General features: G+C 62.2%; 200 protein-coding genes and 23 pseudogenes (2 of these 223 cut by a window edge). 109 read left to right on the top strand and 114 right to left on the bottom strand.

Annotation, left to right across the window (positions count from 1 at the left end):
• Window positions 1-266: the 5' portion of a flavin-containing monooxygenase gene (locus AB3L03_RS30275; protein WP_368507597.1), read on the bottom strand. 1,201 nt of this gene lie to the left of the window's left edge; the window shows 266 of its 1,467 coding nt (coding positions 1-266); the start codon lies at window positions 264-266; its stop codon lies off the left edge, out of view.
• Window positions 250-689 (bottom strand): annotated as a pseudogene (locus AB3L03_RS30270) (carbamoyltransferase C-terminal domain-containing protein). The gene AB3L03_RS30275 and the pseudogene AB3L03_RS30270 overlap by 17 nt, the downstream one beginning before the upstream one ends.
• Before the next feature lie 104 nt (window positions 690-793).
• On the opposite strand from AB3L03_RS30270, the gene AB3L03_RS30265 reads away from it, so the two are divergent.
• A complete protein-coding gene (locus AB3L03_RS30265) occupies window positions 794-1,177 on the top strand; it encodes an acyltransferase family protein (RefSeq protein WP_368507596.1) in 384 nt (127 codons plus the stop codon).
• A 958-nt stretch (window positions 1,178-2,135) separates the two neighbouring features.
• Here the strand turns inward: AB3L03_RS30265 and ahcY are convergent.
• The 3 genes and pseudogenes from ahcY to AB3L03_RS30250 form a co-directional block, all read right to left on the bottom strand.
• The gene (ahcY, locus tag AB3L03_RS30260; protein ID WP_007601979.1) at window positions 2,136-3,557 is read right to left on the bottom strand and encodes an adenosylhomocysteinase; all 1,422 of its coding nucleotides are present in this window, start codon (window positions 3,555-3,557) and stop codon (window positions 2,136-2,138) included.
• Window positions 3,558-3,679: 122 nt separating this feature from the next.
• Window positions 3,680-4,876 carry a methionine adenosyltransferase gene (gene metK, locus AB3L03_RS30255; RefSeq protein ID WP_204511798.1) on the bottom strand — a complete coding sequence of 399 codons (1,197 nt, stop codon included), beginning with the start codon at window positions 4,874-4,876 and terminating at the stop codon, window positions 3,680-3,682.
• 60 nt (window positions 4,877-4,936) lie between these two features.
• A pseudogene (locus AB3L03_RS30250) lies at window positions 4,937-6,293 on the bottom strand (hypothetical protein).
• A gap of 172 nt (window positions 6,294-6,465) precedes the next feature.
• Here AB3L03_RS30250 and AB3L03_RS30245 point away from each other — a divergent pair.
• Together AB3L03_RS30245 and AB3L03_RS30240 are read left to right on the top strand one after the other, a co-directional pair.
• A pseudogene (locus AB3L03_RS30245) lies at window positions 6,466-8,180 on the top strand (caspase family protein).
• A 541-nt stretch (window positions 8,181-8,721) separates the two neighbouring features.
• Window positions 8,722-9,807, top strand: a complete 1,086-nt coding sequence (locus AB3L03_RS30240) for an acyltransferase (protein ID WP_085348718.1) — start codon at window positions 8,722-8,724, stop codon at window positions 9,805-9,807.
• 94 nt (window positions 9,808-9,901) lie between these two features.
• Here the strand turns inward: AB3L03_RS30240 and AB3L03_RS30235 are convergent, their stop codons facing one another.
• From AB3L03_RS30235 to AB3L03_RS30210, 6 genes and pseudogenes are all read right to left on the bottom strand, one after another.
• A complete protein-coding gene (locus AB3L03_RS30235) occupies window positions 9,902-11,020 on the bottom strand; it encodes a cobalamin-independent methionine synthase II family protein (RefSeq protein ID WP_085348719.1) in 1,119 nt (372 codons plus the stop codon).
• A gap of 19 nt (window positions 11,021-11,039) precedes the next feature.
• A pseudogene (locus AB3L03_RS30230) lies at window positions 11,040-11,757 on the bottom strand (ABC transporter ATP-binding protein).
• Window positions 11,750-12,505 (bottom strand): ABC transporter ATP-binding protein, encoded by a 756-nt coding sequence (locus AB3L03_RS30225; RefSeq protein WP_085394522.1) that lies wholly within the window; start codon window positions 12,503-12,505, stop codon window positions 11,750-11,752. Before AB3L03_RS30225 ends, AB3L03_RS30230 begins: the two are co-directional and overlap by 8 nt.
• Window positions 12,502-13,530 carry a branched-chain amino acid ABC transporter permease gene (locus AB3L03_RS30220; RefSeq protein ID WP_085348722.1) on the bottom strand — a complete coding sequence of 343 codons (1,029 nt, stop codon included), beginning with the start codon at window positions 13,528-13,530 and terminating at the stop codon, window positions 12,502-12,504. Before AB3L03_RS30220 ends, AB3L03_RS30225 begins: the two co-directional genes overlap by 4 nt.
• A gap of 8 nt (window positions 13,531-13,538) precedes the next feature.
• Complete coding sequence (locus tag AB3L03_RS30215) at window positions 13,539-14,408, bottom strand: branched-chain amino acid ABC transporter permease (RefSeq protein ID WP_007601971.1); 870 nt, start codon at window positions 14,406-14,408, stop codon at window positions 13,539-13,541.
• A 165-nt stretch (window positions 14,409-14,573) separates the two neighbouring features.
• Window positions 14,574-15,764, bottom strand: coding sequence for an ABC transporter substrate-binding protein (locus AB3L03_RS30210; protein ID WP_368507595.1), 1,191 nt, complete (start codon window positions 15,762-15,764; stop codon window positions 14,574-14,576).
• 530 nt (window positions 15,765-16,294) lie between these two features.
• Between AB3L03_RS30210 and AB3L03_RS30205 the strand changes: the two genes are divergently transcribed.
• Window positions 16,295-16,579, top strand: coding sequence for a hypothetical protein (locus AB3L03_RS30205; protein ID WP_018457287.1), 285 nt, complete (start codon window positions 16,295-16,297; stop codon window positions 16,577-16,579).
• Window positions 16,580-16,616: 37 nt separating this feature from the next.
• Here the strand turns inward: AB3L03_RS30205 and purU are convergent.
• Window positions 16,617-17,481: pseudogene (gene purU / locus AB3L03_RS30200) on the bottom strand (formyltetrahydrofolate deformylase).
• 141 nt (window positions 17,482-17,622) lie between these two features.
• On the opposite strand from purU, the gene AB3L03_RS30195 reads away from it, so the two are divergent.
• Window positions 17,623-18,462 (top strand): uroporphyrinogen-III synthase, encoded by an 840-nt coding sequence (locus AB3L03_RS30195; RefSeq protein ID WP_368507594.1) that lies wholly within the window; start codon window positions 17,623-17,625, stop codon window positions 18,460-18,462.
• 16 nt (window positions 18,463-18,478) lie between these two features.
• Here the strand turns inward: AB3L03_RS30195 and AB3L03_RS30190 are convergent, their stop codons facing one another.
• The 3 genes and pseudogenes from AB3L03_RS30190 to AB3L03_RS30180 all read right to left on the bottom strand — a co-directional run bounded on the left by AB3L03_RS30190 (window position 18,479) and on the right by AB3L03_RS30180 (window position 23,326).
• Window positions 18,479-19,159, bottom strand: coding sequence for a redoxin domain-containing protein (locus AB3L03_RS30190; protein ID WP_368507593.1), 681 nt, complete (start codon window positions 19,157-19,159; stop codon window positions 18,479-18,481).
• A 21-nt stretch (window positions 19,160-19,180) separates the two neighbouring features.
• Window positions 19,181-22,506, bottom strand: a pseudogene (locus tag AB3L03_RS30185) (adenylate/guanylate cyclase domain-containing protein).
• Between the two features lie 142 nt (window positions 22,507-22,648).
• Entirely contained in the window at window positions 22,649-23,326 is a 678-nt protein-coding gene (locus tag AB3L03_RS30180) for a Crp/Fnr family transcriptional regulator (protein WP_026233339.1), read from the bottom strand.
• Window positions 23,327-23,658: 332 nt separating this feature from the next.
• Here AB3L03_RS30180 and AB3L03_RS30175 point away from each other — a divergent pair, with 332 nt between their 5' ends.
• The 6 genes from AB3L03_RS30175 to AB3L03_RS30150 all read left to right on the top strand — a co-directional run bounded on the left by AB3L03_RS30175 (window position 23,659) and on the right by AB3L03_RS30150 (window position 30,932).
• A complete protein-coding gene (locus AB3L03_RS30175; RefSeq protein ID WP_007601963.1) occupies window positions 23,659-24,480 on the top strand; it encodes an ABC transporter ATP-binding protein in 822 nt (273 codons plus the stop codon).
• On the top strand, window positions 24,477-26,408 hold the full coding sequence (locus tag AB3L03_RS30170) for a long-chain fatty acid--CoA ligase (RefSeq protein ID WP_204511806.1): 1,932 nt from the start codon (window positions 24,477-24,479) through the stop codon (window positions 26,406-26,408). The genes AB3L03_RS30175 and AB3L03_RS30170 overlap by 4 nt, the downstream gene beginning before the upstream one ends.
• Window positions 26,409-26,628: 220 nt before the next feature.
• A complete protein-coding gene (locus tag AB3L03_RS30165; protein ID WP_368507592.1) occupies window positions 26,629-27,522 on the top strand; it encodes a branched-chain amino acid ABC transporter permease in 894 nt (297 codons plus the stop codon).
• A 3-nt stretch (window positions 27,523-27,525) separates the two neighbouring features.
• Window positions 27,526-28,599 carry a branched-chain amino acid ABC transporter permease gene (locus AB3L03_RS30160; protein ID WP_368507591.1) on the top strand — a complete coding sequence of 358 codons (1,074 nt, stop codon included), beginning with the start codon at window positions 27,526-27,528 and terminating at the stop codon, window positions 28,597-28,599.
• A 46-nt stretch (window positions 28,600-28,645) separates the two neighbouring features.
• Entirely contained in the window at window positions 28,646-29,929 is a 1,284-nt protein-coding gene (locus AB3L03_RS30155; protein WP_026233336.1) for an ABC transporter substrate-binding protein, read from the top strand.
• A 160-nt stretch (window positions 29,930-30,089) separates the two neighbouring features.
• A complete protein-coding gene (locus tag AB3L03_RS30150) occupies window positions 30,090-30,932 on the top strand; it encodes an ABC transporter ATP-binding protein (RefSeq protein WP_085360006.1) in 843 nt (280 codons plus the stop codon).
• Here AB3L03_RS30150 and AB3L03_RS30145 read toward each other — a convergent pair.
• Complete coding sequence (locus AB3L03_RS30145; RefSeq protein WP_368507590.1) at window positions 30,929-32,083, bottom strand: AGE family epimerase/isomerase; 1,155 nt, start codon at window positions 32,081-32,083, stop codon at window positions 30,929-30,931. The two genes, AB3L03_RS30150 and AB3L03_RS30145, sit on opposite strands and share 4 nt — an antisense overlap.
• 86 nt (window positions 32,084-32,169) lie before the next feature.
• On the opposite strand from AB3L03_RS30145, the gene AB3L03_RS30140 reads away from it, so the two are divergent.
• The 4 genes from AB3L03_RS30140 to AB3L03_RS30125 all read left to right on the top strand — a co-directional run bounded on the left by AB3L03_RS30140 (window position 32,170) and on the right by AB3L03_RS30125 (window position 36,066).
• Window positions 32,170-33,393, top strand: a complete 1,224-nt coding sequence (locus AB3L03_RS30140; protein WP_368507589.1) for a phenylacetate--CoA ligase family protein — start codon at window positions 32,170-32,172, stop codon at window positions 33,391-33,393.
• A gap of 324 nt (window positions 33,394-33,717) precedes the next feature.
• Window positions 33,718-34,212, top strand: a complete 495-nt coding sequence (locus AB3L03_RS30135) for a hypothetical protein (RefSeq protein WP_368507588.1) — start codon at window positions 33,718-33,720, stop codon at window positions 34,210-34,212.
• A gap of 223 nt (window positions 34,213-34,435) precedes the next feature.
• Window positions 34,436-35,644 carry a DNA modification methylase gene (locus AB3L03_RS30130; RefSeq protein WP_368507587.1) on the top strand — a complete coding sequence of 403 codons (1,209 nt, stop codon included), beginning with the start codon at window positions 34,436-34,438 and terminating at the stop codon, window positions 35,642-35,644.
• Window positions 35,641-36,066 carry a DUF5681 domain-containing protein gene (locus tag AB3L03_RS30125; RefSeq protein WP_368507586.1) on the top strand — a complete coding sequence of 142 codons (426 nt, stop codon included), beginning with the start codon at window positions 35,641-35,643 and terminating at the stop codon, window positions 36,064-36,066. Before AB3L03_RS30130 ends, AB3L03_RS30125 begins: the two co-directional genes overlap by 4 nt.
• Before the next feature lie 141 nt (window positions 36,067-36,207).
• Here the strand turns inward: AB3L03_RS30125 and AB3L03_RS30120 are convergent, their stop codons facing one another.
• Window positions 36,208-36,798, bottom strand: coding sequence for a hypothetical protein (locus AB3L03_RS30120; RefSeq protein ID WP_368507585.1), 591 nt, complete (start codon window positions 36,796-36,798; stop codon window positions 36,208-36,210).
• Window positions 36,799-37,043: 245 nt separating this feature from the next.
• Between AB3L03_RS30120 and AB3L03_RS30115 the strand changes: the two are divergent.
• The 3 genes and pseudogenes from AB3L03_RS30115 (at window position 37,044) to AB3L03_RS30105 (ending at window position 39,601) form a co-directional block, all read left to right on the top strand.
• Window positions 37,044-37,900 (top strand): annotated as a pseudogene (locus AB3L03_RS30115) (YqaJ viral recombinase family protein).
• Window positions 37,884-39,026, top strand: coding sequence for an ERF family protein (locus AB3L03_RS30110; protein ID WP_368507584.1), 1,143 nt, complete (start codon window positions 37,884-37,886; stop codon window positions 39,024-39,026). The pseudogene AB3L03_RS30115 and the gene AB3L03_RS30110 overlap by 17 nt, the downstream one beginning before the upstream one ends.
• Window positions 39,023-39,601 carry a hypothetical protein gene (locus AB3L03_RS30105; RefSeq protein WP_368507583.1) on the top strand — a complete coding sequence of 193 codons (579 nt, stop codon included), beginning with the start codon at window positions 39,023-39,025 and terminating at the stop codon, window positions 39,599-39,601. Before AB3L03_RS30110 ends, AB3L03_RS30105 begins: the two co-directional genes overlap by 4 nt.
• 103 nt (window positions 39,602-39,704) lie before the next feature.
• On the opposite strand, the gene AB3L03_RS30100 is transcribed toward AB3L03_RS30105, so the two are convergent.
• Together AB3L03_RS30100 and AB3L03_RS30095 are read right to left on the bottom strand one after the other, a co-directional pair.
• Window positions 39,705-39,941 carry a hypothetical protein gene (locus AB3L03_RS30100; RefSeq protein ID WP_368507582.1) on the bottom strand — a complete coding sequence of 79 codons (237 nt, stop codon included), beginning with the start codon at window positions 39,939-39,941 and terminating at the stop codon, window positions 39,705-39,707.
• A gap of 124 nt (window positions 39,942-40,065) precedes the next feature.
• Window positions 40,066-40,398: a hypothetical protein gene (locus AB3L03_RS30095; protein WP_368507581.1), complete on the bottom strand. Its 333-nt coding sequence runs from the start codon at window positions 40,396-40,398 to the stop codon at window positions 40,066-40,068.
• 501 nt (window positions 40,399-40,899) lie between these two features.
• Between AB3L03_RS30095 and AB3L03_RS30090 the strand changes: the two genes are divergently transcribed.
• From AB3L03_RS30090 to AB3L03_RS30070, 5 genes and pseudogenes are all read left to right on the top strand, one after another.
• The gene (locus tag AB3L03_RS30090; RefSeq protein ID WP_368507580.1) at window positions 40,900-41,121 is read left to right on the top strand and encodes a hypothetical protein; all 222 of its coding nucleotides are present in this window, start codon (window positions 40,900-40,902) and stop codon (window positions 41,119-41,121) included.
• 38 nt (window positions 41,122-41,159) lie between these two features.
• Window positions 41,160-41,360, top strand: a pseudogene (locus AB3L03_RS30085) (recombinase family protein); the annotation flags it as partial.
• A gap of 2,082 nt (window positions 41,361-43,442) precedes the next feature.
• Window positions 43,443-44,852, top strand: a complete 1,410-nt coding sequence (locus tag AB3L03_RS30080; RefSeq protein ID WP_247819952.1) for an MBOAT family protein — start codon at window positions 43,443-43,445, stop codon at window positions 44,850-44,852.
• 7 nt (window positions 44,853-44,859) lie between these two features.
• Entirely contained in the window at window positions 44,860-45,834 is a 975-nt protein-coding gene (locus tag AB3L03_RS30075; RefSeq protein WP_368507579.1) for a hypothetical protein, read from the top strand.
• Window positions 45,835-46,024: 190 nt separating this feature from the next.
• The gene (locus tag AB3L03_RS30070; protein ID WP_368507578.1) at window positions 46,025-46,231 is read left to right on the top strand and encodes a hypothetical protein; all 207 of its coding nucleotides are present in this window, start codon (window positions 46,025-46,027) and stop codon (window positions 46,229-46,231) included.
• 403 nt (window positions 46,232-46,634) lie between these two features.
• Here AB3L03_RS30070 and AB3L03_RS30065 read toward each other — a convergent pair whose 3' ends face one another.
• Together AB3L03_RS30065 and AB3L03_RS30060 are read right to left on the bottom strand one after the other, a co-directional pair.
• Entirely contained in the window at window positions 46,635-47,063 is a 429-nt protein-coding gene (locus AB3L03_RS30065) for a carbamoyltransferase C-terminal domain-containing protein (protein WP_368507577.1), read from the bottom strand.
• Between the two features lie 81 nt (window positions 47,064-47,144).
• On the bottom strand, window positions 47,145-47,414 hold the full coding sequence (locus AB3L03_RS30060) for a hypothetical protein (RefSeq protein ID WP_368507576.1): 270 nt from the start codon (window positions 47,412-47,414) through the stop codon (window positions 47,145-47,147).
• Window positions 47,415-47,607: 193 nt separating this feature from the next.
• On the opposite strand from AB3L03_RS30060, the gene AB3L03_RS30055 reads away from it, so the two are divergent.
• The 9 genes from AB3L03_RS30055 to AB3L03_RS30015 all read left to right on the top strand — a co-directional run bounded on the left by AB3L03_RS30055 (window position 47,608) and on the right by AB3L03_RS30015 (window position 57,995).
• On the top strand, window positions 47,608-48,984 hold the full coding sequence (locus AB3L03_RS30055; RefSeq protein ID WP_247819956.1) for a CBS domain-containing protein: 1,377 nt from the start codon (window positions 47,608-47,610) through the stop codon (window positions 48,982-48,984).
• Window positions 48,985-48,999: 15 nt separating this feature from the next.
• Window positions 49,000-50,925 (top strand): N-acetylneuraminate synthase family protein, encoded by a 1,926-nt coding sequence (locus tag AB3L03_RS30050; protein ID WP_368507575.1) that lies wholly within the window; start codon window positions 49,000-49,002, stop codon window positions 50,923-50,925.
• Window positions 50,925-51,614, top strand: coding sequence for an acylneuraminate cytidylyltransferase family protein (locus tag AB3L03_RS30045; protein ID WP_368507574.1), 690 nt, complete (start codon window positions 50,925-50,927; stop codon window positions 51,612-51,614). Before AB3L03_RS30050 ends, AB3L03_RS30045 begins: the two co-directional genes overlap by 1 nt.
• Entirely contained in the window at window positions 51,607-52,371 is a 765-nt protein-coding gene (locus tag AB3L03_RS30040) for an SDR family oxidoreductase (RefSeq protein WP_368507573.1), read from the top strand. The genes AB3L03_RS30045 and AB3L03_RS30040 overlap by 8 nt, the downstream gene beginning before the upstream one ends.
• Complete coding sequence (locus AB3L03_RS30035) at window positions 52,368-53,216, top strand: sugar phosphate isomerase/epimerase family protein (RefSeq protein WP_368507572.1); 849 nt, start codon at window positions 52,368-52,370, stop codon at window positions 53,214-53,216. Before AB3L03_RS30040 ends, AB3L03_RS30035 begins: the two co-directional genes overlap by 4 nt.
• A complete protein-coding gene (locus tag AB3L03_RS30030; protein ID WP_368507571.1) occupies window positions 53,213-53,974 on the top strand; it encodes an SDR family NAD(P)-dependent oxidoreductase in 762 nt (253 codons plus the stop codon). Before AB3L03_RS30035 ends, AB3L03_RS30030 begins: the two co-directional genes overlap by 4 nt.
• A gap of 13 nt (window positions 53,975-53,987) precedes the next feature.
• Window positions 53,988-54,827, top strand: a complete 840-nt coding sequence (locus tag AB3L03_RS30025) for an SDR family oxidoreductase (RefSeq protein WP_368507570.1) — start codon at window positions 53,988-53,990, stop codon at window positions 54,825-54,827.
• A 43-nt stretch (window positions 54,828-54,870) separates the two neighbouring features.
• A complete protein-coding gene (locus AB3L03_RS30020; RefSeq protein ID WP_368507569.1) occupies window positions 54,871-56,439 on the top strand; it encodes a hypothetical protein in 1,569 nt (522 codons plus the stop codon).
• A 203-nt stretch (window positions 56,440-56,642) separates the two neighbouring features.
• Entirely contained in the window at window positions 56,643-57,995 is a 1,353-nt protein-coding gene (locus AB3L03_RS30015; RefSeq protein WP_368507568.1) for a hypothetical protein, read from the top strand.
• Here the strand turns inward: AB3L03_RS30015 and AB3L03_RS30010 are convergent.
• The 4 genes from AB3L03_RS30010 to rfbF are packed head-to-tail and all read right to left on the bottom strand — an operon-like array spanning window position 57,992 to window position 62,032.
• Window positions 57,992-58,924 (bottom strand): hypothetical protein, encoded by a 933-nt coding sequence (locus AB3L03_RS30010; protein ID WP_368507567.1) that lies wholly within the window; start codon window positions 58,922-58,924, stop codon window positions 57,992-57,994. The two genes, AB3L03_RS30015 and AB3L03_RS30010, sit on opposite strands and share 4 nt — an antisense overlap.
• Window positions 58,917-60,158, bottom strand: coding sequence for a class I SAM-dependent methyltransferase (locus AB3L03_RS30005; RefSeq protein ID WP_368507566.1), 1,242 nt, complete (start codon window positions 60,156-60,158; stop codon window positions 58,917-58,919). The genes AB3L03_RS30010 and AB3L03_RS30005 overlap by 8 nt, the downstream gene beginning before the upstream one ends.
• 45 nt (window positions 60,159-60,203) lie before the next feature.
• Window positions 60,204-61,265, bottom strand: coding sequence for a CDP-glucose 4,6-dehydratase (gene rfbG / locus AB3L03_RS30000; protein WP_368507565.1), 1,062 nt, complete (start codon window positions 61,263-61,265; stop codon window positions 60,204-60,206).
• Entirely contained in the window at window positions 61,262-62,032 is a 771-nt protein-coding gene (gene rfbF / locus AB3L03_RS29995) for a glucose-1-phosphate cytidylyltransferase (protein WP_368507564.1), read from the bottom strand. The genes rfbG and rfbF overlap by 4 nt, the downstream gene beginning before the upstream one ends.
• A 238-nt stretch (window positions 62,033-62,270) precedes the next feature.
• Here rfbF and AB3L03_RS29990 point away from each other — a divergent pair, with 238 nt between their 5' ends.
• The 10 genes from AB3L03_RS29990 to neuB all read left to right on the top strand — a co-directional run bounded on the left by AB3L03_RS29990 (window position 62,271) and on the right by neuB (window position 74,829).
• The gene (locus AB3L03_RS29990) at window positions 62,271-63,209 is read left to right on the top strand and encodes a glycosyltransferase family 2 protein (protein ID WP_247819969.1); all 939 of its coding nucleotides are present in this window, start codon (window positions 62,271-62,273) and stop codon (window positions 63,207-63,209) included.
• Between the two features lie 39 nt (window positions 63,210-63,248).
• Complete coding sequence (locus tag AB3L03_RS29985) at window positions 63,249-65,015, top strand: hypothetical protein (RefSeq protein WP_368507563.1); 1,767 nt, start codon at window positions 63,249-63,251, stop codon at window positions 65,013-65,015.
• Window positions 65,008-66,435, top strand: coding sequence for a hypothetical protein (locus AB3L03_RS29980; protein WP_368507562.1), 1,428 nt, complete (start codon window positions 65,008-65,010; stop codon window positions 66,433-66,435). Before AB3L03_RS29985 ends, AB3L03_RS29980 begins: the two co-directional genes overlap by 8 nt.
• Window positions 66,436-66,720: 285 nt before the next feature.
• Window positions 66,721-67,509, top strand: coding sequence for a hypothetical protein (locus AB3L03_RS29975; protein WP_368507561.1), 789 nt, complete (start codon window positions 66,721-66,723; stop codon window positions 67,507-67,509).
• Window positions 67,496-68,956, top strand: a complete 1,461-nt coding sequence (locus AB3L03_RS29970) for a DUF6418 domain-containing protein (RefSeq protein WP_368507560.1) — start codon at window positions 67,496-67,498, stop codon at window positions 68,954-68,956. The genes AB3L03_RS29975 and AB3L03_RS29970 overlap by 14 nt, the downstream gene beginning before the upstream one ends.
• Before the next feature lie 76 nt (window positions 68,957-69,032).
• A complete protein-coding gene (locus AB3L03_RS29965; protein WP_368507559.1) occupies window positions 69,033-70,235 on the top strand; it encodes an HAD-IIIA family hydrolase in 1,203 nt (400 codons plus the stop codon).
• Between the two features lie 132 nt (window positions 70,236-70,367).
• The gene (locus AB3L03_RS29960) at window positions 70,368-71,387 is read left to right on the top strand and encodes an NAD-dependent 4,6-dehydratase LegB (protein WP_368507558.1); all 1,020 of its coding nucleotides are present in this window, start codon (window positions 70,368-70,370) and stop codon (window positions 71,385-71,387) included.
• Between the two features lie 19 nt (window positions 71,388-71,406).
• Complete coding sequence (locus tag AB3L03_RS29955; protein ID WP_368507557.1) at window positions 71,407-72,591, top strand: LegC family aminotransferase; 1,185 nt, start codon at window positions 71,407-71,409, stop codon at window positions 72,589-72,591.
• Window positions 72,584-73,762, top strand: a complete 1,179-nt coding sequence (gene neuC, locus AB3L03_RS29950; RefSeq protein ID WP_368507556.1) for a UDP-N-acetylglucosamine 2-epimerase — start codon at window positions 72,584-72,586, stop codon at window positions 73,760-73,762. The genes AB3L03_RS29955 and neuC overlap by 8 nt, the downstream gene beginning before the upstream one ends.
• On the top strand, window positions 73,759-74,829 hold the full coding sequence (gene neuB, locus AB3L03_RS29945; RefSeq protein WP_368507555.1) for an N-acetylneuraminate synthase: 1,071 nt from the start codon (window positions 73,759-73,761) through the stop codon (window positions 74,827-74,829). Before neuC ends, neuB begins: the two co-directional genes overlap by 4 nt.
• Here the strand turns inward: neuB and AB3L03_RS29940 are convergent.
• Window positions 74,826-75,437 carry an acetyltransferase gene (locus AB3L03_RS29940; protein ID WP_368507554.1) on the bottom strand — a complete coding sequence of 204 codons (612 nt, stop codon included), beginning with the start codon at window positions 75,435-75,437 and terminating at the stop codon, window positions 74,826-74,828. The two genes, neuB and AB3L03_RS29940, sit on opposite strands and share 4 nt — an antisense overlap.
• Before the next feature lie 197 nt (window positions 75,438-75,634).
• Between AB3L03_RS29940 and AB3L03_RS29935 the strand changes: the two genes are divergently transcribed.
• From AB3L03_RS29935 to AB3L03_RS29880, 12 genes are all read left to right on the top strand, one after another.
• On the top strand, window positions 75,635-76,684 hold the full coding sequence (locus AB3L03_RS29935) for a nucleotidyltransferase family protein (protein ID WP_368507553.1): 1,050 nt from the start codon (window positions 75,635-75,637) through the stop codon (window positions 76,682-76,684).
• Window positions 76,681-77,589, top strand: a complete 909-nt coding sequence (locus AB3L03_RS29930) for a Gfo/Idh/MocA family oxidoreductase (RefSeq protein ID WP_368507552.1) — start codon at window positions 76,681-76,683, stop codon at window positions 77,587-77,589. The genes AB3L03_RS29935 and AB3L03_RS29930 overlap by 4 nt, the downstream gene beginning before the upstream one ends.
• Window positions 77,586-78,287 carry an acylneuraminate cytidylyltransferase family protein gene (locus AB3L03_RS29925; RefSeq protein WP_247819982.1) on the top strand — a complete coding sequence of 234 codons (702 nt, stop codon included), beginning with the start codon at window positions 77,586-77,588 and terminating at the stop codon, window positions 78,285-78,287. Before AB3L03_RS29930 ends, AB3L03_RS29925 begins: the two co-directional genes overlap by 4 nt.
• A 13-nt stretch (window positions 78,288-78,300) precedes the next feature.
• The gene (locus AB3L03_RS29920; protein WP_247819983.1) at window positions 78,301-79,122 is read left to right on the top strand and encodes an SDR family oxidoreductase; all 822 of its coding nucleotides are present in this window, start codon (window positions 78,301-78,303) and stop codon (window positions 79,120-79,122) included.
• 13 nt (window positions 79,123-79,135) lie between these two features.
• The gene (locus tag AB3L03_RS29915; RefSeq protein ID WP_368507551.1) at window positions 79,136-79,513 is read left to right on the top strand and encodes a hypothetical protein; all 378 of its coding nucleotides are present in this window, start codon (window positions 79,136-79,138) and stop codon (window positions 79,511-79,513) included.
• Window positions 79,514-79,544: 31 nt separating this feature from the next.
• Window positions 79,545-80,672 (top strand): lipopolysaccharide biosynthesis protein, encoded by a 1,128-nt coding sequence (locus tag AB3L03_RS29910; RefSeq protein WP_368507550.1) that lies wholly within the window; start codon window positions 79,545-79,547, stop codon window positions 80,670-80,672.
• A 62-nt stretch (window positions 80,673-80,734) separates the two neighbouring features.
• Complete coding sequence (locus AB3L03_RS29905; RefSeq protein ID WP_247819985.1) at window positions 80,735-81,661, top strand: hypothetical protein; 927 nt, start codon at window positions 80,735-80,737, stop codon at window positions 81,659-81,661.
• A 25-nt stretch (window positions 81,662-81,686) separates the two neighbouring features.
• Entirely contained in the window at window positions 81,687-83,081 is a 1,395-nt protein-coding gene (locus AB3L03_RS29900; RefSeq protein ID WP_368507549.1) for a surface carbohydrate biosynthesis protein, read from the top strand.
• Window positions 83,078-84,475 (top strand): capsule biosynthesis protein, encoded by a 1,398-nt coding sequence (locus AB3L03_RS29895; RefSeq protein WP_368507548.1) that lies wholly within the window; start codon window positions 83,078-83,080, stop codon window positions 84,473-84,475. Before AB3L03_RS29900 ends, AB3L03_RS29895 begins: the two co-directional genes overlap by 4 nt.
• A gap of 16 nt (window positions 84,476-84,491) precedes the next feature.
• Window positions 84,492-85,241 carry a glycosyltransferase family 2 protein gene (locus AB3L03_RS29890; RefSeq protein ID WP_368507547.1) on the top strand — a complete coding sequence of 250 codons (750 nt, stop codon included), beginning with the start codon at window positions 84,492-84,494 and terminating at the stop codon, window positions 85,239-85,241.
• Window positions 85,242-85,394: 153 nt separating this feature from the next.
• Window positions 85,395-86,357 carry a UDP-glucuronic acid decarboxylase family protein gene (locus tag AB3L03_RS29885; RefSeq protein ID WP_368507546.1) on the top strand — a complete coding sequence of 321 codons (963 nt, stop codon included), beginning with the start codon at window positions 85,395-85,397 and terminating at the stop codon, window positions 86,355-86,357.
• Window positions 86,358-86,399: 42 nt separating this feature from the next.
• Window positions 86,400-87,728 (top strand): hypothetical protein, encoded by a 1,329-nt coding sequence (locus AB3L03_RS29880; protein WP_368507545.1) that lies wholly within the window; start codon window positions 86,400-86,402, stop codon window positions 87,726-87,728.
• 20 nt (window positions 87,729-87,748) lie between these two features.
• On the opposite strand, the gene AB3L03_RS29875 is transcribed toward AB3L03_RS29880, so the two are convergent.
• From AB3L03_RS29875 to AB3L03_RS29830, 10 genes are all read right to left on the bottom strand, one after another.
• Window positions 87,749-88,852 (bottom strand): DegT/DnrJ/EryC1/StrS family aminotransferase, encoded by a 1,104-nt coding sequence (locus AB3L03_RS29875; RefSeq protein ID WP_368507544.1) that lies wholly within the window; start codon window positions 88,850-88,852, stop codon window positions 87,749-87,751.
• Between the two features lie 8 nt (window positions 88,853-88,860).
• Window positions 88,861-89,322, bottom strand: a complete 462-nt coding sequence (locus AB3L03_RS29870; protein WP_027566756.1) for an acyltransferase — start codon at window positions 89,320-89,322, stop codon at window positions 88,861-88,863.
• Complete coding sequence (locus AB3L03_RS29865; protein WP_247819991.1) at window positions 89,319-90,380, bottom strand: Gfo/Idh/MocA family protein; 1,062 nt, start codon at window positions 90,378-90,380, stop codon at window positions 89,319-89,321. Before AB3L03_RS29865 ends, AB3L03_RS29870 begins: the two co-directional genes overlap by 4 nt.
• A 144-nt stretch (window positions 90,381-90,524) precedes the next feature.
• Window positions 90,525-91,721, bottom strand: a complete 1,197-nt coding sequence (locus AB3L03_RS29860) for a glycosyltransferase family 4 protein (protein ID WP_368507543.1) — start codon at window positions 91,719-91,721, stop codon at window positions 90,525-90,527.
• The gene (locus AB3L03_RS29855) at window positions 91,714-92,589 is read right to left on the bottom strand and encodes an NAD-dependent epimerase/dehydratase family protein (protein ID WP_368507542.1); all 876 of its coding nucleotides are present in this window, start codon (window positions 92,587-92,589) and stop codon (window positions 91,714-91,716) included. The genes AB3L03_RS29860 and AB3L03_RS29855 overlap by 8 nt, the downstream gene beginning before the upstream one ends.
• A 134-nt stretch (window positions 92,590-92,723) precedes the next feature.
• Window positions 92,724-93,344: a DapH/DapD/GlmU-related protein gene (locus tag AB3L03_RS29850; RefSeq protein ID WP_368507541.1), complete on the bottom strand. Its 621-nt coding sequence runs from the start codon at window positions 93,342-93,344 to the stop codon at window positions 92,724-92,726.
• A gap of 111 nt (window positions 93,345-93,455) precedes the next feature.
• The gene (locus AB3L03_RS29845) at window positions 93,456-94,544 is read right to left on the bottom strand and encodes a glycosyltransferase (protein ID WP_368507540.1); all 1,089 of its coding nucleotides are present in this window, start codon (window positions 94,542-94,544) and stop codon (window positions 93,456-93,458) included.
• A gap of 3 nt (window positions 94,545-94,547) precedes the next feature.
• Window positions 94,548-96,386 carry an asparagine synthase (glutamine-hydrolyzing) gene (gene asnB / locus AB3L03_RS29840; RefSeq protein WP_368507539.1) on the bottom strand — a complete coding sequence of 613 codons (1,839 nt, stop codon included), beginning with the start codon at window positions 96,384-96,386 and terminating at the stop codon, window positions 94,548-94,550.
• 3 nt (window positions 96,387-96,389) lie between these two features.
• A complete protein-coding gene (locus AB3L03_RS29835; RefSeq protein ID WP_368507538.1) occupies window positions 96,390-97,943 on the bottom strand; it encodes a lipopolysaccharide biosynthesis protein in 1,554 nt (517 codons plus the stop codon).
• A 1,322-nt stretch (window positions 97,944-99,265) separates the two neighbouring features.
• Window positions 99,266-102,016, bottom strand: coding sequence for a M10 family metallopeptidase C-terminal domain-containing protein (locus AB3L03_RS29830; protein WP_368507537.1), 2,751 nt, complete (start codon window positions 102,014-102,016; stop codon window positions 99,266-99,268).
• A 201-nt stretch (window positions 102,017-102,217) separates the two neighbouring features.
• Between AB3L03_RS29830 and AB3L03_RS29825 the strand changes: the two genes are divergently transcribed.
• Entirely contained in the window at window positions 102,218-102,544 is a 327-nt protein-coding gene (locus AB3L03_RS29825; RefSeq protein ID WP_368507536.1) for a hypothetical protein, read from the top strand.
• Between the two features lie 134 nt (window positions 102,545-102,678).
• Window positions 102,679-103,872 (top strand): CaiB/BaiF CoA transferase family protein, encoded by a 1,194-nt coding sequence (locus AB3L03_RS29820; RefSeq protein WP_368507535.1) that lies wholly within the window; start codon window positions 102,679-102,681, stop codon window positions 103,870-103,872.
• 130 nt (window positions 103,873-104,002) lie between these two features.
• Here the strand turns inward: AB3L03_RS29820 and AB3L03_RS29815 are convergent, their stop codons facing one another.
• The 6 genes from AB3L03_RS29815 to AB3L03_RS29790 form a co-directional block, all read right to left on the bottom strand.
• Window positions 104,003-104,872, bottom strand: a complete 870-nt coding sequence (locus AB3L03_RS29815) for an outer membrane protein (protein WP_368507534.1) — start codon at window positions 104,870-104,872, stop codon at window positions 104,003-104,005.
• Window positions 104,873-105,029: 157 nt separating this feature from the next.
• Window positions 105,030-106,547: a tripartite tricarboxylate transporter permease gene (locus tag AB3L03_RS29810; RefSeq protein WP_368507533.1), complete on the bottom strand. Its 1,518-nt coding sequence runs from the start codon at window positions 106,545-106,547 to the stop codon at window positions 105,030-105,032.
• A gap of 12 nt (window positions 106,548-106,559) precedes the next feature.
• Complete coding sequence (locus tag AB3L03_RS29805) at window positions 106,560-107,102, bottom strand: tripartite tricarboxylate transporter TctB family protein (RefSeq protein WP_368507532.1); 543 nt, start codon at window positions 107,100-107,102, stop codon at window positions 106,560-106,562.
• Window positions 107,103-107,288: 186 nt separating this feature from the next.
• A complete protein-coding gene (locus AB3L03_RS29800; protein WP_368507531.1) occupies window positions 107,289-108,275 on the bottom strand; it encodes a Bug family tripartite tricarboxylate transporter substrate binding protein in 987 nt (328 codons plus the stop codon).
• Window positions 108,276-108,402: 127 nt separating this feature from the next.
• A complete protein-coding gene (locus AB3L03_RS29795; protein WP_018454748.1) occupies window positions 108,403-109,200 on the bottom strand; it encodes an enoyl-CoA hydratase/isomerase family protein in 798 nt (265 codons plus the stop codon).
• 61 nt (window positions 109,201-109,261) lie between these two features.
• Window positions 109,262-110,461: an alanine--glyoxylate aminotransferase family protein gene (locus tag AB3L03_RS29790; protein ID WP_368507530.1), complete on the bottom strand. Its 1,200-nt coding sequence runs from the start codon at window positions 110,459-110,461 to the stop codon at window positions 109,262-109,264.
• A gap of 244 nt (window positions 110,462-110,705) precedes the next feature.
• Between AB3L03_RS29790 and AB3L03_RS29785 the strand changes: the two are divergent.
• The 5 genes and pseudogenes from AB3L03_RS29785 to AB3L03_RS29765 all read left to right on the top strand — a co-directional run bounded on the left by AB3L03_RS29785 (window position 110,706) and on the right by AB3L03_RS29765 (window position 117,576).
• Window positions 110,706-113,716 (top strand): annotated as a pseudogene (locus tag AB3L03_RS29785) (FAD-binding and (Fe-S)-binding domain-containing protein).
• Window positions 113,709-114,137, top strand: coding sequence for a heme-binding protein (locus AB3L03_RS29780; RefSeq protein WP_247411856.1), 429 nt, complete (start codon window positions 113,709-113,711; stop codon window positions 114,135-114,137). Before AB3L03_RS29785 ends, AB3L03_RS29780 begins: the two are co-directional and overlap by 8 nt.
• A 467-nt stretch (window positions 114,138-114,604) precedes the next feature.
• Entirely contained in the window at window positions 114,605-114,778 is a 174-nt protein-coding gene (locus AB3L03_RS29775) for a hypothetical protein (protein ID WP_247411853.1), read from the top strand.
• A 112-nt stretch (window positions 114,779-114,890) separates the two neighbouring features.
• Entirely contained in the window at window positions 114,891-115,853 is a 963-nt protein-coding gene (locus AB3L03_RS29770; RefSeq protein WP_247411850.1) for a hypothetical protein, read from the top strand.
• Between the two features lie 166 nt (window positions 115,854-116,019).
• Window positions 116,020-117,576, top strand: a complete 1,557-nt coding sequence (locus AB3L03_RS29765; protein WP_368507529.1) for an AAA family ATPase — start codon at window positions 116,020-116,022, stop codon at window positions 117,574-117,576.
• A gap of 129 nt (window positions 117,577-117,705) precedes the next feature.
• On the opposite strand, the gene AB3L03_RS29760 is transcribed toward AB3L03_RS29765, so the two are convergent.
• The 9 genes from AB3L03_RS29760 to AB3L03_RS29720 all read right to left on the bottom strand — a co-directional run bounded on the left by AB3L03_RS29760 (window position 117,706) and on the right by AB3L03_RS29720 (window position 126,502).
• Window positions 117,706-118,992 (bottom strand): hypothetical protein, encoded by a 1,287-nt coding sequence (locus tag AB3L03_RS29760; protein ID WP_368507528.1) that lies wholly within the window; start codon window positions 118,990-118,992, stop codon window positions 117,706-117,708.
• On the bottom strand, window positions 118,992-119,366 hold the full coding sequence (locus tag AB3L03_RS29755; protein ID WP_247411832.1) for a hypothetical protein: 375 nt from the start codon (window positions 119,364-119,366) through the stop codon (window positions 118,992-118,994). The genes AB3L03_RS29760 and AB3L03_RS29755 overlap by 1 nt, the downstream gene beginning before the upstream one ends.
• Window positions 119,367-119,660: 294 nt before the next feature.
• Window positions 119,661-120,197 (bottom strand): hypothetical protein, encoded by a 537-nt coding sequence (locus tag AB3L03_RS29750; protein ID WP_368507527.1) that lies wholly within the window; start codon window positions 120,195-120,197, stop codon window positions 119,661-119,663.
• Window positions 120,198-120,214: 17 nt separating this feature from the next.
• A complete protein-coding gene (locus tag AB3L03_RS29745; RefSeq protein ID WP_368507526.1) occupies window positions 120,215-120,571 on the bottom strand; it encodes a hypothetical protein in 357 nt (118 codons plus the stop codon).
• A gap of 44 nt (window positions 120,572-120,615) precedes the next feature.
• Complete coding sequence (locus AB3L03_RS29740; RefSeq protein WP_247411815.1) at window positions 120,616-121,545, bottom strand: hypothetical protein; 930 nt, start codon at window positions 121,543-121,545, stop codon at window positions 120,616-120,618.
• Window positions 121,546-121,844: 299 nt separating this feature from the next.
• Entirely contained in the window at window positions 121,845-122,273 is a 429-nt protein-coding gene (locus AB3L03_RS29735; RefSeq protein WP_247411813.1) for a hypothetical protein, read from the bottom strand.
• Window positions 122,274-122,359: 86 nt separating this feature from the next.
• Entirely contained in the window at window positions 122,360-122,995 is a 636-nt protein-coding gene (locus AB3L03_RS29730; RefSeq protein WP_368507525.1) for a hypothetical protein, read from the bottom strand.
• Window positions 122,996-123,495: 500 nt separating this feature from the next.
• On the bottom strand, window positions 123,496-124,278 hold the full coding sequence (locus AB3L03_RS29725; protein ID WP_368507524.1) for an enoyl-CoA hydratase/isomerase family protein: 783 nt from the start codon (window positions 124,276-124,278) through the stop codon (window positions 123,496-123,498).
• A 133-nt stretch (window positions 124,279-124,411) separates the two neighbouring features.
• A complete protein-coding gene (locus AB3L03_RS29720; protein WP_368507523.1) occupies window positions 124,412-126,502 on the bottom strand; it encodes a molybdopterin-dependent oxidoreductase in 2,091 nt (696 codons plus the stop codon).
• Between the two features lie 251 nt (window positions 126,503-126,753).
• Here AB3L03_RS29720 and AB3L03_RS29715 point away from each other — a divergent pair, with 251 nt between their 5' ends.
• The 4 genes from AB3L03_RS29715 to AB3L03_RS29700 are packed head-to-tail and all read left to right on the top strand — an operon-like array spanning window position 126,754 to window position 131,023.
• Complete coding sequence (locus tag AB3L03_RS29715; RefSeq protein WP_247412210.1) at window positions 126,754-127,710, top strand: tripartite tricarboxylate transporter substrate binding protein; 957 nt, start codon at window positions 126,754-126,756, stop codon at window positions 127,708-127,710.
• 15 nt (window positions 127,711-127,725) lie between these two features.
• Window positions 127,726-128,196, top strand: a complete 471-nt coding sequence (locus tag AB3L03_RS29710; protein ID WP_368507522.1) for a (2Fe-2S)-binding protein — start codon at window positions 127,726-127,728, stop codon at window positions 128,194-128,196.
• The gene (locus AB3L03_RS29705) at window positions 128,193-130,328 is read left to right on the top strand and encodes a molybdopterin cofactor-binding domain-containing protein (RefSeq protein ID WP_368507521.1); all 2,136 of its coding nucleotides are present in this window, start codon (window positions 128,193-128,195) and stop codon (window positions 130,326-130,328) included. The genes AB3L03_RS29710 and AB3L03_RS29705 overlap by 4 nt, the downstream gene beginning before the upstream one ends.
• The gene (locus AB3L03_RS29700; RefSeq protein ID WP_368507520.1) at window positions 130,325-131,023 is read left to right on the top strand and encodes a molybdate ABC transporter substrate-binding protein; all 699 of its coding nucleotides are present in this window, start codon (window positions 130,325-130,327) and stop codon (window positions 131,021-131,023) included. The genes AB3L03_RS29705 and AB3L03_RS29700 overlap by 4 nt, the downstream gene beginning before the upstream one ends.
• 9 nt (window positions 131,024-131,032) lie before the next feature.
• Here the strand turns inward: AB3L03_RS29700 and AB3L03_RS29695 are convergent, their stop codons facing one another.
• The 4 genes from AB3L03_RS29695 to AB3L03_RS29680 form a co-directional block, all read right to left on the bottom strand.
• Window positions 131,033-131,839 (bottom strand): SDR family NAD(P)-dependent oxidoreductase, encoded by an 807-nt coding sequence (locus tag AB3L03_RS29695; protein WP_368507519.1) that lies wholly within the window; start codon window positions 131,837-131,839, stop codon window positions 131,033-131,035.
• 23 nt (window positions 131,840-131,862) lie between these two features.
• The gene (locus AB3L03_RS29690) at window positions 131,863-133,155 is read right to left on the bottom strand and encodes a TRAP transporter large permease (protein WP_018454806.1); all 1,293 of its coding nucleotides are present in this window, start codon (window positions 133,153-133,155) and stop codon (window positions 131,863-131,865) included.
• On the bottom strand, window positions 133,146-133,694 hold the full coding sequence (locus AB3L03_RS29685; RefSeq protein ID WP_026232817.1) for a TRAP transporter small permease: 549 nt from the start codon (window positions 133,692-133,694) through the stop codon (window positions 133,146-133,148). The genes AB3L03_RS29690 and AB3L03_RS29685 overlap by 10 nt, the downstream gene beginning before the upstream one ends.
• 86 nt (window positions 133,695-133,780) lie before the next feature.
• Window positions 133,781-134,752, bottom strand: coding sequence for a TRAP transporter substrate-binding protein (locus tag AB3L03_RS29680; RefSeq protein ID WP_085349491.1), 972 nt, complete (start codon window positions 134,750-134,752; stop codon window positions 133,781-133,783).
• A 322-nt stretch (window positions 134,753-135,074) separates the two neighbouring features.
• On the opposite strand from AB3L03_RS29680, the gene AB3L03_RS29675 reads away from it, so the two are divergent.
• Window positions 135,075-135,851 carry a cyclase family protein gene (locus AB3L03_RS29675; RefSeq protein WP_368507518.1) on the top strand — a complete coding sequence of 259 codons (777 nt, stop codon included), beginning with the start codon at window positions 135,075-135,077 and terminating at the stop codon, window positions 135,849-135,851.
• On the opposite strand, the pseudogene AB3L03_RS29670 reads toward AB3L03_RS29675, so the two are convergent.
• The 3 genes and pseudogenes from AB3L03_RS29670 to AB3L03_RS29660 form a co-directional block, all read right to left on the bottom strand.
• A pseudogene (locus AB3L03_RS29670) lies at window positions 135,848-136,577 on the bottom strand (Crp/Fnr family transcriptional regulator). The gene AB3L03_RS29675 and the pseudogene AB3L03_RS29670 overlap by 4 nt on opposite strands.
• 273 nt (window positions 136,578-136,850) lie before the next feature.
• The gene (locus AB3L03_RS29665) at window positions 136,851-136,985 is read right to left on the bottom strand and encodes a hypothetical protein (RefSeq protein ID WP_368507517.1); all 135 of its coding nucleotides are present in this window, start codon (window positions 136,983-136,985) and stop codon (window positions 136,851-136,853) included.
• Window positions 136,986-137,074: 89 nt separating this feature from the next.
• Entirely contained in the window at window positions 137,075-137,785 is a 711-nt protein-coding gene (locus AB3L03_RS29660; RefSeq protein ID WP_368507516.1) for a helix-turn-helix domain-containing protein, read from the bottom strand.
• Window positions 137,786-137,933: 148 nt separating this feature from the next.
• Between AB3L03_RS29660 and AB3L03_RS29655 the strand changes: the two genes are divergently transcribed.
• Entirely contained in the window at window positions 137,934-138,251 is a 318-nt protein-coding gene (locus AB3L03_RS29655) for a cytochrome c (RefSeq protein WP_247454416.1), read from the top strand.
• Window positions 138,252-138,257: 6 nt separating this feature from the next.
• On the opposite strand, the pseudogene AB3L03_RS29650 reads toward AB3L03_RS29655, so the two are convergent.
• The 5 genes and pseudogenes from AB3L03_RS29650 to AB3L03_RS29630 form a co-directional block, all read right to left on the bottom strand.
• Window positions 138,258-139,361 (bottom strand): annotated as a pseudogene (locus AB3L03_RS29650) (MlaD family protein).
• A 3-nt stretch (window positions 139,362-139,364) separates the two neighbouring features.
• Window positions 139,365-140,132 carry an ABC transporter ATP-binding protein gene (locus tag AB3L03_RS29645; RefSeq protein WP_368507515.1) on the bottom strand — a complete coding sequence of 256 codons (768 nt, stop codon included), beginning with the start codon at window positions 140,130-140,132 and terminating at the stop codon, window positions 139,365-139,367.
• A gap of 2 nt (window positions 140,133-140,134) precedes the next feature.
• Window positions 140,135-141,271 carry an ABC transporter permease gene (locus AB3L03_RS29640; RefSeq protein WP_368507514.1) on the bottom strand — a complete coding sequence of 379 codons (1,137 nt, stop codon included), beginning with the start codon at window positions 141,269-141,271 and terminating at the stop codon, window positions 140,135-140,137.
• Window positions 141,272-141,374: 103 nt separating this feature from the next.
• Window positions 141,375-144,068 carry a GNAT family N-acetyltransferase gene (locus tag AB3L03_RS29635; protein ID WP_368507513.1) on the bottom strand — a complete coding sequence of 898 codons (2,694 nt, stop codon included), beginning with the start codon at window positions 144,066-144,068 and terminating at the stop codon, window positions 141,375-141,377.
• Window positions 144,069-144,137: 69 nt separating this feature from the next.
• The gene (locus tag AB3L03_RS29630) at window positions 144,138-144,968 is read right to left on the bottom strand and encodes a universal stress protein (RefSeq protein ID WP_354264151.1); all 831 of its coding nucleotides are present in this window, start codon (window positions 144,966-144,968) and stop codon (window positions 144,138-144,140) included.
• Window positions 144,969-145,160: 192 nt separating this feature from the next.
• Here AB3L03_RS29630 and AB3L03_RS29625 point away from each other — a divergent pair.
• Both AB3L03_RS29625 and AB3L03_RS29620 read left to right on the top strand, forming a co-directional pair.
• Window positions 145,161-146,692 (top strand): annotated as a pseudogene (locus AB3L03_RS29625) (AAA family ATPase).
• A 12-nt stretch (window positions 146,693-146,704) separates the two neighbouring features.
• Window positions 146,705-147,676 carry a CHAD domain-containing protein gene (locus AB3L03_RS29620; protein ID WP_018454819.1) on the top strand — a complete coding sequence of 324 codons (972 nt, stop codon included), beginning with the start codon at window positions 146,705-146,707 and terminating at the stop codon, window positions 147,674-147,676.
• A gap of 51 nt (window positions 147,677-147,727) precedes the next feature.
• Here the strand turns inward: AB3L03_RS29620 and AB3L03_RS29615 are convergent, their stop codons facing one another.
• The 3 genes from AB3L03_RS29615 to AB3L03_RS29605 form a co-directional block, all read right to left on the bottom strand.
• A complete protein-coding gene (locus AB3L03_RS29615) occupies window positions 147,728-148,192 on the bottom strand; it encodes a RidA family protein (RefSeq protein WP_247454403.1) in 465 nt (154 codons plus the stop codon).
• 13 nt (window positions 148,193-148,205) lie between these two features.
• Entirely contained in the window at window positions 148,206-149,897 is a 1,692-nt protein-coding gene (locus AB3L03_RS29610) for a benzoate-CoA ligase family protein (protein ID WP_247454401.1), read from the bottom strand.
• Window positions 149,898-150,042: 145 nt separating this feature from the next.
• Window positions 150,043-150,561 carry a MarR family winged helix-turn-helix transcriptional regulator gene (locus tag AB3L03_RS29605; RefSeq protein WP_085384657.1) on the bottom strand — a complete coding sequence of 173 codons (519 nt, stop codon included), beginning with the start codon at window positions 150,559-150,561 and terminating at the stop codon, window positions 150,043-150,045.
• 250 nt (window positions 150,562-150,811) lie between these two features.
• Between AB3L03_RS29605 and AB3L03_RS29600 the strand changes: the two genes are divergently transcribed.
• Both AB3L03_RS29600 and AB3L03_RS29595 read left to right on the top strand, forming a co-directional pair.
• On the top strand, window positions 150,812-151,987 hold the full coding sequence (locus tag AB3L03_RS29600; RefSeq protein ID WP_368507512.1) for an ABC transporter substrate-binding protein: 1,176 nt from the start codon (window positions 150,812-150,814) through the stop codon (window positions 151,985-151,987).
• Window positions 151,988-152,016: 29 nt separating this feature from the next.
• Complete coding sequence (locus AB3L03_RS29595; RefSeq protein WP_007601580.1) at window positions 152,017-152,472, top strand: cupin domain-containing protein; 456 nt, start codon at window positions 152,017-152,019, stop codon at window positions 152,470-152,472.
• Between the two features lie 2 nt (window positions 152,473-152,474).
• Here the strand turns inward: AB3L03_RS29595 and AB3L03_RS29590 are convergent, their stop codons facing one another.
• The 4 genes from AB3L03_RS29590 to AB3L03_RS29575 form a co-directional block, all read right to left on the bottom strand.
• A complete protein-coding gene (locus AB3L03_RS29590; protein WP_085349502.1) occupies window positions 152,475-153,725 on the bottom strand; it encodes a flavin-dependent oxidoreductase in 1,251 nt (416 codons plus the stop codon).
• A 55-nt stretch (window positions 153,726-153,780) separates the two neighbouring features.
• Window positions 153,781-156,132, bottom strand: coding sequence for a bifunctional salicylyl-CoA 5-hydroxylase/oxidoreductase (locus AB3L03_RS29585; RefSeq protein ID WP_354264146.1), 2,352 nt, complete (start codon window positions 156,130-156,132; stop codon window positions 153,781-153,783).
• A 94-nt stretch (window positions 156,133-156,226) separates the two neighbouring features.
• On the bottom strand, window positions 156,227-157,063 hold the full coding sequence (locus AB3L03_RS29580) for an enoyl-CoA hydratase family protein (protein ID WP_368507511.1): 837 nt from the start codon (window positions 157,061-157,063) through the stop codon (window positions 156,227-156,229).
• A 43-nt stretch (window positions 157,064-157,106) separates the two neighbouring features.
• Window positions 157,107-157,868, bottom strand: a complete 762-nt coding sequence (locus AB3L03_RS29575) for an SDR family NAD(P)-dependent oxidoreductase (protein ID WP_368507510.1) — start codon at window positions 157,866-157,868, stop codon at window positions 157,107-157,109.
• A gap of 194 nt (window positions 157,869-158,062) precedes the next feature.
• On the opposite strand from AB3L03_RS29575, the pseudogene AB3L03_RS29570 reads away from it, so the two are divergent.
• The 5 genes and pseudogenes from AB3L03_RS29570 to AB3L03_RS29550 all read left to right on the top strand — a co-directional run bounded on the left by AB3L03_RS29570 (window position 158,063) and on the right by AB3L03_RS29550 (window position 163,785).
• Window positions 158,063-158,877 (top strand): annotated as a pseudogene (locus tag AB3L03_RS29570) (alpha/beta fold hydrolase).
• A 12-nt stretch (window positions 158,878-158,889) separates the two neighbouring features.
• Window positions 158,890-160,179: an acyl-CoA dehydrogenase family protein gene (locus AB3L03_RS29565; protein WP_368507509.1), complete on the top strand. Its 1,290-nt coding sequence runs from the start codon at window positions 158,890-158,892 to the stop codon at window positions 160,177-160,179.
• Window positions 160,180-160,181: 2 nt separating this feature from the next.
• Window positions 160,182-161,705, top strand: a complete 1,524-nt coding sequence (locus tag AB3L03_RS29560; RefSeq protein ID WP_368507508.1) for a class I adenylate-forming enzyme family protein — start codon at window positions 160,182-160,184, stop codon at window positions 161,703-161,705.
• A complete protein-coding gene (locus AB3L03_RS29555) occupies window positions 161,702-162,790 on the top strand; it encodes an NAD/NADP octopine/nopaline dehydrogenase family protein (protein WP_368507507.1) in 1,089 nt (362 codons plus the stop codon). Before AB3L03_RS29560 ends, AB3L03_RS29555 begins: the two co-directional genes overlap by 4 nt.
• 3 nt (window positions 162,791-162,793) lie before the next feature.
• A pseudogene (locus AB3L03_RS29550) lies at window positions 162,794-163,785 on the top strand (3-hydroxybutyryl-CoA dehydrogenase).
• On the opposite strand, the gene AB3L03_RS29545 reads toward AB3L03_RS29550, so the two are convergent.
• From AB3L03_RS29545 to AB3L03_RS29520, 6 genes are all read right to left on the bottom strand, one after another.
• On the bottom strand, window positions 163,782-164,828 hold the full coding sequence (locus tag AB3L03_RS29545) for a peptidase M29 (protein WP_247485365.1): 1,047 nt from the start codon (window positions 164,826-164,828) through the stop codon (window positions 163,782-163,784). The pseudogene AB3L03_RS29550 and the gene AB3L03_RS29545 overlap by 4 nt on opposite strands.
• A 36-nt stretch (window positions 164,829-164,864) precedes the next feature.
• Entirely contained in the window at window positions 164,865-165,632 is a 768-nt protein-coding gene (locus AB3L03_RS29540) for an ABC transporter permease (protein WP_085360111.1), read from the bottom strand.
• A complete protein-coding gene (locus AB3L03_RS29535; protein WP_368507506.1) occupies window positions 165,629-166,414 on the bottom strand; it encodes an ABC transporter permease in 786 nt (261 codons plus the stop codon). The genes AB3L03_RS29540 and AB3L03_RS29535 overlap by 4 nt, the downstream gene beginning before the upstream one ends.
• Complete coding sequence (locus AB3L03_RS29530; protein WP_368507505.1) at window positions 166,411-167,223, bottom strand: ABC transporter ATP-binding protein; 813 nt, start codon at window positions 167,221-167,223, stop codon at window positions 166,411-166,413. The genes AB3L03_RS29535 and AB3L03_RS29530 overlap by 4 nt, the downstream gene beginning before the upstream one ends.
• 154 nt (window positions 167,224-167,377) lie before the next feature.
• Complete coding sequence (gene ilvD / locus AB3L03_RS29525; RefSeq protein ID WP_368507504.1) at window positions 167,378-169,072, bottom strand: dihydroxy-acid dehydratase; 1,695 nt, start codon at window positions 169,070-169,072, stop codon at window positions 167,378-167,380.
• Between the two features lie 78 nt (window positions 169,073-169,150).
• Window positions 169,151-170,134, bottom strand: coding sequence for an ABC transporter substrate-binding protein (locus tag AB3L03_RS29520; protein ID WP_368507503.1), 984 nt, complete (start codon window positions 170,132-170,134; stop codon window positions 169,151-169,153).
• 166 nt (window positions 170,135-170,300) lie between these two features.
• Here AB3L03_RS29520 and AB3L03_RS29515 point away from each other — a divergent pair, with 166 nt between their 5' ends.
• The gene (locus AB3L03_RS29515; RefSeq protein ID WP_204511891.1) at window positions 170,301-171,227 is read left to right on the top strand and encodes an NAD(P)-dependent oxidoreductase; all 927 of its coding nucleotides are present in this window, start codon (window positions 170,301-170,303) and stop codon (window positions 171,225-171,227) included.
• Between the two features lie 15 nt (window positions 171,228-171,242).
• On the opposite strand, the gene AB3L03_RS29510 is transcribed toward AB3L03_RS29515, so the two are convergent.
• The 6 genes from AB3L03_RS29510 to AB3L03_RS29485 all read right to left on the bottom strand — a co-directional run bounded on the left by AB3L03_RS29510 (window position 171,243) and on the right by AB3L03_RS29485 (window position 175,660).
• On the bottom strand, window positions 171,243-171,794 hold the full coding sequence (locus AB3L03_RS29510) for a flavin reductase family protein (RefSeq protein WP_085360120.1): 552 nt from the start codon (window positions 171,792-171,794) through the stop codon (window positions 171,243-171,245).
• Between the two features lie 9 nt (window positions 171,795-171,803).
• Window positions 171,804-173,033, bottom strand: a complete 1,230-nt coding sequence (locus AB3L03_RS29505; protein WP_204511892.1) for an acyl-CoA dehydrogenase family protein — start codon at window positions 173,031-173,033, stop codon at window positions 171,804-171,806.
• A gap of 106 nt (window positions 173,034-173,139) precedes the next feature.
• Window positions 173,140-174,408 carry a CaiB/BaiF CoA transferase family protein gene (locus tag AB3L03_RS29500; protein WP_368507502.1) on the bottom strand — a complete coding sequence of 423 codons (1,269 nt, stop codon included), beginning with the start codon at window positions 174,406-174,408 and terminating at the stop codon, window positions 173,140-173,142.
• 234 nt (window positions 174,409-174,642) lie between these two features.
• Window positions 174,643-175,071: a GNAT family N-acetyltransferase gene (locus AB3L03_RS29495; protein ID WP_085349520.1), complete on the bottom strand. Its 429-nt coding sequence runs from the start codon at window positions 175,069-175,071 to the stop codon at window positions 174,643-174,645.
• A gap of 62 nt (window positions 175,072-175,133) precedes the next feature.
• Complete coding sequence (locus AB3L03_RS29490) at window positions 175,134-175,433, bottom strand: hypothetical protein (protein WP_085349521.1); 300 nt, start codon at window positions 175,431-175,433, stop codon at window positions 175,134-175,136.
• Complete coding sequence (locus AB3L03_RS29485; protein ID WP_368507501.1) at window positions 175,430-175,660, bottom strand: hypothetical protein; 231 nt, start codon at window positions 175,658-175,660, stop codon at window positions 175,430-175,432. Before AB3L03_RS29485 ends, AB3L03_RS29490 begins: the two co-directional genes overlap by 4 nt.
• A 351-nt stretch (window positions 175,661-176,011) precedes the next feature.
• Here AB3L03_RS29485 and AB3L03_RS29480 point away from each other — a divergent pair, with 351 nt between their 5' ends.
• The 3 genes from AB3L03_RS29480 (at window position 176,012) to AB3L03_RS29470 (ending at window position 178,455) form a co-directional block, all read left to right on the top strand.
• Window positions 176,012-176,209, top strand: coding sequence for a hypothetical protein (locus AB3L03_RS29480; RefSeq protein WP_085349522.1), 198 nt, complete (start codon window positions 176,012-176,014; stop codon window positions 176,207-176,209).
• Between the two features lie 108 nt (window positions 176,210-176,317).
• Complete coding sequence (locus tag AB3L03_RS29475; protein ID WP_085349523.1) at window positions 176,318-176,662, top strand: response regulator; 345 nt, start codon at window positions 176,318-176,320, stop codon at window positions 176,660-176,662.
• 269 nt (window positions 176,663-176,931) lie between these two features.
• Window positions 176,932-178,455, top strand: coding sequence for an FAD-dependent monooxygenase (locus tag AB3L03_RS29470; protein ID WP_368507500.1), 1,524 nt, complete (start codon window positions 176,932-176,934; stop codon window positions 178,453-178,455).
• Between the two features lie 264 nt (window positions 178,456-178,719).
• Here the strand turns inward: AB3L03_RS29470 and AB3L03_RS29465 are convergent, their stop codons facing one another.
• From AB3L03_RS29465 to AB3L03_RS29450, 4 genes are all read right to left on the bottom strand, one after another.
• Window positions 178,720-179,163 (bottom strand): hypothetical protein, encoded by a 444-nt coding sequence (locus AB3L03_RS29465; protein WP_338014084.1) that lies wholly within the window; start codon window positions 179,161-179,163, stop codon window positions 178,720-178,722.
• A 378-nt stretch (window positions 179,164-179,541) separates the two neighbouring features.
• On the bottom strand, window positions 179,542-180,015 hold the full coding sequence (locus tag AB3L03_RS29460; RefSeq protein ID WP_368507499.1) for a hypothetical protein: 474 nt from the start codon (window positions 180,013-180,015) through the stop codon (window positions 179,542-179,544).
• A 312-nt stretch (window positions 180,016-180,327) separates the two neighbouring features.
• On the bottom strand, window positions 180,328-180,540 hold the full coding sequence (locus AB3L03_RS29455; RefSeq protein ID WP_368507498.1) for a hypothetical protein: 213 nt from the start codon (window positions 180,538-180,540) through the stop codon (window positions 180,328-180,330).
• Window positions 180,541-180,756: 216 nt separating this feature from the next.
• On the bottom strand, window positions 180,757-181,089 hold the full coding sequence (locus tag AB3L03_RS29450) for a hypothetical protein (protein WP_368507497.1): 333 nt from the start codon (window positions 181,087-181,089) through the stop codon (window positions 180,757-180,759).
• A gap of 302 nt (window positions 181,090-181,391) precedes the next feature.
• Between AB3L03_RS29450 and AB3L03_RS29445 the strand changes: the two genes are divergently transcribed.
• Entirely contained in the window at window positions 181,392-181,970 is a 579-nt protein-coding gene (locus AB3L03_RS29445; RefSeq protein WP_368507496.1) for a tetratricopeptide repeat protein, read from the top strand.
• Window positions 181,971-182,066: 96 nt separating this feature from the next.
• On the top strand, window positions 182,067-182,285 hold the full coding sequence (locus tag AB3L03_RS29440) for a hypothetical protein (protein WP_368507495.1): 219 nt from the start codon (window positions 182,067-182,069) through the stop codon (window positions 182,283-182,285).
• Window positions 182,286-182,601: 316 nt separating this feature from the next.
• On the opposite strand, the gene AB3L03_RS29435 is transcribed toward AB3L03_RS29440, so the two are convergent.
• Both AB3L03_RS29435 and AB3L03_RS29430 read right to left on the bottom strand, forming a co-directional pair.
• Entirely contained in the window at window positions 182,602-182,730 is a 129-nt protein-coding gene (locus tag AB3L03_RS29435) for a hypothetical protein (protein WP_274535503.1), read from the bottom strand.
• Window positions 182,731-182,811: 81 nt separating this feature from the next.
• Window positions 182,812-183,111 carry a hypothetical protein gene (locus tag AB3L03_RS29430; protein ID WP_368507494.1) on the bottom strand — a complete coding sequence of 100 codons (300 nt, stop codon included), beginning with the start codon at window positions 183,109-183,111 and terminating at the stop codon, window positions 182,812-182,814.
• A gap of 623 nt (window positions 183,112-183,734) precedes the next feature.
• Between AB3L03_RS29430 and AB3L03_RS29425 the strand changes: the two genes are divergently transcribed.
• The 3 genes and pseudogenes from AB3L03_RS29425 (at window position 183,735) to AB3L03_RS29415 (ending at window position 186,360) form a co-directional block, all read left to right on the top strand.
• Window positions 183,735-185,090, top strand: coding sequence for a hypothetical protein (locus AB3L03_RS29425; protein WP_368507493.1), 1,356 nt, complete (start codon window positions 183,735-183,737; stop codon window positions 185,088-185,090).
• Window positions 185,091-185,141: 51 nt separating this feature from the next.
• Window positions 185,142-185,234, top strand: a pseudogene (locus AB3L03_RS29420) (amino acid ABC transporter ATP-binding protein); the annotation flags it as partial.
• Between the two features lie 97 nt (window positions 185,235-185,331).
• Entirely contained in the window at window positions 185,332-186,360 is a 1,029-nt protein-coding gene (locus AB3L03_RS29415) for a hypothetical protein (RefSeq protein ID WP_368507492.1), read from the top strand.
• Between the two features lie 901 nt (window positions 186,361-187,261).
• On the opposite strand, the gene AB3L03_RS29410 is transcribed toward AB3L03_RS29415, so the two are convergent.
• From AB3L03_RS29410 to AB3L03_RS29400, 3 genes are all read right to left on the bottom strand, one after another.
• A complete protein-coding gene (locus AB3L03_RS29410) occupies window positions 187,262-187,669 on the bottom strand; it encodes a hypothetical protein (RefSeq protein ID WP_368507491.1) in 408 nt (135 codons plus the stop codon).
• A 183-nt stretch (window positions 187,670-187,852) separates the two neighbouring features.
• On the bottom strand, window positions 187,853-188,002 hold the full coding sequence (locus tag AB3L03_RS29405) for a hypothetical protein (RefSeq protein WP_247395406.1): 150 nt from the start codon (window positions 188,000-188,002) through the stop codon (window positions 187,853-187,855).
• A 207-nt stretch (window positions 188,003-188,209) separates the two neighbouring features.
• Window positions 188,210-188,395, bottom strand: a complete 186-nt coding sequence (locus AB3L03_RS29400) for a DUF3606 domain-containing protein (protein WP_368507490.1) — start codon at window positions 188,393-188,395, stop codon at window positions 188,210-188,212.
• 170 nt (window positions 188,396-188,565) lie between these two features.
• Between AB3L03_RS29400 and ligD the strand changes: the two are divergent.
• The 3 genes and pseudogenes from ligD (at window position 188,566) to AB3L03_RS29385 (ending at window position 190,483) form a co-directional block, all read left to right on the top strand.
• Window positions 188,566-189,451: pseudogene (ligD, locus tag AB3L03_RS29395) on the top strand (non-homologous end-joining DNA ligase).
• 183 nt (window positions 189,452-189,634) lie between these two features.
• On the top strand, window positions 189,635-189,961 hold the full coding sequence (locus AB3L03_RS29390; RefSeq protein ID WP_368507489.1) for a hypothetical protein: 327 nt from the start codon (window positions 189,635-189,637) through the stop codon (window positions 189,959-189,961).
• Between the two features lie 108 nt (window positions 189,962-190,069).
• Window positions 190,070-190,483 carry a hypothetical protein gene (locus AB3L03_RS29385; RefSeq protein WP_368507488.1) on the top strand — a complete coding sequence of 138 codons (414 nt, stop codon included), beginning with the start codon at window positions 190,070-190,072 and terminating at the stop codon, window positions 190,481-190,483.
• Here AB3L03_RS29385 and AB3L03_RS29380 read toward each other — a convergent pair.
• Genes AB3L03_RS29380 through AB3L03_RS29370 form a run of 3 tightly spaced genes read right to left on the bottom strand, consistent with a single transcriptional unit; the run spans window position 190,480 to window position 193,723 of the window.
• Window positions 190,480-191,583: a tyrosine-type recombinase/integrase gene (locus tag AB3L03_RS29380; protein ID WP_368507487.1), complete on the bottom strand. Its 1,104-nt coding sequence runs from the start codon at window positions 191,581-191,583 to the stop codon at window positions 190,480-190,482. The two genes, AB3L03_RS29385 and AB3L03_RS29380, sit on opposite strands and share 4 nt — an antisense overlap.
• Window positions 191,580-192,503, bottom strand: coding sequence for a tyrosine-type recombinase/integrase (locus AB3L03_RS29375; protein ID WP_368507394.1), 924 nt, complete (start codon window positions 192,501-192,503; stop codon window positions 191,580-191,582). Before AB3L03_RS29375 ends, AB3L03_RS29380 begins: the two co-directional genes overlap by 4 nt.
• Window positions 192,500-193,723: a site-specific integrase gene (locus tag AB3L03_RS29370; protein WP_368507393.1), complete on the bottom strand. Its 1,224-nt coding sequence runs from the start codon at window positions 193,721-193,723 to the stop codon at window positions 192,500-192,502. The genes AB3L03_RS29375 and AB3L03_RS29370 overlap by 4 nt, the downstream gene beginning before the upstream one ends.
• A gap of 194 nt (window positions 193,724-193,917) precedes the next feature.
• Between AB3L03_RS29370 and AB3L03_RS29365 the strand changes: the two are divergent.
• A pseudogene (locus AB3L03_RS29365) lies at window positions 193,918-194,600 on the top strand (SOS response-associated peptidase family protein).
• A gap of 127 nt (window positions 194,601-194,727) precedes the next feature.
• Window positions 194,728-194,994: a hypothetical protein gene (locus tag AB3L03_RS29360; protein ID WP_368507486.1), complete on the top strand. Its 267-nt coding sequence runs from the start codon at window positions 194,728-194,730 to the stop codon at window positions 194,992-194,994.
• 114 nt (window positions 194,995-195,108) lie between these two features.
• Here the strand turns inward: AB3L03_RS29360 and AB3L03_RS29355 are convergent, their stop codons facing one another.
• Genes AB3L03_RS29355 through madL form a run of 4 tightly spaced genes read right to left on the bottom strand, consistent with a single transcriptional unit; the run spans window position 195,109 to window position 197,631 of the window.
• The gene (locus AB3L03_RS29355; RefSeq protein WP_368507485.1) at window positions 195,109-195,705 is read right to left on the bottom strand and encodes a cation transporter; all 597 of its coding nucleotides are present in this window, start codon (window positions 195,703-195,705) and stop codon (window positions 195,109-195,111) included.
• Window positions 195,702-196,433, bottom strand: a complete 732-nt coding sequence (locus AB3L03_RS29350) for a GntR family transcriptional regulator (protein WP_368507484.1) — start codon at window positions 196,431-196,433, stop codon at window positions 195,702-195,704. The genes AB3L03_RS29355 and AB3L03_RS29350 overlap by 4 nt, the downstream gene beginning before the upstream one ends.
• A gap of 2 nt (window positions 196,434-196,435) precedes the next feature.
• Window positions 196,436-197,200, bottom strand: a complete 765-nt coding sequence (gene madM, locus AB3L03_RS29345) for a malonate transporter subunit MadM (RefSeq protein WP_368507483.1) — start codon at window positions 197,198-197,200, stop codon at window positions 196,436-196,438.
• On the bottom strand, window positions 197,197-197,631 hold the full coding sequence (gene madL / locus AB3L03_RS29340; RefSeq protein ID WP_368507482.1) for a malonate transporter subunit MadL: 435 nt from the start codon (window positions 197,629-197,631) through the stop codon (window positions 197,197-197,199). Before madL ends, madM begins: the two co-directional genes overlap by 4 nt.
• A gap of 190 nt (window positions 197,632-197,821) precedes the next feature.
• Between madL and mdcA the strand changes: the two genes are divergently transcribed.
• From mdcA to AB3L03_RS29305, 7 genes are read left to right on the top strand one after another with little or no spacing between them, the layout of a single operon-like run.
• Window positions 197,822-199,468 (top strand): malonate decarboxylase subunit alpha, encoded by a 1,647-nt coding sequence (mdcA, locus tag AB3L03_RS29335; protein WP_368507481.1) that lies wholly within the window; start codon window positions 197,822-197,824, stop codon window positions 199,466-199,468.
• Window positions 199,469-199,477: 9 nt separating this feature from the next.
• Window positions 199,478-199,795 (top strand): malonate decarboxylase acyl carrier protein, encoded by a 318-nt coding sequence (gene mdcC, locus AB3L03_RS29330; protein ID WP_368507480.1) that lies wholly within the window; start codon window positions 199,478-199,480, stop codon window positions 199,793-199,795.
• Complete coding sequence (locus AB3L03_RS29325) at window positions 199,792-200,706, top strand: biotin-independent malonate decarboxylase subunit beta (RefSeq protein WP_368507479.1); 915 nt, start codon at window positions 199,792-199,794, stop codon at window positions 200,704-200,706. The genes mdcC and AB3L03_RS29325 overlap by 4 nt, the downstream gene beginning before the upstream one ends.
• Before the next feature lie 51 nt (window positions 200,707-200,757).
• Window positions 200,758-201,432 (top strand): biotin-independent malonate decarboxylase subunit gamma, encoded by a 675-nt coding sequence (locus tag AB3L03_RS29320; protein WP_368509091.1) that lies wholly within the window; start codon window positions 200,758-200,760, stop codon window positions 201,430-201,432.
• Window positions 201,425-202,072: a malonate decarboxylase holo-[acyl-carrier-protein] synthase gene (gene mdcG, locus AB3L03_RS29315; protein WP_368507478.1), complete on the top strand. Its 648-nt coding sequence runs from the start codon at window positions 201,425-201,427 to the stop codon at window positions 202,070-202,072. The genes AB3L03_RS29320 and mdcG overlap by 8 nt, the downstream gene beginning before the upstream one ends.
• The gene (gene mdcB / locus AB3L03_RS29310; RefSeq protein ID WP_368507477.1) at window positions 202,069-202,917 is read left to right on the top strand and encodes a triphosphoribosyl-dephospho-CoA synthase MdcB; all 849 of its coding nucleotides are present in this window, start codon (window positions 202,069-202,071) and stop codon (window positions 202,915-202,917) included. The genes mdcG and mdcB overlap by 4 nt, the downstream gene beginning before the upstream one ends.
• Complete coding sequence (locus AB3L03_RS29305; protein ID WP_368507476.1) at window positions 202,917-203,858, top strand: acyltransferase domain-containing protein; 942 nt, start codon at window positions 202,917-202,919, stop codon at window positions 203,856-203,858. Before mdcB ends, AB3L03_RS29305 begins: the two co-directional genes overlap by 1 nt.
• Before the next feature lie 563 nt (window positions 203,859-204,421).
• Here the strand turns inward: AB3L03_RS29305 and AB3L03_RS29300 are convergent.
• The 3 genes and pseudogenes from AB3L03_RS29300 to AB3L03_RS29290 all read right to left on the bottom strand — a co-directional run bounded on the left by AB3L03_RS29300 (window position 204,422) and on the right by AB3L03_RS29290 (window position 210,153).
• Window positions 204,422-204,781 (bottom strand): hypothetical protein, encoded by a 360-nt coding sequence (locus AB3L03_RS29300; RefSeq protein WP_368507475.1) that lies wholly within the window; start codon window positions 204,779-204,781, stop codon window positions 204,422-204,424.
• A 63-nt stretch (window positions 204,782-204,844) separates the two neighbouring features.
• A pseudogene (locus tag AB3L03_RS29295) lies at window positions 204,845-206,948 on the bottom strand (methyl-accepting chemotaxis protein).
• Window positions 206,949-207,342: 394 nt separating this feature from the next.
• Complete coding sequence (locus tag AB3L03_RS29290; RefSeq protein ID WP_368507474.1) at window positions 207,343-210,153, bottom strand: EAL domain-containing protein; 2,811 nt, start codon at window positions 210,151-210,153, stop codon at window positions 207,343-207,345.
• Window positions 210,154-210,498: 345 nt separating this feature from the next.
• On the opposite strand from AB3L03_RS29290, the gene AB3L03_RS29285 reads away from it, so the two are divergent.
• Window positions 210,499-210,858 (top strand): methylamine utilization protein, encoded by a 360-nt coding sequence (locus AB3L03_RS29285; RefSeq protein WP_368507473.1) that lies wholly within the window; start codon window positions 210,499-210,501, stop codon window positions 210,856-210,858.
• Between the two features lie 4 nt (window positions 210,859-210,862).
• Here the strand turns inward: AB3L03_RS29285 and AB3L03_RS29280 are convergent, their stop codons facing one another.
• The 3 genes from AB3L03_RS29280 to AB3L03_RS29270 all read right to left on the bottom strand — a co-directional run bounded on the left by AB3L03_RS29280 (window position 210,863) and on the right by AB3L03_RS29270 (window position 213,888).
• A complete protein-coding gene (locus AB3L03_RS29280; RefSeq protein WP_368507472.1) occupies window positions 210,863-211,924 on the bottom strand; it encodes a hypothetical protein in 1,062 nt (353 codons plus the stop codon).
• Between the two features lie 422 nt (window positions 211,925-212,346).
• Entirely contained in the window at window positions 212,347-213,372 is a 1,026-nt protein-coding gene (locus AB3L03_RS29275; protein ID WP_368507471.1) for a cytochrome-c peroxidase, read from the bottom strand.
• 255 nt (window positions 213,373-213,627) lie between these two features.
• Window positions 213,628-213,888 (bottom strand): hypothetical protein, encoded by a 261-nt coding sequence (locus tag AB3L03_RS29270; RefSeq protein ID WP_085351508.1) that lies wholly within the window; start codon window positions 213,886-213,888, stop codon window positions 213,628-213,630.
• A 292-nt stretch (window positions 213,889-214,180) separates the two neighbouring features.
• On the opposite strand from AB3L03_RS29270, the gene AB3L03_RS29265 reads away from it, so the two are divergent.
• The 3 genes from AB3L03_RS29265 to AB3L03_RS29255 are packed head-to-tail and all read left to right on the top strand — an operon-like array spanning window position 214,181 to window position 214,793.
• Complete coding sequence (locus tag AB3L03_RS29265; RefSeq protein ID WP_317245668.1) at window positions 214,181-214,315, top strand: hypothetical protein; 135 nt, start codon at window positions 214,181-214,183, stop codon at window positions 214,313-214,315.
• A gap of 26 nt (window positions 214,316-214,341) precedes the next feature.
• Window positions 214,342-214,542 (top strand): hypothetical protein, encoded by a 201-nt coding sequence (locus AB3L03_RS29260; protein WP_368507470.1) that lies wholly within the window; start codon window positions 214,342-214,344, stop codon window positions 214,540-214,542.
• A 38-nt stretch (window positions 214,543-214,580) separates the two neighbouring features.
• The gene (locus tag AB3L03_RS29255; RefSeq protein ID WP_368507469.1) at window positions 214,581-214,793 is read left to right on the top strand and encodes a hypothetical protein; all 213 of its coding nucleotides are present in this window, start codon (window positions 214,581-214,583) and stop codon (window positions 214,791-214,793) included.
• A gap of 547 nt (window positions 214,794-215,340) precedes the next feature.
• On the opposite strand, the pseudogene AB3L03_RS29250 reads toward AB3L03_RS29255, so the two are convergent.
• Both AB3L03_RS29250 and AB3L03_RS29245 read right to left on the bottom strand, forming a co-directional pair.
• Window positions 215,341-215,442 (bottom strand): annotated as a pseudogene (locus AB3L03_RS29250) (SOS response-associated peptidase); the annotation flags it as partial.
• Between the two features lie 21 nt (window positions 215,443-215,463).
• Complete coding sequence (locus AB3L03_RS29245) at window positions 215,464-215,673, bottom strand: hypothetical protein (RefSeq protein WP_368509090.1); 210 nt, start codon at window positions 215,671-215,673, stop codon at window positions 215,464-215,466.
• A 380-nt stretch (window positions 215,674-216,053) separates the two neighbouring features.
• Between AB3L03_RS29245 and AB3L03_RS29240 the strand changes: the two are divergent.
• Window positions 216,054-216,353: pseudogene (locus AB3L03_RS29240) on the top strand (SOS response-associated peptidase); the annotation flags it as partial.
• A 125-nt stretch (window positions 216,354-216,478) separates the two neighbouring features.
• Complete coding sequence (locus tag AB3L03_RS29235; protein WP_368507468.1) at window positions 216,479-216,799, top strand: ABC transporter substrate binding protein; 321 nt, start codon at window positions 216,479-216,481, stop codon at window positions 216,797-216,799.
• A gap of 247 nt (window positions 216,800-217,046) precedes the next feature.
• Here the strand turns inward: AB3L03_RS29235 and AB3L03_RS29230 are convergent, their stop codons facing one another.
• The 3 genes from AB3L03_RS29230 to AB3L03_RS29220 form a co-directional block, all read right to left on the bottom strand.
• Window positions 217,047-217,256 carry a hypothetical protein gene (locus tag AB3L03_RS29230; RefSeq protein ID WP_368507467.1) on the bottom strand — a complete coding sequence of 70 codons (210 nt, stop codon included), beginning with the start codon at window positions 217,254-217,256 and terminating at the stop codon, window positions 217,047-217,049.
• A 307-nt stretch (window positions 217,257-217,563) separates the two neighbouring features.
• Window positions 217,564-217,905, bottom strand: a complete 342-nt coding sequence (locus tag AB3L03_RS29225) for a hypothetical protein (protein ID WP_368507466.1) — start codon at window positions 217,903-217,905, stop codon at window positions 217,564-217,566.
• Between the two features lie 500 nt (window positions 217,906-218,405).
• Window positions 218,406-218,990 carry a TetR/AcrR family transcriptional regulator gene (locus tag AB3L03_RS29220; RefSeq protein WP_368507465.1) on the bottom strand — a complete coding sequence of 195 codons (585 nt, stop codon included), beginning with the start codon at window positions 218,988-218,990 and terminating at the stop codon, window positions 218,406-218,408.
• A 632-nt stretch (window positions 218,991-219,622) separates the two neighbouring features.
• Between AB3L03_RS29220 and AB3L03_RS29215 the strand changes: the two are divergent.
• A pseudogene (locus tag AB3L03_RS29215) lies at window positions 219,623-220,247 on the top strand (NYN domain-containing protein).
• A 2,425-nt stretch (window positions 220,248-222,672) separates the two neighbouring features.
• On the opposite strand, the gene AB3L03_RS29210 reads toward AB3L03_RS29215, so the two are convergent.
• Together AB3L03_RS29210 and AB3L03_RS29205 are read right to left on the bottom strand one after the other, a co-directional pair.
• Complete coding sequence (locus AB3L03_RS29210; RefSeq protein WP_368507464.1) at window positions 222,673-223,284, bottom strand: DUF930 domain-containing protein; 612 nt, start codon at window positions 223,282-223,284, stop codon at window positions 222,673-222,675.
• A 477-nt stretch (window positions 223,285-223,761) separates the two neighbouring features.
• The gene (locus AB3L03_RS29205; RefSeq protein WP_368507463.1) at window positions 223,762-224,001 is read right to left on the bottom strand and encodes a hypothetical protein; all 240 of its coding nucleotides are present in this window, start codon (window positions 223,999-224,001) and stop codon (window positions 223,762-223,764) included.
• A 543-nt stretch (window positions 224,002-224,544) separates the two neighbouring features.
• On the opposite strand from AB3L03_RS29205, the gene AB3L03_RS29200 reads away from it, so the two are divergent.
• From AB3L03_RS29200 to AB3L03_RS29180, 5 genes are all read left to right on the top strand, one after another.
• Window positions 224,545-224,904, top strand: a complete 360-nt coding sequence (locus AB3L03_RS29200) for a hypothetical protein (protein WP_368507462.1) — start codon at window positions 224,545-224,547, stop codon at window positions 224,902-224,904.
• Window positions 224,905-225,177: 273 nt separating this feature from the next.
• Window positions 225,178-225,495 carry an NAD(P)-binding domain-containing protein gene (locus AB3L03_RS29195; RefSeq protein ID WP_368507461.1) on the top strand — a complete coding sequence of 106 codons (318 nt, stop codon included), beginning with the start codon at window positions 225,178-225,180 and terminating at the stop codon, window positions 225,493-225,495.
• Window positions 225,414-226,205: an NAD(P)-dependent oxidoreductase gene (locus AB3L03_RS29190; protein WP_368507460.1), complete on the top strand. Its 792-nt coding sequence runs from the start codon at window positions 225,414-225,416 to the stop codon at window positions 226,203-226,205. Before AB3L03_RS29195 ends, AB3L03_RS29190 begins: the two co-directional genes overlap by 82 nt.
• Window positions 226,186-226,530 carry an aldo/keto reductase gene (locus AB3L03_RS29185; RefSeq protein WP_368507459.1) on the top strand — a complete coding sequence of 115 codons (345 nt, stop codon included), beginning with the start codon at window positions 226,186-226,188 and terminating at the stop codon, window positions 226,528-226,530. The genes AB3L03_RS29190 and AB3L03_RS29185 overlap by 20 nt, the downstream gene beginning before the upstream one ends.
• 17 nt (window positions 226,531-226,547) lie before the next feature.
• Window positions 226,548-227,213, top strand: a complete 666-nt coding sequence (locus AB3L03_RS29180) for an aldo/keto reductase (protein ID WP_368507458.1) — start codon at window positions 226,548-226,550, stop codon at window positions 227,211-227,213.
• A gap of 142 nt (window positions 227,214-227,355) precedes the next feature.
• On the opposite strand, the gene citG is transcribed toward AB3L03_RS29180, so the two are convergent.
• From citG to citF, 3 genes and pseudogenes are all read right to left on the bottom strand, one after another.
• The gene (gene citG, locus AB3L03_RS29175; RefSeq protein ID WP_368507457.1) at window positions 227,356-228,261 is read right to left on the bottom strand and encodes a triphosphoribosyl-dephospho-CoA synthase CitG; all 906 of its coding nucleotides are present in this window, start codon (window positions 228,259-228,261) and stop codon (window positions 227,356-227,358) included.
• Window positions 228,233-228,732: pseudogene (gene citX, locus AB3L03_RS29170) on the bottom strand (citrate lyase holo-[acyl-carrier protein] synthase). Before citX ends, citG begins: the two are co-directional and overlap by 29 nt.
• A gap of 53 nt (window positions 228,733-228,785) precedes the next feature.
• Window positions 228,786-229,130: pseudogene (citF, locus tag AB3L03_RS29165) on the bottom strand (citrate lyase subunit alpha) (it continues 1,175 nt past the right edge of the window).

Below are 229,130 nucleotides of genomic sequence, written 5' to 3'. Positions count from 1 at the left end.
CGAACGTAGTTGAGGATTTGCGCACCGTCGGCGATCGCCTTCGGATCGGTCCACGGCTTGAAGGAATAGCCGAGCGTGAACATGTCGCTGTCGGAGCGGACGCCAGGATAGCGAAACAGGTCCCAGGTGCCGCCGATGCAGTCGCGGCCTTCGAGAATGACGTAGCTCTTGCCCGGGCATTTGGTCTGAAGATGGTAGCCCGCGCCGACGCCGGACAGGCCGGCACCGACGATCAGCACGTCGAAATGTTCAGACAGGCTGGTCATCATTCCCCTTCACGCCGGGCCGAACTGAACCCAACTGCAAATCGGTGGCTATCCGGCTCATTTCGAGCAAACTGTAGGCGCCAGTCGAAATATACCATGGCTTAGCGGGCGGGAATAAGCGTATCTCCGCTCGAGCAGTGGACGGCAATGGCGGCAGTTGATCTTCCTTGAGCAGAACGATGTTACCGATCACGAGGACATCCATCTCGCAGTTCATGAAGCAGCGATACGCGTCCTCGGGATTGCACACGATGGGCTCGTCACGGACGTTGACGCTGGTGTTGACAAGAACGCTGCTGCCGGTACGAGCCTCAAATTCGCGCAATAGACGGAGAAGCGCGGGTTGGTTTCGGCATGCACCGTCTGCACGCGAGCGGAACAGTCGATATGTGTGACCGCCGGAATATCGCTTCGCGGGCGCATTCAGCTTCTCGATCCCCTGCAAGGCATTTGCTAGTCACCCACGGAATGGGTCTTTTCGGACCTGCACGATTTGGAGCATGTAGGGACTTATGCTAGTCGGAGGCATGGGACAAGGCAATCCGAGGCTCCCGGGGCTTCAGGCGGCTCGCGCACTCGCGGCGCTGAGCGTAGCTTATTTTCATTCGTATATTGCCCTTCGTGCCTTCCCCGAATCGGCACAAATACCGATAGGTCCGCTCAAAGATTGGGGCTATCTGGGCGTCAATTTCTTTTTTGCTATCAGCGGCTTTGTGATCTGTCTGGTTGCATCAAAGCCGACGTTTTCTCCGATTTCGTTTGCCATCAAGCGCGTGTTTCGGCTGTACCCGAAGTATTGGGTCGCAATGGCTGCGGTCGCGTTCTTGATAGCCATCGGCAAGTATCGCCCCGAGCCAATCGGGCATTTTCTCTATTCAATGACGTCCGCAAAATGGGGCGCCGGCCTATGATGTAAGTTGGACGCTGGAACGCGAGTTAGTATTTTACGCGCTTGCCACTTTCATCGTGCCTCTGGCCGGCCTCCGGGGGCTTGGCGATTGCGTTGGCGTCCCTTGGCGTCGCGGGCTGGTATTTCGGGAATCCGTGGAGCTGGCACCTCGTATCGACCACGCAAATAGACTTTCTCTGCGGTGTCCTTGTTTTCCTTGCTCATGATTGGTTGCAGCGCTTGGGTGCAATCGCCCCGATTGTCTTTGGATCGGCGCTACTCGCGTACACGCGGTCTCATGACTTCCCCTTTTCCGTATCCCTTTGCATGGGCATTATCCTGCAAGGCATAATTAGCTTGCGCCTTCCTTGGGACCGCCGTCCATTTCGTTGGATCATACAAGCCGGCGACGCTTCCTATTCAATCTATCTGCTGCACTATGTGACATTCGTTACGATGGTCTATGCCGCTGCCTGGATCGGCCTACCCGATTGGATGTGCGAGCCATGGCGATACATCACGCTGATCGTATGTTGCTTAGTGTCCTATGCGACGTGGAAAATCATTGAAGCGCCCTCCAACAGATTTGCGGCGAATATAACACGACAAGCGAAACGTCCCTTGGTTGAGAGTAGTGCAGCCGCCCGTTAGAAACGCCGATCTTGGTCAGGGCTGTCGCAATGTGCCTATCAGCAGGGGCTACGCGTCTGCGGTCAATGTCCGGCGGGGCGAGGCTGACTTTAGATGCTGGCGACTTTTCGATGATGGTTCTCTCCCTATCTCTGCTAAAAAGATCGCAGCTATATTGGGTGCGCCGACTGCCGCCATGCCCACCGTCAAACCGCGACGCGGATAAAATGAACCAGACCGCTATCAAGATGGTGTGGTGCACGAGATAGAGGGAGAAGGAGTAGTCGGCCGAACGGCGACAAAAAAAGCCCCGGATCGCTCCGGGGCCTTTATGTCGCAAGAGTGTGCGCTCAGTACCGGTAATGGTCCGACTTGTACGGACCTTCCTGCTTGACGCCGATGTAGTCGGCCTGGTCCTTGCGCAGCTCGGTGAGCTTGACGCCGATCTTGGCGAGGTGCAGGCGCGCGACCTTTTCGTCGAGCGATTTCGGCAGCACGTAGACTTCCTTCTTGTACTTGCCGTCCTTGTTGTTGGCGAAAAGCTCGATCTGCGCCAGCGTCTGGTTGGTGAAGGAGGCCGACATCACGAAGGACGGATGGCCCATCGCGTTGCCGAGGTTCACGAGGCGACCTTCCGACAGCATGATGATGCGATGCTTGTCGGGGAACTCGATCTCGTCGACCTGCGGCTTGATGTTGGTCCACTTCAGGTTACGCAGACCTGCGATCTGGATCTCGTTGTCGAAGTGACCGATGTTGCAGACGATGGCGCGATCCTTCATCGCGCGCATGTGCTCGATCGTGATGATGTCCTTGTTGCCGGTCGCGGTGACGAAGATGTCGGCGCGGGGCGCGGCGTCTTCCATGGTCACGACTTCATAGCCTTCCATCGCCGCCTGCAGCGCGCAGATCGGATCGACTTCGGAGACCATGACGCGGCAGCCGGCCTGGCGCAGCGAGGCGGCCGAACCCTTGCCGACGTCGCCGAAGCCCGCGACCATCGCGACCTTGCCGGACATCATCACGTCGGTGCCGCGGCGGATGCCGTCGACCAGCGATTCACGGCAGCCGTAGAGATTGTCGAACTTCGACTTGGTGACGCTGTCGTTGACGTTGATGGCTGGCCATAGCAGCGTGCCGGCCTTTTGCATGTCATAGAGACGATGCACGCCCGTGGTGGTCTCTTCGGAAACGCCCTTGATGCTCTTGGCGATCTCGGCGAAGTAGCCCTTCGGCTTCTCCTTGAGCTGCTTCTTCAGCAGCGCGAAGAAGACTTCCTCTTCTTCCGAACCCGGCTTGTCCAGGAACTTGGTGTCGCCGTTCTCGGCGCGCAGGCCGAGATGGACGTACATGGTGGCGTCGCCGCCGTCGTCGAGGATCATGTTCGGGTGACCGCCGCCGTGCCAGTCGAACAGCTTGGCGGTGTAGTCCCAGTACTCGGTAAGGCTCTCACCCTTGACGGCGAATACCGGAATGCCGGCGGCTGCGATCGCCGCCGCGGCGTGGTCCTGCGTCGAATAGATGTTGCAGGAGACCCAGCGGATGTCGGCGCCGAGCGCGGCCAGCGTCTCGATCAGCACGCCGGTCTGGATCGTCATGTGCAGCGAGCCGGCGATACGCGCGCCCTTCAGCGGCTGCTTCGGGCCGTACTCCTCGCGGGTGGCCATCAGGCCGGGCATCTCGGTCTCGGCGAGCGAGAGCTCCTTGCGGCCGAAATCGGCGAGCGAAATGTCCTTGACGATGTAATCGGTGAAGCCGGGCTTCGCGTTCATTGCGGGCGTCCTGTTGTTGAATTGGTCATCCCGGGTCACCCTGGAGGGGCGAGCCCGGAATCTCGAGGCGATGGAAGTACCGGGTTCGCCGCTGTCGCGGCGCCCCGAAATGTCGTCGGTGATCAGACCGCGCGCTTGAGCGCTTCGACGAGATCGGTCTTCTCCCAGGAGAAGCCGCCCTCGTTGTCGGGAGTACGGCCGAAATGGCCATAGGCGGAGGTGCGCGCGTAGATCGGGCGGTTGAGATCGAGATGGCTGCGGATGCCACGCGGGGTGAGATCCATCGCCTTGGCCGCGGCCTTCTCGAGCTGATCCTCCGACACCTTACCGGTGCCGTGGGTGTCGATGTAGATCGACAGCGGACGCGCCACGCCGATGGCGTAGGCGAGCTGCAGCGTGCAGCGGTCGGCAAGACCGGCCGCGACGATGTTCTTGGCGACATAGCGGGCAGCGTAAGCCGCGGAGCGGTCGACCTTGGTCGGATCCTTGCCGGAGAACGCGCCGCCACCATGCGGAGCCGCGCCACCATAGGTGTCGACGATGATCTTGCGGCCGGTCAGGCCGGAATCGCCGTCGGGACCGCCGATGTAGAACTTGCCGGTCGGGTTGATGTGCCAGATGGTCTTCGCCGTGATCCAATCCTTCGGCAGCGCCTCACGCACATAGGGCTCGACGATGTCGCGAATCTGCTTGGACGAGATGTCCTCGACCAGATGCTGGTGCGACACCACGATCTCGCGCACGCCGACCGGCTTGCCGTTCTCGTACTGCACGGTGACCTGGCTCTTCGAGTCCGGGCCCAACACCTTCTCGCGGCCGGAGTGCCGCGCTTCCGAGATGAGGCGCAGGATCTTATGGGCGTAGAAGATCGGCGCCGGCATCAGATCGGGCGTCTCGTTGGTGGCGTAGCCGAACATGATGCCCTGGTCGCCAGCGCCCTCTTCCTTGACTTCGCCCGGCTGCAGCGCATCGACGCCCTGCGCGATGTCGGCCGACTGCGGATGCAGCAGGATCTCGATGTCCGCCTTCTCCCAGTGGAAACCTTCCTGCTCGTAGCCGATGTCCTTAATCGCAGCGCGAACGACGCCTTCGATCTGCTCGTTGGTGACGGATGCCGGACCGCGGGTCTCGCCGGCGATCACGACCTTGTTGGTGGTCGCGAGCGTTTCGCAGGCGGCACGAATTTGCCAGGGATCGATGCCGGCTTTCGGTCCTTCGCGGTAGAACAGATCGACGATCTCGTCGGAGATCCGGTCGCACACCTTGTCCGGATGGCCTTCGGACACGGACTCGCTGGTGAAGAGATAGGACGCGCGCATCAGTAACCCCTTGTTCCGCCGCTAGCTGGCGGGCGTTGCGATATTTAGCTTTGAATGATGTCAATCACGCCGGCGCGAGATGACGTAGGATCTCGTCGAGAAACCAGAGCCCATTGTACTTTCGCAGCACGTCCCTGGCGGCGTCCAGAGTGCGGCCGTTTTGAGTCATTTCCGTCAACCGGTCGTCCTCAATCTGAGCCACATACACCGCCGCATTCCAGGCTGCAAAGGCCGTCGAGGTTCCGATGGTGCCCGTCACCTCGTTGGGCAGCGCTTCCATATCATACCTGAAGATCGAGCGGTTATCTGCGTAAGCATTAAAATTTAAGTCGCGGCCCACCGAGCCGAGCTCGTACTTCACCGCGCGCAATAGCTCATGACGGCTCACCGAGAAAGGATTTTCTCCGGGCCAGATTGCCTGGATCATCTCCATGCCCGGATCCTGGCCATGGGAGTGAATACCGATCAGGCGGCCGCCTGCCCGCAAGGCCCGCGCCAGGGGCGCTATGATGCGTTTTGCCCTGAAATTGACCGAGGACAGCGCCCGGTATGGCTGGGATGCGATAACGAGGTCGAAATTGGCCTCGGCCTGGCCCGGCCGTGGAATGGTCGAATCGAGCAGAAAACGCTGATCTTCACGGTAGAGCACCAGCACGACAGGCCGCTCATAGAGCGGCATCCCCGTGCGCGGGCTGACCGCTGCGCGCCAGTTCTGCTCCAAAAACGGCTTCAACTCCGCGATTTGGGTCTCGAACTCACCGGAGGAAGCACCCCGCAGGGGAACCTCGTGCCAGACGGTGGCGGCGGCGGCCGCGGGCGATGCCGGCGCGAGCCACGGCGCCTCCGCGTAGAGCATGTTGGTAAAAACGAACACCGAGGCCGGGTGCTCGAAAATGCGATCCGGCACCTTGTCCAGCGTCAGGCGGAGGTCCTCGAGACTGAGCTCCTTGCCGGCGACATAGAACGGCATGTGCGGAAAGCGCTGGTGCATCGAGCGCAGCACGCGCGCCAGTACCGTGCCGTCGCCAACGCCGGCATCGAACACGCGCAGCGCCGGGGGCCGGGGATGGATGCTGGCAAGCTCCAGCGCCACGCGCTCGGCGACCACCCGCTTCTCACTGCAAGTGTGGACGAACAGCAGGTATTTCTGCCGGTTCTCGAAAAAGCGGAAATTGCCGCGCGGATCGCGCTTTTCCGGGGGCACCTGAAGCCCCCGCGGCGTCGGCACGCCGCCGGCCATCGATGCAGCCATGTAGGCCTGGATCCGGTCCAGGGTATCGATCGTGATACGTTTGCCCTCGCGCAAGCGGTGCACGAGCTTCCCATCGTTCACCGCGCGCCGGCCGAACGTCGACTCCGCCATGTCCGCCTTACGGCAGAACTCGGTGATTTGGCTAAGGATTTCGTCATTCTTCATGGAGTGGGACGCAGTGGGCAGAGGGATTGGGTACTGCCTCCTAGCAAAATCTGCCCACCGAGGGAATAGCGATAGAGCCACCCCTGTTTGCCGTTTGTACAACAGGGAGCCGTGAACCACCTTCCCCTGCCGGGTAACCAACAGACGCCTCTCCTCTACGGGACCACCGCCAATGCGTCGCCTGCTCGTCGCGCTCTGCCTGCTCGCTGCAACCCTGTGGTCGGCGCCAGCTTTTGCGCAGGCGCGCAACCAGCTTGGGCCGCTCTGCACCACCGACACCATGCCGGCAGACCAGATGATCGACGCCTGCAGCAAGATCATTTCGCTGAACGTTTTTAAAGGCGAGCAGCTCGCGACGGTCTACTTCTGGCGCGCGGTGGGCTGGAATAAGAAGGGCGATTACGCCAAGGTCATCACTGACGCCACGGAAGCGATCCGGCTCCAGCCGAGCCAGGCAGTCTACAATCTACGCGGCTCGGCGTATTACGACAGAGGCGAGTACGAGATCGCGGTCGCTGATTTCGACGATGCGCTGAAGCTCGGCCCGCCTGACGGAACCATCTTCCACAATCGCGGTAATGCCTGGCGCGGCAAAGGCGATTACGCCAAGGCGATCGCCGACTACGACATGTCGATCAAGGCCAATCCAAAATCGGCGTTCTCGTACCAGAACCGCGGCATCTCCAAGGAGGCGCTCGGCGATCTCGACGGCGCGCTGACCGACATCAACCAGGCGATCCGGCTCGACCCGACGCTGCCGCAGCCGCTGATCAACCGGACCGCGATCTGGCGTGTCAGAGGCGATTACGATCGCGCGATTGTCGACGGGAGCGAAGCGCTTCGGCTCGCGAAAGAGAAGCCGCCCGTCAACATCATGACTCCGCCGAACAGCGTGCTGATCTCAGGCTACACCCATCGCGCGCTGGCCTATGAGGCGAAAGGGGATTACGCGCACGCGAGCGACGACTACAAGGCGACGCTGGCGATCGCGGCGTCCGATGCCGGCAGCAAGGCCAATCAAGCCACCGCAAAGGTGCGGCTGTCGCTGATCACCGACGCAAGCACACCGATCCCGCGCGATGCGCCGTCACCGACCGAGCCGGCAAAGGCACCGGCTCCCCAGCAGACCGGTGCCGCGCCGCCCCCTCGCCTGCTCCGGCCGCGCGCGGCACGCGCATGGCGCTGATCATCGGCAATGGCGCCTATTCGCATGTCAAGGCGCTCCCCAATCCGCCCAATGACGCGCGCGCCATTGCCAGGGCCTTGCGCGATATCGGCTTCACGGTATCAGAAGGCGTCGATCTCGACCGCGCGGCGATGCAGAAGATGACGCGTGACTTCTTGCGGGAAGCGGCGCGGGCGCAGGTCGTATTGGTCTACTATGCCGGCCACGGTGTGCAGGTCGACGGCCGCAACTATCTCATTCCTGTCGACGTCGAACTCAAGCCGGGCGCGAGGATGACGGACGCGATGATCGACATGGACACGATCATGGCCGGCCTCGACGACCAGGTCCGCACCAACATTTTGATCTTCGATGCCTGCCGCAATAATCCGATGGCACAGCAGGTCGCATCAGCCGGCACCAACCTCGCCATCGAAGCTGCCTCGGGCCTCGCAGCGCCACCGAGCCTGGGCGCCGGCGCGATGCTCGGCGCCGGCACGCTGATCGCTTTCGCCACAGCGCCGGGCCAGGTCGCTCTCGACGGCGAAGGCGCCAACTCGCCGTTTTCCGCTGCCCTCTCCCGCCACATCGGCACGCCCGGTCTCGAGGTGCAGCAGATGCTGACACGTGTGCGGGCGGAGGTGGTTTCGACCACGAAGAGCAAGCAGGTGCCGTGGTCGAACTCGTCGCTGCTGGGAGAGGTCTATCTGGCGGAGAAATGATGCGAATTGGCATCGTCCCGGCAAACTGCCTTTACCCTGGCGAGCGTAGCATCCGGGAACAAGCAGTCCCGCACATCGCGAGGCTCTTGCGGCCAAAGTTGCGGTTTTGATCCTGCTGACATCCCGCGCCGACGCGCCAAAATTACAACAGCGCGCGAGATAGTCGAACGCAACCTGCGGCTGCTCTTTCCCACAGCCTATCGTTGTCTTATAATGACTGCACCACCGACCAGGCGGTGGACTGGTTGCTGGGGAATTCTGTGAGAAAATTCGTTGCCGCCGCCGGCATCGTCCTGTTTGTCGTGTTCGGATTACAGCCGGTTTTCTCACAAGGCGCTCCGCCCCGCAGCTCCTCGGCGCGTGGCGATATGATCCGCATGCACCCGAGAACGTCGCCTATTACGGTGTCCCGCTCCAGACCAAGCTCGAATATGGCGGCGCCTATCTCGCGCTCGCAGCCTTGCTCGCGGTCATGACCTACGATGTCCACGAGATGCTGGGATCAATGATGCGGCAGAGGTAGCCGAAGGCCGTATTCATCATGCCGAAAACATTGCCACTGCCGGAGGCCCGGAAGCTCCTGGGATTGGAGGGCCTACGCTTCCTTGCGACCCTCGCCGTGCTGTTATGGCACTATCAGCACTTTGCCCTTGTCGCCGAGCCCGCCGTCAAGCTCACCAGAAGCGAGCTGCCGTTCTACCGCGTTCTGTTCCCTTTCTATGAGGCCGGCGAGTACGGCGTCTGGTTCTTCTGGTGCATCTCGGGCTTCATATTCTTCTGGAAGTATCGCACCATTATCGCCGATCGCACGGTCGACGGCCGAAGCTTCTTCGTGAACCGGCTGTCGCGCCTCTATCCGCTCCATATCGCAACGTTGCTGCTGGTCGCGGTGCTGCAACCGGTCTATTTCGCCCAGCATGGAGTCTACTTCGTCTATCCGAACAACGATCTCCCGCACTTCCTCGCACAGCTCTTCATGGCGAGCGACTGGCTGCCGCCGCGCAGCGAAAGCTTCAACGGGCCCATCTGGTCGGTCTCAGTCGAGATTATGGACTATGCGACCTTTTTCATGGCGTTGCGCTTTGTAACGGCATCGCCGCTGTTCAATTTGGTCGTGATCCTTGCCTCGATCACGATCGGAACGCAGGTCGGGACCAGCCTCGCCTTCTTCTATGCAGGCGGACTTGCCGCCATGGCCCGGCAGGCCGTCGTCGATTCCGGGCATCGGCGGACATTGGAAGCAACGGCCGCGTTCGCCGCCATCGCAGTCCCGGCGGCGATCTGGCTGGCGGGCATCGAGCTCGCCCCGGCCGCCGGACCGCTGCTGCTGATCTATACACCGATCCTGCTGTTCTGCTGTTCCGGCCAACTCACCTTGCCGCGGCGGGTCCAGGCACTACTCGAGATGGCCGGCAATATGACCTATTCCTGCTATCTTCTGCACTTCCCGATTCAGCTCGCCATCGCACTCGCCTGCGTGGCCATGCAGCGACCGATTCCCTACGGCGACCATCTGTTCTGGGTGGCCTTCGTGCTGCCGACACTCGTGGCCTCGCACCTTACCTATCGCTGGTTCGAGGCGCCGGCGCAGCGCCTGATCCGCAGTACCCTTCGACGCAAAAAATAAGCGGGGCGGACAAGTCCGGCCCCGCTCTGATGTCGCGGATCGAGCAGCTTTGACACAATGCGTCTCGCTTACGCAAAGACGCGGCTGCACCCGATCACTGCCCCCACACTTCCTTCGCAATCTCGACCGCGAGGCTGAGCTTGGCCCACTGCTCCTCCTCCGAGAGAATGTTGCCTTCCTCGGTTGAGGCAAAGCCGCATTGCGGGGAGAGCGCGAGCTGCTCCAGCGGGGCGAACTTGGCGGCTTCCTCGAGACGCCGCTTGATCGCGTCCTTGTTCTCGAGCTCACCGAACTTCGAGGTGATGACGCCGACCACGACGACCTTGTTGCCCTTGGGCAGGAAGCGCAGCGGCTCGAAACCACCGGCGCGGTCGCTGTCGTATTCGAGGAAATAGCCGTCGTAATTGGTGCCGGCGAGCATGGTCTCGGCAACCGGCTCGTAGCCACCTGAAGAAATCCAGGTCGAACGGAAATTTCCGCGGCAGACATGCGTCGTCACCACCATGTCGGCGGGCTTCTCGGCCAGCGCGTAGTTGATGACGCGCGCATAGATCTGCTGGAGACCCTCGGGATTGTCGCCCCGCTCGCGCGCCTTCTGCAATTCGTCCGGCGAGCAGAGATAGGCCCACACGGTGTCGTCGAACTGGAGATAGCGGCAGCCGGCGTCGTAGAACGCCTTCACGGCCTTGCGGTAGGTCTTGCCGAGGTCTTCGTAGAAGGCATCGAGATCGGGATAGACGTCCTTGGAGATCGCCTTGCGGCCGCCACGGAAGTGCAGCACCGCCGGCGACGGGATCGTCATCTTGGCGGTGACGTGAGCCTGGTCGGCAACCTTCTTCAGGAAGCGGAAGTGATCCAGCATCGGGTGGTTATCGGGGAAATCGAGCTTGCCGATCACGCGCACCGCGTCGTGCCGGGTCTCGACGCCCGCAAACTGGATGCCGGTGTCGGGGTGAAACATTTCACAGCCGGTGAGCTTGGCCAGGAAATCGAAATGCCACCAGGAGCGGCGGAATTCGCCGTCGGTTGCGAGCTTCAGGCCGAGCGAAGCCTGCTTATGCACGACCTTCTCGATCTCCAAATCCTCGATCTTGCGCAGATCGTCGGCCGAGATCTCGCCCTTCTCCAGCCTGGCGCGGGCTTCCTTGATCTTGGCGGGACGCAAGAGGCTGCCGACCTCGTCGGCGCGGAAGGGGGCTTTGGTTCGCTGCATTTCTTACTCCCAGTTATTTTTAGTGGGCCGCCGCCCCTGCAACGCCGAGGTGGCGCTCGAGGACCGACGGGTCGGCCTTCAGCGCGGCGCTCGGGGCGTCGTGGACGATCGTTCCGCGCTCCAATATCACAACACGGTCGGCCAGCCCCAGAATCTTTTGGGCATTTTGCTCGACGATAATCGAGCAGATGCCGCCCGCCCGCGTGATGGTCCCAATCGCTTTCAAGAGCTCCTCGACGATGATGGGGGCAAGGCCCTCGGTCGGCTCGTCCAGGAGAAGCACTTTCGGATTGAGGGTCAGCGCGCGGCCGATCGCCAGCATCTGCTGCTCACCGCCGGAGAGCTGGTTGCCAAAATTGCTCCGCCGCTCCTTCAGCCGGGGGGAACATCTCGTAGACCCTCTCGACGGTCCAGGGACCGGGCTGGGCCACTGCGGACATATTCTCCTCCACCGTGAGCGAGCGGAAGATGTTGCGCTCCTGCGGCACCCAGCCGATCCCGGAGCGCGCCCGTTGGTCGGGCCGCAAGGTCGTGACGTCGGTACCGGCGAGCCTGACAGTTCCGGAGAAGCGACGGGTGACGCCGACGATCGAGTTGATCAGCGTGGTCTTGCCGGTACCGTTGCGCCCCAACAGCGCCAGCACCTGGCCTTCGGCGAGATGCAGCGACATGTTCGGCAGCACCACGGCCTCGCCGTAGCCGGCGCGAAGCGAGTCGATCGCGAGCAGGTCAGACATTGACCGCCTCCTCGCCGAGATAGACCGCCTTGACCTGCGGGTCGCGCGCGACCTGCTCGGGCGGGCCTTCGGTGAGCAGCGCGCCGGAGACCAGGACAGAGATGCGGTCGGCGAAGGAGAACACGAGGTCCATGTCGTGCTCGATCAGTAGCACGGTAACGTCGCGCGGCAGGCTGCCGACGACGGCGAGAATGTCGTGGCGCTCGCTCTCGGGCACGCCGGCGGCGGGCTCGTCCAGCAGCAGCACGCGCGGCTTGGCGGCGATCGCGACCGCGATCTCGAGCAGGCGCTGCTTGCCGTAAGGCAGCGTCACCGTCTGTTCGTTCATGACGTCGAGCAGGTGGAAGCGCGTCAGGAGGTCGGCGATCTCGCCGTTGACGTCGCTGCGCGTGCCCATCCGCCGCCACCAGTCGCCGCCATGGCCGAGGCGCTCGGAGACAGCGAGACCGATGGTCTCGAGCGGAGTCAGGTCGGGATAGAGCTGGTTGATCTGGAAGGTGCGCGACAAGCCGCGCAACACGCGCTTGTGCACGGGCAGATCCGTGACGTCCTGGCCTTCGAGCAGGATGCGGCCCGAGTTCGGCTTGAGCACGCCGGTGAGCTGGTTGATCACCGTGGTCTTGCCGGCGCCGTTGGGGCCGATCAGCGCGTGGCGGGCGCCTTGTTCGATTTTTAGCGACAAGTCGCGGGTGACGCGCAGACCGCCGAACTGCTTTTCGAGATTCTGGGTTTCGAGCACGATGGTCATGCGTCGCTCTCCGGCACGGCGACGACGGCCTTGCGCCCCGCTATCTGCCTGATGACCAGATTGGGCACATACAGCATCCAGCGATGCAGGCGCTGGCGGCCGACCAGGACGATCACGACCAGCACGAGGCCGATCCAGAACTGCCAGTATTGCGGAGTGATGGTCGAGAACAATTCCTGCAGCATGCGAAACAGCACCGCGCCAATCAGCCCGCCGTAGAGATAGCCGGTGCCGCCGATCACGAGCACAAGCATCAGGTCCGCCGAGCGCTCGAAGGCGAACACATCGAGCGAGGCGATCGCGGTAGTCTGGGTGAACAGCGCGCCTGCGATGCCGGCATAGAACGCCGCGAGCGTGTAGATCGCAATCAAGCGGCGGTTGACGGGGATGCCGATCGCGGCCGCGCGCAGCGGATTGTTCTTGATCGCGCGCAATGACAGCCCGAACGGGGAATGCACGACCCGGCGGGCGAAAAGGAACAACAGGAACAGAACGGTGAGCGAATAGAAGAAGCCGGTCTTGCCGAACATGTCGAACGGAATCTCACCGAAGATCGGCTGCATCTCGATACCCTGCAGACCGTCGGTGCCGCCGGTGATGTTGGAGAAGCGTTCGGCCAATGCCTCAAGCAGCAAGGCGATGCCGAGCGTCACCATCAGTCGCGTCAGATCGACGCCGCGGATCACGAGGAAACTGGTAGCGAAGCCGAGCACCATCGCGACAACGCCGGCGACGACAAGCGCAAGCACGGGCTCGTTGATGATCCCGTGCAGCGCAAGAAGCCCCGCCGCGTACGCGCCGACGCCGAAGAAGGCGGCATGGCCGAGCGAGACGATGCCCGCGTAGCCGAGGATCAGATCGAGCGACATCGCAAACAGCGCGAGCCGCAGGATATCCGTCATGATCAAGTAGCGCGAGGGAAATACGAAGCCGCAGGCCAGCACGATCAGCCAGAAAGCGGCCTCGCCATAGTGCCAGCGTGCCTGGCGCTGGGCGTGATAGCCGACGTCGGAGGAGGCGCTCATCGGCGAACTCAACGCGCGGCCGTGCGGCCGAACAGACCGTTCGGGCGCCAGATCAGGATCACGATCATCATGGTGTAGATCACGAAAGGTCCCATCTTCGGCACGTAATATTTGCCGGCGACGTCGCCGATGCCGAGCAGCAGCGAGGCCAGAAACGGGCCGGTGATGGAGGATGAGCCGCCGACGGTGACCACGATCAGGAAGTAGATCATGAACTTCAGCGGAAAATACGGGTCGAGGCCGAGGATCTCGGCGCTCAGCGCGCCGCCGAGACCGGCCAGGCCGCAGCCAAAAGCAAACGTGAAGGCGAACACCTGCGGCACGTTGATGCCGAGGCCGCTCGCGGCGCGGGGATCGTCTACCGCGGCGCGCAGGCGGCTGCCGAACCGCGTCTTCGCCAGCACCATCTGGAGACCGATGGTGAGCAGCCCGCAGATCACGATGATCATCAGCCGGTAGCGGCCGATGCCAACGCCGAACAGGTCGAACTGACCCTGGAGCGCCGCCGGCAGGTTGATGAAGACCCGCGACGAGCCCTGGATGTAGTCGACGGCCGCGACCGACATGAACGTGAGGCCGATCGTGAACAGCACCTGGTCGAGATGGCTGCGCGCATAGAGGTGTCGGTACAACGTGCGCTCGAGCACGATGCCGATCGCAGCGGAGGAGACGAATGCAAGCGGCAATGCCGCGAAGAATGGCCAGCCCATCCGGTTGACCAGCACCATGCAGACATAGCCACCGGCCATGGCGAAGGCGCCATGGGCGAGGTTGACGAAGTTCATCAAGCCGAGCGTAACCGCGAGCCCGCAAGCCAGCACGAACAGCAGCATGCCGTAGGCGACGCCATCGAACAGGTTGGTGAGGATTGAGGTCATCGTCTCAGCTTGGCGTTATCGTCATGGCCGGGCTTGTCCCGGTCATCCCCGTTCTTGGTTCGGTTCTCGCGTGGATGCCGGGGTCAAGCTCGGGCATGACGAGAGTGGAGGGCGAGATCCCCGATGTGCGCTAATGCGCGCGCCGGGATGGCGCACTTTCGTGCGTCACTTCTTGGTCTTGCCGAGATCCTTGACGGCTTCGAAGGTCGCGAACTCGACGTTGTAGAGCTCGCCGTCGACCTTCTCGACCTTCCGGATGTAGATGTTCTGCACGATGTCGCGGGTCTCGGGGTCGATCGAGATCGGGCCGCGCGGGCTCTCCCACTTCTGGCCCTTCATCGCTTCGACCAGCTTGGTGCCGTCGGTGTCGCCATTGGTCTTCTTCAGCGCTTCGTAGATCAGGTGAATGCCGTCATAGCCACTCACCGCCATGAAGCCCGGCCGGTTTCCGTAGGCCTTCTTGTAGGCCGCGACGAAATCCTTGTTCATCTGCGAGGGATGCGCCGCGGAATAGAGGTGAGCGGTGACCGTGCCCAGCACGGCGTCGCCCATGTTGTTGAGGAGATCGTCGTCGGTCACGTCGCCCGGTCCGATCACCTTGATGTCGGCCTTGTCGAGCCCGCGTTCGGCATACTGCTTCATGAAGTTACCGCCCTGGCCGGCCGGCACGAACACGAAGATCGCGTCAGGCTTGGCATCCTTCATACGCTGGAGGAACGGTGCGAAATCAGGATTTGCAAGCGGCGTTTTGACCTCTTCGACCACTTCGCCGCCACCGGCGGTGAAGTTCTGCTTGAAGAAGTTGAGCGCGTCATTACCCGGCGCGTAGTCCGAGGTCAGCGTCGCCACCTTCTTGATGCCGTTTTTCACCGCCCAGTCGGCGATGATGGTGGAGGACTGCGCCAGCGTGAAGCTGGTGCGCACGATATAGGGCGAGCGCTCGGTGATGATGGAGGTGCCGGCTGCCATCACGACTTCCGGAATCTTGGCTTGCGTAGCCAGCGGCGCCGCCGCGAGCGCGGCCGGCGTCACGCCGAAGCCGGCGATGAAATGGACCTTGTCGTTGACGATCAGCTCCTGCGCGGCGGTCTTGGTCTTGTCGGGAATCGCAGCATCGTCCTTGAGGATGATCTCGATTTTCTTGCCGGCGACGGTGTCGCCCTTCTGCTGCATGTAGAGCTTGATCGCGTTCTCGATCTGCTTGCCGGTCGAGGCCTGGCCGCCGGTCATCGGCAGGATCAGGCCGATCTTGACGCTGTCCTCGGCCTTGGCCGGAGCGACGGCCACGAGGCCCGCGATGGCGGCAGCTGCTGCGGCCCAAGCGGCCTTATGAGACGGTTTTTTACGTTCGAACATCAGATGTCCCTCCCCTTCATTCCTGATCTCTTGTGCGCCGGACCGAGTGCCCGATCCTTGCCTTAAGTCTAGCTCACGCACGCGTGATGTCGCGCGCAACATGGCGTCTTTCGCGCCCTTATTGTCAATCGGACGTTTGGCGACCATTCGGCGCAAGCCGAGCGTTCCGATTGCCGACGGCAGAAGCGATAGCGGGTCACGTCCGGGTACCGCCGGCATCATGATTGCGCTCGCTTTCATTTGTACGATTGTACAAATGAACTGGACCTGTCAACGAAAAAGCCTCTTTGCTGATCAAGCCACTTTGTCGCGAACCCTTGCCGCAGTCTAGAAACGCTCCCAGCCGGGTGGATGGAGGATTTCGTCTTTTGTTTGCAGAATTTGAACATCGGCAAGGCTTGGGTCGGTACACTCCGGTATCCAATTACCTACCTCGAATAAGCCTATTTTACCTTGTTGAAGGCTACTCTCCCGGCGACAGCCTGACCTGGCGTCCAACACGGCTGACCTCGCCTCTGTACAATGGTGCAATGCCTAGATCCTTCGGTTCCCTCCTGATCCTCCTCGCGCTCTCCGCGGGCCTGTCCGGCTGCGGCACAGTCAACGAAAAGCTCTCCTCCGGCATGGGCGACTACGTCCCGCAATGGGCCGGCGGCTTGCCGGCGGACGCCCCGCCGCGGGCGGGCACGCCGCAATACGATGCCTACATGAAGGAGCGCGAGCGCAGGCGACTGATGCCGGCAGCGGATCGCGAAAAGGAAGAGCAGGCGCAGAAGGGCGCAACGGGCTCGGCGTCCGGCACCGCGGTGCGCTAGTCGCGCCCCTCGCCGCTTGCGGCGAGAGCGTAGCAAATCAATCCACGAACACCACGGTCTTGCGGCCATTGAGGATGACGCGGTCGTTGAGATGGTAGCGGATCGCGCGCGCCAGCACGCGGCGCTCGATGTCGCGGCCCTTTCGGACGAGATCCTCCAGGCGTGTCGCGATGGCTGATGCGCTCGACGTCCTGGTCGATGATCGGGCCCTCGTCGAGGTCGCGCGTGACGTAATGCGCGGTGGCGCCGATCAGCTTGACACCACGCTCATGGGCCTGGTGATAGGGTTTTGCGCCCTTGAAACCCGGCAGGAACGAGTGGTGGATGTTGATACAGCGTCCCGACAGATTTGCCGAGAGATCGTCGGACAATATCTGCATATAACGGGCGAGCACGACGAGATCCGTCCCGGTCTTGGCGACGAGATCGAGGATCTGCGCCTCCTGCTCGCGCTTGGTCTCTTTCGTAACAGGCAGATAGTGGAACGGAACCCCGCCGAAATCGAGCCCGTCATAGACCTCGCGCGGATGATTGGAGACGATTGCGGCCAACGTCATCGGCAGCTCGCCCGTGCGCCAGCGATAGAGGATGTCGACCAGGCAGTGATCGGACTTCGACACCAGCAGCATCACCTTGCGATGCGCAGCGCGATCGCGCATCTGCCATTCCATTCCGAAGCGCTCGGCGATCGCGGCAAAGCCGGTCTGGAGTGCCGACAGCTCCACGGCGAGATCGGCAGCGGTGAACACCACCCGCATGAAGAACTTGTTGGTCTCGGTGTCGTCGAATTGTTGGGCGTCGAGGATGTTCTGTCCGGAATTCGCCAGGAAGGTCGACACCGCCGAGACGATGCCGGGACGATCCGGACAGGACAGGGTCAGGACATATTGATGATCTGGCATGGGCCTTGATGAAGGTTTGGGCAGCGGCTGCGGAACGACCCGCGATTTGCGCCCTGCTCTATCACCGACCCTACCTTGCGCCAATCCCGACCGTGGAGTCAGGATGAACGCACGATTGCTTTGACTGACCGGAGTAGGCTCATGGCCCACCGCTTGAACGGCGCCCGCATCCTGATCCTGGAAACGCGCGAGGAGGCGCAGTTTTCGAAGCTGCTGGCCGAGCAAGGCGCCGAGGTCGTGCAATGCCCGATGTTCACCATCCAGGATGCATCGGACCCCGCCCCGGTCGAGGCCTGGATCCGCCGCGCCATCGACAAGCCCTTCGACGATCTCGTGCTGATGACCGGCGAAGGCCTGCGGCGGATCATGAAGCTCGCGCGAACCCGTGGTCTCGACCAGGCCTTGGTTGCTTCCCTCGCCCGATCGCGAAAATTCACCCGCGGCCCGAAGCCCGGCAAGGCGCTACGCGAGATCGGGCTCGAGCAGCAGCAGATGACGGAGAAGCCGACCACCGAGGGTGTGATCGAGATGCTGAGCAAGCTCGACCTGAACGGACGTCGCCTCGGCCTCCAGCTCTATCCCGACAAGGACCACAGCGCGCTGACCGGCGCGCTCGTCGCGCAAGGTGCCGAGGTCGATACCGTGTTGCCTTACGTCTACGATCCAAAGGCTGCGGACGCCAGCATCGTCAACGCAATCGACGACATGGCGGAAGGGCGGATCGACGCCATCGCACTGACCAATCTCGGCCAGGTCCGCCGTCTCCTCGAAGCTGCGAGGGCGCATGGCAGCGAGGCGCGCCTGCGCGCAGGATTCGAGCGGACGCTGATCGCGTCAGTGGGGCCGGCCGTCTCCGGCGAGCTCGTAGCGCACGGCTTGCGCACGGACATCTCGCCGGTGGAAGACCACTATTTCATGCGCCCGCTGATCTCGGCGATGGCGGCAGCATTGGTGGACAAGCGGCCGAAGGTGGCGGAATGATCGCCAGACGCGGTGCCTAGCTTGCCATCTGCGAGGCGGCCGACATCAGCTCCTGCGGGCTCGGCGCGGCAAACATGCGATGGCCGCCTTCGGGCACCTCGGTAAAGCTCCAGCGCACAACCCCCTCGCGGTCGAGCAGAAACTGCCCGAAGAGCTGGCCCTGGCCGGTTGCCGCCATGCGCTGATCGGCTTCCGTTATCTCATAGCCGTCCTTGTTATTGAGGTACTCCGCGGCCGCGGGCCGGTTCATCGGGGCGGGCAATTCGCCGGGCATGTCGACTTGCATGCTCATGACCACGTTCATGCCGACCTTGTGCGGCCACTCGGTCTCGTTCTCCGTGAACTCGAGATTGGGCAGGCCGAATGCGCGGTGCGAGAGCCGCTCGGGATCGGACGCAGCGAGCAGGTTGGGCAACGGATGGTAACGAAAATAGAGTCGCGCGCGCTCGATCGGCGTGTTGACCACCGTGAGACTTTCGACGCCTTGCTCGTGCAAGGCGGCATCAAGTTGCGCCTGTGCCGCGATATGGCGGCGGCAGAACGGGCAATGCAGCCCCCGATACAGGCCCACCAATATCGGGCTTTGTCCGCGAAAGTCTTCGAGCGCGATCTTTCCGTCGCGTGTGATCGCGTCCAGCACGACGTTCGGTGCACGATCGCCCGGTTGAAGTGGTCCCTCGACGTGACGTTCAGACATGATGGCACTCCTTCACATGATCTAGTCAAGAAACGGCAGTACGATCAGCCCTGCGGGATCAAGCCCGTGCCGCGTGCAGACGTCCTGTGCCAGCGCGAAATATCGCTCGGCCTCGGGCATGTCGCCTCGATCAAGGTTCAGCGTCGCAAGACCATCATAGCATGGAAACAGCTGCTGCGGCTCGCCGGTTTCGCTCGCCACCTCGATTGCCTCATTGTAGCAACGAGCAGCCAGATCGGGCCGGAAATGGCATTGATGGATTTGCCCGAGCACGATCAACGGCACGGAGAGATGCTCGCGCTGATCAAGCGCGCGGTCGATTTCGATCGCCTTTTCGGCGGCCGGCACCCCCTCCTCCAGTACATTTGTCCGTGAAGGTGCAACAGGCAACAGCAAAATTGGCAAGAAGGCGCGCCTGGAACCCGAGATCGCCGATCCGACACGCGACATCGAGTCCGCGCCGGCAAACCTCCACGGCTTTCGCCGGGTCGACAATCGTGTAGAGCACACCGAGATTGGTGTAGCCGCGGCAGGCCACGTTGAGGAGCCCGGCGGCCTCGGCTGCTGCGACACTTTGCTCCACCTCGCGCACCGCCTCCTGGTGTCGGCCAAGCCGCGCCAGTGCCACCCCCTTGGTGTTGAGCGACTCTGCTATGGCGCGCGCCGCCTCGAATCCGACTTGCCTGTCGGCGTCCGCCGGTACGCTTCGGGCGTAGCCAAGCGCCTCGTCCGCCCATCTCGCGGCGGCCACGTGATCGCCCGTGCGAAACGAAAGACGGCCGCGCTCTTGCAGGAGGTGCGCCCACTCGATGGGCGCGTCGGTCCCTCCCAGCCGTTCGGCCGCCTCGGCATAATGCGCCTCTGCCTTGATCCGCTTGCCGGCGTCCCACAACAATCGGCCAAGCTTGCGGAGAATTCGCGCTTCGCCGATGCGGTCCTCCGCATTGCGATGACCTTCCAGCGCACTCTGGTAGTGCTCCTCAGCCGTGATCCTCCGGCCGGCCGCGGCACACAGCTCCGCGATCCGCTCGCAGAGGATCAGGCGTTCGGGCTCCCATTCCCCGCCGGCCAACAACACGGCGAGAGCCTGTTGGTAGAAGCGGATGGCATCGTCATTGGCGTAGGTCGCGCGGGCGCGATCGCCGGCCGCGCGCAGATAGCGCGCACCTTTCGGCTTGCTCGCGCTCAGACTGAAATGATGTCCGAGCAGTATGAGGTCCTCGAGGCGCTCGGGCTCATTGCCATAGAGCCGCTCCAGCGCGGCACCAATCCGTCCATGGAGCTCGATCCGACGCTGCAAGAGCAGGTTTTGATAGATCACGTCCTGAAGCATGGTTTGCGTAAAGCGATAAGATCGCAGCGAGATCGAGTTCGCGCCCGCGACCTCCTCGACAATCTCGGCATCGCACAGAAGTTCGAGCCCCGCTTCCACCTTCGTCCGCTGCGATGCCATCGCACCGAGAAGAGCCGCATCGAAACGTGGGCCGATCACCGCGGCCTCCTGGGCCAAGCGGCGCACCTCATGCGGCAGCCGGTCCAGGCGCGCCAGTAACAGGGCCTGAATGCTTGCCGGTATGTCGGCGGCGGCTTCATCTGACTTGATCCGCCACTGTGAGCCGTCACGCTCCAAGGCGCCAGCTTCGATGAGACCGCGGATGATTTCCTCAAAGAAGAGTGGATTGCCGCCCGCGCGCTCCAGGATTCGACTGAACAGACTTCCCGGCGGTTCACTCCAACCGTGGCTGAAGTAGGCCGCGAGCAGCTTTTGTCCGTCTGCATCACCAAGCGGAAGCAATCGAAGGGTTGTATGGCTGATCCGCCCCGAGCCGAACTGATCCAGTTCCAGCATAGGCCGATGCGTAAACAACAGCATCAGCCGCGTACGCTCCAGCCGGTCCATCAGGAACCGCAGCGCTTCAAGCGATACGGCATCGGCCCAGTGCAGATCCTCGACAATGATCAGGAGCGGCGACAGGACCAGGCGCCGTTCGAACACGGTACGAGATCGCAAAGAATATCTGCCGCCGAAGCTGCTCGGGCTCGACGTGCTGCAGCGCGGCGTCCGGATCGCCGAGGCCGAGAACGTGGAAATAAAGGGGCATCAGGCGATCGGCCTCTTCGACCGCAAGGCCGAGCTCCGACAGTGCCGTCGCCAGCTTGGCCTGGGCCTCCGCCACGGTCGTCTTCTGCGCGATGCCGTAGGCGCTGCGCAGCACAGCGGCAAGGGTGCCATAGGACTGTTCGCCCAGCGGCGAGCAGACAGCGCGCCGGATCGCCACGCCGGCGAAACGGTCCTCATCGCGGGCGTGGGCAACGAATTCGTCCACCAGACGCGTTTTGCCGATGCCGGCTTCACCGACCAGCCGCACCAGCTGCGCCGCGCCGCCACACGCGAGATCAAGATTGTCGACTAGACGGGCGAGCTCGGCGTCGCGCCCAATCACCGGCGCACTCAGGCCCAGCGTATCGAGGCCGCGTGCCGCACGGGGCGTGTCGAGCGGTCCGTTCAAGCGATGGACCAGGACGCTGCCCATCTTGCCCTTCAGCGAGACCTCGCCAAGCGATTCATATGAGAATGCATGCCGCGTAAGACGGTAGGTCAGCGGCCCGACCAGCACCTCGCCCGTGGAAGCCATCGACTGCAATCGTTGAGCCGTATTCACCGTATCGCCCGTGACCGAGTAGGATTTGGCAACTCCAACACCCAGTCCGCCAGCAACCACGTGCCCGGTGTTGATGCCGACATGAAGCAGGAGCGGTGACCCGGCATACGCCTTTGCACGTTCGCTGAGTTGCGCCGTTCGGCCGATCATGTCGAGCGCGGCGCGGACGGCCCGCTCGGGGTCGTCTTCGTGCGCGGCCGGCGCTCCGAATAGCGCAAGCAGCGCGTCGCCGATGAATTTGTCCACGAAGCCGCCAAAGCTTTGCACCGCCGCCGTTAGCTCCTCGAACAATTCGTTCTGAAGCGCCTGCATGACTTCAGGATCGAGTCGCTCGCTCATCGTGGTGAAGCCGCTAAGGTCGGCAAACAGCACGGTAATGGTGCGGCGGTTGGCTTCGCTGTCGATCTTGTCCGGCTGCGATCGAAACCCGTATTGGGCTTCGGCCGTCGGCGCCAGCGGTGGCGAGGACGCACTGGTCGGGACTGTCACGCGGCTGGCCCGCATTGATGCCAGCCCGCCTGACTTGGAGGCTTCACTGACGAGGGCGCCGCATTTCGGGCAGTACGCGAAATCCGGTGCGCACGCATAGCCGCAGCCGGGGCAGGCGTTCGGCTGCTTCGTGCCGCATTTCGGGCAGAAGACAAAGCCGCTCTGAACCTCGGAACCGCAACAGGAGCAGTTCATGGTCGAGACCCCGCGGGCGCCGCGATGGCGCAGCCTGCTGGACCCGGTCAGATGGCCCAGGATCTCTGCAAGGATGGGCTCGTCGTGCCGGAAGAGCAAGCGGTGGGTTGCGGCGCTCGCAGTTGCGGCCGCGAACGCTGCTTCACTCCTCCCCGTACCCCCTTAGCCGTTCGATATCCAGAATAGTCACGCCACCATACTCCAACCGGAGCAAGCCCTCTTTCTCCAGCCGGTTCAGCGCGCGGTTGGCATTCTGGCGGGACATGCCGGAAAGCGCGCCGATCTCTTCCTGGGTGATCTCCAGATGCGCGGTGGATTCCGGATAGAGGATCGGATTGAACAGCGAAGCAATGCTGCGGGCAAGCCGCGCAGTGGCATCCAACGTGCGGTTGACCTCGAGCATGCCGATGAACTGGCCGAGCCGCTCGTTGAGCTGGCGTACCAGGAAGCGGTTGAAGCCGACGCTGTTCTCGAACAGCCACATGAAGGCGCTGCGTTCCATCAGCGCGACGCGGCTGTTGCGCAGCGCGACCACGTCATAGCGGCGCGGCTCGTTCTTGAGCACGCTGCCCTCGCCGAACCAGGCCCCTGCCGTCAGCCCGGCAAGACTCGTCTCCTTGCCGTCGCGCGAGACCCCACCCATCCGGGCAAGGCCGAAGACCATGCCGGCCCAATAGTCGAACGTATCGCCGCGCATGAAGACGGTCTCGCCAGTGCCGTAGGACCGCTCCGTGATCCCCGTACGAGCGACCTCGATCTCCGCTTGCGTGAGCTCGCGCGACCAGGCAGCGACGCGCTTCAGTTGATCCTCTGAAATCATGATCCCGAAGCCAGCCGCACCGTTCGTCACTCCTGTTCTGCTGCAACGCAGCATGACCGTTTCGAACACCATCCAACGAAAGATGGATGATCCCCCCATCCAAAAACTTTGTCGCAGAATTGTCAGGCGGGAGACATTTTAAAATAACGCTTTCCCCTATTGAGGACCACCTCGGGCGATGCGGCTTTTGATCCCAAACGGGAACGAGAGCGGCGCGGCTCCGGTCGAGACCATCTGCTGCATGGCCTCACCGGCACGGTCGTACTAGGATTGCCCGATAGAACGGACGAAGAGCGCCACTGAAAGCGCCATCACCGGGAGGGATCTGTTTGGTGGCTACCAGTCTTGAAGTGCGCGGCGTGTCCTTGCGATTCGGCGGCGTTCGTGCGCTGACCGATGTCGGCTTCGCCATCAGGGAAGGCGAGCTGTTCTCGATCATCGGCCCCAACGGCGCCGGCAAGACCTCGATCGTGAACTGTATTTCCGGCCGCTACAAGCCGACCGAAGGCCAGCTGTTCTACCAGGGCCGCGACATCACCGGCCTGACGCCCAACGCGCGCGCGTCGCTCGGCATCGGCCGCACCTTCCAGAACCTGGCGCTGTTCCACCACATGAGCGTGCTCGACAACATCATGGTCGGACGCCATCACCTCCTGAAGAACAATTTTCTCACGGGCTCGCTGTACTGGCTCACCGGCGCGCGCAAGGAAGAGCTCGAGCACCGCCGCAAGGTGGAAGAAATCATCGATTTCCTCGATCTCCAGTCGGTGCGAAAGGCGCCGGCCGGCACTCTCTCCTACGGCTTGCGCAAGCGCGTCGAGCTCGCCCGCGCCATGGCGCTGGAGCCGCGCCTCATTCTCCTCGACGAGCCGATGGCCGGCATGAACTTCGAGGAGAAGGAGGACATGGCCCGGTACATCGTCGATCTCAACGAGGAGTTCGGCATGACCGTGGTGATGATCGAGCACGACATGGGCGTGGTGATGGACATCTCCCACCGCGTCATGGTGCTGGATTTCGGCCGCAAGATCGCCGAGGGCGATCCGGCCGCCGTGCTCGCTGATCCCCACGTCAGGCGCGCCTATCTCGGCGAAGAGGATGAGGTGCTGGTCGATCCTGACGATGCGCCGCCGGCGCAGGAGAGCGCGGCATGATGGATTACGCAGGCCGCGTTGCGCAGGCCGACACCTATCCGAAGATGCTCCGGCTCAATGCGAAGGAGTACGGCAACGAAATTGCGCTGCGCGAGAAGGATCTTGGGCTATGGCGCCCGTTCACCTGGAACGACTACCAGACGCGGGTGCGCGACTTCGCGCTCGGCCTCGTCGAACTGGGCCTTGGACGCCAGGATGTCATCGGCATCATCGGCGACAACCGGCCGGACTGGGTCGCGGCGGAAATCGCCACTCATGCGGTTGGAGGCTTGAGCCTCGGGCTCTACCGCGACGTGCTCGACGAAGAAGCTTCGTATCTCCTCAATTATGGCGAGGCGCAGCTCGTTTTCGCCGAGGACGAGGAGCAGGTCGACAAGCTGCTCACCCTCGCCGACCGCGTCCCAAAGCTGAAGCACATCATCTATTCCGATCCGCGCGGCATGCGGAAATACGATGATCCGCGCTTGATGTCGGCGGAGACGTTTGCCGAACTCGGCCGGGCGCGGGCTACGCGCGAACCGGATCTTTACGATCGGCTGGTGGACGCGACCAAGGGCGAGGACGTCGCGATCCTCTGCACGACATCAGGTACCACGTCGCATCCAAAGCTCGCGATGCTCGCCGCCGGCCGCGTGCTCGGCCATTGCGCCACGTATCTCGCTTTCGACCCGAAAGGGCCGGACGACGAATACGTGTCGGTGCTGCCGCTGCCTTGGATCATGGAACAGGTCTATGTACTCGGCAAAGGCCTCTTGTGCCGGATGAAGATCAACTTCGTCGAAGAGCCCGAGACCATGATGAACGATCTGCGCGAGATCGCGCCGACGTTTATCCTGTTTGCACCGCGCGTTTGGGAATCGATCGCCGCCGATGTCCGCGCCAGGGTGATGGACGCAACCCCGTTCAAGCAGCGCCTGTTCGACATCGGCATGAAGAGCGGGCTTGCCGCGCTCGAACAGGGCGAGCGTTCCGGCTTTGCCGACGCGATCCTGTTCCGTGCATTGCGCGACCGCCTCGGCTTCACCCGCCTGCGTTCAGCCGCAACCGGCGGCGCGGCACTCGGGCCCGAGACTTTCAAGTTCTTCCAGGCCATGGGCGTGCCGCTGCGCACGCTCTATGGCCAGACCGAGCTGCTGGGGGCCTACACGCTGCATCCCGCGGGCAAGGTCGATCCCGACACGACGGGCGTGCCGATGGCCGACAGCGTCGAGATCCGCATCGACAATGCCGACGTCCACGGCGTCGGCGAGATCGTGGTGCGGCATCCCAACATGTTCCTCGGCTACTACAAGAACCCGGAGGCGAGCGTAGCCGACATCAAGGACGGCTGGATGCTGTCCGGTGACGCCGGCTATTTCAACGCGAACCGTCAGCTCGTGGTCATCGACCGCATCAAGGATCTCGCCGAGACCTCGCGCGGCGAGCGCTTCTCGCCGCAATTCATCGAGAACAAGCTGAAGTTCTCCCCCTATATCGCCGAAGCCGTGGTGCTGGGCTCGGGCCGCGACGCGCTCGCCGCAATGATCTGCATCCGCTACTCCATCATCTCGAAATGGGCGGAGAAGAACCGGCTCTCGTTTACGACCTACAGCGACCTGGCCTCGCGGCCCGAGGTTTATGCGCTACTCAAGAAGGAAGTCGAGACCGTCAACGCGACTCTGCCGCCGGCACAGCGCATCTCCCGTTTCCTGCTGCTCTACAAGGAGCTCGACGCCGACGACGGCGAACTCACCCGCACGCGGAAAGTGCGCCGCAGCGTCATCAACGAAAAGTACGAAGGCATCATCGACGCGATCTACCGCGGCCAGGCCGACATCCCCGTGGACACCGTGATCCGCTTCCAGGACGGCAGCACGCAGCGCGTACGTACAACGCTGAGGGTCGTGGACCTGGGCGGACCCGGGCACATGGCGGAGGCCGCGGAGTGAGCCTACTTCGAACCGAGAGCGCGATGCGGGTCGATGCGCCCTCTCCCGTTGCGGGAGAGGGCATCTCCGCCATTAGCCAAGACCCCAGTCGGGTGAGGGGTCCTCTCTCCCCGCCCTTACTGCTGAGACAACCCCTCACCCGTCTTCGCTTCGCCAAGCCACCCTCCCCCACAAGGGGAGAGGGGAAGAGCGCGCCGGATTTGTCAGCGAGCACCACTTCATGAACACCGCCTTCCTCATCCAGCTCCTGGTCAACGGCCTCGTGGTCGGCACGCTCTATGGCGTGGTCGCGATGTCCTTTGTGCTGATCTACAAGGCTAGCCAGGTCGTCAATTTCGCGCAGGGCGAGCTCTTGCTTGTCGGCGCCTGGGTGTGCTGGACCTTGCTCGCGAAATACCAGGTGCCGTTCTGGATCGGCATGCCGATGACGCTGGTGTTCATGTTCGTGTTCGGCATCGCGGTGCAGGTCCTGATCCTGCGACCGATGATCGGCGAACCCATCATCTCGGTCATCATGGTGACGATCGGCCTCTCCACCGTGCTGCAGGCGACGCTGAAATGGATATTCGGTGTCAATCCACAGCCGTTCCCGCGTGTGTTCGAGAGCCAGGCCGTCAGCCTGCTCGGGCTCCAGATCCAAACCGTCTATGTCATGAGCCTCGTCGTCTCGGTCGCGATGATGATCGGCATGGCCTGGTTCTTCCGCGCCTCGAAGTACGGACTTGCGATGCGCGCCACCGCGTTCAACCAGCAGGTGGCACAGTCGCTCGGCATCTCCGTGAAAAGCGTGTTCGCGATGGCGTGGGCGATCTCAGCGACGGTTTCCGCGGTCGCGGGCGTCGTTGTTGCCGTGGTGAACGGCGTCTCGTCCGGGTTGGCCGGCTACGGCATTAAGGTGTTTCCGGCGGCGATCCTCGGCGGACTCGATTCCGTCGGCGGCGCCGTGCTCGGCGGCATCATCATCGGCCTGCTCGAGAACATCGCGCAATATGTCGACAGCGAATACCTTCACTGGGGCAATCTCTACGAGATCGCGCCGTTCTACGTCCTCATCATCGTGCTGATGATCAAGCCCTACGGCCTGTTCGGCACCCACGACATCGAGCGGATCTGATCCATGGCCGGCCCTGTCCTCATCCCTGCTGGTGACTTCCGCACCTCCTATGCGGCCGACACCACGGTCTTTCCGACCACGACCAGCCGCAATTTTGCGATCGTCGGCGTGCTGCTGCTGTGCTTCGCGCCCCAGTTCTTCAGCGGTTACTGGCTCAGTATCCTGATCCAGATCGGCATCTTCTCGATCGCGGCGCTGGGGCTGAACATCCTGGTCGGCTTCACCGGCCAGATCTCGATCGGCCATGCCGCCTTCTTCCTGCTCGGCGCTTTCACCTCGGCCTACATCTCCAACAACACGCCGATCCCGGTCTTCTTCGCGATCCCGCTTGCCGGCATCATCACGGCGCTGATCGGGCTGATCTTCGGCATCCCGGCGGCGCGCCTGAAGGGGCTCTACCTAGTGATCGCGACACTGGCCGCGCAATACATCCTGCTCGACTTCTTCTCCCGCGCCGAGTGGTTCACCGGCGGCTCGGTGCCGGCGAGCGCAAGTCCGTTCTCGATCTTCGGATACACGCTGCGCGGCGATAGGCAGTATTTCTACGTTGTGCTGGCCTATGTGCTGGCGAGCTACATCCTCGTCACCAACCTGATGCGTACCCGCGATGGTCGTGCGCTGGTGGCAATCCGCGACCATTATCTCTCCGCAGAGATCATGGGCATCAATCTCACAAAGTATCGCACGCTGTCGTTCGGCCTTGCCGCGTTCTTCGCCGGCATCGCCGGCGCGCTCTATGCGCACTACCAGCTCGTGGTATCGCAAGAGGGTTTCGGCATCGAACGTTCGATCCTGTTCCTCGCCATGATCATCATCGGCGGCACCGGTTCGATCATGGGCACGCTGATGGGCACCGCGTTCGTGGTGCTGCTGCCCGAGACGATGGAGTTCCTCAGCGTCGCGCTGAAGGGCGGCGCGATCGACAAGGCGCTGTCGCTCAACAACAACATCACCTTCCTGCGCGAGATCGCAATCGGGGTGATCATCATCGCGTTCCTGATGTTCGAGCCCGACGGGCTCGCCCATCGCTGGCGACAGATCAAGGCGTACTGGAAACTCTACCCGTTCTCGCATTGAGCGCGGGCACTCGCTAACACAACAAATAAACAGGAGGAGGCAACCCATGAAGACAAAATCCCTTTTGAGCACCGCGTCGCTGGCGCTGGCGATCGCCGCATTCTCGGCAAGCGCGCAGGCGCAGATCGCGATCGGGCACCTCGCCGATTATTCCGGCGGCACCTCCGACGTCGGCACACCCTATGGCCAGGCCGTCGCCGACACCTTCGCCTGGGTCAACAAGAACGGCGGCGTCGGCGGCAAGCAGCTCAATGTCGACACCAACGATTACGGCTACCAGGTGCCGCGCGCGATCGCGCTCTACAAGAAGTGGTCGGCGCCCGACTCCAAGGTCGCGGCCATCATGGGCTGGGGCACGGCAGACACCGAGGCGCTGACCGGCTTCCTCGCCCAGGACAAGATCCCCGACATGTCCGGCTCATATGCCGCCGCGCTCACCGACCCCGAAGGTATCAGCGGCAAGGCCAAGCCCGCGCCGTACAACTTCTTCTACGGCCCGAGCTATTCGGACTCGCTCCGCGCCATGCTGATGTGGGCCGCCGAGGACTGGAAGGCCAAGGGCAAGTCCGGCAAGCCGAAATTCGTCCACATGGGCGCCAACCACCCCTATCCGAACGCACCGAAGGCCGCCGGCGAAGCCATGGCGCAGGAACTCGGTTTCGAGGTGCTACCGCCGCTGGTGTTCGCGCTCGCGCCGGGTGACTACAGCGCGCAGTGCCTGAGCCTGAAATCCTCGGGCGCCAACTACGCCTATCTCGGCAACACCGCCGCCTCCAACATCTCGGTGATGAAGGCCTGCAAGACCGCCGGAGTCGACATCCAGTTCATGGGCAATGTCTGGGGCATGGACGAGAACGCCGCCAAGACCGCCGGCGATGCCGCCGACGGCGTGATCTTTCCGCTGCGCACCGCTGTGAGCTGGGGCGGCGATGCGCCCGGCATGAAGACGGTCATGGAGATCTCGAAGATGTCCGACCCGACCGGCAAGGTCTATCGGCCCGTGCACTACATCGCGGCGGTGTGCTCGGCGCTCTACATGAAGGAGGCGATCGATTGGGCCGCCAAGAACGGCGGCGCCACCGGCGAGAACGTCGCCAAGGGCTTCTACCAGAAGAAGGACTGGGTGCCGGCCGGCATGGAAGGCGTCTGCAATCCCTCGACCTGGACCGACAAGGACCACCGCGGCACGCTGAAGGTCGACCTCTACCGCACCAAGATTGCGGGCGCGACCGACGGCGACCTCAACGACCTCATGGCCAAGGGCGCGATCAAACTCGAGAAGGTCAAGACGGTCGAGCTGCCGCGCAAGCCGGAATTGCTGGGCTGGTGAGCTTAGCGCTTACCTCACACACAAATGTCATCCCCCGCCTTGTGCGCAGCGCGCACTGGAGCGGGGGATCCAGTACGCCGCGGCCTCTCCGTAAGTGTCAGGCGTCTCTGGAATACAGGGTCGCCCGGTCAAGCCGGGCGACGACAGCGGAGTATGAGACATGACCGAAATTCATGAAGCAGCTGCTCGTCCCTCCCCAGGCGCTGTACCCGCGCCGCCTCTCCTCGCCGTGCGCAACATCGAGGTCGTCTATGACGATGTCATCCTGGTGCTGCGCGGTCTCAGCCTCGACGTGCCCAAGGGCGCGATCGTGGCGCTGCTCGGCGCCAACGGCGCCGGCAAGTCGACGACGCTGAAGGCGATCTCCGGGCTGCTCAAGACCGAGGACGGCGAAGTCACGCGTGGCGAGATCCTGTTCGAGGGCGAGCGCATCAACGGCATCGATCCCGATAAGATCGTTCGTCGCGGCATCTTCCAGGTGATGGAGGGCAGGCGCATCGTCGCCGACATGACCTCGCTGGAAAATCTCAAGCTCGGCGCCTTCACCCGCAGGGACCGCGAGGTTGGCGCCGATCTCGACATGGTCTTCAACTATTTCCCGCGCCTGAAGGAGCGCACCGGACTGGCTGGTTATCTTTCCGGCGGCGAGCAGCAGATGCTCGCGATCGGCCGCGCGCTGATGGCGCGCCCGAAGATGATCCTGATGGACGAACCGTCGATGGGTCTGTCGCCGCTGCTGGTGAAAGAGGTGTTCTCGATCATCCACAAGATCAATCGTGACCTCGGCGTCACCATTCTCCTGGTCGAGCAGAACGCCCGCGCTGCGCTGTCGGTGGCAAGCCACGGCTACATCATGGAGCAGGGCAAGGTCGTGCTCGACGGCACCGCGGACGAATTGCGCGACAACGAGGACGTCAAGGAATTCTATCTCGGCGGCGCTGGCGACCAGCGCAAGAGCTTCAAGAACCTCAAGAGCTTCAAGCGGCGCAAGCGCTGGCTCTAACCTTCCAATACCTGTTCCGCTTCCGTGACTGCGCAGAGAACATGATAGAACGACGACGCAGGAATGGTGTCGATCAGCGATTTGCCGTCGCGCTCGAACTGGTCATACCAGCCGCCCCGCACGGGATGGCTGAGATAATGGCGTTCGAGCCGCGCCAGCGCCATGCGCGCCTCCTCCGCCGCGCCCGCCTCGCCGGATTCAGCCTGCGCGATCCACGCCTTCGCAATCTCGGTCTGTGGCCACAGCCGGCGCGTAGTGCGGCGAATGTTGCCGGCGTCGTCACCCTCGTCGATCAGGCAGCCGGTGGCCTCGTCGCGATAGCGCAGCGCGGTTTCCAGCAGCTCGGCGCGCCGCTGTCCGGTCGGGCAGCCCGTGATGCGTTCGAAGCCCTTCAGCAACCAGACCCATTCCGCCTGGTGGCCGGGCTCGACGCTGACTGGCGCGATCTTCGACCAGTCCTCTTCGAAATATTCGCCGAGCGCGCGCGTCCGCTTGTCGTAGAGATTGGCGAGGAACAGCGCGAAGAACTCGCCGGCACGGTTCTGGAACGACAAATCGTGGGTCGCGTCGAAGCACGCGATCATCGCCTCGAACAGATGCATGTGCGGGTTCTGCCGGCGCGGCAGCGAGACCGGAAGGCCTTCGTGGACGCCGCCGTGCGGCGAGCGCAGATGGCCGTCGAGGAAGGCGAGCAGCGCGTCGACCTCGGCGCGAATTTGCGCGTCCTGGTCGAGCGCATAGACGGCCGCGAGCGCAAACAGGATGAAGGCGTGGTCGTAGGCGTCGCGCCGGCCGTCCAGCACCGCGCCCTCCGGCGTCAGCCGGTGCACGTAGCCGGGCCGGCCGTCGGGCGCCTTTGCTTTGGCGAGCAGATGCTCGAGCCCCTTCAGTGCGATGGCGCGCCCCTCAGGGTACCAGCCCATCTGCGCAGCCTTGGCGTAGCACCAGATCTGGCGGGCCTGCACGAACACCCGGCGCGGCGCGGCGCTGTCCGCCGTGCCGTCGCGGTGCAGCCGATCGATGAAACCACCCGCGCCATGGTCCCAGCCGACCGTCGACCACAGCGGCAGCGCCTCGTCGATCATGCGGCGCTTCAGGCGCGCAACGACGTCCGCCGCCTCGTCCGCCGCACTGATTCCCTCGTCCGCCATCGCGTCCTCTTCAAACCTCGCCCATGGCCGTCTGATACCCATGCCGGCGGCGGCGCGCAACGGATGCCAACCCGGAAAGATGAGCCATGACCGCCCATTACGACGCCCTCGAGACGCGCGAACAAGCCGCGCGCGAGGCCGATCTGTTCTCCCGCCTGCCAGGCGTGCTGCGCTCTGCGATGACCGCGCCCGCCTATGCCGATCGGTTGAAAGGCGTCGATCCGGCCGCCGTGACCTCCAGGGCGGCCCTGGCGGGCCTGCCGGTGCTGCGCAAGTCGGAACTACCGGCCCTGCACAAGGCCTCCACGCCTTTTGGAGGGTTCGTCGCGGCGGCGCCCGGCTCGTTCGCCCGCCTCTTCACCTCCCCCGGGCCGATTTTCGAGCCGGAGGGGCGGCAGGCTGACCCCTGGCGCGGCGCACGGGCGCTGTTCGCGGCCGGGTTCCGGCCCGATGACATCGTGCTCAACACCTTCAGCTACCATCTCACCCCCGGCGGCTTCATCTTCGATGCGTCGGCCCGCGCGCTCGGTTGCGCCGTGATCCCGGCTGGTCCAGGGAATACCGAGCAGCAATTCGAGCTGATCGAGGCCTACCGTCCCGTCGGCTACAGCGGCACGCCGGACTTCCTGAAGATCTTGCTTGATGCTGCCGCAAGCTCGGGCCGCGACGTCTCCTCGATCAAGCGCGCGCTGGTCTCGGGCGCAGCCTTCCCGCCCTCGCTCCAGGCCGAGATCAAGGCGCGCGGCATCGACGTCTACCAGGCCTTCGGCACCGCCGATCTCGGCATTATCGCCTTCGAGACCAGCGCGCGCGACGGTATGGTCGTGAACGAGGATCTCATCATGGAGATCGTCAAGCCCGGCACCGGCGATGCCGTGGCGCCCGGTGACGTCGGCGAGATCGTCGTGACCTCACTCGACCCGCACCATCCCTGGATCCGGCTCGCTCTCGGCGACCTCACCGCGGCACTGCCGGGGACCAGCCCCTGCGGGCGCACCAATATGCGCATCAAGGGCTGGATGGGCCGCGCCGACCAGACCACCAAGGTCAAGGGCATGTTCGTCCGCCCCGAGCAGGTCGCCGAGATCGGCAAGCGCCATTCCGCGCTCGGAAGATTACGCCTCGTCGTCACGCGCCAAGGCGAGGCCGATGCAATGACGCTGAAAGCGGAGACGGCGGCCGCGAACGATGCGTTGCGCGACGAGATTGCAGGCACCTTGCGCGCCGTGACGAAACTCGGAGGCGAGGTTGAACTGGTGAGGCCCGGCGCGCTGCCGAACGACGGCAAGGTGATCGCGGACGAGCGCTAAAGCATAAAGCCCCCAGACCCCAATTCCCTGCTAACAGGGAATTTTACAGGGATAGTCACCCGGCGCGGCGCAGCGATCGGCATGAAAATGCGAGAAGCGCCTTGAAATTCCTTGAGCATCTCAGCAACGAAGCGTCGAATTGAACAGGGAAATTCTGATGCGGGACAGGGAATGCGTGCGCGCTTAACAGTGAATCCCTCGTCAACCGTCCGCCGTAGACTTACGGGTCTTGAAGGTTAACGTTTGCGATCGCATTTTTCCGGAGGTTGCCGGCCTCCGGTGAGGAGTCCCGGTGCCAAGGCCCAATCAATTGAGGAGCAGTGGATGGGCATTTTCCGGTTGCGACTAGTTTCAATCGACGATCCGACCGAAGTGATCGTGCCTGCGACGGAATTGGACGACGACTATATCGCCGCGCTATCCCACCCATTTTTAAGATCTCATATTGTCATTCGTCAGGATGGCAAGATTGAAGCCAGGGTTGTCCATGGCGTCTACCGAGCCGAATTCGACCTCGGTCGCATGCTCCAAGCTCAACGCAAACGGGCGGCCCGCCCGCGTGTAAAGGTCGGCGATTATGCAGAGCCAATTCGACAGATCATAGAACGTCTGGTTTCCAAGCCGACGCTGCGTGGCCTCAACGCGAAGGCGATCTGGCCGCATTTCTTCTCGGAATTGCAGGATCTGGGCTGTGCCCCCTCAGAAGCGGCTGATGAATTGAGCGTTTCTTACGAGTTCGGCACTGGACGGCGAAAGATGACGTTCAGGACCTTCCGAAATGCGGTTGCCATGATACGGCGGGCACATCGGGCACGATAGCCCGGCTAGCGGGCAGCCGAACGGTACCAGCTGACTCCAGCGTCGACCCAGTCGAGCCGAGGAGTCTACCGTGACCGTATCATCGAAACACAACGAGGTCCTTACACACGTAGGACCGGTCGAGCGTCTCGCAATCAACGCAATTTCGCCGCCTTCGCGATCACTTCGCAAATACACCGATCGCCATAAGAGACAATATGCAAGGTGCATCGAGGCATTGGGCTTGATCACGCCCATTGTCGTCGATTCTTCCGGCGTCATCGTGGCCGGCCTGATCTGGTACCTTGGCGCGCTCCAGCTCGGGTTGCCTGAACTCCCCGTCATCCGGCTGACGCACCTCACCCCCGAAAAACTCGAACTCTACCGCATTGCTGAGCAGCGACTAAATGAGCTCGCCCCTTGGGACGACCGCGCCGTCGCGGAGACCTTCAGGGAGCTCTCCCAGCTCGACCTTGGGTTCAGTCTGGAAGTCACAGGCTTTTCCCAAGGAGAGATCGATTTTCGGATCGAGAACCTCGAATCTTTGCAGGTTGAGCCGTCGCCTGACCCCGCCGATATCGTTCCTGCGGTTCTTCCAACCAAGGTTTCGGCCGTTAACGACCTTTGGCAAGCAGGTCACCATCGGATCCTGCGCGGGAGCGCGCTGCAGGCTGATTCATTCTCCGCCCTAATGGCAGGCGAGCGGGCCCGGGCCGTGATCACGGATCCGCCGTTCAACGTTCCAATTCAAGGGCACGTCTCCGGCAAGGGACGCATTCGCCACCGCGAATTTGCGATGGCATCCGGCGAAATGTGCAGTGAGAAGTTCACCGGTTTCCTGAGCGGCTTTTTTCGTCGTGCGATAGAGCACCTTGCGCCGGGCGCCCTACTCTATCTGTTTATGGATTGGCGTCACTCCGCTGAGATTCTTGCCGCCGCTACGGAAATTGGACTCGAACTCAAGAACATATGCGCGTGGGTGAAATCGAACGCTGGTATGGGATCATTCTATCGCAGCCAGCACGAATTCGTCTTTGTCTTCAAGTACGGCAAAGCGTCCCATCGCAATAACGTAGAGTTGGGTCGACATGGTCGATTCAGAACCAACGTCTGGCAATATCCGGGGTGCAATAGCTTCGAGCGCAAAGGCGAAGAAGGCAACCTGCTTGCCTTGCATCCAACTGTAAAGCCGGTTCAGTTGCTTGCTGACGCAATTCTCGACTGCACTGAACGCAATGACATTGTTTTGGACAACTTCCTGGGCAGCGGTTCGACCTTGCTGGCGGCCGAACGGGTCGGCCGGCGCGCTTTTGCGACGGAGCTAGACCCGCTTTACGTCGACGTCGCGATCAGGCGCTGGCAGCGCCACACCGGCCAAAAGGCGGTTCACGTCAAAACCGGGCGCCTATTCGACGAAATGGCTGCAGATCCGAAGCGGGAGGGGGTGGAATGACCAAGCGCAAATCCGGAAACTATGAGGTTGGCTACGGAAAACCTCCGAGAGAGCGACGCTTCAAGCCCGGTCGGTCCGGCAATCCCCGCGGCAGGCCGAAAAAATGTCCGACTATGCTCGAGCTTTTTGCCCACGAGTTGAAGCGGACGCGAACCATTGTCGAAGACGGCCAACGGCTGCGCATCCAGACGGACAAGATACTGGTCAAGCGAATAGTCGATCTCGCTCTCAAGGCCAATGTGTGGGCCTTGAGGACGAGCATGGCAGTGATAGAGCAGGTTCGCGAAATCGAAGGTGCAAAACTCGAACGCGATTGTCACGCCATGACAACGGAGGAGCTAATCACGTATTACAATCGACTGCGGGAGATAAGGCCGGCAGACCACGCCCGCATCAAGAAGATCAAGGGTTCTTTTCCGTAACTTGGTCAAACTTCATGCCTGTCCAGCTTAGTTCCTGTGCAACAGCAAAAGGATCTCGGTCGTCCCAACAGGAACTAGTGCTGCCGGAGCTCACCCATACTGACCGAACGAGCCCGTACGGCCGGGATGAGGTCGAGCGACTTAGATGTCGACGGCAATTTCCATGCTCGTTCTGACAGCCACTCGCCAACCCATCAACGATGACGGATAGTCGCTCCGGACCGTGCATGTCGGCCCCATCGCTGCAAGGCACCCGCAATCACATGAACCGAACGGGGCCGCGCTGTCGAGGCGCTTTGGAGCGAAACTGCAGAACGAAGCCAAGTGACCGTGCATCAACCTCGCTCGAGACTTAGCAGTCGAAGCGCCCGCTTTTTGCTGCACCAAAGCGGCGCGCTCGTAGCGCTCAAGACCTTTAAGGTGTTTTAAGTCTACCGGAATTGGGCCGGTCAAAAGTGCGGCCAACGTGTCCTGCCGCAAGCTGCGGATGCGCAGCAGCGCGAGCTTGGAACGTGCGAGCCCCATCGCCGAAGCCGGTGTAACCTGATGCTCGAGTCCCAACGCAATCGCCGCTGCAAAGTTCTCGATCTCGGCAGGATCGCTGATAACGCTCCGCGCCAGCCCATGGCGCACCGCATTCTGGCTGGACCTTGCCTTTCCGGCCGTCGTGTTCGGGCCGGTGCTGCGCTTGGCGTTGGCGCGATTGGCTTCGATTTGTCGAATTGACGCCATCTGCGAGCTCCTTGTCCGAGGCTGGTTGCGGCACTCGGAAACCTCGCTCTAACATCTTGGTTCATCAAGATTATTCGGGCTAAAAAACAGCAAAATTGCTGCAGAAAGGACTGGCATTCCCGCGCCAAAGGATCGTTAATAATTGCAACCGGGCCTTCGCCGTTGGCCCCGGTCTCCTTCCTCGCCAGTGCGGGGCTTTTGGTGGTGCGGCGGCAAGCCGCGTTTGCCAAACCAAGGAGAGACCGGTGATCCCGATTGCAACCGATGGCGCCGAGACGCCACATCGCATCATCAAGTTCGACCCTATTGACCGGCGCGCCTTTGTCGGCGGCTCGGATGCCCGCATCATCATGGGCCATGATCAGGACGACCTCACGCGACTTTGGCGGGAAAAACGCGGCGAGATGGCCCCGCAAGATCTGTGGCAAAACCTGATCGTGCAGCTCGGCAGCGTGACCGAAGACCTCAACCGCAGCTGGTACCAGCGCGCGTCGGGCGTGACTATTACGGATATTCAGAAGCGGATTCGCCATCCGGTCCACAGCTGGATGGCCGCCACGCTCGATGGCATTGTCGCAGAAACCGGCGCGGTGTTCGAGGCCAAGTTCATGCTGCCCTGGGCCTTCACCGAGGAGGCGGCGGCCGACAAGCATATGGCGCAGCTGCAGCAAAACATGTGGGTGGTCGCCGCCCGTTCGGCGGTGCTGTCGATCATCACCGGCGGCGGCAAATGGGTCGAGCTCACGGTGCATGCCGACCCGCTCTACCAGCACCTGCTGCTCACGGCCGAAAAGAAGTTCTGGCGCTGCGTGCAGAGCGGCGAGCCGCCGGCCCTGTTCAACATCGAGCCGCCACGGCCGCGATTGGCCGCCGTCAAGGTCGTCGACATGACCGCCTCCAATCTATGGGCCGACTGCGCGGCGACCTATCTGCGCACCCGTGAGGCCCATGGCACGAATTGGCCAAGACCGAGCTGAAGAAGCTGCTACCCGAGGACGCCAAGGAGGCGTTCGGCCACGGTCTTCGTGCCAAGCGCTCCAAGGCCGGCGCGATCAGCTTTGATCCGGTTGAGATGGAGCGCGTCCATGCACCAGGCCAGTGAGCACATCGGGGCGATCGCGGCGGCGCTGGCCCGCGCCCAAGCCGAACTGACCAACCCGGAAAAGACCCTGACCGCGCAGATCCGCTCGCCGTTCCTGCGCGATGACGACCGCACCTTTCGTTATGCCTCGCTGGCGAGCGGCCTCGACATCGTGCGCAAGACCTTGAGCCAGCAGGAGATCGCCGCCATCCAGAGCACCCGGGTCGAGGCCAGCACCGGCCACATTCACCTCACCACCCTGCTCGCCCATTCCTCCGGCGAGTGGATCTCCTCGGAGTGGCCGGTCTGCGCCGCACGGGACATCGAGGCGCCGCACCGCATGGGCGCGGCGCTCACCTACGCCCGACGCTATGCCCTGTTCGCGCTGGTCGGGATTGCCGGCGAGGATGATCTTGACGCCCCGGATGCGGCCGCTGGTCCCCCCGCACCAGCTAACCTCAAAGCCTCGCCCGGCAAGGGCGCTCTCAACCGTGCCCCGGTGCTGCGGCCGGGCGAGTCCGCCGCACTCCGGGAGCAGCTATTGCGCCAGCTCGAAGCGCTGCCCGCCAGCACCGATCTGCTCAGCTGGGCCATGGCGAGCCTCCCGCTCAAGAACAGCCTGCAGGAGCCGGATGCCCGGGACGTCGAGGCAGCTTATCAGGCCAAGCTTGAGGACGCTGGCCGTGCTCAGGCCGAGCAGACGGCCGACCTGAATGGCACGCCAAGCCTGCCAGCAGCGCCTGCTGCTGACGCCGAGACCGCGCTGCAGCCAGCGCTACCCGAGGCCGGGCTCGCCCATCCCAAGGAGCCGTCCCGCAAACGCAGCAAGACGCACCTGTTGTTTGTTAGGGGGCAGCCCTGCCTGGTGTGCCGGCAAACCCCTTGCGATGCCCATCATCTGAAATTCGCTCAAGCTCGGGCGCTCGGCCGCAAGGTCAGCGATGAGTTCGCTGTCCCCCTGTGCCGCGCGCATCACCAGGAGCTGCATCAGCACGGCAATGAACGGGCGTGGTGGGCGAACCTGCAGATCGCGCCGCTGCCGGTGGCGCAGGAGTTGTGGGCGGCAAGCCCCGTCCACGATCCCGCCAACGTCGCCGTCGGCGCCGCGTCGCTTGCGGCAAACGTGGATTCGGAGGCCGCCGGATGAACGGTCTGTTCCAAACCGCGCGCGAGCTCACCGTCACGACGCTGCCGGTCGAGTTTGAGTCCTTGGCGCCCCCGCCACTGCTGCTGCCGGGCGAACAGCTCGAACACTACCAGGCGCTCCAGCAGGCGATCTTTGCCGACCTCGCGCCGCGGTCCGCCATCGAATGGCTGCTCGCCATTGACGTCGCCGAACTGTCCTGGGATATCCAGCGCTACCGCATGTTGCGGCATAAATTGCTCGAGACCTATCGCCAAAAGGCGGTTGAGGCGGCGCTGCGGCGCATCGACATGGTCGGAATCGATTCCGAGTTCGAAGCGGAGGCCGAGACCTACACCCGGCAGAACGCATTGAGCTGGCGACTTGATCCCGTCGCTGCCACCGAGATCGACGCGCGGCTTGCGACCTATGGCTTCGACCAACGCGCCATCACCACCGAAGTCTACGTGCAGGCCCGCGAGGTCCTGGTCTTGTTCGAGGGGCTGCTCAACGCAGCACAAACCAAGCGCATGCTGCTCCTTCGCGAGATCAGGAATCATCGTTTCCTCAGTGGACCGATGCGCCGACCGCGCGTCTGAGGAGACCGAGCTGACGTTGCGTAAACCTTGACTCGCCTTTGAGAGTAGGCAGCGCGACGTCCGCTTTGGCCCGGCAAGCTTCCGATCGCTCAACTCAGTTCAACTAGTCGCCGCGGGACCCGCGGTTGTCCTCGATGACAGCGGTCACGCCATCGATGAAAGCTTGACACTCCGCGTGGGTCTTGAACGTGCCTTTGTACCTCCCGAATAGGAAGACCGTCCGGCCCTGACCCTTTCCGGAAAAGTATTGGCCGACGTGTCCGCCGCCTTCGTCTCTGAGCTCAATGCTGCCAAGGCCTTGCACTAACTTGAGGTCTGTCTCGGGTAGCTTGATCCGCACATGTGTCTCCGCGATTCAGGCCGGCTCCGAAATCCTATCATGAACTGCGCGGACTCCACACTTAGCGCCAGGATGCCTGGTCGCCTCTTAGGAGGGCTCGCGGTCAACTCGCGGGTTTACCAGATCAGCGCTTCGCCGCGTTGCCGGCCAATTCCATCGCTAGATCCAGAGCTGCGACTCCAATCTGATCTGAAGACTGAGATTTGCAACGCCGGTCCATCCAAGCAACGATCGCGGAGAAATCGCCGCCACCGACAATTTCCCTCTCGGCACTCACGTTTAGACCGCTGACGAAGCCCACGACCCAGGATTCAAAGGCTGCCTTTACGACTAAGTTCTTCTTCCTATTCAGCCAGGCGGTACAAGATTGCGAGCCAGCGCCCACAATCGTTGATCCGGCGTTCAGGCAGGTTATCGGCAGAAGTAGCATCACGGCTATAGCGAGCACTCGTTTCATCTTTCTCTCGAATCGAACGACCACCTTGGGCAGGCAGTCTGACCGCTGCTTATTCAGCTTGGACGCTACCGGGCAAAGAAGCCGCTCAGCCCTTTAGAGGCAAGGATTTTATTTGCGGGCGATCCGCGCTGGCCAGGCGACCACCACCGGGATTAATCGGATGTGGCGGGCGTCGATTGCGAATCTCGCACCTGAAGACCAAGGGAATCCGGGAGCGGCGGAGCCGTTTGCTTGGGCGCTAGCCGGTAACCCGTGCAATTCGTCGGATTGAGGTCTTGGAGGCTAGCGCCGCGGCGATAAACCCAATCCTGGCAACACTTCTACGCGCCAGATCATGCTGACGGCTTCTACACCCACTGAGATGTTCATTTCCATAAGCGGAGTCCGGTTTGTGAGCTCTCGACTTGAGATAATTTCGATTTACCGAAATAATCACTTGCGCCGTCGGGCAAAACAGCTGCTTATAGAGCGCTGGTCCTACGAAATTGAAGGAGCAGCCGAATGGCGGAGGAAGGCCAAGCATCTAGCGAGCTGTCGAAGATCGCCCAGCTCAATGGCGACTTCAAACGGAATTACGGCGTTCTTCTCGGCGCATTTCTGTATCTGAGATCTATAAGCGCGGCACGGCAGCGATCCTGGCTTTGGGCCGGCTTGGCATCCGTCATCTGCTCGGTTGTGCTGAACTGGGTCGGCAAGCATCTCTCTTCCTGGTCTGGTTGGTGATACTATCGGCCCTCACGCAACCTGGCGGAGGCAGAAGCATGGCCAACGCACTGATCCTTCGGCGTCGGGCCGATGTTTTAGCGCCGACGAAAACCGGGCGCGCGGCCCAGTATGTGCGCATGTCAACGGACCATCAGCGATACTCGACCCAAAACCAGGCGGCTGCTATCGCCGTCTATGCCGCGCAGCACAGTCTGATCATCGTTCGCACCTACGCAGACAAGAGCAGGAGCGGCCTACCGGCCGCGCGGGCGACGAGGATGATCGGCGCCGCTACTATTCCAATGACGCACCGGCTCCCACAATGAGGACGGTGCGGGGGAAAACCACCAATGCTGCCAAGAAGAACAACGCAAGGGCAATTCCTGAGGCCAGCGAGAGGTGCCGCCAAGTTTGGAAGAGTTCGACGATTTGGTCTGTCATGGCCTCGGATGGGCTTTTGCGGTTTCGGCTGTTGCGATGTCTAGCCGAAAATACTGCTGGTGCTCACAGTCCTCCAAGATCACCGACTGTCGAGATCCTTTGTAAGCATCGTCATCGAAGAACACCGAATGTGTGAGGTGTGGCTTGTCGACCAACGGGCTTATCTCCCGTAAACAAACATAGTATCGGCCTGGCCCGTGGTCTGACTGTCGTGGCGCGGATATTTCAACCGGTTGCGCTAAATGTTGCTCCTTAACCGACTTGCCGACACCATTTTGGAGGGCCTCTTGGCGTGGCGGCTGAAATGGCTGAATAGCGGGGGGTGGCGCGGAGGCTTCTACCCAAATTGAAGAACAGCTTGACAAAAGCAAACAGAAAAGAGGCGTGTAACGCTTCACTTCACCAAACCAACTCTCTAGGAGTTTATCCCGACCCAACCTGTACAACGGCTGATCACGCTTTGAAATACCGAAAGTGCGCGAGGTGTCAGGCTTCATTCTGGTGCGATGGGTGCCAGTGATCGAGCATTCACTTGCCGAGCGCGGCCGTTCGTATGCTCTCTCAGATGGAATAAAGACAAAGAGCCGAATTGGGTAGGCGCGTCGGGGCAATATCAGAGGCTACGAAATTGAAGCTCGCCAATTCATACTCGCGGGGCCTCGCCGCTTCAATTCGTTACTATTAATGTGCGCTCCGGCGCCTGCACAACAATATGGCGCCGATGCTGGCAGACATTGAATACCGGCGGCGCAGGCGTTTTGGCTCTGGGCCATCCGTTCGCAGTGGGCAGGTATATCGACGTGCGGGCGGTGCGTCGGCGCTAAAGCGGCCCACAACGCGCCACCCGATCAACTCTTAGTGTGATCGCCCTGGGTTCGATGGCGCTACTGCCGAACAGTCTGTCTCACGCTGTTTTCCTGGCGGGCAATGGTTTCGTAGAACAGGAGCTTGGCCGCCGGTTTCACGCAGGCGGAGCTTCGATATCGGATACGTTATCGATGGAATGTTCCCGAAGCTGCCTGGAGGAATTCGGTTCTGATTACGCGGCTGAGGTACCCATTCTGAACGAGATCAGGACAGTGCTTCGATCACTGCCGCAGTCTGTATGGTGACCTTCAATGGCCGGCTACGGTTTCTCGGCACTAGCCGAAGCAGTCGGGTCGACTCTCCCAATCAGAAGAGCGGCGCATCTTATAAGCTCGCCGAAGTGGCGCAAATACACATTGCAGCGGGCTTTAGCGGATTCCTTTGCATTAAGCTCCGGTACCGTGATGACGGTTCATGTCGCATGAACCGATGTGGAGAAGCATGGTCGGTCCACCACTCTCCGCCACTAGGCCCGGTGCGACCCACCTCCCGATCCCCTATTCTTCGATGATCCTACCCAGGCTTATGGGTTCTCATCCGGGATTTCGCTTCAGGTGTTTGAGCCCTCGCCGTTGCCGCGAGAGGGCAGCCTTCTCATACCGTTCCAAGCTCGAGAAATATCCTATTTGCTTTCGTTCCGCGCCCTCAATCACCGCCAGATCACAACTAACCTAAGAGCCCGCACGCGATCCTGGCGACACCTAGCTCGAGGCAGATCTAGAAGCGCGACTTCCCAGTTCGTACCATTTTCTCGGGGGAAGGGCGAGTGATCCGACGGGTGGATGTTAACGAGGCAAGGGCCGCTGGCGGATCGATGAGAAAGGGCGGTCTCCGCATCGCGCAGACCGGCGCTCACGCGCACGCCCGTGCTGCGCAAATAGAACTGCCGCCCTGCAAAAGGCCTCGGTGCCCATTGGGGCCTTCCCGGCGACCGCGCGGCATCGTTCAGCGACCTCTCACCTCCCCGGCGTCGCTCAGTTGATCTTCCTTCGCGCGTCCCGTACTTTGCAGCGCGAAACGAGCGAAGGGCGATGCTGTTCAACTCAACGAAGTTTCTTTTTGTCTTCTTCCCAATCGTCTTCTTAGTCTTCTTCGTACTCGGGAGAATTGGACTGCGCACCATGGCGTCAACCTGGTTATTCACGGTCTCGCTCGTCTTTTATGGCTGGGACGATCCGAAATTCCTGATACCGCTAATCTCCGCCTCAATCGTCTTCAACTACCTGATGGGCCGCGCGATTTCTTCAACCCATAGCAAAGCGGTTCTGGGCGCCGGGATTGCCATCGATCTCGGCCTGCTGGCCTACTTCAAATACGCCAACTTCCTCGCCGAGAACCTCGCTTCCCTTGGCGCGCCTGCGCTGCATGTGGCGTTACCGATCGGCATCTCGTTCTTCACTTTCACGCAGATCGCGTTTCTCGTGGATTGCTATCGCGACGAGGCAAGCGAGTATAATCCTGTTCATTACGGATTGTTCGTATCGTATTTTCCCCATTTGATCGCCGGCCCGATCCTGCACCACAAAGAAATGATGCCTCAGTTTGCGCGGCCAGAAACCTACACGCTCAACACAGCCGCACTCGTGACCGGCCTCTGCTGGTTCGCGGCCGGGCTGTTCAAAAAGGTCGTTCTCGCCGACGGCATCGAGCCTTTCGCAAGCGCGGTCTTCGGCGCCGCCGATCACGGGCAGATCCCCGGCTTCGGCCTGGCGTGGCAGGCGGCGCTGGCCTACACGCTCCAGCTCTATTTCGACTTTTCGGGCTACTCCGACATGGCAATCGGACTCGCGCTGATGTTTGGGATTGTGTTCCCCGCCAATTTCAACAGTCCCTACAAAGCGACTTCGCTGATCGACTTCTGGCGCCGCTGGCACATGACCCTTTCGCGCTTCCTGCGCGACTACCTTTACATATCGTTGGGCGGCAATCGACACGGCCCGCTTCGACGCTATCTCAACCTGTTTGTCACAATGCTGCTCGGCGGCCTCTGGCACGGCGCCGCCTGGACCTTCGTCGTCTGGGGTACGCTGCACGGCCTCGGCCTGCTGTTCAACCACGCTTGGCGCTCGACGGGCTTGCGGGTTCCCGCACTCATCTCGTGGACGCTCGTGCTGATCTTCGTCATTTTCGCGTGGGTACCGTTCCGCGCCACGACCCTCGCTTCTGCAGCCGAACTCTGGACATCCATGCTAGGCTTCAACGGTGGCGGTACGGCAACCAGCATGCTCGGTTGGACTTGGATTGCTGCGCTTGCGGTGATCGCGCTTATGGCTCCCAACACCAGCGAAATCTTCACCCGAAGGGGAGATCTCGTTCCCGACATAGGAGAGATCTCGAGGCCGTCGCTCGGATGGGCTGCACTCGGCGGTGTCGCCTTCGGCGCGAGCCTGGCCGCCATTCTCGGCGGGCAGCCGACGGCATTTCTGTATTTCCGTTTCTGACGCCGTGATGCGCAATCTCGGTCTCATCATCGTCTTTGTCGTGGCGGCAGGCATGTCCACCGCGATTTTCCCGCTCGTCTACTGGCTGCCCAAGGCGCTGGCGTGCCGGACCAACGCCGACCCGACCGCCTTCCTCACTTATTGCAACAGCGACGATTACGGTGATTACGAACACGGCGCTTTCTACTGGAATCTCGAGCCGGAGGCGACGAAGGCCCTACGCTCGGCGCGCATCCTCTTTCTCGGCAATAGCCGCCTGCAATTCGGTTTCTCAACCGAGGCAACTCGGCACTATTTTCAAGAGAAGAATATGCCGTATTATCTCGCGGGTTTCACCTATTTCGAGAACATGGTGTTCATTGGGCGCTTGATTGATCAATACGATCTCAATCCCGACGTCATTGTCATCAATGCAGACGGCACTTTCTTCAGCGAGCAATTGCTGTCAACGCCTGCTGCCATGTTCATCGCGAAGCAAAACTCGCTCTACTGGAGAACGCTCTACGGTTACCTGCTCAAGGCCGCCTTCACGCGCATCGTAAGACCGATTTGCGAAACCTTTCCCTTCGCATGCAGTCAAAAGCTCCAGACCTTGTGGCGCCGGCGCGAGACCGGTGACTGGCTCTGGCAAGGCACCTTTGCCGAACTAAACAGGTCCATTCCAATCGATCCGGCAACCCGTCCGCCGACGCCCGATGAAGAGACAATGCGAGGGTTTGAAAAGGCCGCGGATAGCTTTCTGCGAACCCTTCGCATTCGCCGCCAATGCATCATCCTCACCGCCGTGCCTAACAGCGTGCTGACGGACGAACCGATTGCCGATCGCCTCGGAGAACGATTCCAACTCCCGGTGATCGTGCCTCATCTCGACGCTCTCGCAACGCTGGATGAAAGTCATTTGAATGCCGAGAGCGCGGAGCGCTGGTCAGAGGCCTTCCTACGCGCGGCGGCACCGATGCTCGATCGGTGCCTCCGAAAATGACTATCCCTGCCGGCGCAACCCGCCCGGCAGATTGGTCGACCGGCCACTGAAAACCTCTTTCGCTGCTTCACCGGGCGTCCGACAACTAGCAACGAGCTGGCCCCCGTTCTGAGCCCGGCTTTCTCAAATCTGCTTTGACAGCCGACACCTGCCGAGATACAGGCACGTCAAGCCTCAAGAAGGAATTGGTATGAAGCGCCTCGAGCGGCGCGTGCTCATGATGTTGGTGCAGCGTTTTGCCGAACAATCGAACGATCACGGCTACTCCCGTGATTACACGATCAGGGCGCCGTTACTTCAATTCGGACTTTTCGAAATATCTGGCGATACACTCCATGTTCACTATTACGTCTGCGCTAGAAAGATAGACGGCTTCCACTCGGGGAACACGATCTGATCGGAGATGCAAACAGCAGTTTGTGGCGCGCAATCGATTCCCGCCGATTCGGATGAAGGCTTTTTGCCTCCGAATGAAGGACACGGTACGTGTTGCTCATGACAAGATATGCAGCGGCAGAGCGCTCGAAGAGAGTGACCGTGGCGTACGGTACCGGCAGTCGCCGACAAATATTTTGCCTATGTGCGCGAACCAACAGGGAAACCGTAAGCCCCGAGGTGAAGAGAAGCACGCGGGTCACTCACCCACGGAAGCTCCGGATCGAAAAAAGATACGGCATTTACCTCGCGAGCAGTGAATGGCCGATTGAAACTGTGGTCAAGACCGGTCGCACCGGCCATCAAGGAAATTGTCAGAGACTATCGTGACAGCGAGGCCGGACGGCTGCCTGGGTCAACCCTTGTTAGCCGCCCGCTATGGTCAGCCGATAGTTGCCGAGATACAACACGTCCAGACCGTGCAGAAAATACGTATGAAGCGCCTCCAGGGGCGCATTCATGGTCGACTGCTCGTTAATGTTGAGGCTCGTGTTGATCAGGACGGGCAGCAACGTGGCTTCCGCGAACTCGCCGATTAATCGGTCGTAGAGAGGATTGCTGTCCGCATGGACGCTCTGGATTCGCGCGGTGTTGTCGACATGAACCACCGCAGGCATCGTGTCGGCGACATTCTGGTTGACCGGAAACGTCACTACCATGAAGGGCGCGTGGAAGGTGTTTTCAGAATATTCGGCCTGGCGCTCGCACAACACCGACGGGCAGAACGGGCGAAACTCCTCGCAGCGCGACACGGGATCGTCGAGCAACTCGAACCGCGCGCCGATCTTGTCCACCGTCTCGCGAATCGTGTCGCTGGAATATTTCGGGCCCCAATAAGGGTCGGTCAGCGGCGCGATGGCATGGCCTGCCTCGGCTCATTTCATCATCGCGGCGCCCAGCGCCACGCCCGCGTCGCGCGGCACCGCGGAACGTAGAGACGCCTCACGGACGGTTCGGCCGCGGTCTCCATGTTCATCTTGCAGTTCAGCCCCACGCCGCCGGCGATGCAGTCGTCGCCGCAGCCCGTCTTGGCGTCGCGGAGCGCTCCTTTCGACGGCTGCGATCAACTCGCCGTTGCGCAACAGCACCGCCGCGCCATCGTGGTGGCCGTGCTTGATCCCCGAACTGATTCCGATCACATGCATGTCGTGTAGCCCTTCCGCGAGCCTTCTACAGAAACCGCGGCCAATGTAAACCGGCAACGGCACGGCGGAGGCCTGGCGCAGCTATTTTGGGGCAATGCCTCGGGCCCTGGAACCTTGCATCGACCCTGTGGCTCCCGTATTACCAACCCTGCTTACGATATGGCCTGGAGTAGGCCCTTCCTGGACCCCAAACGTGCTCGAACGAACTCTCGTCACCATCGCCGAGACCGAGACCATTGAGGAAGCCTTCCGGCGCCTGAATGCGAACATGCTCGGTATCCTGTTTGCGCAGGACACAACCGGGCGAATCGTCGGCGCGGTGACCGACGGTGACATCCGCAGGCGCATGCTGACCGGCACCACGATTCAGCACCAGGTGGCAACGTGCATCAATCGCAACTTCGTCTGGGCGCGCAGCGGCGGGCCGCGCGAGCAAATCCTCAAGCTGCTCGACCAGCGGGTGCACGTGGTGCCGATCCTCGATGGCGAGGGACGGCTGGTCGACGTATTCAGCCGCGAGCTGTTCAACCTATCGGAAGAGAGCGAAGTGTTCGCGCGCGCGCGCTCGCCGGTGCGGATCAGCTTCTCCGGCGGCGGCACCGACCTGACGCATTATTTCGTGGCAAATGACGGCGGCGCTGTCATCAACGCCACGATCAAGATGTACGCTCACGCAACGCTGCGGCGACGGAGCGATCCCAGCATCAGGATCTATTCGCACGATTTCCGCTGTACGGTCGAGGTCGGCGATCTCGCAGAACTTGGCTCGGGCGGCGATCTCGCGCTCATCAAGTCGGTCGTGCGCCTGATCAAGCCGACTTACGGCTTCGAGCTCGAAGTGTCCGCCGATTTCCCGGTCGGCTCCGGACTCGGTGGCTCGGCAGTGGTCTCGTCCGCCATCATCGGCTGCTTCAACGAATTTCGCGGCGACCAATGGGACCGTCACGAGGTCGCCGAGATGGCGTTCCAGGCCGAGCGGCTGATGCTTAACATTCCCGGCGGCTGGCAAGATCAGTATGCCACCGTGTTCGGCGGCTTCAATCACATGGAGTTCTTCGCCGACCAGAACACTATCGTGCCGCTTCGTCTCGATCCCAACATCATCGCCGAGCTCGAGGAAAGCCTAGTACTCTGCTACACCGGCTCCGGCCGCGATTCCGGCGCCATCCACCGCGACCAGAAGGCCCAGCACGAGACCAACGACGCCGTCGCCGCGGCCGCCAAGCAGAAGGAAGTGACGCGCGACATCCGGCGGCATCTGCTGCGCGGCCAGTTGCTGGAATGCGGCCGGCTGATCGACGACGCCTGGCACGCCAAGCGGAAGCTTAGCTCGAAGATCTCATCGGACGCGATCGATGCGATCTACGATTTCGCCAAACAGCACGGCGCGGTCGGCGGCAAGCTACTGGGCGCCGGTGGCGGCGGTTACTTCATGTTCTTCGTGCGTCCGTTCGAGCGCTATCAGCTCATTGCCGCACTGGAACAGCAGGGGCACAGCTGTTCGCGCATCATGTTCGAAGAGAACGGGCTGCGGACGTGGAAGTCGCGCTTTCCCGCGCGATTCGCCTGACGATATGAGACGAGAATGTTGATGACATCGCCCAACCAGCCTGCCCCCGTCCGCATCGGCAACCGTCTTCTGGGCGATGGCGAACCCTGCTACGTCATCGCCGAGATCGGCAACAACCACAATGGCAACTTCGATCGCGCCATTGCGCTGGTCGATGCCGCGGTCGCGGCCGGTGCCGATTGCGCCAAATTCCAGATGCGCAAGCTCGACGAGGTCTATCGCGCTTCGAGCCTGTCCGGGAAGGACGACGACCTCGCCGTCGAATATACGCTCGATCTGCTGCGCCGCTTCGAGCTGCCGATCGCACAGCAGAGGAAGATCGCCGAGTACTGCGCAGCCAAGGGCATCCAGTATCTCTGCACGCCCTGGGATGCAAAGAGCGTCGCCGTGCTCGAAGAGTTCGGCGTGCAGGCCTACAAGGTCGCTTCCGCCGATCTCACCAATCTGCCGCTGCTGGCGTGCCTTGCCGGCACCGGCAAGACGTTGATCGTCTCGACCGGCATGAGCACGACGGACGAAATCAAGACCGCGGCGAAATTCCTCGACGACCGCGATGCGAGCTACGTGCTGCTGCACTGCCAGAGCACCTATCCGGCCGCGCTCCACAACATCCATCTGCGTTTCATGGAAACGCTGCGCGAGATCCATCCGCTCGTCGGCTATTCGGGCCATGAGCGCGGCGTCGCCGTTTCGACGGCCGCGGTGGCACTTGGCGCCGTCGTTATCGAACGCCACATCACGCTCGACCGCGGGATGGAAGGTCCGGACCACGCCGCGAGCCTGGAGCCGGAAGAATTCAAGACGCTGGTCTCGGGCATCCGCGAAGTGGAGGCGGCGCGCGGCGAGCAACTGGCAGAGCGCGCGCTGAGCCAGGGTGAGCTGATCAACCGTGAAAACCTTGCCAAGAGCCTGGTGGCCGCGCGCGACCTTCCGGCCGGCACCGTGATCTCCGACAGCGACATCGCCGTGAAGAGCCCGGGTCAAGGCCTGTCGCCGCTGAAGATGCCGGCCCTGCTCGGCCGCAAGCTGACGCGGACGATGGCGGCCGATGACTATTTCTTCCAGAGCGACCTCGACGAAGGCATCGCAAAAGCGCGGCGCTACCGCTTCGACCGGCCCTGGGGCGTGCCGGTGCGCTATCACGACACCGCGCGCTTCCTGGAGATCTGCGAGCCAGATATCATCGAGTTCCATCTCAGCTACAGCGACATGGAGCGCGACCCCGCGACGTATCTCTCCGGCACCTATGATCTCGGCTTCGTCGTGCATGCGCCGGAGCTGTTTGCCGGCTCCAAGCTGATGGACCTTGCAACCCCCGACGAGGCGCTGCGGCGATATTCGCTGGAGCAGACCCAGGCGGTGATCGACATCACCCGCGGCCTGAAGAAATTCTTTCCCAAGACGAAGCGCCCGCCCATCGTCGCCAACATCGGCGGCTTCACCATGGACGAGCCATTGCCGCCGGAGGAGAAGGCCGAGCGCTACCGCATCTTCGCCCAGAGCCTGAAGGAACTCGACATGGACGGCGTCGAGCTGACGCCGCAAACGATGGCGCCGTTCCCCTGGCATTTCGGCGGCCAGCGCCACCAGAACATCTTTATCTTCCCGGAGGAATCCGCCGCGTTTTGCGCCAAGCATGATCTGCGGATGTGCGTTGACATCTCACACACCAAGCTCGCCGCCAACCATTTCGGCTTCGACTTCGCACAAGGCTTGGCGGAGCTCGGGCCCCACACTGCGCATTTGCATTTCGGGGACGCCAAGGGACTCGACGGCGAAGGGCTCCAGGTCGGCGAAGGCGAGATCGATTTCGACGAAATCGGACGGGTGTTGCGCAAGCATGCGCCGACCGCGTCCTTCATTCCCGAAATCTGGCAGGGCCACAAGAATATGGGTGAAGGCTTCTGGATCGCGCTCGAGCGGCTCGAGGGGCATATCTGATGGCGCGCAAGACGCTGGCCGTGATCGCTGCGCGCGGCGGCTCGAAGGGCATTCCGCACAAGAACCTGCTCGATCTCTGCGGCAAGCCGTTGATCGCGTGGACGGTCGAGCAGGCACGCGCGGCGCGCGGCGTCGACGTCGTGGCAGTCTCTTCCGACAGCGACAATATCCTTGCCGCGGCCGAAGCTGCCGGCGCCGTCGGCGTGCGGCGCCCCGAAGACATCTCGGGTGACCTCGCCTCCTCCGAATCCGCCTGGCTGCACGCGCTCAACGCGACCGACGAGCGGATGGGGCGATTCGAGCGGATCGTCGCGCTCCAGGCGACGTCGCCGATCCGCGAGTCCAGCGACATCGAGAACGCGCTTGCGACCTTCGATCGCGACCATCTCGACAGCCTGCTCTCGGTCTGCGAGGTCGAGGATTATTTCAACTGGCGTATCGGCGCGAGCGGGCCGGAGCCGATCAACTACGACTATCACAATCGGCGCATGCGGCAGCAGATCGAGAAGCGCTACCTGGAGAACGGCTCGTTCTACGTCCTGATCCCATCACTCCTGCGCGAGCAGAACAATCGTCTCGGCGGCAAGATCGGTTTTCACGTGATGGATCGTCACAAGATGTTCCAGATCGATCGTCCCGAGGACGTCAAGCTTTGCGCCGCCATCATGCGTAGTTACGGATATGCCTGACCTCAGCGCCTTCTCTCTCGCCGGCAAGATCGCGGTCGTCACCGGCGCCTCCCGCGGTATTGGCGCTGCGATCGCGACCGGCCTGCAGGATGCGGGCGCTACGGTGTTCGGCCTCAGCCGTTCCGGGACCGCACCACGGGGCGTGAGCGCGGTTGCCTGCGATCTCTCTGATGACGAGGCCATCGAGAGCGCATTCCGCACCGTGGCCGCACAAGGCGGACGCATCGACGCGCTGGTCAACGCCGCCGGTATCAGCCTGCCGGCCCAAAGCGCCGGGAGCGAGCTCGCGCGCTTCCGTGCCACGGTCGCAACCGACCTCACCGGCGTCTACGCGACCATCCTTGCCGCCCATCCGCTTCTGAAGAACGCGGGCTCTGCTGCGATCATCAACGTCACCAGCATCAATTCGGTCCGCGGCTTTCCCGGAAATCCCGGCTACGTGGCGGCGAAGGCCGGTCTTGCCGGGCTGACGCGTGCGCTCGCCACCGACTATGCGCCCGACGGCATCCGCGTCAACGCGCTGGCGCCCGGCTATGTCGCGACCGAGATGACCGCGAAGAGTTTTGCCGATCCCGACATGCACGAGGCGAGGCGTCGCCACACGATGCTCGGCCGTTGGGGACAGCCCGCCGACATGGTGGGAGCCGCCGTCTTCCTGGCGTCGGAAGCCTCCGCCTATGTGACCGGACAGGAACTCTTCATCGACGGCGGTTGGACCACAAAGGGCCTCGCCATCAACTCGGACAAGCAACCGTGACCGCAACGCTCGAACGCATCGGCTTCATGCAAGGCAGGCTTTCGGGTCTCGTCGACGGCAAGATCCAGGCATTCCCCTGGGACGAGTGGCGCGAGGAATTCTCGCGTGCGAAGGCGCTCGGCCTGATGCGGATGGAATGGACCATCGATCAGGAACGGCTGCGCGAGAACCCGCTGACGACCGAGCCGGGCCAACAGGCCATTCTCGCGCTGTCACGCGAGCATGGGGTGCGAATTCCGAGCCTGACCGGCGACTGCTTCATGCAGGCGCCGTTCTGGAAGGTCGATGCCGTCGTGCGCGACGCGCTCGTCGCCGACCTCGATCTGCTGATCGCCTCCTGTAGCCGCATCGGCATCGAATTCATCGTGATCCCGCTGGTCGACAACGGCAAGATCGAGCGCGAGAGCGACAGCGATACGTTGAAGCGCGTGTTGCTCGCTCGCTCCGAGCAGCTTGCAAGACGGAACGTCAAGATCGTGTTCGAATCCGATCTGCCGCCGCGCGAGCTCGCCCGGTTCCTGGAGGCGTATCCAGCCGACGTCTTCGGCATCAACTACGACAGCGGCAACAGCGCCTCGCTCGGTTATGACAGCGACGAGGAGATCGGCGCCTACGCGCCGCGCATCCTCAATGTGCACGTGAAAGACCGCGTTCGCGGCGGCACGACCGTGCCGCTCGGCACCGGGAACGCGGACCTTGCCAAGACGATCCGGCTGATCGAGCGATCCGGCTATAAGGGCCAGTACATCCTGCAAACCGCGCGTGCCGCCGACGGCGACCACGCCGGCGCGCTGGCAAAGTACCGCGACATGACGGTTCGCTGGATCGAGAACGCGGCGCGATGAAGCTCGAGCTGGACGATCGCGTCGCTCTCGTCACCGGCGCCAGCCGCGGGATCGGGCTTGCAATCGCGACAACGCTCGCGGCAGAAGGCGCCAACGTCGCGCTTGCGGCGCGCGGCGCCGATGCGCTGAACGCCGCCCGCACGGACGTCGGCGGGCGCGGCTCGATTCACGTTGCTGACGTCACCGATCCCGCCGCCGCCGCCACCCTTGTTCAGGATGTCGAAAAGCAGTGGGGACGGCTCGACATCCTCGTTTGCAACGTCGGCAGCGGCGCTTCCGTGCCTCCGGGGAAGGAAACCGCGGCGGAGTGGTCGCGGGTGATGGACATCAATCTCTTCGCCGCCACCAACATGATCGAGGCGGCCCGGCCGCTAATGGCGCGTGGCAGCGGCGACCGCGCGATCGTCTGCATCTCCTCGATCGCAGGCATGGCCGCGCTCGGCGCGCCGGTCACCTACTATGCCGCCAAAGCGGCGCTGAATGCGACCGTGCGCGGTCTGGCGCGGCCGCTGGCGCTGGAAGGCATCCGCATCAATGCAGTCGCGCCCGGAAACATCTTGAGCCCGGACGGGACCTGGGCGCGCAAGATCGCCGAAAACAAGCAGGCGGTCGACGACATGCTCCAGCGCGAGGTGGCGCTAGGCCGGCTCGGCTCTCCCGGGGAGATCGCCGACGTCGTCGCCTTCCTTGCTTCGCCGCGTGGCGGCTTTATCACCGGCAGCGTGATCGTGGCCGACGGCGGCCAGCTCAGAAGCTGAACAGGAGCCTTCGATGGCAACCCCCTCCTCCCGCTACGACTTGACCGAACGGACCGCGCTCGTGACCGGCGCTGGCGGCCTGTTGGGCAAGCAGCATGTTGCGGCGCTCAGCGAAGCCGGCGCGCGCGTGGTCGTCACCGATGTTGGCTTGACGCAGGCCGAGGCCGCCGTCGCCGCGCTGAAGCAGAACGACGCTGCAGCCGATCTGATCGCGCTTGCGATCGACGTCACCTCGCTCGACTCGGTGCGTGCTGCCAACGAGCAGCTCGCAGGCCGCGGCATCACCATCGACATCCTCGTCAACAACGCCGCCATCGACCCGAAGGTGACATCGACTCCGGGTGTCATGCACTCCTCGCGCTTCGAGGCGTTCCCGGTGCCGCAATGGCAGACCGAGATCGCCGTCGGCCTGACCGGCGCGATGCTGTGCGCGCAGGTGTTCGGCGGCGACATGGCCAAACACGGGCGCGGCGTGATCCTCAACATCGCCTCCGATCTCGGCGTGATCGCGCCGGATCAGCGGCTCTATCGCCAGCCAGAAGTGACGCGCGAAGAAGAACAGCCGGTGAAACCCGTGACCTACTCGGTCATCAAGCACGGCTTGATCGGGCTGACGAAATATCTGGCGACCTACTGGGCCGATCACGGCGTGCGCGTCAACGCGATCTCGCCAGGCGGTGTTTTCAACAACCAGGACCCCGCCTTCGTCGATCGGCTGACCCGCCTGATCCCCATGGGGCGCATGGCCGAGGTCCACGAATACCGCTCCGCTGTGCAGTTCCTCTGCTCGGACGCATCGAGCTACATGACTGGTCAGAACTTGATCATGGATGGCGGCAGAAGCGTGTGGTGAGGTGTCGCTGTCCCCTCATTAGGCAATCCGTGCGATCAACTAGATGAACATCGGAACTCAAGGCGTGCGCGACTTCAAATACCAAGTGTTACTGGTCATGGCAGCAATTGCCGCCTGGGGACCAGTGATCGTGATCAATCAGGCACTTTGGGACGATTGGGTTCTCCTCTCCTACTCTGAAACTGGAGCGTTTTGGGAGTTTTTCAAGCAGATGGGACGGCGCGAGCAATACTTCTTGGCGGCTCCCTTTGCCGCGCTCGGCGAGCCGCGCGTTTGGACGACCGCGGCGCTGGTCTTATCCTGTTCGGTGCCGCCCATGGTCTACACCATCATCCGGCGAACTACGCAGTGGGCGGCAGCCGATGCGTTCTGGGCGGCACTCCTGACAGGACTGGTGCCGCTTAACCAGGCCCGTTTCATCCTGTCGACCATCCCTTACGCCTTCTCAAGCTTCTTTTTCTTGCTCGCGTTACTTCTCCTACAGCTGGATCTTAGTCGCTCCTTCGTTCTACGGCGCCTAGCGATCATCATCCTCCTGGTGATGGCGTTCTCGACCAATTCGTTCTTGGTACTGGCATGGGTCGCTCCGGCGATTGTCGCGCTGCACGGATGGCGGAGGAGCAGCGACAATCTTTTTCTTCAGAGACGTGCTAGCGCAACAGTGCGTGCTGTGATGGCGCGTAGCGAGTTGCTCCTGCTGCCCTTCATCTACTGGCCGGCAAAACAAATGTTTGAGCCGAGCTACGGGCTTTATGCGAACTACAACAAGTTCAGGATGAGCGTCCCGGCCGGTCTCAAGCAAGTTGTCCTCACGTTCATCGATCAGCTCCGGGATGCGGGTAAGCTCGTCCCAAACGAGGCCGACCTGCCGGACCTAATTATCGCCGCCGCGATCACGATCGCAATCTTTACCATTATGGCCAGGCTTCTTCGTCTGTCGCTGGCGTCCGCAGACGATCAGCCGGATAGCCAATCGCGACTTGCCGCAGCCCTGACACTGGGCGCCGCGGCAGCGCTCGGGGTGTGTGCCCTGTTTCCGTATGTGATGGTCGGTCAGCCACCGCGCTTCAGCGGGTTGTGGGAAACGCGCCACCAGACGACGTTAATGCTGACAAGCGGCTTCGCTATTGTCGCTCTGCTGCGCCTAATTGCCCCAGGCCGCTTCTTGTGGAGGGCCGCCAGCGTAATCGGCGCGGCGTTCCTGCTGCTCGACATGTCCTTCGCTCAGGGCCTCATCCGAGATGCGCGGGAGACCAGTGCACTACTCGAGGCCTTCAAGCAGCATCCCTCCGTAGCGGGAACAATGATGCTGGTCTTGGAGGACGATCGCGAATACCGCGCGCTTGGCCGATTTTTTCCTTTCTATGAATTGTCCTTTCTCGTGAACGGGGGGAAAAGCGGGCCCAACCTTGCAATCTCAGAATCGGGAGGTCCTCGATCCCGCGACCGACAACTTTGCTGCTTCCGTTGTTCCGGCCGTGGTCTCGGCGCTTACGAGTCTTTGCGAGAGCCACCGTTCCCAACCGCAATATGGTTTCGGAGGTTTCGTCGCAAACGGATCCATCGAGACGGTGAGGCTTCTGGCCAATCGCCGCCCCCCGACACTTTTTGAAGCCGTCCGACAGTCGTTTGGTTCTGCCGCAACACCAACTGATTCACTGATACGAATGGAAAAAAGCGCCTCGCTGCTGACAGGTGGCTGCTTCGGGCCCTGTTGCATCCCAGGCTAATTCGGAACACTCCGAGAACAGCAATCGACTCGGCCGAGAACCTTTACTAAAGATCCGGATTGCGTTCCTACGAAGGGTTGTGAGGATGACCGAGAAGGCCGTGGGTGGTAGAATTGATATGGTAAGGCCGCAGTTGCCTAGCTTCCCAGAGCAAATAAATCTTCGCTCGGTGCTGCTTGCCATCATGGCCGTCGGTACCATCGGACTCACCTGGCTGTTGCTCAATACCATGATGAAGCAGCCTTTCGAGCCCAACGATGACCTCATCTGGTTCACCAAGCTGAGGCATCAAAGCTTTTTAGAACTGCCTTTGTCGGCGGCGTGGATGCTATCAAGCCCATTCTACCGGCCAGTCGCCGAAATATTCCTAAAGAGCCTCTACGCAATTTTCGGCATGGAGCGCGCCGGCTATCGGGCCGTGCAATTCGGATGCTTTCTGCTTCTGATGTGGCTCGGCTATCTTAGCTTCCGAAAACTGCGCTTACCGTGGGAGGCTTCGCTGCTGCTGGTTAGCTTCAGCCTCGGCTCCCCTTTTCTTACGGGCTCCATCGTCTGGATTAGCGAGCTGCCTCACGTCATCGTAGTCATTAGTTTTGCCGCCAGCTTGACCGTGGTCCTGTCCGAGAGGTCACACAGCGTCAAGCTAACGCTTTGCGCAATGGCTTTTGCGGTGGCGTTGCTGTCGAAAGAGAATGGCCTGGCACTCGGAGCGTTCTATCTTTATTTTTTGCGAAGCTTGCCCATGCGCGCGACAGTGGTCTTTGGTGGTATTATAGCCGTTTATCTGCTGTTCCGCGCGCTGGTGCTGGGGCCGTCGATCGGAGCTGGCGGCGTCAACGAGTCGGTCGGCTACCTCTTCGATTACCTCTCGCAAGCAGAGAGGCAGGCGACGTTTCCGGGGAATGCCGTCTACAATCTCTACGTCTACAACGTGGCTGCGCAACTGGGGGCCTTGCTATTCCGTGCGACGCAGTGGGGCATAATCATTTCTCACGTGACTTATCACGCTCTTCTACATACGGCCTCAACCATCTTGATTGTCATTGGTCTAGTCGTCTGGAAGCGACAGCGAAATCTTCCAATTTGGCTAGTGGTAATCCTGATAATGATTCTGGGAGGCACCGTTTTTTCATATTCCTACGCGCGCGACCGCCATCTTGCGCTGCCAGCGTATGCTTACGGAACGCTGTTGGTCATTTGCGCTTGTGAGATTGGGCGCTCGACGCGATCGCGCCTGGCCGCAACCTCCATCATCTTCTCTCTCTGGTTGAGCTGGAGCTACGAGGCCTACCGGACACTAATCCTGATGCCTGGCTCTGCGCTGGAAGTGGTGGAAAAATCCTATGCTCCATATCCCGATGTGCAAAACCATCAGGTCGACGCCGATATTTGGGAGCTTGCTCGTCAAGATGCTTTGAAAATCCAGCAAGCCCGCTAACGGCGCTCCGATTTCTTCTCAACGCCCGCCCAGAGGCCGATGATTGCCTGCTGACGCTTTGCGTTGGGCATATCCGCCTCATCGAACGAGTGGCACAGCCGGCCGAGAACATCGACGCGCGGATCTCGACCATTCGAGATGCTTGGTCGGATTGATGAGAATGGATCCGACTGTTCTACAATACACTCGTCTTCTCGATCCCGCCGCCGGACGGTGATCGTGAACGAGGGTTCGCTGGCGCGCGTGTCAATTTTCAATCCGAAGGGACACAAAGCCTCTCCGCCAAAGGTTGCTTCCCACTCCGCTGTTTCCGCGTCTGAAGGCCCCCACGCCGCCGAGGTCAAGACGTCGCCGTAGCCAAGTTCGGCAAGCAACGCAATTAGGTGGATGCCGTAGAAGCGCAGCGCCCCGCCTCCACTAACATCGAAGCGCTTCCAGTTTTGCAGATTGGCGCGATAGTGATGCGCCAAAAAGCTCCAGTTCACTGAGACCCTTTCAGGTCTTTCTGCGAGCGCCGAACGCAGAAGCTTGGCCCAGGGTAGAAAGCGGAATGTATAGCCTACGCGGTAACGCTTGCCGAAGCGATCAAGAACCTCCAGGAGCTCGGCCGCCATTTGCGGTGAGGGCGCGACCGGCTTTTCCAGGATGAGGTCGCGGAGATTGGGCATGCGGGCAAGGCGCGGAATCCACGCGGCCTGATCGGCCGGGCGAAGCGCGACGACGGCTCCGTATGCTTGTTCCAGGGCCCCGTCCATGCTTTCGCACCAGATGATTTGCGGCATGTACTGGGACAGCTCGCTGCGTTCTGCGACGACCGTTCGATAACGCTCGGGCAGTGCCACTCTCATGCCGCACTCGATCAGCGCAGGCAGATATCCGTACATTCCGAAACCCGATCCGAGGATCGTGAAGACGGGTGCCTCAAGCATGGAAATCGTCGGCGCCGAGCACGTCAATCACCTGCCCCTTGTAGCCGTTGTCGGACAGATACTGGCGGATCTCTCGCGAGATGTGCCAGGCGAGATTGAGCAGCGGCTTGCCCTGGTCACCATGCGCGAACAATTCGTCGTCGGACACGATCGGAATGCGCGTGCCCGGCACATAATGCCCAATCTTGATCGAACCGGGTTTCTCGTGGACGGCGATGATCTCCTTTTCCGTCAAGCGGAGCAGCTTGACCAGGATGGCCGCGCGGCCCGGAAACGCCTTGGCTCTGATAGGGCCGTGCGTCGCGATGATCTTCCTCAACTCTTCGCCCTTGCGCGCCGTCCAGAGCTCGACGTCGCGCGCGAGCTTGCCGAACTCGGCCACGAAATTGTTCTCGCGCGCAATGACGTCGGCAGCCACGGCATCGCTATTTGCTGAGTGTCCGAGGATGACGCGGATGTTGCCGCCATAGCGCGCGGGAAACTCGACATCGACGATGTCGAGGCCGAGTGACTTCGCGATGAAGCTGAACGACTTGTACGAATAGGTGCGTGGGTGCTCATGATAGAAAGTGTCGAACTGATGCCGATCGAGCACCGCGCCGAGATAATGATTCTCGATCACGATCACCGTATTCGGGCCGAGCAGCGTCTTCAGCGCCGCGAGCACGCCGTTCAGATTTTCGATATGGGCGAACACGTTGGTGAACGTGATAATGTCGGGCGTGCCGACGCCGCGACGGATCTCGGCCGCGGTCTCCGCGCCGAGATAGTTCTGCACCACGAAATGGCCTTTCGCAGCGGCGTCCCGGGCAGCACCGGTCGGCTCGATGCCGGCCGTCTTCGCGCCGGCCTCGCGGAAGAAGTCGAGCAGGCTGCCGTCATTGCAGCCGATGTCGAGGACCGCCTTGCCCGTCAATGCCCCCATTCGCTCCGCGCAGGTCGCCACCAGGCTCTTCATCCCGGAGAGTACGTCGGCGGTGAAGCGCGAGCGATAGTGATAGTCTTTCGGGAACAAATCCTCTTTCGGGACCTGGAAGCGCTGGTGGCCGGTGGCGCAGATCGGACAGAAATCGATCAGAATCGGATATTCGCGGCACTGGCGCGGATCACCGACCGTCACCAGATCGTCGCACAGCGGGTGCAGGCCGAGGTCGAGCACCGGCACCAGCTTGTCGTTGCCGCAGACTTCGCAGCCTTTGATCTCGGTGAGCGGTCTCGTCGACGTGGTCGCCATGATATTGGATCCGGTTTGCGGCCCGCTCGGGCCGGAGAAATTCAGCTAGTCGCGTTGTGTGTTCATGAAAGCATCGATCTGGTCAACCATCACCGGCCTGACCGCTATGCCTTGCTCGAAAGCCTTGTACCATTCCACCACGGCGGAGGCGGCACGATCGAGGCCCCACCGCGGCGCCCAGCCGAGCAGGGCCCGCGCCTTGGAACTGTCGAGCGACAACAGCCGCGCCTCATGCGGATGCTGGCCCGGCTGCGGCATCTGCTGAGGCGGAACACCCCACAGCACGGCCAGGCGGTCGACCAGCCAGCGAACGGTGCGCACACTGTCGGCGTCGGGACCGAAATTCCATTCACTGGAGAAGGCGGCCGGGTCCCGCCACAGATGCTCGGCGAGCAAGAGATAGCCCGACAACGGCTCGAGCACGTGCTGCCACGGCCGTACCGCCTCGGGATTCCGGACCGGCACCGGCTGCTGGCTGCGAATCGCCGCAATTACGTCGGGGATGAGGCGGTCCTGAGCCCAGTCGCCGCCGCCGATGACGTTGCCAGCGCGGGCGCTAGCAAACCCGATCCGGCTTGGTCCACTGAAAAACGACGACCGGTAAGCCGCCGTAACCAGTTCCGCACAGGCCTTGCTGCTGGAGTAAGGATCCTTGCCGCCGAGCGGATCCGTTTCGCGGTAGCCCCAGACCCATTCCCTGTTGGCGTAGCATTTGTCGCTCGTGACGTTGACCAGCACGCGCACGCCGGAACTCCGCACCGCCTCGAACACATGCACGGTGCCCATCACGTTGGTCGCGTAAGTACCAACCGGGTCCTCATAGGACGCACGCACGATGGCCTGCGCCGCCATATGGAACACGATTTCGGGCTGGAACCGCTCGAACGCCGCCTTGACAGCAGCGGGATCGCGGATGTCGGCGAAAATCGACACGATGTCTTGCCTGGTATGCGCCAGTTCGTACAGATTGGGCGTCGTCGCCGGCGGCAGCGCAAGGCCTGCGACCTCGGCGCCGAGATGGCGCAGCCACGCGACCAGCCAGCCGCCCTTGAAGCCGGTATGGCCGGTGACGAGAACGCGCTTGCCTGTCCAGAAACCGGCGTTCATGGCCAACGCTTCCAGGGCGCCCGCCCGCTGTCCCAGAGTTGCTCCAGATGCAGCTTGTCCCGTAGCGTGTCCATCGCCTCCCAGAAACCGGCGTGGCGGTAGGCGGCAAGCTGGCCGTCTTGCGACAAGCGCTTGAGCGGCTCCTGCTCCCAGATCGTCGCATCGTCGCCGAGATAGTCGAAGATCGCCGGCCCCAGAACGAAGAAGCCGCCGTTGATCCAGCGGCCGTCCCCGCGCGGCTTTTCCTCGAAATGCTGAACGACGTCGTCGTCGATGTCGAGCGCACCGAATCGCGCCGGCGGCTGAATGGCGGTGACCGTCGCGTGACGCCCGTGGGCGCAATGGAACGCCCGGAGCGCGCCGATATCGACGTCCGCGAGGCCATCGCCATAGGTCATGCAGAAGGTCTCGTTGCCGACATAGTCCTTGATGCGCCTGAGCCGTCCGCCGGTCATGGTGTTGAGGCCGGTATCGACCAGCGTCACCTTCCAGTGCTCGGCGAACTTGTTGTGAACTTCCATCGAATTGTTGGCGAGGTCGAACGTCACATCGGCCATATGCAGGAAGTAGTTCGCAAAATACTCCTTGATGACGTACGATTTGTAGCCGCAGCAGATGATGAACTCGTCGATGCCGTGGGACGAGAAGATCTTCATGATGTGCCACAGGACCGGCTTGCCGCCGATCTCGATCATGGGTTTCGGCTTGACGTGGCTCTCTTCGGTGATGCGAGTGCCGAACCCGCCCGCCAAAATCACTGCCTTCATGCTCACACCCGTCCAGCAGGAAACGTCACATCAGAACGATTAGCCCAGTCTTGTCAACAGGATCAGGCATCTATGACCCCGCTTTAGCAGCGGTTGAAGTTGTCAGCCTACCTGCTAAAGAAACGCTTCAGAGATGGCAACCCCACCTTCGGGGCGCCAACCGCCTCGGGCGGCGGCCATCCGCCTGATTTAGACCCGCGGGTGACTGATCTCCCTCGATGGACGTCCTGGAGGATTGATGCCGAAGAAGATCAGCCTTGTGACCCCCTGCTACAACGAGGAGGCGGGGATCCGTGAGTGCTACGCGGCGGTCAAGGACATCTTCGATCGGGAACTGCCGGGCTATGAGCGCGAGCACATCTTCTGCGACAACGCCTCGTCCGACCGGACCGTGGAGATCCTGAAGGAGATCGCGGCCCAGGACCCCTCGGTCAAGGTCATCGTGAACTCCCGAAATTTCGGCGTGTTGAGGAACACCTACAACGGCGTGCTGGCCTCGACCGGCGACGCCACGGTGCTGTTCATGCCGGCCGATTTGCAGGACCCGCCGGCGCTGATCCCGACATTCGTCAAGCATTGGGAGCAAGGCTACGAGATCGTGTTCGGCATCCGCGCGCGGCGCGAGGAGCCGTTCCTGAGCCGCACGGCGCGACATCTCTACTACAAGATGATCAGCCGCATGTCCTATGTCGACTATCCGGCCGACGTCGGCGACTACCAGCTGGTTGACCGCAAGGTGCTCGACGCCATGAAGCAGTTCGAGGACGTACAGCCCTTCATGCGGATGATGCCTTTCGAATGCGGCTTCCGCTCGATCGGTGTGCCCTACACCTGGCTGGCTCGAAAGCACGGCATATCGCGCAACCGGCTGTCGAGCCTGATCGACCAAGGCCTACTCGGTGCCATCAGCTTCTCGACTGTACCGCTGCGCTCGGCGTTCTTCTTCGGGCTGATCATTGCGTCGCTGAGCTTCGCCTATGCGTTCGTCGTATTCCTGCTCAAGATCGCGGGCTTCGACATCGGCCCGCGCGGAATTCCCACGATCGTTATCGGCCTGTTCTTCTTCGGCGGCGTGCAACTCTTCTTCCTCGGCGTACTCGGTGAATACATCGTTGCGATCTTCAACCAGGTCCGGCGGCGACCCATCGTCGTCGAGCGCGAGCGGGTCAATTTTTGACAGACAGTCCATTCACATGTGCTCTTGGCGCGATCTCTGATGGACTTCGAATTGACACCGACCACATCCGCCCACGCCACCGCGCTTAATTGCACGGACGCACGTTCGGATCCGAGATATTCGCTCCTCTTGGTATGCTCTCTACTGATCGCGCACGCTCCCCTCGCGTTCAACAACGGTCTGTACGGCGACGATTGGCTGATTTTCAAGATCAAGCCTGACTATCAGACGATGATTTCGTTTCTGCTTCACGGGGCAGGCCATCCAATCACCTATCTTTACTGCGCTTTGGGCAACCTGAGCGGTAATCCAACGGCCTTTCTAAATGTGCTAGCGCTCGCAGGCATCGCGATCGGCGCATTGAATCTGCGTTCATTCCTCACACGATTGGGCATCCTGTCCGAATTCGAGACGTTGATCACCGTTTTCCTCGTCTGGAGCTATGCTGGCTTTCGCGACTGGGCAACCAAGATCACCGCACCTTACTTGTTTAGCTTCGCCCTGCTTTGTGTCGGACTTAATCTGTTTGCCATCGTCGCGACCTCGCCTCGCCCGCGCATTGGCTTGCGTATAGCAAGCTTGGCCGCAATCTTCTGCAGCTTCGCCATCAATTCGATGATCGTTGTCTTCTTGGTTGGCCTGCTGGTAAGTTTCTGCTTGCTTGCGCCGGCGGCCGTGGACGATCAGCCGCTTACTAGCCGCATGGCTCGTTTGGCGCTGAGGTTTGCGGACTATCTTGCACTACCCATCGTCTATTTGGTCTCGATCAATCATTTCTTTCCAAAAATCGGTCCTTACCGCGACTACTATCTCATCCGGTTTCCCGACTTCGGCAGCGCGCTGTCCCTGCTCCAGCAGTTCCTTCGCTGGAGTTCATACGAACCTGCGCTTGACGGACTGCACGTTGCGGTGCAATCGAACTGGCTAATTGGCTTGTCGCTCCTTGTCGGCCTCTCGATGGTGGCTATCCCGGCACTGCACGGGATCGCCGACGTGCCCCGGGATCAGAAAAAACTGCTCGATCTGGCATGGCCTGCAGTTGCAGGCGCCGCGTTATTTATCCTTTGCGCGCTGCCTTACATCAGCGTCGGCATTGCACCGACCGGGCATTTCTACGAATCCAGACATCTCCTTTTATTCGGCCTTCCTCTGGGGCTGGTCGTCATCTCCGCCCTTCGCCTCGTTCAGTCCGCATCCAACAGAATTGCAGGTTATCTATTCTGCTTAGGGGTGCTCTCGATCAACATTTGCTCGCTATGGAATAGCTATTTTTTCCAGCAAGCCCGCTGGATTCGGCAATCGGCGATGATCCAGCAGCTCGAGCGGGATTATCGCAATCCGCCTGCGGCGGTATTCAACTTGATTGACGGTTTTCTGGACTATCCGGGCCACACGTACTACGGGATCACGGAAATAACGGGAGGCCTGCATCTAGCTTGGGACAGTCGCCCCCTTTTCGGATTCACCGGTCGTAACGAGCGTGCGACCATTCTCCAGGAGATCGACGCCGCCATGCAAATGGACGGCGCCGCGTTTCGCAACATGGATCTGCGGGGCCCCCAGGCGACGATCCAGGTTCGTCCGCAGTTGCCGGTGCTCAACAACTTTGAATTGTCGCTCAGCTACTATCGGTGCCTCATCCATTTTTGCGATTGGCAAACGTTTGCTGACGGGGTCGCCAGCACGAATATCCTTGTCGGTCCAATCCCCAATCTCGTCCCGATCGAGCAGAAAGCGGCCCTTGAACTTACCGGTAAAGATCGCTTCAACCGAGACACAACACGGAACGTCCGTCGCAATGAATGAAAAAGCCAGCAAGCCGCTCACTGGTCTGATTCGGTTCGGATACGCCTTGCTGTGCTGCTTGCCATTATGGCTTCTGTTGCCATTTGCGTCAGCGGCGCTTTACAGCAGTCCATCGACTGACGATTTCTGCCTAGCTTCGCAAAACCTCGGTCAGGCAGCCGCGGCGGTCCACCAATACTACGTATCAGTCACGGGGCGACTGCCTGCCCTAATCATCATCACTCTACCCTCCCTGGTAGCGAGCGGCACCCACCTTGACCTCTTTGTTGTCTACCCCCTCTTCAACTTTTTGGCCTTTCTCTCATTCATCGCCAGCCTGATCGCGTCCGCAACATTGCTCCTTCGAACCAACAATTACTTGCTCAACGGATTGTTCGGGCTCCTTCTCGGCTCTGCGATTCTCAGCATCGTCCCGAATATCAGCGAATTCGTTTACTGGGTGACCGGCGAGGCGTGCTACCTGACCGCGGCGATCGGCGCATCGCTTTTTGTGACGTGGACAACCAACGTTTCACTAAACCGCGCTCGCATCAGCGCGATTTCATTCCTGTTGGCGGGTCTGCTCTGCGCCTTCACCGCGATGCTCAATGAATTCACCGGATTCATTCTGCTCGGCGCAGCCGTTCTGTCCCTTCTGTTCAGGCTGATGACGCTCGGGCGCGAGGCTCAGGTGGCCCGGCACCTCGTTTTCATCGGCATCATCCTTCTGAGCTACAGCGTCGTCTTGCTCTCCCCAAGCAACGTCATCCGCCTCGGCGCCTATGATCGCAGCGGCGACATCTCCGCATCGCTCGACAATGCGATGATCTATCTTGCGGACTATTGCTACACAATGGGCAGGTCCAGGGGCATCAGAATCCTTTGGGATCCTGGTTGCCTGCTTCGGCATCGCCACTGCGCGACGACTGGAACCGAAAATTGCCGGACAGAACATCCTATTTGCCGTGGGGCTGCTTTGCTTCGGCGCGCTTTGGGCCTTCGCGTCCTATTTCATCGGCGCATACTCAACCGGCGAGGTGCTCGCGCTGAGGGCACGAAACGAGGTGGTGGCCGTGGAGATCGTGCTGCTGTCGGCCTGCGGTGTCATTATCGTGCAGGCGATCCTCGGCTTCTTGCTTCACTTTCAAAGATTCCATTTGCCGCAAGCGGCCAGCCTGCTCGCCTTCGTGGCAGCGGCGTACGGTACATGGCATATCTTACCTATCAGGACCGCACCGACCTATGTGCAAGTCTTGGACGAGTGGCCGCAACTCGTTGTCTACTGGCGGGAAAGCCAAGCACGGAACGCGCTCCTTTCGGCGCCGGGCGACCGGGACGTTGTCGTTCCCCGCCGGACAGCGTCACCGCGCACATTGGCGGGGGACGAACTCAAGGAAACCGCAACGCAATTGCCGAACGACTGTATCGCGCGTTTCTATAACAAATCGACGGTTGTACTCGCCCATTAGACCAATTAGGCTCAACAGACTTCGACGTTGCTCATTCCTCCGGTTAATCCTGCTAGGCTAGGGCGAGGTTGTTGCTGTAGGCTTGCCACTTTGCAGGGCACCATTCTATGATCATTGGTGGTGCATGCTCGTGGGGAATTTTTGTGGACCGTCACTCTCTTGGCTCGGCGCCGGACTTAAGGGCAACCCTAAAGTTCAGCGCAGAGCACATCTGGAGATCAAAGTGGCTTGTTGCGGGCGCAACGATTGCCGCAGTCGTGCTGACGCTTGTGTTTTACCACCCCAAGCCGCCGGACGCGTGGATCGGCCAAACAACGATCACAATCGGCGAAGCGCCGCCAGTCAGCTTTATTGTGCAGTTGTCCGGCCCTGCTTTAGCGCCACTGGAACCGCCACGGGCTTTGGTCGCCCGAATCTCTGACCAGAGGTTCAAGGAGAGAGTAGCAGATCGGACTTCCTTCGATCCAGATACCGCTGCGTTTTCGAAGCAAATGCTCACTGCCAGCCTTCGGGGCGTCGCCTTGGACGGCGATCGGATGGTCCGCGTCGAGCTTTCGGCGGGCTCACCCGCCGACGTGCGAAGTGCGCTTAAAGCTGTGGCCGAGGAAACAAGCAGCATCCACGCAGCACTGCTTGACCGCAGTCTGGCGCCGCTGCGAGCCAGAATCGGCGACTCGAAGGCCCGTGTTGCGGCGATCGAGAAAGCTAACGACGATTTGAACGCGCGCATCTTAAACATGGATGCCGGTGGGAGCCCTCGTCCATCACCAACCATTTTGTCCCTCGCAGCGACTGCCGCTCTTCCCGCCTGGAACACGCTCAAAGATCGTATCCAGATCGACGAGAATCTGGCAGCTTCAAGCGAAGCTACCGTGGCTCAGCCCGCACTGGAGATTTCTCCTGTAGCTTCACGAGCACTCGGAACCCTGACCGCTTCGATCATCGCGGGACTAGTGATGCTTTTAGCAATATGCCTCCTCGCGGCGGCCATAGGTCCTTGGCCCCGATTGGCTGATCGTACAACAGAGATCGATGCTCGCCCTTGATCAAATCGCGGTTATTTTGCCGGCAAGCGCATTCTGGCTTTTTGTGCTGTACTTGGCCGCCTATCGGCCGGTGATTTTTCTCGGGTTCTTTTTCATTCTGTTCACAATGCTCTGGCGGACTGGGTCAACGGCCTTTATCGACCTTGCCGGACCTGTCTGGTCTTCACAGACCGTTCGCTATGTTGGCCCCGGCCTTGCCACTCCGTTGCACGTGCTGGCCTACTTCGTGACTCTCGCTCCGTTTGTTCTCGTACTGCAATCGAAAGCGGTCAAAGTGTGGGTGCACCAGTGTGATCGCCGGTGTGCGCCGGCCGAGGTTTTCACCATTGCCGACTTAACTTTCGCGTTGTCATCGCTGTTTCTAGCCTATCTGCTTGTGGACATGGCGCGCCGTGGCTCAATTCCGCTGTTCGTGCACACCGAACGGCATGAGTACACATCGAGCACGGCCGGGGAGGCTCACCGCTGGGTCGTCAGATACGGCAGCTTCCTCGCGTTCTGGTGGGGACTTATGGTCGCGTCAGGACGGTTACGAAACCGCAGCATCGACTTTCGCTACGTGGGTCTGCTCGCAACCTTGCTCGTTTACATGTTTCTCAGCGGTAATCGTTTTTCGGCGTTCTATAGTTTGCTGAGCTTCTTCCTGATTCCACTTTCAGCGGTCGCTGCGCAGGCTGAGATTCGGAAATCAGCGGTACCCTTTCATTGGATTGGACGCGAGTTCCGAGCACGCGATATTGCGATGATGGCAGCCAGCCTTGCGCTTGTGATTGCGCTGGCCGCGGCGGCGATCTTCAACAATCTGGTGTCGGTCCGCGGCTATCACGGCTCCGAAGTGATGTCTGAATTCTGGGAGCGCTCGTTGATCCAGCCCAGTGAAATGGGCTGGATTTCCTATGAGCGGATTTTCGTTCTCAATCAGTGGCAGCCCGACAAAGTTTACAATTTCCTTTTTGAACATCCGCTAGATCCTGGCAAGAACACCACTCCGCAGTACTTGATGCTCGAAACAATCGGCGAACCTCGAACGTCGGAACATATTTTGGCAGGTTTCCAATTTGCGGGCGGATTTCCGGAAATTTTCTTCGAGTTGTTTGGCCCGATCTATTCCTGGGCATTTCTTCTCGGGTGGGGCGCCATCGCTGCCTTGTTGACCGCACTGATCGTAAAAGGCACCCTCCAGGGGCGGTATGCGTCGGCGTTCATGGCTCTTTATGTGTTGTATGGATTCTTCGTGTCCTATATCGGCGGCATGTTGAATTTTGTCACGGTGGAGAGCTACTGGATCAAGATCGCGGCACTCGCGGTTAGCCTGATCTTGGAATCGCGCCTCGCGGCCGAGGGCCTATCCCTGCTGCCCTGGGCGGTCACAACGATCAATGGTCCTGCACTTACAAGAGCCGTGAGGTTCATTCGGCCGAGACAACAGTTGCGGGTGTCTAAGTAGTTTCGATGACCAGCTTAGTCCATGAAATTGACGGCCGGGCGGGAACCGCAATCCTCCATCATGAATGGTTTTCGCCATGCTGAGACAGGCCGTGATCCTCATCGGCGGCCTCGGCACGCGCCTCGGCGAGCGTACCAAGCTGACGCCGAAACCGATGCTCGAGATTGGCGGCCGTCCGTTTCTCGACATGTTGATCGGTGAACTCGCTCGCTACGACATTTTCGAGGAAATCTTGCTACTGGCCGGCCACAAGGCCGAAATCGTCGAGACACACTATGCCGGGGCGAGCCGTGGTCGCGCGCGCATCGTCGTATCGCGCGAGACCGAACCGCTCGGCACGGCCGGCGCGCTGGTGCACGCAAGCGGACATCTACAAGATCGCTTCCTGCTGCTCAACGGCGACTCGCTATTCGACTTCAACCTGCTCGATCTCGTCGCGCGCGCGCAACGTGGGCACGTTCACATGGCACTGCGCGACGGGGTCCTCGGGGATCGCTATGGGCGCGTCGTGCTCGACGGTGACGTGGTGCGTGACTTCATCGCTCCGGGTGCCGGCGCGACGGGGCCGGTCAATGCCGGGATCTACGTCGTGGACAAGTCCGTTCTCGCCGGCATCACGACGCTTCCTGCCTCGCTCGAGCAGGACGTGTTCCCCGGCCTTGTCAAGTCCGGCGCGCTGCGCGGCACGGCCTATCGCGGCTACTTCATCGACATCGGCATTCCCGATGATTTCGCCCGCGCCGATCGAGAATTAAGGGAGAAGCTGCGGCGGCCGGCCGTGTTCTTCGACCGGGACGGCGTGCTCAACCACGATTCAGGATACACTTTCGAGACGCACAAGCTCGAATGGATCGAAGGCGCACGCGAGGCCGTGAAGGCCGTCAACGACGCCGGCTACTTCGCCTTCGTCATCACCAACCAATCCGGCGTCGCACGCGGCTTCTACGAGGAGCATCACGTCGTCGCCCTGCACCGCTGGATGGCGGACCAGATGGCGATGGTCGGCGCCCACATCGACGCGTTCGAATATTGCCCCGATCACCCCGACGGCACCGTCGCGCATTATTGCCGCACGAGCGCCCGGCGCAAGCCGGCGCCCGGCATGATCCACGACCTCGCGCAGCGTTTCCCAATCGACATGACGCGCAGCATGGTGATCGGAGACAAGAACAGCGACATGGAGGCAGCGCAGGCCGCAGGCCTTGCGGGCCATCTGTTTTCCGGCGGGGATCTGGAAGCGTTCGTGAAGCAGCGCCTGGTATCTGCCGGAAACGCCTAGGGCGGCGCCCAAAAGCGCTGCGTCCCCGGGCATTTGGCGGATATCGAACGGTGCTCTGTTGCACGCGACGGCCAATGTGCTATAGCGCCATCTTGTTGCGAACACTGGCTTAATCGCCCTTTGGGGTCCGGCATGGCAGATCTGAGGGACGCCCGCGTCCTCGTTACCGGCAGCGACGGCTTTATCGGTTCGCATGTCGTCGAGGAGCTGGTGAAAGCCGGTGCCCGCGTCAAGGCGATCGTCTATTACAATTCCTTCAATTCCTGGGGCTGGCTCGACACGGTGCCGGCCGACATCATGACGTCGGTGGAGGTCGTGGCCGGCGACATCCGCGATCCCCACTTCATGATCGCGGCCGCGAACGGCTGCACCGACGTGCTGCATCTGGCGGCGTTGATCGCGATCCCGTTCTCTTACGTCGCGCCCGACTCCTATGTCGAAACCAACGTGCGCGGCACCGTGAACGTGCTCCAGGCCGCGCGCATGGCCGGCGTGCGCCGCTTCGTGCAGACTTCGACCAGCGAGGTCTACGGCACGGCGCAGACCGTTCCGATCAAAGAGAGCCATCCGCTGGTCGGACAGTCGCCCTACTCCGCCTCGAAGATCGCCTCCGACCAGATGGCGTTGTCGTTCCAGGCCTCGTTCGACATGCCCGTCGTGGTGATCCGGCCGTTCAACACCTTTGGACCGCGACAATCGGCGCGCGCGGTGATCCCGACGATCATCAGCCAGATTGCGACCGGCAAGCGGAGTATCCGCCTCGGTGCCGTCAGCCCGACGCGCGATTTCTCGTTCGTCACCGACACTGCGCGCGGCCTGATCGCGGGCCTTACGGCGCCTGCGGAACAAGTCGTCGGCCAGACCATCAATCTCGGCAGCGGTTTTGAGATCGCCGTTGGCGCGACCGCGCAGATGATCGCCGATGTCATGGGGACGACCATCGAAATCGAGACCGACGAGGCGCGCCTGCGTCCCGCCAACAGCGAGGTCGAACGGCTGTGGGCCGACAATTCCAAGGCACGCCAGCAACTTGGCTGGAGCCCTGAATTCGGCGGTGTCGACGGCATGCGCCGCGGGATGATCAAGACGGTCGACTGGTTCACCAATCCTGCAAACCTCAGCCGCTACAAGGCTGACGTCTACAACGTTTGAGGCGATGGTGGACAGTCCAGTGACCAGGTCAGACTTCGAACCCAAGACCATCGTCGATGCCGTACGGCGCGCTGTGGGAACACCCAACGGAATTCTCGGCCTGCACGAGCCGGTGTTCGCGGGAAACGAGATCGCCTATCTCGAAGAGTGCATCAAGAGCACCTTCGTCTCCTCCGTCGGGCCGTTCGTCGATCGGTTCGAACGCATGCTGGAGGAGGTCACCGGCGCCAAGCGCGCGGTGGCCGTCGTCAACGGCACTGCCGCGCTGCATGCCTGCTTCCGCCTCGCCGGCGTCGAGCCTGGCGACGAGGTCATTTCGCCAGCGCTAACTTTCATCGCGACGACCAATGCGATCGCCTATTGCGGCGCAACGCCGCATTTCGTCGACAGCTCGCTCGTCACGCTCGGCATGGATGCTCGCGCACTCGCCGCGCGGCTCGACGAGATCGCCGAGCGCACCGCCAAGGGGACGGTCAATCGCGAGACCGGGCGCCGCATCGCCGCGATCGCGCCGATGCACACGTTCGGGCATCCGGTCGAGCTCGACGAGATTGCCGCGACCGCCCGCGAGTGGGGCGTTGCGCTGGTGGAGGACGCCGCAGAATCGCTGGGCTCGACCTACAAGGGGCACGCAGTCGGATCGCAGACGCGGCTCGCGGCGCTGAGCTTCAACGGCAACAAGATCGTCACCACCGGCGGCGGCGGCGCTATCCTCACCAATGACGAGGAACTGGGGCGCCGCGCCAAGCATCTCACCACCACCGCGAAGCTGCCGCACAAATGGGCGTTCGTGCATGACGAGATCGGTTTCAATTACCGCCTGCCCAATTTGAACGCGGCGCTCGGCTGTGCGCAGCTCGAGCAGCTCGATGGTTTTTTGGCGAGCAAGCGCAAGCTTGCCTTGGCCTATGAACGCGCCTTCGCGGATATTCCCGGCGGCCGCTTCTCGCGCGAGCCAAAGGACACCACGAGCAATTACTGGCTGAACGCGATCCTGCTCGACGAGGCTCATGCGGAGCGGCGCGACGAGGTCCTCGCCGCGCTCAACGACGCCGGTTTTGGCGCGCGTCCTGCCTGGACATTGATGCACAAGCTGCCGATGTTCGCGCAGAACCCGCGCGGCGATCTCTCGGCCGCCGAGTCGATCGAACGCCGGTTGATCAACCTGCCGAGCAGCGCCAGCATTAGGGTCCGCGATGAATAGCGTCGCGCGAAAAATCTGCTTCGTTACCGGTAGCCGTGCTGATTTCGGGCTGCTGGTCTGGCCGATGCGCGCAATCCGCGAGACGCCCGGCTTGACGCTTCAGCTCGTCGCCACCGGCATGCACCTCGCGCCGGAGTTCGGCTATACCTTCAATGCTATCCGCGACGAGGGGTTCGAGGTCGACGAGCGTATCGAGACGCTGCTCAGCAGCGACACTGGGGCCGGCGTCGCGAAATCGGCCGGCCTCGGCGTCATCGGCTTTGCCGATGCCTTCACGCGGCTAGGACCGGATCTCGTGGTCGCCCTCGGCGACCGCTTCGAGATGTTCGCGGCCGCGCAGGCGGCGATGTTCATGCGGCTGCCGATGGCGCATTTGTTCGGCGGCGATGTCACTGAGGGCGCAGTGGACGAGTCCATCCGTCACGCCATCAGCAAGATGTCGCATCTGCATTTCACCAGCAACCCGGGCTCGACGCGGCGGCTGATACAGCTCGGCGAGCATCCATCGCGCATTCACACCATCGGCTCGGTTGGCATCGATGCCATCAAGCATCTCGCCCTGATGGACCGCGACGACATCGGCCGCGCGATCGGGATGCCGCTCGGTGCGCGCAACGCGCTCATCACGTTCCACCCCGTCACGGTCGAGACCGGGCGCTCGGTGGCCGAACTGGGCGAGCTGTTCGCGGCATTGTCGGCGCTCGATCCCGGCTTTCGTTTCGTGTTCACCCTCGCCAACGCCGATGCCGAGGGCCGCGCGTTGAACGCACGGATCGAAGCTTTTGCGGCGGGCCGGCCGAACACGATCGCGGTCGCCTCGCTCGGACAGCTCCGCTACCTCAGCCTGATGAGCCAGGTGGACCTGGTGATCGGCAATTCCTCGAGCGGCGTGCTCGAAGCGCCTTCCTTCGGCGTTCCCACGGTCGATATCGGCGATCGTCAGAAGGGACGTGAACGAGCGGCATCGGTATTTCACGCAGCGCCCAAGCGCGATTCGATAGAAGCCGCCATCTCGGCGGCTCTCCAGCGCGGCCGTCAAGCCACCGTCAACCCTTACGGGGACGGTGAATCCAGTCGCCGATTTGCCGACATCGTCGCCGGCATCCCCGATTTCAGGCAGCTTCTGGCGAAGGGCTTTTATGACCTTCCGGCAAGCGGAGCGCGGCCATGACGACGCACACACTGATCATCGCGGAAGCCGGCGTCAATCATGATGGCAGCCTGGAGAAAGCGCTGGCGCTGGTGGACGCGGCCGCCGACGCCGGCGCCGACATCGTCAAGTTCCAGACCTTCAATGCGAAGGCATTGGCGGGCGGTGCGGCGAAGAAGGCTGAGTATCAGCAGCGCACGACAAACGCGGCTGAGAGCCAGCTTGCCATGCTGGAACGGCTCGAACTGCCACAAGCCGCGCACCACACGCTGATCGCGCGCGCCAGGGAGCGCGGCATCGAGTTCCTGTCGACGCCTTTCGACGACGCCTCGCTCGCCTTTCTTGTGTCGCTGAAACTGCCGCGCATCAAGATCGGATCAGGCGATCTCACCAATGCGCCGCTGCTGCATGCGGCCGCGAAGGCTGGCGCGACGCTGATCCTGTCGACCGGCATGGCAACGCTCGGCGAGATCGAGGACGCGCTCGGCGTACTGGCTCATGGCTACGGCGAGCGCAACGATCCGCCCGGCATTGCCTCCTTCCGCGCGACGTGGCGCGATCCGGCGGCACGCACAGCGCTTGCGCGGCACGTCAGCCTGCTCCACTGCACGACCGAATATCCCTGCCCCATAGCGGATGTGAACCTTGCCGCAATGGCGACAATGCGCTCCGCGTTCCAGCTCCCGGTCGGATATTCCGATCACACCGATGGCTTCGAGGTTTCAGTGGCCGCGGTCGCGCTCGGCGCCACAACAATCGAAAAGCACCTGACGCTGGATCGTAACGCCACAGGCCCCGACCACGCGGCCTCGCTGGAGCCGGACGACTTCAAGCAAATGGTTGCGGCCATCCGCAACGTGGAGCGTGCGCTCGGCGACGGCGTGAAGGCTCCGAAAGAGTCCGAGATCAGGAACGTGCCGGTGGCGCGCAAGAGCATCGTGGCGGCGCGTGCGCTGAAGGCCGGCGAAACCATCGGCCCCGCCGATATCACGACCAAGCGGCCCGGTGCGGGCCGGCCGCCGATCGAGTACTGGTCGCTGATCGGGACGGCAGTGCCGCGCGCGCTCGATCCGGACGATCCGGTCTAGCCTTGCGGCTTTGCCGGAATGCCGCGAAGGACAGATCCTGGCGGGCATGGGGCCATGACCACCGATCCCATCGCAATCAGCGTGTCGTTGCCGATCGCGATGTGGTCCCTGATCCGGCTGCCGAGACCGACGAAGCAGTTCTCGCCGATCTCTGCGCCGCCGCCGACCACGGTTCCCGGTGAAAGATGCGTACAGTCGCCGATCCGTACGTCATGCTCGACGACGACAGCGGAATTGATGATGCAGTGATTGCCAATCCGGCTTCGTGCATTGACGATCGCGCCAGGCATGATGACAGTGCCTGCACCAATCCCGGCTGAGGGCGAGACGATCGCGCGCGGATGAATCACCGTCGCCCAGCGCTTGACCTGCATGCGGCCGATCATCTGCCGGCGTGCGGGTCCCGCCTGCATCGTTCCGATACCGATCACGAAGGCCGCGTCCGGATAGTTCGGCGCAGCATCGTCGGTTCCGAGATAGCTGACGTCGCCCAGTGTCGCGGGCTGGCGATCGAGGAACCCGACTACCTTGAATCGACCGGACAACAGCGCCGCCTCGTAGACCATAAAGGCGTGTTCGCCGCCGCCCACGATGATGAGATCGTCCATGCCGATTCCCCTGCGCTGCACAACCTTAGCGGCGGGACGGCGGGCCTACAAACCGTTGATTCGAACCACGAAAAGCTGAGGTTAACGGACCCCCCGAGGAAACGCGGTTGGGGTTGACGTCGCGTCTCGCAGCCGCGATATAGCAGACCTAAGCCGCGGGCGGCCCCGAAATCCGGCGTATACGAGGCAGAATTGCCATGAAATCCTGGCGTAAGGCCGTCGTTGGAACGCAGGCGACCGTGGGCGAGGCCATTGCCGCCATCGAGAGCGGAAGCATCCAGATTGCGCTCGTGCTCGACGACCAGAATCGCCTTCTGGGCGTGGTCACCGACGGTGACGTGAGGCGTGGCCTATTGCGCGGCATCCCTCTCGCCGGACTTGCGACCGACATCATGAGCCGTGCGCCAGTGTCGGCTCCTGCGGCGCTGCCGCGGGAGGACCGCCTGCAACTGATGCGGCAGAAATCGATCAAGCAGCTCCCGCTCGTCGACGAAGGCGGGCATCTGGTCTTGGTTGAGACCCTCGATGAATTGCTCGAACCGCGCCACTATCCCAATCCGGTGCTGATTATGGCGGGCGGCCTCGGCGAACGCCTGGGCGCGCTGACCCGCGAGGTGCCGAAGCCGATGCTCAACGTCGGCGGCCGGCCGCTGCTCGAGACGATCGTTCGCAACGTCGTGCAGCAGGGTTTTGGCAACATTTTCATCTCGGTCAACTACAAGGCCGAGACAATCAAAGATTACTTTGCCGACGGCACCGCCTTCGGCGCCAATATCCAGTACATACACGAAACGGAACGCCTGGGAACCGCAGGCGCGCTCGGACTCTTCCCGACGCCACCGGCTCTGCCGATGATCGTCACCAACGGCGATATTCTCACCACGATAGACTACCGGGCTCTTCTCGAGTTCCACCACGGAACGCCGGCGGAAGCGACGATGGCCGTCCGCGAGCACAAGGTGCACGTACCGTATGGCGTGGTTTCCACGTCGGAGGGCTTTCTCGATGCCATCCGCGAGAAGCCGACCGAGAGCTGGTTCGTCAGTGCTGGCATCTATGTGATCGGCAGCTCCGTCTTTCGCCATGTCGCACCGGGCGTCAGCGTCGATATGCCGACCGTGCTGGAGCGCGTGATCGCCGGCGAGGGACGCGTCGCGGTCTATCCGATCCGCGAATATTGGCTCGACATCGGTCGTCTGGAGGATTTCGAGCAGGCGCATGCGGAATTTCACGAGGTCTTCCCGTGACATCGACAACCGCCGTCGTGGTCGGCCTCGGCTCGATTGGCACAAGGCATGCGCGCGTCCTGCGAGAGATGGGGCTTCGTGTCGTGACTGTCAGCCGCCGCGAAGGCGGCGACTACGGGGCCATTGCGCAGGCCATCGCCGGCGCAAATCCCGACTATGCGGTGATCGCCACCGAGACTGCGCGCCATGCAGACGACCTGCAAGAGCTCGCGCAGGCCGGTTTCCATGGCAAAGTCCTTGTCGAAAAACCGTTATTCGCAGCGCCGGCGCCGCCGCCGAAATATCCGTTTTCCCATGTCAGCGTCGGGTACAATCTGCGCTTTCACCCCGTGATGACCGCGCTCGCCGAAAGCTTGCGCGGGCGCGAAGTCATCACGGTCGCCGCCTATGTCGGCCAGGACATCAGGGACTGGCGGCCCGGCCGCGATCATCGTGCGACCGCTTCCGCCACGGCTGAGGCCGGAGGCGGCGTGCTGCGGGATCTCAGCCACGAACTGGACTATCTCTTGTGGCTGTTCGGGCCGTGGCATCGCGTCGCGGCGCTCGGCGGCGCGTCCGGCGCGCGCGATATCGACGTTGACGACCACCTCGACCTGCTGCTCGATATGCAGCGGGCACCATCTGTCCACGTCCACATGGACTATCTCGACCGTCAGGGCGTTCGCCGCATTCGCGTCAATGTCGACGACGACACCATCGAGGCCGATCTCGTCGGCAGCCGACTTGTTGTCAATGGTAAGGGGACGGAGATACGCAGCGAGCGCGATCAAACCTATCGCGACATGCATGTCGCGGCGATGCATGGCGCGAGGCCCGCCTGCTCGCTGCCCGAGGCGCTCGGCGTCGTACATCTTATCGACGCCAGCGAGCGTGCTCTGCGCACCAAGTCCTGGATATCGCCATGACTCTGCTCTGCACGATCTGCGCGCGGGGTGGCTCGAAAGGAGTCGTCGGCAAGAATGCTCGCGAACTCGTGGGCAAGCCCGTGCTCGCGTGGAGCATCGAGCAGGCGCGCGAGACCGGCCTGTTCGACGCGATCGCCTTCAGCAGTGATTCTGAAGCTCTGCTCGAGGCCGCGCTGAAGGCAGGCGCCGACATCGCGGTGAAGCGTCCGGATGAGATGGCGACCGATACCGCGCCGAAGCTGCCGGCGATCCGCCATTGTCTCGAGCAGGCCATCGCACAAACGGGCAAGATGCCCGAGATTTTCGTCGATCTCGACGTCACCTCGCCGCTCAGGCTCGCCTCCGACATCGCCGGTGCGGTTGCACTGCTGCGCGAGAGCGACGCCCGCAATGTTATCACCGGCGCGCCTGCACGCCGCTCGCCCTATTTCAACCTGGTCGAGCAGCGCACCGATGGCAGCGTTGGCCTCTCCAAATCCGCCAATCCTCCAATCACGCGCCGGCAGGATGCGCCGCGCTGCTTCGACATGAACGCATCGATCTACGTTTGGCGCGTCGAGGCCTTCCTGGCGCAGCCCGCCGTCTTCTATCCGGACACACGCCTGTTCGAGATGCCGGAAGAGCGCTCGATCGACATCGATTCCGATCTCGACTTTGCGCTGGTGGACCTGTTGCTGCGCCAGCGACTGCCGGCCTGAGGGGGCTTAAGCGATGACCACGAGCTTCAAGGCTCTGTTCGATCTCACCGGCCGCACTGCCGTCGTCACCGGCGGCTGCGGCATCCTCGGCCGTCGCTTCGCCGAGGGCCTCGCCGAGTTCGGTGCCAATGTCGCGATTGTCGATCTCGACCAGGCCGCGACCGATGCGGCGGCAGCCGACGTCACGTCGCGCCACGCCGTCCGCACCAGGGGTTATGGCTGCGACATCACCCAGCCCGACGCCGTGCGCAACACGGCCGATGCGATCGAAGCCGACCTCGGACCGGTCTCTATCCTGCTCAACAATGCCGCGAGCAAGACCCGCGACGTCGACGCATTCTTCGCACCCGTCGAGAAGTTTTCGTTGGAGACCTGGCGTGAGATCATGGCGGTCAATCTCGACGGCATGTTCAACGTCGCCCAGGCCTTCGGCGGTCGAATGGCCGAACGCGGCTACGGGGCTATCGTGCAGACCGCCTCGATCTACGGTCTGATGGCGCCCGACCAGCGCATCTACGAAGGCTCCGAATATCTCGGTCGCGCCATCAATACGCCCGCGGTGTACACGGCGTCCAAGGCCGGCGTCATCGGACTGACCAAGCATCTGGCGACCTATTGGGCGGCGAAAGGCGTTCGCGTCAACACGCTCACCCCGGGCGGCGTGGAGAGCGGGCAAAACGAGACTTTCAAGGCACGCTACGGGGCCCGCATTCCGCTCGGCCGGATGGCCCGCGCGGACGAGATGGTGGGCGCAATGCTTTTCCTGGTGTCCGACGCGGCATCCTATGTCACCGGACAGAACATCGCCGTCGACGGCGGCCTGACCGCGTGGTGAGACGAGCTATGCGATGCTGAGGCGCCTCATCCAGAATACGCTCGTATCGGCGATCGTCTTCGGTCTTGTCGCAATCCTCGGCATTGTGGTCATCCCGATTATTATTCGCACCTGGGGCGTTGCAGAGTTCGGCCTGATCGTTCTCACCCGCCTTTTCTTGCCGTCTGGCCTGATTGGCGTCATCGATTTCGGTCTGCCAGAGGTAACGACGCAGGTCGTGGCACGCGCCAGGGAGCACCGGGACTGGCGTCTGGCCGGCAGCCAAATTCTTTTGTTAGCAGCGGTCTCCATTCTTCTCGCAATCGTCGTTAGCCTCGCGATGTGGTTGGCAGCCCCCCTGATCGTCGCCCAGTTCAAGGTCGAGGTCGGCCCACACCGCAAGTTTTACTAACATGTTGCTAGCGACGGCCGCGAGCAACATCTTGCTCTTTCCGGCCCTCGTCTGGGAAGGCATCGTCAAGGGCTTCGAACGTTACGGGTTGTTGCGACTTTGCGAATTTTTGACAACCTCGCTCTACGTAGGCGCTACCATTTACGCGGCGAAATCTGACCAACCCTACGAAGTGGTGACGTACTGTTTCCTTGGGAGTGCTCTGCTGCGCGCAGTGATCCTTCTCATCGCCGCGATCGCTGCTCTCGGACGCACGCGAATCAAGTTGTCACCGCCTGGAAGGGAAGCCAACCGGGAACTCATGACGCGTTGTATATTGGTAATGCAGGGTAAGTTGATCGGCGGAATCATAGCTCCGATCCAGCCATTCCTGATCGGTGTATATCTCGGGCCGCAGAGCGTTGGCATCTACGACACCTTGGTCAGAATACCGCGGCTGGCAAAAGTCGTCGCGAGTTTACTAATCTCGGCAATGCTGCCGGTCGTAAGCCGGCTCGATCAGCGTAACAACCACGGGCAGTTCAACAAATTTGGTGAAGCCGGAATCATGATGCTGCCCATCGTGACCGTGCCCCCCTTTGTCGCTGCGGCGGTGATATCGCCCGCCATCATGCAGCTGTGGATCGGACCACAGATCGTTCCTTACGCCTACTGGATGGGCATTATGTTCGTGGTCACGATGTCGTTCCAGTACATCATTTTCGGCAATACTCTGTTCATGACGCGGACCAAGGTTCAGCGTCAATTGAACATGTTGATGATGATTCATCTGGTGATTTGGGCGGTGGTAACACTCGCGACGGTCCATCTCCTCGCAGAGCGGGCGTTCATTCTCGGTCAGACCATTGGAACCGCTGCGATTGTGCCCTGGCAACTTATGATCTTTGTCAGAGAACTTGAGATAGATTCGAAGGCCTTCTGGCTGGCGATCGTCGCCCATTGGTCCATACTCATCGTCGGCGGACTTTCCCTCGCTGCCATCCTTTTGGTCGTGCCTAACCAAGACATGCTCACCCTCACAGGGCTTATGGTTGCATTTTGCGCTGCCACATGGGTTGCTCAGTATTTTATGGTCTTGAGTGCGAAGCAACGCGCGATGATTGGCGCACTGGGACGGAGCTATTTCAGTCGAAAGGGCACCTCCCCGGCGGCACTTTAGGGTAGCAAAAGCGGGGGTCCGAGGTTAAAGAGACCTGCTTTACTGGGATCGGACAACCTCATATGACGACCATCGATGCAGGTGTCAAAACACCGAAGAAGCCGAAGATCAGCCAATTTCGCCGCCTTCTTTGGCACGTTAATCGGACCGATCTTGGATGGGTGCTCAAAGCCGGTCTGACGAGTCTGCAACTGCCGGCACGAGCGAAGCGAATCGCCCTGCTCAAGCAGCTTCCGGTCAAGCCGGAATGGGCCGAAGCAAGCCGCAAGCTCAACGAAGACGGCTACGTCGACGTGTCCACAATCGTCGAATGCGGCCTGGCCGAGGCGGTCGCCGCCGTCGCCGACGCCAAAATGAGCCGGCTCAACGAACTCTCCGGCAAGCAGCAGCTTGGACACAAATCGTTCTGGGTTAGCCTCCTTGATGAGGATCTCGTCGACGGCGCGTTCGCGACCGACCATCCCTTTGTGCGCTATGCGCTACAACCCGCGGCGCTTCGCATCATCGGCGATTTCATGCACGATTTGCCGCAGCTCTCCGACGTGCTGCTGACCTTGTCGCAGCCGACACCAAGCAAGACCCTGAGCTATTCGCAGCTCTGGCACCTCGATCACGACGACAAGCGCGTCTGCAAGCTTTTCATCTATCTGACGGATGTCCGCGACACCGCCGACGGCCCGTTCACCTTCATTCCGGCAGGCCCCTCCAAACCGTTCCGCAACACGCTGAAGAGCCACATGACCGACCAACAGGTGTTCGCCAAGACCGGGCCTGATGCGGTGAAGGAGATGGTGGCGCCGCGCCTGTCGTCGTTCATCGTCAATACGGCCCGCTGCCTGCATATGGGCAGCCGGATTCAGTCCGATCGCAACCGCCTGCTGTATACCGCAACCTATATACAACAGCCGCGCATCTACCCCGAACCGGCTCCGCGCTTCCGGGCAGCCGGGCAGCTCACGGATATCGATCGCGCCGTGATGCGCCTCTGAATCGGGTCTGCCGGGAGCCACGATCTTGCGCATAGGCCTGGTGGTCGATCACCCCAAGCGTGACCTGCCGGGGGCAGTCATGCTCGGTTATCAACTCGCGCGGCGCGGCGCCTCCGTCGTGTTGGTGCCGATGTACGAGCAGGCGGTCGATGTGCCGCGGCTCGGGCTCGACGCCCTGGTCGTCAACTACGCGCGCCCGGCCACTCTCGACCTGATGCGCAGCTTTGCCAAAGCCGGCCTCGCGCTGTACGTGCTCGACACCGAAGGCGGCGTGCTCGCGGAAAAGGGCGGCAACTCGCCGCCCGCGATGGCCATGCACATCAAGGACAGTGGCTACGCCGACATCTTGGCGGGCTATTTCTTCTGGGGCAGCCGGCTGCGTGACGCGTTCCTCGCGGCCGGGACCATGCTGCCGGAGCAGCTTCACCTCACCGGCTGCCCGCGCTTCGATTTTGCAGCCTCACGCTGGCGTGCGCTGCTCGACGGTGAACCGCGCGGCTATCTGCTCGTCAACGCCAACTTCCCGCTGGTCAACTCGCGCTTCACCGGCAAGCCGGGTGGGGAGCGCGAGGCGATGGTGCGAGCCGGTTGGGACGGTGCCTATGTCGATCGCTTCATCGCGGATTTGAAACAGGTGTTCACGAACTATCTCGCCGAGATCGGGCGGCTCGCCGCAGCGCGGCCTGACCGCAAAATTCTGGTACGTCCGCATCCCTTCGAGAGCGAGGAGGTCTATCGCAACGCGCTCTCGCGCCATGCCACCGTCGTGATCGACGGCACCGGCAGCGTGCTAGACCGCATCCGCAACGCGGCCGCAATCATTCATCTCAACTGCGGGACGGCCGTCGAATCGGTATTGCTCGGAAAGCTGCCGCTTCAGCTCCAATATCTGAACACACCGACCACCGCGGGTCATGCCGGGCTGCCCGCGCGCGTGAGCCGGCAGGTGGCCTCCTTCGACGAGCTGCTTGGCGCGATCGACCACGTCGAGCGCGAAACCGGGACCTTCGATTTCGCCGGCGTCCACGCCGCCGACATCGAGCCTTTCTTCCATCTCAACGACGGACAGGCGGCCGATCGTGTCGCAGATGTCCTGATTGGCGCCCAAGGCTCGCGGAGACCTTACGTGTCTCTGCTTGCGACCGTGAAGGGCACGCGCGCCAGGCCGAGCCTCGGTCAGATTGTCAAGGGCGCCGCGAGCGCCGCGCTCGGCTCGGCCGTCACCGAGCGGCTGCGCAGCCGGTTCAATCCAGCCCGGCGCGACAAGCGGATCGAGCCCGTCTTCGTCAAAACGCTGCTTCAGCGGATCGCAACTCATGATCGCGCGAGCCCGTTGCAATTTAGAGCGCGACGCGCGCATTGTGTGACGACGGGTTTGCCGCTCGCGAGCGTTGCGATCGACCAGGTCTTAGAGCAATGACCACATCTGCAAAGACCGTACTCATCACCACGCTCGCCGAATACCAGACCAGGTTCTGGATTCCGGTCGCGCAGCGGTTGCGCGCGGCGGGCCATAATGTCGAATTGCTCGCCTTCGACGATCGCAGCGCGGAGATTTCGGCCGCTGCGGGCGTGCCGGTTACGAACATGTACCGCGAGGGCCTCAAGGCTGGCCCTGCACCCGACGACCGCACGGCGTTCGACGCGCGCGTCGCTGCCTACGGACTCGATGGGACCAATTTCCTGTTCAGCCATGAGCGCTTCACTTTCGGCATCCGTGACACGGCCGCGCTGCGCCGGCGATTCATGATCTATGCCAACGCCATGGAGGCGCTGCTCGACCGGCTGGAGGCGCAAGGCGCCCGCGCCGAGCTGGTGCAGGAGCTCGGCGGCTTTCTCTCCGTCATCGCGAGCTTCTACGCCGCGAGGCGCCGCAACATCCGCAACTGGTTCATCGAGCCGTCGTTCTTCCGTGGCCGCATGTACTTTACGCCCGACAGCCTCGCAGCGCCCGACGTGATGGCGACGCCGGCAGACACGGTGTCATCAGAGGTGCGCGCCTATCTGGACGACACGCTGACGCAGCGTGCCATCGTCATCCCCAAGAAGGACCAACACCATTATTCGGCGGCCTTCAAAAAGGTCGTAAATCCGCGCAATGCCCACCGTCTTGTCGAAAAACTCTGGGACCAGTTTGCGCTCGGCAAGCACCAGGAGTTCGGGCACAATCTGCGCCACGCGCGTGTTCATGCGGCAATGGCTCTCAATGCGACGCGGCTGCGCAAGCTCTATCGCCCGCTTCCTGACACGCCCTTCGTCTACTACCCTTTCCACGTTCCCGCCGACATGGCGCTGACGCTGCGCTCGCCGGATTATCTCGACCAGGTCGCCACCGTCGACTTCCTGCTGCGCACGATCCCGGATTTGCATGTGCTCGTGGTCAAGGAACATCCCGCCCAGATCGGCGCGATCGCAGCTTCGCGCCTGTTCGAGCTCGCGCGCCGGTTCGACAATTTCGTGCTGCTGCCGCCGCAGACCAACAATTACACCGTCCTCAATCGCGCCGACGCCGTCGTCTCCGTCAACAGCAAGTCGGGCGCCGAAGCACTGCTGCTCGGCAAGCCGGTCGTGGTGATGGGCGATGCGTTCTACCGCTCGTGCCCATTGGTGTATGAGGTCGACCGCCTGGCCGATGTGCCGGCACGGCTGCGCGAAGCGCTCTCCGCCGGGCCATTCGATCCGGCCAGGGGGCACCCTATTTCGAGTCTGCCTGGCGCCGGTCTTATCCGGGCGAGCTTTATATCGGCGATCCCAAGCTGCTCGACACGTTTGCGGCCTCCTTGCGTGCGGCAATCGCCGCGCCGGCCCGGGTGAACTGAACGGATCCGTGATGCCGCTCGTCTCGATCATAACACCCTCCTGGAACGTCGAAGGCCTGATCGAGGAAACCATCCGTTCCGTGCAGGACCAGACGTTCGCCGATTGGGAACTCTTGATCGCCGACGACTGCTCGACCGACAGGACGCCGGCAATCATCGCGGCGATCGGCGAGCGCGATCCCCGCGTCAAGCTGATCCGGCAGGCCCGAAATGGCGGCCCTGCGCTCGCCCGCCAAGCCTCGATTGACGCCGCGCAGGGCCGCTATCTCGCTTTCCTCGACAGCGACGATCTGTGGCTGCCGGGGAAGCTTGAGCGCCAGCTCGCCTTCGCCCGCGAGAAGCGGGCCGCCCTCAGCTACACCGCGTTCCGCCGCATCGACGAAAGCAACACGGTCACCGGCCGCCTGATCGAGGTGCCGGCCTCGCTCACCTATGACCAGCTCCTGAAGAACACCGCGATCGCGACGCTGACCGCGCTGGTCGACCGCGAGATCGCCGGTCCAATCGTGATGAAGAACGAGGGCTACGACGATTTCTGCTTGTGGCTCTCGATCCTGAAGCGCGGCCATACCGCCTACGGCCTCAACGAGGACCTTGCGCGCTACCGCGTCAGGGGCTCTTCGGTCTCCAGCCGCCCGGCGCGTTCCGCCAAATGGGTCTGGCAGATCTACCGCAATGTCGAACAGCTCTCCCTGATCAGATCGGCCTGGTGCTTCGCCCATTGGAGTGCGCGCGCCTGGCTGAAAAGACGGGAGTTCTAGCCAGTGCCCTGCCAAGCACCCCACAAAAATAGCGAAAACAACCCCGTGCACACTACCGGTATTTGAATACCTGAAACCAAGCCATTTGGCTATTGGCGAGTCTGACCGTTGCCGATACCACTCAGCGCGCTCCGCCGCGAACTGGAACCCACCATGCCGTTTGAAAGCTACAAGAACAGCCGAATCCTCGTCACCGGTGGCGCCGGCTTCATCGGATCCCACCTCTGCGAGCGGCTGCTCGATACAGGGGCCGAGGTGGTCTCCGTCGACAATTACTTCACCGGCAGCCGGCGCAACATCGCCCATCTGATCGCAAATCCCTTGTTCGAGGCGGTCCGGCACGACGTCACCTTTCCGCTCTACATCGAGGTCGACGCCATCTTCAACCTGGCCTGCCCGGCCTCGCCGATCCACTACCAGCGCGATCCCGTGCAGACCACCAAGACCTCGGTGCACGGCGCCATCAACATGCTTGGCCTCGCCAAGCGGCTCAAGGCGCGCATCTTCCAGGCCTCCACCAGCGAGGTCTATGGCGATCCGCTGATCCATCCCCAAACCGAGGACTATTGGGGCAACGTCAACCCGATCGGCATTCGCTCCTGCTACGACGAAGGCAAGCGCTGCGCCGAAACGCTGTTCTTCGACTATTGGCGTCAGCACAGCCTGCCGATCAAGGTCGCGCGCATCTTCAACACCTACGGCCCGCGCATGCAGCCCAATGACGGGCGCGTGGTGTCGTCCTTCATCGTCCAGGCCCTCAAGGGCGAGCCGATCACCGTGTTCGGCGACGGCGGGCAGACCCGCTCGTTCTGCTATGTCGACGATCTCGTCGAAGCCATCATGCGGCTGATGGCGACCGGCGAGGACATCACCGGGCCGATCAACATCGGCAACAATTCGGAGTTCACCATCCGCGAGCTCGCCGAGAAGGTGATCAAGCTCACCGGCTCGCGCTCGCAACTCATCTTCCAGCCGCTGCCCCAAGACGATCCGCGCCAGCGCCAGCCCGACCTCACCAAGGCAAAGGCGGCACTGGACTGGGAGCCGAAAGTCGCGCTCGAGGACGGGTTGAAGGAAACGATCGCCTATTTCAAGCGAGCGCTTGAAATTGCCTGATCCGGTTCCCAACTCCCCTCGCCCGCAGCGAGCCTGTTCATCATGAACGCATCGTCCGTCATCGGAGATCTGCGAGCCCGACTGGATTCGAAAACCGCGCTGGCGCTCCTGGTGCTGCTGCACAGCGCCGTCACCTGTCTGTCTCTGATCAAGGTCGCGGACCATCAATCCTATATCCACTTCAGCCCCGAGCGCATCTGGTTCGCTGTCCTCGTCGCGATATCTTTCTCCACCATCTCGCTGCTGTTCGTCTTCGCCCGCTTCAGTTTCGGCTATTTCGTAGGCTTCTATTTCTATGCGATGATCTTGGGGTTTCTGTGGATCGACGTGTTCTCGGAATACAACTACCCGCATCTGTTCGCAGGCGTCTCGGCGGCGCTATCGCTCGTACTCCTTCTGGTGCCCGTGCTGTTCGTGAGGGCGCCGTTCCAACCGCCCTTCGTCCTTTCGAAGCCCCATTTCGAGCACCTGCTCACGCTGATCATGGTGATCTCGGCCGGTACCATTGCCGTGGCCTCGGCGTATAATTTCCGACTCGTCTCGATCGAGCGCATCTACGACTACCGCAACCTGATCGAGTTCCCGGGAGCGGTGCGATATCTCATGGGCTGGATCTCCAGCACGTTGCTGCCGTTTGCCTTCGCCTGCTACTGGCTGCTTGGATATCGCTCGCGAGCGGCATTCGTTATTGTCCTGCTGCTGCTTTTCTATCCCGTCACCCTGACGAAATCGGCCTTTTTCACGCCGATCTGGCTCGCCACGCTGGCCGCAATTTCCAGCATCTGCAAAGCGAGAACATCCGCAATCCTTTCTCTTCTCATTCCAACGCTGGCGGGCGTCATCCTGATAATGATCAGCATCAGTTCCATCGGGCACACGGCCATTTATGCGATCATGGACGTCGCACGCATCCGGCTGTTCGATCTTGTCAACATCCGGATGATGGCGACGCCATCGAGCGCACTCGACATCTACAACCACTTCTTCGCGAGTCACCCCGCGACCTGGTTTTGCCAGATATCGGGGCTCAAGCCGTTGATGCATTGTCCTTACCAGGAACAGCTGGCGATCGTAATGGAGAAGGCCTACGGCTTCGGCAACCTGAATGCCTCGTTGTTTGCAACCGAAGGCGTCGCCTCCGTCGGCCTCTTATTTGCGCCGCTGACCGCCTTTGCGTCGGGCGTCGTGCTCGCGTTCGGCAATCGAACGTCCGCGGGGCTACCGTCCCGTTTCGTGCTGATCTCCGCCGGAGTGGTGCCTCATATTCTGCTCAACGTACCGCTCACGGTCGCCATGGTGACGCACGGCACCGCGCTCCTCTTCCTACTCTGGTATGTGACGCCCCGGAGCATTTTCGAAGAGAAGTCGTAGATTGCGCGTGGCCGAAACAGTCAGGTCGAGAACTCACGCACCGCACGCACCACCTCTTGCTGCTGCAAAGCGGTGATTTCGGCGAACATTGGTAACGACAGGATGCTCTGCTGGTCACCATAGGCATTCGGAAACTGCGCCGAACTGTGCTCCAAGCGTTGATAGGCTGGAAGCAGCGGCAGCGCCGTCGGGTAGTTGATCGCGGTCTGGATCCCCCTGAGGTTCAGATGCGCGGCAAGCTTGTCTCGTTTGGCATGCTTGATTGTATAGAGGTGGTAGACGTGGCTTCGCCCGGGCGCCAATTGAGGGACCTGCACACCCTCGATCTGGTTCAGGGCGGCATCATAGAACCTCGCGGCTTCCTGGCGCGCCCGCGTCCAGCCCGTCAGATGCCGCAGCTTGGCCGACAGGATCGCGGCTTGCATGCCATCCAGGCGGCTGTTGATACCCTCGATCTGGTGCTGGTGCTTCACGATTCCCCCGTGACGGGCTAGCATCGCGATATGCTCGGCGAAGGCCGCATCGCTGGTGACAACGGCCCCGGCATCGCCCATCGCACCGAGATTCTTGCCCGGGTAGAAGGAATAGGTCGCGGCGTCGCCAAACGTTCCGACCATCCGGCCCTTGTAATCCGCCAGATGCGCCTGCGCGCAATCCTCAATCACCCACAACCCATGCTTCTTCGCGATCGACATGATCGCGTCCATGTCCGCGGGCTGCCCGTAAAGGTGCACCGGAATGATGCCAACGGTGCGGGGGGTGATCGCTGCCTCGACTGCCGCGGGATCGATGGTGAAGGTCGACCCGTCGGTGTCGCAGAACTTCACGGCTGCGCCAGCATGCGTAATCATCGCGGAAGTCGAAATCCAGGAATGTGCCGTCGTGATCACCTCGTCACCCGGCTTCACTTTCAGCGCGCTCATCGCGAGATACAGCGCATCGGTTCCGTTGGCACATGAGACGCAATGCTCCACGGACGCAGCTTTGGCGAACTCCCGCTCGAACCTCTCGACGTAGGGGCCGCGGATGAACGCGTTGTCGCGAATCACAGCGGCGATCGCGGCATCGATTTCGCCTTTGATGTTCTGATACTGGAGCTGAAGATCAGCGAAGGGAACCGCCATGTGCGCCTCTACATCCGAAGCCGACGCGCGGGACTTCCGGCATACACGCCGGCAACAGTGATATCTTTGGTGACCACTGCACCTGCACCGATTACGACGTCGTCGACAATTTGCACCGGCATGATGGTCGCATTCGAGCCGATGGACACCCGATTGCCGATCCTGGTCTCACACCACAATTCCTTGCGGCCACGTGCCGGACCGCCGCTCGCAAACGTATCGTTGATGAACATCACTCCATGGCCGATGAAACAATCCTCACCGACCGTGACGAGCTCGCAGATGAAACTGTGCGATTGCACGCGCGTGCGAGCGCCGATAACGACTCCCTTTTGGATCTCATTGAACGGCCCGATGAAGCAGCCGTCGCCAATCGTGCAGCCATAGAGGTTGCAGGGCTCAACGACCTTCACGCCAGCGCCAAAGGCGACATCGCGGATTCCGACCTGACGCAGCTCCGGCCGGTTCACGAAGCGACGCCCAGCCGGCTACGTCGCGGCACGAAGTGGAGCGACACCTCCTGCCCGGTCTCGATCGATTCGTAGAGCGCCGAGATCAACTCCAGGCTCTTGCGACCCTGCAATCCGTCGACCAGCGCCGCACCGCGATCCGCAAGGCAATCGACGACATGCTGATAATAGGCCTGATGGCCGAAGCCGTACACGTTCGGCGGGTTGACCGAAAATTTCTCGATCACCTCCTTGTCCGACGGCAGCGCGTCGACGAAAAGCCAGTGCCGGATGTGGTTCATGGCGAAACCGCCGACCTCCACCGTCCCCTTCTCGCCCAGTATCGACAGCGAGCCTTCGAGATCGGCGGGACGCGTGGCCGTCGTCGCCTCGATGATACCCAGCGCACCGCTGCGAAACTTCAGCGTCGCCACTGCCGTGTCCTCAGTCTCGATCTTCACGAGCGCGGTAGTGCTACGCGCATGGACGCTGACGACGTCGCCGAAAAACCACTCCAGCATGTCGATGTGGTGACTGGCCTGGTTGGTGAGTACGCCGCCATCATAACCCCACGTACCGCGCCATGAGTCCTGATCGTAATAGCTCTGGTCGCGGCACCAACGCACGCGCACGGTGCCGAGGACGAGCTTGCCGAACCGGCCGGCATCGAGCGCCTCCCGCGCCTTCACGATCGGAACGTTGAAACGGTTCTGCTTGACGACGAAGAGTTTTACACCCGCCTCGTCGCAGGCGCGGATCATGTCGTCGGCGTCCTGGAGACGTAGCGCCATCGGCTTTTCGACCACGACATGCTTGCCGGCGCGCGCGCAGGCGATCGCATGCTGAGGATGCAGCCCGCTCGGAGTGAGCACCGCGACGGCGTCGATGTCGTCGCGCGACAGCAACTCGTCGATGTCGTCATGCGCGGCGACGGCGAATTTGCTCGCGATCGCATCGGCGCGTGCTCGATCGGAATCGCAGACGGCAACGAGCTTGGCCCCCACGATGTGGTTACCGCCCAACAAGTCGGAATGACGCTTGGCAATGCGCCCGCAGCCGAGCAGGCCGAATCTGATCATCAAGACTTCCCGCCGTCGTCAGAGCGAATGCTCTGGAGGGCTTGAAAGCCCCAAAATACGCATTTTCCGGTGAACCCGAACCTGTTTCTATCCGAACAACACGACAAATCAAGGCAGAAGAGGGGTCCTTTTGGCCGGCTGAGACTAGCTCGTTCCTGCGCCGCGGGCCACTTCGGTGGCGAGGTGGACGAAATCCGCGACGAACGCACGAACCCGATCATCGAGATCCGGCTGCAACTGCCGAACGACTGCGTCCGGCGCGCTCTCTGCGGCATCCCGGATGTGATCGGCCAGCGCCTGGACATCGTCAACGCCGAAATATCGCGCTTTACCACCGGTCTGCTCGCGATGAACATCGAGGCCAGACAGAAGCATCGGGACACCGAATGACTTTGCTTCTTCGACCGTCGTACTCCACCCTTCGCAGCGCGACGGATTGATGAGGGCCGTCGACGCGCGCAGGAGGGCGTAGACGTGATCCAGCGGGATCATTCCGAGATGCTTGAAGTTCGACTCAAGACCGCGCGACCTGACCTCACTCATGGTCCGCTCAAAAAGTCCGGATTCACGGAAGTCCTGCGTACTGCCGGATGCTGCGACGACGACGTCCAACCCGCGACGTTTCAGCAGATCAAGCGCATCGACCACGATCTGGTGATTTTTGTGCCGCCAGAACTGGTTTGGCAGATAGAAATACCGTGGTGGAAGACCATAATGCGCAATCACGTCGGACGGCTGCGTGGCGAGCAGACTGGCGGGCGGCGCGGTCGCAAACCGGACGACCGACACGCCGTTCGAATTGCCCGGATAGAACTTCTTGAGATCGCCGAGCGCCGTGGCGCTGCTCAACATGATGTGCCGGCCTGATGCGATCTGAACCCGAAAGCCGAGATCACGCCGCCAATATGCACTCCTGGAGAACAGATGCGGGAGCAGTCGATGCTGGAAATCCGGGAACCATGCGACCGCCGGAAATGGCAGGCGCCAGCCAAAGAAGCGCGCGGATTCGAACACCATATCGATCTTGCTGGCCGTGAACGCGGCCGCGGCAGGTGCGTCCAAACCAAAGACGATCGCGCGGGCAAGGTCCGTCGCGCGGGCAAGACCGGTTGCGGCGTGGTCGAACACCGGCGAGCGCACGACCTCAACGCCGGGAATGCCGGCCAGCACCGCGATCTCATCGGGATCGTCCGCCGTTCCAGCGAACAGCACCGGGACCACCGTCCCCGGAGAATGCCGGTTGAGCACCTCGAACAGGTTGCGTTGATAGTTGTAGCCGCCCGCCCATAGTCGACGTGGGATATTGGTGAAAGCAATCCGCAGCGGCGCGCGCTCAGGCACGAGCGTGGCTCCTGAACCATTCGACGTAGTCGGCCAGACCGCGCTCCAGCGGGATACGCCAATCGAAATTCATATCGAGCACGCGTCCATTGTCCGCCAGCAAGCTCGTCGGGTCCCCTGGCCGCCCGACTCCGGAAAAGCGCACGACCGTTTTGCTGTCCCAATGCCTGATCAGTTCCTCGGCAATATCGGCCACGCTCACGCCGCGCCCCGAACCGCCATTGATCACGCCAAAATCATCGCGCCACTCCCCCTCCGCGACGCGCGCCAGCAAGCGAACGACGTCGCGAACGTCGGTCCAATCCCTTATCTCGGTTCCCGTCCCTCCGAGATTCAGCGCTGCCACCTCGCTCCGCAGCCGAGAGCAGATATCCCAGAGCAGTTGCTTGCGAAGGTGGGGACCGTAGACAGAGAACAGTCGCACGACCATGCAGTGAATGCCGAAGCTCTGGACGTAACTTTGGCACAGCTGCTCCATGACCAGCTTGTGGTGTCCGTAGGGCGACATCGGCAGAAGCGCCGCGCTCTCGGGAATCGGACCGGTGTGATCGGCGCCGTAAACCGCAGCGCTCGACACCACGATCAGCCGGCTGCTGGGCGCAAAACTTCGAAGCCATTCGAGCAGCCGCGCCGTGCTCGTCACGGTCCGCGAAAAATCCTCGAACGGGCGCGCGATCGACAGCCCGACCGACGATCCGCCAGCCAGATGGAAGACTCGCGACGGCAGCCCGTGCAAGGTTGCGAGCGCGCTCAGATTGGCCGCGTCAACTTCGCCATTGATCCAGGTCTGCAAACCGAGGGTCTGTGCCTGGGCCGGATCGAGCGCACCGTGACCGACGCCATGGACCGCATGCCCGGCGCTCGCCAACTCGCGAACGAGATGACGTCCGATGAATCCGTTCGCACCGGTGACCCAGATGGACATCGAACTTTCTTATGCTCAACTAGCTGCATTCCGATCGCAAGCCGGATCGGTAGCGATCTGACGCCTCACTGATTGCCTCATCGCTCATCCGAAGACAACTCCCTGACGAGGGTTGCTGGATTTCCAGCAACAATCGCATAGGCCGGAACGTCCTTGGTGACGACCGCTCCCGCCGCTACGATGCCGCCCTCCCCAATCGTCACGCCGCGCATGACCATCGCGCCGGCGCCGATCCAAGCGTCATCACCTATTTTAATCGGACGGTCATCAAGAAATACCTTTCTGGGGTGGCCCGTCGAAAAAATCTGCCTAGCCTGCTCGTGCCGCTCGGCGGCTTTGATCGGATGCGACAGATTGTCGAATATATTCACGGCGTGCGAGATCAGGACCCGGTTGCCGATTTGGATTGACGCTCCCGACCAAATCCGCGTCCCTACGCCCACGTAACACCATTCTCCAATTGAAATCCGGCCGCCGTGACCGAGGACCATCAATTCACCCCTGATATGCGAATAGGGACCGATAACGATCTGATCGCTATCGCCAAGCGCGTTTCGGATCCTTGCGCAGTGAGCCAGAAAAGCACGCTCTTGCAGGCGGCAGGTGGCACGCCCGATGAGCCGCTGGGCGAGCAAATGGAGATTAATCCCGTCTATGAGTCTTGCGCCGTGGCGCGCAAGGCCGCCGAGGCTGGACATCAGCGTTTCCTCCTATACGGCGCCGACACGTGCGCGCGAAAGTGCACAGAATTGCCCCAAAAAATACGCTCGATCTCCAATGGACGACATTCGGCATGATGCGTCAAATGGCTAAAGACTCGCTACGATAGCTTGAAAGAGGCTCCACTGACGTGCCTTCGTATGAATCTCATCAACCCGAATTCGCCCGTTCATTGCTATTTGCCGCACAGCGCTCCAGTCAGAGATAGCTCGCTCGATCTGTTCAAGGCAACTTTTCTCATCTCGATAGGCCAGCATCGTATCTTCAGCGACCATTCCCTCGGGATAGTTGCCAGCGTCCGAAACCAGCAGCGCGCCACACCCCATGGCTTCGAAGCAACGCATGTTACCCCGATCCTGGCCTGCCATATCGATCGCGCCGTTGAGGACGATCTTGGATCGCCCGATCAACTCGTAGAGCTCTCTCCCAAAGACCGGCGGCTTGGCGATTGCCGCGACTATCCTCGGGCGCCGATATTTTTGGAGCGGCAGCAAGTAGCCGATCGAGCTCTCCGCGAGCCTAGTCAACCGCGACGAGTCGAGACAATAGACGATCTTTCGGCTTCCCGCGAGGGCAGCAACCTTTTCGAGCGTTCTTGCACGCGCCGAATGATGCCGCGAGTAGCCGCCAACAAACAGCACGTCGATGGGGCGCTCGTCCTGCACGTACTCGCTCATTACAGGATCAATCGCGGGAGAAAACCATTCCGCTCGGCACCCCTTTTCGCGCCAGGAATCCAGAATTGACGGGAAATTTCCGAGCACAGCTCCATAGGCAGTCAAGTCAGCGTTGCCCGACGGCGCCGCGCGCCAACATAGTGTCTTCCTCACACAGCCGGGCAGCCTGCGAACGAAGGAACTTGGAAAGGCGACTGGATCGAGGTTGTAAAGCACTTCGGTTCTGTGATGCTCGATCTGTGCGAGCAGAATGTCTTCCGGCGTAGCTCCCCAGCGGACGCCATGCTCGCGTGCCCAGCGGCCTTGCAGACGACCATCGTTGCCGCAGGTGAGGAACGCATTCGCATCGCCTGCGAGCACAGGTTGTAGAAGGTGAAGTGCGCCGAAACGATCATCCAGAAACGTGTTACGCCGTTCCTGAAAACTTAGGCCCTCCGGTGCAAGGCGATCCAGGCGCGCGAGGTAGGACGGAGTGAGACCGCAGTTCTGAAAAACCCGCATATTCTAGACGCACCCTGCCAGAGTCCACTTCATATTAAGATAGGGCCAGATCCGCCCGACCGACTCCCAATCCCAGGACTTCGACGCCGTCAAACGGCTGACCGCCGCGCGCAGACCCGCTTCATCCACCAGTTCCGCGAACGCCGGGACGTTCCTGTCCAGCAGGTCAGCCGTCCAGCCGGCCAGCGGCCCGTTCAACCATTCCGGCATTGGCGAATTGAAGCCGACCTTGCGGCGCGCGGTGCGAATGGACTCCGGCATCAAATTGGCCATCGCCCGCCGGGCAACAGCCTTGGTATAGCCGTCTGCCGACTTGCTGCTGTCGGGAAGCGCCATCGTATAAGTCACCAGCCGCCAATCCATGAAGGGCATGCGGACCTCGACGCCGTGCGCCATCGAAAGCCGGTCGAAGTTGCGCAGGATGGTGGGCAGCACCGTGCTGTGAAACATCCGATAGAGGCGCTTGTTCAAGCCACCCCATTCACGCGGCAGCACATCGTCCTCCGCTATCAGCGGGAGCGGGGCGGGAAGTTTGCGCAGGCCACCGCGCAGAAAATACACGCCCTTCCGCTTGAGGGCCAACGCACGCAGGACATCCACACAGCGCCGGGCCAGTTTCGAACGCGACGCGAGGTCCTCAGCCGCGTTCCGTATTCGGAATGCGCCCACTCGTCCTTCCTGCAAATAGGCGCCCATCAGTTCGTCGGCCCCGTGACCGTCGAGTGACACCGTCACGCTGTTTCGCGTCAACTGCCGATAGAGCAACCAAACGGCGCTGGGCAACGCGATGTAGACGTCGTCGAGATCGTCGAGAATCTGATCGATATCCGTCAGCGCATCGGTCTGTCCGATTTCAAGAAAAGTAGGCGCGACATTGGCCCAGGCGGCGGCCTCCTCGGCCATCGGCCTCTCGTCGTTCAAGGCGCCGGGGAACGTCGCAACAAAGGCGTGACGCCATGCCATGCTGTCGCGCGGCCCCATGCCTTCCTTCTCGTGCGCGGCCATGGCGCAAATCACGGCCGACGAATCGAAGCCACCCGACAGGCATGTTCCGATCGGGACATCGCTGCGCATGCGCAGGGCCACGGCATCCTGGAACAGTTCGCGAAACCGCGCGACACGCTCGGCTTCGGTGGCCGGCACGGGGGGTAGATGATCTACGGTCCGCCACCAACGCTTGACACTGACCTTGCCTTGGCGAAGCCACATGCAATGGCCGCCCTGCAGGCGGCGAACCTGGCGAAACAGGGTCCGCGCGCTTCCTTCGATCCCGAACGCATCGAGCAGCAGCCGGCGTGCAACCTCCATGTCAACGGAAGTATCGATCAGTCCGCTCCGCACCAGCGCCCGCTGCTCGGAGGCGAAGATGAATCGTTCCGGCGACGCGGCATAGAGCAGCGGCTTGATGCCGAAGCGGTCGCGCGCAAGGAAAAGCTCGCGAGTGCTGGTGTCGAAGATCGCCAAGGCCCACATGCCATTGAACCGCGGCAGCATGTCTTCCCGCCAGGCCTGCCAGGCGGCCAGGATCACTTCGGTATCGGATTGGCTGCGGAACACCGCGCCCTGCGCCTCGAGCTCGCGGCGAAGCTCGAGGAAGTTGTAGATCTCGCCGTTGAACACGATCACATGGCGGCCGTCCCCGGACAGCATCGGCTGATAGCCGCCCTCGCCGGGGTCGATGATCGCCAGGCGGCGGTGGCCGAATGCGAGGCTTCGGTCCGCGCTGAACCAGGTACCCTCGCCGAACGGACCGCGATGCGCGATCAGGCTGGTCAGCCGCGAGATGTCTGCCGGTTCGACCGCATTGCCACCCAGATTTACGATGCCTGCGATTCCGCACATGTCCTAGACAGCCTTGAGGGGCAAGAAGCGACCGACGATCGAACGAATATCCTGCCGGCAAGCCCTTCGATACGGACCCAATTGCGACGCCGCAACCGCGATTGCGAAAATGATCGCGGCCGTCACCGATGAAACAGCTCCCACCGACCACCAGGACGGCGCGGGTTGGAATGGCGCGCGGTCGAGACCATATCGCACCGCCAGCGCCGTCGCGATCCCGATGCCAAGCGGCATCAGCACGCAATGCACGATGCGCGACCACATGCCGGCGACGTCAAAACTACGGCGCACTAGGAAGACAATCGTCGCCATCTGCGCGACCATTCCGGCACACGCGCTCCAGCCTGCGGCCTGCCATCCGAAGCGAGGCAACGCGATGGCGCTGGTCACGAGTGTGACGACACCCGTGATCAAGGCGATGAGCGCGTTGGAGCGCGACTGCCCGTGCGCCAGCAAGTAAAAGCCGAACACGTTCGCGCTCGATCCGAGGATCCCGGCGATCGACAGGACGACGAGAACCTGTGCAGCCTCGCCCGCGACCCCGGCGCCGGTCCAAACATGCAGCAGCGGACCGGCCACCGGGATCAACCCGCCGAGCGCGCTTGCGGCGAGGACGTTGAGAATCCACGACGATCGGAACAGCAGATCGACTTTGCGGTCCTCGCTCTCCCCTTGCAGCGTGCTGAAGAAGGGAAACAGGATCTCGCCGACCTTCAGGATACCGATATAGGTCGCCTCCTGCAGGCGCTGCGCAACGCCGTAGAAGCCGACGAACTGCGGTAGCAGCAGCGCGCCAAGCAGATATCGATCGGCCTGCCCCGCAAGCAGCGCACCGCCCTGTGCGGCAACCTGCCATCCGCCCAACCGAACCAGCCTGCCGAGCGCCTCGCGATGCAATGCTGGAGGCGCCAGCCACTGACGCATTTGGCCGCGACACCAAGCCAGCGCCAGCAACAGGCCGATCGCCAACCCCAGCGCCTGGCAACCCAGGAATGTCGATGCGTAGGGCGCGGCGGGGATCAGGAGGAGCATCGAAAGAGTCGAGACCACGGTGCTGACGATGCCGATCGAGGCGATCCGGCGATAGTCTTGCCGCGCGGTGAACAACGAAATGAAGACGGCCGATAGACATTGGCATAACCAGCCGATACCGGCCAACACAAACGCCAGCGCGAGATCCTCGGCGGCCGGACCGGCCAGATGAAATCCGAGACGCGCGAGCGGAGCCCCGGCCACCAAAAGGAAAATGGCGATCGGCCCGCCCGCGCCGACCGCGAGCATGACCGCGGTCGCGAACAGGCGTCGCGCGTCGTCGCGGTCGGATGGCTCCAGTTGCTGTGCAAGCTCGCGCGACGTCGATAGTCCGAGCGCGTTGCTGAACACCAATGCTGGCGCAATGCATGCGGTGACAAGACCCGCGACACCGAATGCCGCGAGGCCGAGATGGGTGATTACGAAAGGCAGGACCGCCAGATTCAGCACCACGGCCACAAGGAAGGCTATCGCATTCCACGCCGAGTTCCCCAGCAAATCGGGCGGTTTTTGTCTCAACGCCATGCCAACCACCCGGCCTTCACCTCGAGCCTCCGCCACTCACCGATCAGGGTTCCTATAAGGATCGCGAATTCGGGCTAGCAGTCAGCACAACTAAAGTCGATAGCCGAAAGAGGCGGCAGCGGCCCCACTGCGCGGGGCCCTTTCGACCGCTCACGCAAGCCCAGCAGGCCTCCCGGGACCGATCAGGACGTATGCGGCTTGATCGCGGGAAGCGGTGCTCAGAGTTCGTCCGACTCGCCTTTCCTTGGCGATGTGCGAGCGCGAAAGGGGACGGACGACGATCCGCTCGTCGCCGGCATGGCGAGCTTGCCTCAACACTCGCAGAATCAGCCGCGATCCGGGCAGAGCGCGGGAGCGGCCGCTGCATCCGACCGCTGCAGCGCCAGCACCTGACTTCTGCTTGAGCGTCACCTCGAGCGGCTGCACCGAGGTCGGCGACCAGCCGCCGAGGGACTCGCCCTGTCGCAGCCGCACGCCCCTCTGTCGATACGGTTGAGGAAAATCGCGATAGCATCGCCCTGCCCGACCACCGCGGCGACCAGCAGTAGCGGCGGCGCCGCCTCGACCAGCTTGGGTGGCGGCGGAGCGATCTTTTTGACCGGGGATGCGGCGGAGGCGCGCGATGGCGGCCGGCGCATGGCCGAGAAGATCGAGCACTCCAGGGTCACGGTACGGAGCAACCGAGACTTCTTGCGCACGCCCTCCGGTTGCGATCGCTTGCTCTCTGCGCGCCGAATCCCATTCACGTCGTGTTCATCCTCTCGCTACCATTCTTACTCAGGTGGAGGTGTCCAATGATCGTTACTGTTCTCGCAGTTGGACTGATGGCAGGCCGCGCCATGCCGGCGGTCGATGTGCCTCCGTCCGTTCAGCAAGTTCAGTATGGTGTTCCGAGGCATCCCCCGCCGTGCGGGCGTGGCTGGGACGTGAGTGCGCGCGATGGCTGGTGCTATCCGAACGGCTACCTTCCGCCTCAAGAGCAGCAGGCGCTGCAGGGCTACTATCGCGGCGGTCGAGGCTATGGCGGGGGTCGATATCCTGTCCCATGCGGCGATGGCGGAGACGTCGATATCCGAGACGGACAATGCTATCCGACCGGAACGGTGCCGCGCCGATTCCAAGAGGGGCTGCAGTATCGTCGAGGCTATTAGGAGGGCTGAAGGCTATATTGCGGCGAGCGCCGAATGACGACGGTTAAAATCAGCGTGATCGCTCTCCGGATTGAAGCCGCATTCCTCTTCGGAAAAGAGCGACCTAGCAGCCCAGACAGCCAATGTGGATGCCGGTTGGGCGGAAGCGGGCTCAGCCCGTTCCCTGCGCCGTCAAACCAACAGGTAGCCCGTCACAGGATCGAGTGCGGTCGCGGACAGCGTTGGAGCGGCCGTAACAAAACCGATGTGGCCATCCCCGTTGAGGTCCTGATGGAAACTCGACTCCAGCGACTGCAGCGCCGAGCTGGCGCCCGAGACAATTCCGCCCGTGCCGTTGCCGACCACGTTGCCGCCATTGTCGGTGGTCCAGACCGTGTATTGGTCGCTGCTCAGCGAATGCAATGCAACCTCATAACCGCTACTGGTCTGTTCGGCGCCGATCACCCCCCAGCCCCCCAGCGACGCTGCTGAAAGCGGAGTGGCGCCGAACATCAATGTCGGCCCGGTGCCCCCTGCAACGGGATTGAGATGGAAATTGTCACCAACCTGCACCAGGCTCGTCGAACCAAGTGACTCGATCACGTGGCTCGGACTTCCGATCACTCCATCCCCGTTGAGGTCCTGGTGGAAACTCGGCTCCAGCGACTGCAGCGCCGAGCTGGCGCCCGAGACAATCCCGCCCGTGCCATTGCCGACCACGTTGCCGCCATTGTCGGTGGTCCAGACGGTGTACTGATCGCTGTTCAGCGAATGCAATGCAACCTCATAACCGCTACTGGTCTGCTCGGCGCCGATCACCCCCCAGCCTCCCAGCGACGCTGCTGAAAGCGGAGTGGCGCCAAACATCAATATCGGCCCGGTGCCCCCGGCAACGGGATTGAGATAAAAATTGTCACCCAGCAGCACCAGGCTTGTCGAACCAAGCGACTCGATTACCCGGCCCGGGCTTCCGATCACTCCATCCCCGTTGAGGTCCTGATGGAAACTCGACTCCAGCGACTGCAGCGCCGAGCTGGCGCCCGAGACAATTCCGCCCGTGCCGTTGCCGACCACGTTGCCGCCATTGTCGGTGGTCCAGACCGTGTATTGGTCGCCGCTTAGCGAATGCAATGCAACCTCATAACCGCTACTGGTCTGCTCGGCGCCGATCACCCCCCAGCCCCCCAGCGACGCTGCTGAAAGCGGAGTGGCGCCGAACATCAATGTCGGCCCGGTGCCCCCTGCAACGGGATTGAGATGGAAATTGTCACCAACCTGCACCAGGCTCGTCGAACCAAGTGACTCGATCACGTGGCTCGGACTTCCGATCACTCCATCCCCGTTGAGGTCCTGGTGGAAACTCGGCTCCAGCGACTGCAGCGCCGAGCTGGCGCCCGAGACAATCCCGCCCGTGCCATTGCCGACCACGTTGCCGCCATTGTCGGTGGTCCAGACGGTGTACTGATCGCTGTTCAGCGAATGCAATGCAACCTCATAACCGCTACTGGTCTGCTCGGCGCCGATCACCCCCCAGCCTCCCAGCGACGCTGCTGAAAGCGGAGTGGCGCCAAACATCAATATCGGCCCGGTGCCCCCGGCAACGGGATTGAGATGGAAATTGTCACCCAGCAGCACCAGGCTCGTGGAGCCAAGCGACTCGAGTACGAGCGGTGTCATAAAAGACGAACTTGCCGTCCTCCCATCGAGGAACTGCAAATACTCGACGCCTGTTATTGTATCAGTACCATCCGGCGAGCCCGAGCGCTGGTCGCTGACAGTGAAGGTTTGAGTGCCCGAATTGTACGAAATGGCGTAATTGGCCTGGTTCCCCGAATACACCGCCGTATCGGTGCCCGAGCCGCCGTTGATGGTGTCGTTACCGCCGCCGCCGGTGATCGTATCGTTGCCGCCGCCGCCGTTCAGCGTGTTGGCGATGGCATTGCCGATGATGGTGTCGTTGCCGGACCCTCCAGTGGCGTTGTCGATGTAGGACCGCGCGTCCCCGTTATAGAGATAAGCATTGTAGACGTTGCCCGACGCGTAATGGCCGTTTCCGAGATTGGCCAGTTGAACCGACGAGAACACGGACGACGCACCTGGATTGAGATTGATGCTCAGGTTCGTCGTGTAGTTCGACAGGTCGTAGGTATCGACGCCGCCACCATCCCAGATCGTCTCGTAGATGCGATTGGCCGAGCCACCGGCACCGCCATTGTCGGCCGGCTGGCCAACGCCGTTGATGAACTCCTGCCCGGTGGTCGGGCTCCATGTATAAACGGTGGTCCCGGCCTGAGTGGTGTAGTCCGCACCGTACATCGTCTGCAGCGCGAGGATATCGTTGGCCATATAGGTCTGCGGATATCCAAAGGCTTCATTGGTGTAGCCGCTCGTGGTCGAAGCGCCGACATAGCTGCGATAGCTCATGACGGTGTATTCGCTGTCGTCATGCGCGCTCGGCACCGCGACATTGGCGGGGCCGCCGGCTTCCTGACTGTGCTTCAGGCCAAAGGCGTGTCCGAGCTCGTGCAACGCAGTCGTAAAATAGTAATTGCCGAGCGCCGCCTGCGAATAGTTGTAGGCGGTTCCGAACCAGATATCGCCGCCGGGCGCGTAGTTGCCGGGGTAGTAGGCGTAGGATGTCGGATTGGCCGCTGGCGACTGCGCGACCATGATGTCGGCGCCGTTCGTCCCGGCATACTGGATGTTGGCGTTTGTGTAGCCGAGGATCAGTCCAATCGCGTAATTGATCGCCGCCTGCATTTGACTCGGCGCCGAGGCAAAACCCGACGTCGTCGGCTCACTGCTGCCGCCGCTGTAGGGACTAACGTAGTCGCTTGCAGCGTCCGGAAAGCTGTAGGTGATCGTGCCGGTCCATTTATAGCCTGACAGCAGGCCGTCGATCTCGGCGTTGTTGGTGGCACTGACGGTGACTGCGGTAGCCAAGGGGATCTCCGAAAGCGGCAAACCCCATTCGATTCGGGGCGCGGACAGGTGATTCTAGCTTGAGAGCTAAACGTTTGGTTTAATTTTGGCGAGCCGGTGCGGACTCCTTTCATAAGGCCGTGTTAGCCATGAAATCACGTAGTGATACGGTCCAGGACAAGGGCCCCGGTTCCGACCAGCTGCCGTGTTGCGAGTGAAATCATGAAACGACGTTCCCTTTCGGCCGGTCTGTTCGGCGCCCTGGTGGCGCTCGCCGGGCCGGGCCATCTGCCCCTCGGAGGACTGCCTGTCATGGTCGGCAAAGCCAATGCGGATGAGAGCAGCAAGGAAAGCGCCAGGCATGGCGGCACAGCGGGGCGCGCGCCCTCCGTTCCAATGGCCCGCGACCCCTCGGCTGCGGTCGCGGAGGAGTACGAATCCGCCCGTCGCAAGGGAACGCGGGAGGCGTTCGAGCTGTTCATTGCGCGCCACGGCGATGACCCGCTGGCCGAGCAGGCGCGCGCCGCGCTGAAACAGCTGGCGCGCTGATCCTGCGCGGGCGCCCCTCAGGCATTGCATTTCGAAAGGCGGCATCCGCGCGGCCCTGACCTGCCGCGTGATGTCTTGCCGCATGGTCTTTCGGCACTATGGTAGGCCCGCAATCTGCCCCGGAGCCCATCACGATGCCCTTTCCGCATGCCTCGGAAGCCCTGTCACGCTTCACCGTGCTCGATCTGACCCGCGTCCGGTCCGGGCCCACCTGCGTGCGGCAGCTCGCGGATTGGGGCGCGAACGTGATCAAGATCGACGCGCTCACCGAGGATGCCGGCGGCGAGCAGCCAGGCGGACCGCGGCGGGGCTCGGACTTCCAGAATTTGCACCGCAACAAGCGGGCGATGACCTTGAACCTGAAGGACGAGCGCGGGCTCGCCGTGTTCAAGCGCCTCGCCGCCAAGGCCGATGTCGTGGTGGAGAATTTCCGCCCCGACGTGAAGAAGAAGCTCGGCATCGATTATGAGGGCCTCGCCAAGATCAACCCGCGTATCGTCTACGGCAGCATCTCGGGCTTCGGCCAGGACGGGCCCTACCACAAGCGGCCGGGCTTCGATCAGATCGCGCAAGGCATGGGCGGGCTGATGTCAATCACGGGCGCGCCGGGCGAAGGCCCGATGCGGGTCGGCATTCCGGTCGCCGACCTCACCGCCGGTCTGTTCTGTGCCATGGGCATCCTCACCGCGCTGCTGGAGCGCGAGGTCTCGGGCAAGGGCCAGTGGGTGCAGACCTCGCTGCTGCAGGCCCAGATCTTCATGCTCGACTTCCAGGCCGCACGCTGGCTGATGGAGAAGGAAGTGGCCAAGCAGGCCGGCAACAACCACCCGACCAGCATTCCGACCGGCGTGTTCAAGACCTCGGACGGCTACATCAACATCGCCACCACGGGCGGCCGGATCTGGGAGCGCTGCGCGCAGGGGATCGGCGCGCCGGAACTCTACAGCCATCCCGACTATCTGACCGCGCCGGCCCGCTCCAAGAACCGCGACGCACTCAATGCTGAGATCGAGAAGCGTACCTTGACGAAGTCCACCGAGACCTGGGTCCGTGAACTCAACGAGGCCGGCGTGCCCTGCGGGCCGATCTACGCCATCGACCAGATGTTCGAAGACGAGCAGGTCAAGCATCTCGGCATCGCGCAGGAGGTGCCCAACGACGAGGGGCGCGAGATCCGCCTGGTCGGCCAGCCCATGACGCTGTCGCGCACGCCGAGCAGGATGGTGGCGCGGCCGCCGGAGTTCGGCGAGCAGACCAACGAAGTGCTGAAGGAGTTCGGCTTCGGCGCGGACGAGATCGCCAAGCTCAGGGACGCCAAAGTGGTGTGAGTGCCTCGTTAGAGGTTGGCCGGCGACTCGCGGAGCAATGAACAGGCAACGCGGGGTCGAATAACGAGGCCGGAAACGACAAAGCCCGGCGTGAGCCGGGCTTTACTTCTTGTTGACGCCTCTGTTTTTCTTAGTACCGGGCGACCACCGGGCCACCGAACTGGTAGTTGATGCCGGCGCGCAGGATGTGGTCGGTGAAGCGCGACGAAACGTTGGCACTGATCGTGGAGAGCGGCGCCAGCGTGAACGGACCAGAGCCGAAGCGTCCGAGGTCCATGTAGAGATATTCGAGCTTGGCGCTCCAGTTCTGGGTGATCTTGCCTTCGACGCCCACGCCAGCGGTCCAGCCGGCACGCGTCGTCGAGTTCGAGCCGATCGAGGCGACCGCCACACCCGCGGGCGTGAAGCCGGACATCGTGCCCGTGGTCTTGATCTCGCCAAAGGCCAGACCGCCAGTGCCGTAGAACAGCACCTTCGTCGTCGCGAGGATGCCGACGCGGCCGCGGACCGTACCGAACCACTGAAGATGTTGGTCGATCGTCAGCGAGGTGCCGGCAGCGGCGCCGGCGGGAAGGAAGGTAAGGCCCGGAAGACAGGTTCCTCCTGCAGGTCCGGTGGGAGCGCAATTGAAACCGGCGCGGCCCTTTTCATCCGACCATTGCAGGTCGCCCTCGATGCCGTAGACCCAGTTGGCGCTCTGCCAGTTGTAGCCAGCCTGGCCACCGGCGATGGCACCGTTCATGTCGAACGACGCATTGGTGATGGAGCCGGCGGGCGGCACGATCGCAGCACCGGTTGCCGAATTGAAGTAGGAGACGTCGGTGCGCGAGCGGCCCCAGCTGTAGCCGCCATTGGCGCCGACGTAGAATCCGGTCCAACTCCAGACCGGATCGACCATGACAGGAGCCTTGACATATGGCCTCGCGCCTAGGTCGGCAGCCAATGCGCCCGTCGCAAACAGCGACATCGCCGCCGCCATTCCAATCACAATCCGCTTCATGGCAATTCCTCCGCCCAATTTGATGATGAAAATATACGCGGAGGAGCGCCCAACGGCTGTGCCGCGCCAGCAACAACCGGAAACAATCGGGGCGTGCAACGCCCAAGCCTAGAGCGACATCACCCCTATGTATCTGAATCCAGGGGATATCTTCTACCTAGCTGGGCGCCTGCTTGGACTGATGCGTCAATCCGACACGGGTGAGCAAGCCGTCGATCACAGGCCAAAACAGCAGCACGATCGCCAAGGTTGTGATCGAGCCCACCAGGCCGTTCGACCAAAACACCTTGAGGTCGCCGCCCGCGCCGATCATCGACAGACGGAAGGCATCCTCGGCGCGGTTGCCGAGCACGAGCGCCAGCGTGAACGGTGCGAGCGGAATGCCGATCTTCTTGAAGACGTAGCCGACGACGCCGAAGCCGAGCATCAGCCAGATATCGAATATCGCGTTCTGGATTGCATAAGCGCCGATCGCGCAGGACACCACGATCATCGGCGCCACCGCGGCGAACGGCACGCGCAGGATCGAGGCGAAGATCGGCACCGTCGTCAGCACCAGCACGAGGCCGACGACGTTGCCGAGATACATCGAGGCGATCAGACCCCAGACGAAGTCCTTGTGCTCGACAAACAGCAGCGGTCCCGGATTGAGCCCCCACACCATCAACCCGCCGAGCAGGATCGCGGCGGTGCCCGAGCCGGGAATGCCGAGCGCCAGCATCGGCAGCAGCGCCGCGGTGCCGGAGGCATGCGCCGCCGTCTCCGGCGCGAACACCCCCTCGATGCGGCCCTTGCCGAAACTCTCGGGATCCTTGGAGAAACGCTTTGCCAGGTTGTAGCCCATGAAGGAGGCCGCGATCGCGCCGCCCGGGGTAATGCCGAGCCAGCAGCCGATGAAGGAGGAGCGCAGCAGCGTCACCCAGTATTTCGGCAGGTCCTTCCACACACTCAGCACGACGCGCAACGAAATGCTCGCCGCGTGTCCGCGCAGCGCCAGGCGCTCCTCCATCGTCAGCAGGATCTCGCTGATGCCGAACAGGCCGATGACGGCGACGAGGAAGTTGATGCCGCGGAGCAGCTCGGACGAGCCGAAGGTCATGCGCAGATTGCCGGACACCGTGTCCATGCCGATGCCGGCGAGCAACAGCCCCAGCGACATCGAGATGACCGTCTTGTGCTTGGCCTCGCGCCCCAGCCCGACGAAGGAGCAAAAGGTCAGCAGATACACCGCGAAGAACTCGGGCGGGCCGAACTTCAAGGCAAAGGACGAGATCATCGGGGCGAGGAAGGTGATCAGGAGCACAGCGACCAGCGAGCCGATGAAAGAGGACGTGAACGCCGCCGTCAGCGCCTCCGCCGCCCTGCCCTGCTGCGCCATCGGATAGCCGTCGAAAGTGGTCGCGACCGACCAGGCTTCGCCGGGGATGTTGAACAGGATCGAGGTGATCGCGCCGCCGAACAGCGCGCCCCAATAGATGCAGGACAGCATCACGATCGCCGAGGTCGGATCCATCGTGAAGGTGAGCGGCAACAGGATCGCGACGCCGTTGGGTCCGCCGAGTCCGGGCAAGACGCCGACGAAGATGCCGAGCACCAGCCCGACCATCATCAGCACGAGAGTCTTCCACGTCAGCAGGACGGCGAAGCCGTGAAGCAACAGGCCGAAAGCTTCCATCGCGGGCTCGCCTTAGTGGCCGAAGGCCGCTTCGAGCGGCCCTTTCGGCATGATGACGTCGAAGGCGACGTCGAAGGTAACGAACATGATCGCCGTGAATACGACAGCGGTGAGCAGCGACTTCCACAGCGCGATCTTGCCGACGAGACGCATGAAGCTGGCGATCAGGAGGAAGCTCGCGACATAGACGCCGAGAAACTGCGTCGCCAGGCAGAACAGCAGCGTCGGCACGAACACCGCCATGACGCGGCGGGCCTGCGCGCGCGTGACGAAGGTGTCGGGTGCCCCGCGGTGCGCGACCAGCGCCACGATCAGACCGTAGAGGCTGGCACCACCGAGAATGACGGAGAGGTAGAACGGGAAATAGCCGGGCTCCGGCCCGGTCAGATCCCAGGAGGCGCCGGTGCGCCAATTGTCGTAGCCGAGCGTGGCGGCCAGCGCGAGCAGCAGGAGACAGACGAATATCTGGATCGTGCCGGAGGAGACGACGGAAGGCGAGTCGTCTTCGGGCGCGGTCGGATCGTCGACGACGATTTCAAGATCGGTTTGGGGCATGAGCCGTTGGGGACGGAGTAAGTTCAATTCCTCCCTCTCCCCGCTTGCGGGGAGAGGTTGGGGTGAGCGGGAGTGTCCGCGATGACGGTGAGGATTGGACTCGCGGAGAGAGCCCTCACCCAACCCTCCCAGCGCGAGCGAAGCTCGTCGCGCCCCCGCAAGAACGGGGCGGGGGAGAAGAGGCGGCTACTTCGCGACGAATCCGGCTTCCGTCATCAGCGACTTGTTGACTGCATCGTCCTCCTCGAGGAATTGCACCATGTCCTTGCCGGTGAGGAAGATCGGCTTCAGCGCCTGCTTTTCCATGTAGTCCTTGTATTCCGCGGTCTGCGTCACCTTGTGGAACAGCTCGACATAGAACGCCTGCTGCTCAGCGGTGACCTTGCCGGGCAGGAACATCGCGCGCAGCATCAGATACTGCACATCGACGCCCTCCTCCTTGCAGGTCGGGATGTCGGCCCAGGATTGCGTCTCCGTCACCTTGCTGGTGTAGGAGATTCGCTCCTTGTCGAACACGCAGAGCGGACGCACCTGGCCCGCGCGCCAGACTTCGAGATTTTCGGATGGATTGTTGACGTTGGATTCGGTGTGGTTGCCGACGAGCTGGGTCGCGGCCTCGCCGCCGGACTTGTAGGGCAGATAGGAGAATTTCGCGCCGGTCTTCTGCTCGAGGAACACGGTCAGCACGTGATCCTCGCGCTTGGAGCCGGTGCCGCCCATCTTGAACGGCGCGGCTGCCGCCTTTGCGGCTGCGACGAACTCCTTCACCGTCTTGGGACCCGCGCTGTTGTCCCACAGCACGAACTGGTCGAGCGCGATCACCGAAACCGGGGTCAACTCACGCCAGTTGAACGGGATCTTCGCCGACAGCGGCAGCATGTAGATCAGCGAATAGGCGATCAGCACCTTGTTGGGGTCGCCCTCGCTGGACTTCATGTACATCAGTGCTTCCGCGCCGGAAGCCCCGCCCTTGAGCGAGACCACAATCGGCTGCTTCATCAAATTGTTCTTCTGGATGGCGGCCTGCATCATCCGCGCCATCTGGTCGGAGGCGCCACCCGCGCCCGCCGCGACCACGATCTCGACCGGCTTGGTCGGCTCCCAGCCGGCAAAGGCCGCCGTGCTCAACGATAGCGACGCTGCAACGCCGACAGCTTTCAGAAGAATTCGCACGAGTTTCGTCCCCTGGATTATTAGCTTTGCTTCTCGACGCATTGTGCGGACTAATGCGAGCGAGTTCAAGCACGCGGGTATCCCGCTGCCTATGACTTTCGGCTGACGAAGCCAAGCCGCAGATGCGCTACTTGCCCTTCCAGCTCGGTGTGCGCTTGTTGAGGAAGGCGTCCATTCCCTCGCGGAAATCTTCGCTCATATAGGCCTTGAGGATCAGATCCTCGCCCTCTTCGCGCGACAGCGTGCGGCGGATGCGGCGCACTGCCTCCTTGGTCGCTTCAAGCGTCAGCGGGGCATGGCTCGCCACGAGCCTGGCGGTCTCGTCGGCGCGGCGCTGCAGCGTCTCGACGTCGGGAACGATTTCGTTGAGGAGGCCGAGCGCCAGTGCTTCCGGCGCCTCGACGAGGCGCGCCTTGAAGATCAGATCCTTGGTGCGGGCGGGGCCGACCAGCGAGACGACGCGGCTGATGTTCGACATCGACAGGCAGTTGCCGAGCGTGCGCGCGATCGGAAACCCGATGCGCGTCGTTTCAGTCCCGATGCGGAGGTCGCAGCACGCCGCAATTCCCGCGCCGCCGCCAGTGCATGCCCCCGCGATCGCCGCAATCACGGGCACGCGGCACTGCTCGAGCGTGCCGAGCACGCGGTCGATGCGGGCCTCATAGTCGAGCGCATCCTGCGCGGTTTTGAACGCACGGAACTGAGAAATGTCGGTGCCGGAGGCAAACGCCTTGTCGCCGGTGCCGGTCAGGATCAGCGCCTTGATCGAGCGGTCGGCGTTGATCTCCTGGCAGATCTCCGCCATGCGCTCGTACATGGCGAACGTCAGTGCGTTGCGCGCCTGCGGGCGGTTGAAGGTAATCCGCGCGATGCCGTCCGTGACGGAGTAGAGCAGGTCTTCGTTGGCGGTCGTCGGTGCGTTCATCGCGCGCTCTCTTTTCTCTAAGTTGGCTCAGGCAAGCTGAGCCTTCAGGCCACCTGAGCCTCTAAGCCACCTGAGCCTTGGTCATCGGCACCACGTCGCGTCCCTTCAGGACGTCCATGGCCGCCAACACCCCGCCGCTCCGGTGCGGGATCTTTGCAAGATCGAGGCCCATCTCGACGCCCGCGAGCGTGCCCATCAGCATCAGATCGTTGAAATGGCCGATATGGCCGATGCGGAACACCTTGCCCTTGACCTTGTTCAGGCCGGTGCCGAGCGACATGTCGAAATTTTCCAGCACCACCTTGCGGAAGGCATCGGCGTCATGGCCATCAGGCACGCGCACGCCGGTCAGCGCCGGCGAATGCGCGGCAGGATCGGCGCACTGCGTCTCCAGGCCCCAGACCTTGATCGCGGCGCGCGTCGCCGCGCTGTGGCGCTTGTGGCGGGTCCAGACGTTCTCGAGCCCCTCCTCTTCCAGCATCTTGATCGCCTCGCGCAGGCCGTAGAGCAAATTGGTGGCGGGCGTATAGGGGAAGGTGCCGAGCTTGTTGAAGCCGATGACCTCCTGCCAGTCCCAATAGGAGCGCATGCCGGGGTTGGCCTTGGCCACCGCGAGCGCCTTCTCCGAGACGGCGTTGAAGCCGAGGCCCGGCGGCAGCATCAGGCCCTTCTGCGAGCCGGCGACCGAGACGTCGATGCCCCAGGCATCGTGCTCATACTCGATCGAGCCGAGGCCGGAGATGGTGTCGACCATCAGCAGCGCCGGATGCTTGACCCGGTCGAGCAGCTTGCGCACGTCGAGCGGCGGCGTCACGCAGCCGGTCGAGGTCTCGTTGTGGACGACGCAGACCGCCTTGATGGTGTGCTGCTTGTCGGCGGTAAGGCGCTTCTCGATCTCGGCGAGATCGGCACCATGGCGCCAATCGCTCGGGATGAAGTCGACGTCGAGCTTGAACTTGTCGGCGATGCCGCGCCACAGCACGGCGAACTGGCCGGTCTCGCACATCAGCACCTTGTCACCGGGCGCGAGCACGTTGACCATCGCGGCTTCCCAGGCACCGGTGCCGGACGAGGGGAAGATGATCACGGGCTGCTTGGTGCGGAACACCCGCTGCATGCCGGCGAGGACGGCGAAACCGAGTTCGGCGAACTCCGGACCGCGATGGTCCAGCGTCGGCATGTCCATCGCCCGCAGCACCCGGTCGGGCACGTTGGTCGGTCCTGGAATCTGGAGAAAATGCCTTCCAGTATGCACGGTCATCGGCGTCCTTCCCGGTCTTTGAGTCTGTCTTTTGCGTCTGTCTCTTGAGTCTGTCTTGGCTTCGAGCCCAGCTTGACTTGGAGCCATCTGGCCTCAAGGGGCTGCGCGAGCCGCTCGAATATCACTATTCGCCGGGCTTGTCCCTCGCCGGGCGGGGTCCGTCAATGCACAAGAAGCAGGGCTCGCCTTGCCAAGGGCCGTGACCGGAGGCAAGACGGGGGCGGCGAACAGGCAAGAGCGGACCATGGCGGCGGAAGTGCCCGGGAAATCACAGGAATCGGCCAAAAAGGACGGCCTCGCGGCACGCCTGGCCCGGGACGTGACCGGCGACGTCCTGTTCGACGCTTTCAGCCGCGGCCGCTACGCCACCGACGCTTCCTTCTACCAGATCATGCCCTACGGCGTGGTGGTGCCGCGCACCATGGACGAGGCCTTGCGGGCGCTGGCGATCGCGCGCGACGAGGGACTGAAGGTGACCCGCGCGGCGGCGGAACCTCGCAATGCGGCCAGACCGTCAATGACGGCCTCGTGGTCGATCTCTCCAAGCACCTGAACCGGATCCTGTCGCTCGACGTCGAAGGACGCACCTGCGTGGTCGAGCCGGGCATCGTGCTCGACCACCTCAACCGCCAGCTGAAGAAACACGGCCTCTGGTTTCCGGTCGATGTCTCCACGGCCTCGCGCGCCACCATCGGCGGCATGGCCGGCAACAATTCCTGCGGCGGCCGCAGCCTGCGCTACGGCACCATGCGCGACAACACGCTGTCGATGGAGGCCGCGCTTGCCGACGGCACGCTGAGCCATTACGGCGAGGTGTCGCGCGATCTTTCCGATCTCGATGCGAACGACAGCGCGCGTGCCCTGGTCCGCGACATGCTCGATCTCGGCGCCCGCGAGGCCGGGGAGATCGCCGCGCGCTTTCCAAAAGTGCAGCGCCGTGTCGGCGGCTACAATCTCGATGCGCTGGTGCCGCGCAATGCCCGCAACAACATGGCGCACCTTCTCGTCGGCTCCGAGGGCACTCTCGCTTTCACCACCAAGGTCGAGCTGAAGCTGTGGCCCGTGATCCGCAACAAGGCGCTCGGCATCTGCCATTTCGGCAGTTTTTACGAGGCGATGGACGCGGCCCAGCATCTGGTCAAGCTGAAGCCGATCGCGGTCGAGCTGGTCGACCGCACCATGCTCGCGCTCGGCCGCGACATCGCGATGTTCCGGCCGATCATCTCCGCCGCGATCAAGGGCGATCCGGATGCGGTGCTCGTGGTCGAGTTCGCCGAGGAGGACCAGGCGGACAACCTCGTGCGCCTGAAGCAGCTCGGCGAGCTGATGGGCGATCTCGGCTTCGGCTGGAATAACGACAAGCGCAAATGGGGCGGCGTGGTGGAAATCACCGAGCCCGCGCTGCAGAGCGGGATCGCCGATTTCCGCGCCGCCGGCCTCAACGTCATGATGTCGATGAAGCAGGAAGGAAAGCCCGTCTCCTTCGTCGAGGACTGCGCCGTGCCGCTGCCGCATCTCGCCGACTACACCGCGCGGCTGAGCGAGGTGTTCGCAAAGCACGGCACCAGCGGCACGATGTATGCTCACGCCTCCGAAGGCTGCCTGCATGTACGACCCGTGCTGAATTTGAAACTGGAGCAGGACGTCAAGGCGATGCGGGCCATCGCCGAGGAAGCCTTCGAACTGGTGCGCGAGTACAAGGGCTCGCATTCCGGCGAGCACGGCGACGGCCTGGTGCGCTCGGAGTTCCACACCACGATGTTCGGCGAGCGCCTGGTCGCCGACTTCCGGGAAGTGAAGCAGCGCTTTGATCCCGAGGGCGTGCTAAACCCCGGCAAGATCGTCGACTCACCGAAGATGGACGATCGTTCGCTATTCCGCTTCAAGCCTGAGTATCGCGTCGCTGAGCTCAAGACAAAACTCGACTGGTCGGCTTATCCCGGGGCCGGCGGCGGCTTTCAGGGCGCGGTCGAGATGTGCAACAACAACGGCGCCTGCCGCAAGCTCGAGGGCGGCGTGATGTGCCCGTCCTATCGCGCGACGCGCAACGAGAAGGACGCGACGCGAGGGCGCGCCAACACGCTGCGGCTCGCGATCTCCGGCCAGCTCGGCGCGGGCGCGCTCTCCTCCGACGAGATGATGGAGACGCTGAAGCTTTGCGTATCCTGCAAAGCCTGCCGCCACGAATGCCCAACCGGCGTCGACATGGCCAAGATGAAGATCGAGGTGCTCGCCGCGCGCGCGGCCTCGCATGGCCCGACCTTGCGCGACCGCCTGGTCGGCTACCTCCCACGCTATGCCGGCCTCGCGTCGCGCTTCGCGCCGCTGGCGAATTTGCGCAACCGCAGCCCGCTGCTGCGAAGGCTGTTCGAGCGTTTTGCCGGCATCAGCGCGCGGCGGGCGCTGCCCGCCTTCCGCAGCGACGTGTTCGCGCCGCCTGCCGAAGCGGTCGGGCCGGAGACTGGCCGCGAGGTCGTGCTGTTCGCCGATACATTCAACCGCATCTATGAGCGCGAAAATCTCGACGCCGCGCTGCGCGTGCTCGCGGCCGGCGGCTATCGCGTGCATCTGCCGAAGCCATTGAGCGGCAACGGCCCGCTGTGCTGCGGCCGTACTTTCCTCTCAGCCGGTCTCGTTGACGAAGCCAAGTCCGAGCTCGACCGCCTCGTCGCCGCGTTCGCGCCCTTCGCCGCGCGTGGCGTGCCGATCGTCGGCCTCGAGCCAAGCTGCCTCTTGACGCTGCGCGACGAGCTCGCCTCGCTGCGCAAGGACGCCGACGCCAAGGCCGTTGGCGCCCACGCGCTGACCTTCGAGGAATTCCTGGTGCGCGAGGCCGAGGCCGGCCGGCTGCAACTGCCACTCGGCACCGTCGCCGACAAAGCAATGGTGCACGGCCATTGCCATCAAAAATCCTTCGGCGCGTTCAAGCCGGTCGAGCAGGTGCTGCGCCTCATTCCCAGCCTCGAGGTCGAGACCATCGAGTCGAGCTGCTGCGGCATGGCCGGCGCCTTCGGTTATGGCGCGGACACCTACGATGCCTCGATCGAGATGGCCGAGCTCTCGCTGCTACCCGCCGTGCGGCGCGCGGACCAGAATACGCTCGTCGTCGCCGACGGCACCTCCTGTCGGCACCAGATCCACGACGGCGCCGAGCGCGAGGCGCTTCACGTCGCGCGCGTGCTGGCGCTGAGCCTCGATCGTGCCAAAACGCAATCCACAACCCCTCCCCTTGCAAAGGAACCCAGCCATGGCTGACCTCACCCTCGACACCGCCCGCAAGATCCTCGACGCCGCCTTCGCGAAATCCACCGAGCTGAAGCTGAAGCCGCTGGTGGTCACCATCCTCGACGCCCGCGGGGTGCTCAAGATCGCCGCGGCGCAGGACGGCACCAGCCTGATGCGCGCCGAGATCGCGCACGGCAAGGCCTATGGCGCACTCGCATTGGGCATGGGCTCGCGCGCTCTCTTCCAGCGCGCGCAGGAGCAGGCCTATTTCATTGATTCCGTGAACACGATTGCCAAGGGCGCGCTGGTGCCGGTCCCCGGCGGCGTGCTGATCATGGACGGCACGACCCTGCTCGGCGCGGTGGGTGTGTCGGGCGACACGTCCGACAATGACGAAGCTTGTGCGGTGGCGGGCATCCAGGCCGCGGCCCTAAAGGCCAACGCTGGGTAGCGATGTCCCCCTCGAGCGCTGCGCACCGGAAAAATGTCACAGATAAAGTTGCGGAGAGGACATTAGCATCATCCGCCTGCCTCAATAGAATTTACCGCGCCTGCTGCGTGCGCGACCGGTCGATCGACTGATTAGAGTCGTCGCGCCTATTGAGATAACGACGGATGGCCCTCAAACTTTCGTTCGCGGTCTTTACTATCAAACTGGGAGCAAAGATATCTCTGAGCAGCATTCCGCCATCCCCAGGCCGGCTGGTAGCGAGGTTGTCGCCTTGTCAAGCGAGCTGCACAATTGGAGAGAAAATCGCCCGGGGCGAATTTCGGGAAAATCGATAAATATTTGGACTTTGCGCCGGCCACATTTTGTTCTATGTTTGTCCGGCCTACGCATAACCGCAAGGGCGGCCGCCGCCGATGGTTCAGATCGGACGGCGACCTAACCACAGCAGACTAACCAGGAGTCTACCAATGGCTATCGGCCAGTATATTGCCGATTCGTCGGCGAATTTCTCTTTTGATCTTCTTGTTCCCTCCCAGATGGCTGTCCGGTCGCGCCTTGCGCACTCGGAGCTCATGAGCTCGTCGGGCCGCCTGACGCGCGTGGATGGCGGCGTTTCGCTGTCGTGGATCGCGATCCACTAGCCTCGCCCCCCATCGAGCTTTCCGAACGGCACAGCTTCTCGGCACGCAAGGTGTTGGGGACTGCTGCCGTTCGGATTTCAACGGACATTCGATCGAACCGGAGATCTTCAACATGTCTTACTTCAAGGACAAGCCGCTCATCAGCACGCGCACCACGAGCCATGTGCACCGCCCGTATGGAGGTGTTGCCGACGTTCGCGAGATCATCGACCGCGCCGCCCATGTCAAAGTTCTGGTGTTCCCGATGAGCCTCGGCCCCAAGCTCGTGGCGAGCGAGCTCGCCTGCCCGGCCTTTTATGCCATGACCGGCGACGTTCAGGACGGCAACGTTCCGATCTATCTCGGCGAGACGAACTGCTTCAGCCGGCGGCTCGGTGAACACCTTGCCGATCCGCAGAAGGCGTGGGCCCGCCAGGTGGTGGTGGTGCGCGGGACCTCGAAGGAGGTGCGCTTCACGAAAGAGACCGCAGCCTACCTGCAGTTCTGGCTGACGCATGCGGCCGATCGCTGCGGCGTCATGAAAGTGGTCGCGGGCAGCCCGCCACGGATGCCCGAGATCGATCCGCTGGACCTGCCGCTGCATGAGCGCATGCTCGAAGACGCACAGCGCTTGCTGTTCGATGCCGGCTTGACCGCCTTCGAACCGCCGCCGGGCGGCATGCCACAGGTGGACGCGCCGGTGCTGTCGCCGGAGGCGGCTGACGATGTAGAGAGCGGCCCGATGGAGATCGACGTGCACCTGTCGCCTGGCGGCGCGGAGTTCGAGTTGCGTTATGATGAGACGATCTGGGCGCGCGGCTATCCCGCCAACGACCGATTTGTCGTGGCCGCCGGCTCGGATTTCCGCATCGCCACCAATCCGAGCGCGAGCCCGGTGACCCGGGCGCGTCGAGCCGCCTTGTTCGAGGCCGGCGTGCTGACGCCGATCCCGGGAGCCATAGATCGCATGCGGATCACCGTCGACATCGCCTTCCCCTCGATGGCGACCGCCGCCAAGGCCGTCTGCGGGGCGCATGTCGACAGCTCGAAGTGGCGGCCGGTCGATCCGACGCAGCGCCCGGTGATGCAGCTCTAGACCTGAGCGCGACTGGACGCTGCGGAAGGTTTTCTGCAGCGTCCATGTTCGTCGTTTGCGTAGGCGGGGCCTTGCCCTCCTCCGCAATGGCAAGAGCGATCCGCGATTTTTCACAGTAGGACCGGCTGGCGCCGTGTTTCGGCGTCGACGCGAGCCGAGCAATCTCATGATCGATGATCTGGATGACCTGCCTCCGAGCGACCTCGATGAGGAGGTCATCGAGGGCGCGGCCGAGGATTCCGCATCCGGCGAGCAGGCCACTGCCAGCTTGCCACGCGTGCTGCGCTACGCTGTTCTGGCCTCGCGCGCCGACCATTCGGTCTACCAGCGCCTCGCCGCCGAAATCGAGACGGTCTGCCCGGGCATCGCCCTGACGGAGACATGGATCGACACGCCCGACGCCGCAAGCGGATGCGCGCTTGCCGTCGAGCTCGACCACCGGGCGGTCCGCGAAGACAAGCCGGAGTGCCGGAGCCTTGCCGATGGCGTGCGGCTGATCTCGCTGGCGCTACCTCGCGACAGGGGGCTCGACGAAGAGCACCGCCGTGTCGCAAGCGCGCTTGTTGCCGCCTTTCACAAACTTCCGCCGTCCATCCCCCTCGAGCTCGCCGCCGAGATCGAGGCCCTCGTTTATGGCTGGGCGGCACTGCCAGTCTGCGCGCACGAAGTTATAGGTGCCTTTCAGACGCCCGCAATCCGGGCAGCTGCGATGCTCGGCGCCAGCATGGCGGGGCGCAGGATCGAGGAAGCCGAGGAGACAGCATTCGCCCGCTCGCGGGAGCGTCTGCGTAAAGCCGACGAGCGGGAGGCCATGCGCAGCGACGCCAGTAGTGAGAGGCCGCTGCTGGACGTTCCCGAGGGGCATGTCATCGTGGTGCGAACGGATCCGGTCACCATGACGGGCTATAAATTGAAAGAGATCGTCACGCCCTTGAAAGGCCTGATCGATGTACCCTTGCCGCTGATCAAGACACCGGCGCTTGCGGAAGTGCGCCGCCAGTTGATGGCGGAATTCAGCTACGCGGCCAATGTCGTCGATTTTGTGCTATCCGACCTCGTCGGTCGCCCCACGGTCGCCTTCCGCCCGCTGCTGATGGTGGGGCCGCCCGGGAGCGGGAAGACGCGTTTCGCGCAACGGCTGCAGCAGCTGCTTGGCGTCGGCATGTGGCGGACTGATTCAAGTGGAGCCGATGGCGCGGCGTTCTCCGGAACCGACCGCAGATGGGCGACCGCGCAGCCGTGCCATCCGCTTCTGGCGATCGCGCGCGCTCGGCATGCCAACGTAATGATCCTGCTCGATGAGCTCGACAAAGCCGCGACGGGGCGAGACCATGGCCGCCTGTTTGATTGCCTTCTTGGGTTCCTCGAAATCGACTCGGCGCGGCAATATCCGGACCCCGCACTGCAGACCCCCGTTGACCTGCGACACGTTTGCTACGTTGCTACGGCGAATTTCATCGACAACCTGCCCTCTCCTTTGCTCGATCGCTTCCGCAAGATAGACTTTCCCAAGCCGACGGAGGCCGACCTTCTGGCTCTCATCCCCGCGGTGATCACCGATATCCTGCGCGACCAGGGTATGGACCGGCGCTGGATCGAGGGCCTGAGCCCGAGCGAAACTTCCGCCATCGCGCACCATTGGCGCGGCGGATCAGTGCGACGGCTCCGCCGCCTCCTCGAGATCGTGTTGCGCCAGCGCGAGGTCAACGCAAGCCGCCATTGAACGATAGCGCCGATCCCCCTGTGCCACAGCGGGTAAGGTCTCAGGCGTTGTCATCCAAAGTCCCCCGCGGGATCAGCCCTGTCTCTTGAGGACGCTTTCAAAGGCTCGCAACCGCATGAACTTCCGTCACTAAGGACTCCAGCCGGAAACTCGCACATCTTCCACCTCCCCGCGCTGCGCGATCTCAATGTTTGGCGGAATGTCCTCGGCCGCCGAGGTGACGATCTTCGCCGCGGCTTGCATCAAATCGAGCTCCGGTCTGACCATCCATCCAGCATCCTGGCACAGCAGCGAAATCGCTTTTTCCAAAATGGACTCGGCTCGGGCAAGACGGTGAATGCGGATGGCGATTTCGTCCGGGGAAATCGGCTCGCCCGAGCCTGTACGGCCCGGTTGGTAGATCAGCGATAGACGTTCCGTCTTCAGACGAGCCAACGGCCGCTCTATCGCATCGATCCTCTTCTGCAAATCGAGGCGGGCGCGCCGATCAGCATCGGACGGCTTCAGGACCTCGGCCGAAGCATCTGACGAGGCAGCATCGAGTGGGTTGCCTTCATCGGCGTGAAGTAACCGGGGGATCCGGCGCTGCGCCTCGTGATAAGCAACCGAGACCTCCTGCCTGAGAATGCGATGCAAGGCACCAACGAACAACTGCGGATGGTGAAACGCGATCACTCTCGGCGCATTCCCCGGTTTGACCGCCACGTTGTTGCGGCCCAGGAACGAGGCGAATTCGGCTTCCGTCGCTGAACTCTTCCACAGGCGTTTCAGCTCCGACTGAAACCTGGGCAGCGGGAAGTCAACAGCCTGAGCCGCTCGGCGCATGGAATCGGTCATGCGCGGCGCATCGATGACCGGCACGACCCCGAGTTCGTCGATAAGCCAGTCGGCAACGTGACCGTTGCCATCGGCGCGAAGCGCCTCGATGACCGACTTTTGCCAACGGCTCGGGACGGCCTCGCCCTCGATCAGGTAGGCCGCGAGCGCCATGACTTTGTGGAGTCTCGGTGCATGATGGCGCATGTCCAGCGCGCGAAAAGTTTGAGGGGAAACGTGGCCCAACACCAGGTGCAGATGATTTGCACCTCCTCCAGCACGCGGCTTGTCGTTGTGGGCGAACACCATCAACGGGTGGTCATGTGCCTTGAGTTCTGTGAGGACGAGATCGACGACCTTCGCCACTTCGTCCGCCGTCAGCGTACGCCGGGGCGAAATATAGAGATGCCAGAGCGCAATCTCGGCGCGGGACGCAGCCGTCAGGGCCGCCATGACTTGCATCCCGTCGATGGTCCAACGAACGCAGAGATTGCGCATCTCGAGGAGTTCTGGACGCTGATCCTTGTCCTTCCAGAGGTGTGCATCGAGGCGGCGGGCGTCCGTTAGCGACCCCCGATATGAAAAGGCGCGCGCGATCATCAGCGCGGCCCGATCGAGCGGGCGATCAGCAGCAAGGCGGATACTGCATCTCGCAACAAGATTGTCGTCTGCACGAGGTGTTGGGCATCGGCGCCCTGAGCGCGGCTCTGCTTGATTTCGTTCGCACAGCGAATGATCGTTGCGTGGATTTCCGCGAGCTTTTGTCTTATTCCGTCGTGTTTGGCCCGCCTCCTGCGCGGACGGGTTCCCGACAAGTAGGCCTCCATCGCATCCTTGATGAATTGGCTGAGGTCGATGTTCATCGATGCCGCTCGCTCGGTGGCCTGGTCCTTGAGTGCCTGCGGCAACCGCACGGAAAAAGGAGCGTTGGTCGTGATCGGCGTATTACAGCCAATCTCTGGATGCTTCGCCAATGGCTTTTTCCGGCCCTGCTTGGAGCTATTTACACCCACGTGATTTTGCTCCAGAAGGCGTCCATCCAGCGGCCGATGAGCCGCAGCCGGTGCTCGCACGGGCCGATCCGGCTTCGACGGATACGGACCCGGAGTTTGAGGACTTGCTCGCGTTCAGCCCGCGTCAGCATCTGAAACTCCCGTGGCGGATCTAGCAGCAAGGAAATCAGGCTGGTCGATCGAGCGAGGCGCCGGACCAGCGTGCAAGAAGCCGCGGCTCCGCGCTGTTCGGCTCGTGCGAAGGTCGGCCCAAGCTTAATTGGCATCGGGAAACCTGAGCCCGCGCGAGGCCTCCTCGATCATCTTTGCGATCCAGCTCGCGATGCGCCGCTGGACCGCCGCCGCCGACAGCCGATCGAGCGGCCGGCCGGAGGCATCGAGCCACAAGGGGGCGAGTTTCGCCGGATCGGCGTTCACGAAATCGACGAGGTTCAATCCTGCACGGTCCACCGGCTGCCACAGACGGTCATCGAGCCGCGGCAGCGCGATCTCCGTCACGCCCGCACGCATCTCGTCGAAGTGCTCCGGCTCCAGGTCGATGATGCCCCGATCGAAATTCGGCGGGAACACGACGCCGACCCGTTCATTGAGCACCCACAGCGGCCGGGCGAGCGGTAGCGCGGTGCGCACTAAGCTCGTGTTCGTCGCCAATGCGCGCATGGCGTCACGATTCGAGGTGGTCACAAGCGCCACGATCATCTGGCCGCCCCCGTCGGCGACCAACTTATCGACGTCCATGTCGCGCAGGAAGCGCAAGACCGTCACGTCCCATGTGGCCGCCGTGTCGAGCACGATGCTGCTACCGCTTGTCACCGCCTGATCGAGGGCGTTAGACAGGGGTGAAAATGCCCGCAACAAAGCAAGCGGATCGTCGGATGCGTCGAGCAGATCGGTGTCGATCTTGGTGACGCTGCCAGCTTGTCAGCCAACCGCTCGGCGACGTCCGCCGAGAAGACCTCAATCTTGCATCCGCGCGAGCGCAAGATCAGCGCCACGAGTTCGGTAAACAGGCTCTTTCCTGGCCGCCGATGGCGGACAAGATGACAATGAAGTACCGAGCCGGCATCAGCTGCTTCTCCTCTGTCGGCGAGCAGCTGAATAAGGCATGGCTTGACGAACAAGGCCCCCACGAACCCTATGTGGAAACTGTCGTAGATTGTCGTCATCCGTCGGAAATTGATATCAATCGTCTGAGGACGCCTGGCTCGGCTTACGGGCGGAGCGCGGGCGCGCAGGCTTTTGCAAGGGTGCGGAGGAATCGAAAAGTCGTCCCGGCGCTAGCTGCGGCGGCAAGATCGAGAGTCGGCACCGGCATTCCCGTCGCGCGGGCTTTCGGCGTGCTGCTGACGCCGCCGGCCGGCGAGGCTGACGTGGCATCGAACGGCTTGGAAGAGCCGCCAAGCAGCGCGACATGATGATAGTCGCCCATGCATGCCCGGCGCCAGAGTTCGGCGGCCGAGTCACGGACGGCGCCATGGCAGGCGATCCAGAAGCCGCGTCGACGCCGATGGCGCAGCGTTTCCGCTCGCCCCGACGCGCCGTCCAGGAGTTCCGACAGACGCGTTGCCACGATATGGTGCTGACAGCTCGCGACCCAGATCGTCAACATCGCGGAAACGACGTCGGAACGGATGTTGTCTACGCCAATCGACCCCGCCAGGATATCGACGATCCGAATGATGACGTCCTGAACCGGGCCTTGCGGTCGCTCCGTCATGGGATCCAGAACGGCCTCGAGCACGTCCCAAACCAGACGGGCTCCGGGCGACGGCTCGGCCCAATCATAGAGCGTTCGCCGTCCGCGGTTTTGCCGCTGCGGATCTCGTGTGGCGAGGCACACGCGATCGCGCACATGTTCAAGGAAGCTGGGCGCGACATCTGTCATCCCAGCGATGAAATCTCCGAGCCGCCTTCTCAGATCGCCCGCAGCCGGCGTGGCCAAACCTTCGAAAAAATACGTCGTCGCCGCGTCAAATGGGAAGGGTGTCGACCTGACGGCCACCAAATGCGGTTGGCCCGGGACCTGGCGCAGCGCCGCATTCACAACATGGGGCTCGACGGGCGCAGCTACGACGACCGTCCGGGAAGAAACTGCGCAACTGACGGCATTCTTCAGCACTTCAGCGGTGACAGGCGCCATGTCGCAATTCGAGAATGGATAACGCCCGATCAGCGCGTCGAAAGTCTCAGGCAATATCTCGGACGGAATGCAGGCGACGCCGGTGTGAGCCGCGTGATGCGCCGCATCTACGAGCACGGACAGCTGCGAGATGACTTCCCCGATACGAGCCGAGGCCTCGCGCCGCGCGCTCCGGCACTGAAACAACGACGCGGCCCGGTCGAGGGCTTCGAGATGGACCGCGACATCCGCCGAAGGACGGCGGACCCGGAGGACGAGGCTCTTAACCTCGGCACGATCCTCCTCGATAAGCATGCGCGCTACCGTTTTCCACGACGGAAGAGATCGTCTATTGCGTCGTGGATCCGGGCCTGGTCGATACGGTGCTTAAACCTTTCAAGTTCGGGCGACGTCGGCTGGTTCTTCGCTGTGCTCGCCGGCGATGGTCCGCCAACATCGGTTGGTCGAACGGACGGCCCCCTCGTTGCCGCTCCGGGCGGCCGATCCTTCTTCCCCTTAGCACGCTTGATGAAGTTGTAGAGCGATTGCCCGGTGAACTCCGCGCCCGTGCGACCTCGCGCCCCCCGGACGTTCAGACCCTCGGCAATCTGCTTGTAGGTCAAGCCATGCTCCAAAATCGCCTCGAACGAGCCGATGTGTTGGTCGATGACCATTTGCGTTTTCGGAACGCCCAACTCGGTCGCGGCCAGCGCAGCAACTATCGGCGTCAACAACTCGTCAAGGATCATCGCGGTGCCATTGCCCTTAGATGATGAACAAAATACCTTCCGTTGGGCTTGCGCGTGGCCCGCCCTTCACGACGTGGAATGCTCGATTAGGGCGCCGGCAGGCTGAGGATCGAGGGCGTCGCCCGCGCAGAGCGGCTCCTGCGAATCTTCGCGGCCGCGCGATCGGCAAGATCCGCCACGAAATGGCGCGCGGACGGCCGCTCCTCAAGAAAAACGTGCAGCAGCCGGCATTGGTGGGCGTCCAACGCCTCCGTGATCATCGCCGCGATCTGAACCGATTCAGCCGAGTCCGTCTCCATTTTAGCGGAGCCCTCCTTGGCGCGCCGGATCGTCTGCTTCACGAACTCGACTGTCACCCGCTCGCCGCGCCGCACCCGCGCGATCACCTCGTGCACCGTTTCCTCGCTCACCGACGCAGCACCCAGCGCCTGAGCGGCGGTCAGCGGCAGCCGGCACACGACCTCGCCGTGGCGCTGGAACAGATGCGCTGCGTTCATATAGAGTTGCGCCTTCCGCGGCTTGAACCCCAAAACCACGCGACACCACCGCAAGAAAATGCCGTGCCCCAGACCTTCCTTGGCCTCTACCAGCGCGACGCCGATCACAAGTCCGCTGCAGGCCTCCCGCTCCACCCCCTCCTGGATGACGACCTCGAGCTCCGGCAGCCTGTCCCGCATCTGGGGAGGAATTTGGCCATAGTCGAACTGATCGCCGCCCATCATGGTCGTGCGCGCTCCAACGCTCTCTCGTTTGAAGTATCCTCGGTCAGGATACACCAAAACGGAAAAACGTCAATCTTTTCCGTATGATGGCAACTCGGCACGGTCCGGGAAGAAAATCCAAATGCGAAAAGTTTTCGCTTTTGCCGTCAAACTAGAGAGGGAGGACAGCCCGAATGGGAGGAGCTTTGATCCAAGAAATGACCTATAGGCGATCGAGCGCACGCTCATTGATTGCCTGACTAGATGTCCCGTGAGCGGCCGAACGACTGCGAGACCAAGAATAGCGCAAACAGAGGAGCGAGTGGCGATGCACGCTTCGGAAGCGCTTCCAAAACGCAACCCGCGCGAAGCGGTCAGGGCATTGCGGTCAGCGGGTCGATGATGGTGGAATTGAGGGCAGGCAGTCTTCCGTCTGCGTTCCCTGCATCAGCACCATAACTAGGTCGTTCGCCATGCACGATCTCAGTCAGCTTAACGAAAGCTGATGACCGGAGCGCCCCTCATCTCCCCGTCCAGACCGGCTTGCGCTTCTCGGCGAATGCCTTCAGGCCCTCCTTGGCGTCCTCGGTCATCGCCAGTAGTGAGATCTGGCTTTCGGTGTAGGCGATGCTCTCGTCGAACGACATCGACGCGATGGCCCGCATGGCGTATTTGCCACGTCGGATGGCGCTCGGGGATTTGTCGACGATACGGCCGATCAGCCAGTCGACCTTGGCGTCGAGCTCGGCCGCAGGCACGACGTAGTTGAGAAGGCCTGCGTCGAGTGCCGCGTCCGCGTCGAACGGTTCGCCGGTCAGCGCCCATTCGTTGACGAGGCGCCGCGGTGCGATCTCCTGCAACAGGCTCAACACCTGCATCGGGAATACGCCGACCTTCACCTCCGGCAGGCCGAAGATGACGTGATCGGCGGCGACGGCCATGTCGGTCATGCAGAGCAGGCCCATGCCGCCGGCCATGCAGACCCCGCCAACGCGCGCAATCGCGGGCTTGGTCGCGTTCTGCGACAAGCGCAACAGATCGGCATAGTCGACATTCGGCTTCGAATGATCCATCGCGAAAGCCGCGCCCGAGTTCTGCAGGTCCGCACCGGCACAGAACGCCTTGTCGCCCGCGCCGGTCAGCACGATGACCCGGACATCCTTGTCGTCATGCGCGTCGCGATAGCCACGCGCGATGCCGGCAATGACCTCGCCATTCAGCGCGTTGCGTTTCTCGGGCCGGTTGATGGTGATCCAGAGCGCCTGCCCGCGCTTCTCGGTGATCACGGCTGTGGTGTCGGTCATGGCACGCTCGCTTCCTCGGGCTCCCGTTTAGCGGCCATTTGCGGCAGCTCGGGCCGAAGGTGCAAGGGCAAACTGCGGCGCGGCGCCGCTTTAGCGCCTCGACACAAACTTGAAAGGCGATCGAAGCGCAGGCTCAGGCCGCGACCGCTTTCCTGATCCAGACCTTGTTGTCGTGGAAAGCGGCGCCGCCGATCGGCGCGATTGTGTCCGCGCCCGTCAGCATATTGATGCCGCGCTCACCGATATGGTTCTTGTTGGGATGAACGGACTCCGCGATCAGCACACCCCGCCGCACGCCTTCGAACAGTGTGGCGATCAGCGTGGTCTCGCCGCGGGTGTTGCCGAGCGTCACGGCGTCGCCATGGGCGATGTCGAGCGCGGCGGCATCCAGGGGATGGATCATCACGCTCGCCTTGCCCTCACGCGCCTGGGAGGACGGCGTCTCGTTGAAGGTGGTGTTGAGGAAGCTGCGCGACGGGCTGGTGGCAAGCCGGAACGGATGTGCCTGATCGGAATGCTCGATCACCGCCCAATGGTCCGGCAGCGACGGCATCTTGTCGAAATCACCCATCTTCTGGCCGAACGGCGGATGCGCCCAATCGGCCTTGAAATGGAATTTCCTGTCGGCATGGGCGAAGCCATCGAGATAATGCGACGTGCGGAAGTCCGGCTGCAGGTCGCGCCAGAGGTCGGCTTCGAGACCGGCAATGTCGCCGTGGTCGCTCAGCTTCAGCGTCGCGTCGATCAATTCACGCGGCGTCAGCTCGAACCCCGGATGCCTGGCGCCAAGCCGCGGCGCCAGCGCCTGCAACACCTCGTGATTGGATCGGCATTCGCCGGGCGGTTCGATCAGCTTCGGCCCGACCGAGATGTGCTGGTGCCCGCCGCCGTAATAGAGATCGTCATGTTCCATGAACATCGTCGCCGGCAGCACGATGTCGGCCATCTCGGCCGTCTCGGTCATGAACTGCTCGTGCACCGCGACGAACAAATCCTCGCGCGCAAAACCCTGTCGCACCAGCGCCTGCTCCGGCGCCACCGTCATCGGGTTTGTGTTCTGGATCAGCAGCGCCTTGACCGGGCCCCTGCCGTGCAGGGCCTTGGAATCGCCGGTGAGGATGCGGCCGATCTGCGACTGGTCGAGCGCGCGGACAGTTGGGTCGATGGCGTCATGGCCTTCGATGATAGATTCGTTGAAGTGCCACAGCGCGTAATTGTTGAAGAAGGCGCCGCCGCCTTCATATTGCCAGGCGCCTGTTACCGCCGGAATGCAGTTCGCGGCATGCATCTGCGCCGCGCCGTTGCGGGAGCGGGTGAAGCCGTAGCCGAGCCGGAAAAAGGTCCGCTTGGTCTCGCCGACCAGTTTGGCAAAAGCCTCGATCTCCGCCACCGGCACGCCTGAGATCGCGGAGGCCCATTCGGGCGTGCGCGTCTTCAGATGCGCCTCGAGCTCGCCAGGACAATCGGTGTACTTGTCCATATAGGCGCGATCGGCATAGCCGTCGCGGAACAGGACATGCATCACGCCGCAGGCGAACGCGCCGTCGGTGCCGGGCCGCAGGATGATCTTGATATCCGCCTGCTTCATGGTCTCGTTGTCGTAGATGTCGACGGCTGCGATCTTGGCGCCACGCTCCTTCCGCGCACGGGCGGCGTGCGTCATCACGTTGACCTGGGTGTTGACGGGGTTGGTGCCCCAGATCACCACCAGATCGGACAGCGCCATCTCGCGCGGATCGACGCCGGCGATCTTGCCGGTGCCGATCGCGAACCCGATGCGGCCGACATTGGCGCAGATGGTCTGATAGAACCGCGAATATTTCTTCACATGCGTGAGGCGGTTGAGGCCGTCGCGCATCACCAGCCCCATCGTGCCGGCGTAATAATAGGGCCAGACCGATTCCGCGCCGAATTCGCGCTCGGCCTGGTTGAAGCGATCCGCAATCTCGTCCAGCGCCTCGTCCCAGCTGATCCGCGCAAATTGGCCGGAGCCCTTCGCACCCGTTCGGCGCAGCGGATACATCAGCCTTTCAGGATGATGGATGCGCTCGGCATAACGGGCGACCTTGGCGCAGACCACGCCGGCCGTATAGGTCTGCTTTTTCGAACCGCGGACACGACCGATGCTGCGTCCCTCGACCACCTCGACATCGAGGGCACAGGCCGACGGGCAATCATGCGGACAGGTCGAATGGCGGATTTCGATCTTGGCGTGCTGGTTCATGTCCAATTTGGTAACACCAAAAGACCTGTCAGCCGAGGGTATTTATCCGGCAATGCCCATGCGATTTGCTCAGACCGCGTGCGCCGCCGGTTCCTGCCGTGACCGCGAAGAGCGGCGCCGCCACACCGAAAACCGCCCGATATTCCAGGCGGCATCGCCTTGTGAGGCGTCGACAGTCCGCCTCCCCTGCCGCTACAGTGCCCAACAACAAGAACGACATCAGGGAGGTGGGTGTGACGGCCCGACAATTCATGCTGGCGCTGGCCGCCGGCCTGCTCAGCGCATTCTCCGCAGCCCCGTCCCTGGCGCAAGACTATCCCAACCATTCGGTCCGGATCGTCGTGCCCTTCGGCGCCGGCGGGCCGGCCGATGTCGCGGCCCGGCAGATCGGCAATGCGCTCCAGGAGAGTTTTGGCCAGCCCTTCGTGATCGAGAACCGCACCGGCGCGGGCGGCGTCATCGGCACAGTCGAAGCGGCGAAGTCGCCCGCCGACGGCTACACGCTGCTGATGATGTCCAACACCCAGACCGCGAACGAATCCCTGCTGACGCCGGACAAGCGCAAATACGAGCTGATGCGCGACCTCGCGCCGATCGCGCCGGTGAACTCTTCCGATCTCGTCATCGTGGTGAACCCGCAAGTCGCAGCGAAGACGCTGCAGGAGTTCGTTGCGCTCGCCAAGTCGCAGCCGGGCAAATTGAACTACGCCTCCTCCGGCCAGGGCACGCCCTATCACATGGCCGGCGAGCTGTTCAAAGCCATGGCCGGCATCGACCTCGTCCACGTGCCCTATCGCAACAGTGGCGAGGCACGCAGCGGTGTGATCGGCGGGCAGGTGCAGATGATGATCGATGCCGTGCCGGCGATGGCGCCGAACATCGGCGAGAACCAGGTCCGCGCGCTCGCGACCACCGGCAAGCAGCGCTCAGCGGTGCTGCCGAACGTGCCGACGGCGATCGAGGCGGGTGTCGCAGGCTATGAAGCCACGATCTGGCTCGGCCTGATGGCTCCGGCCGGCACGCCGAAACCCGTGATCGACAAGCTCAATGCAGCCGTGAACGCAATGGTGAAGCGTCCCGACATCGTCAAACTCTGGACTGCGCAGGGCGCGGTGCCCATGTCGATGACGCCGGAAGAATTCGACAAGTTCCTGCGCGGCGACATCGAGAAATGGGCCGATGTCGTCAAGAAGTTCGACAAGTCCTGAGGCCGTAGCGCGACAATGCCGACCATTCAATTCCAGCTTAACGGCACGGCGACGGCGGTCGAGACCGATCCGGATCAGACGCTGCTCGATGTGCTGCGCGGCCGGCTCGGCGTCACAAGTCCGCATTTCGGCTGCGGGGCCGGCGAGTGCGGCGCTTGCCATGTCATGGTCGGTGATCGCGCGATGGCCTCCTGCGACATGCCGATGTGGTCGGTCGCCAACAAGGAGGTCGTCACGGTGGAAGGCCTCGGCACCGCGGACCAACCGCATCCGCTGCAACGCGCCTTTATCTCCGAGCAGGCGATGCAATGCGGCTATTGCGTCTCGGGAATCCTGATCAGCGCGGCGGCGGTGCTGAAGCGCAATCCGTCGCCGACGGAGGCGGAGGTGAGAACCGCGCTTGATCGCAATCTGTGCCGCTGCGGATCGCACAACCGCATGGTCCGCGCCGTGCTGCGGGCGGCCGCGGAGATGGCGACATCATGAGTGCGCCGTCCCCTGCCCCGACACTGCCGGTCAGCCTTGCGGCCAATCCCAAGCTGTCATCCTGGGTGAAGCTCGTCGGCGAGGGCCGTGTGGCGATCTCGCCCGGAAAAGTCGAGATCGGCCAGGGCATCGTCACGGCCCTGGCACAGATCGCAGCCGACGAACTCGACGTCGATATTGGCCGCATCGAGATGATCCGCGCCTCCACGGCGGCAAGTCCGAACGAGGGTGTCACCTCGGGCAGCCTTTCGGTCCAGCAGTCCGGCCGCGCGCTGCGCCACGCCTGTGCCGAGGTCCGCCAGCGCTTCCTCACCGCGGCATCCGAACGTCTCGGCGTCGATGCGTCGCTGCTCGAGATCGATGACGGCACGATCTCGGGCCCCGGCAATGTCAGGACCAGCTATTGGGAGTTGGCCTGCGACGTTTCGCTCGACTACGACGCCAACGTCGGCGCGACAGCGAAGATTGTCGCCAAGCGCACTGTGGCCGGACATTCGGTCCAGCGCGTCGACATTCCCGACAAAGTATTCGCACGGAACCGTTTTATTCACGACTGTCCGCTGCCGAACTTGCTGCACGGACGCGTGCTGCGGCCGGACATCTCGGGCGCCAGGCTGATCGCGCTCGACGAGACGGCGACGCGAGCCGTTCCCGGCCTCGTCGCGATCGTCCGCGACGGCGGCTTTTCCGGCGTGGTTGCCGACAGCGAGGTAGCGGCGGAAGCCGCGCTGAAAGCCTTGCGCAAGGGGGCGACATGGTCGGCCGGCGAGCCGCTGCCGGATGAAAATGATCTGGCCGGATTTCTGAAGAGCCAGCCGGTCGAGACTGATGTCATCGACACCAGGACCACTGCGGCAACGATAAAGAAAGCTGCTCGCACTCTCCGCCGGCAATTCATCCGTCCCTACATCGCGCATGCTTCGATCGCACCGTCCTGTGCGATGGCCCGATGGAACGGCGATCGTGTCCATGTCTGGACGCACAGCCAAGGCGTCTATCTGCTGCGCGCCGACCTCGCGATCGTGCTTAAGCTGCCGGCAAAAAACATCGTCGTCGAGCACATGGAGGGCGCCGGCTGCTACGGACACAATGCCGCCGATGACGTCGCGCTCGATGCCGTGCTCCTGGCGAAAGCGGCCGGCGGCCGTCCGGTGCGGGTGCAGTGGTCGCGCCACGACGAGATGGCCCACGCACCGTTCGGCGCGGCGATGGCGATCGAGATCGAGGCCGACCTCGATGCGGACAACGAGATCGTCAGTTGGCGCCATGCGATCTGGAGCAACGGCCACGCGGCGCGGCCGGGGCGCGCGGCCCAGCCCGCGCTGCTTGCCGCAACCGAGATTACGAACCCCTACCCGCGCATGGTCTCGACCAATCCGCCCGCGGCCAATGGCGGCGGCGGCGACCGCAACTCCGTTCCGCTCTACGACCTCAAGGCCTGGACGGTCACGAGCCACCGGCTGCTGACCATGCCGGTGCGGACCTCGGCATTGCGGACACTCGGCGGACAAGGCAATGTGTTCGCGATCGAGTCCCTGCTCGACGAGGTCGCCGCCCTGCGCGGCGAAGACCCGATCGCGTTCCGCCTGCGTCATCTGCGCGACGAACGCGCAAAGGACGTCATCCGGGCCGCGGCACGACGCGCGCAGTGGAAACCGCAGAAGCAGGCCGGCATCGGTCATGGCGTGGGCTTCGCCCGCTACAAGAACACCGGGGCCTATTGCGCCGCGATTGCGGAGATCGAAGGCACTGATGACATCCGCGTCAAGCGGCTGACGCTTGCGGTCGATGTCGGCGAGGCCATCAATCCCGACGGCGTCATCAACCAGATCGAGGGCGGCGCGATCCAGGCGACGAGCTGGGTGCTGAAGGAACGCGTCCGCTTCGACCGCATGCGCATCACATCGACGTCGTGGACCGACTATCCGATCCTCACCTTCAGCGAGGTGCCAATGGTGGATGTCGAGATCGTGCAGCGGCCCGAGATCGAACCGGTCGGCGCCGGCGAGGCTGCCCACGGCCCGGTGACGGCGGCGATCGCGAATGCCGTTTACGATTGCCTCGGCGTGCGCGTGCGCGACCTGCCGATCACCCGCGACAAGATCATTGCAGCCATGGAGCTGGCATCGTGACGACAGTGAGCATTTCGAGCGGAGGCGCGGCGCAAGGCCTGGTGCGCGGCCTCAGCGATCCCTTCAAGACGCAGACCGGCTTCGGCATCGACGGCGAGTTCGGCGCGGTCGGCATCATGGCCGACAAGCTGCGCACGGGAACGGCGGCCGATCTGGTGATCCTGACGCAGGCGCTGCTTGCAAAGCTTGCCGAAGAGAAGCTCGTCATCCCCTCCTCGATCACAAATGTCGGGCGGGTCGAAACCGCGCTGGCGGTCCGCAGCCGCGATCCCATGGTGACGGTGAAGACCGAAACTGACCTGCGCGAGGTGCTGCGCAGCGCCGACGCGATCTACGTCCCTGATACGAAAGCCTCGACCGCCGGACAACACGTTGCAAAAGTGCTGGATCAGCTGGGCATCGCCAACGAGGTCGCCTCGCGCCTGAAAATCTTTCCGAACGGCGCGACCGCGATGCGGGAGCTTGCGGCATCCACCGCCGCGCATCCGATCGGCTGCACCCAGGCTACCGAGATTATCGCGACCGACGGCATCGCACTGTCAGGAGCGCTGCCGCCGGGCTGCGAGCTCGTGACGATGTACACGGCCGGCGTGACCACGCGGGCCGCACATCCGCAAGAGGCGGCCGCGCTGATCGCGTTGCTGACCGGCGCAGACCGCAAGGACCTGCGCCAGCGCGCCGGCTTCACCGGGTAGGTAAGCGCCCTACGTGTGCAACTGGGTGAGGCCGGTCGGCGGCCCGTCGACGGCCGTCCAGCCGCCATCGACGAATAGCGTGCTGCCGCTGACATAGCTCGCGGCGTCCGAGGCGAGATAGGCCACGGCGGTCGCGACCTCGTCGGCGCTGCTCCAGCGGTTGAACACGGTGTGACCGGCGTAGAGATTGTAGATGTCGGGACGCTGCTTGAACGGGCCGGTCAGCGCGGTCTCGGCGATGCTCGGCGCGATCGCGTTGACCCGCACGCCGGAACGTCCGACCTCGGAGGCAAAGCCCTTCACCAGCAGGCCGATGGCGGCCTTGGTCGAGCCGTAGACGCCGAGGCCGGGCTCGATGGTCACCGCCCGCACCGAGGAGCAGGCAATGATGCTGCCGCCCTTCTGCTCGACCATGATGCGGCCGAAAGCCTGGAAGAACCAGACCGTGCCCTTGATATTGAGGTTGAGGACGCGGTCGAGATCCTCCTCGGTGTAGTCGAGGATGGTCTTACGGATGTTGAGCCCGGGCGTCGTCACCGCGATGTCGAGCCGCGAAAATTTCTGCATCACGGTCTTGGCCAGCGCATTGACGTCCGCAGCGCTCGCGGCGTCACACGCAGCCGCCTCGGCCCAGCCGCCCTTCTCACGAAGGCCGGCGGCGGTTGCTTCGGCGGCGTCAAGCGCACGATCGGCGCAGACGACACGGGCGCCGAGCCCGGCCAGCGCCTCGGCCGACGACTTGCCGATGCCCGAGGCCGCGCCGAGCACCACGGCCGTCTTGCCGGTGAGATCGAAGAGCTTGCGATAGTCGGTCACGGAAGATTCTCCCTGCGTTGCTGCTATCCCTTGTAGCCCATCAGCAGGCGGGGCAGCCACAGCGAGAAGGCGGGAACGTAGGTCACGAACATCAGAGCTGCGATCAGGGCGGCGTAGAATGGCAGGATGGTGCGCATCACCGCACCCACCGAGATGCCGCCGATGGCGCAGCCCACGAACTGCGTCGTCCCGACCGGCGGGGTGTTCAGCCCGAGCGCGCAGTTGATCAGCATCAGCATGCCGAACTGCACCGGGTCCATGCCCGCCTTCATCGCGATCGGCAGGAAGATGGGCGTGCAGATCAGGATGGTCGCCGCCATGTCCATGAACGTGCCGAGCACGAACAGGATGACGTTGATGAGCAGGAAGATGACCCAGGGCTGGGTCGAGACCTTGCTCATCATCTCGCCGGCGAAGTCGGCAACCTCGTAAAGCCCCATCAGATACTGGAACATGGTGGAGACGCCGATCAGCAGCAGCACCACGCCCGTCGTCTTCACCGCCTTGGCCGCAGCGCGCAGGAAGTTCGGCAAGGTCATGGTGCGGTAGATGAAGAACGTCAGCAGGATCGTATAGGTGACCGCGACGGCCGCGGATTCGGTGGCCGTGAACACACCGGACAGGATGCCCGCCAGGATGATGCCGACGATCAGAAGCCCGGGCAGAGCGGCAGCGAACGAGCGAAAAACCGCGGGCCAGCCCGGGAACTTGCCGGCCGGATAGCCTCGCTTCACCGCGACCGCGTAAGCGGCGACCAGCATGCACACCATCAGCACCAGGGCCGGCAGGAGCCCGGCGGCGATCAGCGCGCCGATCGAAACCTTGCCGCCGGCGGCGAGCGCATAGATGATCATGTTGTGGCTGGTCGGCATCAGCGCTCCGACCAGCGAGGCATGGGTGGTGACGTTGACGGCGTAGTCGGTGTCGAAACCTTCCTTCTTCATCATGGGGATCATCACGGCCCCCATCGCCGACACGTCGGCCACGGGCGAGCCGGACACGCCGCCGAACAGCGTGCAGGCGACCACGTTCGACATGCCGAGCCCGCCGCGGATGTGTCCGACGAGATTCTTGGCAAGCTGCACGATCTTGTCGGCGACGCCGCCATGCAGCATCAGCTCACCGCTGAAGACGAAGAACGGGATGGCGAGGAAGGAGAAGATGTTCATCCCGGACATCATCTGCTGGAAGATGACGGCGACCGGCAGGCCTTCGTAGAGGATGGTGCAAATCGCCGAGAGGCCGATCGCGAAGGCGACGGGGACGCCGAGGACCAGGAAGCCGAAGAAAGTGGCGCCGAGGATGATCAGTTCCATGAGGGGACGACCTCTTCGCCGCGCAGGAGAGCGATGATGTGCTCGATTGAAAAGGAGACGATCAGGACGCCGGAGGCGATCAGCGGCACGTAGCGGATGACTTCGGGCAGCCCGAGATTGGGGATCTTCACGGTTCCGACCGACGCTCCGAGGATCCAGCCGTTATAGGCCATCGCGACGCCGAAGCCGGCGACCAGGACGTGGATGACAAGCTCGATCTTCTCCCGCGCGCGATCCGGCAGCATCACCAGCAAACTGTCCATGCCGATATGCCCGGCATCGCGCACGCCGACGGCGGCGCCGATCAACGTGACATACAGGATAAGAACCAGCGCAAGGTTCTCCGTCCAGGTCGGGCTGGAATTGAGCACGTAACGTCCGAACACCTGGTAGAAGACGATGGTGACGATGACGAGCAGCCCGGTCACCGACAGGTACATCCCTAGCCGAGCGACGGGAGCATTGATCCGGGACAGCAAGCCGGTGGACGGGCGTCCGGCTACGTCCAGTTCGTGGTCTGCGACGTGAGGGTCTGTCATCCAAGTCTCCTTGCAAGTCTCCTTGCGCGCGTCCAATGCGTCGGTCAGGCGTCGCCAGTCGGCAACGCCGGACCGACGCTATGGCCTTACTTCGTGTCCTGGATACGCTTGACGAGGCTCTTCAGCTTCTCGTCACCCGCGAACTTGTCGTACACCGGCTTCATCGCATCGACGAACTCCGCCTTGTTGGCGATCGTCACGACCTGAACGCCGGCCGCTTCGACCGTTTTGCGGGAGGCCTGCTCGCGTTCGTCCCAGAGCTTGCGCATGACGGGCACCGATTCCTTGGCCGCCTTGCGGACCATCGCCTGGTCCTCCTTGCTCAGCGTGTCCCAGACCGTCTTGGACATCACGAGAACTTCGGGCGCCAGGGAGTGCTCGGTGACGTTGTAGAACTTGGCGGCCTCGAAGTGGCGCGAGGACTCGTAAGAGGGCCAGTTGTTCTCGGCAGCGTCCACCAGACCGGTCTTGAGAGCGGTATAGACCTCGCCATAGGGCATCGGGGTCGGATTGGCCCCGAGGCTCTGGATCATGCCGACCCACAGGTCGGATTGCTGGACGCGGATTTTCAGACCCTTGACGTCCGCGAGCGACTTGATCGGTGCCTTGACGGTGTAAATGGACCGGGCGCCGCTGTCGTAATAGGCAAGGCCGATCAGGCCTGCGGGCGCCATGGCCGCCAGGATCTCGTCGCCGATCGGCCCGTCAAGGACGGTACGCATGTGCTGCGTGTCCCGGAAGATGAAGGGCAGGCACAACGCGATGGTTTCCGGCACGAAGTTGTTCAAGGGCGATGCGTTGATCCGCATCATGTCGAGGGCGCCGATCTTGAGCTGCTCGATGGTGTCCTTCTCGGAGCCCAGCGCACCGTTGGGGAACACCTTCACGCCGAGCTTGCCGCCGCTCGCCGCGGCGAGCTGCTTGCCCATGAACTTGACGGCCTCGACGGTTGGATAATCGGCGGGATGGATGTCGGCGGAACGGAAATCGCGTGCGGTCGCCAAGGGGGCTGAGACCGCCAGCAGAGCGGCTGCGATGACGCCGGTGAGTATCTTCATCTGGGCTTCCTCCTGAGGTGATTATATCGTTGGGCAGATGCTGCGGGCCGCCTTGGGTCGCTCCACTTCCGGTGTGAAGTCAAGCGCCATCGTCGTCCCTAGGGCGCGCGGCATTCTCTGTCCAAGCCAAATCCGGCATCGATCAATGCTAGAGTTGCATCGATGGATCAGACCGGCTTTGGGCAGACAGCCGGCTCCTCGTCCAGTTTTTCCGAAATCATCTGTCGTCTGGCGCGGCAAGCGTTCATGCGCGTTGCTTGACGCCGCCGGTGCGGTCCTCTCAAGATGCTGCGAAGCAAAACGGACATCCCGAGGAATGCCTATGCCGCGGAAGCTGATCGACATCTCCGTGCCGCTCAGAAACGACGTGACGGCGGATCCGCCGGGCAATCACCCGACGATCCAGTACATCGATCACCAGCAGGGCCTGCCGCGGATGCTGCAGTTCTTCGACGGCCTCACGGCACAGGATCTGCCGGACGGCCAGGGCTGGGCCGTCGAGCAGGTCTCGCTGTCGACCCATAACGGCACGCATCTCGATGCGCCCTGGCACTTCCATCCGACCATGAATCGCGGCGAGCGGTCATGGACGATCGACGAGGTCCCGCTGGAATGGTGTTTTCAGCCCGGCGTGAAGCTCGACTTCCGGCATCTGCCCGACGGCTACGTGGCGAGCGCCGACGACGTCGAGAAGGAGTTGAGGCGGATCGGGCATGCGCTGTCGCCGCTGGAGATCGTCGTCGTCAACACCGGCGCCGGCGCCAGGTTCGGCCAAGCCGATTATGTCAGCTCAGGCTGCGGCATGGGCTACGAGGCCACCATGTATCTGCTCGAACGCGGCGTGCGGCTGACCGGCACCGACGGCTGGAGCTGGGACGCACCGTTCGTCCACACCGCGAAGAAATATGCCGAAACGAAAGATGCCGGCCTGATCTGGGAGGGCCACAAGGCGGGGCGGCACATCGGCTATTGCCACCTCGAGAAGCTGCACAATCTCGACCAGCTGCCTTCGACCGGGTTCACCCTCTCGTGCTTTCCGGTGAAGATCGAGCGGGCCTCCGCGGGCTGGACCCGCGCCGTCGCGATCATCGACAGCTAGCTGTCGAGCCCGCTCTCGGCGAGTTCGCGCAAGGCATTAATGTCGAGCACGACGATGGCGCCGTGCTCGAGGCGAACCCAGTTGCGGCCCGCCCAGGCGCGCAATTGCTTGTTGATGCTCTCGCGCGTCATCCCCACCATCTCGCTGATCTCCTGCTGCGTGATGGCGAGCGTGCCGCTGCCGGAGTCGAACTTGCGCTCTTCGGTGAGGCCGAGCAGCGCGCTCGCAAGCCGGCCCGGCAGATTTTGCAGGATCACCTGCTCGACCTGCTGACTGGTCCAGCGCAGGCGCGCGCAGAGCAGCTCGATGAATTTCATTGCGAGCGCCGGCTGGCTCTTCACGAACGGCAGGAAGTCCCGGCGATCGATGATGTAGAGCTCGCAATTGGTGTTGGCGGTCGCATCGGCCGACCTGGGGGCGCCGTCGAGCACCGCGATCTCGCCGAAGATCTCTCCGGGACCGATCAGATTGAGAATGGCGTTACGGCCGTCGGGCGACGACGAGGAAATCTTCACCGTCCCTGTGATCACCGCGAAAAGATTGTTGCCGGGATCGCCCTTGGCGGCGATCGTCGCGCCGCGCTTCACCGTCGTGTGCTTGGCGTAACGGCAGAGCTGATCCAGCGCCTCCGGCTCCAGATCCGCAAAGATCGGGTGCTTGCGCAGGACCGATAATTTATTCCCCGCCGCTTGTCGGGGGGTCGTCGCCGGTCTTGTCCTGAGGCACGCCACTGGGCTCCTAAGACTGCGAGGCACTGGGGTCCCTGCGTAGTCAGTGTAGCCCAGTTTTTCAACCGGAAAGCATGCGCCCTATCTGAGGCGAACGCGGCGAAAATGCCGCGGTCAGGCCTAAAGCCGGCAGCCGAAGGATGAGCCAATGCGTCCCAGTCGATGCAGAGTTGCAAGTGCCGCACGCCACCTTGCGTTGAGGCGCTGCCAACCGTCCCGAACTCGCACGGCATAGCCCGCCCCGCGGGCGCCGCAAGATGGGACGGTGATCTCAGAAGCTTCGACGCTTGACGTCCGACTCGGGCCGGCCTGCACTGGTTTGCCGGTCTGCCCAGGCCAGAGCCCCGGCGAAGGTGACAAAGATTGCCACGACAATGGTGCTCATCAGCAACGCGTCAGCCGGCATGATGCCCTCCCCTGTCGTTTTGAGCATTATTCGGGGCACCCGGCCGAATGCATTGATCCCGATCAAAATCGAGCCGCGCTGCGTCGGAATCAGGCTGCGGCCAAGGCCTCGACCTTCGCCGGATCGAGCAGGCTGATCCCGCCATGAATGATCTCGATCACGCCGGGGCGCTCCAGCTTGGTCAAGGTGCGGCTGACGGTCTCGATGGTCAGGCCGAGGTAGTCGGCGATGTCCTGGCGGTTCATTGGAAGCGGAATCGTGTCCAACGCCCGCTTCAGCGAGACCAGCCGCTCGCGCCAGCCGAGCAGAAAGGCCGCAACCTTTTCGTCCGCCGAACGGCGGCCGAGCAGGACCATGTGGTCCCGGGCCTGGCTCAGCTCGCGAATCGCCAGCTCGTTGATCCGCCTGAGGAGATGCGGCCGGTCCTCGATGAAACGGCCGAAGGGTGACTTCGCGAACTGGCATACGGTCACCGCGCCGATCGCATCGGCCGAAAAATTGTGCCTGCCCGAAATATTCATCCGCAGGAAATCGCCGGGCAAGGCAAAGCCCACGATCTGCCGGCGGCCGTCGGGCAGCAGCTTGTACAGCCGCATGACGCCCTCGAGGAGATTGTAGAACGAGGTCGTGATGTCCTCCTCGGAGAACACAGTCTGGCCTGACGAAAAATGGACGCGCCGACCGAGATGCCCGAATTCCCGAAGCTCGGCCGCATCCAAAGACGAACAGACCGCTGATGCGCGGACGGCGCAATCGCTGCAGAGCTGCCAGTTCGGCTCAATCGTGACTACGGGCTTCATCGACCGCTCCAAGCGCCGGCTGCCCATCAGGCCCATCCCGCCGCGCAGCTGCATTTTACTGCAGTGCGCCAAAGCCGGTTGACCCAGATCAATTTTGGAGGGAATCCCCGCCCTATTCTTCTCCCAGACTTAAACGGGGTCACTTTACATGCTGCAAGGAATGCTGCGTCACGGCTTGATCGGGTTGCTTCTGATGACGCCTGTCCTGGCTGCCCCGACCGCCGAACAACGCGGCAAGGCCTTTGCGCGAGCCCATTGCGCGCGCTGCCACGCGATCGACCGTGCGTCGAACAGTCCGCTCAAGATCGCACCGCCGCTGCGGGCCCTGCACAAGCGCTATCCCATCGAGAGCCTTGGGGAGGCGCTGGCTGAGGGCATCAACACCGGCCACGCCGACATGCCGGCCTTCGAGCTCAGTCCGGACCAGATCCACGATCTCCTGTCCTACCTCAAGACCCTGGAATAGCCGGCGTCACACCGCCTGCACCGTCCAGCCGATCAGCTCCTTCGCGATGCGCGTGAAGGCCGTATCGAACGCTGCGACCGCCATGGCCGGCACAATCTTGTCGAGTTTTTCGCTGGTCTCGACGAGACGCGAGGCGATCACCTTGCCGTGCTTGTCGACGATCCGCGCCGACAGCCCGATCTCGACCCGCGTCTCCCCCTCGGTGGCAATGCGGAAGCGCCTGATGTCGATCAGCAGCTGATAGTCCGCCTGCCCGAGATCGGCCGTGCGCAACGGCGCGTGGGCGATGTCGTAGTTCTCGAAACTGTCGATCAGACGCGCCTGTATCAGCTTGGGAATGCTGTCGGCCCAGAGGAAGTCCGCAAAGCCCGGATTATCGCCGCCCGGCGCGAACAGCATGCGCTGGGTCTGGAGCATGGCGACCGCTGTCGGCTCGGGGATGGCCAGTGACGCCGAGAGCGTCTTGCCGCCCGGACCGAGGTTCCGCGGCGTGCGCAGATCATAGGGGACTTCTGCGCCGGCGTTCCGCCGGCGGTCATCTTCTCCAGGCCCGCCAAAACGCCGTCGATCTTGCCGGTGTTGCGCGCAAGCCCGTCGGAGAAGGTCCTGAGATTGGCGATGGTGTCCTTCAGCGGGCCCGAATTGTCCTCCAGCACGGTGTCGACCCGCCGCAGCGCATCGCGCTCGGCCTGCGTCATGCTCTGGCCCGCACCGGCCTCGGCAATCAAGGTCGGGGGCTCGCCGGATTTAGTGACGATGACGCCTCCCTCCAGCGTCACCACCGGCACGCCGGTCAGCCCCTGGAAAATCGAGCCCGACCCTGCTGTCGGCACGCACCGGCGTGGTTGAAGCAACCGAGATCGTCGCATTGACAAAGCGTGGATTGTCCGGCGCAAGCCCGAGCTGGGTGACCTCGCCGACGCGGATGCCGTTGAACAGCACGCCGGCGCCGACCAGAAGACCGGGCACCGGGCCCTGGAATTGCACGTGATAGCTGGTGCGCGGCCCGATCCCGCCGGTGTTGTTCAGCCAATAGACGAAGCCGAACACCGCGAGGATCGCGGCCAGGACAAAACTGCCGATCAGCACGCAGGGAGCGCGGGTTTCCATGTCTCATCTCATCTCGTGTTGCAGCATCTGCGAGCGCTTACCGTGGAAATAGGCGCGCACCCAGGGATGCTCGGATTGCAGCAGCTCGCGCATCGGACCGATCGCCACGATCTTGCCGTCAGCGAGAGCGGCGACGCGGTCGCAGACCGTGGTCAGGCTCGCCAGATCATGGGTGACCATGAACACGGTGAGGCCGAGGGTCTTTTGCAGCGTCCCGATCAGCGCATCGAAATCGCCCGCCGCGATCGGATCGAGGCCTGAGGTCGGCTCGTCCAGGAACAGGATCGGCGGATCGAGCGCGAGCGCGCGCGCCAGCGCCACGCGCTTGGTCATGCCGCCGGATAGCTCCGCCGGATATTTATCGGCATCCTGGGGCCGCAGCCCGACCATTTCGAGCTTGGCGATCGCGATCTCGTCCATCAGCTCCTGCGACAGGACGAGATTTTCACGGAGCGGAAACTGGATGTTCTGCCGGACCGTCAGCGAGGAGAACAGCGCGCCATGCTGGAACAGGATGCCCCAGGTCGTGGCCGCACCTTCGGTGCGGCCGCCGATTGGCCGTCCCGTAACCTCGATGGTCCCGCCTTGGCGCGGGATGAGGCCGATGATGGTTCGCATCAGCACCGACTTGCCGCCACCGGACGCCCCCACGAGCCCGAGGATCTCACCCCGGCGCACGTCGAGCGACAGATGATCGAGCACGGTCTGTCGGCCGAAGCCGACCACGAGGTCGCGGACGCGGATCGCGAACTGCTCTTGCGATTCGCCCATGATCACATTCCGATCGAGGCGAAGAAGATCGCGAACAGGCCGTCGAGCACGATCACCAGGAAGATCGACTTGACCACCGACGTCGTGGTCTGTCGTCCCAGCGATTCGGCGCTGCCCTTCACGCGCAAGCCCTCGCTGCAGGCGACTACCCCGATCACCAGCGCCATGAACGGCGCCTTCAGGATGCCCACCTCGAAATGGGTGACCGAGATCGCCTCGTGCAGCCGCGCGATGTAGATCGCCGGCGCCATACCGCCGTAGAACTGCGCGACCAGGCCGCCACCATAGAGTGCGGCAATCGATCCGATGAAGGCAAGGATCGGCAGCGCAATCACCAGGGCCGCAACCCGCGGCAGAATCAGGACGTGGACAGGATCGAGGCCCATGGTCGAGAGCGCATCGATCTCCTCGCGCATCTTCATCGAGCCGAGCTCGGCAGTGTAGGCGCTTCCCGAACGGCCGGCGACCATGATGGCGACGATCAGCACCCCGAGCTCGCGCAGCACCAGGATGCCGACCATGTCGACCGTGTAGGACTCCGCGCCGAACCTGCGGAAATGGAAGAATCCCTGCTGGGCGATGATGGCGCCGATCAGGAAGGTGATCAGCACGACGATGGGGATGGCCTGCCAGCCGATGCGGTAGAGCTGATAGATCAGCGATGTCAGCCGCAGCGAGCGCGGCCGGCGCAGCACGCCGATCACGGCCATGAACAACGCGCCCAGCATTTGGAGAAAGATCGTGATGTCTTCGCGCGCGCCGACCGTGGACTTGCCGAGATCGTTCAGTCTGAGCAGAACCGGGTTGGGTGCGGGCACCGGCAGCGGCGTGTGGCGGTTGACCTGACGCACCTCCTCCATCAGGCCACTGAAATGGTCGGCGACACCGATAAACTCGGCCGCTTGACCGGATGATGAGGCCCTGCGCGATAGCTTTTCCAGGACCCAGGCGCCGAGCGTGTCGAGCGCACTGACGCCCGACAAGTCCAGCGTCACGGCTCTGGATCGATCGACGTCCGCCCCGACCGACCGGGACAACGTCTCCAGCATCGACACGTTCGCGGCAATCCACGGCCCTTCCGGGCACAATTTCAGCTCTTCGCCCGAGGGCCTCGCCAGCAACAGCGGTTCGGAGTTCACGCTTCCACCTCATCGGGACAACCGGGTCCCGTTCAGCCGGCAGTTCTAGGGCAGCATGGGGCGGCCGGCTTGACCTGTCTCAAGGCCAGCTGTAGCGGCGCGCTCAGAGCTTCAGCCTGACATCGCAGATATCCGGCTCGGTCGGATCCGGCTTCACATCGAAGCCGAGCTGGCGACACATCTCCAGCATGGTGGTGTTCTCCCTGAGAACATCACCCGAGATCGCTTTGAGGCCCTCCGATCTCGCGTAGTCGATGATCAGCTGCATCAGGGCCCATCCCAGACCCTTGCCCTTGAGGTCGGACCGCAGCAGGATCGCATATTCACCGCTCTCGTAGATCGAGTCCGAATGGAGTCGGACCACGCCGACCATCTCACCGGTCGCCTCGTCGAATGCGATAAAGGCCATCGCGCGCGCATAGTCGAGCTGGGTCAGGCGCGCGATGAACTCGTGGGTGAACTCCTTCATCGGCGCGAAGAAACGCAGACGAAGGTCGTACGCCGTGACATGACGCAGGAATGCGTGGATGGTCGGCTCGTCCTCCGGACGCAGGGGCCGCGCGAAGATCCGCCAGTCCTCCTTGAGCTTGAGGTGGCGCTCCCATTGCGACGGATAGGCCCGAACCGCGAAGTTGGCGGCGCCGGAGCCGGCAAACTTCCGTTGCGGCGGCCCGACCGCGACGCGGGCATCGACCGCGGTCACGCCGGTTTCATCCGCCAGCAGCGGATTGATGTCGAATTCGCGGATCTCGGGAATGTCGGCGGCCATCTGCGCCAGCTTGACCAGGACCATGGCGACGGCGTCGGGCTTCACCGCCGGCACGTCCCGGTAAGCGCGAAGCAGCCGGGACACGCGCGTGCGGTCGATCAGGTCGCGGGCCAGTTGCAGATCGAGCGGCGGAAGCGCAAGCGCCTTGTCGTTGATGATCTCGACCGCGGTCCCGCCGCGGCCGAACACAACGACCGTGCCGAAGGTCGGATCGTCGGCGAGGCCCAGAATCAACTCGCGCGCCTTAGCCTTCACCACCATCGCCTGCACGATGACGCCCTCGATGCGGGCTTCGGGACGCAGCTTTCTCGCCCGACCGAGAATATCAGTAGCGGCGGCGCGCACCGCCTCGACCGTCGTCAGATTGAGCACGACGCCGCCGACATCGGATTTGTGGACGATGTCGCGCGACATGATTTTCAGCACGACGGTGGCGCCTTGCGCGAAGATGTCTTCCGCGTAGGCCACCGCCTGCTCGACATCGCCCGCGGCGTATGTGGGCACCATCGCGATATCGTACGCTTCGAGCAGGTGCTTGATCTCGACGGGTTCGAGCCATTGGCGGCCGTCTGCGATGGCAGCAGCTACGATCTGTCTTGCGGCACGTGCGTCCGGCACGAACGTGTCGGGCATTGCGGGTGGAACCTGGCTCAGTTCCTCCACGACTTCGCGGTGCCTCACGAGGTACATGAAGCCGCGCACGGCATCATCCTCGGTCGGATAGTTCGGGATGCCGGCGCCGGACAGTGTTTCGATGATGTTCTGGTCTGCTCCGATCCACGAGGCGAGCACGGGCTTGCCCCAATTGCGGTGCTTCTCGCGATATGCCTTGACGCGTTCGGTCACCATCGTTGCGATATCGGCAGCCGAGGCGATCGCGGTCTGCACGTTGAGGACGAGGACCGCATCGTTGTCGGGATCGGCAAGCAACACGTCGAGCGCCGCCGCATAGCGCGACGCATCGGCGTCACCTACGATGTCGACGGGATTTGCGCCGGACCAGGTCGGCGGCAGCACCTCGTCGAGTTTCTTGCGCGCGTCGGCCGAGATGCTCGCCGGAATGCCGCCGAGCTCGACCAATCGATCGATGGCGAGGACACCGATGCCGCCGCCATTGGTCAGGATGGCGAGGCGCTTTCCCGCCGGCGACTCGACGCGGCCCAGCGTCTCGGCGCAATCGAACAGCTCGCGCAGATCGGAGACCCGCAGGACGCCCGCGCGGCGGAACGCCGCGTCATAGACGGCGTCGGCCCCCGCGAGCGCACCGGTATGGGTGGCGGCCGCCTTCGCGCCCTGCGCCATTCGGCCGGACTTCACCACGACGACCGGCTTCACGCGCGCCGCGGCACGCGCGGCCGACATGAACTTGCGCGCGTCCTTGATGGATTCGATGTAGAGCAGAATCGCGCGGGTCTTGTGATCCATCGCGAAATAGTCGATCAGATCGGCAAGATCGACGTCGATTTGATCGCCGATAGAGACGATGCCGGAGAAGCCGACGCCGCGCTGCGCGGCCCAATCGACCATGCCGGCCGCGATCGCGCCCGATTGCGAGATCAGCGCGAGATTCCCGGGCCCCGGCATGTGCGCGGCAAAACTCGCGTTGAGGCTCACGCCGGGCATCATGATGCCCAGGCAGTTCGGCCCGATCAGCCGCATGCCGTATTTGCGGGCCGCAGTGATGGCAGCCTCGTGCAGGGATCCCGGTCCGTGGCCGAGCCCAGCCGAGACAATCAGGGCACCCGCCGAGCCGCGCCGCCCGGCTTGATCGACAATGCCGGGAACCGCGCGCGCCGGCGCGGTGATGATCACAAGCTCGGGCACGAACGGCAATTGATCGAGGCTGTCCACCGCCGCGACGCCGCCGATCTCGGCATGGCGCGGATTGACGAGGCCGAACTGTCCCGTGAATCCGGCCTTACGGATGTTCTCCAGAACGGCGCGTCCAACGGAGACCGGGCGGGCGCTCGCACCGACGAGCGCAACCGAACGCGGCGACAGCAGGTTCTTCAGACGATAGATTGACATGAAAGCAAATGCGCCCGGTCGGTGGCGGTTCCGATGGTTGACGATCAGGCCGATAAACTGGCGATCCGCCTAGTACGAGAGCATAACCCAGCACGGTGGTTCGCCAATGACGGTCTTTGTCACACCGCCCCAAACGATCTCGTTCAGGCGCGAATGATGGTAGGCGCCCATCACGATTGCATCGATGGCATGGGAATTCGCCCAGCTTCCGAGCACCTTGCCGATCGAGCTGCCGTTACCCTTCGCGGTTTCGAACGAGGCGTAGACCCCGTGTTCCCTCAAATGATCGACGAGAGCCGTGCCGGATTGCACGATCGCGTCGGACTTGTCGTCCGCCACGGTCACCACGCGGACCAGGGCTGCTGCCTGAAGGATAGGCAGCGCGTCGCCGACCGCACGCGCCGCACGCGCGGAGTGGTCCCAGGCAATCATGACGTTCTCGAATTCCGGGCGCAGCTCGTCCACATGCTGCTCCGGGCAAAGCAGCACTGGCCGGCCGGATTCGAACAGCAGCGTCTCGATGATGTGCTCCGTTCGGCTGTCGTGTGGCGTCACGGGGAGCAGCGTGAGATCGCTGAAGCGTCCGTGCTCGGCCAGGACTGACGCGATCTGGTCTGCCGGCACCTTGGCCGACCGGCTTTGAGCGCGAATGCCGGTGCGGGAGGTTGCACGGGTGAACGCGTCCAGGAGGTGCTGACTGTCGCCCGCGCCAACCGACCCGTTTGCCTCGGCCGCATCGGGGAGCATCACCTTCGGCCGCACGAAGACATCCTCCTCGAGTGCCAGCGCGGTGATCCTGGCGCCGAGGTCGGCGGCAACGGCCACGCATTTCTCGATCGCAGCAAGGGCCGGGCCGCGTGGCTGGCCGACGAGCGGCAGAAAGACGTCCTTGATGGGCATCGGGATTCTCCTTGACCACCAGAATAGGCCGGCTTTGGTCGGGACGCTTGATCCTCGTCAAGCCCGGGAACTCCGACCGGTCGGAAGGGGACAGGCGTTGACCGAAGTCAAGGACTGGCCGCGATCTGCTTCTATGGATTACCCTGATTGCCGGCGGGCCGCCTTCCGACGCATCTGGACGTACCAGCTGGAATGACAGACGATTCTCCGACCCAGGACCGGATCTTTGCGGCGCTCACCAATTCCGCGGGTCATCCGAACGTGAGGCGGATCGATACGCACGCCGCTTCGGTCTTCCTCGAAGGCAGACGCGCCCTGAAAATCAAGCGCGCCGTGCAGTTTCCATTCCTCGATTACTCCACGCTCGAGAAGCGCAAGGCGGCGTGTGAGGAGGAGATCAGGATCAACCGGCCGCTGGCGCCGCAGATCTATCACCGCGTCGTGGCGATCACGGAAGAGCCCGATGGATCGGTGAAGGTGGACGGAAGCGGCCGTCCGATCGAGTATGCGGTCGAGATGTTGCGCTTCGACGAAAGCCGGACGCTGGATCATCTGGCCAAGGCCGGAGCGCTGGACGACACTTTTGCCTCGGCCGTCGCCGACGCGATCGCGGCTTCGCATGCGCAGGCTGTTCGCGCCGACGGCAACGCATGGGTTTCCGCCATCCCCGGCCTGATCGATGGCAACAGCAATGGCCTGCGGACCGGCAATCATTTCGAAACCGAAGAGATCGCAGAACTCGGCGAGACTCGCACGCAATGCTCCTCCGCCTCCGGCCTTTGCTGGAGGAGCGCGGCCGTCAAGGCTTCGTGCGCCGCTGCCATGGCGACCTGCATCTTGCGAACATCGTGTCGATCGACGAGAAGCCGGTGCTGTTCGACGCCATCGAATTCGACGCCCAGATGGCAACCACCGACGTGCTCTACGATCTCGCATTCGGATTGATGGACCTGTTGCACCACGATGAGCCACGCGCGGCCAATATCGTGCTGAACCGCTATCTCGCCGCGACTCCGGTCGAAAATCTCGACGCGCTCTCCGCACTGCCGCTGTTCATGTCTGTCCGGGCGGCGATCCGCGCTCAGGTCGCGCTGGCACGGCTGAAGCCGCCGCATTCCGGTGATCCGGGCCTTCTCGACGGGGCACGGCGCTATTTTGGCCTCGCCCGCGCGCTGATCCAGCCGCCCGCTCCCCGACTGATTGCAATCGGCGGGCTGTCAGGCACCGGAAAGACGATTTTGGCACGCGCGCTCGCGCCCGACGTTACGCCGCAGCCGGGCGCCGTCGTGCTGCGCAGCGACCTCGTCCGCAAGCAGATGTTCGGGGTGGAGGAAACGGACCGGCTGCCGGCATCCGCATACACACCGGAGGTCACGGCCCGCGTTTACGAGATATTGGCTCAGCACGCCGGGCGGGTGCTGGCGCAAGGCCATTCAGCAATCATCGACGGCGTGTTCGCCCGTGAGGACGAACGAGACGCGGTTGCCCCACTGGCGCGCGAGCGTAACGTGCCACTGAGCGGCCTGTTTCTGGTTGCAGACCTCGCGATCCGGCAGGCGCGGATCGGAGGCCGCCGGGGCGACGCATCCGACGCCACGCAAGAGGTTGCCGCGCTGCAAGAGCACTATAATATCGGCCATGTCGGTTGGGCGACCATCGATGCATCCGGGACGCAAGAGCAGACGCTCCAGAACTGCCGGGACGCGATCGCCGAGAGCAAGTAAGGCAATCTGCAAATGGCGCGACCCAGCACGAGTTCGACGGCCGCGCGCGTCAAGCCTGCGGCGAGGCGCAATGCCCTGCCCGGCCGCCTCAGCCCCGGCATGGTCTGCGACACGGCGTTCCGGATCATCGCCCGCCGTCACCTCGCCGCCGTTCGCGCCCAGCATGACGGCACCTGCCGTGGCGATCCCGAGGCACTGCACCAGATCCGGATTGCACTGACGCATCTGCGCACCGCCATCCGCTTCTTCTCGCCGATGGTCGATGACGCCCTTCGGCCGGAGGTCTGGACCGAACTGAAATGGCTGAACAGCCAGCTCGGCATGGTGCGGGACCTCGACGTGGCGATCGAGCGGGTCATCGCCGAAAGTGGCGGCGAGTTGACCGTGATTGCCGAGCTCCAGCACTGGGACGAGAAGCGCGCCGAGAGCCATCGCCAGTTGGCGCGCGCGCTGCAATCCGCGCGGTATCGCCATCTCGTCGCGCAGACGTCAGCCTGGATCGAGAGCGGCCCCTGGTCGACCCGGCGCAGCAAGGAAGCTATCAGGCTACGCCGCTGCACGCTCGCCGGCCACGCAACAGCGAAACTCACGGAATGGGAAAAGACGCTGCTGAAGAAAGCACGCAAGCTCCGCAAGCTCGATGTCGAGAAACGGCACAAGCTGCGGCTTCTCAACAAACGGCTGACCTATTCGATCGAGTCGCTCGAGGACCTGTTCGCAGACGAGTCGCTGACAAAACAGCAGTCGATCCTCAAGCAATTGCGCAAGGCGCAAAAGTCCCTCGGGCGATTGAATGACGATGCGCGAGGGCAAACCTTGGCGGCGTCATTGAACGAGGCCGTTCCCGAGGCGGGCATTCGCTTCCTCAACCGCAAGCGCGAAAAGAAACTGTTGCGGACCGCCTCGCGCGCCTACCGGAAACTCGACAAGGCCAAGCCGTTCCGCTCCGCCGATCTTGCGCCGGATGCGGAGCCTGAGGACTAGGTGATCTCGCCAAGGCGAACCTAAAAAAGACGAGCTGGGCCAGCCGTCGGTTCAGCGCGGAATGACGGCGGTGGCTTCGATTTCGACGCGCGCCGCCTTCTCGACGAGTCGGACGACCTGAACCAGCGCCATCGCCGGATAGTGCGCGCCGAAGATGGTGCGGTAGGCCTTGCCGAGCTCTTTCAGGTTCGCCAGGTACTCCTCCATGTCGACGACGTACCAGGTCAGGCGCACCAGATGCTCTGGCTGCGCGCCGGCCTCCGCGAGGATCGCGGCGATGTTGCCTAGGGTTTGGCGCACTTGCGCGACAAAACCCTCCGCGAGACGCTCCTCGTCATCCCAGCCGATGACGCCGCCAGTGACGACGATGCGTCCCTCGGCGGCCATGCCGTTGGCATAGCCTTTCGGTATCGGCCAACCGGACGGCTGGAGCACCTGCGCCCTGGAGCGGGTTTCATCCTCGGCTGTTGTTGGCAGCACCGCGAGGTGCGGGCCTTTCGGCGTGGTCACTGACAATTTTCTATCCTTCTCATTCCGCCGCGACGCCGGAGGACGGCACCGCAGTCTGCGCCAGTTGCCGCAGGGCAAAGCGCTTTAGTTTGCCGGTCTCGGTCTTCGGTAGCTGCGTCACGAACTCGATCGCGCGCGGATATTTGTATGGCGCGATCTCGCGTTTGACATGCTCCTGCAACGCAGCCACGAGCTCGGCATCCGGCGTTACGCCCGGCGCGGCAACGACATAGGCCTTCACGATCATGCCGCGCGCCTCGTCTGGCGCGCCGACGACCCCGCATTCGACGACGGAGGGATGCGTGAGCAGCGCCGCCTCGACGTCCGTGCCTGCGATGTTGTAGCCGGCCGACACGATCATGTCGTCCGAGCGCGACTGATACCAGAAATAGCCGTCGCTATCCATCAGATAGGTGTCGCCCGTGATGTTCCAGCCGTTCTGGACGTATTTGCGCTGCCGCTCGTCGGCGAGATAGCGGCATCCGGTCGGCCCGCGGACCGCGAGCCGTCCCATCGTGCCCGGCGGCAAATCATTGCCGGAATCGTCGACGATCTTCGCTTCATACCCCGGCACCGGCTTGCCCGTCGCACCGGGGCGGATCTCGTCCTCGGTCGCGCTGATGAAGATGTGCAGCAGCTCGGTCGAGCCGATGCCGTCCATCAGCTTGATGCCGGTCGCCTTCAGCCAGGCGTCGAATGTCGGCTTGGGCAGCGTCTCGCCGGCGGACACGCATTTGCGAAGCGAGGAAATATCGCGGCCCGGAAGCTTGCCAATCATCGCCCGGTACGCAGTCGGCGCGGTGAAACAGACCGTGGTCTTGTACTGCTCGATCGCATTCAGAATGTCGTCGGGCGCCGTCTTCTCCAGAACGACAAAGGAGGCGCCGATGTGCATCGGAAACAGCACGCCGCCGAAGCCAAACGTGAAGGCGAGCGGTGCCGAGCCGACGAAGCGATCCGTCTGCTCCGCCCGCAAGATGTTGCGCGCATAACCATCGCAGACCGCCAGCATGTCACGGTGGAAATGCATGGTGCCCTTGGGATCGCCGGTCGTGCCCGACGTGAAAGCGATCAGACAGACGTCGTCGGATGCAGTATCGACAGCTTTGAACTCCGGACTTGCATCCCCCATCAGCGCCTCGAGCGAGTCGCCACTGCCGGTGCCCCAATAGACCACGCGCTTGAGGCTGGGGGCTGCGGCTTTCGCTTTCTCCATTTCCTCGGCGAGCTTGCCATCGCAGAGCGCGAGTGTGATCTCCGCCTTCTGGATCGGATAGGACAGCTCCTTGGCGCGCAACAGCGGCATCGTCGCCACCACAATGCCTCCGGCCTTGATCACCGCCAGATACGTCGCGACCATCATCGGATTGTTGGCCGAGCGAAGCAGCACGCGCCCGCCGGTGACGAGACCAAGCTTGCCGACCAGCACATTGGCGATGCGGTTCACGAGCGTCTGCAGCTCACGATAGGTGTAGCTGACGGCGGGGCTGATCACGCAGGCAGCGTCGCCATGTCCCTGCTCGACCCAGCGGTCTAGGAAATAGCTGACGCAGTTCAGGCGGGGCGGATATTGCAGTTCCGGTCGTGTGAAGATGAATTCCGGCCAGAGCTCGCGTGGCGGAAGATGCTGCCGCGCGAACGCATCGACATGGGCTGTCGCGGCATTGTCGTCATGCGAGCCCGAGATTTGAACCTTGGCGGCGTTGGCCATCGCACGCTCCTTTCAGCATGGAAAGCACCCGGCAGCACTCACTCGGAAACATTTTAGGCTTAAAGCAATTTCGCGCAATAGCGGATTTTGGGCATCCCGTGCTTTTCCGGCGGCAACGGTATTGGCGGGTGCCTCAGCCGCGGACCTAAGCCCGGCGGCGAGCGGCTGATTTCTGCGCCGATGCCTTGGTCTTGGCGAGCAGCCGCATCAATTCGCGCACATCCTTCGGCGTCAGATCGGCGAAGAGATCGGCGATCCAAGTTTCGTGTTCCGCGGCCATTCTGCGAAACTCGCCGCGACCGAGTTTAGTCAGCCGGATCACCTGGACGCGGCGGTCGGTCTCCGACGTGCGGCGGTCGAGATGACCGGATTCCACGAGGCGCTCGACCAGACCGGTGACGTTGCCGTTCGAGACCATCATGCGCTTGGAGACGTCGGACAGCGTCATGCCGTCGGGTGCCTTGTCGAGCTGCGCCATCAGGTCGAAACGGGGCAATGTGACGTCGAAGCGCTGTCGCAACCGGCCACGAACCTCGCCCTCGATCAGGGTCGTGCAGGTCAAGAGGCGCAGCCACAGCCGAAGCTCTTCGGCGTGATCCTCCGGAGTTTCGACGGCCTTGGTCTCGGAATCGAGCATGTTGATGCAGTCACTCACGGCCGGCATTGGCGCCCGGCACGGATCCCCCACGTTTTGAGCTTCAAATAAATCGACGCCGGCTGCAAGCGTAAAGCCGCAACAATCAACCGCATGCCGATTTCTTTAGGCTTCAAATAATTGGCGCGCCACTTGCATGCACCGCTGCCCGCCGGATGACGACGCTTTGAGCTCGCTTGCCGCGGCAGCAATCATCGGCATAAACTTGGATTGGAGTAGCGGCTTGCAGCGCAAGTCCTGTTGTCACGGGGGACAGATCATGAAGACGCAAATGACGTTGGCCGCAGCCGCCTTGCTGCTTGGCACCGCGGTGAGTCCTTCCCTCGCCCAGGAGAAGATCAAGCTGGGGGTGATCGTGACCCTGTCGGGACCCGCCGCTGCACTCGGCCAACAGGTTCGCGACGGCTTTGCGCTCGGGGTCAAGGATCTCGGCGGCAAGATGGGCGGCCGCGAAGTCGAGGTCGTAGTGGTCGACGACGAATTGAAGCCGGACGCAGCGGTCACCAAGGTCAAGGGGCTTCTGGAGCGCGACAAGGTCGACTTCGTGGTCGGCCCGGTCTTCTCCAACATCCTTCAGGCGATCCACCGGCCGGTGACGGAATCGAAAACCTTCCTGATCAGCCCCAATGCCGGCCCATCCACTTTTGCCGGCAAGGACTGCAACCCGTTCTTCTATGTGACCTCGTATCAGAACGATCAGGTGCACGAAATCCTCGGCAAGGTCGCGCAGGATCGTGGCTACAAGCGCATGTATCTGATGGTGCCGAATTATCAGGCTGGCAAGGACTCGGTCGCCGGCTTCAAGCTCGACTACAAGGGTGAGATCGTCGAGGAATCCTACATGCCGCTCAACACGCTGGACTTCCAGCCGGAGCTTTCCAAGATTTCATCGCAGAAACCGGATGCGCTCTTCACGTTCATGCCCGGCGGCCTCGGGGTCAATCTCGTCAAGCAATACAAGCAGGCCGGCCTCGCCGACAGCATTCCGGTGCTCTCCGCTTTCACGGTGGATGAATCGACCTTGCCGGCGCAACAGGATGCGGCGGTCGGCATGTTCGGCGGCGCGAACTGGGCGCCCAATCTCGACAATCCCCAGAACAAGAAGTTCGTCGCCGCCTACGAGGCCGCCTTTAACGGCGTGCCCGGCACCTACGCCTTCCAGGCGTATGATGCCGCGATGCTGATCGACAGCGCCGTCAAGGCCGTGAAGGGCGATCTCTCGAACAAAGATGCGGTCGCGGCCGCTCTGAAAAAGGCCGACTTCACCTCGCTGCGCGGCGCCTTCAAGTTCAACACCAATGGTTATCCGATCCAGGATTTCTATCTGACCAAGGTCGCCAAGCGCGCGGACGGCAAGTTCCAGACCGAGATCGTTCAGAAAGTCTTTGAGAATTACGGCGACCGCTACGCCAAGGACTGCAAGGCGGCGAACTAAGCCGCACGTCGCGTTGAGGGAGGATCACAATGAAGAGCGAAATCACCGGCATCACACGGGCCAATGAGGGGATTCAGGGCATCTCCTGGAACATTCTTGGCCAGACCTATGTGCCGAAGAGCAACACGGAGCACAGCTTCTCCTGGCATGCGACGCTGCCACCGGGCACGTTCGTGCCGCCGCACATCCATCCCGACCAGGATGAATATCTCTACATGCTGGAGGGCAAGCTCGATTTCATGCTCGGCAACTCCGAGTCGCAGGCGACCGCGGGCGACCTGATCCGGCTCGGCATGGGTGTGCCGCACGGCATCTTCAACAAGTCGGAGCAGACCGCGAAGGTGCTGTTCTGGGTGTCACCGACCCGCAAGCTGTTCGACCTGTTCTGGGGCCTCCACAACATGAAGGAACAGAAGCCGGAGGACGTGGTGGCGATGGCCGCCGAGTTCAACATCCACTTCCTGCCGCCGCCTCCCGGCGGCTAGATTCAAGCCCGCACCGCCGCAAGTCCCGGCACTGCGGCGAAGCCAGCCTTGGTCGCATAGCCGCGCACGATCGCCTCGCGCTGGGAATAGCTCAGCACGTTGTCGACATTGTCGAAACCATCAGGCGCGAGCTGCTCGACTGCGTCGATGACGCCCTCGGGACCGCCACGCCTGTTGGAGCGGACGATGTCCGCGGTCATGGGCAGGCGCTTCTTCTCGTATTCAAGCAATGCCTGGCGCGGATGTTCGGCGCGCACCAGCGCGTCAGCGAGACAGCGCGCATCGAGGATCGCCTGCGAGGCGCCATTGGAGCCGACCGGATACATCGGATGCGCGGCATCGCCGAGCAGCGTGACTCTGCCCGATGACCAATAGGGCAACGGATCGCGGTCGCAGGTCGGGTATTCGTAGAACTCGGGCGTGGCCGAAATCAGGCTCTTCACGTCGACGTAGGGCACCGAAAAGCGCGCCACATGCGGCATCAGTTCCTCGCGCCGGCCCGGCCGCGACCAGTCCTCCTTTCGTGGCGGCGGGACATTGCCCTCGCCGACCTTCACCAGCACCGCCCAGTTGGTGAGACGGCTCGCCGGGCTCGATCCCTCCGCGATTGGATAGATCACAACCTTAGCGCTGAGCCCGCCGGCCACAATCATCGATTTGCCGGTGAGGAACAGCGGCCAATCCCGTGCACCGCGCCACAGCATCAGGCCGTTCCAGCATGGCGGCCCCTCGCTCGGGAACAGCGTGTCACGGACCCGCGAATGGATGCCGTCGGCACCAATCAGGATGTCGCCGCGCGCGGTATGGATGTGCGCGCCTGAGCGGTCGAAGAAGTAAGCGGTGACGCCGCTCTCGTCCTGCGTGAAGGCACCGAGGCGGCAGCCAGTGTGGATGGCCTCCGGCCCGAGCCGCTCCTCGACAGCACGATGGATGACGCCCTGAAGTCGACCGCGGTGGATCGAGAATTGCGGCACGTCATGGCCGGCGTCGATGCCGCGAGCCTCGCGCCAGACTTCCTGGCCGTGACGGTTGAGGTAATAGAGCTGGTCGGTGCGGATCGCGACATCGTCAAGCTGCTGGAGCAAACCGAGGCCTGCCAGCTCGCGCATGGCATGCGGCAGCGTGTTGATGCCGACGCCAAGCTCGCGGATGGTGTCAGACTGCTCGAAAATCTCGGAAGCGAGGCCCCGCGAGCGCAGCATCAATGCGGTGGTGAGACCACCGATACCGCCACCGACGATAATCGCCTTCATCGCCCTCACTCCACTCGGTACACACCAGGCAACGCGGCCAAATTCGCACGGGCGGTCACTCCGCCGCAAGCGGCTTTGTCGCCTCCGCCTTGAGCTCGGCCCGGGTCTTGGGCTTAGCCTTAATTCTCAGCTCCTCGAGATCCTGCCGGTCGCGCACGCTGTTGCGGAAAATCTGATCTTTTCCGGGAAGATATTGCGGCGGGCAGAACGCGTCGTCCGCCCCGTACCAAGCCGCCGCCCGCATGGTGAAGAAGGGATCGACTAGATGCGGCCGCCCGAGCGCAACGAGGTCCGCCCGGCCCGCAGCCAGGATGGTGTTGGCCTGGTCCGCCGTCGTGATATTGCCGACGCACATCGTGGCCACGCGCGCCTCATTGCGGACCTGGTCGGAGAACGGGGTCTGGAACATGCGGCCATAGATCGGCTGCGCATCGCGCACGGTCTGCCCGGTCGAGACGTCGACGAGATCGACGCCGGCCTCGGCAAAGGCGCGCGCGATCGCCACCGCATCGTCGCCGCCGATGCCACCCTCGGCCCAGTCGGTCGCAGAAATGCGCACCGACATTGGCTTGTGCGACGGCCACACGGCCCGCAGCGCCACGAAGACTTCGAGCGGAAAGCGCAGGCGATTGGCCAGCGAGCCGCCATACTCATCCGTGCGGGTGTTCGTCAGCGGCGAGATGAAGCTCGCAAGCAGATAGCCATGGGCGCAATGCAGCTCGAGCATGTCGAAGCCGCCGCGTTCGCCGCGCTCGGCCGCCGCCACGAAAGCGTCCCTTATTGCGTTCATGCCGGCGCGATCGAGCTCGCGCGGAACCTGACTGTCGGGGAAATAAGGCAGCGGCGATGCCGAGAACACCTCCCAGCCGCCCTCCTCGAGCGGACGATCCATGCCGTCCCACATCAGCTTCGTCGCACCCTTGCGCCCGGCGTGGCCCAGTTGCAGGCAGATTTTTGCGGCTGAATTGGCATGGACGAAATCGACGATGCGCCGCCAGGACGCCTCCTGCTCGTCATTCCACAGTCCTGCGCAGCCCGGCGTGATGCGGGCGTCGCGGGCAACGCAGGTCATCTCGGTGAAAATCAGGCCGGCGCCGCCGATCGCGCGCGATCCATAATGCACCAGGTGGAAATCGGTCGGCATGCCCTCCTTCGCCGAATACATGCACATCGGCGACACCACGGCGCGATTGGCGATCTCCATCTCGCGCAGCCGGAATGGCTGGAACAGCGGCACCATCGGCTTCTCGGTGTCGACGTCGAAACCGCTGTCACGAACACGCTTGGCAAACGATCTTTCGACCTCCGCCACGAAGTCGGGAGCCCGGAGTTTCAGATTGTCATAGGTGATCGCCTTCGAGCGCGTCATCACGCCGAAGGCGAACTGCACCGGATCGAAATCCCAGAAGCGGTCGACATGCTCGAACCAGACCAGCGAAACGTCGGCGGCGTGCTGCGTCTTCTCGACCTCCTCGCGCCGCCCGTGCTCATAGACGTCCAGCGCCGCCTTGATGCTGGGCGCCTTGTCCATCGCCTCGGCAAGCGCGATCGCGTCTTCCATTGCGAGCTTGGTGCCTGAGCCAATCGAGAAATGCGCGCTCGCCTTGGCGTCGCCGAGCAGAACCATGTTGTCCTTGACCCAGCGCTTGCTGCGGATCATCGGAAAGTTGCGCCACGTCGAGCGGTTGGTGAGCAGTTGGTGACCGTCGAGGAACCAGCCGAAGATCTCCGCCATTCGCGTAGCCGACTGGGTCTCGTTCAGCCCTGTCAGCCCGGCGCGTTCGAACGTCTCCGGATCGGTCTCGAAAATCCAGGTCGAGTGGCCGGCTTCATATTGATAGGCATGGGCGATGAACGGCCCCCACTCCGTCTCCTGGAAGATGAAGGTGAAGGCATCCAGCGGCCTGGTCGAGCCCATCCAGGCGAACTTGTTGGCACGCAGGTCGACTTCCGGCGCGAAATGATCGACGTATTTGTCACGGAAGCGGCTGTTGATGCCGTCCGCGACCAGGATCAGATCGGCGTCGGCGAAGCGGGATTCGTCTTCGACGTCCGCTTCGAAATTCAGGACGACCCCCAGTTCGCGCGCGCGCGCCTGCAGGATCAGGAGCAGCTTCTGCCGCGAGCAGCCACAAAAGCCGTTGCCGCCGACCCGATGGACCGTTCCGCGGAAGTGCACGGCGATGTCATCCCAGTAGGCGAATTCCTGGGTGATGCGGCGGTAGCTCGGAAGGTCGTGCTTCTCGAAATTATCGAGCGTGGCGTCCGAGAACACCACGCCGAAGCCGAAGGTGTCGTCGGCGCGGTTGCGCTCGTATACCGCGATCTCGGCGCTCGGTCGCTGCTTCTTCAGCAGGATTGCAGCGTAGAGACCCGCAGGTCCGCCACCGATGATCGCGACTTTCATGGGAGCCTCGCCAATTCAACCCGCCGAAACTATTTTAAGCCTAAACTAATTGCGCGCAAGTCCCCATTGCGGCAGGCTGCCGGCAAAGCCCGGCCTAGTCGCCCCTGAAGACGGGCTTGACCTTGTTGGCAAAGGCCTCGAAGGCCCGTTCGAAATCGGCCGTCGTCATGCACAGCGCCTGAGCAACGGCCTCCGCCTCGATCGCCTCCTCCACCGACATCGCCCATTCCATGGCCAGCATCCGCTTGGTCATAGTGTTGGCAAAGGTCGGGCCCTCCGCGATTTGCTTGGCGAGCAGTTGAGCCTGGGGCAGCACCTGCTCCGGCGTGACGAGGCGGCTGAAGAAGCCCCAGCGCTCGCCCTCCTCCGCGGTCATGAACCGGCCGGTGTAGAGCAACTCGGAAGCGCGGGACTGTCCGATGATCCGCGGCAGGATCGCGCAGGCGCCCATGTCACAACCGGCAAGGCCGACCTTGTTGAAGAGGAATGCGACCTTGGCTCCGCTCGCCGCAAGCCGCATGTCCGACGCCATGGCGATGATCGCGCCCGCCCCGGCGCAAATGCCTTCAACCGCAGCAACGATCGGCTGCGGACAGGCCCGCATCGCCTTGACGAGGTCGCCGGTCATCCGCGTAAACGCCGTCAGCCCCTTGGTGTCCATCTTCACGAGCGGCCCGATGATCTCGAACACATCGCCGCCGGACGAGAAATTGGCACCAGCGCCGGTCACGACGATGGACTTGACCACATCGTCGAAGGCGCAAGCGCGAAAGAAATCGGTCAGTTCGCGATAGCTCTCGAAAGTCAACGGATTCTTTCGTTCCGGGCGATTGAGCGTCACGGTTGCAACACCATCGACGACGGCCAGCAGGAAGTGCTGCGGCGAATAGTCCGCAAGCGGTAAGGTCACGGGATTGGCTGGTCTGCTCATACGATCTCCTTGGTTTCCTTGTTCCGCGCCTTTGCCATGCGCGCTAAATCTCACCGCCGGCAACAGCGATCGCCTGCCCGGTGATCGCGCCGGCGCCCTCGCCGCACAGCCAGAGCACGGTATCCGCGACCTCCCGAGGAGAGATCAATCGACCCTGCGGATTATGTTTGGCGAGCTCGGCAATGGCCTGCTCGCGGCTACGCCCTGTCTTTTTCATGATGTTCTCGATGCTGCCGGCGACCAGATCGGTGTCGGTGAAACCGGGACACACCGCGTTGACGGTCACGTTGCTGCCGGCCGTTTCAATGGCGAGGGAACGCACGAGACCGACCACAGCGTGCTTGGCCGCGGTGTAAGCACTGACATAGGCGTATCCCTTGAGCCCCGCCGTGGACGCGATCGCGACGATACGACCATAGGGACGGTCCTTCATCCCGGGCAGCACCGCGCTGACAGCATGGACCACGCCCATGAAATTGACATCCAACATGCGCGCGAACAGGGCGCTGTCGGATTTGGAGAACGGCGCGGACTCGGCGCTTCCCGCGTTGGCGATCAGGATATCGATCGGCTTCCGCGCGCTCGCTTCAGCAATGGCGACTTTCATTGAGGTTTCGTCCGAGACGTCGGCGACGGCCGCAAAATGCGCTGCCCCTGCGCTGACAGCCTCTTCAAGCGTCGCAGCGTTCCGCCCAAGGACAGTCACCGTGGCACCGGCCTCGACGAGCGCTGCTGCGATGGCGCGACCGATGCCGCGACCGCCACCGGTCACCAGCGCGTGCGGCGAATGCGGTAATCCGGACATGCGCTGGCTTCCTTGCATTCTGCTGATCGCTCTCTCGATATATTTTAACCTTCAAACTTTTGCAAACAAAGCTCGACTCGGCCGCAACAGCCGCACGCCGGACCCCGGCCCGAAAATTGCTTTAAGTATAAAATTATCTCTTCCCATCCCTCACAGGCCTGTTAGCATCGAAGAGCCGAGCAAAAGGATGTCGCGTGTCGCAGCCTGCGCCAATGATAACAAAGGACGGCCGCTTCGCCTATGAAGCAGCGGGCGATCCGGGCGGGACACCTCTGATTTTCCTGCATGGCATCGGCGGTGCGGCACGGCCTGGCGGCAGCAGCTTGCCACATTCGGTGACCGCTTCCACGCGATTGCATGGGACATGCCTGGCTATGGTGGGTCGGCATCGCTCCCCAGCGTCAGCATCGCTGCCTTGGCGGATGCGCTTCAGCGATTCATCGAGCAGCTTGGTGCTAGAAAGCCAATTCTGGTCGGGCATTCCATCGGCGGCATGATCGTCCAGAAATGGCTGGTGCACTCCCCAAACCTGGCGCGCGCGATCGTGCTGGCGCAGACCAGCCCGGCCTTCGGCAAGGCCGACGGCGATTGGCAGAAATCATTTATCGCCGCACGGCTCGGGCCGCTCGATCGCGGCGAAACGATGAAGTCGCTGGCGCCCTCGCTGGTGAAGGAACTCGTGGGCGACGATCCTGATCCCAGGGGAATGGAGCTTGCACGCGAGTGCATGGCAAGCGTGCCCGAGGCGAGCTATCGCGCCATGATGCTGGCGTTGATTGGCTTCGACCAACGCAGCACCCTCAAGGACATTTCCATCCCGACGCTGCTGCTGTCCGGCTCCAAGGACAACAACGCACCAGCCCCAATGATGGCGAAGACGGCGACCTACATTCCATCTGCCGAGTATGTCGAGTTGGCCGGTGTCGGCCATCTTGCAAACCTTGAGCGCCCCGATGCCTTTGGCGAGGCTCTCGGCCGGTTCCTGAACTCCGTCGCGATCAACACGTAGGATGACTGCGCAATGACCATGCAAGTCAGCAAGACCATCGGCGCGAGTGACAAGGTCGCGCTGGATGCACCGATCTTCGATCCCGTCGCATTCCGACTGAGCGACGAGCAGGCCGGCATCATCGCCCGGGCGCGCGAGATCGGCCAGAGCGTGTTCGCCGACCGCGCCGCGACTTACGATCGCGAGGCGATTTTCCCGTCCGAGAATTATCGCGACCTGCATCGCGTCGGCCTGCTCGGTATTGCCGTGCCCAAGAAGCATGGCGGGCTCGGAGCGAATTATCAAACCTACGCCCTCGCGGCAGCCGAAATCGGCCGCTATTGCGGCGCGACTGCGCTCACCTGGAACATGCATGTCTGCTCGACGCTGTGGTCGGGCCCGCTCGCCGACGATCTCGACATGGATGCAGAGACTCGCGCCGAGCACGAGCAGCGGCGCGCAGTCCACTACAAGCGCATCGTCGAGGATGGCGCGATCTATTCGCAGCCCTTCTCGGAGGGCGGTGCGGCAGCGGCAGGCGGCGTCGCTTTCGGCACGGAAGCACGGCCGATCGAGGGCGGCTGGATCGTCAACGGCAAGAAGATCTTTGCATCACTCTCCGGCCATGCGGACTATTACGGCGTTCTCTGCACCGAGATCGAGGAAGGCGAGAAGGCTTCGCGCCGCAATACGCTTTACCTCGCCATTCCTGCAAAATCGGAAGGCGTTTCGGTCGTCGGCGACTGGGATCCGCTCGGCATGCGCGGAACAGTCTCGCGCACGCTGCTGTTCAAGGACGTGTTCGTGCCGGCAGATTCGGCGCTGATGCCGCGGGGCGTCTATTTCCAGGCCGCGATGCGCTGGCCGCATATGTTCCTGACGCTGTCGCCGACCTATATGGGCCTTGCGCAAGCCGCCTATGACTTCACCGTGCGATATCTGCGCGGCGAAGTACCAGGCATGCCGCCGGTCAAGCGCAGGATGTATCCGACCAAGCAGATTGCGGTCGCGCAGATGCAGATCAAGCTCGAGCAGATCAAGGCAATCTGGTTCCAGGCGGTCACCGAGGCGCACGCCAACCCGAGCAAGGAGCAGGTGCTGCGCGCCTATGCCGCGCAATATTCGGTGATGGAGGGCGCCAATGAGCTCGCCGCGCTCGCGATCCGCACCTGTGGCGGTCAGGCCATGCTCCGCTCGCTGCCGCTCGAGCGGATCTATCGCGACAGCCGCTGCGGCTCGCTGATGCTGCCCTGGACAGCCGAGCTCTGCCTCGACCGGATCGGGCGCGAGGCGCTGTACGAGGCCGGCGAAACGGACGACTGACGGTGGATCTCTGCAGTCTGATCGATCGCAACGCGGCGTTCGCGCCAGACAAGACGGCCATTGCCTTCGAAGGCGAACGGTTGAGCTATGCAGCGTTCGCGGCACGCATCGAGCGGACGGCGGCGACATTGAAGCAGGAGCTCGGCGTAGGTCGGGGCGACCGCGTTGCGATCCTCAGCCTGAACCGGCCGGATTATCTGGTTCTGCTCTATGCCTGCGCGCGGCTCGGCGCGATGCTGGTGCCGCTGAACTGGCGGCTGGCTATAGCCGAGCAGCTTTTCATCCTTACCGATGCCGGCGCCAAGGTCCTGGTGCTCGAGCAGGCCTTTGAGGGAATTCTTGCCGAGCTCGAGGGCACTGCAATTGTCGGGCTCGATTTCGAGCCGCCTCGCGGTACGACGTTCGAAAACCTGTTGGCCCGAAGCCGGGGCACCGGCCGCAACCCGCACACCGATCTCTCCTGCCCGCTCCTCATTGTCTACACATCGGGAACGACCGGACGACCGAAAGGCGCGGTGCTGCGCCAGGAAGCGTTGTTCTGGAACGGCGTCATGAGCCAGCACATGCACAACATGACGTCCAATGACCATGTGCTGACGCTGCTGCCGTTCTTCCACGTCGGTGGCCTCAACATCCAGACCACGGCGGCGCTCCAGCTGGGTGCGATGGTCACGGTTCACGCGCGCTTCACGCCGGACACCGCGCTTGCAGCCGTCGAACGGGAACGGCCGACCTTGACCGTGATGGTGCCGGCGATCATCCAGGCCGTAAGCGAGCATCCCGCCTGGACCACGACCGACCTTTCGTCACTCAAAGCCGTCGCGACCGGCTCGACTATCGTGCCGCCGCATCTGATCGACCGTTTCGTTGCTCGTGGCGTCCCGGTGCTCCAGGTCTACGGCTCGACGGAAACATGCCCCATTGCAGTCTACACCCGGCTTGGTGGCGATCTCTCGCGCGCGGGATCGACCGGACTTGCCGGCCTGTGCTGCGAAGCGAAAGTGATTGATCAGGCCGGCAACGAGGTGCCGGCGGGCGCACCGGGCGAGATCGCGGTGCGCGGCCCGAACGTGTTCTTCGAATATTGGGGCAATGCGGATGCCACGCGCGATGCGCTGCACGACGGCTGGTATCGTACCGGCGATATCGGCCTGTGCGACGCGGACGGCTATTTCTGGGTGCGCGACCGCAAGAAGAACATGATCATTTCCGGCGGTGAGAACGTCTATCCGGCGGAGGTCGAACGCGTCCTGCTCGAACATCCCGATGTCAGCGAATGCGCCGTGATCGGCCGGCCCGATCCACGCTGGGACGAGGTCCCTATCGCCTATGTGATCCCGCGATCCGGCTGTCGGCTCGAAGCAGACGCGTTGAAAGCGCATCTTCAGACACAACTCGCCCGCTACAAGGTTCCGCGCGACATCGTTTTCGTCACGGACCTGCCGCGCACAGCGCTCGGCAAGGTCCAGCATTTCCTGCTGAAGCAGCTTGATGCGCAATCGCGCGCGCAAGGAGAAGCATCTTGAAGATTGCGGTTCTGGGTGGGGGAAACGGCTCTTTCGCGGCCGCGGGCGATTTGGCGCTGTCAGGACATGAGGTCCGGCTCTGGCGCCGCGACGCGGATCAGGTCGCAGCACATCGCGCCGCCGGCTCGCGCATCCTGGTGAAGGATCATAACGGCCGTCACGACGTGAAATTGGCGCTGGTGACGACCGGCATCGCCGAGGCCGTCAAGGGCGTAGAGCTGATCCTGTGCCCCGCCCCCGCCTTCGCGCAGACTGATATCGCGCGCCTGCTTGCTCCACATCTGCGGGATGGACAGGTCGTGTTTCTGCCGCCGGCCACGTTCGGCTCGATGATCTTCGCCCAGGCTGCGCGGGATGCCGGCAACCACGCCAAGGCGTGCTTTGCCGAAACCGGGACCTTGCCCTGGCTGACCCGCAAGCACGGACCATTCGAGGTGGCGATCACCATCCGCGCCAAGCGACTGCCGGTCGGCGTTCTCCCGCTCGATCAGGCGCCGCGCGCACTTGAGGTGATCGGACAGGCTTTCCCCGGCGCGGTCGAGCCGTGCGGAGATGCTCTCTCCGGTGCGCTGATGAATGCAGGCCCGATTATCCATCCGCCGCTGATCGTGATGAATGCTGGCCCGATCGAGCATTTCGAGAAGTGGGACATCCACAAGGAAGGAACGCAAGCCGCGATTCGCCGTGTCACCGACGCGCTCGATGCCGAACGGATGGCCGTGCGTGAGGCGCTCGGGTATGGCGCACCGCATTTTCCGCTCGCCCATCACTATGCCAAGGAAGGCGAGATCTGGATGTATGGCCGCGGCTCGCACGACCGGCTGACCGATTCCGGCGACTGGCGCGAGCGGATCGTGCTGACTGAGCACCGCTACATGAGAGAGGATTTGCGGCTTGGGCTATCGCTGCTGGTCTCTGTCGCCGGCCTGGCGGGCGTGGCTACGCCGCTGGCCAAGGGATTTCTGGCCATCGGTGGCGCAATCTGCGGTGAGGATTTTACGCAAGGCGGCCGAACCCTCGAGACGCTGGGCCTCGGCAATCTCGACAAGGCCGCTTTGCAGACGCTTCTTCGCAAGGGATTTTGACCGATGACCAACCGAGCCACAATCGCCTGTCTCGGGGCCGGCCGCATGGGCCGCGGCATCGCCGTCGCGTTTGCTTATGCCGGGCATATGGTCACGATGATCGACATCAAGGCCCGTTCAGCCGAAGATTTCGCCAGGCTGGAGGCAGATGCGCTCGGCGAAGTCAGCAAGACCTTTGCCAACCTGGCGAAGCTGGGGCTACTGACCGAGGCGGATGTCGATCCGCTGATCGCGCGGGTCTCGGTGGTGCCGGCCAGCCAGAGCGATGCGGCACTGTGCGATGCCGGAATAGTCTTCGAAGGCGTCCCCGAGATCGTCGAGCTGAAGCGGGACGTGCTGGGGGCGGCCTCAAAACAAGTCGGCCCCGATACGATCATCGCATCGACGACGTCGGCCATCCTCGTCGACGATCTCTCGGGCGCGATTGTGAATCCTCGCCGCTTCCTTAATGTGCACTGGCTCAATCCGGCCTATCTGATCCCGCTGGTCGAGGTTTCGCCAGGCAAAGCCACCGATCCAGGCATCATCGAGGCGGTCAAGGCGCTACTCGAAGGCATCGGCAAGGTCCCGGTGGTCTGCGCAGCGACTCCGGCTTCATCGTCCCGCGCATCCAGGCGCTGGCAATGAACGAGGCTGCGCGCATGGTCGAAGAAGGCGTCGCCAGCGCAGAAGACATCGACAAGGCGATCCGCTACGGTTTCGGCTTCCGCTACGCCGTGCTTGGGCTGCTCGAATTCATCGACTGGGGTGGCGGCGACATTTTGTACTACGCCAGCCGCTATCTCGAGGGCGCACTCGGCAGCGACCGCTATCGTGCACCGGAGGTCATTTCGCGGAACATGCGCGACGGCCGGATCGGCCTGCGAACGGGCGCAGGCTTTCTCGATTATTCAGGTATGGACATCGACGCCTATCGGGCAAAACGGCTTCAGGCCATGGTCGACCTGCTCCGTCACTTTGACCTGGCTCGCCCGCCGGTGCTCGATCGGAACTAGCCGAAGACGTCCTGCAGCACCCCTTCACGCACCACGGCGGCCCCATCGAGCTCGATCGTCGTCCCCATCATCGGCAGATCGAAATGGCCCGCCGTGTAACGGCCGGCGAATTCGTTGGCACCGGTCGAGAACAGGAAGTTGCCGGAGACGGCACGGATTTCCGTGCCGTTGGTGTCGCGCTGGTCATACATCGACAGCGCCTCGTAGCGCGCGCCGGGATTCATGCCGAAGCCGACATGCGACACCGCATAGGCTTCCCGATCGCCCCAGGCGGCAAGATAGGCACGCATCATTGCGGCATCCGTGCCCTCGCCTTCCAGCTCGACAACATAATCGTCCTTCAGTGTCATCTTCACCGGCGAGGTCAGGTAACGCTTGAAGGTCAGGTTGATGTCGCCGGGCGCCATCACCAGCGTGCCGTTGATCGTTCCGCTCTTGGGGAAGCTGACGACGATGCCCCCGGGCCAATGCGCCAGCGTACCGGGCTTGTCCGTCCAGCCCCAAACGCCGACCGTGGACGCGCCGACCATATCGACGTCGAGCGCCGTGCCGGCTTTTGACGTCACCCGCATCCGCTTGGTCCCGCGCAGCATCTTCGCCGCCGCGCGAACGCGCTTCTCGAGCGCGGAATCCGGCACCATCCGCTCCAGCGCTTCGGGATGCTCGTTGGAGATCACCAGGATGCGCGCGCCGGCTTTGAGGATCTCGGGTGTCTCCACCGCATGCATCAGGCCCTCGATGGTGCAATCCACCACAAAGCCGGCCTGTTGAAGCGCGGTGATGACCGGGCCGAGCCGCTGGATCGCCTCGCTCGCCCCTGTCGAGCGAACCGGAACGATATTCCGGTTACGCGGGGTCGGCATGACCACGTGAAACGGTCGCGCGCCCAGGCGCAGCAGCGCGAGCTCCGCCAGGTGAACATTCAACGCACGTGACTGGGTTTCCGAGAGGATCGCCGCGGTATCACCCGCCTTCACCGCGCATCGCTCAAAAATCTCGCAAAATGCGTCGATCCATTTTGCTTCGATGCGATCAGCCAGCATGGTCTACTCCGGTCTTCTGGTTTCTTCTTCGTCACTTCATGCTTCGGGGAAACCCCGCAGCAGGTACGCGCGCACGGCCCCGAGCAGGCCATTCAGGATCAGGCCCAGCAGCGAGATCGTGATCAGCGGCACGAACATATCGACGGCCTGAAAGGTCCGGGCCGCCGTGACGAGCACATGTCCGAGCCCGTCACTCGACGTGATCATCTCGGCCAGAAACACCACGATGCAGGAAATGACAAGGCCGATCCGGCAACCGGTCAGGATCGACGGCATCGCCGCCGGCAGCACCACCTTAAACAGGATCTGATAGCGCGGCGTTCCCGCCGCCATGGCCGACCAGATCAGCTTCTGCTCCACCGTTGACGCGCCATAATAGGTAGACAACAAAATGGGAAAAAGTGCATCCGCCGCCACCAGGGTGATCTTCGATCCATGACCGAAGCCGAGCAGCAGCAGCAATGCTGGATAGAGCGCGACCTTGGGCAACGGCGCCAGCACGCGCACGATCGGCCGGACCACGGCGTTGATAGCCGGACTGGCGGCGGCGGCGATGCCGATGCTGACGCCGAGCACGACCGCAATCGCGAAGCCGGCAAACAACCGGATCAGGGTCGCCGCGATCTCCTGCTGAAACGTCCATGTCACGAGTTGCTGGAACAGCCTGCCGAAGACGTATCCCGGCGGCGGCAGCAAAACCGCAGGCGCGAAGCCAAATGATACGAGGCCCTGCCACAGCGCGATCACCAGCACGATCGGCGCGAGCCCAAGGATGATGCTGGTGGAGCGAAGCTGCGGCATCATGAGAAGCTCAAGGGCAAGTCGAACTGCGGTTCGGACCAGCGCACCAGCCTTGCGCGGACCCGCTCGAAGAATGCATCCAGGCAGATTCCCATCGCGCCGACGATGATGATCATCGCAAAGACGGTGTCGTATTGGCCCATGTCGAGTGCATTGAACAGGATGTTGCCGGCGCCGGACTGACGCGCGATCATCTCGCTGGTGATCATCGTGATCAGCGCCAGCACGAGTCCGGTGCGGCAACCGGTCAGAATTTCCGGCAGCGCCGCCGGCAATACGATCCGGACCAGCCGTTGCGCAGGCGAAAGCCCCATCGCCGCGCCCGACCATAGCATCTTCTCTTCCACCGCCTTGGCGCCCTCGAAGCTGTGATAGATCACGGGCAGGCTGACGCCGAGGAAGATCACCAGCGTCTTCGTGATGTCACCGACGCCGAGCCACAGCATGATGATCGGCATCAAGGCGGCCTTCGGCACCGGGTAGATCACCATCAGGAGCGGATTGAAGAAGGCCGCGACGGCCCGGCTGCGGCCCATCAACAGGCCGAGTGGGATCGAAACCGATACCGCTATGCCAAATCCGACCGCCATGCGGCGGAGCGAGGCCAGGATGTTGATCAGAGATTCCCTGTCACCAAGAATGTCCGGAATCGCCCGAATTGCTTCGATCGCCGTCGGAAAGCTGTCATTCTTCAACGCGAGGGACGCCGCCTGCCAGATCGCGAGCAATCCGATGCAGGCAAGCACCGGGGCAGCCCGTCTCGCCAAGGCGGAGGGCGATATCATGAGGGAGACCCGACAGGGTCGGTCTCGTCGAACATCCGCTCGATATCGACGACGTATTTCTGGTAGCGAGGGTCCAGCAGCAGCTCGCTGCGGCGGCGCGGCCGCGGCAGATCGATGTCGATCACCTCGCGGATGCGGCCGGGCGATTTCGACATCATCACGACTTTGTCCGACAGGAAAACTGCTTCGTCGACCGAATGCGTGACGAACAGCACCGTCTTGCGATCACGCTCCCAGATGTTCAACAGGTCGTTCTGCAGCCGCGTTCGCGTGTGAGCATCGAGCGCGCCGAACGGCTCGTCCATCAAAAGAACCTCAGGATGGTAAGCAAGCGTTCGAGCCAATGCCACGCGCTGCTTCATGCCGCCGGACAGTTCCTTGGGGTAGAAGTTCTCATAGCCCTTGAGCCCGACCATTTCGATCAAAGCCCGGCTCTGTGCTTCCGCCTCGGTGGTGCGCACGCCCTGCTGGCGAGGGCCGTACATCACGTTGCCCAGCACGGTCTTCCACGGAAACAACGCGAACTCCTGGAACACCGGACCGCGATCCGGCCCTGGTCCCGTGATCGTCCGTCCCCTGATCTTTGCTGAGCCGCTGGTCGGGCTGACGAAGCCGCCGACGACGTAAAGCAATGTCGACTTGCCGCAGCCGGACGGACCAAGGATGGAGACGAAGGCTCCCTCCTCGATCGCCAGCGAGATGTCCGATAGCGCCACATGGTCCTTGCGCGCCGAGGTCTGAAATACCTGCGAGACGCTCTCGATCTCGATGATTGCAGAAGCCGGTTTTTGCGGCGTCACCGGTCTCATCCATTCGCTCGATCTCGAAGGCACTACCTTCATCCCGTCTCACTTCATTCGCGCGAACCCTGCGCAACAGGCTTGCTGAACATCCTCCGTCAGCGACGCGAGCTTAGCAAGAAACTTGCCAGACCACGGGCTTTTTGGGGCCAGCTTCGCCGCGTCATCCGAACCAGGGCCATTCTGCCGGGCCCTCATGCGTGACGGCTCCGCCCGGTGCCTGGCCAACCAATCGCGCATATTTGGCGAGGGCACCGGCACGGTGACGAGGCGGACGCGGCTTCCAATCGTGTCGGCGAGCAGCGAGTTCCTGCTCGTCGATCAGCATGTCCATCCGCCGGTTCGCGGCATCAATCCGAATCCTGTCGCCATCGCGTACCAGCGCCAGCGGACCGCCGACGAAGGCCTCGGGAGACACATAGCCGATGCACATTCCTCGCGTGGCGCCGGAGAACCGTCCATCCGTGATCAGGGCCACCTTCTCGCCCATGCCCTGGCCATAGATCAGCGCGGTGACGCCGAGCATTTCGCGCATGCCGGGGCCACCCACCGGCCCTTCATTGCGGATCACAAGCACATCGCCCGCCTTGTAGCTGCGGTCTCGAACCGCTGCGACACAAGCTTCTTCGTCTTCGAAGATGCGCGCCACGCCTTCGAACAACTGGCTCTTCAGCCCCGCAACCTTGATTACCGCACCATCAGGGCAGAGGTTTCCCTTCAGCACTGCCACACCGCCATCTGGCATGATCGGCGCGCGAGCCGCGTAAACGACCTCTCCGTCAGGAGGGTTGGCGGCGCCATACTCTTCGGCAAGTGTACGGCCCGTGATCGACAGGCAACTGCCATCAATATGCCCGCTCTGGATCAGTTCCCGGATCACCACGGCAGCGCCGCCGACGTCGTAGACATCCTTCGCCGTATATTTGCCTCCAGGCCGCAGGTTTCCGATCAGCGGCGTCCTGGCAAAAACCTCGCCGACATCGTCGATCGTGAATGCGATCCCGGCCTCGTTCGCAATCGCCGGCAGATGCAGCGCAGCATTGGTCGAACCGCCCGTGGCAGCCACTATCGCCGCACCGTTTTCCAGGGATTTCCGCGTCACGACGTCGCGCGGCAACGGCCCGCCGCGCTCCAGCATCTCCATGATGAGGCGGCCGGCCCGCTTGGATATCTGCGCGCGCTCGGCATAGACACCCGGCACCATCGACACATTGGGAATGGTGAGGCCCATCGCCTCCGACACCATCCCCATGGTGTTGGCAGTGAATTGGCCGGCGCACGCGCCGATGGTCGGCAGGCAGGCCCGCTCGATCCGCTCGAGCGTGGCGCCGTCGATCTCTCCAGTCATGAAGCTGCCGACAGCCTCGTAGGAGTCGAGCACGGTGAGGGTCTGCCCGTCCATGCGGCCCGGCAGCGCGCTGCCGCCATAGATGAAAATGGACGGGACGTTGCAACGGACCATGCCCATCATCACGCCGGGAAGCGTCTTGTCGCATCCACCGTATCCGATCAGTGCATCGTAGGCGAGACCATGGACCACGGCTTCGATCGAGTCGGCGATCAGCTCCCGCGAAAAAAGGGAGAACTTCATCCCTTCGTGATTCATGCTGATACCGTCGGAAACCGACACGGTCGAAAACTCGCGCGGCGTGCCGCCGGCCTCTTCGATACCGGTCTTGGCCGCTGCGACCTGAAAGTCGTGCGTCATGTTGCAGGGCGTCTGCTCGCCCTTCATGCTGACGACGCCGACCATCGGCTTGGCAATCGCAGCGTCGTCGAGCCCCATGGCGCGCATGAACGCGCGGTGCGGAGCCCGGTCGAGGCCATCCGTCGTGATCCGAGATCGGAGCTTCTTCATACGTGCATCTTCTTCATGCAACGTCCCGGATCATCCTGGACGCGGCGACGTTCTCGCTCGGTTCATTCGCCCGATCGCCTATTGCAGCGGAGCGACAATCGTCGAATGCTTGAATTGCGCGACATCCAATTTTGGCAGCATCCCTGTCTCCGCGTAGATGTCCAGCATCTTCTGGATCGCGGGGAAATTCGGTGCCGCGCCCGGATCGCGGCCGAAATCGTTGTCCTTAAGCAGATAGGTCTCGAGAACCGGAATAGGTGCCTTCAGAACTTCGTTGACGGCCTTCAACGTCTCTTCGCGGTTCGCCAGCGCTTTCTTCATGCCGGAGGTAATGTCACGCACATAAGCCTTGACCAGTTCCGGGTTCTTGTCGACGAAATCGGCACGGCAGGCTTCCAGAATGTGCACGATGTTCGGCATCGCCTGCGACAGCGAGAACAGTTTGCGCGTGCCGCCCTTTGCCTCCGCGCGCGCGGCAAATGGCTGGTTCATGTTGACCGCATCGACGCGGCCCTGCCGCAACGCATCTTCGGAGACGGCAAAGCCGACCTCGACCAGCTTGATGTCCTTGGCCGGATCGATGCCATTCTGCTTCAGCAACAGATTGAACGGGCCTTGGGTGCCGCCGCCGATCACGGAGATTCCGACCGTCTTGCCTTTGAGATCGGCGATCGTCTTGATCGGGGAGTCGTCCATGACAGCCCAGTAGACCGAGAAACCACCGGCCTTCTCGAAGACATGCTGCGCCACGATGTAGGCCTTGAGGTTGCCGCCAACCACGCCGTTGGCGAGCGACAGCGGCGCCTGGGTCGCGCAATCCAGCGCGCCCGCCGCCAACGCCTGCGTCATCGGAGCGGTGCCCTGAAACTGGGTCCATTCGATGTTGTAGGCCTTGCCGATGTTGGGAAACTCAGCCGGGCGGCGCATCATCCAGTATTTGGATTCCTCGGCCGGAATCGTCCAGCCGACGCGAATTGTCTGCTGTGCCCATGACGAGCCTGCGCTCGCGCTCACGGCCGCTGCCGCCCCCAAAGCTAGGATCCACTTCGAAACGGTTCGCATCGTGCCCACTCCGCTGCCCGGGCGCCGACCGGCGCCATCCAACCCGACCGCGGCAAATGTTTCATGGTTCAAACAATCAAGCAAGCCATGCAGGCGGGGCGGTTTCGTCGTGAGTTACGCCATGTATGGTAGTGCAGCGTCGCGCGGCGGCAGACGGAGGCAACCTATGGCTGAAGCGAGCAAGACAAACCCGCAAGGCGTCGAGCGGCTCGGCTATCTCGGCCTTGGACTGATGGGGACACCGATGAGCCGGCGATTGCTCAACGCCGGCCATCAGATCACTGTCTGGAACCGTTCGGAAGGGAAGATGGCCGCGCTCGTCGAGGCGGGTGCCAGGCGCGCAGCCACCCCCCGTGACTTGATGGAGAGCTCCGACATCGTCTTCATGTGCGTGACGGATGCGGCTGCCGTGGAAGAGGTGATCTTCGGGCCCGAGAGTATCTCAACTGCGCCCGGCGCGGGCAAGCTCGTGGTCGACTTCTCGTCGATCCATCCTGACGCCGCACGAGACCTTGCAACGCGATTGTTAGCTGCGAACGGCGCGGGCTGGATCGATGCGCCGGTGTCTGGTGGTACCAAGGGGGCCGAGGAAGGCACGCTTGCCATCATGGCCGGCGGAAAAGCCAGCAATATCGAGCGGGTCCGCCCCTACGTGCTCGCCATGGCACGCAGGTTCACCCACATGGGCCCGACCGGCGCCGGCCAGACCACAAAGCTATGCAACCAGGTGATCGTCGGATGCGCGATGGCTGTTCTTGCGGAGGCAACACGCCTTGCCGTCAACGCCGGAATCGACGCCAACCGGTTACCCGAAGCACTCGCCGGCGGCTTCGCGGACTCCATTCCGCTGCAGCTGTTCGTGCCACGGATGGTCCAGGGCATTCACTCACCGCCGCTCGGTCACATCGCCACGATGCTCAAGGACCTCGATACGGTCGCCGATGTCGCGCGGACGACGTCGACGCCGGTACCCATGGCCTCGCTTGCCGGACAACTTTTCAGGCTCGCCAAGGCCGCGCGAGGCGCGGATGCGGACGCGCTCGAAATCTACAAGCTTTCGGCGGGGAGCGCTGAACCGTTCACCGCGAGCTGAGCACGCTTGGAGTGACTACTTGCGCTCGTCGGCAAGAAATCGGCCAAACGCACCTCGCGCGAAGAGCAGCGGCTCCTTCGCATCGTAAGTATAGGCCTCGACCGCGCCGAGAAAGATCACGTGGTCGCCGCCGTAATAGCGATTGACCGAGCGGCATTGAAAATTGGCGACGCTCTCGGCGAGCACCGGCGCGTTGCCGAGGCCCGGCGTCCACTCGACACCGGTGAACTTGTCATCAGACGACTTGGCGAATTTGCTCGCAAGCGCCTGTTGCGAAACGCCAAGAACGTTGACCGTGAAATGACTGGCGTTCTGGAAGATGGTCAGACTAGAGGAATAGACGACGAGGCTCCAAAGAACCAGCGGCGGATTCAGCGAGACCGAGGCGAACGAATTGCACGTCAGGCCATAGGGCTTGCCGTCGGGAGCCGCGGCCGTGATGATCGTCACCCCCGTGGCGTAGGTGCCGAGCGCGCTGCGAAAATCGCGGGGATCGATCGGCGAGCTGTCGCTCGCGAGTTCGTTGGCCGGATCGGGAACGGCCGGCTGCTTCGGCAGATCATTCATCGGCCGGCCTCACAGCGTGAGATTCTCGGACGGCAGCCCCAGCGCCACGCGTCCATAATTGGTCCCGGCCGCATCGAAATTGAACGCGAGATGCGAGTTGATCGCGTGCGCATCGCGGAACTGCCGCTGCAACGCGCCCGTCGTGAACAGGCCCCGTGCTCCGCTCGCGGCAAACAGCATCGACACCGCATCCGTGCAGAAGTTCACTGAAAAGGCGCCGTCGCGCCGATATCTGGTCTTGGTCGCCATATCGGGGATATGACCCCGCCGTGCATCCTCCATGGCATTCAGACAGGCCGAGCGCATGATCAGGCGTGCAGCGTCGATCTTCGCCGACGCCTCCGCGATCTTGATCTGGGTGCTTTGAAAGTCGCTCAGCCTGGCGTGGTTGTAGGTGGAAATGCGATGACGGACGACCTCCGCATAATCGTCGAGACACGCCTGCGCGTTCCCCAGCGCGACGCCGGAGAGAACGTAGGGAAACAGCGAGAACACCGGGAGCGCATACAGCGGGTTGGGATTGAGCTTGCTTCCCGGAGTCGGACCGCCGTCAAGATCGCCGACCGCGACTGTCATGTCGTCGGGCACGAAAGCGTCCCTGACCTCCACGTCGCAGGACCCTGTCCCGCGCAGCCCCGCGACATTCCATGTGTCGAGGACCTTGTAGTCGGCTTTCGGCAGCAGAAATATCCGATACTCGATGCCGTCTGCCTCATCGTCGGAGTAGACCACGCTTGCAAGCATGTTCCACGCGCAGGAGGCAACGCCCGAGGAGAACGGCCAGCTGCCGTGGAGCCGGTATCCGCCCTCAACTCGCGTGGCACGTCCGGCCGGAAAAATGAACGAGGACGCGATCAGCGTGTCCGGATCACGACTCCAGACCAGATCCTGCGCCGTCGGCTCGAACATGCCGAGCATCCAGTGATGGCTCGCCAGATTGGCCAGATTCCATGCCACCGAGGCGTCCGCTTGTCCGAGCAGGTCCGCGCAATCGATCAAGGCGACATAATCGAGCTCGGCGCCGCCAATGCGCCTAGGCTGAAGCATCCGGAACAGGCCGGCGTCGTGCAGATCCTTCTCGGTTTCCGGCGGCAGATGCCGCAACTCCTCCGTCCGCGCCGCCCGCTCCCGCAGCCGTGGGACGAGCGCCCGGGCCTTCGCGATCATTGCCGCATGGGCAGGTTCATCGGATTGCACCGCCGCGGGCCGGCCCACGCTCGGCTCTTGACCAGGCGCCATTCGTATCCCTCGCTTTCATGCATTTATGCGGCGAGACCCTTGCCAAATCAAGCGGATGCAGCGCTAAGGCGCGATTTGCACGTCCCAAGGGAACGACCGCTTGGGCTCAAACCTGCACCGATGACTTGCCCGATCCAAAAGCCCCCTTTTGGTTGAACTCCAAGATCCGACGCTCGTCGTAACCGAGCGTATCACTCAAGACCTGCTCCGTGTGCTCGCCCAGCAATGGAGCAGCCACAGGATCAATCGAGCCGGTCAAGCTCATGGTAATCGGCGGCTCGATGTTCGGGACCCACTCTGCCGTACGATGTGGAATCCGGTTCAAGCGATGGCGCTCTCGCGCCTCCGGTGCATTGAACCCCTCCTCGACCGTCCGGAGATAGCCGACCGGGATATTGGCCAGCTTCATCTTCGCCATCCAGTTCTCGAGGGTATCGCTTGCAAAGACCTCCGCGATGGCTGCTCGCAGAAGTTCCTTGTGCTCGGAGCGGGCTTTGCGCGTTGCAAACTGCGGATCGGTGATGAGATCGGGCCGGTTCAGCACCTCAACAACGAGCCGGCGATAGAGCCGGTCGTTCGCGCAGGCCATGTAAAGCGGTCCATCGGAGGCCTCGTACACGCCGACGGTAGGAGAGCCACTCGGCGAATTACCAAACCGGCCGGGGTTTTCGCCGTTGATCAGATAGGCCATGCCATAGAAACCGGTCATGCCCATCGCGACGTCGAACAGGGCGACCTCGACATGCTGGCCGTGACCGAGCCGATCCCGCGCCAACAGCGCCATCAGGATGGCGTTGCAGGCAGACATCCCCGTCGCCATGTCCACGATCGGAGGGCCGGTGCGAACCGCCGGGCCATCGGCAAATCCGTTGAGCGACATGAAGCCGCTTTCCGCCTGCGTGATCGGATCAAAGCCGGGACGCGAGGCAAACGGCCCGGTGCGCCCGTAGGCGGAGATCGAGCAATAGACCAGCCGCGGATTGAGCGGCGCAACAGCTTCATAGTCCAGGCCAAATTTCTTCATGACCCCGCTGGAGAAGTTCTCGACGACCACGTCGGCCTTGCGAATCAAGTCCAGCGCGATCTCACGAGCCTCGGGCACGGTAAGGTCGAGCGTGATGCCACGCTTGTTGCGATTGAGGCTCAGATAGGCAGCACTCTCTCCACCGATCTCGGCGTGTTCATACGCACGCGTGTCATCGCCTCCGTCTGGATTCTCGATCTTGATGACGTGCGCGCCGAAATCAGCAAGCGTCTGCGTACAGGCCGGGCCGGCAACCACACGGGTGAAATCGACGACCAGCAGACCATCGAGCGCGGTAGGCGCGCCCGTCGCCCGCGACGAACGTTCCGGCAATTGAGGCTTGGTGGGCATCGACGGCGCTCCCTTACATCGGCTTATGGTTGCCGAATTTCCCGCAGGAGCAAACTTAAAGCCCGGCACCGCTGAATTCGCAAGTGCTCCGCCCGCATCGCTTCAATACGCAAAAAGGGCCCGGCAGCTGTCAAGCTGCCGGGCCCTTGAACGTTCCGTGTGCGCTTCATCCCGCGAGCCATTTTCCGTTGCGGGAATCGCGTTCCGCATCACGGGAAACATGACCCCATTCGCTCAGCGAAGCCGCTTTCGCCAGTAAAGCGTATGCGGCCAAGCCCAGGGCACATGGGGTTCGAAGAGCCGATAGCCCGCCCGGATGAAATTATTGGCAGACACCGGATTGTCCGTCGTATCCGAGACGATGCTGTCCCATCCAATACGCCGTGCCCTTGCCTCCATCACCCGCATCAGCCTGCACTGGAGGTCACGTCCCCGGTGCCGCTGCAACACACCGACTCTGGAGAAATAACCGCCATTTCGAATGTGCGTTGACGGCACGATACCGGCGAAGGCTACTGGCTCAGCGCCGTGATAGGCAAGCCACCACGCCCCTGGCTCGAATTGCGGCAAGGGAGCCGCATCGAAGAACGTCAACTGATGCAGATCGGCCAATGTATCGACGATGTCGTCATCGGATGCATCGACGATGCGAATTCTGTACATGAGACGGTCCGTTGGGTAAGGACGACGTGAGTGGAATGCAGCAATGTCGTCGTGGCTGAGGCTCACTTGCCGAGCACGACCTTGACGCTTAGCCCAACCACACCCATCAGACCGGTGGCGATCACCGTAATCACGGCCTTGAGCGTGTAGCTCTGCGCCTGCTCGACGCTCGTTCGCCATCGGCGCAGATGCTGAAAATCCGCCCTTAGCTCCTTTCGATCGTCATTATCAATTCCGAAAGACGCCAGCACCGATGCCACCGTCCGCAATACGATGGCATCAATGTTCGCCTGCTGAAGCCTATGTTGCTCAGCCAGCATCTCGGCAACGATCGCCCTGATTTCGTCATCCGCCATCTTCACCGCTTGATGATCCTTTCAAAGTTCTCGAAGCCGCGCTTGGTGAAGTAGAAGGAGACAACCAGATTGGCCGTGATCGCCGCAAAGCCCGCGAGGGCGTCGGTGGAACCAAAGCCGAGGACCTTGTCCCAGACCAGGAGTTTCGCGAAGTAAAGCGCGACGCAATAGCCCATCAATTTGTCCGGCTCCCGCCAATGCCCGATTTCCGCGACCGGAGACCGGGCCGGCACGTTCGCGCGTGCGCGGCCAGCAATGGTACGGACGGCGGCACGCCGATCGGCGCTCCCTCAACGCGTTTCAAGCGAGTGCGTGGCCGTGATGCGTGGCCCGCCGTCCGATTCCGAAAATGGGATACGAAAAAGCCCGCGGCGGATTTTGTCCCGCGCGGGCATTGCGAACTCTTCGATGATGCCACTATGCCAGTGTTTTGCCCGACGGGTCAAGCTCTATTTCGATTTTTGCGAATTAAAGCCGACGGAGACCTTCGGAAAGTCAATTCCAGTCGGGCTGCCGGCGTTTCGCCTGACGTGTCAACGAACGAACCGTCCCTGCCCGCGTTAGCCGGTCAGGAGGATCGACCAATGACATTGAACATGACACCGAAAACATCGCGGGACTGGCCGGGCCAGAAGCCGCGCATCGACGGGGAGCCCGACACGCGAGAGGCCATCATCCCGGACGCTGACGAAACCGAGGACCAGAACCGTGATCTCGTTCACGGCGAAGGCGGAGCCATCGATCTTCCCACCAGGCCCGGCGATCTCTCGAAGGATGATTAGGCCTTGTGCTTTGCACGAGGAGTCCAACATCGCTCGTTCGACCACGCCGTACCGGAACTTACGCCAAGGCGGGCGCGTTTATTCCTTCATCAGGAGGAACGTTGTGCGATGAGCCATACTGTACTGGTTGTTGACGACGATCCCGGCGTGCTCGACGTCATCGTCGGCATGCTGGAAGATCTCGGTTGCGACGTCATCAGCTCCCGGAGCGGCCCGGATGCGCTCGACCAGCTCGCGCACAACCAGGACATCTCCATCCTCATCACGGACATCAACATGCCCGGCATGGACGGTCATGAACTGGCCGAGCTGGCCAGGCGAGACCGCCCGGAGCTGAAGATCCTGCAATTGTCGGGGCGTGAGCCCCGGCGTGACGGCCTTCCCATGATCAGAAAGCCGTTCTCGTTCGAGGAACTCGCCAGCACCATGCGGCGCACCGTCGGCATCTGCTGAAGCTCGCAAGACCGAAACATCGCAAGCCAAAAAGTCTGAAAGCCAAAAGCCCAAAACAAAACCCGCGGCGGATCGCATCCGCGCGGGTTGAACCAAACTCATTTTCGATGATGGCATTATGCCGGTGTTTTGCCCGACGTGTCAACGCGGCGAACGCGGACAAGGAATTCCCTCTCCCCACTTAGATATGTGGTGTGCAACGGGCTTGCTTCAAGCCCCCGACCCTGCCGTAGAACCCTCGACCCGAACACCATCCCGAGGGGTCTCACATGCCTGTACTGCTTCCGACATCCCGGACGCGCGGCCACGCCAAACGCGCCGGCGCCCGCCACGAAGACCACGCCGTCGTGATCGCCGGCGGCGGCCCGACCGGCCTGATGCTGGCCGCCGAGCTCGCGCTGGCGGATATCGACGTCGCCGTGGTCGAACGGCGCGCCGATCAGGAACTGGTCGGCACGCGCGCCGGCGGCTTGCACGCGCGCAGCATCGAGATCCTCGACCAGCGCGGCGTCGCGGATCGTTTCCTGCGCGAAGGACAGATCACCCAGCTCGCGGGCTTCGCCTGGACCAGGCTCGACATTAGCGACCTCCCCACCCGGCACGCTTACGGGCTGGCACTGCGGCAGAGCCACATCGAGCGCATCCTGGCCGACTGGGTCAGCGAGCTCGCGGTGCCGATCTATCGCAATCGCGAGGTGACGGATTTTGCGCAGGACGAGACCGGCATCGACGTGACGCTGTCCGGCGGCGAGGCCTTGCGCGCGAATTATCTGGTCGGCTGCGACGGCGGCCGCAGCCTGGTGCGCAAGGCCGCCGGCATCGACTTCGCAGGCTCCGAGCCGACGCTGAGCAACCTCATGGCCGAAGTCGAGATGCGGGACGAGCCGGCATGGGGCCTGCGCCACGATGCGCTCGGCTTTCACGGCCTCAGCAAAACCGAGAGCGGGCGCGTGCTGGTGGTCGTGACGGAAGCAACGCTCGATCGCACCGGCGCGCCCGGCCCCCGCGATCTCAGCGAAGCCCTCGTCGCCGTCTACGGTACCGACTTCGGACTCCACAACCCGTCCTGGATCTCCCGTTTCACCGATGCGGCACGGCAGGCGGTGTCTTACCGCAAGGGCCGCGTGCTGCTCGCCGGCGATGCCGCGCATATCCATCATTCCGTCGGCGGCCAAGGCCTCAACATCGGCGTGCAGGACGCCGTCAATCTCGGCTGGAAGCTCGCGCAAGTGGTCAAGGGCCTGTCGCCGAACAGCCTGCTCGACAGCTACTACGCCGAGCGCCACCCCGTCGGTGCGCGGACCTTGCGCAACACCATGGCGCAGATCGCCCTGCTCCGCCGCGGAGAAGCCGGCCTCAAGGCCGCGCGCGAGGTCGTCGCCGAACTGCTCGGCATGGACGCGCCGCGCCAGCGTTTTGGCGCGATGATGAGCGGGCTCGACGTGCACTATGATCTCGGCCAAGGCCACGCGCTGCTCGGGCGCCGCATGCCCGATCTCGATTTGACGGTGGACGGGCGGCCGTTGCGACTGTTCACGCTGCTGCACGGCGCGCGCGGCGTCCTCCTCGATTTCGGCAAGGACGGGGGCATCGACGTCCGCCCCTGGGCTGATCGCATCAGCCTCATCGCCGCCGATTACGAGGGACGGTGGGAGGTTCCGGTCATCGGACAGGTCGCAGCGCCAGGTGCCGTGCTGGTGCGGCCCGACGGTCATGTGGCGTGGGTGGGAGACGAGAGCCAACACGGACTTGCGGACGCGATGACGAAGTGGTTCGGACCGCCTGCGGCATGAGGCATGTACGTCCGACGCTCCGTCGAGACAAAGAAGCCCGCGGTATGCCGCGGGCTTTCTTCGAACATCAAGGGTTGGGGACTCGGCGCAATACCCGAACGTCGCGTCGCTCGTCCTTGTCCAATGAGACCGAACTGGGTGGCGACTCCACCACCGTAGCGGGGGTTTCTGGGTTGTACGCGAGCGCGTCGGAGAGCCAACGCGGCCATTCGGCTTCTGGCCGTGGCTCAACACGTGGTTGGCGCAGATTCTGGAAGCTTTCGCTCATGCCTGCTCCTGCGAACGTAGCCAAAGCTCTTCATAATGCGCCTCGGAATCGCACGTCGCGCCGAGGCTTCCGAGAACGCTGATTGGTACTCTCTGCACGCTCTCCTCGATATGTGCCTCCATCGTCGTGTTATCTCCGGGGTGCACGATGACCCGCTCGATGCGGTGAATGAATTCCAAGGGCTTGCCGTCTTCAGTCTCAATCGGCTGCACCGGCTTGCCCCAACCGCGATCGAGGATAGCATTGGCCGCTGCGACACGAGCATGCGCGGGAGCTTCCTTGTCGCGCATGATCTGGACCAGAGTTTTCATGGCGACCGCCGTGTGCGTCCGCGCCAAGGATTTGATTTCAGTCAAAGTGCGCTGCTTGATAGCGCGTCTCGCGGCAGCTCTCGCAAGAGCGTTTTGGGAAAGAAGGTTGTTCTTCACTGGTTCAATCATCTGAAAATCTGCTTTTTGAAAAGAAACCCAAGTTAGTGACGTTGTTGGAGACGCAAAAAACCCGCGGCGGAAAGCTCCGGCGCGGGCGAAAACAAACACATCTCAATGATGCTATTCTGCCAGTGTTTTGCCCGACGTGTCAAATTCCATTGGCTCAAAGCGTCCAATAGCCTGCTCGCGGAACATCGTTTCACAGGTCCGCAAAGGGTCCACAAGCGGTCCTCGACCTGCTGCGTGCGGCAGGTCGGCTATGGGTCAAAATGCGAAGAACTCAACCTGAGCAAATCTGGTCCGCCATGCCTCGGTGAGCGGACGTCGCGGAGGGCTGCCGCCGTTTCCGCGATGGGCCACGACCGGACGTACGTTCGGGATGCCCCGTCACTGACTGGTCTCGTTCTGTCTTCGGATCAGGGACACGTCCGAGACGCGGGCAGTGATCGGCAATCCATGCTGTCTGAGAACACTCCATCCGGCCCATAGCCCGACGAGGCCGAAAAGACTGGCCGCAGGAAGAACCCAGGTCATTCGTCTGGCGCCCAACGTTGCGGCCATCGTCGTGCAAAATACAGCGACCAACACGGCAGGAAGGACATATGGCCAGTTTCCGATAACTCCGTCCAACCCCCTTCGGCCGATGAGCAATACCGCAATCACCCCGAAGCAACTCATGGCTAAAAGGAGGACATTCCCGGCGATGTCGAGCACAACGTTTATCCCGTGCTGTGGCATGGAGAGGGTCCCCAGCACGTGTTCGTAAAGACGAACGCTCGAAGCATAGGACATAAGAAGACAGAACAACCCGAATACCAAGCCGATTGTCTTGAAGAGAGGCCTTGCCGCTTGTACTTCCATGCCGGGCACCCTTTTACCTCTGCTCGAAGCTCCTTGAGGCGTTCAACCAGACCTGGGGTAGAGCGCACTGGTGAATCTACCGCTCATGTCCTTGGTTAAGCTGCGGTTGCCGCAATCGCTCAAAGGTGTTGGAGAACGACGGCCTATAGTATCGGCCGCAGATCACACCAATAATCACCTCACTTCTGCAATGGGTCATGAGCACCCTTCGGAGTGGCCGCCGGTTGCTTCCGGTCTACCCCCATGAGCCGACGACCGGGGACGCCGCTTAGACTTCGCAGTCGGGCCAATAGGTAACGTCGCGCGTCACCTTCACTTTCCCAGTGTGGCGACAAACTGGCGGTGTCGCTCAAGCCACTCCGGCTTTTGCAAACCGATGACCTGCACACATAGCTCAACGCATTCATTGCAAATAGCACTGGCCGTTTGCTGGCCTTTTGCGTTCACGGATACCGCGTTGACGACGGAAACAACTTCTTCCGGCTCCTTCCCGCAAAAGGCGCAAATTAAGTCCGAGTTCGTCATCCTCTGATCCTTCCGCCAGCCGAATTCGGCGAACCCGGTGGTTCGCAGTTAGATGATCTTATGCAACCATGCCGATGTCGGCGATGGGTCATTCGCGTCGGTTTGGCCGGATCATGCTGACTTCTGGTCTTGCGCGGTGAACGGACATCCTCAGGATAGGTGGGCATGCCTCAAACGGGCCACAAGCGGAAGTGAATGCAAAGGAGGCGCCCCTGATCACGCCCTGTGTTCCGGGGACCAGCTCTGATTGGTCATCCAAGAACAGAGCGCCATCGAGACACCTCCAGCAGCGGCAATCAAAAGCAGATGGCTTTGGGAAGAGAAGCCCGCGAGAGACGATCCAACAACGCCGGACGCTGTAACGAGAGCGAGCTGCCAGCGCCGCCCTTCCAGAGAGTAATCGACAAGCGCACTTGGAAACGCAACCAAAACACTCAAGAACGGAAGCCCAACCAACCAACCAAGAGCACTCGTCGACCCAAACAGAAAGTCGAGCACGCCGCCCATAAGCAGCGGCCCGACTATGAGAAACGTAAAAATGCGCTTCATTGGGTCAATGCCTCGCAAGAAAGGCGATCCGTTCGGAGCGTGGTGGCTCGTATAACCAGGTTGTGTTAACGCGGCACGAAGCCGAATCCGACAAACGTCTGCTACAGGTCAAAATGCGAAGAGCTCAACGTGAGCAAACCGGTCCGCTATACGTCAGTGACCGGACCTCAACGAAGCGGGGCACTACTTCGCTGATGGGCCACAAGCGGACGAACGTCGCTTCCAATTGACAGTCGCAGAGTGATGTTTCTTTAATGTCGTATGAGAGACACTCCGCACGGACAAGAGGCATTGGTTAGACGATGCGACTAGCACTACCGAGCCGCGCTGATGATCGCACCAAACGCCGCAGCAAAATTCCTGAATGGATTGCCGCTGCATCATGCGGCGACGTTGACGCTCAGTTGGCTCTCGCTTGGGAGTATGCCCGAGGCGATGCCGTTGACGCGGATTTCGTGACCGCATGGAAGTGGTTTGATCGTGCCGCCTCGTCCGGTCAAGAAAACGCTGTTTTGCATCGAGCCCGCTTCCTTCAGCTTCGCGGCGTCCCAGAAGGAATACGTGAACTTCGTAAGCTCGCTGCGAAAGGTAACTGGAGAGCGCAGTTTTGGCTTGGAACGCACTATCAATCACAACATGGACGCTTGAGCCAGCTGAGAGCCGCTGCGTGGTACGGTCGATCCCATAAATGTGGGTTCCTTGGCGGCAAGCTCGCGAAGTTAGCGCAACTGCGAAGAATAGCGCATCAACCCTTCAGAACGTTGTTTGCCGCTAAGGTCACTCTTGGGTTCGTTTCGACCTTCATGCAGCTGTTTCGCCGAGATGAGGCGCTCGAAACCCATGAAATGTTGATGTATCGCTTGAAAAGCAGAAGCCCGTGAAAGCAGCTAGTCAAGCCGTTGAAGTCAGCTTCGGGTCAGAAGCAGAAGTGCATTCACATCATGGGCTGGTTGGGAGCGACAAAGCACACCAGGTATATGATCGAGAACAGCGTGCCGAATCCTAAACACTGCAAGGCAATCGCAAGCCAGAAGAGCAACGGGCTCTCATCCCTCAGCAGCACGGCGCCAAAGCCTAATGGTATCTGCATCGTTCGGAGGCTGTTGAACAACTTAAATCCGACCAACGCGAACGCGACCATCACGACCAAAAGCATCGATATCACTGGCATCGGCGGCTCGCTGCAATTGCGCTGATCTTAGCATTCACGCGTCAATCATGGATCAGGCCAAATGCTAAAATTTGAATGTTAGGTCGGCTTTGGGTCAGAAGCGGTCCTCGACCGGCTGGGTGCCGCAGGTCAGCAACGGGCCATGAGCGGCCGTGAGCGAGTGTTTCAGGCTCCGAACCAAACGCGTCCAATGCAGCATGTCGATGCCTGACTGACCGCAGGTGCAAAATGCGTTGTTCCGCGAAGTTAGGGGCCGCACCTATATGAGAAAGGCACCTACTGAAGCGGAGCTTCGCACTCCTTTAGGGTGCGGTGGATGGCGGTCGCAGCCTCGCTCCCGGTCATCCGGCGCCCGGTTGTCCAGGTGGGCGGTCAAATCCCTGGAAGCCGACGAAGAGCAGTCCGAACATGATCGCCACAATGAGGCCGGAGCCGAGCACGACGAGCAGCGCAGCCTTCCAGCCGGCCAAGCCCCGTTTTTGGAGCCGAACGGCGCACAGGACTAGAACTATGAAGAGGATGGGGCCAACCAGGATGAGCACGCTTGACCCTCAACAAGCCACGCATCTTCGACAGAGCCGAACGATGGCCTTCATGATCCAGACGACCAGAGCGGTCGTAAACAGGGGCCATAGAATGGTGGAAGCGGCACTCACCAGCACGATGTCGTCTTTGGATTCGAGAACAGGAATCAAGATGGAAATATCTCCGGTCAGCTTGGAGTAGAATGGCGGCACAAGTAATGCAGTGCCTCCCAAGATGACGAGATAGTCGCGCACGCTACCCGAAGCAAAGCGCACCATCGCGATGGCCGCTGCGGCAAAAGCCAAAATGAGAGCAGCTCCGGTCATCCTGTCTTGATTCCCTGTTGGTGAACCTTTCGGAGATTAGCCCTTTGTCGCGGCTTCCTGAGGATTCGTTCAAGTATCGGTCACACGGAGGTCTCCAGGTCCTAAGGCGTCGCGTAAAGGGGGAGGAGGATTACCAGGAGGGCCAGCGACAAGATAAATGTCAGAAACACCGCCAATGCAACTGGATGTGCGACGCGCGGCTTCGCCGGTTTCGACATTGAAAACGATCTCTATGTGCAATGATGCAGTGTTATTTGGTGGTCCGATAGCTCGGTGTGGTTCAAAAGTGTCGGTTGCCGCAGTGAGGCCAGCACGGGGAACAGCTGACCGCCGCTCTGCACTCCTTCAAAGTCGGCTATGGATCAAACGCTGACGTTCGGCCGACAACGTGACAAGGTCGGCTCCTGGCCCATCAGCGGACAGTCGTTCGACGAATTCCGGTCTACCCCGATAGGCAGACATAACTCATTCGTGAACCGCCACAGGGCGACCGCTGTCCTTGCGAGTGAACACAAGGGACGGCAAGGGCGACCAACCCTACAGCGGGAAGACTTGCCACGGCGCCTGCCTCCGGCTGCATGTCAGGACGTTAGAGGCAGCATTCCCGTTCCGGGAGGCGCGATATGCTGCAGTTGAAAGACAAGGTCGGACGGTTCGCGACGACAGGGCGCAGCTGCCAGAACTGGAAAAAGGATCAGGAACTGGTTATTTCGCTGCTCAACAAGATCGCCATTTCCGACGGCGGCGCCGAGAACACGCTCAAACCACAGATGGTCGTGACCGGTTATGCCAGCGACGGCCTTTACAACTCGATTCTGTACTTCCAGAAGAAGAACTTTCCCGGCACGCCTGACGGCTATGTTCGGCCTGCCGGTCCGACATTCAATCGGCTCGTTGAACTGTCGACGAAGGCGGCCGCCAAGCCCGCCCCGCCAAAGGGCCAATGGGACGCAATCGCGACTCCTTCCGTCGATGCTGCACTTCGCAAAGGTCTCATCGACGATTCAAAGCTGGACTACGCAGAGGTCGTTGACATCATCCGGGCTACCGTCGCAGACGGCATGGTCACCGCATTCGAGCTGGACGACCTGACCACCATTGCGAACACCTCCAGAACGCTCTCCCCCACCTCGAAAAAGCTCATCACGCTCTTCGTCGGAGAAGAATACAAGGAGAAGCGCGGGATCGGACCGTATGATCTCAATTCCGACCAGAAAAAACTAGCCGCGGAAATGGTCTGCGATTTCCTAAAAAATACGAGGACGACGTTCTTTCCGAAGCTCGACCCACACCGCGTCGGCATAGGTATTCTCAGGCGCATTGCGAAACCGAGCCTCATCAATCAAGAACAGGGAAGTCTGTGCGGGCCATCCGCCCTGATGTTCGGCTACGCGTCGGACAAGCCAGGGTCTTACGCGCGCTTCGCGATCGATCTCTATCAGAAGGGGCAGGCGAATCTTGGCCGCCTGCTGATCAAGCCGGGAAAGGATGTGAGGAACTTCACGCCACCCTGGTCGCTGGACCACGTCGACTGGCTGACATGCGCCTCCATACGCGATTCGGAGAACTGGTTCCTGGATTTCGACGACACAGGCAAGATCAGCGATCTTGCGGGTGTCACCCTGCCGAGCGAAATGGAGCAATGGTTTCGCAAGGCAGGATACCGGGACGTGCGCGAGAATACCAACATTTCACGATTCAACAAAGACATCGACGATGTAACCGAAGCCAACCGGCTGCTCGACAGCGGATATCGCGTATGTCTTTTCATAAGCGCCAATATGATCGACTATGACGACCAGTCCGATAAAGGCTCCGCGCTTACGATGCACTGGGTCGTGCTGCGCGAGAAGATACAAGTGATGAACGGGTTCGTGAAGGCGAAGGTCTTCTCATATGGCGATGGAGACTATTTGATACCGCATCCGCAGGAAAAACCCATGCCGTCAAGCCCCTCGCCGTTCGGGACTTTCTTATGAATTTCTATGGATACGTTGCTGCCAAGGGGTGACCGGGGCCAGAAGCACCAAGGCAAGACGATGCTGGTCACGCACGAGATGGCCTTCTCAGCCGATGTCTCCACCCGCGTCGGCTTCATGAATGCCGGCATCATGGCCGAGGATCGGCACGCCCGAGGAAACCATCCGCCAGCCGCGCAGCGAACGGCCGAAGGTTCAAAATTTCGCGTTGACGGTCCGAACTAGAACAGGAGAACCGGACATGGCCGCTTTCCAAGAGGTTTTCCGCCGCTCCGGCATCGATGAGGGCCGCAGCCCGCCAGGCATGGTGGTGCCGTTCGGCGGCTCCAACATCGTGGCGCTGATCGATCCCGGAAGAAAGCTCAAAGTCGATCCTAACCCCCATGCCCTCGGGATCAAGGAGATCGATGGCGCCGATACTCTTAGACGCGTCATGCAGACCAAAGACACCTTCTCCGCACCCGACATCGATCCGCAGCTCAGGGCGGCGTCACTTCCCGCCACCTTCAATGGCGATGCACGGTTTTTCGAAATCAATGGCCGGATCAAGCCGATTCCCTTTCCCGGTCTGGAGGTGGTGGCCCGGTCGGCCGGCCGGAAGATCGAAGCCAAGCTCTATGTCGTCGTGCTGCCGGAAATCAAGATCAAGGTGGCGTTCCGCAACGTCATGATTCCGGGCAGCGGCGGCGCTCCGGCTTTTCACGCCAAGAAGCCCTGCAGTGAGCAAGATGAATTGCTGACGATGAACAATATATGGAGGCCACAAGCCAACATCCGCTTCGAGCGGGTGCCAACCGACTGGCTGGTCATCGACGACTCGCAGGCTGCCGTCAAACAGGAGCTCGCCAATGCGACTGGCATGAAGGATGCGAGCCTTGCGGTCCTTCCCGATGTGATCGATGTCGAAAACCTGAAGAGCTTCTTCCCCAAACACAAAGTTCAAGGCGCCCATCTCACCATTTTCTGTGTCGACAAGCTTCGGTCCAAGGGCTCCTTTCCCAATGGCTCGTTTGCTCGATCGCTGGACCTTGCCTTCATCAGCTCGCAACGCGGGCCTAACACGTCTGCCCATGAAGCCGGGCATTTTCTCGGCTCCTACTCGAAGAGCGCGACCAAGCCCTGGGACAGCAACGGCCACACATTGGAGACCGATCCGAAAACCGGAAAAGAAAACAGGGCGGAAGACATCAAGATGCTGATGCGCGACGGAGGCGCCGGGTGGAAGATTCCGTTTAATCTCGTCAAGGAGTTCCGCGACTTCCCCGGCTAGCATCCAAAGCTCAGACGGCAGCTGGAAATCACTCCTGACGTCGAATGTCGCCTTTGGGCCACTTTCAGAATCATGCAAGGCAGCAAATGGAATCAGCCTGTCGGGACGCTAGTGGAATCAAAATCGCAGGTACAGATACCGTTGTTGTGCGGGCCGCTTCGTCATGTAGACCGAGCGGGGGGTAATCCAAATTCTCCAATTGCGGGTTTGGTGGACTGGCCGTCTAATCGCGAGGCGAGCAAAGCTGGCGTGAGCCTGCTTTGATCCAGCCCTCGGAAGCGGGCCACCTACTTCGGAAGCACAGGCGGGTGGCCCGCTGGGCGGTTAAGCGATTTAGGGCACGCCATCGGACTGGCAACGCCAGTGACTTCGCGGACCATTGCGGTGCTGTGCGAGTGGACTGAATCCGGGCAACAGTTCCTCCCTGACCGATTTGATAGCCAACGATTTGGAATAAGTCGATGTTCCGTAATCTGTTCGCGGTCGCGCTGATGGTATCGACCAGCGCCGTGCTCGCGCACGATCACAATCGGCTTGATCTGTCGAAGTGGTTTGCGGAGCTTTATGACCGAAAGGGAGATCTGTGCTGCGATGGTAGCGAAGCGATGAATTTGTCAGAGGTAGATTGGGAGATCACCGGCAACCATCCATTACCGTGTCCGCGTGCCGACAACGCCTGGGGGCTTCGGGCGCGATGGCTGGCGCCACCAACGTGGAAACCGAGTGGGTTTAGGTACCCGACGACGCCGTCATCGACGAGCCGAACAGGGCTAAAGCGACGCTGGTCTGGCCGCTCTATGGCCCGATGGGTGTGAGCATTCGCTGCTTCATACCCGGGACGATGAAGCGCCTCCGATTTTAATCGGCGCAAGGCGGAGTTCGGCTTAGGGTCAACAGCAGACTAAGGCTCCGCAGGCGAACGGCGGTGGGTTACCCAATACTCATTCTGCCACGCTTCGTAGCCAAGCAACTCGCCAAAGCGCCGTTCGCGGTCGTCCGACCAGGCTCCGGGTTCGTTCAGAAGCGCGAGCATGGCATCGACCCGCCACTCATGGCCGAGTAAAGTGTAGAACAGCATCTGATATTCGAGCTGCGGCAGTTCGGGACACGGTCCAATCACTGCGCGCCTTATCAAGCGACCCGCATCAACGTGTCTGTCGAACATCCGCCAATACCGAATACAGACATCCGGTTCATGACCGACGATATACGAGAAATATGCAAGCGGCTTCGCCCCGCTCAGCATTAGGCCGAGTTCTCTGTTGGTGTGAACCAAATAGGGCAGCTGACGACGCCATTCGGAATGCATGTTCGGCATCTTGACCGCACAACGTTAATTTCCGCTAAGGGTCAAAGGCTGCCTGGGAAAGCTTGCATGCCCTGTTCCGGTGAACTTCAGGAAGCAGACCTCGCGACACTCTGAGCTAATGGAGGACTCCGCACGGTTTTTCCCATGCTGACCGACATGACATAGGTTCAGGCGGCTCGTCGGCTAGGCGATCAAATAGAAGGTGGTTGCCAGCGCCGCGGCGAGGACCGCCAAGCGAGTGGCCGCTTTCATCATTTTAGTCATGGACGATTTTTCGATGATGAAGTTTAGCCCGCTAACGACCACGACCATGAAAGCCACAAGCAACCACATGACGCTCCTCCTCTGATTGAGCACGTGGTATCTGTATCGGGCCAAGTGTCCTAATTTATCGCTGCTTTATTCTAACCAGACAGCACCCAACAAAGGTCTGCTCAGGGTCACAAGCGGTCCTGGACCAGCTGCTCGCGGCAGGCCACGGGCGCAAGAAAACCGGTCGCTCACGCGACCGGCTAGCCACGAACCTTTAGGTAAAAATTATCAGCGGCCCAGCTTACGCTCTACCTTTATCCGGCTGCTGCCCACCTTCTTGACCGCTTTCTTCACGGCAGAGGCCGAGCGGCCCGTCTCCTTCGCTTCGTAGCCGACTTCGTATTTCTGTCCGCCCGCTACGCGCGCGCGGTCTTGCTTGCGACCGCGAGTTGTCTGCTTCTTCGCTTTAGCCATGTTGCTCTCCTTGCGTCTGTGAAACGCAAGAGGATTCAAATGGTTCCTTAGATCCGTCCGTCCGCGCCGATCAACGGAACGAATCCGGCCGTGAAGATCTGAATCAAGGTGTTCGTTGCGTGGAGTTTGTCAGTGGCGTTGCAGCGTCAGCGTAGGCAGGGGATAATCGGGTGAAAGCGCCCTTCCCCGGCTTCATCAAACCGGCCTTGGCGATCGTGGGTGGACCGCGTGCCATCCGGAGCGCGGTGGATTCACGAAATCAAGTTCGACGGCTACCGGGTCCAGGTTCATTTGGCGAACGAAGTCGTCACCGTCTACACCCGTCGCGGCTTCGACTGGACCAAGCGCTTCAAGAAAGTCGCCGACGATGCCTGGCACATCAAGGCGGGATCGGCGGTCATCGATGGCGAGGTTGTGGTCCCCGCGGCCGATGGCAGCACCGATTTTTCCGTCCTTCAAAACGAGCTGAAGGGCACATCAACCAAGATCGTGCTCGTCGCATTCGATCTGCTTTATCTTAATGGACGAGACCTGCGCGGCCTGCCGCTGTTTCAGCGCAAGGCCGAGCTGAAGAAGATCATTTCCGGCACCGACGTGCAGTTCAGTGAGAGCTTCGAGATCGAAGGCCGCGAGATGTTCGCGCACGCCTGCAAGGTAGGGCTGGAGGGCGTCGTCTCAAAGGTTCGCGACAGCACCTACAACAGCGGCCGCGGCAACAACTGGGTCAAGACAACTTGCGCGCAGCGAGAGACGCTAACCATCGCCGGCTTCGCACTCGACGAAGGCAAATGGGACGGCATCTATCTCGGGCGCCACAAGGGAGATGATCTTATTTATGCGGGCAAGGTTGACCACGGATTCGACAAAACGTCTGCCGCAGAACTGCAAAAACGATTGAAGCCGCTCATTCGCAAGACGCAGCCTTACGCCAAGCGAATCGCGCACAAGGGTATCTGGGTCGAGCCAAAGCTGCTTGCGGAAATCGAGTATCGCGCGAAGTCGGCGGAGGGGAAAGTCCGGCATCCATTCTTCAAAGGCTTGCGGGAGGACCTTTAGGTGAAGTTTTGCGCTGTTTGCGACAACTACCGTTGGGTCTGCGAAAATCATCCGAACCGCCCCGCTTTCGGCCCTCGCGCCTGCGAGTGCGGCGCGGAGAGCCCTGCCCCGTCTGCAATCCAAGCGATGAATTCAACATCCCAGCCATGCCACCCAACTTTGTGCCTGATCGTCTGGATGAAGATGATGGAGACGACTGAGGTGAACATGAAGGTCGAGGACAGGTCCGAATTGATCGGAGCATTGGCGTCTTACGATTCAGCGGATGACGAAGGCGGTTCAGCAATTGCGGATGGCCCGGCTCCAGTCGCCAGCATGCTGGTCTATTGCGCGCACAATTGTAACACTGAATTCGAGACCGAGGTTGAGGAGCTCGAATGCGGCGCCGGCCAGATCGTCTGCCTGGAATGCGACGGGAGCGGACGCTGCCTGTTTCCTCCAGAGATGGTCGGAGGCGAACTGGCCTGCGTCGATTGCAAGGGGACGGGCCGCCAGTTGGTCAGCATATGAAAGCCCTTTGGTTTTCCACAGCCACGACAGGAAGTAGCCCGTTGCGCTTCTCGCCTACCACCTATCGATAATTTGTCAGCTTGGCCGGCACATGGCTTTGATCGCGGCATGACTACCAAGTCCCGCCAACATCTCTACGGCACTCAAATCAAGATGTCGGCCGAGCGCGCCAAGGAGGCGCGCAAGGAGGCCGACAAACTGGCTTGCGCGGCCTGGAACTATCGGATGCTTGGCTATAGGGGCCCGGCGCAGCCATCGCCGACGATCGGAGATGCCATCAACGCCGGCTTCCTATACCTCGAAGTGCGATGCCTTGGATGCGACACCAACCAAACCGTGGCACTCGATGTCGTCCGTCGTGCCAAGACGACGCCGGTGCATGAACTTGAGCGCTACATGCGATGCAAGAACTGTTCGGAAGTGCGGCGCTATCCGTATAAGCGAAGCGCACTCGTTGCATTAAGACCAACGAAAATCTCGGCGGATAATCCGGCATCTTACTGGTGGCCCGGCGAGCGCTAAGGATCATCGAACATATGTGCAATCTCTACTATGCCGACCTCGGGATTATGCCGACCATTGCCTCTGAACGGGCTCTGGCGGCGGCGATCGCTGCGTTGGAGTCGGCATAATCTCAGCGCCTCCAGAAATGCGAGAAGCTTGTCATTCGGTCGAAAACGACCGGGGGTGGCTACCGCTGGAGCTGTCGCGGCCAGTGCGCGTTCCTTGATTCCCATATCAGCGTGTAGGTAGATGTGGGTGGTTTCGACCTGCTCGTGGCCGAGCCAAAGTGCTATCACCGAGGTCTCAATTCCTGCCCGCAGCAGTCGCATCGCGGCGCTATGACGCAACACATGCATGCTGATGGATTTCTGTCCCAACGACGGACAGGCGGGGGTTGCGATCTGAACGTATTTGGCGAGCCGATGTTCGAGGGCGTCACGGCTGAGTGACGTTCCCGATCGGGTGACGAAAAGTGGCTCCGCCGGAAGACCCGCGCGCTCGGCGAGCCAAACACGCAGGAGGGCGACCATACCCGCGGTAATCGGTGTGATCCGCAACTTCCGTCCTTTCCCCATGCAACTGATATGGGCGCCAGTGCCGAGATGAACATCGCTGATGCGAAGGCCGATCAATTCTGACGCGCGCAGGCCCGTTTGGGCCGCGAGCGTAAGCAGGGTATGGTCGCGCCGCCCGGTCCAGGTCGAGCGGTCGGGTGCGCGGAACAGCGCATCGAGTTCAGGTTCGATCAGGAAAGTGACGAGCCTTCGGTCGAAACGCTTGCGTGGAATGGCAAGCACCCGCTCGATTACGGCGGCATGCTCGGGATGTCGAAGCGCTGCGTACCGGAACAGCGAACGGACGGCGGCAAGTCGAGCATTGCGGGTGCGCGCACTATTCTCGCGCTGCTTCTCAAGATGGTCGAGGAAGGCGCCGATGAGCGGCGCATCAAGATCGTGGATGTCCAGCTTCGATGGTTCGACGTCCTTCCTCGCGGACGCGAAAATCAGCAGCAGCCGCAGCGTGTCCCGGTAGGCTGCAAGTGTATGGAGACTAGCCTGGCGCTGGCGGATGAGGCGTTCCGTGAAGAACGCTTGCAGGGTTGGGGCAAGTGCGGTCATGCGGCACCTCCGAGGTGCCGCTCCAAACGATCACCAACCAGCGTCAGCAACTCCGGCGCATCTGAAAGATACCAATATGTGCTGACAGGATCGACGTGGCCGAGGTAGGTCGACAGCAACGCGATCCGGTTCCCCGGCTCCCTGCCATCTCGATATCCGTCAAGGATGGTATTGACGGCAAATCCATGCCGCAGATCATGCAGCCTCGGACGGCATGAGGCAGAGCGCGGCTTCAGGCCGGCGACATCCACAATTTGACGAAAGACGGGCTGGATACCCATGTAGTGGAATCTGGTGCCAACCGTAGTGACCAGCAGTGCCGGCGTATTCGACGAGTTTGTCGGACGGTCGTCTCGACGCAGATAATCAACCAGTGCAGCCACCGTGCTCGGATGCAGCGGTAATTGGCGAGACTTGCCGAACTTTGCGTTCCGGATAGTGAGTAGTCCAATGACGGAGTCAAAATCGTCGCGGTCGAGGCCGATCGCTTCCCCAACCCGCATTCCGGTCACTGCAAGCAAGGCGATCAATGTCCGAAATGTCGCCACTCGGTGCGGTGTCCGCAGCGTCCCGGCCGCGGCGATGAGGGCCGCGATATCCGACTCCGAATATAGGTAGGGCGTTGCTCGGCCCTTTTGCTGCACCAGCAAGTGGGTCGGGGGCACCTCGGTCGCGGGGTCGATCCCGCGCAGGTGTTTAGCGAAGCGGCGAACAACGGAAAGCCGGGCAAATGCCCAGGTTCGACCGCGCTTAGGAAGCGTCGCCCAAGCGAGCGCCGCCTCGGTTGTCAGATGATCTTCGCCGCGATCCTCGACGAAGGTGAGAAACTGACCGAGGAGCTTCTCGGCTCGATAGAGCTTAAAGCCGAGGGCGCGGCGAACCACAAAGTAGTCTGCGAGAGCCTTGCGGAGAGCGTTCATGCGACGACACCCGGCCAGGGGCGAGCGATCGACCGCAGAGCATCGCGATCGACCTTGGCATAGATCGATGTCGTAATGGCGTTGCGGTGGCGCAGGAGTTGTCCGATCTCGGGCAGCGATGCACCGCCGCGTAGCATCAGAGTCGCTGCGGTGTGACGCAGCCGGTGAGCATGGATCGGTTCAAAGCCGCACCGTTCGCCAGCGTGGCGAACAATCTGCGTTACCGCGCCAGTGGTGAGAGCGTGATGCGGAGCTGTGATCCGTGCAAACACCATTCGGCCTTGCGTGCTTGCGGGACGGCTGTGATGCAAGTAAGCCGCGATTGCTTCGCCGACGTCTGCAGGCAATGGCAGTCGTTCGGTGCGATTGCCTTTGCTGTGGGCAATCACGATCTCGCCGCCTCGCCAATCGATATGCTCAAGCTGCAGTTTGGCGACTTCGCCTGCCCGCAAGCCCAGGCGAACAAGCATGGTCAGGACCGCGAAGTCACGACAGCCACTTCGGGTGCTGGTGTCGCAGGACGCCAGAAGGCGCTGCACTTGGTCAGCGGCCAATCCCTTCGGCAATCCGGTTAATCGCCGACCGGGAACGGTCGGTACCGCAGACACGAGTGACCGATCGATAACGCCGTCGACGTAAAGAAAACCGAGTAGTGATCGAAGGGCCGACACTGTCAACCCGGCCGTCCCAGGGCTGAGGCGAGGGCAGTTTGTCACCACAAAGGAAATGACGTCAGCCGCCGTCAGGCTTCGAAGGTCCAGAGTAAGGCCGTCCGGCGAGACCTTGGTTTGAAGGAAGGGACGCATCAGTTCAATATACCGGGACGCTGACGCATTCCTGATGCCACGTTCAAGTATCAAGTAACCTCGGTATCGCGCCAGGGCCGCTTCAAGCACTCCGCTGACCGGAGGTGACGAGGCCGGCGGTGCGATCCCAAGACCGCGCAGGTAACCGAGGATCGGCTGCATCGCTCTGATAGAGCGAAGAAAGCTGTAACCCGCTTCATCACGGCTGAGCTGAAACCGCTCTACTTCCTTTGTGCGCAGTTCCCCTACAACGAGCCCCTCGCTCGCAAGCCAATTGCTCAGGTGGTTTAGCAGCAATAAGTGCAGGCGGGTCTGGTGTGGGTTATAGCCTTGTCGTGTCATGTGGTCGGCAAACCCAGTCGCGAATGCCGAAAGCGGACCCGAAACCCCAACTCGTGACAGATCAATCAACATGAAAGCCTCCCTTCAATTGGCAAGGGGGAGACTGTACGCTGTGAGACCAATCGGATTATGCCGACTCTAACGCAGCGATCGCCGCCGCCAGAGCCCGTTCAGAGCCAATGGTCGGCATAATCCCGAGGTCGGCATAGTAGAGATTATGCCGACGTCGGCATAACCTGTACTCCATCACCACCAACCAGGCCGCCATCAGCGCGGTGTTCCGGGTCGTCAACCGGTACGTCGGCAATCTGGCCCCGATGCCTGGCGTGTTTCCGGACTACAAGGCTCCCATCGTCCGGACCGGCGCCGAGGGCCGCGAGCTCGCGACCGCGCGCTGGGACATGCCGTCGTCATCGAAGGCACTGATGGACGCCACCAAGAAGCGCGCCGAGAAGCTGCAAGCGAAGGGCAAGACCGTCGATTTCAAGGAATTGCTCCGGATGGAGCCAGACTCCGGCACGACCAACATCCGAAACGTGAAGAGCAAACACTGGACCCGATGGCTCGGCATCGAGAGCCGTTGCGTGGTGCCGTTCAACTCGTTCAGCGAGTTCAACAAGGCCGAAGGCGGCGACATCTGGTTCGCGCTCGACGAAACCGGCCGCTCGCGTGCTTCGCCGGCATCTGGACCAACTGGACATCGGTCCGGAAGGTCAAGGAAGGCGAGACCACCAACGACCTCTACGCGTTCCTGACGACGGAGCCGAACGCCGAGGTCGGCGCCATCCACCCGAAGGCGATGCCGGTGATCTTGACGACGGCGGAGGAAGTCGAGACCTGGTTGACCGCCCCTGCGGAAGATGCCCTGAAGCTGCAGCGGCCGCTTCCGGACGGAGCGCTCCGGATCGCCGCCCGCGGCGTCAAGGAAGACCCGCCGCAGACTCCGTGAGCTTCTGCACAGGGGCCGCGGAACAGGTGGACAAGCCGGAGCCTCTGCATTTCGGAATCCCTGAGCTGTGCTAACCGCCCGGAACGAGCCGGCGGTCCAAGGATCTGTCTCGGCAGGAGCCATCTCGATGCTGATGACGAGGGAAAGACCACGGGCGATCCGCACGCTACGCGGCTGGGCGGTCCACGTGCTGCATGAAGCCGGAGCGATCCGCGAGTGCGAGGAGCACGGCTGGATGCAGGACCGCGCCGACCCGCACGCCCGCGAGCGCGCCTTCGACATCGCAAGGCGCGCTCCGCCGGTCGGCGTTTCTCCAAAGACGGCCATCGACCAGGTCCGTGACGTCCTGGACTCGATCGGCGACACCTGCCCGGAATGCCCGGTGCTCGATTGACCACAGGCGCGGCGATGGGCGGTGCATGCCGTCGGCCCGCGGCTGTCTAGCAATGCCGACCAGCCATTCGCGAACGACAGCCTCATCGACGAGAATTAGCCACGGGCCGGAGCATCAGGTCTCAGCCAGTTTATGTTCCTCGCGAGCCGCTGCCCAGACTTCCCGCGACGCGTCGGCGTTCATTGCGGCAATGCCGAGCCCGACGATCAAGTCAGGCCATACAGACGACGTGTACGCCGTCAGGAGGCCAGCCGCGATGATCGCGACATTCGCCACCGCGTCGTTGCGTGCAGAGAGAAACGCGGCCCTCGTGAGGCTGCCGCTGTGCCGTCTGAAGCGCGTCAGCATGATTGCGCAAGAAAGATTGACCGCAAGCGCGCCAAGACCGGCTAACGAGAGCGAGAGCGCCTCGGGCGGGCTCGGCGCCATGAACTTGTCCCAGGCTGTCCAGAGTGTCGCCAAGCCTGGCACGAGCAAAATACCGGCGAGCATCATTCCGATTTTGGCGCGACGACCGGCAGACAATCCGAGTGCGGCAAGAATCAGGAAGTTGACCGATGCGTCCTCCAGGAAGTCCACGCTATCGGCGAACAGCGAGACGGAGCCGATAGCGCGAGCGACGGCGAACTCGACGCCAAAGTAGGCGAGGTTGAGGATGGCAACGAGGCGAACCACCCGTCGCAAATCTTGGTCATACGCGGACGTATTCACCTGGTCGCGCTCCCGGCGTTGCCAGACGCAAGCCCGCCGTCCTGTCCACCGAAGCGGTCAGCGATGTACCGCCTCAAGGCTGCGGCCGCATTCAGCATATGGGCGCGCATCCGACGCGCCGCAGTTTCGCCGTCGCCCTCGGCGATCGCCTGCATGATGGATTCGTGCTCCTCGCGGGACCGGCGGATGCGATCGCCCTGGCGCAATTGCGTGCGACGGAAGGCGCTGAGACGGGAGCGGACATCCTGCGCTTGCTCCGCCATGAACGAGTTGTGCGTCGCCCGGTAGATGCATTCGTGGAATTGCCGGTTGAAGGCATCGTAGGCATCGACGTCGTTCGCCTCGACCATCGCCCGCGAGCCTTCGTGCAGCTCGATCAATTGACTCCGCTCGAGCGGCGTCATCCGATAGGTGGCAAGCCTGACGCACATCGCCTCGACCTCGGCGCTGGTCTCGAACATGTCCATGATGCGCTCGGGTGTCAGCCGCGCCACCACCACCCCGCGGCGCCCGCGCACTTCAACAAGCCCGCTCACGGCGAGCTGCCGAAGCGCTTCCCGCACGGGCGTCCGGGAAGCCCCAAACCGGTCCGCAAGCAGTTGCTCTTCCAAGGCTGAACCGGCGGCAAGGGCGCCGGATGCGATCTCGTCCGTCAGTGCGTTTCGGATTCGATCGGAGAGCAATCCCCCATCGTCTTCCGCATCAGCTGCGATCTTGAACAAACTCACCTTCAATCTCCTATGATCGCGCGCACAGCAAAGTAGAGAATGGAGGGCGCAACCAGACATCCTAGCCCGGTATGGAACGTCGCGGTCAATGCGCCGTAAGGCACCAGACGCCGATCGGTTGCCGCAAGCCCTCCGGAAACGCCGCTGACCGTTCCCATCAGGCCGCCGAACACCATTGCGCTGCGCGGATTGTTCAGACCGATCATCTTAGCGACGAAGGGTGTGCCGATCATGACGATCACCGCCTTGAATACACCGGTCGCGATCGAGAGCGCAACGACCGGCGAGGAGGCGCCTATCGCCGCCCCCGTGACCGGCCCCACGATATAGGTGACCGCGCCGGCACCGATCGTCGTCAGCGAAATTGCATCGGTGTAGCCGAACGCGGCCGCGACAAACACGCCGAGAATGAAAGGAACGACCGTTCCCAATCCTAGCGCGATGGCGCCAATGGCGCCGGCCTTGCGCGCATGCACGACGTCGACCTCGAAAGCGGTGGCGACGATGGCGAAATCGCGCAGCATCGCGCCGCCCATCAGGCCGATCCCGGTCAGCGCCGGCAGGTCGGCGACACCTTTTTCGCCGCCGGTGGCGAGGCCTCCGAAAAAGGCAAGCGCCAAACCCAGCATGATCGCGATGGCCGAGGCGTGAATGCGCCCGAAGGTGAGGTATTTCGAGATCGCCCCGGAGATCCACATCAGGATCCCGACAGCGGCGAACGCGGTGATGAGCGCGTTCGCGGCGAGAACGTGAGACATCATGGTCATCCGATCCTCCCCGACTTGAAGTGAGGTACGCTCGCCTCGATCGCTTCGCGCGCCTCGATCTCGTCCATGGACTCGACCCGACCGCTGAGCCGGCCGATCAGGGCGACCATCGCGAAACACACCGCGACGGCGCCGATTCCCGCGATGACGACGACCGGCCCGCCTTTGACCGCGGCGACCACGTTTTGCTGCGCGGCCATCGCGACCACGATCGGAATGTAGAAGCTTCCCCAGAACTCGACGCCGATCTTGAGCCCGCTGCTGAGCAGGCCGTAGCGCACCAGCCAGAGCCGGGCCGCGATCAGAAATATCATGGCGATGCCGACGCCGCCGACGTTGGCCTTCACACCGAGAGCGAGCCCAAGCAGGTCCCCCAGCAGGACCCCAAGCAAGGTGCAGATCGCGAGTAGCGCTACGCCGGAAATGGTCACGGGCGCCTCCCGTTAAACGCGGCAACGTCGCCAGCTTGTGGAGAGCGTGTATGCACGAGCATCTTGAATTTCCTCCTGTGTATGCGGTCGGCCCTCATTTGGTCGATCACGCATACATTACTTGTGGATCAAAGGCAATACGCATACATGCAGGCCTGCCGAAGCCAGTTCCGCATGCCGAGGAGGGAAAATGAGCGAGTGGGGTATACAAAAGGCCGCCTTGGGCGAACGCCTGAGCGCCGGCCAGAGGCACGCAAAGGGAAAGGTCGTCCCGATCCCTAGCCTGCCCACGTTCCTGAAGGCGGTGATCCGGTCAGGCGACCGGGTGTGCCTGGAGGGCGACAACCAGAAGCAGGCCGACATTCTCGCCGAGGCGCTCGCAAACCTCGACCCTGCCGAGCTTCATGACCTGCACATGGTGCAATCGGGCGTGGTCCTGCCCTCCCATCTCGATATCTTCGAGAAGGGCATCGCGCGCCGGCTCGACTTCTCCTATTCCGGCCCGCAGGCGGCACGGATCGCGAAGATGCTGTTCGGCCGCAAGATCGAGCTCGGGGCCGTGCACACGTACCTCGAGCTGTTCGCCCGCTATTTCATCGATCTCACGCCGAACGTCGCGCTGATCGCCGCGGTGAGCGCCGACAGGGACGGCAACCTCTATACCGGACCGAACACCGAAGACACGCCGACGGTGGTCGAGGCGACCAGCTACAAGAACGGTCTCGTCGTGGCGCAGGTCACCGAGGTCGTCGACAAGGTGCCGCGCGTCGACATCCCCGGCGACCTCGTCCATTTCGTGGTCGAGGCCGGCCGGCCCTTCTATGTCGAGCCGCTCTTCACCCGCGACCCCGCCGCGATCACCGAGACCCAGATCCTGACGGCGATGCTGGCCATCAAGGGCATCTACGCGCCGTACGGCGTGCGCCGGCTCAACCACGGCATCGGCTTCAACACCGCCGCCATCGAGCTGCTGCTCCCGACCTATGGCGAGAAGCTCGGCCTCAAGGGCAAGGTCTGCACCCATTTCGCGCTCAATCCGCATCCCACGATGATTCCGGCGATCGAATCCGGCTGGGTCGAGCAGATCCATTGCTTCGGATCGGAAGTCGGCATGGAGGACTATGTCGCCGCGCGCTCGGACGTCTTCTTCACGGGACCGGACGGATCGCTGCGATCCAATCGCGCCTTCTGCCAGACCGCAGGCCTCTATGCCTGCGACATGTTCATCGGATCGACGCTCCAGATCGATCTCGACGGCCACAGCTCGACGGTGACGACCAGCCGCATCGCCGGATTCGGCGGTGCCCCCAACATGGGATCCGATCCACGGGGCCGCCGCCACCCCAGCGAACCGTGGCTCAAGGCCGGCGCCGAGGCCGCGCCCGACGCCGATGCGGCGCTGCGCCGGGGCCGCAAGCTGGTGGTGCAGATCGGCGAGACCTTTGGCGAGGCCAATGCTCCGCTGTTCGTCGAACGGCTCGACGCGCTCGATCTGGCGCGCGAGCTCAAGCTCGATCTCGCGCCGGTGATGGTCTACGCCGACGACGTGACCCACATCGTCACCGAGGAAGGCATCGCCAACCTGCTGATGTGCCGGACGAAGGACGAGCGCGAGCACGCGATCCGCGGCGTTGCCGGTTACACCGACATCGGACGCGCCCGCGATGCGAAGATGGTGGACTCGTTGCGCGCGCGTGGCGTGATCCGACGGCCCGAAGATCTCGGTATCGATCCGCTCGATGCCGATCGCCGTCTCCTCGCCGCGCGCTCGATCAAGGATCTGATGCGGGCCTCCGGCGGCCTCTACCGCCCACCCAGCCGCTTCCGCAACTGGTGAGGACTTTTCATGGAAAAGCTTAGCTTCAGACTTTCTGCCCCGCAGCGCGCCGGCGGCACGCGGGCGCAGGCAATCGTCGGTGTCGTTGCCTCGGGCAATCTCGAAGTGTTGCTGGAACGCGCCTCGCCGGCGGACATCTGCACGATCGAGATCGCAACGGCGGCCCATGGCTTCGGCGCCGTGTGGGACGCCGTGGTCCGCGACTTCGTGGGCCGCCGCGCGGCGGGGGGCTTGCGCATTTCCGTCAATGACGGCGGCGCCCGGCCGGACACGGTGGCGCTCCGCCTTGCCCAAGGCATCCGCAAGATCGAGGAGCCGGAACGATGAGAGCCGTTACAGCCAATGATGTTTCCCTGAGCTGGTATGAGGCGAGCGCGCGGCAGCGCATCGACGCGCTGGTCGATGCCGGCAGCTTCTCCGAATTCATCGGCCCGGAGCTGCGCGAGATCAGCCCGCATCTTTCGATCTTCGATCTGCCGGAGCAGTTCGACGACGGCATCGTCATCGGCCGCGGCCGCCTCGACGGCTCGCCGGTGCTTGTTGCCGCGCAGGAGGGCCGGTTCATGGGCGGCGCCTTCGGCGAAGTCCATGGCGCAAAGCTCACCGGGCTGCTGCGGGCCGCGCGCGCACTCAAGCAAGACGTCCTGATCCTGTTCGACACCGGCGGCGTGCGGCTTCAGGAGGCGAACGCCGGCGAGCTCGCCATCGCTGAAATCATGCGCGCGGTCATCGAGGCGCGGCAGGAGGGCGCCCGCGTGATCGGGCTGATCGGCGGCCGCGCCGGATGCTACGGCGGCGGCAGCCTGATCGCCGGCACCTGCTCTCGCCTGATCGTGTCCGAGCAGGGGCGGCTCAGCGTCAGCGGGCCCGAGGTCATCGAGACCAACCGAGGGATCGAGGAGTTCGACTCGCGCGACCGCGCACTGGTCTGGCGCACGATGGGCGGCAAGCACCGCTACCTGATCGGCGGAGCCGACGTGTTCGTCGACGACGAGGCAGTGGCGTTCCGCCAGGCCGCGATCGACGCGCTCATGGCCAAGCGAGGGTTGGACCGCGCGGTTCTCGAAGCGGAGCAGAAGCGGCTCGAGCGGCGGCTGCAGCGTTTCGGCGACGCCAAGGACGCCGTGGAGATCTGGCAGGCGCTCGGCGTCGACGAGCCGACCAACATCCCCGCCCTTCCAACGGACTCATTCCTTCACTCAGCAGGCAACAGGGAGAACGCCGATGACGCTCGATGAGATCTGACCGGTCTCTTTCCGAACAGCACCGAGATCGAGGTGACCGGCGCGATGATCGGAGGAAAGGCGACATTGGCAGATGGGAAGCCGATCCACGTGCTCGGCATCACGCAAGGACAGAACCTTGGCGTGGACGAAGCGATCGTGCTCGCAAGCCATGTGATCGAGATCATCCGATCGCAAGACCGCGCTCCGATCCTGGTGCTGGTGGATTCCGCCAGCCAGCGCATGAGCAGGCGCGACGAGCTGCTCGGCCTCAGCGAATATCTTGCTCATCTTGCGAAGGCCCTGCTGCTGGCGGAAGCCGAAGGGCACCGCACCGTCGGCCTGCTGTACGGCGGCAGCGCGGCCGGCGCGTTCATCGCAACGGCGCTTGCCACCGGCACGCTGGTGGCTCTTCCGGGGGCGCATCCGGCCGTCATGGATCTGCCGTCCATGGCGCGGGTCACCAAGCTGCCGATCGAGGTCCTGAAGGCCAAGGCGGAAGCAACGCCGGTATTCGCTCCCGGGCTCGACAACATCGTCCGCACGGGCGGCATTCACGTCGTCTGGGACGAAACCGCGCCTTCGGCGCCGCAGCTCGCGGCCGTGCTGGGCAGGCCGAATGGGCCGGACGAGCGCGCCGTCCTCGGCGCCGAACGTGGCGGTCGGCTGAAAGCAGCCGAGATCGCCGACCGCGTCGTCGCGCTTGCGGCGGCGTCGCAACCGGGGTCGCGACATGCCTGAAGCTCTCGAGCGCCATACCATGGTGAAGGTCTCGGCTGCCGGCTGGGCGGCCGCGATGAGCCAGCGTCCCGAACTCGCCGGCGAGCCGATCATAGAAGGCTGGGCGCGCGCCGGCCGCCCCCTCGTCGTTCGGCGGCCCACTTGCAGCGACACCGCCGGTCTCGTTCCGCTCGGTCTGCCGCTGCCGCCGAGCCACGGCAAGCGGCGCATTGCGGTGTCGCTCGCCGCGGCCGATATCGTGGTATCCGCGCCGCCGCCGTTGTTGGCGGACGCGGCCGCAGCGGCGCCCGCGGCATGGCGCGTGACGATCGAGGAGCTCCTCCGGCTTCTGCCGGAAACCCGCACGTATGGAAGCCTGGCCTGGCAGCACCTCACCGGCCTGACTTATCTTGCGGACGGATCGGACCTCGATCTGCTCTGGCCACTGTCCTCGGCAGACCAGGCCAGAACGCTGCCGTCCGCCGTTGCGGAGATCGCGAAGCGGGCGCCTATGCGGCTGGACGGCGAGATCACAGCTCGCGCCGGCGGCGTTCAATGGCGCGAATTGACCGGGAAGGACGAGGGCGAAGTGCTTGTGAAGGGGCCGACCGGCGTCCTCACTACAACGCGTGCGGCCTTTGTCGCGGGTTGTGCGCCATGACCATTGCGCTGAGACGGGAATGGACAACGGGCCGTGCACTTGATCCGGAGCAGCTTGGACAGCTCGCGTCGCACTGCCTGAAGCTCGAGGTGCAGACCTATCCGAAGCCGGGGCTCGTCAGCCATGTCGACGACGGTGCACATCGGGACATGGATGCGGAGCTCCTGTGCCGCAGCGCCGACACGCTGGCGCCGTTCTTCCGCGATCTTGCGGCAGCTGGCGCCGAAGGTGGCGGCATGAACCGGTTGCGCGCGATCGGCGTTGCCGCGGAACGCGCGATGCTGGCTGCGACCTCCGGCGTCAACACGCACCGCGGCGCCATCTTCGGGCTGGGCCTGCTGTGCGCCGCGGCCGGATACCGAAACGCCATCGGCGTTCGCAAGCCGCTTGGCCGGCTGGTTTCGGAGCGTTGGAGCGAAGACATCCTGGCAGGCCCCGCAGCGCTTCGCAGCCACGGCGCCTTGGCGGCGCGCCGCTATGGCGCCGGCGGCGCCAGGACGGAAGCCGCCCATGGCTTTCCGTCCGTCTATGACATCGCCCTGCCCGCGCTGCATGAAGCGCGCGGCCTTGCGCCACATGATCAGGAGGCCAGCCGAGTCCAGACCTGCATGACGTTGATCGCCGCTGTCACCGACACCAACCTGCTGCATCGGGGCGGAGCGGAGGGACTGCGCTTCGCCCAAGCCAGCGCCGCCGCATTCCTGGCCGCCGGCGGCGTCGGATCGCCGGGATGGCGCAGGCGCGCCGCCGATATCCATCGCGCCTTCATCGCGCGCAATCTCAGTCCCGGCGGCTCGGCGGATCTGCTCGCGATGACCCTGTTCGTCGATTGGGTGGAGCTCTGATGCTGGCCCAGCTTTGCGGCGGACAAGGTACGCTCTCGGACAAGATGTTTGATCTTGTCGCGGACCAGCCCGCCGCGGAGCCAGTCTTCACCGCAGCGACGGCTTTGCTCGGCGCGGATCCGCGCGAATTCGTCAGGACGCGGAGCGCGGACGAGCTTGCCGTCAATCACCCCAGCCAGATCCTGGCCGTCACATCGGCTCTCGCGATCCACGCCTGCATCGCCGACCTCCTGACCGAGCAGACCGCCGTCACGGGCTACAGCGTCGGGGAAATGGCGGCCTGGAGCATCGCGGGGATATGGACCGCCCAGGAGGCCTTGCGGCTCACGGACGTTCGAGCCCGCCTCATGGAAGGCGCGGCAGCGCAGCCCGGTCGCCTCGCCTATGTCCGCGGGCTTGATCGGACCGCGCTGGAAGCTCTGCTTGAAGAGCACCGCTGCGAAATCGCCATTCAAAACCCCGCCCAGCTTTTCGTCGTCGGAGGCGCCGAGCAAGACGTGATCGAGCTCTGCCGAGACGCAAGAAAACAGGGTGCCGGGCGCGCCGGTCTTCTCGCCGTCAGAATCGCATCCCACACGCGGCAACTAGAGCAAGCCTGCAAACCGCTGCAGCAGGCGATCGACGAGAGCAAACGCTCCCCGATCGCAAGCCAGCGGACCCTGCTGGCGGGAAGCGAAGGAGAGCGCATATTCTCAGCGCGCGCTGCAGGGGCAAAGCTCGCTCATCAAGTCGCGCGTCCCATCAACTGGTCGGCAACGCTGGACGCCCTCTCCGAGCTCGGCGCCAGCACGATACTGGACCTTGGTCCGGGACACGCATTGGCCGAGATGGCGCAGACTGCTTTTCCGTCCACGCCATGCTACGGGGTCGACGGGTTTCACACCTTGGACGGGCTCCGAAACTGGATCGCCAACAGGCGATCCCCTCATCAGGCACGCTGATCTTGCGCTGCTCGGCAAGCCTATCTCGTCCTTCAGCAATGGAGAAGGATTCCGTACCCGCGCACTCCCGCGAGAGCCACGGCGGCCCCCGTCGTGCGGAAAGAAAGACAGGAGCCTTGGACGCGATCCCTGTTGGCGTTAGCTGCACTCGCGATGCTCTGCTCGGACCCGGCGAGCGCGCAGACCGCACTCATGTCGCCGGGCTTGGGAGCCACCTCTCCGCTCGGCACCCTCGGCTCGAACGGGTCGCGCAGCTTCTTTCAGCGAGGGGCTCGGCCTCATTCTGAGCAGACCCCGGACGGCACCGACCGTCACGGCAGTACCTGATACGGCAAGACTCCGACGTTGATCAGGGCTGGTTAGTGTTCCGGCACTGCTCTTCGAGGACTCACGTGTGCTTGCCGCCGTACAGGCGTGCCTTGCAGGTCATGCTTAGTCTTGTCGACCGTGAGCCACGATGACATTATGTTCGCCAACACTAGGACGCCGCCGACGCCGACGGCCACGCCTAGCGTGGGGTTTTTCGGGGGCAACTTGTCGTTCGCGTGGATGGCAAGCTGCGTTTATCGCTTGAGATTGACGCTATTTTCAAGCTGTGCAGCGCAGGACACCATTTCCTCAATTCGAGTGGAGAACTCGTGGCTTTCCTTCAACAGCACGGTGCGGGCATCGGCAACCTTTGCGCGCATCCACTGGGTCGTCGGCCGATCGAGAGCTTTATCGAGGATCATATCAAGTTGGTCGAGGTGTTCCAGCAGCGCTGGCGTTCTTTGAAGTACGATTTCGCTGGAATTTTTAATCTCGGCCAAGGCATGTTGAAGCGTTTCCCAATCCGCCTGCAATTTGTTTTTGTCTGCACTCTTGCTCTGAGTCGAAAAAGGCTCAACTCGCAAGGCCCTCGAAAACTCTAGAATCTGGGCCATTTTCGGTCCTCTCCATTCGCACATGTCGAAGCCCGTTTTGGGGAGCCGGCTTGCTTTCAAGCACTAAGCGGCACGGACCGACTCTAGGAACTTGCTGACTTGATCCTTGAGCCGATTGCTATCGCGCGACAGCGATTGGGCCGCCGCGAGAACCTGGGTCGATGCCGATCCAGTTTCGGTAGCGCCGCGCTGCACGTCAGTGATATTTGAGCTCACCTGCTGCGTTCCCTGGGCGGCCTGCTGAACGTTGCGGGAGATTTCCTGTGTCGCGGCGCCCTGCTCCTCGACCGCAGATGCGATGATGGAGGCAATTTCCGACATCTTCGCTATTGTGTCGCCGATCTCCTTGATCGCGGCGACTGATTGGCCGGTCACCGACTGTTCCGTCGATCTGCTGGCTGATCTCGTCAGTTGCCTTGGCTGTTTGCTCGGCCAGGGCCTTCACCTCGGAAGCAACCACGGCAAAACCCCGTCCGGCTTCGCCAGCCCGCGCTGCCTCGATGGTGGCGTTCAGCGCCAAAAGATTGGTCTGGCCGGCGATCGTGTTGATCAGGTCTACGACGGCACCGATCCGACTCGCGGCGTGAGCGAGATGTCCGATCTGATCGTTGGTCTTCTGAGCCTGCTTCACCGCATCGCTGGCGATGCGTGCAGATTCCTGGACATGGCGGCCGATCTTGTTGACCGATGACGCCATCTCCTTCGCCGCTGAGGCCACCGAATTGACATTGGTGGAAGCTTGTTCCGACGCCGCGGCCACCATCACCGTCAGCTCCTGGGCTTGTCCCGCCGTTGCGGTCAGCGTACTCGCTGAAGCTTCCAATTCGGTCGAGGCCGATGAGACGGTTTCGACGACTTCGCCGATCGCCGCGTCAAAGTCATCGGCCAGACTATGCATATCCACCCGGCGCTGCTCGGCCGCGCGCTTATCGTTTTCCAAGCCTCGGGCACGCAGGCGTTCAGCCTCTACCATATGGTCCTTGAACACCTGCACCGCACCCGCCATTTCGCCGATCTCGTCGGACCGGCCAAGGCCGGGGACAACGAGCGACATTTCGCCGTTTGCCAACTGGCCCATGGCGCCCGTCATGGCCCGAATTGGCTTCGTAATTGAACGCACGGTAAAGAACGCAATGGCTCCGCCGGCGACCAGCCCCGTTGTCAAGAGCGCCCATTCGATCCAGATCAGGAACGCGGTATCGTCCTGTACGTTGCGGGCTTCCTGCTGCAGCATCAGATTCTGGTTGGTCTTGATGCCTCCTGAGCGCGTTCCATCTCCCCCTTTGGGGCCGTCGATCAGGTCTAGGATTGCGCGCGCCTTTGGTGCGGCGTCGGTGGCCAGAATCAGGACCGGCACGTTCCAACCCGCCGAATCGCGAATCGCAAACATTCGTTCGGGCATGGGCTCCAGTTCGCCATAGGCCTTGGTAAAGGCATCGAAGGCTGTTCGCTGCGCGGAAGTGAGCAGTGATTCGCGGGCCGCGACTCCGGCAAGCCCTTGTTTGAAATTCTCCCATGGCCGCGTGAACTTGTCCTTCTCGGCCTTGTCCCCGGAGAGCAAGTAAGTTCGAATCTGCGCCATGGCTGCGGCGAAGTTGCCGCGCGTGTCGGCCATTGCCTTCAATAGTCGTTTGCGGTCGGCCGTCGCCTCAAGCCCCTCCTCTTCGTTGATCATGCGGCTGATCTGGGCGAACATTATATCCGCTCGCGGCGCCGCTTCCGTCAGCAGGAGCTTGGTGGCCGGAAACGCGTCGGACGTGAATGCAATGCTCTCGGCCCGACTTTGCGTGACGCGGAACTCCTCTAACTTGACCTTGGCGTCTGCCCAATTGCGAAGGTTTTCCGAATTGGTGAAGCGCATCGCCATTTTGTCGAAGGCACTGACGGTCGCGTCGAGCTCTTTCCACACTGCGGCGCGCTCAGCTTTGGCTTCTGGATCGCCGGTGAGGAGATAGGCGCGCAGGGCCGCAAGAGTAGAGTAAAGATTGCCAACCAGCTCAGTGCTGCTGATGGCGACTGGAGTACGCAAAGTCACCATCCGATCGACGGCGTGAGAAAGAGTGCCGACCGCAATGATCGTGCACCCAACCGCGGCCATCAAAACTGCGCACAGCACCGCGAATCCCGCAATCAAACGTCCCCGGATCCTCAAACGAAGGAATGGCACAATGATTCCCCTTAAATGCGCTCAATCCCAATGATGCAACCTTTCGCTGAATCGGTTAATAGGAAATGAAGTCTGGCCAGCTTGTTTGACGAAGGTGGTTTCTGCAAGTCACTGGATCGTCGACGCTGACGTCAACGCACGCTGAAGCCTCGACGGAAGCTTCCGAGCGTAGTCAATGGCTGCTAGTCTGGCGGAAATGAAAACAGCCCGCCTAGCCAGAGCTGCAAATTAAAACTGCTAGATGGAACTGGTATTGCTGCATTGACGGATGTTTGTTCCATATTGGAGCGTTGTTTTGCATCCGAGCCAGTTCGGGACGCGATAGCGTCGGCCCGCAATATATACTCGCAAGGAAATGACCGCGCTGAAGTCAAGGCCGTGACATCCCGTAGTCCTAGCTGGCTAACGCCCTGCTCCGGTCCCTTTCCTTAAGGCCGTTTCGCAAGCTCAGGATCGTTGAGGCGAGTTCGGTTGCAGGGACCGGGCGGCTGAACAAGAACCCTTGCGCCTCGTTGCAACCTTCCGCCTTCATCTGGTTCAACTGCTCAACCGTCTCCACCCCCTCCGCTGTTGTTGTCATACCAAGGCTCCTTCCGAGGCTGGTAATGGCCCTGACGATCAATTTCGATCCCTTTGTCGCCGTTGCGTCGCGGACGAAGGACTGATCGATCTTAATTTTGTCAAAGGGAAAACTGCGGAGGTAACTCAGTGACGAATAGCCGGTCCCAAAATCGTCCAAAGCGATGCGCAGCCCACGCGCCTTGAGCTCGTGCAGCGTCGCGATGGTTTCGGAGCTGTTGCCAAGGAGAACTGATTCCGTTATTTCGAGCTCAAGGCGGTGCGGTGAAAGCGCTGATGCGTCGATCGCGTTGGCGATGACGTCTGCAAACTTCGGGTCACGAAACTGACTCGCCGAGACATTGACCGCAATCTTGAGCTCGTCGGGCCAATTGGCCGCTTGTTCGCACGCGCGGTTGAGAACCCATTCACCGAGCGGAGCAATGAGACCGATTTCTTCGGCGAGCGGAATGAATTGGTCGGGCGGCACGAACCCCCTATTCGGGTGCTGCCAGCGCAACAATGCTTCGAAGCCGCTAATCCGATCCCTTCGCAAGTCATAAATCGGCTGGTAGAACAGCGCGAACTCTTGCTTGTCCATAGCCTCGCGCAGGTCGATTTCGAGCGCTCGGCGGCTTTGCAGGCTTGCATCCATTGCTGGCTCGAAGAATCGCCATGTTCCCCTACCGTCCATTTTGGACCGGTACAGCGCCATGTCCGCATTTTTCAGTAGCTTTTCTCGCGTCGCACCGTCCGCTGGCGCGAGCGAAATTCCGACGCTGCACCCGACGATGATGCGATGCCCGAGCAGTTCATAGGGCGCTCCGACACTCTCAACGATGCGCTGGGCGAGGCTCTCGGCCTCTTCAGCGTTTCGGACGTCAAATTGAATGACCGCAAACTCGTCGCCACCCAAACGCGCAACGGTATCAACATCTCGGACGCACCCGCTTAACCGCTCGGAAACCGCGCAAAGCAGCGCGTCGCCCACCGGATGTCCCAGGGTATCGTTGATCTGCTTGAAGTTATCCAGATCGATACAAAATACGGCAAACCCCGCCCCCCGGCCGGCCTCCGCGACGGCCTGCTCGATTCGCTCGCCGAAGAGAGACCGGTTGGGTAATCTGGTCAGAGCGTCGTGGCGCGCCATGAACGCGATTTGAGATTGCGCCCTTTGTTGTTCGGTCACGTCTTCGCAACTGATGAGCCAGCCGCCGTCGGATGTGGGGCGATGAGCGATCGAGACGATGCGTCCCTCACTGAGCCGCTGGAGGTAGTTGCCGCTCCTGCGGCGAGCCTGGAACTCCTCGCATTCCGCCAGAAGATCGGCTACGGTCTGACTGCCATGAGTGCCGGCGGCAACACTCAGGCGGAGGACGTCTTCGAACGTCATGCCTGGACGCACAAGCTCCGGGGAGATATCAAAGATCTCGCAGAAGCGACGGTTAACCACCTGCAGCCGTCCCTCCCTGTCATAGAGACAGAGGCCTTGCGACATGTGCGTCAGCGCCGCGTCCAGTCTCAGATTCGTCGCGTGCAGCTCAGCTTTCTGCTGCTTTAAACCGGTAATGTCGCTGTAGACGAGCATCACGCCGCCTTCCTGGGTCGCGCTGCGGCTGACCCGCAGCCACCTACCGTCAGGGAGCTGGGCTTCACCTTCCTCGCTATCCACATCGCTAAAGTTGTCTCGGAGAATGAGTGCTGGTGAGCTGTCCTCGCTGGACGCCCGCGTTCCCCGCAACCAGCCCGGGTGAACGAGCTGTGGCAAGCAATGAATGAACTCGCTGGCCCTAGAATTGGATAGGGCGATCTGACCATCATTATCGAGGAGGACGACGCCCTCGCGGGAGTTCTCGAGTGCATCGGAAAGCCTCACCTGGGCCGAACGCCGCTGCGCCACCTCCCGGTCCACCATCGTCCTGATGTTGTCCCGCATCCTTCCCATTGCGCTCAGGAGGGTACCCAGCTCATCACCGCCGCCCTCCGGAATGTCTGTGTTCAAGTCACCATCGGCAATACTCCTTGCCAGTTTGGAGGCAATCGCGACTGGGCCGATGATGCGGCGTGCCAACATCCACGAGAACAACCCGGACAGAAGAAGGGCAACAGTCAGCCCCGCCACATTGAGTTGCACATCCCGCCTGATTGCAGCCAGCGCACGTTGACGGAATAGAAAGCCATCACCGGCCGTATAGTTCACAAGCAGTTCAATCTGCTGATTGACGGCGTTGGAGTACTGATCGAGATCGGCGATCTCACGCGCATTCGCTTCAACGCTCCCATGCTCGCCAGCAAGCGGTTGAAGTGAACGACGATGAAGCGCGGTCCAGGCTTTTGCGGCCTCCTGGACTTTGGCCGCCGCTTTTGCGGCCCGCGCGGATTGCGACCGTTCCGCCGCGATGGTCACATCCTCCGACAGCGATTTCGCCAGCTCGTTGATTTCGGCTTCAAGTCGTGCACGGACCGACGGATCCTTGGTGAGGAGGCGTTGTGCCGACGCCACGCGCATTGCGGCGAAATCGGCGCCAGCCGCGCGTGCGTAATTGATCGACATCAGTGACTCGTCGAAGGTTTTGGCCACCAGGTCGCCGGCATGCCGGATACCAAGGGTGGCATAGCCTCCGAGGGCTGCTGCAATGGCGCTCATCGCGAGACAAAAGAGCAAAATGCCTATTCAGATCGAGCCGCGCGCTTCAAGCAGCCGTGGCAGATAGGCGCTTGTGGACCGAAGCGTGTCAAAAACCGCTTTCGGTTGACGCACAGCCCTGCCGACGAAAAGACTCATCGCGATGTCTTTCGCTGTAAACAAACAATTGCAAACATAGGGCGCGGACGCAGCCGGCTGCCTCCGCCTCAAATTTCCCTAGTAATGACTAGAAGGGATGCGGAAATCGTTAAGATCAAGCTGTGATAAAGTACGGAGTACTCACGCGCTCGGACGATTTGAGCCAAGCCGGACATTTAATAAAGTTGAAGTTTCAGCGGGGTTGAAATGGTGGCAAGACTTTTACCTTTGCGCGAAGGCAGGTTCGGGCTCCAGATCACTGCCGTGGTCACCGGGGGACTGCTGGCAGGCGCCGCTCTTGGCGCAACTTCCTATACGATCTCGCAAAAGGATCGAGAATTCAGGCCGCGAGAGATCATCATCAAGCGCGGCGAGACTTTACGGTTTGTTAACGACGATGGTGAGCTCTTGCACCACGCCTATTTGAGCGCGGAGACCTTTGACTTCGACACCGGCGATCAGCAGCCGGGCAGCCAATTCGACGTCGTCTTTTCGGTGGCTGGTGACTACACGGTCATGTGTGGCATTCATCCCAAGATGAAGCTTGGCGTGCACGTCACAAAGTAGGATTCTAAAGTACCGCCGTGTTGAAGATCGCGGCATGGCCAACATAGTAGGCGAAGAGCGTAACCGTCAGCGCCGCACACAATCCGGCCGGGGCGAGCCACGGAGCGCGATCGTCGGCCTCTGTCGGCCGATTATCGGAAAGGATCGCGACCAGGACGACGATAATCGCCGAATGTCCGATGACATCAAGCTTGCCGAATTCGAAGCACGCGCTGATGAACATTCCGAGCAGCACTGCCGCCGCGATGCGCCGAACCAGCGGCGTCCAAGCCAGGGCAAAGGCGAGTGTGAACTCGACCATGCCCGCAGCCCGCATGTAGAACTCGTTGTTGAACCCAAGGGTGATACCGGGGTGCTCGATCAGAAGCGGGAAGCTCCATTCCGGATAGGCCCACTTCTCTATCGAGGCCCACATCAAGGTCACGGCGGTCGCACAGCGCACCACGTCGAGCGCCGGAAAACCGAACAAATTCTTTTGCAACCCCGTGAGAGCGAGATAGGCCGCAAGGCCCAGAAAGATCGGATAGTCGGCCAGATGAAACGTGCCGTAGTCGCGCACGGCGAGGCCAAACAACACCACTATCCCCGCCCCAGAGAGCGGCACGGTGTGGCGCGACAGCAGGCCGGCGGCGATGGCGAGCTGCAAAGGTCCCACCCATGCGGACGTCGTCTTCAGTTCTGGGGTCAAGATGATACCTCCGACCGCCCAGAGCGAGATGAAGAAAAAGCCGCACACCGCGCGGATCATCACCTCGGTGTGCAGGCGCAAGCCTTCCGTGAACCTGTTGAGTGAGCGGGCCGTCAGCTCGCCCAGAGACGTGCGCTCCACCACACAGCCGGAAAAGAACCAGAGCACCGCAACCCCTAGGAGCAGTTCAAAATCCTGGCACAGAACGTGTTCAAGGCCCCGCGGCTGGCCGGCAGCGTCATAAGCGCAAAACCATTTGACATGAGCGCTGGCAGCTCGGGTCCCCAAGACCCAGACGGAGAACACCGCGATAAACCTGGCAACCAGGGCAACTCCCCGAGACACCGATGTGGCATCCCGCCCCAAAGACCTCAACATTTTAAGAAATCCGCCCGTCGTGGAAGGCACGGCTTAACGATCTATTCACCTTAGCATAAATTTTGGGGTTTGTACCGTCCGCACAGCCGGTGATTGACGGGTGGTTAATGGGGCCGATTTGGGCGGGCGCCGCCGCAAGTCCTTTCAAATTTGATAGATTTCGAGGACGAGCCTTCAATCCGGCTGTCGTACTGAACGTCAGACAAAACGGGATAGTTGGAGCAATCCATGTTGGAAGCGTTAGGTGCGGCGCGTGTGGCGGTAGGCTCGGTGCTGGTCCGCGGAGCAAAGCGCTACGCTACGCGAACTGAGACCGTGGAGGCTTGGGCAGGCGCGCTTGTTATCCTCGGCTTTGGCCTGCTGGGGTCGGCATTGCCGCACGTTCACTAACTTCATATCGACGACCCGATGGCGGTAGTTCGTCAGCGCGACAAGTTGTGAAAAGGCGTGGCCTGGCACGACGCAGTTAGCGTTTGAAGAAAGGCGACTAGCTCGGTCTTTTCCTCTGCTGCCAAAGATAAAGGTTTTATCGAAGGGGACCGGCTTGCACGGTCAATCCCACCCTGGTCATAGAGTTCGATGACCTCTTCTAGCGTTGCGACCGATCCATCATGCATGTAGGGCGCACGCTGCGCAACGTTGCGCAATGTCGGCGTCTTGAATGCGTATCGGAGCTTTTGTGACGTCGGAAACAGCCGGCCGCGGCCAATATCACCGTCTTTAGCCGTGCCGATATCCTGAAACGATCCATCGGTAAAAGATGGCCCACTGTGGCAGTCTGAGCAACGCGCTTTGCCGTTGAAGAGCGCAAAGCCGCGTTTGGCCGCCGCGCTGATCGCGGTTTCATCCCCAGCGATCCAGCGGTCGAACGGGGACTCCTCCGCGACAATGGTGCGTTCAAAGGTCGCCAAGGCAGCTTCGATCCTGGGCCGGGTGATCGCACTATCCCCGTAGGCGCTTGCGAAGGCATCGACATAGGCCGAGCTGGTGGACAGACGGTCAATCAACTCCGATTCTGTCAGATTCATGTTTGCCCGACCCGTGATCGGACCAAACGTGACGGATTCGATATCCCTGAACTTCCCGTCCCAGCCCAACGGCTGGGTGAACGCCACATCGATCAGAGTGGGCGAACGAAGCGGCAGGCCTTTCGGATCCTCCCCGACCGCACGCGCAAGGCCATCTCCCCACGACAGCGACGGATTGTGGCAAGTCGCACAGGAAATGGTACCGGACCTCGAGAGCAACGGATCGAAGAACAACATCTTCCCGAGAGCCGCTTTTGGTGCCGAGTAGGGATTGCGGTCCGGGAAAGGAATCGCCGCCGGCCGACTGTACTTGGCGCGGATCTCTGCCGCCTCCTTTGATTCCTCCGCCACCGTCGAGCCAAAGCGCAGCCCCAGCGGCACAAGCACCGCAAGCAAAGCCAGGCTGACCCAGACCTTCATCGGCTCCTCGGAGGAATAATATGCCTCGTTATATGAACAACTTGGTCAAGGAAGCCTTAATGGCCCCTCTGCCCATTGGGTCGAAATGCGTCGCCACAATCTACTTTGTTCGCGTGTGATCGCGCGCTGCGTGAGGGCCGTTGAACGCTCAGGCAACCTCGTCAACACCAACCGCTGCCTGGCGCGCGAGACCGGCTTTCGCAAAAGATCGGACATCGGCACGCCACCGCCGCTCCCCCGGTCTCACTCGCAAGCTCAACTGACGAGCTGTCTCGGCAATACCATCACGATGTTGATCTCGCGCTCCAATATCTTTGAGGCAATGATCGATATGTGCAGCGCGAATTCATCTTCGATCTTGGCGGCGGTGTCCTCGTCCTTGGCGTAGACGAACAGGATGTCCCCATCGACTTCATCGAACCGCACGCCTGCGAACAGACGGTCGAACGTCCTTGCGCCGACGATTAGAGCTATGCGGGCTTGGATTGCTTGGTCTTGGATTTCGGTGAGCTGCATACGTCGGATATGGGGGCGGAGGACACCGGGGCAAGTGTTCAGACCCTCGTACTATCGCTCGATCTTTCCTTCATCGCCACGATCACGAGTTGAGCGCATCATCTCGCAAAGGCCGTTGCAATGCCTTCGCCTCTTTCCATGGCGCTCCCATCCAGACATCGCGCCGTTAAGGAACTGGTTACTAGTGACTGTCACCATTTGCTGTATTAGGTCGTCACATACAGCAGCGCATTCCGAGAACGGTTCAATACTTCGACACGCCCGGTTGGCGGTCTCTTGTAGGAGAGGCCCAATGTTTAAGGGCTTCATGGTGGCAGTTGTGGCGCTGATCAGTACAGCGCAGATCGATCAATACCTAACCCACGGTCGGTACACCGACGCGGCGATGGCTATGCTGCGGCAAATTCGTCATGCGTTTGGATTTTAGATAGTTCTTTGCGACGGAGACGCATCATGGACGGCATCTCATGGGCCGATCTCGATAGGGATGAACAACGCGCAATTGCGATATTGGGAGCCGGTCTTTCCATTGAACTGTGTGAGCCGCTTGCCCTCCTGACGTTGGCTCGCCTCGGGTTGGCCATAGGGTCGCATTTGACGGTTGCTGGAGACGCCTTGCGACGAGATGCCGTTTTGAAGGGTGTCGCTAGTTAAGCGGTTCGGTATCGGTCGATCACGACAGGGGGATGGGAATGCCAAACGCAATCGAGCTGATTGTGGACGGTTACGTTCGCTTGAACAATCGGAGGGCTCTGGATGATCTGCGCATGCAGCGCCGGAAGCTGGCCGTGGACCTAAAGGCACGTACAGATTTTGATGTTCGGGCAACCGTCCAGCAGATCGAGGAAGATATCATCGTGATCGAGGCTGGGCTGGCGCGGTTGGATGAGGCGGCTACGAGCTAAGCTGCCAAAGCAGTACGCGGTTCAAGCCGCCCGATTACCTTCTTTCTCGGCCCCACGCATAACGATCTTGAGCACATCATCCGGCAACGGGCCATTGCAGCGCCTTCGCCTACTCCCATGTGGGGGTGCGCATCCAGCACCTGCAGGTCAACATCGTCTCCACGGATTACCGCCGCTTAGTAAGGCAATAGTTCGGACGCTTTTGTCCCGGCCAAGCTGTGGAAATTCTTGCAATGACCTATGGCTGTACGGGTGACATGGCGCTCAATCGAAGGTGTGTAAGACCACAGCATAGTGGTTGCAACAATGAGGAAGGCAACGGCCGCGAATGCAGATGAGATCAGATGCTTCATGGGAAACCTCCGGTTTCCGATTGAAGGTTCGTCAGACAGTTCGCTTAAAGGTTCAATGGAACAAGCCAAAATCTCGTACGTGCCCGCTCGTGGAGTTCCGTTGAGACGTAAGGGCGGCCTGCCCGTGCTGGGTGGCATGCCCACCCGCAGACCATCTCGCACCCTACATCCTCCGAAAAACGCGAAAGTTCTGAAACACCCGGCATCGGTGCGAGGTTGCCGACATAGCGGTTGACGACGCGGAACAGCGCGATAATGGCGGCTTGGTTGCTGGTGATCGAACAGAGATTGCGCAAACGAGAACACCGGCCGGCGATCTACTCGACTTCGATCATCCGGTCCTTGGTGACCCGCAGTCTGCGGACGTAATACCCTTGTGCCTGAACGGCTGACTTGATTTCGTGGCTGACCTTGAGAACTCGTTTCCTGCTCTTGCGCCACTTATGTGCAGAGTAAAGCACGGGTACGGGAGAGCCCGTACTTAGAACGAGCAAGTCGCGCTTGTCATTGCGATAGACATCAAACACCTTGCGCCCCCGCTGATCATATAGAACTAAGAATGACGAGCTTAGTATCTCGAATGGCAGCGCGGGTTGTAAATCTGCAACGTCCGGGATTTCTTCAGCGGCGTTCCGGATTGGGAACGAATTTTTGTGCAAGCTCAGCCGTGGGTATTGATCAAGCTCTTGCGAGCGGTCCGGTGAAGACGCTGCTGATTTCGGCCACAACTGCGTGAGCAAATGCGGGGATGCTTGAAATCCCCCGCTGTGATCACTGCGAAGAAAAGTTCGCACCTGAAGAGCTAACCGTTCTTGCGCCGCCAGCCGGTGACGGCGAACTGATCTGCGCTCGGTGCATCGAAGTCAAGCTCCGTCGGGCCGTTCGCGAAGCTACCGAGGGGCGATAACTGATGTATTGGGGCATGCCGCCACCGCCCCGGACCGGCGGGCCGCCTGTCACCAACATCCGCAATACGTTATCGCCGCACTGGCGCGGCTGGCTGAAGCCCCAGTACGGATGCTTGGTGCCGGCCAACAGCTTCGCCGAGTAGGCGCCGGAGCCGCACCCGGAGACGAAGAAAAAGGACGTGGTGTGGATCGCGCTCAATGATGACCGGCCCCTGTTCGCCTTCGCTGGTATCTGGACGACGTTCAACGGTGATCGCGGCACGAAGTCCAAGCCGATCCCCGGACCTCACCTTGTCTTTCGTGACGACTACGCCGAACCAAGCGCAGCGCGGAAGCTGGGCGTGGCTCTGCCGATAGTTGAGCGACCACGGACGAGGAACTTGATATCGCCTTTGCTTCGGCCGCCGCCCAGCACGCCGATGCAATGATTGTTTTGGGCGATGTTCTGATCATTCGCCAAGCCCCAAGAGTTATCGCGCTCGCGGCGAAACATCATCTGCCCGCAATGCATTTCTTCCGACAATTCGCGGATGGCGGCTTGGTCGTCTACGGCCCTGATATATTCGATCTATTGCGTCGTGCTGGCAGCTACGTCGATAAGATCCTCAAAGGCATCAAGCCTCCCGAGTTGTCGGTCGAGCAGCCGACCAAATTCGAATTGGTGATCAACATGAAGACGGCCAAGGCGCTCGGCTTAACAGTGCCGTCCCCACTACTCATTCGCGCTGACGAGGTGATTGAATAGAGCTATCTCATCGCAAGAGTCCGTTCATGGCCCGCAAGCGCCGCTCGGCAATTGCGAGACCCGACACGGAGGTGCGGCCCAAGTTCATCATCTAAGCTGCCTTAAAAGCCCAATCACATCTGCTTCTTGGTCGCTTGGTCTCCAACGCGGCAAACGGTTCTTGTCGCCGAGGAATGGCAGAGGGATGCCTCTTGCGGGCGCCAGCGCGAGCGTCAACCACCAAAGATTTGCCTACCTGAAGTGGGCGCTAACGGGCGCCCTCCTCCGCCTCATCGTCGATTTGGCGGACCACGATCTCGGCGTCATTGAGCGGAAGGCAGTCGAGCTTGTGATTAAAACCCTTCCCGTCGCGGTGCGGCCACAAGGCACCTATCGATCGCCAGATCTTTTTATCGCCGTTCTTGGTGACGGCATAGATGCGGCGCGTCGGGCGGAATGAAGAGGCTTGATTGGTCATGGAAAGCTCCTTATCGATTTCCGAGCCCGCCCCAATGGCGGCCTCGATGGCCGCCCTCGATCTCGGCGATCAAGCGGAGCAAAGCGGACCGTGGGGGCCCCAGGGGGCGCGAGCTGCACATGCAAAGCACGGAAGCGAACGGCTTTTACGGCGAGACGCGCCGCGACAGAAATGGCCCCATCAAGAGGTTAGCCTTAGTGGCGGACTTCGGTTGAGTTCGATATGGATTCTGGCCAACACGCTGCCCGTACGGAGTGCGGCCATGCTCCCAGATCTGCGAGTGCCCGTGCTTACGTCCGGGGTGTGTTCAGTGACCACGCCGTACTCGCCAGCACGAACGACGAACGCGTAAATTGAACGCCTCGATCGGTACCGTACATATCCTCCTCTTAAACCAGAGCTCGTCGCGCAGCTCTCGCACACGCTCTTCATGATTGTTGTGCAGCTGCTTCTCGTGCGCCGATGCGAAGAAGTGGATGATAATCAGCATCAATTCGATACCGAACCACGCGGCGGCGGCTTGCAGTGCGAGGCCATGCGTCAGGTGGAAGATACCCAAACCCAAGGCGGCGATTTCTAGAAAATACAGGATGTACTTGAAGATCGACTTGCGCCCGAAGATCCAGGCCTCGCGGTCGTTCCTGGACATGTCGTCTGAGATGCGGTCGAGTTGGCCTTGGTGTTTGGCAACCCTTCTATTGGGCATACCCTTCCTCGCCTTGGCTACGTGCGCGCCTCCAAAGCGATTTGGGCGGATGCACCCGGAACGTCGTAAATCTCAGCGCTCGACGGGTGTCCGGCTTCAGCTCAGCGTGCAGATCGAACGGGGCGCTCAGAATCGTCCCCCGCGGCACCGCCGACCGGACCTGTCCTAATCCATTGAGTTGCCATCCTCGATGCACGCCTGCAGGCCAACACCACCTGACGTTCCGTTCGCTATCTCTGATGTGGCAATCTCACGACGCGCGCCCAAATGGTCTTCCAGCGAAATGGAGTACTTTAGCTTGTCTCGCTCGAGGTCACGCCTCGTGACGCGCCAGCCCGCCGCTTCGAGATGGCTCCCGCACCCTAACTCCGCGCGACGCGGCTGATCTCTCGGAGTTAAGCGGTGGCTTCGCCGCTGGGAGCGCCGAGCCGATCGGTAGAAACTCAGTCCACCACCACCACCCGACACGCGGCGAGAAAGAATGAGACGCTGCGCGCAACATGTGGCCCGACCTCGTGCTGCAGCGTCTTGGCTTTCTCTCCGGACAGCGCCCGCATCAGCAGGGGCAGTAGCGCCAAATGGAGGAAGAACCGGGTTGTGGTCGGGAGGCGTTCGGGAGCGAACGCCGGCGCGGTGCCGAGTTCGTCCTCCCCTGCTACCTCAGTCAACAGCTTTGCCACCGCTTCTGTGCCCCGGTCTCTCGCCATTCGATGGACACGGCTCGCCAGATCCGGAAAGTGTCGCGCCTCCGAGATACCGAGGCGCATCAATTCAACAGTATCACTTGCCAAAGCCCAGTGCAGGATGGCCGCGCCGACGCTTGCAAGACGCTCCTGGATGTTTGCCCCGCTTGGCACATGCGTCTGAAACCTCGCGACGTTGGCCGCCACGTTGCGCATGACGACGGCCGTAAAGAGCGCCTGCTTGCTCGGAAATCGGGCATAGATCGTCCGCTTGCCCGCCCGGCCGCGAGCGGCCATTTCGTCGACCGTTGTCGCCGGCCAGGCCGTTTTCCAGGAAGACCTCACGCGCTGCATCCAGGACGCGGTTCTCTACTTCCCCGGCGAGCTCTCGCGGCGGCCGCCCAGTGCGACCGGCGCGACTCCTTGAAGGGCGTGCCTTGGAAGGGCGTGCCTTGGAAGGCCGTGGCTTGGCAGCGGGTTTGCTCCGTTTGGCCTTCACGCTAAGCAGGACGTTCCCATCGGATCTAAATGCTAAGGATGTCCCGCACAATTGAAGCTCTCAGTGGGTACGAACATTTCGTTAAGGGATGGCGCTTTTCGTTGCGCGCAGCGGAGCTTTCATCTCAGGACCGCAGGTCCGGATCACGGGAGTGCATCACGATTTCGCTCCACGCGCTCTGGCGACCTGGTCTTCTATGTAGGCAACGGTGCGCTCCGACCCGGCACAATCGCGGGAGGGCATTGCGACTGTGCATGCGGTTTCACGCATCCGCGCACCGCGATCGCAGCAGACCACGGAGCCGGGAGCAGAATGAGGAAAAGCGCTCTGGCCGCCTTGTATCTGGCCGCGGCTCGGCTGTTCGCCCAACCAGAGATCGCGATCGCGCCTTCGCTGGCGCACACGCGCCAGCTCCCACTTCATTGGCGGGTTCACTTGCACGGACCCGCAGCGCGGCACTGTGCGGCTAGAGACTATCATGTCAGCCTCCACCAGGATTGCGCTCTTCGTCCACGGAGCAAATCTGTACGCCACAGCGAAAAGCTCGGCTTCGATATCGCCTACAAGCGCCTTCTGACCGAATTCCAGAGCCGCGGTACGCTTCTGCGCGCGTTCTATTACACGGCGGTTATCGAGGACCAAGAGTTCTCCTCGATCCGTCCGCTGATCGACTGGCTTCGCTATAACGGCTACACCGTCGTGACCAAGCCGACCAAGGAGTTCATCGACGCTGGCGGCCGGCGCAGCTCAAGGGCAACATGAACATCGAGCTCGCTGTCAACGCCATGGAGCTCGCCGCGCATATTGAGGAGATGGTGCTGGTCTCCGGTGACGGAGACTTCCGGCCCCTGGTCGAGGCGGTGCAGCGCCGTGGCGTCCGGGTCACCGTCGTTTCGACGATCGCGAGCCAGCCGCCGATGATCGCCGACGAGCTGCGCCGCCAGGAGGACGTGTTCACCGATCTGATCGAGCTCCAAGCTAAGATCGGTCGAAATCCATCCGAACGCCCGGTTCAGCGCGAGTCGCGCTATCGCCCGCAGCAGACCGCAGAGCGTCAGACCATCGCGGGACCGAACAGAAATGATAGCGTTCTCGAAGAGTAATCCCGAGCGAGACCGCTGGTCCAGCCTCTGACCGCACTTGGTCGTTCGTCCAAGCTATATCCGCGTATCCGCGGGATGAGCTTGAGAATGGGCCCGGCATTTGCGCCGGGCTGATCGCTAGTAAGGTTCAGGTGCTGAGCAACGACCAATCTTGCTGCACGACTTCGCACGATCGATAACGTCGAGCTGCGAAATCCGCGCGCGAGAATGCGCACCAAATAGCATTCGAAAATAATGTGAAGCCTAAAGCGAAAGTAGTTCCGCTTTGATGCTCTGACGGAACTAAACTCGCTGCCGTGAAAGCCAAATTTAGTTATATCTAATAATCATGATGACTCCTTCGCAAAATTGAAAAATAAGCTTGGGGAAAACACGGGAGGTTGGAAATGGAAACTGTCCGCCGCCTTCGGGCAATGGCGTCGCTTTGCCGACAGACTGCCGCGCTTCATCCTGAGAGAAGCTGGAAGCTGCTCGCAGAGGCAGAGTACTGGGAGCATCTGGCGGCTACAGTTGTAGCTCACTAAGCGTACCAAGTAGCGATTGCTCAATTATCCTGTTTTATCGTGGCTCATTATTTCAGTCATGTTCCGGGGCAGGTAATGACGAATATTAGCCAAGTTTATAGCTGTGCAGTTCTGCACGCACGACTCCAAGCGCTCATCGCCGAGCTTAGAGAGGTAGAGAAGCTTCGAAATCGCCTTCTAAACACCCAGGCGAGAACGACCGGCAGAAGACGGCGAGCAGGCAGCAGAGCAAGAGCTGTTCGGACACGACGGTAGATTGCACCCGAGCATTGATCAGCATCAGCTCATCCGCGGCATATGTCCACGCACGGATCGTCGGGGCCGAGGTACGGTAAGCTGGGGCTGTTATAATTCGAGGCAAGGCAATTGCCTCGGTTCTCTACGGGCAATCGCACGTGCCTTCGTTCCGGCCAGTCTCTTGGCCATCCTCTGTCTTCCTTGAGAAGCCCGCCGGGAAATCTCGAGTGTCTCGCCGAGATGGCAGGGCTTGAGGGAATTCGAGATGGGGCCGTTCTTCGTCAACCGCGCAGATGGGGGCAGGAGCAGGTCCGGTTGATGTCGGCACCTGCGGGATCTCCGAGCAAGCTTTTGTCCATCCGCTCCAAAACAAGGCTCATCTAAGTTTCGGATTCAGCGGGAGCGCCAGCCCGGTCAAAACAGGTCCATTAATGTCGTGCACAAACAGGACGAGTGCATATCCTCCAACTGATAAAAACGGTGTCGCTAGGTGCGACTCCACCGCGCGGGTGCCCGCGTTGCCGATCTGTTCTCTTGCCACTCACCGGCGCTGTCTTTTTAGCCCTTGCTGGCCCAAGTCGAATGGGGAGCGGCCTAGTTGGAGCCGACCGATGAGATACGTCAAAGAACTTAACTATAAAGAACAGACCAAGTCCGCCTCTCAATTGCCAAGAAGGGGAGTTGAGGCGCCGCTGAAAGAGATCGCAGATTGCTTCGTCACACTAGCTGCCTCGCTTGGGTCGTGGCATTCAGCGTGGTTTGATCTTGGCCGTGGCCTAAGTTCGTTCCGGCGCTGGAACTGAACTTACGTTTTCTCGTTTTGGAGTCAGTTGCTAACCGCCCGAGGAAAGCGCCATGACGGAGCGCCGCCGCACAGTGAAGCAAACCCACTCCCTTGATGAGCGATTGGGCGAACTGGCAACAAGGTAAAAGGAGCAGGCCAGCGCATTACCGGCAGGTGCGGAACGCGAGGCCCTTCTTAGAAAAGCACGGTTAGCCAATACTGGCGCGCACATCAGCGATTGGCTGACCTCTCCTGGCCTACAATCTCCGAAGTAAGCCATCGCGCGCAGTGCCCGCTTTCACTTCTGCCGCAGCACGATGCCGCCGCGCTGATTCTGGACAATGATGTGGAACGAGTTCTTGGATGTGGAACGAGTTCTTGCCGATATCGATGCCGATGACGGCGGGGCGAAGCGTCGAGTTTCTGAGACATGGTGTGCTCCTTGTCTTGGGCGCCCCTTGCCAGCTTCTCGTACTGGCAGGGCGGGAGCACGGCCGGACCATTCCATTAGCTGACCTGCACGGCTCGCCCGTAGAACGATAGTCCAAGTCAATTTGGGAATTGGCGGCATTGCGATGGCCGATTGCTGCGGGTCCAAAGCTAATCTCGACACGCTCGTTCAAGAGGCATAATGCCTCAGCTTGCGTAGGGCCCGGAGAATCGTACTCGCTTTCGGCACCTTCACACGGCGCCCGACTGAATACGCAAGTCAGTGTCGCTGACTGGTCCTACGGTGTGTGCGTGCTGGTCGCTGGGCATATTTCGCGGGGGCCCTGAGAAAGTGATGTAGTCGGTTGCTTTGGAGAAGTACGCGCACGATAAGTCATGACTTCTAACCCATCCAGTGGTGCGATTAAGTGGCAACCTTGCCAACGTAGGCTCAAGGTGCAACGAGGTAATGTTCGGCCCAATCGCCTTTGGGGATGGCGCCGCCGAGCGAGTATTTGAACTGTTCGATGTTGAGGCCATCGGCTGAGGTCTGGCACGAATAGGCGAGGTGATACCAGGCGTTGCCGCTCCGGACAGCCGCTCCTGACGCATCAACGACGGTGCCTGAGCTTCGAGGATCGCCGTAAGCGTAGGCAACGAGTTCGTCCGGGTGAAAGCCGCGGTGCTCGCGTCCAACAAGACCCATCGCGCGCCTGTTGCAGCGTTGTTCGACGCGGGCCCCGAGATCCAGCTTCATCATTTGCTCATCGGAAATGGTTCGCCCAACCGCTTGTGACGAGACCAAGGTCATCGCGGCGAGGGCGACAGACAAAAGAAGGAATGATTTCACAGTGATTGGCTCCAGATAGGGGAACTGGAGAAGGGAGAAATGTGCCCATCTTGTGGCGATGGCTGATACGTTCCTGCAATCTGGTAGGCCTTCGCCATGCTGCAGCACTCCCCTCTTCGCCCCCTTCGGGAGGGGACCGTCGGCGTCTTCGGTTGCCGATAAGCCCGATTGATTGCCGCGCGCTTCGCTTGCCGCGGTAATCAGAAAATTCAACTGCGCCTAACGAGGCTCGCCGCCTTTGGCCGATCGGTCCTCACGAACGCCGGTGGGCCGCTTCCATCCAACAGCGGATTCACCTCGCGATGGTGCCCTGACCGCAGTCGCCAACCACGGCCGGTTCTCCGGCCGCCGCGACAATGGACGCCCAATCACCGGAGCCGCAACGAAGCGCTGACCGATGGCCACATGGTCGGCGAGACGTCCGCAAAGAGCCACGCCGATGGTACTCGATGAAATGCGGATTGCGTGCTTGCGGAGGTCGGTGCGCAGCCCGGATATCCAAGGGCGACACTCTCGATCGCTGCATCATTGGCCAACATTGTCATGATCACTTCTTCGGCGCACGCATCCGATGCGTGTTTGGCTGGATGGCGCCTCTCACCAGCTCGTCCGCCGTGAACGAGCGTCCGGTTGTAACGGTGACCTCCTAACCGACCTTGAGAGTCGTCCCCATGCCGCAGTACGCCGATATCAGCATATCATCGGGTTATCGCCGAAGTCGCAAACGCCCCCGGGGGCTCTCTCAGGTGCGTCGACGTGGTGCGTTGGAATGCCGGCCCGGCTGTCGATAGATGGGAAGGGATTGAAAGCGCTTGGATTGGCTTCACGCGTGACGTGCCGCTCAGCAATGTTGCTCTCGCGAGCCGCGCCGGGGGTTGCGAGCATCGCGGTAGCGATCAATGCACCCGCCATTAGCTTGATTTTGGTCATCGAACTTCTCCACTGGATGCAAGCGGCCCAAGACGTTTGAGCCGCTTCAGACGAGATGCGAGCAGATACCTGGCTTCTAAACGCACACTTGCTCGCGACCATTCAACGCGTTGTGAGCCGCTCGCGTCGACCATCCACTCAATCGGCGGAGGGACAAAACGGCCTGTCGACCGTTGAGCCACGCGCGGCGTCGAGCGCTTCTCGACATGCAGCTGATTCGTCAGTCGGTTGCTTGCGTAGACCGGCTGTGCGTCGGCCGATCGACATCGCGTCGGGTGCGCCACGGGAAAATCGGCAGACGCTCATGCAGGCGTGCGGCACTAAGAAAGGAGAAAGCTAACAAGTCCGGTGATCCCTCGTTCTATGGAAATCCTCTCGTCGTTTTGAAGCGGCGTGAGAAGATGTTCCTTTGAACGGCCTGCCGGGGTTCGCACTTGCTGACAGAGAAGCCAATACCGGCGGTGATTTCGGAGAGAGAACATTCGATCTGATCTCGAAACGCTGAAAATCTGAGGTTCGCCCAACTGGAAAGGGAATGACGTGGTGAAACGACTGTTGACAATGCTGGTTGCGGCGACATTTGCGGCAAGCCTGCTTACGGCGACGGCAGAGGCACGTGGTGGTGGCGGCCACATGGGCGGCTTTGGAGGTGGTCATATGGGCGGTTTCGGTGGAAGTGTCCATATGGGTGCAATCGGTGGCACGCACATGGGTGGTTTTGGCGGCGGCCGCATCGGCCCGGGTAATCATGTGGGCGCCTATGGTTCGGGTTTACACCATGATTCCATGCACCGTTTCGGCGGCGTCTGGCCGAGGTACGGTGCCATCTTCGACAACGGCCTTGACTGCTACGATCTCTACTATGGCCGTCCGCGCAATCTCTGGCCAGCATACTGCGGCTGACGGCGAGAACGAGCTACCTGTATCGGGTGGAGGGTTTCCGCTGCCGTGCCGATCCCTCGCCGCCTCGCTCGGGGGCAGGCTCCTCGAATGCAGAGCAAAGATCAAGGCGTCGCACTCGCTCTCGTCAGGATCAAACGGCCTCCCCCCACCTGAACTCTTTTTTAATTGGATTTGCCTCCGGCGCCACCAACTCGGTGTTCGGGACGTCGACCCTGAATGTGCTCGACGGCGTGACGATCCGGTCTCACGAACAAACATTAGGAAGAGCGGTCAATGGCCAATGCAGAGGCGAATTCGGGGGCCAGCCGACGACGCGGGCTGTACGCAGGCCGGATCGGTTTTATCGGTCTCGGACGAATGGGGACCGCGATGGCGGCAAATCTCGCTGCTGCCGGTCAAGACGTGGTCGCCTATGTCCGGCGCCCGGAGCAAAAAGAATCCTCGCGGCGCTCGGCCTTGAGCCGACGACAACCTTTTGCGACCTGTTCGAGTGCGAGCTGGTCATCAGCATGCTGCCTGACGATGCAGCCGTTCAACAGATCGCGTTTGGTCGAAAGGATCTCGGCGTTGCCGGCCTGCTCATGGGCTTGATGCCGCGTGCAATCCATCTCTCGATGAGCACGATCAGCCCCACAACGGCGTCCCAGCTGGCAAGCGAACATGCACGAAATGGTCAGAGCTATGTTGCAGCCCCGGTGTTTGGAAATCCTGATGCCGCGAAGGCCCGCCAACTGTTTGTCATTGCAGCCGGCGCGCCGCCGGAGCTCGCGCGCTGCCAGCCGATGTTCGATCTGCTCGGCCAGCATACGTTTGTCGTGGGCAGCACTCCGGCGACGGCCAACTTGATCAAACTGGCCGGCAACGCCATGATCGCGGCCAATCTGGAAATCCTGGGGGAGATCTGTGCGCTCGTCCGCAAACGCGGGCTCGATGCCGAGGAACTGCTGGCCATTATGACCGGCACAATGTTCGGAAGCCGTTTCCATCAAATTTATGGCAGCAAGATCGCAGGACAACAATACCGCACCGGCGGCCTCGTCTTCCCACTCGCGCTCAAAGACATGCGGCTGGTGCTCCAGGAGGCGGAGCAGGCAGGCGTACCAATGCCTACTCTCAGTGTCGTTCGCGACCGCTTCATCACCGTGATAGCGCGCGGATATTCTGAGCTGGATTGGTCTGCGCTTGGCTTGCTGGCCTCCGAGGAGGCCGGACTGAGCGTCGCGCCCGGGAAATCTCCTGCAAACACAAAGTTCGAAAGCCCAACACAACAGGAGCCGCTTCATGCTCGATCGAACCTATAAGGGTGAGCTGCAAATGGAACGTGTCAACATTCCCGGCACTACCATCAACGTGTCACGCGTGGCACTTGGCACCTGGGCGATCGGCGGTTGGATGTGGGGCGGGACCGACGAGACCGAATCGATCGCAACGATCCGGACCGCCATCAATCGCGGCGTCAACGTGATCGACACCGCTCCCGCCTACGGATTTGGGCACTCCGAGGAGCTCGTCGGCCAGGCGCCCGCAGAAGGCAATCTACGCACACGCGTGGTCATTGCAACCAAGGTCGGTCTTGAGTGGAGCCAGGGACGCGTGTCCCGCACGCCTCCCGAGCACGCATCCTGAAGGAGGTCGCCGACTCCTTGGGACGGCTTCGAACCGATTATATCGACGTCTACCAGGTGCACTGGCCGGATCCCCTTGTGGAGATCGAAGAGACTGCCGAGGCGATGGACAGTTTGCTGCGGCAGGGCAAGATCCGCGCAATCGGCGTCAGCAATTTTTCGGTGATGCAGATGGAGCGCTTCCGTAGGGTTGCGCCACTGCATGTCGTGCAGCCCCCTTACAATCTCTTCGAGCGCGGCATCGAGGCAGAAATCTTGCCCTACTGTCGCGAAAACAACATTGCGACCTTCGGTTATGGCGCGCTGTGCCGTGGCCTCCTGTCCGGCCGCATGCGCGCTGAAGTAGCGTTTACAGGCGATGACCTTCGCGGCAGCGATCCGAAATTCGGGCAGCCTCGTTTTGCACAATATCTTGCCGCCGTCGGACAACTTGACGACCTCGCTCAAAAACGGTTCGGCAAGCGTGTCATCCATTTGGCGATCCGCTGGATGCTTGACCAGGGAATTACGAGCTCGCTATGGGGCGCCCGCCATCCAGACCAGTTGCAACCGGTGGACCAGATAAGCGGATGGCATATCGACGCCGCGACGAAAGCGGAGATCGATCGCATCCTCGAAGCCACCATCCGCGATCCAGTCGGGCCCGAATTCATGTCACCGCCGGCCCGCAATAGGGCGGCCTAACCGACAAAGGAGCGACGTCGCGCTCGATCCAACGCTCCTCGCCTACCTGCACGTCAACGGCACCGCCTTATTGATGTTGGCCAGGCGGTCGAGAATGGCCCTCGAGAGCAGAGACCGCAAGCAGCTCGCGCAACCCCTGCCTTCATTTGGGAAATTGAGCCAGGAACCAGGTCAGACCCAGCAGATCTGCGGTCCCGCCCGGGCTGAGGTGACCCGCGATCAGTGCATCATCAAATAACGCCATCTTCTCCACCCCGCCGGGCGCTAGAACGCCTCCGTCTCGCAGAAGCCGTCTGGCGTAAGCCTGGACATAGTCAAGGCCGGCGAGACCTCCGCGTGATATAAGATTGGTGTCATTGTTGACCGCGAGCAGGTGCAGCAGCACATGCAAAAGCGCCGTGCCCTCGTCGAGACCGTCCTCCCGCACGCGGTCATAGACCGGCAGTGCGGCCGTGCGCACCGTGGCAAAACCGGAGGCCGCTTCACCCCTGGCCCCCGCGAATCCAAAACGTCGGAAGACACGCTCGCCTGCCGTTTGCGTCGGAGCGGCGCGGTTGAGCTCTCGATCGACCAGACCGACGCAGATATTGGCAACCTCACCGCACAAGCGCTCTCTGCTCACTTCTGTACCGCGGGCTTGGAGACGGCCGGCCGAAAAGCAGAGCAGGCCGAGCGAAAAGATCGCCCCCTTGTGCGTGTTGACTCCGCTCGTTGCTCGAAACATCGCTTGCTCGCACACCACGCCCGTGGGACGCACCAGAGGCAACGCGGCGCCCGCGCTGACATGCGCGCTCGAATAACCTAGCGCCACGAACCGCGACCACCAGGGAGCAATGGCCCGTGCGCTGGCCAGGAATGTGTCGATATTCATGTCACGGTGAGCACCGGAATTGCGGCGATCAACCAAGCCGGGCTTTGGCGTGAGCATAAGCTCTGTGAGCAGCGCCTGATCGGCATATTCGGCAATGGCATCGCCAATGCACGCCTCACGTCCACGCCGGCCCGAATAGGAGGGTGCACTAAGTGACTGCGCGAAGATCATATTCATGAACGATCCTGCCTATCGTGCTTAGGAGTTGCCCGAGCGGATGCCGGCGCGAGCGGCCGCAAACACGGGCCGGCTGGCCGCATACCAGGCACCGGCGCGGCGACCCCCCAAACTTTGACGCGACAGCTGGCCTTGCCCGGGCGCGATCACGTCGAGATCCCAGAGCCGTCCCAGCGGGTGATGGTCTTCTAGTTTGATCATCGCCGATTTTAGCAACAGCGCGTCCGCATCGATGACGGAGAGCGCCTCGGGGCCGGCCTTTTGCCACAAGACCTTGCGGGACAAGATGCGCCAGCCCTTCGCGCGACACGCAGTCTCCATGTCCTGAACGGCCACTGCGAGCACTCGCCGCGGCAATAGGCCGTCCTTGACCGGCCCCGGCATCACCATGGTCATGGACACCAGCGGCTTGCCAAACCGCGCCAGAGCAGCGGCCTGGCGAGTTGCCCGCTCCTCTCTGGCCGCCAGCATCTCCTCAAGACCAACTTCGGCCGCGTTGACCGTCCGAACCTGCGCGCGCATGGTCAGCCTTTCACCTGCCGAACCACATCGATCACGCTGCCGTCCCGGTAACGGACGATGCCGACAATGCGCTCAGTGAATTCAAGCGGCTCCGGCTCGCCGGTCAGTGCGACAGCCTTCTCGCGCAACTCATCGATCGTCATGATCGGCAGGCGAGCATCCCGTAGCCGCTTCTCGACTTCCGGACGCGTCGGGTTCACCGCAATCCCATGATCCGTGACCAAGACATCGATCGACTCGCCAGGTGTGAGCCGTGTCGTCACATGGCGGACCACCGTTGGAATGCGGCTACGCACCAGGGGGCCACCACGATGGTCAAATCCGCGGCAGCAGCGACGTCGCAATGG

The organism is Bradyrhizobium lupini (assembly GCF_040939785.1).
Lineage (GTDB): Bacteria > Pseudomonadota > Alphaproteobacteria > Rhizobiales > Xanthobacteraceae > Bradyrhizobium > Bradyrhizobium canariense_D.
Note: the sequence above shows the minus strand (reverse complement) of the source record. Positions and strands in the feature narration are given on the sequence as shown.

Excerpts from the sequence above, each read along its gene's own strand:
- AB3L03_RS30265 (WP_368507596.1), top strand. The coding sequence starts at position 794 with ATGGGACAAGGCAATCCGAGGCTCCCGGGGCTTCAGGCGGCTCGCGCA.
- ahcY (WP_007601979.1), bottom strand. The coding sequence starts at position 3,557 with ATGAACGCGAAGCCCGGCTTCACCGATTACATCGTCAAGGACATTTCG.
- metK (WP_204511798.1), bottom strand. The coding sequence starts at position 4,876 with ATGCGCGCGTCCTATCTCTTCACCAGCGAGTCCGTGTCCGAAGGCCAT.
- AB3L03_RS30240 (WP_085348718.1), top strand. The coding sequence starts at position 8,722 with ATGCCGAAAACATTGCCACTGCCGGAGGCCCGGAAGCTCCTGGGATTG.
- AB3L03_RS30235 (WP_085348719.1), bottom strand. The coding sequence starts at position 11,020 with ATGCAGCGAACCAAAGCCCCCTTCCGCGCCGACGAGGTCGGCAGCCTC.
- AB3L03_RS30225 (WP_085394522.1), bottom strand. The coding sequence starts at position 12,505 with ATGACCATCGTGCTCGAAACCCAGAATCTCGAAAAGCAGTTCGGCGGT.
- AB3L03_RS30220 (WP_085348722.1), bottom strand. The coding sequence starts at position 13,530 with ATGAGCGCCTCCTCCGACGTCGGCTATCACGCCCAGCGCCAGGCACGC.
- AB3L03_RS30215 (WP_007601971.1), bottom strand. The coding sequence starts at position 14,408 with ATGACCTCAATCCTCACCAACCTGTTCGATGGCGTCGCCTACGGCATG.
- AB3L03_RS30210 (WP_368507595.1), bottom strand. The coding sequence starts at position 15,764 with ATGTTCGAACGTAAAAAACCGTCTCATAAGGCCGCTTGGGCCGCAGCA.
- AB3L03_RS30205 (WP_018457287.1), top strand. The coding sequence starts at position 16,295 with ATGCCTAGATCCTTCGGTTCCCTCCTGATCCTCCTCGCGCTCTCCGCG.
- AB3L03_RS30195 (WP_368507594.1), top strand. The coding sequence starts at position 17,623 with ATGGCCCACCGCTTGAACGGCGCCCGCATCCTGATCCTGGAAACGCGC.
- AB3L03_RS30190 (WP_368507593.1), bottom strand. The coding sequence starts at position 19,159 with ATGTCTGAACGTCACGTCGAGGGACCACTTCAACCGGGCGATCGTGCA.
- AB3L03_RS30180 (WP_026233339.1), bottom strand. The coding sequence starts at position 23,326 with ATGATTTCAGAGGATCAACTGAAGCGCGTCGCTGCCTGGTCGCGCGAG.
- AB3L03_RS30170 (WP_204511806.1), top strand. The coding sequence starts at position 24,477 with ATGATGGATTACGCAGGCCGCGTTGCGCAGGCCGACACCTATCCGAAG.
- AB3L03_RS30165 (WP_368507592.1), top strand. The coding sequence starts at position 26,629 with ATGAACACCGCCTTCCTCATCCAGCTCCTGGTCAACGGCCTCGTGGTC.
- AB3L03_RS30160 (WP_368507591.1), top strand. The coding sequence starts at position 27,526 with ATGGCCGGCCCTGTCCTCATCCCTGCTGGTGACTTCCGCACCTCCTAT.
- AB3L03_RS30155 (WP_026233336.1), top strand. The coding sequence starts at position 28,646 with ATGAAGACAAAATCCCTTTTGAGCACCGCGTCGCTGGCGCTGGCGATC.
- AB3L03_RS30150 (WP_085360006.1), top strand. The coding sequence starts at position 30,090 with ATGACCGAAATTCATGAAGCAGCTGCTCGTCCCTCCCCAGGCGCTGTA.
- AB3L03_RS30145 (WP_368507590.1), bottom strand. The coding sequence starts at position 32,083 with ATGGCGGACGAGGGAATCAGTGCGGCGGACGAGGCGGCGGACGTCGTT.
- AB3L03_RS30140 (WP_368507589.1), top strand. The coding sequence starts at position 32,170 with ATGACCGCCCATTACGACGCCCTCGAGACGCGCGAACAAGCCGCGCGC.
- AB3L03_RS30135 (WP_368507588.1), top strand. The coding sequence starts at position 33,718 with ATGGGCATTTTCCGGTTGCGACTAGTTTCAATCGACGATCCGACCGAA.
- AB3L03_RS30125 (WP_368507586.1), top strand. The coding sequence starts at position 35,641 with ATGACCAAGCGCAAATCCGGAAACTATGAGGTTGGCTACGGAAAACCT.
- AB3L03_RS30120 (WP_368507585.1), bottom strand. The coding sequence starts at position 36,798 with ATGGCGTCAATTCGACAAATCGAAGCCAATCGCGCCAACGCCAAGCGC.
- AB3L03_RS30110 (WP_368507584.1), top strand. The coding sequence starts at position 37,884 with ATGCACCAGGCCAGTGAGCACATCGGGGCGATCGCGGCGGCGCTGGCC.
- AB3L03_RS30105 (WP_368507583.1), top strand. The coding sequence starts at position 39,023 with ATGAACGGTCTGTTCCAAACCGCGCGCGAGCTCACCGTCACGACGCTG.
- AB3L03_RS30095 (WP_368507581.1), bottom strand. The coding sequence starts at position 40,398 with ATGAAACGAGTGCTCGCTATAGCCGTGATGCTACTTCTGCCGATAACC.
- AB3L03_RS30090 (WP_368507580.1), top strand. The coding sequence starts at position 40,900 with ATGGCGGAGGAAGGCCAAGCATCTAGCGAGCTGTCGAAGATCGCCCAG.
- AB3L03_RS30080 (WP_247819952.1), top strand. The coding sequence starts at position 43,443 with ATGCTGTTCAACTCAACGAAGTTTCTTTTTGTCTTCTTCCCAATCGTC.
- AB3L03_RS30075 (WP_368507579.1), top strand. The coding sequence starts at position 44,860 with ATGCGCAATCTCGGTCTCATCATCGTCTTTGTCGTGGCGGCAGGCATG.
- AB3L03_RS30070 (WP_368507578.1), top strand. The coding sequence starts at position 46,025 with ATGAAGCGCCTCGAGCGGCGCGTGCTCATGATGTTGGTGCAGCGTTTT.
- AB3L03_RS30060 (WP_368507576.1), bottom strand. The coding sequence starts at position 47,414 with ATGCATGTGATCGGAATCAGTTCGGGGATCAAGCACGGCCACCACGAT.
- AB3L03_RS30050 (WP_368507575.1), top strand. The coding sequence starts at position 49,000 with ATGTTGATGACATCGCCCAACCAGCCTGCCCCCGTCCGCATCGGCAAC.
- AB3L03_RS30045 (WP_368507574.1), top strand. The coding sequence starts at position 50,925 with ATGGCGCGCAAGACGCTGGCCGTGATCGCTGCGCGCGGCGGCTCGAAG.
- AB3L03_RS30040 (WP_368507573.1), top strand. The coding sequence starts at position 51,607 with ATGCCTGACCTCAGCGCCTTCTCTCTCGCCGGCAAGATCGCGGTCGTC.
- AB3L03_RS30030 (WP_368507571.1), top strand. The coding sequence starts at position 53,213 with ATGAAGCTCGAGCTGGACGATCGCGTCGCTCTCGTCACCGGCGCCAGC.
- AB3L03_RS30025 (WP_368507570.1), top strand. The coding sequence starts at position 53,988 with ATGGCAACCCCCTCCTCCCGCTACGACTTGACCGAACGGACCGCGCTC.
- AB3L03_RS30020 (WP_368507569.1), top strand. The coding sequence starts at position 54,871 with ATGAACATCGGAACTCAAGGCGTGCGCGACTTCAAATACCAAGTGTTA.
- AB3L03_RS30015 (WP_368507568.1), top strand. The coding sequence starts at position 56,643 with ATGACCGAGAAGGCCGTGGGTGGTAGAATTGATATGGTAAGGCCGCAG.
- AB3L03_RS30010 (WP_368507567.1), bottom strand. The coding sequence starts at position 58,924 with ATGCTTGAGGCACCCGTCTTCACGATCCTCGGATCGGGTTTCGGAATG.
- AB3L03_RS30005 (WP_368507566.1), bottom strand. The coding sequence starts at position 60,158 with ATGGCGACCACGTCGACGAGACCGCTCACCGAGATCAAAGGCTGCGAA.
- rfbG (WP_368507565.1), bottom strand. The coding sequence starts at position 61,265 with ATGAACGCCGGTTTCTGGACAGGCAAGCGCGTTCTCGTCACCGGCCAT.
- rfbF (WP_368507564.1), bottom strand. The coding sequence starts at position 62,032 with ATGAAGGCAGTGATTTTGGCGGGCGGGTTCGGCACTCGCATCACCGAA.
- AB3L03_RS29990 (WP_247819969.1), top strand. The coding sequence starts at position 62,271 with ATGCCGAAGAAGATCAGCCTTGTGACCCCCTGCTACAACGAGGAGGCG.
- AB3L03_RS29985 (WP_368507563.1), top strand. The coding sequence starts at position 63,249 with ATGGACTTCGAATTGACACCGACCACATCCGCCCACGCCACCGCGCTT.
- AB3L03_RS29980 (WP_368507562.1), top strand. The coding sequence starts at position 65,008 with ATGAATGAAAAAGCCAGCAAGCCGCTCACTGGTCTGATTCGGTTCGGA.
- AB3L03_RS29970 (WP_368507560.1), top strand. The coding sequence starts at position 67,496 with ATGCTCGCCCTTGATCAAATCGCGGTTATTTTGCCGGCAAGCGCATTC.
- AB3L03_RS29965 (WP_368507559.1), top strand. The coding sequence starts at position 69,033 with ATGCTGAGACAGGCCGTGATCCTCATCGGCGGCCTCGGCACGCGCCTC.
- AB3L03_RS29960 (WP_368507558.1), top strand. The coding sequence starts at position 70,368 with ATGGCAGATCTGAGGGACGCCCGCGTCCTCGTTACCGGCAGCGACGGC.
- neuC (WP_368507556.1), top strand. The coding sequence starts at position 72,584 with ATGAATAGCGTCGCGCGAAAAATCTGCTTCGTTACCGGTAGCCGTGCT.
- neuB (WP_368507555.1), top strand. The coding sequence starts at position 73,759 with ATGACGACGCACACACTGATCATCGCGGAAGCCGGCGTCAATCATGAT.
- AB3L03_RS29940 (WP_368507554.1), bottom strand. The coding sequence starts at position 75,437 with ATGGACGATCTCATCATCGTGGGCGGCGGCGAACACGCCTTTATGGTC.
- AB3L03_RS29935 (WP_368507553.1), top strand. The coding sequence starts at position 75,635 with ATGAAATCCTGGCGTAAGGCCGTCGTTGGAACGCAGGCGACCGTGGGC.
- AB3L03_RS29925 (WP_247819982.1), top strand. The coding sequence starts at position 77,586 with ATGACTCTGCTCTGCACGATCTGCGCGCGGGGTGGCTCGAAAGGAGTC.
- AB3L03_RS29920 (WP_247819983.1), top strand. The coding sequence starts at position 78,301 with ATGACCACGAGCTTCAAGGCTCTGTTCGATCTCACCGGCCGCACTGCC.
- AB3L03_RS29915 (WP_368507551.1), top strand. The coding sequence starts at position 79,136 with ATGCTGAGGCGCCTCATCCAGAATACGCTCGTATCGGCGATCGTCTTC.
- AB3L03_RS29905 (WP_247819985.1), top strand. The coding sequence starts at position 80,735 with ATGACGACCATCGATGCAGGTGTCAAAACACCGAAGAAGCCGAAGATC.
- AB3L03_RS29895 (WP_368507548.1), top strand. The coding sequence starts at position 83,078 with ATGACCACATCTGCAAAGACCGTACTCATCACCACGCTCGCCGAATAC.
- AB3L03_RS29890 (WP_368507547.1), top strand. The coding sequence starts at position 84,492 with ATGCCGCTCGTCTCGATCATAACACCCTCCTGGAACGTCGAAGGCCTG.
- AB3L03_RS29885 (WP_368507546.1), top strand. The coding sequence starts at position 85,395 with ATGCCGTTTGAAAGCTACAAGAACAGCCGAATCCTCGTCACCGGTGGC.
- AB3L03_RS29880 (WP_368507545.1), top strand. The coding sequence starts at position 86,400 with ATGAACGCATCGTCCGTCATCGGAGATCTGCGAGCCCGACTGGATTCG.
- AB3L03_RS29875 (WP_368507544.1), bottom strand. The coding sequence starts at position 88,852 with ATGGCGGTTCCCTTCGCTGATCTTCAGCTCCAGTATCAGAACATCAAA.
- AB3L03_RS29865 (WP_247819991.1), bottom strand. The coding sequence starts at position 90,380 with ATGATCAGATTCGGCCTGCTCGGCTGCGGGCGCATTGCCAAGCGTCAT.
- AB3L03_RS29850 (WP_368507541.1), bottom strand. The coding sequence starts at position 93,344 with ATGTCCAGCCTCGGCGGCCTTGCGCGCCACGGCGCAAGACTCATAGAC.
- AB3L03_RS29845 (WP_368507540.1), bottom strand. The coding sequence starts at position 94,544 with ATGCGGGTTTTTCAGAACTGCGGTCTCACTCCGTCCTACCTCGCGCGC.
- asnB (WP_368507539.1), bottom strand. The coding sequence starts at position 96,386 with ATGTGCGGAATCGCAGGCATCGTAAATCTGGGTGGCAATGCGGTCGAA.
- AB3L03_RS29835 (WP_368507538.1), bottom strand. The coding sequence starts at position 97,943 with ATGGCGTTGAGACAAAAACCGCCCGATTTGCTGGGGAACTCGGCGTGG.
- AB3L03_RS29825 (WP_368507536.1), top strand. The coding sequence starts at position 102,218 with ATGAAACGACGTTCCCTTTCGGCCGGTCTGTTCGGCGCCCTGGTGGCG.
- AB3L03_RS29820 (WP_368507535.1), top strand. The coding sequence starts at position 102,679 with ATGCCCTTTCCGCATGCCTCGGAAGCCCTGTCACGCTTCACCGTGCTC.
- AB3L03_RS29815 (WP_368507534.1), bottom strand. The coding sequence starts at position 104,872 with ATGAAGCGGATTGTGATTGGAATGGCGGCGGCGATGTCGCTGTTTGCG.
- AB3L03_RS29810 (WP_368507533.1), bottom strand. The coding sequence starts at position 106,547 with ATGGAAGCTTTCGGCCTGTTGCTTCACGGCTTCGCCGTCCTGCTGACG.
- AB3L03_RS29805 (WP_368507532.1), bottom strand. The coding sequence starts at position 107,102 with ATGCCCCAAACCGATCTTGAAATCGTCGTCGACGATCCGACCGCGCCC.
- AB3L03_RS29795 (WP_018454748.1), bottom strand. The coding sequence starts at position 109,200 with ATGAACGCACCGACGACCGCCAACGAAGACCTGCTCTACTCCGTCACG.
- AB3L03_RS29790 (WP_368507530.1), bottom strand. The coding sequence starts at position 110,461 with ATGACCGTGCATACTGGAAGGCATTTTCTCCAGATTCCAGGACCGACC.
- AB3L03_RS29780 (WP_247411856.1), top strand. The coding sequence starts at position 113,709 with ATGGCTGACCTCACCCTCGACACCGCCCGCAAGATCCTCGACGCCGCC.
- AB3L03_RS29775 (WP_247411853.1), top strand. The coding sequence starts at position 114,605 with ATGGCTATCGGCCAGTATATTGCCGATTCGTCGGCGAATTTCTCTTTT.
- AB3L03_RS29770 (WP_247411850.1), top strand. The coding sequence starts at position 114,891 with ATGTCTTACTTCAAGGACAAGCCGCTCATCAGCACGCGCACCACGAGC.
- AB3L03_RS29765 (WP_368507529.1), top strand. The coding sequence starts at position 116,020 with ATGATCGATGATCTGGATGACCTGCCTCCGAGCGACCTCGATGAGGAG.
- AB3L03_RS29760 (WP_368507528.1), bottom strand. The coding sequence starts at position 118,992 with ATGATCGCGCGCGCCTTTTCATATCGGGGGTCGCTAACGGACGCCCGC.
- AB3L03_RS29745 (WP_368507526.1), bottom strand. The coding sequence starts at position 120,571 with ATGACGACAATCTACGACAGTTTCCACATAGGGTTCGTGGGGGCCTTG.
- AB3L03_RS29740 (WP_247411815.1), bottom strand. The coding sequence starts at position 121,545 with ATGGCGCCTGTCACCGCTGAAGTGCTGAAGAATGCCGTCAGTTGCGCA.
- AB3L03_RS29735 (WP_247411813.1), bottom strand. The coding sequence starts at position 122,273 with ATGATCCTTGACGAGTTGTTGACGCCGATAGTTGCTGCGCTGGCCGCG.
- AB3L03_RS29730 (WP_368507525.1), bottom strand. The coding sequence starts at position 122,995 with ATGATGGGCGGCGATCAGTTCGACTATGGCCAAATTCCTCCCCAGATG.
- AB3L03_RS29725 (WP_368507524.1), bottom strand. The coding sequence starts at position 124,278 with ATGACCGACACCACAGCCGTGATCACCGAGAAGCGCGGGCAGGCGCTC.
- AB3L03_RS29720 (WP_368507523.1), bottom strand. The coding sequence starts at position 126,502 with ATGAACCAGCACGCCAAGATCGAAATCCGCCATTCGACCTGTCCGCAT.
- AB3L03_RS29715 (WP_247412210.1), top strand. The coding sequence starts at position 126,754 with ATGCTGGCGCTGGCCGCCGGCCTGCTCAGCGCATTCTCCGCAGCCCCG.
- AB3L03_RS29710 (WP_368507522.1), top strand. The coding sequence starts at position 127,726 with ATGCCGACCATTCAATTCCAGCTTAACGGCACGGCGACGGCGGTCGAG.
- AB3L03_RS29705 (WP_368507521.1), top strand. The coding sequence starts at position 128,193 with ATGAGTGCGCCGTCCCCTGCCCCGACACTGCCGGTCAGCCTTGCGGCC.
- AB3L03_RS29690 (WP_018454806.1), bottom strand. The coding sequence starts at position 133,155 with ATGGAACTGATCATCCTCGGCGCCACTTTCTTCGGCTTCCTGGTCCTC.
- AB3L03_RS29685 (WP_026232817.1), bottom strand. The coding sequence starts at position 133,694 with ATGACAGACCCTCACGTCGCAGACCACGAACTGGACGTAGCCGGACGC.
- AB3L03_RS29680 (WP_085349491.1), bottom strand. The coding sequence starts at position 134,752 with ATGAAGATACTCACCGGCGTCATCGCAGCCGCTCTGCTGGCGGTCTCA.
- AB3L03_RS29675 (WP_368507518.1), top strand. The coding sequence starts at position 135,075 with ATGCCGCGGAAGCTGATCGACATCTCCGTGCCGCTCAGAAACGACGTG.
- AB3L03_RS29665 (WP_368507517.1), bottom strand. The coding sequence starts at position 136,985 with ATGCCGGCTGACGCGTTGCTGATGAGCACCATTGTCGTGGCAATCTTT.
- AB3L03_RS29660 (WP_368507516.1), bottom strand. The coding sequence starts at position 137,785 with ATGAAGCCCGTAGTCACGATTGAGCCGAACTGGCAGCTCTGCAGCGAT.
- AB3L03_RS29655 (WP_247454416.1), top strand. The coding sequence starts at position 137,934 with ATGCTGCAAGGAATGCTGCGTCACGGCTTGATCGGGTTGCTTCTGATG.
- AB3L03_RS29645 (WP_368507515.1), bottom strand. The coding sequence starts at position 140,132 with ATGGGCGAATCGCAAGAGCAGTTCGCGATCCGCGTCCGCGACCTCGTG.
- AB3L03_RS29635 (WP_368507513.1), bottom strand. The coding sequence starts at position 144,068 with ATGTCAATCTATCGTCTGAAGAACCTGCTGTCGCCGCGTTCGGTTGCG.
- AB3L03_RS29630 (WP_354264151.1), bottom strand. The coding sequence starts at position 144,968 with ATGCCCATCAAGGACGTCTTTCTGCCGCTCGTCGGCCAGCCACGCGGC.
- AB3L03_RS29620 (WP_018454819.1), top strand. The coding sequence starts at position 146,705 with ATGGCGCGACCCAGCACGAGTTCGACGGCCGCGCGCGTCAAGCCTGCG.
- AB3L03_RS29610 (WP_247454401.1), bottom strand. The coding sequence starts at position 149,897 with ATGGCCAACGCCGCCAAGGTTCAAATCTCGGGCTCGCATGACGACAAT.
- AB3L03_RS29605 (WP_085384657.1), bottom strand. The coding sequence starts at position 150,561 with ATGCCGGCCGTGAGTGACTGCATCAACATGCTCGATTCCGAGACCAAG.
- AB3L03_RS29600 (WP_368507512.1), top strand. The coding sequence starts at position 150,812 with ATGAAGACGCAAATGACGTTGGCCGCAGCCGCCTTGCTGCTTGGCACC.
- AB3L03_RS29595 (WP_007601580.1), top strand. The coding sequence starts at position 152,017 with ATGAAGAGCGAAATCACCGGCATCACACGGGCCAATGAGGGGATTCAG.
- AB3L03_RS29590 (WP_085349502.1), bottom strand. The coding sequence starts at position 153,725 with ATGAAGGCGATTATCGTCGGTGGCGGTATCGGTGGTCTCACCACCGCA.
- AB3L03_RS29585 (WP_354264146.1), bottom strand. The coding sequence starts at position 156,132 with ATGAAAGTCGCGATCATCGGTGGCGGACCTGCGGGTCTCTACGCTGCA.
- AB3L03_RS29580 (WP_368507511.1), bottom strand. The coding sequence starts at position 157,063 with ATGAGCAGACCAGCCAATCCCGTGACCTTACCGCTTGCGGACTATTCG.
- AB3L03_RS29575 (WP_368507510.1), bottom strand. The coding sequence starts at position 157,868 with ATGTCCGGATTACCGCATTCGCCGCACGCGCTGGTGACCGGTGGCGGT.
- AB3L03_RS29565 (WP_368507509.1), top strand. The coding sequence starts at position 158,890 with ATGACCATGCAAGTCAGCAAGACCATCGGCGCGAGTGACAAGGTCGCG.
- AB3L03_RS29545 (WP_247485365.1), bottom strand. The coding sequence starts at position 164,828 with ATGCTGGCTGATCGCATCGAAGCAAAATGGATCGACGCATTTTGCGAG.
- AB3L03_RS29540 (WP_085360111.1), bottom strand. The coding sequence starts at position 165,632 with ATGATGCCGCAGCTTCGCTCCACCAGCATCATCCTTGGGCTCGCGCCG.
- AB3L03_RS29535 (WP_368507506.1), bottom strand. The coding sequence starts at position 166,414 with ATGATATCGCCCTCCGCCTTGGCGAGACGGGCTGCCCCGGTGCTTGCC.
- AB3L03_RS29530 (WP_368507505.1), bottom strand. The coding sequence starts at position 167,223 with ATGAGACCGGTGACGCCGCAAAAACCGGCTTCTGCAATCATCGAGATC.
- ilvD (WP_368507504.1), bottom strand. The coding sequence starts at position 169,072 with ATGAAGAAGCTCCGATCTCGGATCACGACGGATGGCCTCGACCGGGCT.
- AB3L03_RS29520 (WP_368507503.1), bottom strand. The coding sequence starts at position 170,134 with ATGCGAACCGTTTCGAAGTGGATCCTAGCTTTGGGGGCGGCAGCGGCC.
- AB3L03_RS29515 (WP_204511891.1), top strand. The coding sequence starts at position 170,301 with ATGGCTGAAGCGAGCAAGACAAACCCGCAAGGCGTCGAGCGGCTCGGC.
- AB3L03_RS29510 (WP_085360120.1), bottom strand. The coding sequence starts at position 171,794 with ATGAATGATCTGCCGAAGCAGCCGGCCGTTCCCGATCCGGCCAACGAA.
- AB3L03_RS29505 (WP_204511892.1), bottom strand. The coding sequence starts at position 173,033 with ATGGCGCCTGGTCAAGAGCCGAGCGTGGGCCGGCCCGCGGCGGTGCAA.
- AB3L03_RS29500 (WP_368507502.1), bottom strand. The coding sequence starts at position 174,408 with ATGCCCACCAAGCCTCAATTGCCGGAACGTTCGTCGCGGGCGACGGGC.
- AB3L03_RS29495 (WP_085349520.1), bottom strand. The coding sequence starts at position 175,071 with ATGTACAGAATTCGCATCGTCGATGCATCCGATGACGACATCGTCGAT.
- AB3L03_RS29480 (WP_085349522.1), top strand. The coding sequence starts at position 176,012 with ATGACATTGAACATGACACCGAAAACATCGCGGGACTGGCCGGGCCAG.
- AB3L03_RS29475 (WP_085349523.1), top strand. The coding sequence starts at position 176,318 with ATGAGCCATACTGTACTGGTTGTTGACGACGATCCCGGCGTGCTCGAC.
- AB3L03_RS29470 (WP_368507500.1), top strand. The coding sequence starts at position 176,932 with ATGCCTGTACTGCTTCCGACATCCCGGACGCGCGGCCACGCCAAACGC.
- AB3L03_RS29465 (WP_338014084.1), bottom strand. The coding sequence starts at position 179,163 with ATGATTGAACCAGTGAAGAACAACCTTCTTTCCCAAAACGCTCTTGCG.
- AB3L03_RS29460 (WP_368507499.1), bottom strand. The coding sequence starts at position 180,015 with ATGGAAGTACAAGCGGCAAGGCCTCTCTTCAAGACAATCGGCTTGGTA.
- AB3L03_RS29455 (WP_368507498.1), bottom strand. The coding sequence starts at position 180,540 with ATGACGAACTCGGACTTAATTTGCGCCTTTTGCGGGAAGGAGCCGGAA.
- AB3L03_RS29450 (WP_368507497.1), bottom strand. The coding sequence starts at position 181,089 with ATGAAGCGCATTTTTACGTTTCTCATAGTCGGGCCGCTGCTTATGGGC.
- AB3L03_RS29445 (WP_368507496.1), top strand. The coding sequence starts at position 181,392 with ATGCGACTAGCACTACCGAGCCGCGCTGATGATCGCACCAAACGCCGC.
- AB3L03_RS29440 (WP_368507495.1), top strand. The coding sequence starts at position 182,067 with ATGATCGAGAACAGCGTGCCGAATCCTAAACACTGCAAGGCAATCGCA.
- AB3L03_RS29430 (WP_368507494.1), bottom strand. The coding sequence starts at position 183,111 with ATGACCGGAGCTGCTCTCATTTTGGCTTTTGCCGCAGCGGCCATCGCG.
- AB3L03_RS29425 (WP_368507493.1), top strand. The coding sequence starts at position 183,735 with ATGCTGCAGTTGAAAGACAAGGTCGGACGGTTCGCGACGACAGGGCGC.
- AB3L03_RS29415 (WP_368507492.1), top strand. The coding sequence starts at position 185,332 with ATGGCCGCTTTCCAAGAGGTTTTCCGCCGCTCCGGCATCGATGAGGGC.
- AB3L03_RS29410 (WP_368507491.1), bottom strand. The coding sequence starts at position 187,669 with ATGCATTCCGAATGGCGTCGTCAGCTGCCCTATTTGGTTCACACCAAC.
- AB3L03_RS29405 (WP_247395406.1), bottom strand. The coding sequence starts at position 188,002 with ATGTGGTTGCTTGTGGCTTTCATGGTCGTGGTCGTTAGCGGGCTAAAC.
- AB3L03_RS29400 (WP_368507490.1), bottom strand. The coding sequence starts at position 188,395 with ATGGCTAAAGCGAAGAAGCAGACAACTCGCGGTCGCAAGCAAGACCGC.
- AB3L03_RS29390 (WP_368507489.1), top strand. The coding sequence starts at position 189,635 with ATGATGGAGACGACTGAGGTGAACATGAAGGTCGAGGACAGGTCCGAA.
- AB3L03_RS29385 (WP_368507488.1), top strand. The coding sequence starts at position 190,070 with ATGACTACCAAGTCCCGCCAACATCTCTACGGCACTCAAATCAAGATG.
- AB3L03_RS29380 (WP_368507487.1), bottom strand. The coding sequence starts at position 191,583 with ATGACCGCACTTGCCCCAACCCTGCAAGCGTTCTTCACGGAACGCCTC.
- AB3L03_RS29375 (WP_368507394.1), bottom strand. The coding sequence starts at position 192,503 with ATGAACGCTCTCCGCAAGGCTCTCGCAGACTACTTTGTGGTTCGCCGC.
- AB3L03_RS29370 (WP_368507393.1), bottom strand. The coding sequence starts at position 193,723 with ATGTTGATTGATCTGTCACGAGTTGGGGTTTCGGGTCCGCTTTCGGCA.
- AB3L03_RS29360 (WP_368507486.1), top strand. The coding sequence starts at position 194,728 with ATGCTGATGACGAGGGAAAGACCACGGGCGATCCGCACGCTACGCGGC.
- madM (WP_368507483.1), bottom strand. The coding sequence starts at position 197,200 with ATGACCATGATGTCTCACGTTCTCGCCGCGAACGCGCTCATCACCGCG.
- mdcA (WP_368507481.1), top strand. The coding sequence starts at position 197,822 with ATGAGCGAGTGGGGTATACAAAAGGCCGCCTTGGGCGAACGCCTGAGC.
- mdcC (WP_368507480.1), top strand. The coding sequence starts at position 199,478 with ATGGAAAAGCTTAGCTTCAGACTTTCTGCCCCGCAGCGCGCCGGCGGC.
- AB3L03_RS29325 (WP_368507479.1), top strand. The coding sequence starts at position 199,792 with ATGAGAGCCGTTACAGCCAATGATGTTTCCCTGAGCTGGTATGAGGCG.
- AB3L03_RS29320 (WP_368509091.1), top strand. The coding sequence starts at position 200,758 with ATGATCGGAGGAAAGGCGACATTGGCAGATGGGAAGCCGATCCACGTG.
- mdcG (WP_368507478.1), top strand. The coding sequence starts at position 201,425 with ATGCCTGAAGCTCTCGAGCGCCATACCATGGTGAAGGTCTCGGCTGCC.
- mdcB (WP_368507477.1), top strand. The coding sequence starts at position 202,069 with ATGACCATTGCGCTGAGACGGGAATGGACAACGGGCCGTGCACTTGAT.
- AB3L03_RS29305 (WP_368507476.1), top strand. The coding sequence starts at position 202,917 with ATGCTGGCCCAGCTTTGCGGCGGACAAGGTACGCTCTCGGACAAGATG.
- AB3L03_RS29300 (WP_368507475.1), bottom strand. The coding sequence starts at position 204,781 with ATGGCCCAGATTCTAGAGTTTTCGAGGGCCTTGCGAGTTGAGCCTTTT.
- AB3L03_RS29290 (WP_368507474.1), bottom strand. The coding sequence starts at position 210,153 with ATGAGCGCCATTGCAGCAGCCCTCGGAGGCTATGCCACCCTTGGTATC.
- AB3L03_RS29285 (WP_368507473.1), top strand. The coding sequence starts at position 210,499 with ATGGTGGCAAGACTTTTACCTTTGCGCGAAGGCAGGTTCGGGCTCCAG.
- AB3L03_RS29280 (WP_368507472.1), bottom strand. The coding sequence starts at position 211,924 with ATGTTGAGGTCTTTGGGGCGGGATGCCACATCGGTGTCTCGGGGAGTT.
- AB3L03_RS29275 (WP_368507471.1), bottom strand. The coding sequence starts at position 213,372 with ATGAAGGTCTGGGTCAGCCTGGCTTTGCTTGCGGTGCTTGTGCCGCTG.
- AB3L03_RS29270 (WP_085351508.1), bottom strand. The coding sequence starts at position 213,888 with ATGCAGCTCACCGAAATCCAAGACCAAGCAATCCAAGCCCGCATAGCT.
- AB3L03_RS29265 (WP_317245668.1), top strand. The coding sequence starts at position 214,181 with ATGTTTAAGGGCTTCATGGTGGCAGTTGTGGCGCTGATCAGTACAGCG.
- AB3L03_RS29260 (WP_368507470.1), top strand. The coding sequence starts at position 214,342 with ATGGACGGCATCTCATGGGCCGATCTCGATAGGGATGAACAACGCGCA.
- AB3L03_RS29255 (WP_368507469.1), top strand. The coding sequence starts at position 214,581 with ATGCCAAACGCAATCGAGCTGATTGTGGACGGTTACGTTCGCTTGAAC.
- AB3L03_RS29235 (WP_368507468.1), top strand. The coding sequence starts at position 216,479 with ATGATTGTTTTGGGCGATGTTCTGATCATTCGCCAAGCCCCAAGAGTT.
- AB3L03_RS29230 (WP_368507467.1), bottom strand. The coding sequence starts at position 217,256 with ATGACCAATCAAGCCTCTTCATTCCGCCCGACGCGCCGCATCTATGCC.
- AB3L03_RS29225 (WP_368507466.1), bottom strand. The coding sequence starts at position 217,905 with ATGTCCAGGAACGACCGCGAGGCCTGGATCTTCGGGCGCAAGTCGATC.
- AB3L03_RS29205 (WP_368507463.1), bottom strand. The coding sequence starts at position 224,001 with ATGACCAAAATCAAGCTAATGGCGGGTGCATTGATCGCTACCGCGATG.
- AB3L03_RS29195 (WP_368507461.1), top strand. The coding sequence starts at position 225,178 with ATGGCCAATGCAGAGGCGAATTCGGGGGCCAGCCGACGACGCGGGCTG.
- AB3L03_RS29190 (WP_368507460.1), top strand. The coding sequence starts at position 225,414 with ATGCTGCCTGACGATGCAGCCGTTCAACAGATCGCGTTTGGTCGAAAG.
- AB3L03_RS29185 (WP_368507459.1), top strand. The coding sequence starts at position 226,186 with ATGCTCGATCGAACCTATAAGGGTGAGCTGCAAATGGAACGTGTCAAC.
- citG (WP_368507457.1), bottom strand. The coding sequence starts at position 228,261 with ATGAATATGATCTTCGCGCAGTCACTTAGTGCACCCTCCTATTCGGGC.